214 protein-coding genes, 5 tRNA genes and 1 riboswitch (2 of these 220 only partly in view) are annotated in these 225,517 nt (G+C 66.7%); of the genes, 108 read left to right on the top strand and 111 right to left on the bottom strand.

Annotated elements, in window-relative coordinates; all coding sequences use genetic code 11:
- The 6 genes in view from LJ725_RS01870 to LJ725_RS01845 are tightly spaced (at most 24 nt apart) and all read left to right on the top strand, a layout consistent with a single transcriptional unit that may run on beyond the window.
- On the top strand, positions 1–143 hold the 3' end of the coding sequence (locus LJ725_RS01870) for an ABC transporter permease (RefSeq protein ID WP_230548918.1). It extends 1,591 nt beyond the left edge of the window; the window shows 143 of its 1,734 coding nt (coding positions 1,592–1,734); the start codon falls outside the window, past its left edge; its stop codon occupies positions 141–143.
- Positions 140–1,201, top strand: coding sequence for an ABC transporter ATP-binding protein (locus LJ725_RS01865; RefSeq protein ID WP_230548917.1), 1,062 nt, complete (start codon positions 140–142; stop codon positions 1,199–1,201). Before LJ725_RS01870 ends, LJ725_RS01865 begins: the two co-directional genes overlap by 4 nt.
- A gap of 24 nt (positions 1,202–1,225) precedes the next feature.
- Positions 1,226–2,404: a CaiB/BaiF CoA transferase family protein gene (locus LJ725_RS01860; RefSeq protein WP_230548916.1), complete on the top strand. Its 1,179-nt coding sequence runs from the start codon at positions 1,226–1,228 to the stop codon at positions 2,402–2,404.
- A 2-nt stretch (positions 2,405–2,406) separates the two neighbouring features.
- Complete coding sequence (locus LJ725_RS01855) at positions 2,407–3,201, top strand: enoyl-CoA hydratase (RefSeq protein WP_230548915.1); 795 nt, start codon at positions 2,407–2,409, stop codon at positions 3,199–3,201.
- Positions 3,202–3,212: 11 nt separating this feature from the next.
- Positions 3,213–4,094, top strand: coding sequence for a phytanoyl-CoA dioxygenase family protein (locus LJ725_RS01850; RefSeq protein ID WP_230548914.1), 882 nt, complete (start codon positions 3,213–3,215; stop codon positions 4,092–4,094).
- Positions 4,091–4,885: a hypothetical protein gene (locus tag LJ725_RS01845; protein WP_230548913.1), complete on the top strand. Its 795-nt coding sequence runs from the start codon at positions 4,091–4,093 to the stop codon at positions 4,883–4,885. Before LJ725_RS01850 ends, LJ725_RS01845 begins: the two co-directional genes overlap by 4 nt.
- Positions 4,886–4,956: 71 nt before the next feature.
- Here the strand turns inward: LJ725_RS01845 and LJ725_RS01840 are convergent, their stop codons facing one another.
- Positions 4,957–5,814 (bottom strand): polysaccharide deacetylase family protein, encoded by an 858-nt coding sequence (locus LJ725_RS01840; protein WP_230548912.1) that lies wholly within the window; start codon positions 5,812–5,814, stop codon positions 4,957–4,959.
- Positions 5,815–5,860: 46 nt separating this feature from the next.
- Here LJ725_RS01840 and LJ725_RS01835 point away from each other — a divergent pair, with 46 nt between their 5' ends.
- From LJ725_RS01835 to LJ725_RS01805, 7 genes are all read left to right on the top strand, one after another.
- Complete coding sequence (locus LJ725_RS01835) at positions 5,861–6,928, top strand: hypothetical protein (protein ID WP_230548911.1); 1,068 nt, start codon at positions 5,861–5,863, stop codon at positions 6,926–6,928.
- 10 nt (positions 6,929–6,938) lie between these two features.
- Complete coding sequence (locus tag LJ725_RS01830) at positions 6,939–7,685, top strand: SIR2 family NAD-dependent protein deacylase (protein ID WP_230548910.1); 747 nt, start codon at positions 6,939–6,941, stop codon at positions 7,683–7,685.
- Positions 7,686–7,752: 67 nt separating this feature from the next.
- Positions 7,753–8,754, top strand: a complete 1,002-nt coding sequence (locus LJ725_RS01825) for a TAXI family TRAP transporter solute-binding subunit (protein WP_230548909.1) — start codon at positions 7,753–7,755, stop codon at positions 8,752–8,754.
- Positions 8,755–8,769: 15 nt separating this feature from the next.
- Positions 8,770–9,510, top strand: coding sequence for an SDR family oxidoreductase (locus LJ725_RS01820; RefSeq protein ID WP_230548908.1), 741 nt, complete (start codon positions 8,770–8,772; stop codon positions 9,508–9,510).
- A 2-nt stretch (positions 9,511–9,512) separates the two neighbouring features.
- The gene (gene eda, locus LJ725_RS01815) at positions 9,513–10,139 is read left to right on the top strand and encodes a bifunctional 4-hydroxy-2-oxoglutarate aldolase/2-dehydro-3-deoxy-phosphogluconate aldolase (protein WP_329958333.1); all 627 of its coding nucleotides are present in this window, start codon (positions 9,513–9,515) and stop codon (positions 10,137–10,139) included.
- 52 nt (positions 10,140–10,191) lie between these two features.
- The gene (locus LJ725_RS01810; RefSeq protein WP_230548906.1) at positions 10,192–11,199 is read left to right on the top strand and encodes a YncE family protein; all 1,008 of its coding nucleotides are present in this window, start codon (positions 10,192–10,194) and stop codon (positions 11,197–11,199) included.
- 7 nt (positions 11,200–11,206) lie between these two features.
- Positions 11,207–12,184: a sterol desaturase family protein gene (locus tag LJ725_RS01805; RefSeq protein ID WP_230548905.1), complete on the top strand. Its 978-nt coding sequence runs from the start codon at positions 11,207–11,209 to the stop codon at positions 12,182–12,184.
- Here LJ725_RS01805 and LJ725_RS01800 read toward each other — a convergent pair.
- Complete coding sequence (locus tag LJ725_RS01800) at positions 12,159–13,091, bottom strand: sugar kinase (RefSeq protein ID WP_230548904.1); 933 nt, start codon at positions 13,089–13,091, stop codon at positions 12,159–12,161. The two genes, LJ725_RS01805 and LJ725_RS01800, sit on opposite strands and share 26 nt — an antisense overlap.
- Before the next feature lie 98 nt (positions 13,092–13,189).
- On the opposite strand from LJ725_RS01800, the gene LJ725_RS01795 reads away from it, so the two are divergent.
- Positions 13,190–14,989, top strand: coding sequence for an IlvD/Edd family dehydratase (locus LJ725_RS01795; RefSeq protein ID WP_230548903.1), 1,800 nt, complete (start codon positions 13,190–13,192; stop codon positions 14,987–14,989).
- A 19-nt stretch (positions 14,990–15,008) separates the two neighbouring features.
- On the opposite strand, the gene LJ725_RS01790 is transcribed toward LJ725_RS01795, so the two are convergent.
- Together LJ725_RS01790 and LJ725_RS01785 are read right to left on the bottom strand one after the other, a co-directional pair.
- Positions 15,009–15,578, bottom strand: coding sequence for a hypothetical protein (locus LJ725_RS01790; RefSeq protein WP_230548902.1), 570 nt, complete (start codon positions 15,576–15,578; stop codon positions 15,009–15,011).
- 258 nt (positions 15,579–15,836) lie between these two features.
- Positions 15,837–16,715 (bottom strand): SDR family oxidoreductase, encoded by an 879-nt coding sequence (locus LJ725_RS01785; protein ID WP_230548901.1) that lies wholly within the window; start codon positions 16,713–16,715, stop codon positions 15,837–15,839.
- A 125-nt stretch (positions 16,716–16,840) separates the two neighbouring features.
- Between LJ725_RS01785 and LJ725_RS01780 the strand changes: the two genes are divergently transcribed.
- A complete protein-coding gene (locus LJ725_RS01780) occupies positions 16,841–17,359 on the top strand; it encodes a cold-shock protein (RefSeq protein ID WP_230548900.1) in 519 nt (172 codons plus the stop codon).
- Between the two features lie 9 nt (positions 17,360–17,368).
- On the opposite strand, the gene LJ725_RS01775 is transcribed toward LJ725_RS01780, so the two are convergent.
- The 3 genes from LJ725_RS01775 to LJ725_RS01765 form a co-directional block, all read right to left on the bottom strand.
- Entirely contained in the window at positions 17,369–18,310 is a 942-nt protein-coding gene (locus LJ725_RS01775; RefSeq protein WP_230548899.1) for an ABC transporter substrate-binding protein, read from the bottom strand.
- A 2-nt stretch (positions 18,311–18,312) separates the two neighbouring features.
- Positions 18,313–19,050, bottom strand: a complete 738-nt coding sequence (locus LJ725_RS01770; protein ID WP_230548898.1) for an ABC transporter permease — start codon at positions 19,048–19,050, stop codon at positions 18,313–18,315.
- A complete protein-coding gene (locus tag LJ725_RS01765; RefSeq protein WP_230548897.1) occupies positions 19,047–19,754 on the bottom strand; it encodes an ABC transporter ATP-binding protein in 708 nt (235 codons plus the stop codon). The genes LJ725_RS01770 and LJ725_RS01765 overlap by 4 nt, the downstream gene beginning before the upstream one ends.
- Positions 19,750–19,853: riboswitch (TPP riboswitch) on the bottom strand. Its footprint overlaps the gene before it by 5 nt.
- An 81-nt stretch (positions 19,854–19,934) precedes the next feature.
- Between LJ725_RS01765 and LJ725_RS01760 the strand changes: the two genes are divergently transcribed.
- The 3 genes from LJ725_RS01760 to LJ725_RS01750 all read left to right on the top strand — a co-directional run bounded on the left by LJ725_RS01760 (position 19,935) and on the right by LJ725_RS01750 (position 23,107).
- On the top strand, positions 19,935–20,429 hold the full coding sequence (locus LJ725_RS01760) for a DUF192 domain-containing protein (protein ID WP_230548896.1): 495 nt from the start codon (positions 19,935–19,937) through the stop codon (positions 20,427–20,429).
- A gap of 118 nt (positions 20,430–20,547) precedes the next feature.
- A complete protein-coding gene (locus tag LJ725_RS01755) occupies positions 20,548–22,215 on the top strand; it encodes a formate--tetrahydrofolate ligase (RefSeq protein ID WP_230548895.1) in 1,668 nt (555 codons plus the stop codon).
- A gap of 1 nt (position 22,216) precedes the next feature.
- Positions 22,217–23,107, top strand: coding sequence for a PhzF family phenazine biosynthesis protein (locus LJ725_RS01750; protein WP_230548894.1), 891 nt, complete (start codon positions 22,217–22,219; stop codon positions 23,105–23,107).
- Between the two features lies 1 nt (position 23,108).
- Here the strand turns inward: LJ725_RS01750 and LJ725_RS01745 are convergent, their stop codons facing one another.
- Positions 23,109–23,516 (bottom strand): DUF2237 family protein, encoded by a 408-nt coding sequence (locus LJ725_RS01745; RefSeq protein WP_230548893.1) that lies wholly within the window; start codon positions 23,514–23,516, stop codon positions 23,109–23,111.
- A gap of 83 nt (positions 23,517–23,599) precedes the next feature.
- Between LJ725_RS01745 and LJ725_RS01740 the strand changes: the two genes are divergently transcribed.
- The 9 genes from LJ725_RS01740 (at position 23,600) to LJ725_RS01700 (ending at position 30,030) form a co-directional block, all read left to right on the top strand.
- A tRNA-Pro gene (locus LJ725_RS01740) sits at positions 23,600–23,676 on the top strand.
- 26 nt (positions 23,677–23,702) lie between these two features.
- Positions 23,703–24,005: an ETC complex I subunit gene (locus tag LJ725_RS01735; RefSeq protein WP_230548892.1), complete on the top strand. Its 303-nt coding sequence runs from the start codon at positions 23,703–23,705 to the stop codon at positions 24,003–24,005.
- 35 nt (positions 24,006–24,040) lie between these two features.
- Positions 24,041–24,117 (top strand) — tRNA-Arg (locus LJ725_RS01730).
- Positions 24,118–24,267: 150 nt separating this feature from the next.
- Positions 24,268–26,556: a TonB-dependent receptor gene (locus LJ725_RS01725; protein WP_230548891.1), complete on the top strand. Its 2,289-nt coding sequence runs from the start codon at positions 24,268–24,270 to the stop codon at positions 26,554–26,556.
- A gap of 22 nt (positions 26,557–26,578) precedes the next feature.
- Positions 26,579–27,262 (top strand): Fe2+-dependent dioxygenase, encoded by a 684-nt coding sequence (locus tag LJ725_RS01720; protein WP_230548890.1) that lies wholly within the window; start codon positions 26,579–26,581, stop codon positions 27,260–27,262.
- Positions 27,262–28,032, top strand: a complete 771-nt coding sequence (locus LJ725_RS01715; RefSeq protein ID WP_230548889.1) for a PepSY-associated TM helix domain-containing protein — start codon at positions 27,262–27,264, stop codon at positions 28,030–28,032. The genes LJ725_RS01720 and LJ725_RS01715 overlap by 1 nt, the downstream gene beginning before the upstream one ends.
- A gap of 11 nt (positions 28,033–28,043) precedes the next feature.
- A complete protein-coding gene (locus LJ725_RS01710; protein ID WP_230548888.1) occupies positions 28,044–28,862 on the top strand; it encodes an energy transducer TonB in 819 nt (272 codons plus the stop codon).
- Between the two features lie 11 nt (positions 28,863–28,873).
- Positions 28,874–29,602 carry a MotA/TolQ/ExbB proton channel family protein gene (locus LJ725_RS01705; protein ID WP_230548887.1) on the top strand — a complete coding sequence of 243 codons (729 nt, stop codon included), beginning with the start codon at positions 28,874–28,876 and terminating at the stop codon, positions 29,600–29,602.
- An 11-nt stretch (positions 29,603–29,613) separates the two neighbouring features.
- Entirely contained in the window at positions 29,614–30,030 is a 417-nt protein-coding gene (locus LJ725_RS01700) for an ExbD/TolR family protein (RefSeq protein ID WP_230548886.1), read from the top strand.
- Between the two features lie 4 nt (positions 30,031–30,034).
- Here the strand turns inward: LJ725_RS01700 and LJ725_RS01695 are convergent, their stop codons facing one another.
- Entirely contained in the window at positions 30,035–30,661 is a 627-nt protein-coding gene (locus LJ725_RS01695) for a LysE family translocator (protein ID WP_230548885.1), read from the bottom strand.
- A 114-nt stretch (positions 30,662–30,775) separates the two neighbouring features.
- Between LJ725_RS01695 and LJ725_RS01690 the strand changes: the two genes are divergently transcribed.
- Entirely contained in the window at positions 30,776–31,390 is a 615-nt protein-coding gene (locus tag LJ725_RS01690) for a TetR/AcrR family transcriptional regulator (RefSeq protein WP_230548884.1), read from the top strand.
- A gap of 28 nt (positions 31,391–31,418) precedes the next feature.
- On the opposite strand, the gene LJ725_RS01685 is transcribed toward LJ725_RS01690, so the two are convergent.
- Positions 31,419–32,009, bottom strand: coding sequence for a GNAT family N-acetyltransferase (locus LJ725_RS01685; RefSeq protein WP_230548883.1), 591 nt, complete (start codon positions 32,007–32,009; stop codon positions 31,419–31,421).
- A gap of 8 nt (positions 32,010–32,017) precedes the next feature.
- Here LJ725_RS01685 and LJ725_RS01680 point away from each other — a divergent pair, with 8 nt between their 5' ends.
- A complete protein-coding gene (locus LJ725_RS01680; RefSeq protein WP_230548882.1) occupies positions 32,018–32,641 on the top strand; it encodes an HAD-IA family hydrolase in 624 nt (207 codons plus the stop codon).
- A gap of 2 nt (positions 32,642–32,643) precedes the next feature.
- On the opposite strand, the gene mdcB is transcribed toward LJ725_RS01680, so the two are convergent.
- Genes mdcB through mdcA form a run of 6 tightly spaced genes read right to left on the bottom strand, consistent with a single transcriptional unit; the run spans position 32,644 to position 37,706 of the window.
- Entirely contained in the window at positions 32,644–33,477 is an 834-nt protein-coding gene (gene mdcB / locus LJ725_RS01675) for a triphosphoribosyl-dephospho-CoA synthase MdcB (protein ID WP_230548881.1), read from the bottom strand.
- The gene (gene mdcG, locus LJ725_RS01670; protein ID WP_230548880.1) at positions 33,474–34,109 is read right to left on the bottom strand and encodes a malonate decarboxylase holo-[acyl-carrier-protein] synthase; all 636 of its coding nucleotides are present in this window, start codon (positions 34,107–34,109) and stop codon (positions 33,474–33,476) included. Before mdcG ends, mdcB begins: the two co-directional genes overlap by 4 nt.
- A complete protein-coding gene (locus LJ725_RS01665; RefSeq protein ID WP_230548879.1) occupies positions 34,106–34,846 on the bottom strand; it encodes a biotin-independent malonate decarboxylase subunit gamma in 741 nt (246 codons plus the stop codon). The genes mdcG and LJ725_RS01665 overlap by 4 nt, the downstream gene beginning before the upstream one ends.
- Positions 34,847–34,849: 3 nt before the next feature.
- Positions 34,850–35,725, bottom strand: coding sequence for a biotin-independent malonate decarboxylase subunit beta (locus LJ725_RS01660; RefSeq protein WP_230548878.1), 876 nt, complete (start codon positions 35,723–35,725; stop codon positions 34,850–34,852).
- Complete coding sequence (gene mdcC / locus LJ725_RS01655; RefSeq protein WP_230548877.1) at positions 35,722–36,045, bottom strand: malonate decarboxylase acyl carrier protein; 324 nt, start codon at positions 36,043–36,045, stop codon at positions 35,722–35,724. The genes LJ725_RS01660 and mdcC overlap by 4 nt, the downstream gene beginning before the upstream one ends.
- 11 nt (positions 36,046–36,056) lie before the next feature.
- Entirely contained in the window at positions 36,057–37,706 is a 1,650-nt protein-coding gene (gene mdcA, locus LJ725_RS01650; RefSeq protein WP_230548876.1) for a malonate decarboxylase subunit alpha, read from the bottom strand.
- A gap of 110 nt (positions 37,707–37,816) precedes the next feature.
- On the opposite strand from mdcA, the gene LJ725_RS01645 reads away from it, so the two are divergent.
- Together LJ725_RS01645 and LJ725_RS01640 are read left to right on the top strand one after the other, a co-directional pair.
- Positions 37,817–38,146 (top strand): DHCW motif cupin fold protein, encoded by a 330-nt coding sequence (locus LJ725_RS01645; protein WP_230548875.1) that lies wholly within the window; start codon positions 37,817–37,819, stop codon positions 38,144–38,146.
- Between the two features lies 1 nt (position 38,147).
- Positions 38,148–39,035 (top strand): NAD(P)-dependent oxidoreductase, encoded by an 888-nt coding sequence (locus LJ725_RS01640; RefSeq protein ID WP_230548874.1) that lies wholly within the window; start codon positions 38,148–38,150, stop codon positions 39,033–39,035.
- Positions 39,036–39,038: 3 nt separating this feature from the next.
- Here LJ725_RS01640 and LJ725_RS01635 read toward each other — a convergent pair whose 3' ends face one another.
- From LJ725_RS01635 to LJ725_RS01615, 5 genes are all read right to left on the bottom strand, one after another.
- On the bottom strand, positions 39,039–39,365 hold the full coding sequence (locus LJ725_RS01635; RefSeq protein WP_230548873.1) for a hypothetical protein: 327 nt from the start codon (positions 39,363–39,365) through the stop codon (positions 39,039–39,041).
- Positions 39,366–39,385: 20 nt separating this feature from the next.
- Entirely contained in the window at positions 39,386–40,420 is a 1,035-nt protein-coding gene (locus LJ725_RS01630) for a histidine kinase dimerization/phosphoacceptor domain -containing protein (protein WP_230548872.1), read from the bottom strand.
- A gap of 2 nt (positions 40,421–40,422) precedes the next feature.
- Positions 40,423–40,863 (bottom strand): response regulator, encoded by a 441-nt coding sequence (locus LJ725_RS01625; RefSeq protein WP_068199260.1) that lies wholly within the window; start codon positions 40,861–40,863, stop codon positions 40,423–40,425.
- Between the two features lie 9 nt (positions 40,864–40,872).
- Complete coding sequence (locus LJ725_RS01620; RefSeq protein ID WP_230548871.1) at positions 40,873–42,351, bottom strand: sensor histidine kinase; 1,479 nt, start codon at positions 42,349–42,351, stop codon at positions 40,873–40,875.
- 112 nt (positions 42,352–42,463) lie between these two features.
- Complete coding sequence (locus tag LJ725_RS01615) at positions 42,464–42,871, bottom strand: hypothetical protein (RefSeq protein WP_230548870.1); 408 nt, start codon at positions 42,869–42,871, stop codon at positions 42,464–42,466.
- Positions 42,872–42,949: 78 nt separating this feature from the next.
- On the opposite strand from LJ725_RS01615, the gene LJ725_RS01610 reads away from it, so the two are divergent.
- Positions 42,950–44,476: a M81 family metallopeptidase gene (locus LJ725_RS01610; protein ID WP_230548869.1), complete on the top strand. Its 1,527-nt coding sequence runs from the start codon at positions 42,950–42,952 to the stop codon at positions 44,474–44,476.
- Positions 44,477–44,495: 19 nt separating this feature from the next.
- On the opposite strand, the gene LJ725_RS01605 is transcribed toward LJ725_RS01610, so the two are convergent.
- The 3 genes from LJ725_RS01605 to hisI are packed head-to-tail and all read right to left on the bottom strand — an operon-like array spanning position 44,496 to position 46,573.
- Positions 44,496–45,671 (bottom strand): MFS transporter, encoded by a 1,176-nt coding sequence (locus tag LJ725_RS01605; RefSeq protein WP_230548868.1) that lies wholly within the window; start codon positions 45,669–45,671, stop codon positions 44,496–44,498.
- Between the two features lie 15 nt (positions 45,672–45,686).
- Positions 45,687–46,163 carry a hypothetical protein gene (locus tag LJ725_RS01600; protein ID WP_230548867.1) on the bottom strand — a complete coding sequence of 159 codons (477 nt, stop codon included), beginning with the start codon at positions 46,161–46,163 and terminating at the stop codon, positions 45,687–45,689.
- Complete coding sequence (gene hisI / locus LJ725_RS01595) at positions 46,160–46,573, bottom strand: phosphoribosyl-AMP cyclohydrolase (protein WP_230548866.1); 414 nt, start codon at positions 46,571–46,573, stop codon at positions 46,160–46,162. Before hisI ends, LJ725_RS01600 begins: the two co-directional genes overlap by 4 nt.
- Positions 46,574–46,665: 92 nt before the next feature.
- On the opposite strand from hisI, the gene LJ725_RS01590 reads away from it, so the two are divergent.
- Both LJ725_RS01590 and LJ725_RS01585 read left to right on the top strand, forming a co-directional pair.
- A complete protein-coding gene (locus LJ725_RS01590; RefSeq protein WP_230548865.1) occupies positions 46,666–47,154 on the top strand; it encodes a Fur family transcriptional regulator in 489 nt (162 codons plus the stop codon).
- A gap of 84 nt (positions 47,155–47,238) precedes the next feature.
- On the top strand, positions 47,239–49,602 hold the full coding sequence (locus LJ725_RS01585) for a molybdopterin-containing oxidoreductase family protein (protein ID WP_230548864.1): 2,364 nt from the start codon (positions 47,239–47,241) through the stop codon (positions 49,600–49,602).
- A 41-nt stretch (positions 49,603–49,643) separates the two neighbouring features.
- On the opposite strand, the gene metC is transcribed toward LJ725_RS01585, so the two are convergent.
- The 8 genes from metC to LJ725_RS01545 all read right to left on the bottom strand — a co-directional run bounded on the left by metC (position 49,644) and on the right by LJ725_RS01545 (position 55,468).
- On the bottom strand, positions 49,644–50,801 hold the full coding sequence (metC, locus tag LJ725_RS01580) for a cystathionine beta-lyase (protein ID WP_230548863.1): 1,158 nt from the start codon (positions 50,799–50,801) through the stop codon (positions 49,644–49,646).
- A 119-nt stretch (positions 50,802–50,920) separates the two neighbouring features.
- Positions 50,921–51,778: a 3-mercaptopyruvate sulfurtransferase gene (gene sseA / locus LJ725_RS01575; protein ID WP_230548862.1), complete on the bottom strand. Its 858-nt coding sequence runs from the start codon at positions 51,776–51,778 to the stop codon at positions 50,921–50,923.
- Between the two features lie 62 nt (positions 51,779–51,840).
- Entirely contained in the window at positions 51,841–52,542 is a 702-nt protein-coding gene (locus tag LJ725_RS01570) for an alanyl-tRNA editing protein (protein WP_230548861.1), read from the bottom strand.
- Between the two features lie 9 nt (positions 52,543–52,551).
- Entirely contained in the window at positions 52,552–53,466 is a 915-nt protein-coding gene (locus tag LJ725_RS01565; RefSeq protein ID WP_230548860.1) for a ribokinase, read from the bottom strand.
- A gap of 10 nt (positions 53,467–53,476) precedes the next feature.
- Complete coding sequence (locus LJ725_RS01560; RefSeq protein WP_230548859.1) at positions 53,477–54,478, bottom strand: cysteine synthase A; 1,002 nt, start codon at positions 54,476–54,478, stop codon at positions 53,477–53,479.
- Between the two features lie 85 nt (positions 54,479–54,563).
- On the bottom strand, positions 54,564–55,178 hold the full coding sequence (locus LJ725_RS01555; protein ID WP_230548858.1) for an NUDIX domain-containing protein: 615 nt from the start codon (positions 55,176–55,178) through the stop codon (positions 54,564–54,566).
- A gap of 51 nt (positions 55,179–55,229) precedes the next feature.
- Positions 55,230–55,304: transfer RNA gene (locus tag LJ725_RS01550), tRNA-Asn, on the bottom strand.
- Positions 55,305–55,394: 90 nt separating this feature from the next.
- Positions 55,395–55,468: transfer RNA gene (locus LJ725_RS01545), tRNA-Cys, on the bottom strand.
- A gap of 128 nt (positions 55,469–55,596) precedes the next feature.
- Between LJ725_RS01545 and LJ725_RS01540 the strand changes: the two genes are divergently transcribed.
- The 5 genes from LJ725_RS01540 to LJ725_RS01520 all read left to right on the top strand — a co-directional run bounded on the left by LJ725_RS01540 (position 55,597) and on the right by LJ725_RS01520 (position 61,749).
- Positions 55,597–56,256: a protein-L-isoaspartate O-methyltransferase family protein gene (locus LJ725_RS01540; protein ID WP_230548857.1), complete on the top strand. Its 660-nt coding sequence runs from the start codon at positions 55,597–55,599 to the stop codon at positions 56,254–56,256.
- Positions 56,257–56,341: 85 nt separating this feature from the next.
- On the top strand, positions 56,342–57,805 hold the full coding sequence (locus LJ725_RS01535; RefSeq protein ID WP_230548856.1) for a TolC family outer membrane protein: 1,464 nt from the start codon (positions 56,342–56,344) through the stop codon (positions 57,803–57,805).
- Positions 57,802–58,389: a DUF2497 domain-containing protein gene (locus LJ725_RS01530; RefSeq protein ID WP_230548855.1), complete on the top strand. Its 588-nt coding sequence runs from the start codon at positions 57,802–57,804 to the stop codon at positions 58,387–58,389. The genes LJ725_RS01535 and LJ725_RS01530 overlap by 4 nt, the downstream gene beginning before the upstream one ends.
- A gap of 69 nt (positions 58,390–58,458) precedes the next feature.
- Positions 58,459–61,140 (top strand): valine--tRNA ligase, encoded by a 2,682-nt coding sequence (locus LJ725_RS01525; RefSeq protein ID WP_230548854.1) that lies wholly within the window; start codon positions 58,459–58,461, stop codon positions 61,138–61,140.
- Positions 61,141–61,245: 105 nt separating this feature from the next.
- A complete protein-coding gene (locus tag LJ725_RS01520; protein ID WP_230548853.1) occupies positions 61,246–61,749 on the top strand; it encodes a cupin domain-containing protein in 504 nt (167 codons plus the stop codon).
- Positions 61,750–61,871: 122 nt separating this feature from the next.
- On the opposite strand, the gene LJ725_RS01515 is transcribed toward LJ725_RS01520, so the two are convergent.
- The 8 genes from LJ725_RS01515 to parE all read right to left on the bottom strand — a co-directional run bounded on the left by LJ725_RS01515 (position 61,872) and on the right by parE (position 71,877).
- Positions 61,872–63,299: a coniferyl aldehyde dehydrogenase gene (locus tag LJ725_RS01515; RefSeq protein WP_230549684.1), complete on the bottom strand. Its 1,428-nt coding sequence runs from the start codon at positions 63,297–63,299 to the stop codon at positions 61,872–61,874.
- Between the two features lie 5 nt (positions 63,300–63,304).
- Positions 63,305–64,138, bottom strand: coding sequence for a phytanoyl-CoA dioxygenase family protein (locus LJ725_RS01510; RefSeq protein WP_230548852.1), 834 nt, complete (start codon positions 64,136–64,138; stop codon positions 63,305–63,307).
- A 141-nt stretch (positions 64,139–64,279) separates the two neighbouring features.
- Complete coding sequence (locus tag LJ725_RS01505) at positions 64,280–65,827, bottom strand: acetyl-CoA acetyltransferase (protein ID WP_230548851.1); 1,548 nt, start codon at positions 65,825–65,827, stop codon at positions 64,280–64,282.
- Positions 65,824–66,984: a CaiB/BaiF CoA transferase family protein gene (locus LJ725_RS01500; RefSeq protein WP_230548850.1), complete on the bottom strand. Its 1,161-nt coding sequence runs from the start codon at positions 66,982–66,984 to the stop codon at positions 65,824–65,826. The genes LJ725_RS01505 and LJ725_RS01500 overlap by 4 nt, the downstream gene beginning before the upstream one ends.
- Positions 66,985–66,988: 4 nt before the next feature.
- Complete coding sequence (locus tag LJ725_RS29090; protein ID WP_230548849.1) at positions 66,989–67,894, bottom strand: DMT family transporter; 906 nt, start codon at positions 67,892–67,894, stop codon at positions 66,989–66,991.
- 194 nt (positions 67,895–68,088) lie between these two features.
- Entirely contained in the window at positions 68,089–69,138 is a 1,050-nt protein-coding gene (locus LJ725_RS01490; RefSeq protein WP_230548848.1) for a quinone-dependent dihydroorotate dehydrogenase, read from the bottom strand.
- A 54-nt stretch (positions 69,139–69,192) separates the two neighbouring features.
- On the bottom strand, positions 69,193–69,762 hold the full coding sequence (locus tag LJ725_RS01485; protein ID WP_230548847.1) for a hypothetical protein: 570 nt from the start codon (positions 69,760–69,762) through the stop codon (positions 69,193–69,195).
- Positions 69,763–69,864: 102 nt separating this feature from the next.
- Positions 69,865–71,877: a DNA topoisomerase IV subunit B gene (gene parE, locus LJ725_RS01480; protein ID WP_230548846.1), complete on the bottom strand. Its 2,013-nt coding sequence runs from the start codon at positions 71,875–71,877 to the stop codon at positions 69,865–69,867.
- Positions 71,878–71,986: 109 nt separating this feature from the next.
- On the opposite strand from parE, the gene LJ725_RS01475 reads away from it, so the two are divergent.
- Genes LJ725_RS01475 through prpB form a run of 5 tightly spaced genes read left to right on the top strand, consistent with a single transcriptional unit; the run spans position 71,987 to position 75,867 of the window.
- Positions 71,987–72,388 (top strand): acyl-CoA thioesterase, encoded by a 402-nt coding sequence (locus LJ725_RS01475; protein ID WP_230548845.1) that lies wholly within the window; start codon positions 71,987–71,989, stop codon positions 72,386–72,388.
- Entirely contained in the window at positions 72,385–73,059 is a 675-nt protein-coding gene (locus LJ725_RS01470) for a DUF1007 family protein (protein ID WP_230548844.1), read from the top strand. The genes LJ725_RS01475 and LJ725_RS01470 overlap by 4 nt, the downstream gene beginning before the upstream one ends.
- The gene (locus LJ725_RS01465) at positions 73,056–74,021 is read left to right on the top strand and encodes a HoxN/HupN/NixA family nickel/cobalt transporter (protein ID WP_230548843.1); all 966 of its coding nucleotides are present in this window, start codon (positions 73,056–73,058) and stop codon (positions 74,019–74,021) included. The genes LJ725_RS01470 and LJ725_RS01465 overlap by 4 nt, the downstream gene beginning before the upstream one ends.
- A gap of 8 nt (positions 74,022–74,029) precedes the next feature.
- Positions 74,030–74,920: a DMT family transporter gene (locus tag LJ725_RS01460; protein WP_230548842.1), complete on the top strand. Its 891-nt coding sequence runs from the start codon at positions 74,030–74,032 to the stop codon at positions 74,918–74,920.
- 23 nt (positions 74,921–74,943) lie between these two features.
- Complete coding sequence (prpB, locus tag LJ725_RS01455) at positions 74,944–75,867, top strand: methylisocitrate lyase (protein WP_230548841.1); 924 nt, start codon at positions 74,944–74,946, stop codon at positions 75,865–75,867.
- A gap of 7 nt (positions 75,868–75,874) precedes the next feature.
- On the opposite strand, the gene LJ725_RS01450 is transcribed toward prpB, so the two are convergent.
- The gene (locus LJ725_RS01450) at positions 75,875–77,278 is read right to left on the bottom strand and encodes an amidase (protein ID WP_230548840.1); all 1,404 of its coding nucleotides are present in this window, start codon (positions 77,276–77,278) and stop codon (positions 75,875–75,877) included.
- Positions 77,279–77,291: 13 nt separating this feature from the next.
- Positions 77,292–78,035, bottom strand: coding sequence for an SDR family NAD(P)-dependent oxidoreductase (locus LJ725_RS01445; protein ID WP_230548839.1), 744 nt, complete (start codon positions 78,033–78,035; stop codon positions 77,292–77,294).
- Between the two features lie 106 nt (positions 78,036–78,141).
- On the opposite strand from LJ725_RS01445, the gene LJ725_RS01440 reads away from it, so the two are divergent.
- The 8 genes from LJ725_RS01440 (at position 78,142) to LJ725_RS01405 (ending at position 86,812) form a co-directional block, all read left to right on the top strand.
- Positions 78,142–79,065, top strand: coding sequence for an AAA family ATPase (locus LJ725_RS01440; protein ID WP_230548838.1), 924 nt, complete (start codon positions 78,142–78,144; stop codon positions 79,063–79,065).
- 8 nt (positions 79,066–79,073) lie between these two features.
- Complete coding sequence (locus tag LJ725_RS01435) at positions 79,074–80,324, top strand: vWA domain-containing protein (protein WP_230548837.1); 1,251 nt, start codon at positions 79,074–79,076, stop codon at positions 80,322–80,324.
- A 3-nt stretch (positions 80,325–80,327) separates the two neighbouring features.
- Positions 80,328–80,648, top strand: coding sequence for an XdhC family protein (locus LJ725_RS01430; protein ID WP_230548836.1), 321 nt, complete (start codon positions 80,328–80,330; stop codon positions 80,646–80,648).
- Complete coding sequence (locus LJ725_RS01425) at positions 80,648–81,376, top strand: XdhC family protein (protein ID WP_230548835.1); 729 nt, start codon at positions 80,648–80,650, stop codon at positions 81,374–81,376. The genes LJ725_RS01430 and LJ725_RS01425 overlap by 1 nt, the downstream gene beginning before the upstream one ends.
- Positions 81,373–83,025 (top strand): NTP transferase domain-containing protein, encoded by a 1,653-nt coding sequence (locus tag LJ725_RS01420; protein ID WP_230548834.1) that lies wholly within the window; start codon positions 81,373–81,375, stop codon positions 83,023–83,025. The genes LJ725_RS01425 and LJ725_RS01420 overlap by 4 nt, the downstream gene beginning before the upstream one ends.
- 10 nt (positions 83,026–83,035) lie before the next feature.
- A complete protein-coding gene (locus LJ725_RS01415; protein WP_230548833.1) occupies positions 83,036–84,256 on the top strand; it encodes an aminotransferase class V-fold PLP-dependent enzyme in 1,221 nt (406 codons plus the stop codon).
- Complete coding sequence (locus tag LJ725_RS01410; protein WP_230548832.1) at positions 84,253–84,660, top strand: iron-sulfur cluster assembly scaffold protein; 408 nt, start codon at positions 84,253–84,255, stop codon at positions 84,658–84,660. Before LJ725_RS01415 ends, LJ725_RS01410 begins: the two co-directional genes overlap by 4 nt.
- A gap of 118 nt (positions 84,661–84,778) precedes the next feature.
- The gene (locus LJ725_RS01405; protein ID WP_230548831.1) at positions 84,779–86,812 is read left to right on the top strand and encodes a DUF4139 domain-containing protein; all 2,034 of its coding nucleotides are present in this window, start codon (positions 84,779–84,781) and stop codon (positions 86,810–86,812) included.
- A 38-nt stretch (positions 86,813–86,850) separates the two neighbouring features.
- Here LJ725_RS01405 and recG read toward each other — a convergent pair whose 3' ends face one another.
- On the bottom strand, positions 86,851–88,932 hold the full coding sequence (recG, locus tag LJ725_RS01400; RefSeq protein WP_230548830.1) for an ATP-dependent DNA helicase RecG: 2,082 nt from the start codon (positions 88,930–88,932) through the stop codon (positions 86,851–86,853).
- Between the two features lie 86 nt (positions 88,933–89,018).
- Here recG and LJ725_RS01395 point away from each other — a divergent pair, with 86 nt between their 5' ends.
- Together LJ725_RS01395 and mfd are read left to right on the top strand one after the other, a co-directional pair.
- Entirely contained in the window at positions 89,019–89,288 is a 270-nt protein-coding gene (locus LJ725_RS01395) for an FAD assembly factor SdhE (RefSeq protein WP_230548829.1), read from the top strand.
- Positions 89,288–92,785, top strand: coding sequence for a transcription-repair coupling factor (gene mfd, locus LJ725_RS01390; RefSeq protein ID WP_230548828.1), 3,498 nt, complete (start codon positions 89,288–89,290; stop codon positions 92,783–92,785). The genes LJ725_RS01395 and mfd overlap by 1 nt, the downstream gene beginning before the upstream one ends.
- Here the strand turns inward: mfd and LJ725_RS01385 are convergent.
- The 4 genes from LJ725_RS01385 to LJ725_RS01370 all read right to left on the bottom strand — a co-directional run bounded on the left by LJ725_RS01385 (position 92,679) and on the right by LJ725_RS01370 (position 96,160).
- Entirely contained in the window at positions 92,679–93,353 is a 675-nt protein-coding gene (locus LJ725_RS01385) for a TetR/AcrR family transcriptional regulator (protein WP_230548827.1), read from the bottom strand. The two genes, mfd and LJ725_RS01385, sit on opposite strands and share 107 nt — an antisense overlap.
- A gap of 193 nt (positions 93,354–93,546) precedes the next feature.
- On the bottom strand, positions 93,547–94,206 hold the full coding sequence (locus LJ725_RS01380) for a DsbA family oxidoreductase (RefSeq protein ID WP_230548826.1): 660 nt from the start codon (positions 94,204–94,206) through the stop codon (positions 93,547–93,549).
- Complete coding sequence (locus tag LJ725_RS01375; protein WP_230548825.1) at positions 94,203–95,348, bottom strand: MFS transporter; 1,146 nt, start codon at positions 95,346–95,348, stop codon at positions 94,203–94,205. The genes LJ725_RS01380 and LJ725_RS01375 overlap by 4 nt, the downstream gene beginning before the upstream one ends.
- Positions 95,349–95,398: 50 nt before the next feature.
- Positions 95,399–96,160 carry an SDR family NAD(P)-dependent oxidoreductase gene (locus LJ725_RS01370; protein WP_230548824.1) on the bottom strand — a complete coding sequence of 254 codons (762 nt, stop codon included), beginning with the start codon at positions 96,158–96,160 and terminating at the stop codon, positions 95,399–95,401.
- A gap of 62 nt (positions 96,161–96,222) precedes the next feature.
- Between LJ725_RS01370 and LJ725_RS01365 the strand changes: the two genes are divergently transcribed.
- The gene (locus LJ725_RS01365; protein WP_230548823.1) at positions 96,223–96,990 is read left to right on the top strand and encodes an SDR family NAD(P)-dependent oxidoreductase; all 768 of its coding nucleotides are present in this window, start codon (positions 96,223–96,225) and stop codon (positions 96,988–96,990) included.
- 99 nt (positions 96,991–97,089) lie between these two features.
- Here the strand turns inward: LJ725_RS01365 and LJ725_RS01360 are convergent, their stop codons facing one another.
- On the bottom strand, positions 97,090–98,229 hold the full coding sequence (locus LJ725_RS01360) for an alanine racemase (RefSeq protein ID WP_230548822.1): 1,140 nt from the start codon (positions 98,227–98,229) through the stop codon (positions 97,090–97,092).
- Between the two features lie 15 nt (positions 98,230–98,244).
- Here LJ725_RS01360 and LJ725_RS01355 point away from each other — a divergent pair, with 15 nt between their 5' ends.
- A complete protein-coding gene (locus LJ725_RS01355; protein ID WP_230548821.1) occupies positions 98,245–98,787 on the top strand; it encodes a CYTH domain-containing protein in 543 nt (180 codons plus the stop codon).
- Positions 98,788–98,832: 45 nt separating this feature from the next.
- Here the strand turns inward: LJ725_RS01355 and LJ725_RS01350 are convergent, their stop codons facing one another.
- Entirely contained in the window at positions 98,833–100,470 is a 1,638-nt protein-coding gene (locus LJ725_RS01350) for a thiamine pyrophosphate-dependent enzyme (protein WP_230548820.1), read from the bottom strand.
- Positions 100,471–100,491: 21 nt separating this feature from the next.
- Positions 100,492–101,484, bottom strand: a complete 993-nt coding sequence (locus tag LJ725_RS01345) for a Bug family tripartite tricarboxylate transporter substrate binding protein (protein ID WP_230548819.1) — start codon at positions 101,482–101,484, stop codon at positions 100,492–100,494.
- Positions 101,485–101,783: 299 nt separating this feature from the next.
- Here LJ725_RS01345 and LJ725_RS01340 point away from each other — a divergent pair, with 299 nt between their 5' ends.
- Both LJ725_RS01340 and LJ725_RS01335 read left to right on the top strand, forming a co-directional pair.
- Entirely contained in the window at positions 101,784–104,339 is a 2,556-nt protein-coding gene (locus tag LJ725_RS01340; RefSeq protein WP_230548818.1) for a tetratricopeptide repeat protein, read from the top strand.
- Between the two features lie 98 nt (positions 104,340–104,437).
- Positions 104,438–104,599: a hypothetical protein gene (locus LJ725_RS01335; RefSeq protein WP_230548817.1), complete on the top strand. Its 162-nt coding sequence runs from the start codon at positions 104,438–104,440 to the stop codon at positions 104,597–104,599.
- 15 nt (positions 104,600–104,614) lie between these two features.
- On the opposite strand, the gene LJ725_RS01330 is transcribed toward LJ725_RS01335, so the two are convergent.
- The gene (locus LJ725_RS01330) at positions 104,615–105,604 is read right to left on the bottom strand and encodes a Bug family tripartite tricarboxylate transporter substrate binding protein (RefSeq protein WP_230548816.1); all 990 of its coding nucleotides are present in this window, start codon (positions 105,602–105,604) and stop codon (positions 104,615–104,617) included.
- Between the two features lie 88 nt (positions 105,605–105,692).
- On the opposite strand from LJ725_RS01330, the gene LJ725_RS01325 reads away from it, so the two are divergent.
- From LJ725_RS01325 to LJ725_RS01315, 3 genes are all read left to right on the top strand, one after another.
- The gene (locus tag LJ725_RS01325; protein ID WP_230548815.1) at positions 105,693–105,968 is read left to right on the top strand and encodes a metal/formaldehyde-sensitive transcriptional repressor; all 276 of its coding nucleotides are present in this window, start codon (positions 105,693–105,695) and stop codon (positions 105,966–105,968) included.
- An 11-nt stretch (positions 105,969–105,979) separates the two neighbouring features.
- Positions 105,980–106,969, top strand: coding sequence for a CDF family Co(II)/Ni(II) efflux transporter DmeF (dmeF, locus tag LJ725_RS01320; RefSeq protein ID WP_230548814.1), 990 nt, complete (start codon positions 105,980–105,982; stop codon positions 106,967–106,969).
- 59 nt (positions 106,970–107,028) lie between these two features.
- A tRNA-Ser gene (locus LJ725_RS01315) sits at positions 107,029–107,118 on the top strand.
- A gap of 13 nt (positions 107,119–107,131) precedes the next feature.
- Here LJ725_RS01315 and LJ725_RS01310 read toward each other — a convergent pair.
- Positions 107,132–107,665, bottom strand: a complete 534-nt coding sequence (locus LJ725_RS01310; RefSeq protein ID WP_230548813.1) for a thermonuclease family protein — start codon at positions 107,663–107,665, stop codon at positions 107,132–107,134.
- A 143-nt stretch (positions 107,666–107,808) separates the two neighbouring features.
- Between LJ725_RS01310 and LJ725_RS01305 the strand changes: the two genes are divergently transcribed.
- The 11 genes from LJ725_RS01305 to LJ725_RS01255 all read left to right on the top strand — a co-directional run bounded on the left by LJ725_RS01305 (position 107,809) and on the right by LJ725_RS01255 (position 118,302).
- Positions 107,809–108,696, top strand: a complete 888-nt coding sequence (locus tag LJ725_RS01305) for a lytic murein transglycosylase (RefSeq protein ID WP_230548812.1) — start codon at positions 107,809–107,811, stop codon at positions 108,694–108,696.
- Between the two features lie 60 nt (positions 108,697–108,756).
- Entirely contained in the window at positions 108,757–109,824 is a 1,068-nt protein-coding gene (locus LJ725_RS01300) for a septal ring lytic transglycosylase RlpA family protein (RefSeq protein ID WP_230548811.1), read from the top strand.
- Entirely contained in the window at positions 109,808–111,106 is a 1,299-nt protein-coding gene (locus LJ725_RS01295) for a D-alanyl-D-alanine carboxypeptidase family protein (RefSeq protein WP_230548810.1), read from the top strand. The genes LJ725_RS01300 and LJ725_RS01295 overlap by 17 nt, the downstream gene beginning before the upstream one ends.
- A complete protein-coding gene (tmk, locus tag LJ725_RS01290) occupies positions 111,103–111,741 on the top strand; it encodes a dTMP kinase (RefSeq protein WP_230548809.1) in 639 nt (212 codons plus the stop codon). The genes LJ725_RS01295 and tmk overlap by 4 nt, the downstream gene beginning before the upstream one ends.
- Positions 111,742–111,744: 3 nt before the next feature.
- Positions 111,745–112,875, top strand: a complete 1,131-nt coding sequence (locus LJ725_RS01285) for a DNA polymerase III subunit delta' (RefSeq protein WP_230548808.1) — start codon at positions 111,745–111,747, stop codon at positions 112,873–112,875.
- Positions 112,876–113,048: 173 nt separating this feature from the next.
- Positions 113,049–114,656 (top strand): methionine--tRNA ligase, encoded by a 1,608-nt coding sequence (gene metG, locus LJ725_RS01280; RefSeq protein ID WP_230548807.1) that lies wholly within the window; start codon positions 113,049–113,051, stop codon positions 114,654–114,656.
- A 1-nt stretch (position 114,657) separates the two neighbouring features.
- The gene (locus LJ725_RS01275; protein WP_230548806.1) at positions 114,658–115,446 is read left to right on the top strand and encodes a TatD family hydrolase; all 789 of its coding nucleotides are present in this window, start codon (positions 114,658–114,660) and stop codon (positions 115,444–115,446) included.
- Complete coding sequence (locus LJ725_RS01270) at positions 115,437–116,207, top strand: MBL fold metallo-hydrolase (RefSeq protein ID WP_230548805.1); 771 nt, start codon at positions 115,437–115,439, stop codon at positions 116,205–116,207. Before LJ725_RS01275 ends, LJ725_RS01270 begins: the two co-directional genes overlap by 10 nt.
- A 27-nt stretch (positions 116,208–116,234) precedes the next feature.
- Positions 116,235–116,948, top strand: a complete 714-nt coding sequence (locus LJ725_RS01265; protein WP_230548804.1) for a hypothetical protein — start codon at positions 116,235–116,237, stop codon at positions 116,946–116,948.
- A 74-nt stretch (positions 116,949–117,022) separates the two neighbouring features.
- Positions 117,023–117,871, top strand: coding sequence for a nucleoside triphosphate pyrophosphohydrolase (mazG, locus tag LJ725_RS01260; protein WP_230548803.1), 849 nt, complete (start codon positions 117,023–117,025; stop codon positions 117,869–117,871).
- 35 nt (positions 117,872–117,906) lie between these two features.
- Positions 117,907–118,302 (top strand): VOC family protein, encoded by a 396-nt coding sequence (locus tag LJ725_RS01255; protein ID WP_230548802.1) that lies wholly within the window; start codon positions 117,907–117,909, stop codon positions 118,300–118,302.
- 27 nt (positions 118,303–118,329) lie between these two features.
- Here LJ725_RS01255 and LJ725_RS01250 read toward each other — a convergent pair whose 3' ends face one another.
- From LJ725_RS01250 to dusB, 11 genes are all read right to left on the bottom strand, one after another.
- Entirely contained in the window at positions 118,330–119,160 is an 831-nt protein-coding gene (locus LJ725_RS01250) for an inositol monophosphatase family protein (RefSeq protein WP_230548801.1), read from the bottom strand.
- 5 nt (positions 119,161–119,165) lie between these two features.
- On the bottom strand, positions 119,166–119,453 hold the full coding sequence (locus LJ725_RS01245) for a co-chaperone GroES (protein WP_230548800.1): 288 nt from the start codon (positions 119,451–119,453) through the stop codon (positions 119,166–119,168).
- 68 nt (positions 119,454–119,521) lie between these two features.
- A complete protein-coding gene (hflX, locus tag LJ725_RS01240; protein WP_268990364.1) occupies positions 119,522–120,880 on the bottom strand; it encodes a GTPase HflX in 1,359 nt (452 codons plus the stop codon).
- A gap of 1 nt (position 120,881) precedes the next feature.
- Complete coding sequence (gene hfq / locus LJ725_RS01235; protein ID WP_068189217.1) at positions 120,882–121,127, bottom strand: RNA chaperone Hfq; 246 nt, start codon at positions 121,125–121,127, stop codon at positions 120,882–120,884.
- 107 nt (positions 121,128–121,234) lie between these two features.
- Positions 121,235–121,891: an HAD family hydrolase gene (locus LJ725_RS01230; protein ID WP_230548799.1), complete on the bottom strand. Its 657-nt coding sequence runs from the start codon at positions 121,889–121,891 to the stop codon at positions 121,235–121,237.
- A complete protein-coding gene (gene dat / locus LJ725_RS01225; protein WP_230548798.1) occupies positions 121,888–122,751 on the bottom strand; it encodes a D-amino-acid transaminase in 864 nt (287 codons plus the stop codon). Before dat ends, LJ725_RS01230 begins: the two co-directional genes overlap by 4 nt.
- A gap of 17 nt (positions 122,752–122,768) precedes the next feature.
- A complete protein-coding gene (gene ntrX / locus LJ725_RS01220) occupies positions 122,769–124,175 on the bottom strand; it encodes a nitrogen assimilation response regulator NtrX (protein ID WP_230548797.1) in 1,407 nt (468 codons plus the stop codon).
- Positions 124,176–124,207: 32 nt separating this feature from the next.
- Positions 124,208–126,400 (bottom strand): sensor histidine kinase, encoded by a 2,193-nt coding sequence (locus LJ725_RS01215; protein WP_230548796.1) that lies wholly within the window; start codon positions 126,398–126,400, stop codon positions 124,208–124,210.
- 43 nt (positions 126,401–126,443) lie between these two features.
- Positions 126,444–127,919, bottom strand: a complete 1,476-nt coding sequence (gene ntrC, locus LJ725_RS01210) for a nitrogen regulation protein NR(I) (RefSeq protein WP_230548795.1) — start codon at positions 127,917–127,919, stop codon at positions 126,444–126,446.
- Entirely contained in the window at positions 127,916–129,025 is a 1,110-nt protein-coding gene (locus tag LJ725_RS01205; protein WP_230548794.1) for a two-component system sensor histidine kinase NtrB, read from the bottom strand. Before LJ725_RS01205 ends, ntrC begins: the two co-directional genes overlap by 4 nt.
- A complete protein-coding gene (gene dusB, locus LJ725_RS01200; RefSeq protein WP_230548793.1) occupies positions 129,025–130,032 on the bottom strand; it encodes a tRNA dihydrouridine synthase DusB in 1,008 nt (335 codons plus the stop codon). Before dusB ends, LJ725_RS01205 begins: the two co-directional genes overlap by 1 nt.
- A 122-nt stretch (positions 130,033–130,154) precedes the next feature.
- Here dusB and LJ725_RS01195 point away from each other — a divergent pair, with 122 nt between their 5' ends.
- Entirely contained in the window at positions 130,155–131,315 is a 1,161-nt protein-coding gene (locus LJ725_RS01195) for a bifunctional 2-C-methyl-D-erythritol 4-phosphate cytidylyltransferase/2-C-methyl-D-erythritol 2,4-cyclodiphosphate synthase (protein WP_230548792.1), read from the top strand.
- 6 nt (positions 131,316–131,321) lie between these two features.
- Positions 131,322–131,813: a CinA family protein gene (locus LJ725_RS01190; RefSeq protein ID WP_230548791.1), complete on the top strand. Its 492-nt coding sequence runs from the start codon at positions 131,322–131,324 to the stop codon at positions 131,811–131,813.
- 23 nt (positions 131,814–131,836) lie between these two features.
- On the opposite strand, the gene LJ725_RS01185 is transcribed toward LJ725_RS01190, so the two are convergent.
- The 7 genes from LJ725_RS01185 to LJ725_RS01155 all read right to left on the bottom strand — a co-directional run bounded on the left by LJ725_RS01185 (position 131,837) and on the right by LJ725_RS01155 (position 138,965).
- Positions 131,837–132,322, bottom strand: coding sequence for a type II toxin-antitoxin system RatA family toxin (locus tag LJ725_RS01185; protein ID WP_230548790.1), 486 nt, complete (start codon positions 132,320–132,322; stop codon positions 131,837–131,839).
- A 7-nt stretch (positions 132,323–132,329) separates the two neighbouring features.
- Complete coding sequence (gene lipA / locus LJ725_RS01180; RefSeq protein WP_230548789.1) at positions 132,330–133,289, bottom strand: lipoyl synthase; 960 nt, start codon at positions 133,287–133,289, stop codon at positions 132,330–132,332.
- A gap of 6 nt (positions 133,290–133,295) precedes the next feature.
- Positions 133,296–134,708: a dihydrolipoyl dehydrogenase gene (gene lpdA / locus LJ725_RS01175; RefSeq protein ID WP_230548788.1), complete on the bottom strand. Its 1,413-nt coding sequence runs from the start codon at positions 134,706–134,708 to the stop codon at positions 133,296–133,298.
- 9 nt (positions 134,709–134,717) lie between these two features.
- The gene (locus LJ725_RS01170; protein ID WP_230548787.1) at positions 134,718–135,998 is read right to left on the bottom strand and encodes a pyruvate dehydrogenase complex dihydrolipoamide acetyltransferase; all 1,281 of its coding nucleotides are present in this window, start codon (positions 135,996–135,998) and stop codon (positions 134,718–134,720) included.
- 15 nt (positions 135,999–136,013) lie between these two features.
- Positions 136,014–137,405, bottom strand: a complete 1,392-nt coding sequence (locus LJ725_RS01165) for a pyruvate dehydrogenase complex E1 component subunit beta (RefSeq protein WP_230548786.1) — start codon at positions 137,403–137,405, stop codon at positions 136,014–136,016.
- Positions 137,406–137,409: 4 nt separating this feature from the next.
- Complete coding sequence (gene pdhA / locus LJ725_RS01160; protein WP_230548785.1) at positions 137,410–138,465, bottom strand: pyruvate dehydrogenase (acetyl-transferring) E1 component subunit alpha; 1,056 nt, start codon at positions 138,463–138,465, stop codon at positions 137,410–137,412.
- Between the two features lie 200 nt (positions 138,466–138,665).
- Positions 138,666–138,965 carry an FtsB family cell division protein gene (locus LJ725_RS01155; protein ID WP_230548784.1) on the bottom strand — a complete coding sequence of 100 codons (300 nt, stop codon included), beginning with the start codon at positions 138,963–138,965 and terminating at the stop codon, positions 138,666–138,668.
- 99 nt (positions 138,966–139,064) lie between these two features.
- On the opposite strand from LJ725_RS01155, the gene LJ725_RS01150 reads away from it, so the two are divergent.
- Positions 139,065–139,712, top strand: coding sequence for a glutathione S-transferase family protein (locus LJ725_RS01150; RefSeq protein ID WP_230548783.1), 648 nt, complete (start codon positions 139,065–139,067; stop codon positions 139,710–139,712).
- Between the two features lie 100 nt (positions 139,713–139,812).
- Here the strand turns inward: LJ725_RS01150 and LJ725_RS01145 are convergent, their stop codons facing one another.
- Positions 139,813–140,502 (bottom strand): Crp/Fnr family transcriptional regulator, encoded by a 690-nt coding sequence (locus tag LJ725_RS01145; protein ID WP_230548782.1) that lies wholly within the window; start codon positions 140,500–140,502, stop codon positions 139,813–139,815.
- A gap of 112 nt (positions 140,503–140,614) precedes the next feature.
- On the opposite strand from LJ725_RS01145, the gene LJ725_RS01140 reads away from it, so the two are divergent.
- Entirely contained in the window at positions 140,615–141,670 is a 1,056-nt protein-coding gene (locus LJ725_RS01140) for a linear amide C-N hydrolase (protein WP_230548781.1), read from the top strand.
- A gap of 123 nt (positions 141,671–141,793) precedes the next feature.
- On the opposite strand, the gene LJ725_RS01135 is transcribed toward LJ725_RS01140, so the two are convergent.
- The 3 genes from LJ725_RS01135 to eno form a co-directional block, all read right to left on the bottom strand.
- Complete coding sequence (locus LJ725_RS01135; RefSeq protein WP_230548780.1) at positions 141,794–142,681, bottom strand: DMT family transporter; 888 nt, start codon at positions 142,679–142,681, stop codon at positions 141,794–141,796.
- Complete coding sequence (locus tag LJ725_RS01130) at positions 142,678–143,607, bottom strand: bifunctional helix-turn-helix transcriptional regulator/GNAT family N-acetyltransferase (protein ID WP_230548779.1); 930 nt, start codon at positions 143,605–143,607, stop codon at positions 142,678–142,680. The genes LJ725_RS01135 and LJ725_RS01130 overlap by 4 nt, the downstream gene beginning before the upstream one ends.
- Before the next feature lie 203 nt (positions 143,608–143,810).
- Positions 143,811–145,088: a phosphopyruvate hydratase gene (eno, locus tag LJ725_RS01125; RefSeq protein WP_230548778.1), complete on the bottom strand. Its 1,278-nt coding sequence runs from the start codon at positions 145,086–145,088 to the stop codon at positions 143,811–143,813.
- A 120-nt stretch (positions 145,089–145,208) separates the two neighbouring features.
- Here eno and nthA point away from each other — a divergent pair, with 120 nt between their 5' ends.
- Positions 145,209–145,805 carry a nitrile hydratase subunit alpha gene (gene nthA, locus LJ725_RS01120; RefSeq protein WP_230548777.1) on the top strand — a complete coding sequence of 199 codons (597 nt, stop codon included), beginning with the start codon at positions 145,209–145,211 and terminating at the stop codon, positions 145,803–145,805.
- Between the two features lie 14 nt (positions 145,806–145,819).
- Complete coding sequence (gene nthB, locus LJ725_RS01115; RefSeq protein ID WP_230548776.1) at positions 145,820–146,434, top strand: nitrile hydratase subunit beta; 615 nt, start codon at positions 145,820–145,822, stop codon at positions 146,432–146,434.
- A 54-nt stretch (positions 146,435–146,488) separates the two neighbouring features.
- On the opposite strand, the gene LJ725_RS01110 is transcribed toward nthB, so the two are convergent.
- Positions 146,489–147,406 carry a LysR family transcriptional regulator gene (locus tag LJ725_RS01110; protein WP_230548775.1) on the bottom strand — a complete coding sequence of 306 codons (918 nt, stop codon included), beginning with the start codon at positions 147,404–147,406 and terminating at the stop codon, positions 146,489–146,491.
- A 101-nt stretch (positions 147,407–147,507) separates the two neighbouring features.
- Between LJ725_RS01110 and LJ725_RS01105 the strand changes: the two genes are divergently transcribed.
- Both LJ725_RS01105 and LJ725_RS01100 read left to right on the top strand, forming a co-directional pair.
- Positions 147,508–148,512 carry a tripartite tricarboxylate transporter substrate-binding protein gene (locus tag LJ725_RS01105; protein ID WP_230548774.1) on the top strand — a complete coding sequence of 335 codons (1,005 nt, stop codon included), beginning with the start codon at positions 147,508–147,510 and terminating at the stop codon, positions 148,510–148,512.
- Between the two features lie 13 nt (positions 148,513–148,525).
- Positions 148,526–149,602 carry a tartrate dehydrogenase gene (locus tag LJ725_RS01100; RefSeq protein WP_230548773.1) on the top strand — a complete coding sequence of 359 codons (1,077 nt, stop codon included), beginning with the start codon at positions 148,526–148,528 and terminating at the stop codon, positions 149,600–149,602.
- A 211-nt stretch (positions 149,603–149,813) separates the two neighbouring features.
- Here LJ725_RS01100 and LJ725_RS01095 read toward each other — a convergent pair whose 3' ends face one another.
- The 5 genes from LJ725_RS01095 to tpiA form a co-directional block, all read right to left on the bottom strand.
- Positions 149,814–150,725 carry a peptidoglycan-binding domain-containing protein gene (locus tag LJ725_RS01095; RefSeq protein WP_230548772.1) on the bottom strand — a complete coding sequence of 304 codons (912 nt, stop codon included), beginning with the start codon at positions 150,723–150,725 and terminating at the stop codon, positions 149,814–149,816.
- 1 nt (position 150,726) lies between these two features.
- Entirely contained in the window at positions 150,727–151,491 is a 765-nt protein-coding gene (locus LJ725_RS01090; RefSeq protein WP_230548771.1) for a PALP domain-containing protein, read from the bottom strand.
- Positions 151,492–151,551: 60 nt separating this feature from the next.
- The gene (locus LJ725_RS01085; RefSeq protein ID WP_230548770.1) at positions 151,552–153,183 is read right to left on the bottom strand and encodes a CTP synthase; all 1,632 of its coding nucleotides are present in this window, start codon (positions 153,181–153,183) and stop codon (positions 151,552–151,554) included.
- Between the two features lie 99 nt (positions 153,184–153,282).
- Entirely contained in the window at positions 153,283–153,663 is a 381-nt protein-coding gene (gene secG / locus LJ725_RS01080; protein WP_230548769.1) for a preprotein translocase subunit SecG, read from the bottom strand.
- A gap of 52 nt (positions 153,664–153,715) precedes the next feature.
- Positions 153,716–154,471 carry a triose-phosphate isomerase gene (gene tpiA / locus LJ725_RS01075; RefSeq protein ID WP_230548768.1) on the bottom strand — a complete coding sequence of 252 codons (756 nt, stop codon included), beginning with the start codon at positions 154,469–154,471 and terminating at the stop codon, positions 153,716–153,718.
- Positions 154,472–154,598: 127 nt separating this feature from the next.
- Here tpiA and LJ725_RS01070 point away from each other — a divergent pair, with 127 nt between their 5' ends.
- Positions 154,599–156,527 carry a peptidylprolyl isomerase gene (locus LJ725_RS01070; RefSeq protein ID WP_230548767.1) on the top strand — a complete coding sequence of 643 codons (1,929 nt, stop codon included), beginning with the start codon at positions 154,599–154,601 and terminating at the stop codon, positions 156,525–156,527.
- A gap of 10 nt (positions 156,528–156,537) precedes the next feature.
- Positions 156,538–158,070 (top strand): anthranilate synthase component I, encoded by a 1,533-nt coding sequence (gene trpE / locus LJ725_RS01065; protein ID WP_230548766.1) that lies wholly within the window; start codon positions 156,538–156,540, stop codon positions 158,068–158,070.
- Between the two features lie 66 nt (positions 158,071–158,136).
- On the opposite strand, the gene LJ725_RS01060 is transcribed toward trpE, so the two are convergent.
- Positions 158,137–159,513, bottom strand: a complete 1,377-nt coding sequence (locus LJ725_RS01060; protein WP_230549682.1) for an amidohydrolase family protein — start codon at positions 159,511–159,513, stop codon at positions 158,137–158,139.
- A 44-nt stretch (positions 159,514–159,557) separates the two neighbouring features.
- Complete coding sequence (locus LJ725_RS01055; protein ID WP_230548765.1) at positions 159,558–161,180, bottom strand: ABC transporter substrate-binding protein; 1,623 nt, start codon at positions 161,178–161,180, stop codon at positions 159,558–159,560.
- 55 nt (positions 161,181–161,235) lie between these two features.
- On the opposite strand from LJ725_RS01055, the gene LJ725_RS01050 reads away from it, so the two are divergent.
- The 7 genes from LJ725_RS01050 (at position 161,236) to LJ725_RS01020 (ending at position 167,033) form a co-directional block, all read left to right on the top strand.
- Positions 161,236–162,048: an enoyl-CoA hydratase/isomerase family protein gene (locus tag LJ725_RS01050; RefSeq protein ID WP_230548764.1), complete on the top strand. Its 813-nt coding sequence runs from the start codon at positions 161,236–161,238 to the stop codon at positions 162,046–162,048.
- 111 nt (positions 162,049–162,159) lie between these two features.
- On the top strand, positions 162,160–162,912 hold the full coding sequence (locus LJ725_RS01045) for an SDR family oxidoreductase (RefSeq protein ID WP_230548763.1): 753 nt from the start codon (positions 162,160–162,162) through the stop codon (positions 162,910–162,912).
- A gap of 12 nt (positions 162,913–162,924) precedes the next feature.
- The gene (locus LJ725_RS01040; protein ID WP_230548762.1) at positions 162,925–163,335 is read left to right on the top strand and encodes a DUF350 domain-containing protein; all 411 of its coding nucleotides are present in this window, start codon (positions 162,925–162,927) and stop codon (positions 163,333–163,335) included.
- A gap of 56 nt (positions 163,336–163,391) precedes the next feature.
- Positions 163,392–163,709 (top strand): hypothetical protein, encoded by a 318-nt coding sequence (locus LJ725_RS01035; RefSeq protein ID WP_230548761.1) that lies wholly within the window; start codon positions 163,392–163,394, stop codon positions 163,707–163,709.
- The gene (locus LJ725_RS01030; protein WP_230548760.1) at positions 163,709–164,839 is read left to right on the top strand and encodes a glutathionylspermidine synthase family protein; all 1,131 of its coding nucleotides are present in this window, start codon (positions 163,709–163,711) and stop codon (positions 164,837–164,839) included. The genes LJ725_RS01035 and LJ725_RS01030 overlap by 1 nt, the downstream gene beginning before the upstream one ends.
- 13 nt (positions 164,840–164,852) lie before the next feature.
- Complete coding sequence (locus tag LJ725_RS01025) at positions 164,853–165,731, top strand: TauD/TfdA dioxygenase family protein (RefSeq protein WP_230548759.1); 879 nt, start codon at positions 164,853–164,855, stop codon at positions 165,729–165,731.
- Between the two features lie 3 nt (positions 165,732–165,734).
- Positions 165,735–167,033, top strand: a complete 1,299-nt coding sequence (locus tag LJ725_RS01020; RefSeq protein ID WP_230548758.1) for a hypothetical protein — start codon at positions 165,735–165,737, stop codon at positions 167,031–167,033.
- On the opposite strand, the gene LJ725_RS01015 is transcribed toward LJ725_RS01020, so the two are convergent.
- Positions 167,030–168,052 (bottom strand): aldo/keto reductase, encoded by a 1,023-nt coding sequence (locus LJ725_RS01015; RefSeq protein ID WP_230548757.1) that lies wholly within the window; start codon positions 168,050–168,052, stop codon positions 167,030–167,032. The genes LJ725_RS01020 and LJ725_RS01015 overlap by 4 nt on opposite strands.
- An 862-nt stretch (positions 168,053–168,914) precedes the next feature.
- Positions 168,915–172,541 (bottom strand): hypothetical protein, encoded by a 3,627-nt coding sequence (locus LJ725_RS01010; RefSeq protein WP_230548756.1) that lies wholly within the window; start codon positions 172,539–172,541, stop codon positions 168,915–168,917.
- Positions 172,542–173,098: 557 nt separating this feature from the next.
- Between LJ725_RS01010 and LJ725_RS01005 the strand changes: the two genes are divergently transcribed.
- Positions 173,099–174,085, top strand: a complete 987-nt coding sequence (locus LJ725_RS01005) for a MerR family transcriptional regulator (protein WP_230548755.1) — start codon at positions 173,099–173,101, stop codon at positions 174,083–174,085.
- Here LJ725_RS01005 and LJ725_RS01000 read toward each other — a convergent pair.
- From LJ725_RS01000 to LJ725_RS00990, 3 genes are all read right to left on the bottom strand, one after another.
- Positions 174,066–175,154 carry a hypothetical protein gene (locus LJ725_RS01000; RefSeq protein WP_230548754.1) on the bottom strand — a complete coding sequence of 363 codons (1,089 nt, stop codon included), beginning with the start codon at positions 175,152–175,154 and terminating at the stop codon, positions 174,066–174,068. The genes LJ725_RS01005 and LJ725_RS01000 overlap by 20 nt on opposite strands.
- A gap of 12 nt (positions 175,155–175,166) precedes the next feature.
- Complete coding sequence (locus LJ725_RS00995) at positions 175,167–176,381, bottom strand: acyl-CoA dehydrogenase family protein (RefSeq protein WP_230548753.1); 1,215 nt, start codon at positions 176,379–176,381, stop codon at positions 175,167–175,169.
- Between the two features lie 132 nt (positions 176,382–176,513).
- Positions 176,514–177,725, bottom strand: coding sequence for an acyl-CoA dehydrogenase family protein (locus tag LJ725_RS00990; protein ID WP_230548752.1), 1,212 nt, complete (start codon positions 177,723–177,725; stop codon positions 176,514–176,516).
- A gap of 98 nt (positions 177,726–177,823) precedes the next feature.
- Here LJ725_RS00990 and LJ725_RS00985 point away from each other — a divergent pair, with 98 nt between their 5' ends.
- On the top strand, positions 177,824–179,152 hold the full coding sequence (locus tag LJ725_RS00985) for an NAD(P)/FAD-dependent oxidoreductase (protein ID WP_230548751.1): 1,329 nt from the start codon (positions 177,824–177,826) through the stop codon (positions 179,150–179,152).
- 19 nt (positions 179,153–179,171) lie between these two features.
- Here the strand turns inward: LJ725_RS00985 and LJ725_RS00980 are convergent, their stop codons facing one another.
- Both LJ725_RS00980 and LJ725_RS00975 read right to left on the bottom strand, forming a co-directional pair.
- Positions 179,172–179,846: a glutathione S-transferase family protein gene (locus LJ725_RS00980; protein WP_230548750.1), complete on the bottom strand. Its 675-nt coding sequence runs from the start codon at positions 179,844–179,846 to the stop codon at positions 179,172–179,174.
- A 38-nt stretch (positions 179,847–179,884) separates the two neighbouring features.
- Positions 179,885–180,874, bottom strand: a complete 990-nt coding sequence (locus tag LJ725_RS00975; RefSeq protein WP_230548749.1) for a Bug family tripartite tricarboxylate transporter substrate binding protein — start codon at positions 180,872–180,874, stop codon at positions 179,885–179,887.
- Between the two features lie 167 nt (positions 180,875–181,041).
- Here LJ725_RS00975 and LJ725_RS00970 point away from each other — a divergent pair, with 167 nt between their 5' ends.
- The gene (locus tag LJ725_RS00970) at positions 181,042–182,736 is read left to right on the top strand and encodes an amidase family protein (protein ID WP_230548748.1); all 1,695 of its coding nucleotides are present in this window, start codon (positions 181,042–181,044) and stop codon (positions 182,734–182,736) included.
- Here LJ725_RS00970 and LJ725_RS00965 read toward each other — a convergent pair whose 3' ends face one another.
- The 4 genes from LJ725_RS00965 to LJ725_RS00950 all read right to left on the bottom strand — a co-directional run bounded on the left by LJ725_RS00965 (position 182,737) and on the right by LJ725_RS00950 (position 189,164).
- The gene (locus LJ725_RS00965; protein ID WP_230549681.1) at positions 182,737–184,332 is read right to left on the bottom strand and encodes a gamma-glutamyltransferase family protein; all 1,596 of its coding nucleotides are present in this window, start codon (positions 184,330–184,332) and stop codon (positions 182,737–182,739) included. It lies immediately after the preceding gene.
- A 52-nt stretch (positions 184,333–184,384) separates the two neighbouring features.
- The gene (locus LJ725_RS00960; protein WP_230548747.1) at positions 184,385–185,518 is read right to left on the bottom strand and encodes a divergent polysaccharide deacetylase family protein; all 1,134 of its coding nucleotides are present in this window, start codon (positions 185,516–185,518) and stop codon (positions 184,385–184,387) included.
- 75 nt (positions 185,519–185,593) lie between these two features.
- The gene (locus LJ725_RS00955; RefSeq protein ID WP_230548746.1) at positions 185,594–188,248 is read right to left on the bottom strand and encodes a bifunctional acetate--CoA ligase family protein/GNAT family N-acetyltransferase; all 2,655 of its coding nucleotides are present in this window, start codon (positions 188,246–188,248) and stop codon (positions 185,594–185,596) included.
- A 31-nt stretch (positions 188,249–188,279) separates the two neighbouring features.
- The gene (locus LJ725_RS00950; protein ID WP_230548745.1) at positions 188,280–189,164 is read right to left on the bottom strand and encodes an EamA family transporter; all 885 of its coding nucleotides are present in this window, start codon (positions 189,162–189,164) and stop codon (positions 188,280–188,282) included.
- A 104-nt stretch (positions 189,165–189,268) separates the two neighbouring features.
- Here LJ725_RS00950 and LJ725_RS00945 point away from each other — a divergent pair, with 104 nt between their 5' ends.
- The 3 genes from LJ725_RS00945 to LJ725_RS00935 all read left to right on the top strand — a co-directional run bounded on the left by LJ725_RS00945 (position 189,269) and on the right by LJ725_RS00935 (position 192,656).
- Positions 189,269–190,951 (top strand): AMP-binding protein, encoded by a 1,683-nt coding sequence (locus tag LJ725_RS00945; protein ID WP_329958343.1) that lies wholly within the window; start codon positions 189,269–189,271, stop codon positions 190,949–190,951.
- A gap of 98 nt (positions 190,952–191,049) precedes the next feature.
- Positions 191,050–191,655, top strand: coding sequence for an anthranilate synthase component II (locus LJ725_RS00940; RefSeq protein WP_230548743.1), 606 nt, complete (start codon positions 191,050–191,052; stop codon positions 191,653–191,655).
- A gap of 20 nt (positions 191,656–191,675) precedes the next feature.
- Positions 191,676–192,656 carry a Bug family tripartite tricarboxylate transporter substrate binding protein gene (locus LJ725_RS00935; RefSeq protein ID WP_230548742.1) on the top strand — a complete coding sequence of 327 codons (981 nt, stop codon included), beginning with the start codon at positions 191,676–191,678 and terminating at the stop codon, positions 192,654–192,656.
- Between the two features lie 109 nt (positions 192,657–192,765).
- Here LJ725_RS00935 and LJ725_RS00930 read toward each other — a convergent pair whose 3' ends face one another.
- A complete protein-coding gene (locus LJ725_RS00930) occupies positions 192,766–192,966 on the bottom strand; it encodes a heavy-metal-associated domain-containing protein (RefSeq protein ID WP_230548741.1) in 201 nt (66 codons plus the stop codon).
- Between the two features lie 70 nt (positions 192,967–193,036).
- On the opposite strand from LJ725_RS00930, the gene trpD reads away from it, so the two are divergent.
- The 8 genes from trpD (at position 193,037) to lexA (ending at position 200,761) form a co-directional block, all read left to right on the top strand.
- A complete protein-coding gene (trpD, locus tag LJ725_RS00925) occupies positions 193,037–194,050 on the top strand; it encodes an anthranilate phosphoribosyltransferase (protein ID WP_230549680.1) in 1,014 nt (337 codons plus the stop codon).
- Positions 194,047–194,847 carry an indole-3-glycerol phosphate synthase TrpC gene (gene trpC / locus LJ725_RS00920; protein ID WP_230548740.1) on the top strand — a complete coding sequence of 267 codons (801 nt, stop codon included), beginning with the start codon at positions 194,047–194,049 and terminating at the stop codon, positions 194,845–194,847. The genes trpD and trpC overlap by 4 nt, the downstream gene beginning before the upstream one ends.
- A complete protein-coding gene (gene moaC / locus LJ725_RS00915; RefSeq protein ID WP_230548739.1) occupies positions 194,844–195,347 on the top strand; it encodes a cyclic pyranopterin monophosphate synthase MoaC in 504 nt (167 codons plus the stop codon). Before trpC ends, moaC begins: the two co-directional genes overlap by 4 nt.
- A 98-nt stretch (positions 195,348–195,445) precedes the next feature.
- A complete protein-coding gene (locus LJ725_RS00910) occupies positions 195,446–196,660 on the top strand; it encodes a molybdopterin molybdotransferase MoeA (RefSeq protein WP_230548738.1) in 1,215 nt (404 codons plus the stop codon).
- A gap of 92 nt (positions 196,661–196,752) precedes the next feature.
- Positions 196,753–197,781, top strand: coding sequence for an AraC family transcriptional regulator (locus LJ725_RS00905; protein ID WP_230548737.1), 1,029 nt, complete (start codon positions 196,753–196,755; stop codon positions 197,779–197,781).
- Between the two features lie 52 nt (positions 197,782–197,833).
- Positions 197,834–198,715, top strand: coding sequence for a sterol desaturase family protein (locus LJ725_RS00900; protein WP_230548736.1), 882 nt, complete (start codon positions 197,834–197,836; stop codon positions 198,713–198,715).
- The gene (locus LJ725_RS00895; RefSeq protein ID WP_230548735.1) at positions 198,712–199,884 is read left to right on the top strand and encodes a serine hydrolase domain-containing protein; all 1,173 of its coding nucleotides are present in this window, start codon (positions 198,712–198,714) and stop codon (positions 199,882–199,884) included. The genes LJ725_RS00900 and LJ725_RS00895 overlap by 4 nt, the downstream gene beginning before the upstream one ends.
- A gap of 127 nt (positions 199,885–200,011) precedes the next feature.
- Positions 200,012–200,761 (top strand): transcriptional repressor LexA, encoded by a 750-nt coding sequence (lexA, locus tag LJ725_RS00890; protein ID WP_230548734.1) that lies wholly within the window; start codon positions 200,012–200,014, stop codon positions 200,759–200,761.
- A 21-nt stretch (positions 200,762–200,782) separates the two neighbouring features.
- Here the strand turns inward: lexA and LJ725_RS00885 are convergent, their stop codons facing one another.
- Both LJ725_RS00885 and LJ725_RS00880 read right to left on the bottom strand, forming a co-directional pair.
- Positions 200,783–201,208: a hypothetical protein gene (locus tag LJ725_RS00885; protein ID WP_230548733.1), complete on the bottom strand. Its 426-nt coding sequence runs from the start codon at positions 201,206–201,208 to the stop codon at positions 200,783–200,785.
- A gap of 79 nt (positions 201,209–201,287) precedes the next feature.
- Positions 201,288–203,414, bottom strand: coding sequence for a ComEC/Rec2 family competence protein (locus tag LJ725_RS00880; protein WP_230548732.1), 2,127 nt, complete (start codon positions 203,412–203,414; stop codon positions 201,288–201,290).
- 85 nt (positions 203,415–203,499) lie between these two features.
- Here LJ725_RS00880 and gltX point away from each other — a divergent pair, with 85 nt between their 5' ends.
- The 5 genes from gltX to LJ725_RS28855 all read left to right on the top strand — a co-directional run bounded on the left by gltX (position 203,500) and on the right by LJ725_RS28855 (position 209,298).
- Positions 203,500–204,906, top strand: coding sequence for a glutamate--tRNA ligase (gltX, locus tag LJ725_RS00875; protein WP_230548731.1), 1,407 nt, complete (start codon positions 203,500–203,502; stop codon positions 204,904–204,906).
- 58 nt (positions 204,907–204,964) lie between these two features.
- Positions 204,965–206,662 (top strand): glutamine--tRNA ligase/YqeY domain fusion protein, encoded by a 1,698-nt coding sequence (locus tag LJ725_RS00870; protein WP_230548730.1) that lies wholly within the window; start codon positions 204,965–204,967, stop codon positions 206,660–206,662.
- A gap of 82 nt (positions 206,663–206,744) precedes the next feature.
- On the top strand, positions 206,745–207,644 hold the full coding sequence (locus LJ725_RS00865; protein WP_230548729.1) for a DMT family transporter: 900 nt from the start codon (positions 206,745–206,747) through the stop codon (positions 207,642–207,644).
- Between the two features lie 121 nt (positions 207,645–207,765).
- Positions 207,766–209,064 carry a citrate synthase gene (locus LJ725_RS00860; RefSeq protein ID WP_230548728.1) on the top strand — a complete coding sequence of 433 codons (1,299 nt, stop codon included), beginning with the start codon at positions 207,766–207,768 and terminating at the stop codon, positions 209,062–209,064.
- 105 nt (positions 209,065–209,169) lie between these two features.
- Positions 209,170–209,298, top strand: a complete 129-nt coding sequence (locus LJ725_RS28855; RefSeq protein WP_268990360.1) for a hypothetical protein — start codon at positions 209,170–209,172, stop codon at positions 209,296–209,298.
- Between the two features lie 151 nt (positions 209,299–209,449).
- Here the strand turns inward: LJ725_RS28855 and gloA are convergent, their stop codons facing one another.
- The 15 genes from gloA to LJ725_RS00785 all read right to left on the bottom strand — a co-directional run.
- Entirely contained in the window at positions 209,450–209,857 is a 408-nt protein-coding gene (gene gloA, locus LJ725_RS00855; RefSeq protein ID WP_230548727.1) for a lactoylglutathione lyase, read from the bottom strand.
- Between the two features lie 26 nt (positions 209,858–209,883).
- The gene (fabZ, locus tag LJ725_RS00850; RefSeq protein WP_230548726.1) at positions 209,884–210,360 is read right to left on the bottom strand and encodes a 3-hydroxyacyl-ACP dehydratase FabZ; all 477 of its coding nucleotides are present in this window, start codon (positions 210,358–210,360) and stop codon (positions 209,884–209,886) included.
- A 21-nt stretch (positions 210,361–210,381) separates the two neighbouring features.
- Positions 210,382–212,628 carry an outer membrane protein assembly factor BamA gene (gene bamA, locus LJ725_RS00845; protein WP_230548725.1) on the bottom strand — a complete coding sequence of 749 codons (2,247 nt, stop codon included), beginning with the start codon at positions 212,626–212,628 and terminating at the stop codon, positions 210,382–210,384.
- 169 nt (positions 212,629–212,797) lie between these two features.
- On the bottom strand, positions 212,798–214,177 hold the full coding sequence (rseP, locus tag LJ725_RS00840; RefSeq protein WP_230548724.1) for an RIP metalloprotease RseP: 1,380 nt from the start codon (positions 214,175–214,177) through the stop codon (positions 212,798–212,800).
- Between the two features lie 30 nt (positions 214,178–214,207).
- Entirely contained in the window at positions 214,208–215,422 is a 1,215-nt protein-coding gene (dxr, locus tag LJ725_RS00835) for a 1-deoxy-D-xylulose-5-phosphate reductoisomerase (RefSeq protein WP_230548723.1), read from the bottom strand.
- Positions 215,407–216,075 (bottom strand): phosphatidate cytidylyltransferase, encoded by a 669-nt coding sequence (locus tag LJ725_RS00830; protein ID WP_230548722.1) that lies wholly within the window; start codon positions 216,073–216,075, stop codon positions 215,407–215,409. Before LJ725_RS00830 ends, dxr begins: the two co-directional genes overlap by 16 nt.
- Positions 216,076–216,082: 7 nt before the next feature.
- Positions 216,083–216,823, bottom strand: a complete 741-nt coding sequence (locus tag LJ725_RS00825; RefSeq protein ID WP_230548721.1) for an isoprenyl transferase — start codon at positions 216,821–216,823, stop codon at positions 216,083–216,085.
- Positions 216,823–217,377 (bottom strand): ribosome recycling factor, encoded by a 555-nt coding sequence (gene frr, locus LJ725_RS00820; protein ID WP_230548720.1) that lies wholly within the window; start codon positions 217,375–217,377, stop codon positions 216,823–216,825. The genes LJ725_RS00825 and frr overlap by 1 nt, the downstream gene beginning before the upstream one ends.
- A gap of 2 nt (positions 217,378–217,379) precedes the next feature.
- Positions 217,380–218,105 carry a UMP kinase gene (gene pyrH / locus LJ725_RS00815; protein WP_230548719.1) on the bottom strand — a complete coding sequence of 242 codons (726 nt, stop codon included), beginning with the start codon at positions 218,103–218,105 and terminating at the stop codon, positions 217,380–217,382.
- A 70-nt stretch (positions 218,106–218,175) separates the two neighbouring features.
- Positions 218,176–219,102, bottom strand: a complete 927-nt coding sequence (tsf, locus tag LJ725_RS00810; RefSeq protein ID WP_230548718.1) for a translation elongation factor Ts — start codon at positions 219,100–219,102, stop codon at positions 218,176–218,178.
- 74 nt (positions 219,103–219,176) lie between these two features.
- Positions 219,177–219,962 (bottom strand): 30S ribosomal protein S2, encoded by a 786-nt coding sequence (gene rpsB / locus LJ725_RS00805; RefSeq protein WP_230548717.1) that lies wholly within the window; start codon positions 219,960–219,962, stop codon positions 219,177–219,179.
- 163 nt (positions 219,963–220,125) lie between these two features.
- On the bottom strand, positions 220,126–221,145 hold the full coding sequence (locus LJ725_RS00800; RefSeq protein WP_230548716.1) for a DUF72 domain-containing protein: 1,020 nt from the start codon (positions 221,143–221,145) through the stop codon (positions 220,126–220,128).
- Positions 221,142–224,588 carry a DNA polymerase III subunit alpha gene (dnaE, locus tag LJ725_RS00795; RefSeq protein ID WP_230548715.1) on the bottom strand — a complete coding sequence of 1,149 codons (3,447 nt, stop codon included), beginning with the start codon at positions 224,586–224,588 and terminating at the stop codon, positions 221,142–221,144. The genes LJ725_RS00800 and dnaE overlap by 4 nt, the downstream gene beginning before the upstream one ends.
- Before the next feature lie 31 nt (positions 224,589–224,619).
- Positions 224,620–225,303, bottom strand: a complete 684-nt coding sequence (locus LJ725_RS00790; RefSeq protein ID WP_230548714.1) for an ABC transporter ATP-binding protein — start codon at positions 225,301–225,303, stop codon at positions 224,620–224,622.
- Positions 225,296–225,517, bottom strand: the final stretch of a protein-coding gene (locus LJ725_RS00785) for an ABC transporter permease (protein ID WP_230548713.1). Its footprint extends 1,038 nt past the window's final position; 222 of the gene's 1,260 nt are visible here — the last part of the coding sequence; its start codon lies off the right edge, out of view; its stop codon occupies positions 225,296–225,298. The genes LJ725_RS00790 and LJ725_RS00785 overlap by 8 nt, the downstream gene beginning before the upstream one ends.

Genomic DNA, 225,517 nt, shown 5'->3' with positions numbered 1-225,517 from the left:
TGATCTTCGACATGAGCGAGGAGGGCAACTTCGAGCGGCTTGCGGCGCTGGCACTGGTCCTGCAAGTGCTGACCCTGCCGCTGCTGTACCTGGGCCAGCGGGCACTGGGCCGCGACTTCATGCTGAGGCGTAACGCGACATGAGCAAGCTGGTTTTGAAGAACGTCGCCAAGCGCTACGGCGCCTTCGAGGCGGTGTCGGATTTCTCGCTGGAGCTCGCCAAGGGCGAGTTCGTGTCTCTGCTCGGTCCCTCGGGCTGCGGCAAGACCACGACCCTGCGCATGATCGCGGGCTTCATGCCGCCGAGTGCGGGCAGCATCGAGATGGACGGCAAGCAGATCTCATCGGCTTCGGGCGTCGTGCCGCCGGAGCATCGCCGCATGTCGATGATCTTCCAGAGCTACGCCATCTGGCCGAACATGACGGTGGGCGAGAATGTCGGCTTCGGCCTGCAGATCCGGAAGCTGTCGCGGGCCGAGATCGACCGGCGGGTCGACAAGATCCTGGACGTTGTCCAGATGCGCAACCTCAAGGGCCGCTATCCGGCCGAACTCTCGGGCGGCCAGCAGCAGCGGGTGGCGCTCGCCCGCGCCATCGTCGTCGAACCGGAAGTCCTGCTGCTCGACGAGCCGCTCTCGAATCTCGACGCCAACCTGCGCGAGGAGATGCGGTTCGAGATCCGCCGCCTGCACGACGAATTCAAGATCACGACGGTCTACGTCACCCACGACCAGTCCGAGGCCATGGTCACTTCCGACCGCATCGTGGTGATGAACAAGGGCAAGATCGAGCAGATCGACGCGCCGCATGTCCTTTACGGGCGCCCCAGGAGCCGCTTCGTGGCGGGCTTCATCGGGCGCACCAACTTCGTCGAGGGGATGGGTCAGGGCGGCGAAGTCCGCTTCGACGGGTTCTCGGCAGCCGCCTCGTCGCTCGAAGGCGCCAGCGGCGGCGGCAAGCTGCTCTATTCGCTGCGACCGCAGGCGATCGGCCTGTCGACCCAAAGAGGCAACGGTCCCGACCTGTCGGTCGAGGCCGAGATCGTCGATCGCTCCTATCTCGGTGAATACTGGGACTACCAGGTCCGTCCGCTGGGCGGTTCGAAGCCGCTGCGCGTGTCGACCGCGCCGACCGCCGTTTTCGAGGTCGGCAGCCGCGTCTGGCTGGAGATCGCGCCGTCCGCCATGGTACGGGTGGAGTAAGCTTCGCAACGTTAGAGTGACAGCATGACCGCAGGACCGTTAGCCCGTTTCAAAGTCCTCGACCTGACGCGCGTGCGCGCCGGTCCGACCGCCGTCCGCTACCTCGCCGACTGGGGCGCCGACTGCATCAAGGTCGAGATGCCGCCGTCCGCCGGCGAGATGGACATGGGCGGCCCGCGCCACGGGCCCGACTTCCAGAACCTGCATCGCAACAAGCGGTCGATCACGCTCAATCTCAAGGAGCCTGACGGCAAGGCCGTCTTCATGAAGCTGGTCGAGCAGGCCGATGTGGTCGTCGAGAACTACCGCGCCGACGTGAAGTTCCGCCTGGGGATCGACTATGAGAGCCTGAAGAAGGTGAACCCGAAGATCATCCTCGGATCGATCTCCGGCTTCGGTCAGGACGGGCCCTATGCCGAGCGCGCCGGCTTCGACCAGATCGCGCAGGGCATGGGCGGCCTGATGATGGTGACCGGCAATCCGGGCGAGGGCCCGATGCGCGCCGGAATCGCCGTCGCCGACGTGGGCGCGGGCCTGCACTGCGCCATCGGCATCCTGATCGCCCTGCTGGAGCGCGAGACGTCGGGCCAGGGCCAGTGGGTCTCGTCGTCGCTGCTGCAGGCCATGATCTCGATGTGCGATTTCCAGGCCGCACGCTGGACCATCGCGAAGGACGTGCCCGGCCAGGCCGGCAACAACCATCCGACCTCGATCCCGACCGGCGTCTTCAAGACCAAGGACGGCTACATCAACATCGCGGCGTCCGGCGGTCACATCTACAAGCGCTTCTGCGAGGCCATCAAGTCGCCGGAACTCTACACCGACGAGCGGTTCAGTACCGACAAGGGGCGCGCCAAGAATCGCGACGCGCTCAACGACGAGATCAACAAGCGAGTCGCTCAATACGGCAGCGCCGATCTGGTTGAGAAGCTGAACAAGGCGGGCGTGCCCGCCGGGCCGATCTACAAGATGGACGAGATGTTCGCCGATCCGCAGGTCAAGCACCTGAAGATGGCGCATCCCGTGCACTCGCCGAAGCTGGGCGACATCGAGCTGATCGGCCAGGCCATCAACATGAGCCGCACGCCGTTCGAGATGAAGACGGCCACCCCCGAGCAGGGCGAGCATACCGACGCCGTGCTGAAGGAGGCCGGGTTCGACGACGCGGCCATTGCCGACTTCCGCAAGCGGGGCGTGATCTGACGATGATCAGCCCGACGCCGAACATGATCGCGGAGAAGGTGGGACCGGTCGGCCGGCTCATCTTCAACAAGCCGCAGAAGCACAACGCCACGTCCACCGACATGTGGGAGGCGATCCCGGTCATCCTCGACGAGTTCGAGAGGGACCCGGAAATCCGCGTCGTGGTGGTGACAGGGGCGGGTGACAAGGCCTTCGTGTCGGGTGCCGACATCTCGGAGTTCGAGAAGGCGCGCAACACGCCCGAGCAGGTCGCCTACTACGACAAGATCGGCGAACTGGCCAACAAGCGGCTCAACAAGTGCTCCAAGCCGACGATCGCCCGCATCCGCGGCTACTGCATCGGCGGCGGGCTGGCGGTGTCGCTGCTCTGCGACATCCGCATCGCTTCGGAGAACAGCCGGTTCGGCGTGCCGGCGGCACGGTTGGGACTGGGCTATCGCGCCAGCGGCCTGAAGATCCTGACCGACCTCGTGGGCCCGTCCCATGCCAAGGAGATCTTCTTCACCGCCCGGCACTTCAACGCGCAGGAGGCATTCGGCATGGGGCTGGTCACGCGCGTCGTGCCCGACGCCGAACTCGATTCCTACGTCGACAACTACTGCCGGATGATCGGCGAGAACGCGCCGCTCACCATGCACGCCGCCAAGCGCACCATCGAGGAGCTGACGCGCCTCGATGGGGAGCCGGACTTCGCCCGTCTCAACGCGCTGGTGAAGCAGTGCTTCGATTCGGAAGACTACGTTGAAGGCCGCACGGCCTTCATGGAGAAGAGAAAGCCCGTATTTAAGGGACGCTGAGGGAGACGGCGATGACGGTTCTGACGCAGGAGCAACGCGACGCGTTCTGGCGCGATGGGTATCTCATGGTGGAGGACGCCGTCACGCCGGCCCAACTCGGGGCCCTGAAGGCGGAGATCGCGGGCTGGGTCGAGCAGAGCAGGGCGCACGCAACACCGTTCGGTCCGCCCACCGTCGACGGGCGCCCGCGCTTCGACATGGGCGCCGAACACAGCGCCGAGAAGCCGGCGTTGCGACGGATCAACAATCCCTCCGACATTTCCGACGCCTACCGCGAGGTCATGCTCGACGCGCCCATGGTCGACATGGTGGCCGACCTGATCGGGCCGGACGTTAAGTTCCACCACTGCAAGATCAACCTGAAGCTTTCGGGGGCGCGGACCGAGGTCAACTACCACCAGGACTTCGCCTACACGCCGCACACCAACGACGACATCGTGACGGCCCTGCTGTTTCTCGACGACGTCGACGAAAGCAATGGCTGCCTCACCGTCGTGCCCGGCTCGCACAAGGGGCCGGTCCTGTCGCTGTTCGAGGGCGATCGCTTCACCGGCGCCGTCACGGCCGACGAGGAGAAGAAGGCGCTCAGCCAATCGGTTCCGTGTCTCGGCAAGGCCGGCAGCGTCTGCCTGATGCACACCCGCCTGCTGCACGGCTCGGCCGCCAACGGCGCCGACAAGTCGCGCGGTCTCTACATCTGCGTCTACACGGCCGCCGATGCGGTGCCGATCGCCCGCAACCCGATGCCGAGCCTGAACGAGGGGCGCATCGTGCGCGGCAAGGAGGCGCGTTTCGCGCGTCTCAAGGAGGGGCTGGTCGAACTGCCGAAGCAGCCCAAGACGGCGTCTTTCTTCACCGTGCTCGGCCAGGATTCCAAGCAGGCGGCCGAGTGAGCGATCCGCTGCCGGCGATCACGGAGGCGCAGGCCTCCGGCGCGATCGCCGATCTCTTTGCCGACATCCGTGCCACCGTCGGCGTCCGGGTGGTCAACCTGGTCTGGCGCCATCTCGCGACCATGGAAGGGGCGCTGCCCTGGGCCTGGGCGGCCGTGAAGCCGCTCTATCTCGATGGTCTGCCCGATGCAGCGATGGCGACCTTTCGCCAGACCATGGACATTCCGCGGCTGACCTCGCTGGCCGGTGAGGAACCCGCCAGCGTCGATGCCGTGCTGGCGAGCTACGATCACTCCAACACGATCAACCTGTTTGCGCTCGGCGCCCTGCGGGCCTGGCTCAACGGCCAGGCGGCGGGCGAGGGTGCAATCGCGCCGGCTCCGCGCAAGCCCGCGCCCGACCTGCAGCTCCCCAAGCTCGCCTCCGAGGAAGACGTGGATCCCGCGACCTGGGCGCTGGTGCTGCGCCTCAACAGGTTCGGCGACGAGCCGCAGCCGCTGATCCTGGCCAGCATGTACCGCCACCTCGCGCATGCGCCGGCCTTCCTGCAGCGCGTGGAGGGAGCGTTGGCGCCGGTCGCCGCCGACGGCTCTTTGCGTCGAGCGATCCTCGATAACCGCCAGACGGCCGCTACCCTCGCCAGCACGCTGGCCCGGTCGATCTCCGCCGAGCGCCAAGCCCATGCCGACGCGATCGAGAAGGCCGTCGGTCTTTTCGTCGACCACGCCATCGGCAAGATGGTCACGATCTGCCGCGCGATCCGCGTGGCACGAGGCACGCCGCCCTCATAGGAGCGCGCCACTCCAGTGGCGCTCAAGAAGCATGAGCGCCACTGGAGTGGCGCGCTCCGTTGATCGAGAGGCTACTCGGCCGCTTTGCGCGCACCTTGGTTACGCGCGAGCCATTCGCCCATCGCCTGTTCCATCGTCATGAACACCGCGCCGCCTTCTATCAGGCGCTGGATCAGGCGTTCGAGCATCATCATACGATGCCCGCGGCCGATCACATGGGGGTGGAAGGTGTAGGTGAGGATGCCGAAGTCGGGCTGGACGCGCGTCATGTAGGTGAAGTCGTCGACGAAATTGTCGAGGACGTTCCCGGCGTTCATCAGGCCCTGCTGCACCGAGCCGTTGGGCAGGCGCATGTATTCGAAGTGGGGGAAGTCGTCGAGCGACCAGCTGATCGGCATTTCGAGGAGGGGTGTCTCGCGGCCGCGCGCGAACGGCTTCATCAGCTCGGCGACGTCGCCCTGGCGGGCGAAGTAGCAGTCGTAGTCGTGGCCCATCATGGAGCTGTCGTACCGGATGCCGTGCTTCAGCAGCAGCTCGATCGAGTGGGGCGACAGATCCCAGGCGGGCGATCGGTAGCCGCGGGCGGATCGCCCGCTGATGCGCCTGATCGATTCGTTGCCGCGGACGATCTCCTCCTCTTCCTCCTCGCGGGAGAGGGTGACAGGGAGGCGATGGGTCCAGCCGTGGTGGGCCAGTTCGTGACCCGCTTCGACATAAGGCAGCACCGCCTGCGGTGTGCTGTCGATCGTGTGGCCGGGCGTGAAGAAGGTGCCCTTGATGCCGTAGCGCTCCATCAGGGCGACCAGGCGCGGGATCACCACCACGTCGTACTCGCCGCGCGAGATCGCCGTCGGGGACGTCATGCCGCGGGCGATGAAGCCCGAGAGATGGTCGTGGTCGAAGGTGAGGCAGACGATGTGGCGCGGCATGGCGTGGGCTCCCGCAGAGGTTTCACGCAGCTTAGGGCGGTTTGTCGTGCACGCCCATCTTCCGATGCTATCCTGCGGCCTCATGCGCTTCGCCTTCCTGCTCGCGCCCCTGCTCGTCCTGTCCGCGCTGCCGGCGGAGGCGCAGACCTATCTTGCGCAGCAATGCGTGCTGTTCGGGGATGCGCAGTATCGCCGGCTGGACGGCAGCATCGAGAGGATCGCGGCGCTGGAGTTCCCGCCGCCGACGATTGAAAAGATCGACATGAAGGCGGGACCGCAGCCGGTCGCCTCGGTACTGACGTTGCGCGGGCGGCTCACCTATCGCAAGCGCGGCCCGCTCGAGACGCAGTTCGTGTGCCTGCTGGACGCGACCGACAAGCCGCTGTTCTTCTATGCGCTGCCGGTTCCCGCCACGCGCGGCGCGCCGACCCCGTTCGGCCGGGGGCCGGGCGCTGCACCGCCGCCGTCCGCCACCACCGCGCTGGCGCCGCAGCCCGTGCAGAGGCCACCCGAGCCGCCGCGCCAGCCGCTGCCGGCGACGGCGATCCGCCTGCGCGGCCTGGTCCGCGAGTTGGGCGGCAAGCTGCAGTTCTCCCCCTGCGACGGAGCGCCGATGGCGCTCGAGGACCGGACGCCGGGACAGGAACTGGGCAGGGCTCTGCGCGAGCTGACGGCAGGGCAGGAGGGCCGGCCGATGTTCGTCGAGCTGTACGGCGGCCGTGAGACCGGGCCGGGCGGCGGAATCGGTGCCCTCGAACTGCGCCGCGCGGCGGTCGAGACGGCCGGCTGCCGGGAACGCTTCGACCAGCGCGAATGGATCGCCTCGGGCAGCGAGCCGTCCTGGCGGCTGGAGGTCACCGGCCGGGACATGATGCTAAACGTGGCGGGCAGCCCGGCGCCGCAGCGCGGCGCCCATGGCGGCCTGTCCCGGTCGCCCGGTGCGGGCGTCAGTTACACGGCGACGGACGATGCAGGCTTCGTCGCCCTCTTCGAAGAGCGCCGCTGCGTCGATCCCCTGTCGGGCTCACTCTTCGCCTATACGGTCGAGGTGCGCAGCGAGGGCCGGTCATACGCCGGATGCGCCGCCCACAATCCCGCCATGCCAGCCCCTTAAGGTGAAGCCAATGGATGATGCCGAACGCCTGCGCGAGATGGTTCATGCGGCCCAGCGGATCGTGGCCTTCACCGGTGCGGGGATCTCGACCGAGTCGGGGATCCCGGACTTCCGCTCGCCCGGGGGAATCTGGACTCGCTACAAGCCGATCTACTTCGACGACTTCATGGCCTCCGAGGAAATGCGGCGGGAGTCCTGGCATCGCAAGTTCGCCACCGACGAGACCATGCTGAAGGCCGAACCCAATGCCGGCCATCGCGCGCTGGCCAAGCTTGTGGAGCTGGGCCGCATGAGCTCCATCATCACCCAGAACGTCGACGGGCTGCACCAGCGCTCGGGCGTGCCGGACTCGAAGGTCATCGAACTGCACGGCAACACGACCTACGCCACCTGTCTGGATTGCGGCCACCGTCACGAACTCGCCCCGATCCGCCGGGCCTTCCTGGAGAAGGGCACGCTGCCGATCTGCGAGAAGTGCGAAGGGATCGTGAAGACTGCGACGATCTCGTTCGGCCAGGCGATGCCGGAAGTGCCCATGCTGCGTGCCCAGGAAGAGACCCTGGCCTGCGATCTGTTCATCGTGCTGGGCAGTTCACTGGTGGTCTATCCGGCGGCGGGCTTCCCCCAAATGGCGAGGCGCAACGGCGCGAAGTTCGTGATCGTGAACCGCGAGCCGACGGACCAGGATGCCGACGCCGATCTGGTCATTCACAAGGAGATCGGGCCGACCTTGAGCCGCGCGATCGGCGTCAATTGAGGCGCAATCGTTGCGGCCCGGAGCGGGACACGATTTAATTGGTCAGGGTAGGGAGGCTCCGATGCGGATGAATCGCAGGACTGCGCTGCTGGGAGGGCTGGGTGCCGCCACCTTTGGCGCAATGCCTGCCTGGTCGCAGGACATCACTTTCTTCCGCATCGGCACCGGCGCAACCGCCGGCACCTACTTTCCGATCGGCGGCCTGATCGCCAACGCCATTTCGAACCCGCCGGGCTCGCGGGCCTGTGCCGACGGCGGCTCCTGCGGCGTGCCCGGCCTCGTCGCTACCTCGGTCGCCTCCAACGGCTCGGTCGCCAACGCCACTGCCATCGCGGCCGGCACGATGCAATCGGGCTTCGTGCAATCGGACGTGGCCTACTGGGCCTATACCGGCACAGGCATCTACGAGGGACGACCGAAGGCGGACGGGCTGAGGGCAATCGCGAGCCTCTATCCGGAGAGCTTCCAGCTGGTCGCCCGCAAGGGCTCCGGCATCAAGTCTGTGACGGACCTGAAGGGCAAGCGGCTCTCGCTCGACGAGCCGGGATCGGGGACCCTGGTCGATGCGCGGCTGATCCTGGCCGCCTACGGGCTCACCGAGAAGGACATGAAGGCGGAATACCTCAAGACGCAGCAGGCCGCCGACAAGCTCAAGGACGGCGCCCTTGACGCGTTCTTCAGTGTCAGCGGATGGCCGAACGGCGCGATCTCCGAACTGGCGGTCACGACCGGCATCGACCTGGTGCCGATTGCCGGGCCGGAGGCGGAAGGGCTGTTGCAGAAGTTCAGCTTCTTTGCCGCCGATTCAATTCCCGACGACGCCTACAAGAATACGGCCGGGGTGAAGACGGTGAGCGTGAACGCCCTCTGGGTCACGTCGATCAAGCAGTCCGAGGCGCTGATCTATGCCATCACGGCGGCGCTGTGGAACGCCAACACCCGCAAGCTGCTCGACTCGGGCCATGCCAAGGGCAAGGTCATCCGGCTGGAGACCTCGCAGCAGGGGCTTGGCATTCCGCTGCATCCCGGAGCGGAGAAGTTCTACAAGGAAAAGGGCATCATCAAGTAAGGCCCGTTCGGGGAGATGGAAATGCGCTTGAAGGGCAAGACCTGCGTCGTCACGGCCGCGGGACAGGGGATCGGTGCGGCCACGGCGCGCACGTTCGCGCGCGAGAGCGCGAGGGTCTGGGCAACCGACGTCGATGCCGGGAAGCTCGACGCGCTGAAGGGCATCGAAAGCATCGTCACGCGCAGGGTCGACGTGCTCGACAAGGCCGCCATCGGTCAGCTCGCGTCGGAGACTGGGGCGGTCGACGTCCTGTTCAACTGTGCGGGCTTCGTCCATCACGGCACTGTGCTGGATGCAACCGACGAGCAGTGGCAGTTCGCCTTCAACCTCAACGTCCGCAGCATGTTCTGGACGATCCAGGCCTTCCTGCCGGGAATGCTGGAAAAGGGCGGGGGCTCGATCGTGAATATGTCGTCGGCGGCCTCCTCGGTGAAGGGCGCCGCGCTGCGGTTCATCTACGGCACGACCAAGGCCGCAGTGGTCGGGCTCACCAAGTCGGTGGCCGTCGACTATGTGAGCAAGGGCATACGCTGCAATGCGATCTGCCCGGGTACGGTCCAGACGCCGTCGCTCGACGAGCGCATTTCGGCCCTGGGTGGTGGGGCGGATGCCAAGCAGTTCTTCCTGCAGCGCCAGCCGACCGGGCGCTTCGGTGCCGCCGAGGAGATCGCCGCCCTGGCGACATATCTCGCCAGCGACGAATCCGCCTTCACCACGGGCACGGTGAACGTGATCGACGGCGGCTGGAGCGTGTGACCGTGGACATCGCGGCCATCGCCGCACTGGCACCGGTAATTCCGGTGCTCACCCTCGAGAACCGGGACAGCGCCGTCCCGCTGGCGCGGGCGCTCGTCAGGGGAGGCCTGCCGGTCCTCGAGGTCACCTTGCGGACGGAGGCGGCGCTCGATGCCCTGCGAGCGATCGCCCGGGAGGTCCCGGAGGCGATCGTCGGCGCAGGCACCGTGCTCAATCCGGAGCAGCTGGAGCGGGCGCAGCGCGCCGGCGCGCGCTTCGCGGTGAGTCCCGGCTGCACCTGCGAACTCGCCCGGGCGGCGCGCGCGTCGGGGCTGCCCTTCCTGCCGGGCGTACAGACCGTCTCCGAGGCGATGACGCTCGCGGAGCAGGGATTTGGTCTCCTCAAGTTCTTTCCTGCCGACGCGGCCGGCGGTTTGACGTGGCTCAAGGCGGTCGGCGCGCCGCTCGCGGATCTTCGCTTCTGCCCGACCGGGGGCATCACGCCGGAGACGGCGCCGGCCTATCTGGCGCTGGCGAACGTGGCCTGCGTGGGTGGCTCGTGGGTCGCACCGCGTGGCGCCGTGGCAACAGGGGACTGGCAAAGTGTCGAACGGCTGGCTGCCACGGCCTCGACACTGAAACGCCGCTAGCGAAACGTCGGGAAAGGTGCTTCAAGACAGCACCAAGGAGTAGCGGCTACCAATGAATAGGCTGTCGTTCGCAGCGTTGGCGCTTTCGCTCGTGGTGGGCGGGACAGCGCGAGCCGATTCCGTAATCATTCTCAATTCCGAGGAAGCGTCCTACAGCATCCTGAGCCGCAGCACGCGGACCGAGGTCGCGCGCCTTCCGGTCGGCCGGGAACCGCATCATCTGATCCTCTCGCCGGACGGCAAGGAAGTGCTGATCGGCTCGACGGCAACCAACGAGCTGCTCAGCCTCGACGTCAAGACCGGGGAGCGCAAGCGGGTCATCAAGGACATCCTCGACCCCTACCATCTGGGCTTCAGCCCGGACGGCAAGTGGTTCGTGACGGCGGCCTACCGTCTCGACCATGTCGACATCTACCATGCGGACGGCTTCAAGCTTGCCGGCCGAATCTTCATCGACGGCCTGCCCAGCCACATCGCCTTCGACGCCGAGTCCAAGACGGTATTCGTGACGCTGCAGCAGAGCGGGCGCCTGGCCGCCTTCGATCTGGCGACGCAGGCGCTCAAGTGGAACGTGCCGGTTGGCAACGCGCCGGCCGGGGTCGTGATGCTTCCGGACAACAAGCGCCTGCTGGTGGCGCTCACCGGAGAGGACAACATCGTCGTCGTCGATCCGAAGGACGGCGCGGTAAAAAGCAGTCTTCAGACCGGCAAGGGGGCTCACAACTTCTTCCCGAAAGGCGACGGCCGGCACTATTTCCTCAGCAACCGCGTCGAGGGCACCGTCTCCCTGATCGACACCAAGGACGAGCCGAAAGTCGTGGGCAGTGTCCGGATCCCGGGTGGACCGGATTGCATGGACATCACGCCGGATGGACGGGAACTCTGGGTCACGCAGCGCTTCCTCCGCCGGGTTGCCATCGTCGACATCGACATCATGAAGCTCGTCGGCAGCATTCCAGTCGGCAAGTCCCCGCACGGGGTCTTCATGATGAAGTCGACAGCCAACGTCACAGCCGGCGCGCCGGTGCGAGCGGCGTCGACGGCAGGCGAAATCAAATAGGGGCGCGATGCGCGACCTGATCGACCTCTGGGTCGGCGCCCAGGCCTGGCTGTTCGAGACCCTCGTCAGCCCCATCCTCTTCAAGTACGGCCTGATGGCCTGGTACGAGCCGGGCTACAGCGCGGTCGAGTTCGTCATGCTGGGCGTGGTCCAGATCGCGGTGATCGCGATCGGAATGCGCTTCTTCGAGCGCCGCTGGCCGCTGGAGAAGGCGGGCGAGGACGATAAGCTCATCATGGTCGACCGCGTCTACACGATGCTCAACAAGCTCGGCGTGATCCCGCTCGCCATTTTCATCCTGACCTATCCGCTGGTGCAGGAGATCGAACTGACGGTGCGCACTTGGGGCTACATGCCGCCACGGCTGGAACGCCTCCTGCCCTGGATCGGCGACAACGCCCTGGTCTCCTTCCTCGTCTACTTCGTGCTCTACGATTTCGCCGCCTACTGGCTGCACCGGGGCCAGCATGCCTTCGGGTGGTGGTGGGCCTTGCACAGCCTGCATCACAGCCAGCGTCGCATGACCGTGTGGACGGACGACCGCAACCATGTGATCGACGACCTGATCATTACCCTGGCGCTGGTGCTGTTCTCGCAGTTCGTCGGCGTCCAGCCGGGCGAGTATGTGGTGATCCTCATGGTCGGGCGGCTGATCGAGAGCTGGTCGCACGCCAACGTCGACATGTCCTTCGGTTGGCTGGGCGAACGCCTGCTGGTGAGCCCGCGCTTCCACCGCCTGCATCACGCGCTGTCGACGCCGACGGAACGTCACATCCAGGACCATAACTTCGCGCCGGTCTTCCCGATCTGGGACATCCTGTTCGGCACGGCGATCTACGACGAAAAGATCCGCCCGACCGGCGTCGACGACGCCACGGTCGATGCCGACAATGGGCGCGGTTGGATCGCCCAGCAGGCGACGGTGTTCGGCCGCTTCGTGCGGGCGCTACTGCCGCGGTTCAGCCGGCGCGCTTCAGCGCAGTGAGGACGTCGGACCTGCGCGGCATCGGCGTCACCGCGCCGTAGCCCGTGGTCGACAGTGCCGCCGCAACATTGGCATAGCGCGCCGCGGTTTCGGGATCATCTCCTGCCAGCAGGCGGGTCAGGAAAGCACCGTCGAACGTATCGCCCGCACCGGTGGCGTCGACCGGCTCGACCTTGTGCGGCGCAATGTGGACCTGGCGCTCACGCGTGGCGATCAAGGAGCCTTCCGAGCCCATCTTGAGTGCCACCAGCGGCGCCCCCAGGCCGAGATAGTAGGCGGCGATGGCCTGGGGCTCCCCGAGGCCGGTGAGCTGCCGGGAATCGTCGAGGCTGGGGAGGGCGATGTCACAACGCGCGATGGTGGCGTCGATCACCTTCCGGGCAATGTCGAGGTCCCACAGGCGGAGCCGCAGGTTGGTGTCGTAGGACACCTTCACGCCGGCCTGCCTGGCGACGGCGATGGCGGCATCGCAGGTCGCGCGGGCGCTGTCGCTGATCGCCTGGCCGATGGCGGACAGGTGGAAGATCTTGGCGCCCGCGATGTAGTCGGCGGCGAGCCCTTCGGGCGTCATCAGCGAGGCGGCCGAATTCTTGCGCAGGTAGTCGAACTTGTGCCCGGATGCGCTGTGGGTGACGAAGCTGACGCCGGTGGGCGCGCTCGGATGGCGCGTGACCCGCGAAGCGTCCACGCCCTCGTTCTTCCAGAGGTCGAGGAAGGCATCGCCCATCCAGTCCTGCCCGACGCCGGTCAGGTACCCGGTCGAGGCACCCTGGCGCGCCGCCGCGATCGCCACGTTCTGGGAGTCTCCGCCGAAGCCTTGCAACCATGTTCGGCCGTCGCCTTCCTTCGGGCGGTTGAATTCGATCAGGGGTTCGCCGAGGCAGACGATGTCGGGGGAGGGTGCCATGGCCGAGATTTCTCACGCCACAGGCCGGACCTCAAGCGATGCGCTGGACTTCAGCGACGCCTTCTCCCAGGGTTGCGCCAACAAGCTGGAGGAACCGGATGGCCAAGAAGAAGAGCGGCAACGGCGGCAAGCGCCCGTTGCGCAGCCGCGAATGGTTCGATGCCAAGGGCGACCCGACGATGGCCGCGCTCTATCTCGAGCGCTACATGAACTTCGGCCTGACGCTCGCCGAGTTGCGCAGCGGCCGACCGATCATCGGCATCGCCCAGACCGGCAGCGACCTCTCGCCCTGCAACCGCCATCACCTCGACCTGGCGACGCGCGTGCGCGACGGCATCCGCGATGCCGGCGGCATCCCCATCGAGTTCCCGGTCCATCCGATCCAGGAGACCGGCAAGCGCCCGACGGCGGCGCTCGACCGCAACCTCGCCTATCTCAGCCTGGTCGAGTGCCTGTACGGCTATTTCTTCGATGGCGTCGTGCTGACGACCGGTTGCGACAAGACCACGCCCGCAATGATCATGGGCGCGGCCACCGTCGACATTCCCGCCATCGTGCTCTCGGGCGGGCCGATGCTCGACGGCCATTTCGCCGGCGGCCTCGCCGGCTCGGGCACCATCGTCTGGTACGCCCGCCAGGAGCTGGCGGCGGGCCGCATCGACATGGAGAAGTTCATCGAGATGGTCGCGTCGAGCGCGCCCAGCGTGGGTCACTGCAACACGATGGGCACGGCACTCTCCATGAATAGCATGGCCGAAGCGCTTGGCATGTCGCTGCCCGGCTGCGCGGCGATCCCCGGCCCATACAAGGAGCGGGGCCAGATGGCCTACGAGACCGGCAAGCGCATCGTCGACATGGTGTGGGAGGACCTGAAGCCGTCCGACATCCTGACCCGCAAGGCCTTCGAGAATGCCATCGTGGCGGCGAGCGCGCTCGGCGCCTCTACGAACTGCCCGCCGCACGTCAATGCCATCGCGCGGCATATCGGGGTGAAGCTCGAAAACAAGGATTGGGACAAGATCGGCTACGACATTCCGCTGCTGGTGAACTGCATGCCCGCCGGCAAGTATCTCGGCGAGGCGTTCCATCGTGCCGGCGGCGTGCCGACCGTAATGAAGGAGCTGCTGGACCGCAAAAAGATCCATGGTGACGCGCTGACCGTGTCCGGCCGGACCGTAGCCCAGAACCTGCGCCACGCAATCAAGGCCGATGGCGAGGTCATCAAGACCTACGACAGGCCGATGCTCAACCAGGCCGGTTTCGCCGTACTCGGCGGCAATCTCTTCGACTCGGCGATCATGAAGACTTCGGTGATCTCGCCGGAGTTCCGCGAGAAGTATCTCGAGCGCGAAGGCGATCGGGACGCCTTCGAGGGCACCGCCATCGTGTTCGAGGGTCCGGAGGACTATCACCACCGCATCAACGACCCGAAGCTGCCGATCGACGAGAACAGCATCCTCGTGATTCGCAATGCCGGCCCCGTAGGTTATCCCGGTGCGGCGGAAGTGGTGAACATGCTGCCACCGGACCGGCTGGTGAAGGGCGGGATCCTGCTGCTGCCCTGCATCGGCGACGGCCGACAGAGCGGCACGTCCGCCAGTCCCTCGATCCTGAATGCCTCGCCGGAAGCGGCGGTCGGAGGTGGGCTCGCGCTGCTGGAGACCGGAGACCGGGTCCGCATCGACATCGGCAAGCGCACCGCCAACATCATGATCACCGCCCGGGAGTTGGCAAAGCGCAAGAAGGCGTGGAAGCCCAACGTCGTGCCCAGCCAGACTCCGTGGCAGGAACTGCAGCGCAAGTTCGTCGGCCAACTCGCCAGCGGCGCCTGCCTCGACTTTGCGGTCGACTACCAGAAGATTGCGAAGACCAAGGGAGTCCCCCGGCACTCGCACTGAGTGCTCGCAGGGAAGGGCCTCAGCGGAAGAGGCGCTGCTCGACCGAAACCGGGAGATCGGCCCGGTTGATCAGAATGATCGCCCAGGGGGAGGTCGGCTGACCGACCGGACGGGTGGCCGGGGGCGGTGGCGCCGACAGCGCGGCCGATCCGCCGGGGGTGGCAAAGCCCGCGGCACCTGGCGGCAGCGCCGAGGGAGGGCTCGAAGCGGCCGGTCCGTTCGTCAGCGGCCCGACGGCCACGGGCCGGGGGGCCGCGCGCTGCGCCGTCATCATCTCGGCCGGCATGCGTTCCTCGAAGACCACCACGATGCGATCGCGCCGCCGGGCCGTCGAGAGGATGTTCACCGCATAGCCTTCGCCGCCGCGACGGCCGAGGAAGATGCCGACCGCGTTCATGCGGCCCGCCTCGAACATGTCGGGCGCGGGGGAGCCGACGCGGCTCCACAGGCTGCGCCATTCGGCGATGGTGGTAGCGACGACGTGCTCGGGCTGCCGCGTCACCGCGGTGGTGCCCTGCCAGTGGCGGGCGTCGATGCTCTGGGCGAATACCGAGGGGACGACCAGCATGCCGGCTACGGCGCTGCCCATGAACAACATCTGCCGACGGGGCAAATGCGGGGCGAAGAGGGTGGCCGGCTTGTTACTGGACTGCACGATTGGATCTCTCGGGGACCCGGAAATTGCTCGTTTTTGGGAGCCTGAAAACACCATGACACTTTGGCTCAATTGAGGCCGGAGCCTCCGCCGACACCGCCACTCTAGCACTTCGGCGGGGGTCTCCTTCTCAATCGCTCCGACCTGTGGCGCCAAAGCCACAGGTCGGCAGGGGGCACGAATCAACCCAGGTCAGCTGCGCTTGGCCTTGTCGGCGGCGTTGGTCGACTGGATCTGCTCCCGGATGCGAATCCAGTCCTGCTCGCTGTACGACATCATGTTGGAGAAGGTGCCGTTGCCCATGATCCCCATGGCGCCGTCGATCGCGATCACCTCGCCGTTGATGTATTCGACCTCCTCGCTCATCAGGAAGGCCGCCATGTTGGCGAGTTCGCTGGGACGCCCGACGCGGCCCATCGGATTGCGCGTGTTGTACCGGGTGTCGTTCCCCTCCTGCAGAGGGTTGAGGCGAGCCCAGGCCCCCTCGGTCGGGAAAGGACCCGGGGCGATCGCGTTGAGACGGATGCCATGGCGCGCCCACTCGACGGCCAGGCTCTGGGTCATCACTGCGACGCCGGCCTTCGACATGGCCGACGGCACGACGAACGGACTGCCGGTCCAGACCCAGGTCGTGAGGATGCTGAGGACGCTCGCCTTGCGCTGCTCGGCAATCCATCGCTTGCCGCAGGCGTTCGTCATGTAGAACGTGCCGTGCAGGACGATGTTTGCGATTGCGTCGAAGGCGCGGGGACTGAGGTCCTTGGTCTGGGAGATGAAGTTGCCGGCGGCGTTGTTCACAAGACCGTCGAGCGGGCCGGTGGCCCAGATCTGATCGATCATCTCCTCGACCGCTGTCGCCACCCGGATGTCGACGGAGTGGAAATCCACGCGGCGGCCGGGGTTCTTCTCCATCACCTGCTTGGCCGTCTCCTCGAGCACGCTTCCGCGGCGGCCGCATATCACACAGTCTGCACCCAGTTCGACGAACTTCTCCAGCATCATGCGACCGAGGCCGGTGCCGCCGCCGGTGATCAGAAATCGCTTTCCCTTGAACAGGTCGTTCTTGAACATGATTCGGCTCCTCCCGAGACGCTTGAGGTGATTCGTCTAGCGTGAGGCCGCGATCCCACACAAGGACTGTTGCTTCCTTCACAAAGCATGTTTACGATTTCTGCATAACAACACGGGATCGTTGAATGACGACCCATCTGGGAGAGACGAGCGGGGACGTCGGTACGGTTGAGCTGCGTGGTAAGGTCAAGTGGTTCAACGCCGTCAAAGGGTATGGGTTCTTGGCCCTCGACAGCGACAACAGCGACGCGTTCCTGCATGTAACGACACTACGCCAGTCCGGGCATGAGGATCTCAAGCCCGGTGCAACCGTGGTGTGCGCCGGTGTCCGCGGCCCGAAAGGCTGGCAGGTCATGAGGGTGATCGAGGTCGATTTGTCGACGGCCGTCGCCACGCCTCAGAAGCCGCCGCCGATTCCGGACGGCATTGCGATGGGCGACTACATCACCGCTCTCGTGAAGTGGTACAACAACGAGCGCGGCTACGGGTTCGTCACGCGCGAGGCGCTCGATGGCGACATCTTCGTGCATGCCGCAGTGCTTCGGCGGCATGGCATGGAATCGCTGGCACCGGGTCAGAAGGTGATGATCCGCGTCGCTGAAGGCCAGAAGGGCCTCCAGGTCGTCGAGATCCGCGGCGCCTGACGAAGGCTCCTACCTGATTTCTCGAAGGTAGCTGTCGAGCGGCGGCGCCTGCTTGATCAGCCCGCGCTTCACGAGAAACTCGGCGAAGGTTGAGTAACGCGCGCGGTCGAGCGCGGCGGGGTCGGCCGACAGCAACGGCACCGTGTCCTTCCAGGCCATTCTGTTGAGATCATTGTCGAGGTCCTTGCCGTACTTGGAGAAACTGGCCCAGGCTTCCGCGGGGTTGGCGGTGAGCCAGGCGGTCGCCTCGGCGAGCGCCGCGAGAAGCTTCTTCGTGCGGGCAGGGTCGACCGTCTCGCGCTTGGCCAGGATCACCAGCTCGTCATAGGCCGGCACGCCGTGCTTCTCGACCAGCCAGATCCGCCCTTTCGCCTTGTTCAATTCGAGGTCGTTCAGTTCGAAATTCCTGAAGGCGCCGATCACGCCGTCGACCTGCTTGCTCATGAGTGCGGTGGTGAGGGCGAAGTTGACGTTCACCAGGGTCACGTCCTTCAGTGTGAGGCCCGCGCTTTCCAGCATCGCGCCAAGCACGGCTTCCTCGAAGCCCGACACCGAGAAGCCGATCTTGCGGCCCTTGAAGTCCGCGATGGTCTTCACGGCCGAGTCCTCGAGCGCAACCAGCGAATTGAGCGGCTGCGCCACCAGCACGCCCACCCGCACCAGCGGCAGACCTTCGGCCGCCAGCATCTGCAGCGTTGGCTGGTAGGAGAGCGCGTAGTCGGCCTGGCCGGCGGCCACCAGCTTGGGCGGCGCGTTGGGATCGGCCGGTGCGATCAGTTCGACATCGAGGCCCTGCTTGTCGAAGAGGCCGCGCTGCTTGGCGATCACGAGCGCGGCATGATCGGGGTTCACGAACCAGTCGAGCAGGATCCGCACCTTCTCCTGCGCGTTGGCCGGCAGGGCCAGGCAACACAGTGCCAGTACGGCAATCAGTCGGGTCACGAAGGGCATGTTCAGTCTCCTTGGATGGGTTGCCACGGCACGAGCCGTCGCGCGAGCCGGTCGGTCGCGACGTAGAGTGCGAGACCGAGCAGGCAGAGGACGAAGAGGGCGGCGAAGGCGAGCGGCGTCTGACCGCGCGCCAGCGACTGCGTCATCAGGAAGCCCAGCCCGGCGCTGGCGCCGACCCATTCGCCGATCACGGCACCGATCGGGGCAACCGCGGCGGCGATGCGGGCGCCCGAGGCGAAGGCGGGCAGGGCGGCCGGTAGCCTGATCTGCAGCAGGACCGCGCGGGGCGACGCATCCATGGTGCGCGCCAGTTCGAGCCAGCCTGGATCGGTGCGGCGCAGACCGTCGTACAGGCTGCTGACCACCGGGAAGAAGATCACGAGCGCGGCCATCGCGACCTTGGACGCCATTCCGTAGCCGAGCCACAGCACGAGCAGCGGGGCGACGGCGATCACGGGAATGGCCTGCGAGACGATGACCAGGGGAAGCGCCCATCGCCGCCAGCCTGCCGACGCCGCGAACAGCACCGCGAGGGCTGCCCCCAGCAACAGGCCGAGCGCCAGGCCGAGCATCATCTCGGCGCCCGTCCAGGCGGCCTGTTCGAGCAGCAATGCCCGGCGCTCCATCAGCACGACGGCGACACGCGAGGGCGGCGGCAGGATGTAGGGCGGTAGCCTGGCGAGCCACACCAGCAACTCCCAGCCGGCCAGCAGCCCCAGCGCGGTGACAAGAGGCCTCACCCCCCGGTCCTCAGTTCGCCGATCAGCCGGGCCTGCAGGGCGAGCAGTTCGGGATCCGCCGGATCGCGCGGCACGGCGCCCGAAGGGGCAATGACCGGACCAGGCACGAAGGGCGTTCCGGAGAGAATGCGAATCTCGTGACCCAGGCGCAGCGCCTCCAGCGGATCGTGCGTCACCATCACGACGGTGCGGCCCCTCAGGAGCCTGGCGGCGAGATCCTGCAGATCGAACCGCGTCACGGCATCGAGATGACCGAACGGTTCGTCCATCAGGACGATCTGCCTGTCCTCGCAGAGGGTCCGGGCAAGCGCCGCGCGCTGGCGCATGCCGCCGGACAGCGTCTGCGGCAGGGCGTCCAGATGGTGGCCGAGGCCGACTTCCGCGAGCAGCGCCCGCGCGCGCGGTCCGGCAGCATGGCGGGCCGCCGCGTCGCCCCGCAGTCGATGGCCGAGCCGGACATTGTCGAGCACCGACAGCCAAGGCAACAGCAGGTCGCGTTGGGCCATGTAGGCAACCGGCCCGGCGGGCGCGGTGCCGGGCAGGAGCCCCGCGAGATGGCGCAGAAGGGAGGTCTTGCCGACGCCGCTGCGCCCCAGCAGGCAGGTCGTGCGCCCGCCGGGAAACTCGAGCGACAGGTTCTCTGCCACGACATGGCCGTCGAGGACGATGTGCGCCGACCGCACGGAGAGGGCAGGAGAAGACACCACGAGCCACCAGTCCCTACGCCGGCATTAACCGGATCAGGTTCGGGGTCGTCCTTCCGGACCTCTCAGCCGCGCGGCGCGGCTCCCCCCGATGAGCGGACGCCACTATGGTTAGACGCTTTCGTTCACGCAAGCGTCATCGGTTTGACGAAATCGCCATCCACGCTCTATGCCATGAGCATGGTTCAGGCAGTCAAACGCGCGCCGCTCCGCCGGCGTCTCTTTCTCGCCGCGCCGCTCGCGCTGGCGGCGGGCCTCGCGCAGGCGCAGCAGGGCGGCAACGACTTCCACTTCAAGAGGTCGTCGCTCGTCGTGGTGTCCGGCGGCCGGGACATCAAGTTCGAGGTCGAACTGGCGCTGGACGACACGCAGCGGGCACGGGGGCTCATGTTCCGCGAGAAGCTCGGCCCGTACGAGGGCATGCTGTTCGATTTCTACAAGGAAGCGCCCGTCAGCTTCTGGATGAAGAACACGCTGATCCCGCTCGACATGATCTTCATCGCCGCCGACGGCACGATCAGGTCGATCCACGCCAATGCCGTTCCGCATTCGACAGAGAGCATTCCCAGTCAGTTCCCGGTGCGCGCCGTGCTGGAGATAAACGGGGGCAGCGCCAAGCTTCTCGGAATCAAGCCGGGCGACAAGGTGCTCCACCCGATCTTCGGAAACGCATGAGCGCCGGCTGCAGCACGGCATCGCGTTCCCTGAGAACCCACTCGATGTTCTCCGTTGTTGGCTGGACCCGCCGGCCTCGCTAGGGTCGGACCGCTGAAACGCAGTTGTGGGAGCGGGAATGTCGGATATCGAGATCGCACGGCGGGCCGTCAAGAAGCCCATGAAGGAAGTTGCCGGCCGACTCGGCATTCCGGAGGAGGCACTGGAGCCCTACGGTCGCGACAAGGCAAAACTCGACGGCGACTATGTGAAGTCGCTCGGCACCCGGCCGTCCGGGCATCTGATTCTCGTGACGGCGATCAACCCCACCAAGGCGGGCGAGGGCAAGACGACGACGACGATCGGGCTCGGCGATGCGTTGGCACGGTTGGGCAAGAAGACCGCCATCGCCTTACGCGAGCCCAGCCTCGGACCGTGCTTCGGCCAGAAGGGCGGAGCCACCGGCGGAGGCCAGGCGCAGATCGTGCCGATGGCCGAGATCAACCTTCACTTCACCGGCGATTTCCACGCCATCACGACGGCGCACAATCTGCTCGCCGCGATGCTCGACAATCACATCTATTGGGGCAACGCGCTTGGCATCGACGCCCGACGGGTGTTCTGGCCGCGGGTGCTCGACATGAACGACCGTGCCCTGCGCGATACGGTGGTGAGCCTGGGTGGCGTGGCCAACGGGTTCCCCCGACAGGCGCGCTTCGACATCACGACGGCCTCGGAAGTCATGGCAATTCTCTGCCTGGCCAACGATCTGGAGGATCTTGAGCAGCGACTGGCGCGAATCGTCGTGGCCGAAACCCGGGATGGCAAGCCGGTCACCGCCGGCGATCTCAAGGCGGCAGGTGCCATGGCCGCCGTGCTCAAGGACGCCGCCAAGCCCAATCTCGTACAGACGCTGGAGAACAATCCTGTCCTGATCCATGGCGGTCCGTTCGCCAACATCGCGCACGGCTGCAACTCGGTGATCGCCACGCGCGCAGCGCTCGCGCTCGGCGACTACGTCGTCACGGAGGCGGGGTTTGGCGCCGATCTCGGCGCAGAGAAGTTCCTCGACATCAAGTGCCGGCAGGCCGGCCTCAAGCCGGAACTCGCCGTAGTCGTCGCCACCGTGCGCGCGCTGAAGCTGCATGGCGGCGCCGACGAGAAGGCGCTGGCGGCCGAAGATGTCGGCGCGGTCGAGCGCGGCCTGCCCAACCTGCTGCGCCATGTCGAAAATCTCGGCAAGTTCGGTCTGCCCGTTCTCGTGGCCATCAACCGATTCCTGACCGATACGCCGGCCGAGCTGGAGCTGATCGAGGCGAAGTGCGCGGCGGCGGGCGCCAAGGCGTATCTGTGCGAGCACTGGGCCAAAGGCGGAGCCGGCGCGGAAGCGCTGGCGCGCGCGGCCGTGGCGACGATCGAGGAGGGGAAGGCGGCCTTCAAGCCGCTCTATCCCGACGACCTGCCGCTCGCCGGCAAGATCGAAACCATCGCGCGCGAGATCTATCGCGCGTCGGGCGTGTCGATCGCCGGACCGGCCCAGCGACGCCTCAAGGCACTCGAAGCCGCGGGCTACGGCAAGCTGCCGGTCTGTATCGCCAAGACGCAGTACAGTTTCGCCGCCGACCCCGAACTGCGCGGTGCGCCCACCGGGCACACGCTGCCGATCCGCGAGGTTCGCCTGTCTGCCGGCGCCGGCTTCGTGGTCGCGATGGCGGGCGAGATCATGAGCATGCCCGGCCTGCCGCGCGTGCCGGCGGCGGAGCAGATCCGCCTCACGGCGGACGGCCAGGTCGATGGGATCTTCTAGGATGCGGTCGTATCCGTTCGTCACGGTGGACGTCTTCACCACCACGCGGTTCGGCGGCAACCCGCTCGCGGTCTTTCCCGATGCGACGGGCATGAGCGACGCCGAGATGCAGTCGCTGGCCGCCGAATTCAATCTCAGCGAGACGACGTTCGTTCTGCCGCCCGAGGATCCGGCGCATACCGCGCGGGTGCGCATCTTCACGCGCACGCGCGAGATGCCGTTCGCGGGCCATCCCAACGTCGGGACTGCCTTTGTGCTGGCGCAGCAGGGCAGGGACAAGGGCGGCAAGCTCCTGTTCGAGGAGCTGGCGGGGCTCGTCGAGATCGACGTGGAGCGCGACACCTCGGGCGCGCCGGTCGGCGCCACTATCGCCGCGCCGCAGCCGCTGTCGCTCGGACCGGAACTACCGGTCGAGACGGTCGCCGCCTGCGCCAGCCTGCAGCCAGCAGACATTCGGGTGGCGGCGCACAAGCCGGTTGGCGCGTCGCTCGGCAATCCGTTCGTCATTGCGGAAGTCGGGCCCTCCGCGCTTGCGCGGGCAACGCCTGACTTCCCGTCCTTCCGACAGGCCCTCGAGCAGACAGCGGGCCTCAATGGCCGGCTCGGCCTCTACCTCTATGCCCATGACGGGCCGGGCCGCGTTCAGGCCCGCATGTTCGCGCCGCTGGGCGGCACGATCGAGGACCCCGCAACGGGCAGCGCCGCCGGCCCGCTCAGCGCGCTGCTCCTGTCGCTGACCAGCGAGCCGGAGCTTCGCGTCGACATTCACCAGGGTGTGGTCATGGGGCGGCCAAGCCTGTTGCGGGTCGTCGCACGCCGCGCGGCCGACGGAATCCGGGCGACCATTGCCGGCCAGTGCGTGCCGGTGCTGCGCGGCGAGGCGCAACTCTGATCTAGTGCGGCCGAAAGGCGTGCTGCTTCAGGGCGGCCAGGGAGACGACGTGGAGCGTGACGGCATGGGTGGACTCCAGGACGACCTGGGGCGCCACGTTTGCGTCGAAGGCTTCCTTCCAGCGGCTGGCGCAGAGGCACCAGCGCTCGCCGGGATTTAGGCCAGGGAAGCCGTATTGCGGCATCGGCGTGCTGAGATCGTTGCCCCGGGATTTGGAGAAGGCGAGGAATTCGGCCGTCAGGACCACGCAAACCGTGTGCAGGCCGAGATCCTCCGCGCCGGTATTGCAGCAGCCGTCGCGGTAGAAGCCGGTCACGGGCCGGGTGGAGCAGGGCTCCAGGACGCCGCCCAGCACATTTATCGACGGGGCGCGGCCCGGGCGGCCCTGCTCGGGCGTCTGATCGAACATGGAGCTATCGTAGCATCCGGAATTTGCCCTTTCGAGCGGAGAGGGGCGCTGGTAGAAACCCTCGCGTCATAGAGGTGTATCGGCGGGGCGTAGCGCAGTCTGGTAGCGCGTCTGCCTTGGGCGCAGAAGGTCGTCGGTTCGAATCCGGCCGCCCCGACCACGCCCGAAAACGGAGTAGCGGGAGCCATGCAGGTTCGCATCTTCAAACCGGCCAAGACGGCCATGCAGTCGGGAACGGGCAATACCCACGAGTGGGTGCTGGAGCCGGAGCCGTCGCGCAAGGAGATCGACCCGCTTATGGGCTGGACGAGTTCACGTAACACGATGCAGCAGGTCCGGCTGTTCTTTCCCACCCTGGAAGAAGCCAAGGCCCATGCCGAGAAGAACGGCTGGCAGTACACGGTGGAGCAGCCGCACAGCCGGCCGGTGAGGGCCAAGGCCTACGCCGACAACTTCGCCTACAATCGCGTCGGTCGCTGGACGCACTGAAGGTCCATGCCGGGCGCATGGACTTGGAACGGCAGGCGCCCGTAGCTCAGGGGATCAGAGCAACCGCCTTCTAAGCGGTAGGTCGTTGGTTCGAATCCAACCGGGCGCGCCATTTCCCGAACAAATTGCATGAGGCTCGGCGTTTTTGCACGGCTGCCTCTCCGCAAGAGGTGCGATTCATTATCAGTGCCGTTTTAGTTCCATGATAATAACTCGCATTCTCCTCAATTGAGAGGAGATGAGTTGCTTCTGGGGAGAAGACATGGCGAAGCGCGTACCGGTAAAAACCGCCCTTGTTGGACTGCTCGTAGCCCCGGCAGCGATGGCCCAGCAGGACACCGCCCAGACGCCCGCTTCGCCGTCAGCCGATCCTTCCCAGACCCAGCCAGCCAATCCCTCCGCCGCCCCGGCGACGATGCAGACCGTGACGGTGACCGGCAGCCGTCCCAGCGAGGACTTCCAGGTCACCAAGGGCTCGATCAACCGCCTGGGCGCCGCCAACCTGATGGACGTGCCGCAGTCGGTGGTCGTCATCAACCGCGCGCTGATGCAATCGCAAGGCGTCACCAGGCTGGAGGACGCGGTCCGCAACGCGCCGGGCGTCACCATCGGCTCGGCCGAAGGCGGCAACATCGGCACCAACATCAACATCAACGGCTTCTCGGCCCGCACCGACATCTACCTCGACGGCATGCGCGACCGCGGCCAGTACTATCGCGATGTGTTTGCGCTGGAGCAGGTCGAGGTCCTGATGGGCCCGTCCTCGATGTTGTTCGGTCGCGGCTCGACCGGCGGCATCATCAACCAGGTCACGAAGAAGCCGTTCCTCAAGCAGGCGACGGAACTGAGCGCGCAGGCGACGACGAACGGCCTCGTGCGTACCACCGCCGACGTGAATACGCCGTTCCAGGAGAACAACGCGGCGCGTGTGTCGGCGATGTTCCAGGTCGGCAAGGCCTCGACCGTCGACCAGACCAACGTGCTGGACTTCGGCCTGGCGCCGACGGTGAAGCTCGGCATCGGCACGCCGACCGAGATCACGCTGGGTGCGATCCTGCAGCACCGCAAGGATCAGGTGAACTATGGCGTGCCGAACCTCAACGGATTTCCGCTGAACGCGCCGCGCAACACCGCCTATGGCTTCAACGACGACTATACCGAGCAGGACGTCATCGCCCTGCAAAGCCTGGTCGAGCACAAGATTTCGCCCAACATGAACATCCGCAACCAGACGGAGTTCGTCTGGGTGAACACCGCGGTCCGCGAGACGTCCGGCGGTTTCGTGGGCACGCTCGGCAACGGCAACCGCTTCGTCGCGGCGTCAAACCTGACCGGCAACACCCCGTACAGCGGACAGCCGCTGGGCAATCTTTGGATCCGGCAGCTCAGCCGCGATCGAAACATCAATGACATTACGGTCGAGAACCAGACGGAGGTCCTGTCCAAGTTCGAGACCGGTCCGGTCGGGCACACGCTGCTCATGGGCATCGACCTGAACTACGAGTCCTATACCAACCAGCAGATGAGCCGCACCGGCACCTGTTTCGGCAATGCGTTGCCGTCCGGCTCGGTCGGTTGCACGCCGGCGGGCTATACGGTGGGTGCCAATACGCCGGGCAACGTGGCGACGGTCCTCGGCAACTATGCCTCGTCGTCGGCCTGGGGGGCGGGCTTCTATGCCAACGACACGATCCAGCTCCTGCCCGAGTTGAAAGTCGTCGCCGGACTGAGGTGGGACTACTACGCGGCCCAGATCGCCAATTCGGTCAATCGCAACAATACCGCCGGCAGTACGACGGTCGCCGGATTGCAGCAGACCGACACGTTCCTGAGCGTCCGTGGCGGCATCATCTACGAGCCTACGCCGGCGCAGTCCTACTACGTGTCCTACAGCACCTCGTTCAATCCCTCGCTGGAGCAGCTCACCTCGACGACGGGCACGCAGAACCTGCCGCCGGAGAACAACAAGGGCGTGGAAGCGGGCGTAAAGTACGAGCTGTTCGGTTCCAATCTGTCGCTCAACGGCGCGGTCTTCTCGATCATCAAAAACAATGCCCGGACGGCCAATCCCGACGGCACGTTCTCGCCGACCGGCAACGTGCAGGTGAGCGGTGCGCGCGCCGGTTTCGCCGGCCGCATCACGCCGGAGTGGCAGGTGTTCGGTGGCTACGCCTATTTGAACGGCGTCATCATCCAGGGCCTGAACTACCAGAACGGTCAGGGAAACACGACCGGCAAGGTGCCGCTCAATACGCCGAGGGACACGGCCAATCTCTGGACGACCTACACGTTCAAGGAGACCTACGAGATCGGCGGCGGCTTCTTCTATGTCGGCCAGCGATACGCCAACAACACCAACACCGTCGTCGTGCCGGCATACACCCGCGTCGACCTGACGGCCGCCTACAAGCAGCCGGCCTACGACGTGCGCCTGAACGTCTACAACCTGTTCAACACGGTCTACTATGACGGCGTCATCGCGTCGGATGGCGGCCGCGCGGTCGTGGGCTCGGGACTGACCGGCATGATCACGCTCAACTACCGTCTCTGATCGACGGAAGCCGCCGCCCGTCATGTTGGTCTGTGTTCCCAATGTCCTCAACGCCGCGCAGCTCGTGAGCCTGCGCGAGCGGTTGGAGCGCTCGAATGCCTGGGTCGACGGTCGTGTGACTGCCGGCTACCAGGGCGCGCCGGTCAAGTTCAACCAGCAGATCGACGAGCGGTCGGACACGGCGATCGCCTGCCAGCGCATCGTCGGCGCGGCGCTGGAGGTCCATCCGGTCTTCATCAGCGCGGTGCTGCCGAACGAGATCTATCCGCCGATGTTCAACCGCTATGGCGAAGGCATGAGATTCGGCGCGCATGTCGACGGCAGCGTGCGCATCAACCCGCATACCGGCCGCAAGCTGAGGACCGACGTATCCGCCACGCTGTTCCTCAGCAATCCCGAAGACTATGACGGCGGCGAACTGCAGATCGAGGACACGTACGGCCAGCACAGCGTCAAGCTCGCGGCCGGCGACATGGTGGTCTATCCGGCGACCAGCCTGCATTCCGTGTCGCCGATCACGCGTGGCGTACGCACGGCCTGCTTTTTCTGGGCGCAGAGCCTGATCCGCGACGACATGCAGCGGTCGGTGCTGCATGAGATGGACAATGCGATCCAGCGCCTGAACGAGACCAACGCCGACGAGATGGCGCGCCGTACGCTGATCGGCTGCTACCACAATCTCGTGCGGCAATGGAGCGAGACCTGATGGGCGTCGCCGCTGCCACGGCCGGGGCGGGCAAGCGGGTCAACCGCCGGCTGACCTTCGTGCGTTGGGTCCGCAAGACCCATGGCTGGTTCGGGTTGTGGGGGGCGCTGCTCGGCCTGATGTTCGGCCTGAGCGGCATCTGGCTCAACCATCGCAGCGTGTTGAAGCTCGACTTGCCCGACCAGACGCAGGTCAATGCGCAGCTCGCGCTGCCCGATCCGCCGCCGGCCACGATCGAGGCGATGAGCCAGTGGCTGAAGGACACGCTCAGGATCGATCGTGGTCCCAACGTTGCCCGGGTCGAGTGGGCGCGACCCGTCGCCTGGGCAGAAAGGCCGGTCGGTGGCGGGGCGGGAGCGGGCCTGCGCAACGGTGCCGAGCGCAGCGGAGGTGAACGTTCTCCCGAGCGGGGGGCAGGCAACGGGGAGGGCGCCGGCCGGCCCCTGCAGCAACCCGAGCGTTGGGTGATGAACTTCGGCGGCCCCAACCATCTGGTGCAGGCCGAGTACTGGGTTGGCAACCGGTCGCTGTCGGTCCGCACCACCTCCAACGGGTTCATCGCGACCTTGACCAATCTGCACAAGGGCACGGCCATGCCGGTACCCTGGATCCTGTTGATCGACACGCTGGCCGGCAGCATGATCTTCCTGTCGGTCAGCGGCGTCATCCTGTGGTGGGAGACTCATCGCAAACGCGCTGCCGGCATCACGATTTTTGCAGTTGCCGTGACCGCAACGGTCGCACTCGCCGCAAGCCCGCTCCAGATGTAAGGAGCGAAGGGATGAAGAAGCCAGTTCCCTCGCATTTGCCGGTCATGGATCCAGGGCCGCCCGGCCCGTCGCGCGAGCCGATGTCGACGGCCGCCCGCGGCGCGATCCTGGCGTTCGTGATCTTCTTCCATGTCGGGGGCGGATGGGCGCTGACGCAGGTCGAGCCGGTGAAGCTGATCGTGGGTGACGTGGCGCCCATGGAAGTTCGCATGGTGCCGGCCGAGGCCCCGGCCGAACCGGAGATCGAGAACGCCGAACCGCCGCCCCCGGTCGAGCTGAAGCCACCGCCACCGCCGGAGTTGGCTACCATCGTGGAGCCGCCGCCGCCCGACCTGCCGCCGCCGGAGTTTCCGCTGGCCAAGCTCGACATCCCGCCGCCGGACGAGCCGCCACCGCCGAACATTCCGCCGCCCGAAAAGATCCCGGAGCCGAAACCCAAGCCGCCTGAGCCCAAGCCGGTGCAGAAGCGGCCGCCCGCGCCGCCGCGTCCCGCCGCTCCGGTCGAACCCGGCCCGCAGCAGGCCGCGCCTGCCCAGCCGGCCGGACCGCGCACCGTCGACGCCTCACAACTCGGCTGGCTGGTGCAGCCGAAGCCGGTCTATTCGAACGCTTCGCGACGTGCGGGCGAGCAGGGCACGGCGATGATCCGCGTGCTGGTAGACGTCACGGGACGACCAGCGCAGGTATCGTTGCAGAGTTCGTCCGGTTTTCCGGCGCTCGACCAGTCGGCGCTCAGCGCCGTGCGCGCTGCGCAGTTCCGGCCTTACATCCAGGGCGGCCTGCCGCAGGCCGTGCTGGTGGTCGTTCCGATCAGATTCGTGTTGCAGTAGGAGAGCATCGTATGGGCGACGCATCGAGTTTGGGCTTCGGCCATTTCCTCGCACAGGCGGACATCGTCGCGAAGATCCTGCTGGGTGTGCTGGCGGTGATGTCGGCGATCTCCTGGTACCTGATCATCTACAAGGGGATCGGGCAGATCATCCGGCAGGAACGCAGCCGCAAGTTCCTGAACTTCTTCTGGAGTGCCACCTCGCTCGAGCAGGTGCAGAACGAGCTCAGCATCCACGGCGTGCATGAGCCGTTCGGCCATCTCACCGCGCATTCGCTGCACGCGCAGGCCCATCACGCGAAGTTCGGCGCGGCCAAGCTGGAGGAAGCCGGCAGCGAGACCGAGTTCCTGACCCGGACCATCAAGAAGGTGCTCGACGAGGAGACGACGGCGCTCGAGAACGGCCTCACCATGCTGGCCACCATCGGCGCCACCGCGCCGTTCGTCGGCCTGTTCGGCACGGTGTGGGGCGTCTATCACGCGCTGGTCGCCATCGGCATGTCGGGCTCGGGCATGCTCGACAAGGTCGCGGGTCCGGTCGGCGAGGCCCTGATCATGACCGGCATCGGCCTCGCCGTCGCCCTGCCGGCGGTCATGGGCTACAACTGGCTGACCCGCTCCAACCGCGTGCTGACGGCCAAGCTCGACGCCTTCGCCTTCGAGCTGCTGACCTTCCTGTCGATGGGCCGTGCGCTGCAGGCCGGCCGCAAGCCGGGCGTGCCGCTCGCGGCCGTGAACTGAGGGAGCGGCAAATGGCTTTCGGAAGTTTCGAACGCAAGACCTCGTCCCAGCCGATGGCCGAGATCAACATGGTGCCGTTGATCGACGTGGTGCTGGTGCTGCTGGTCATCTTCATCGTGACCGCGCCGCTGCTGACCAACGTGGTGAAACTCGACCTGCCGAAGGCGACGGCGAACGCCGACCTGCAGAAGCCGGAGAAGATCGAGTTCGCCATCGACGCCCAGGGCGCGCTGTTCTGGGGCGGCGAGCGGCTGAGCCGCGAGGCGGCGCTGGAGAAGTTCGCCGAGGCGGGCCGCAAGCGGCCGCAGCCCGAGGTCTACCTCCGCGCCGACGCCACCGTGCCCTACCGCTACGTCATGGAGACCCTCGCCGATGCCTCCAAGGGCGGTCTCTCCAAGATCGCCTTCGTCAGCGAGCCGGCCCGATGAAAGTTTAGCTGCGCGATCCGGCGAAGCTCACCGTGGCGATGCCGGCCCCGACCAGCAGGCCGCCGCCGACCTTGTTGACCACCCCGATGGCCCGCGGGTTCGAGGCCAGTCGGCGCGCGCGGGAGGCGACCAGCGCGTAGCCGAAGGCGTTGGCGAAGGCCAGCACCAGGAACGTCGTCTCGAAGACCAGCATCTGGGTGAGGAAGTCCGCCTTGGGATCGAGGAAGGCCGGCAGGAAGGCCACGAAGAAGGTGATGCTCTTGGGGTTGAGCGCCGTCACCAGCCAGGCATGGCCCAGCATCCGGGCGGCCGAGACCCGGTCGGTCCGTGGTGCGGCGTCGAGCGTGCCGCCGGCACGCCACAGCTTGACGCCGAGATAGACGAGGTAGGCCGCACCCGCCCACTTCAGGACGGTGAACAGCGTGGCCGAGGCGGCCAGCAGCGCCCCCAGTCCCAGCATTGAAAGCGTCATGGCCGTGAAGTCGCCCAGGGCGACGCCGATCGCCATCGGCAGGGCGGTTCGCCAGCCCTGGCCGAGCGCATAGGAGACGACCAGCAACACGGTAGGGCCTGGGATCACCAGAAGGACGCTCGACGCGGCGGCGAAGGCGGCCCAGGTTTCGAAGTTCATGGTCACTCCAACGGACGATGGACGATCAAGCCATGCCAAAAGAGGGGCGTCAGCCAGAATTTGGCCTCTTTCCATCGTCAAGATAGGCGCTGGTCGAATCTTTCCGGAATTCAGATGAGCCCCACCAAGCCCAGAGGCTACCATCACGGCGACCTGCGCGAGGCTCTGGTCGCCTCGGGACGCAAACTGTTGGAGGAAAAGGGCATTCGCGGGTTCACCCTGCGCGAATGCGCCCGCCGTGCCGAGGTCTCGCATGCCGCGCCGGCCCATCATTTCGCGTCGATGGACGATCTGCTGGCAGAGCTGGTCCGGCGGGGATTTGCCGAACTCACGGCGGCCATGTCCGCCGAGGCGGAACGGATCAAGGGCGAACCGGCGGCGCGCCTAGTCGGGCTCGGTGTCGGCTACATGGCATTCGGAGCCGCCAACCCCGCGCTCTTCCAGCTCATGTTCAGCCGCGAAGCCAATCGCATCGAACTCGACCAAGGCGAGGCAGGAGCGGACGGTATCCGCCGCCTGCAGGCCGGTATCGTCGAGGAAATACTCGTCGATGCGTCCGCCGAGGTGCGCCAGCGCATGGTCGATTTCGCCTGGGCCTCCATGCACGGCTTCATAACGCTGGTGCTCGAAGGTGAGATCGGCGGTCGGGATTCGTCACGAGGCCTGAAATCGCGCGGGCTCGCGGTTCTGGCGGCGATGGCCGAGACAGTCGTGCGCGCAGCCCGTTAGGTCGGGACGTCCGCCGCGCCGCCCGCGCTCAGACGGGAATCCGGAACAGCAGAGTCTCTGTGCCGCCATGGGCGGCGATATTGGTGATCCGCTCGACCAGGAAGCCGCCATTTGCCGTGATCACCTTCTGGGACGGCAGATTGTCCGGATCCGTCGTCAGGTCGACATGCGGCAGCCCATGTCGCGCGACCTCCTTCAGCATCAGACCGAGTGCCCGGGTCGCATGGCCATGCCGGCGCTTCCACGGCACGACGGCGTAGCCGATATGCCCCAGGACATGGGCGGGCAGCGCGGCCGTGCCGGGCTGCCAGCGAAAACCGATCGAGCCGCAGAATTCGCCGTCCCACATCCAGCGGCGAAAGCCGGGCAGGCGACGAACCATCGTGCCGTCGGGCAGCGGGATGTCGCCACCTTTTGCCTCGGGATCGTCGAGCGAAGCCACGAAGGCGGCCGGGTTGGCCTCGATGCGCGCCAGTTCCTCGCGCGCCGCCGCGTCGAGCCGCACATTGTCGGGCGACCAGCCACGGCGCAACGCGTCGGCATAGCCGTCGAGATGGGCGAGGTCGGGAACGATGAGCTGCAACGAACTGTCCTTTTGGCGGGGCCGCTGCTGTAGCATGGCGGACCATGAGTGCCAGCCCCATCCTCGTCCTCGATATCGACGGCGTCGTCTCGCTCGCCCAGCCGGGCTCGCCCCACCCCTGGTATGCCACCCTGAAGGAAGATTGGGGCCTCGATCACGACGCCGAGTTGGCGCCCGAGTTCTTCCTGAAACCCGAATTCATGGAAGTGCTGCGCGGACGGCTCGATCTCTATGTCGCGCTGCACGAATACTTCGAGACCAAGGGGCTGGCCGACCGGCTCGAGGAGTTCGTGTCCTACTGGTTCGAGAAGGATTCCGACATCGACCGCGGCGTGCTGGCCCAGGCCGATGCCTGGCGCCGGCGCACGGGGGGCCGCGTCTTCGCGGCGACCAACCAGGAACATCATCGCATCGCCTATCTGCGCGACCGGATGGGGTTGGGCGCGCATTTCGACGAGATCGTCTATTCGGCGGCGCTGGGCGTCTGCAAACCCGATCGGGTTTTCTATACCAATGCCCAGGCGCGCATGGGCGTCACCGTCGCGCAGTCGATCCTGTTCGTCGACGACAAGGCCAGCAACGTCGATGGCGCGCGCATGGCCGGCTGGCGCGCCATGCTCTATCGCGGTCCCGAAAGCCTCGAACGGGCGCTGGCCGGCTGGGGCTAGGGCTAGGGCTCGCCCGCGCAGCGCGAGACGAGAAGCGTGCAGGCCAGCAGGTCGGCGCAGCCTCCCGCCGACAGGTTTCGTTCGACGAAGGCGCGATGCAGCCTCTGCGCCTTTTCAAACCAGCCATCCTGGCGGCAGCCGCCGTCGGCCAGGAAGCCCGCGGCCGACCGGCGCACGAACCCGCCTGCCTCGAGGCCGCCGCGATAGAGCACGGTCGTGTCGTCGACCGCCGCCATCAGCGCGAACAGCGTCTCGATGCTGGCGGCATTGTCGTCGAGGCCGGCCTGCCGGGCGGCACGATAGGCGGGGACGCCCGTTTCGAAGACGCTGGGGAAGGCGAGGGCCGCCTCCCGGCGGGCACCGTCGCGGCCCGTCCGGCGACGCACTTCGGCGCCGTGGCTGGTGGCGCCGTCCCGAGCCGCATGGGCTTCGAGGGACGCGCCCCATGTGTCCTTCAGCACATCACGAACGGCGGTCGGCGTGAGCCCGACCGGGAGTGCCTGCGCGCGTGCGAGGGCCGCGACCATGAGGCCGACCGAGAAGATCGCGCCGCGATGGGTGTTCACGCCACCGGTGACCGCGAGCATCCCGCGTTCCGCCTCGATGCCGATCGGTATCAGCGCGTCCTCGAAGCGCCGCGCCGCCCGGCCGGCGGCGGCGAGGGCGGCAAAGGGCTCCCGCAGCGAATCGGCCGACCGGCACATCAGGCCGAAATCCATGTCGTCGTGGGAGCCGGAATCGATGGGGCTGACCAGCCCGGGCTTGGGATAGGCCTGCAATTCGTCGCGCATCGCCGCCACGGCGGCGCGGGCCAGCGCCTGGTCTTCCGGGCTCATCGGCTCAGGCGCGCGCGCGGCACGAGTTGCAGCGTATCGACCGACTTCAGCAGCACCTCGTCCCGGTCCTGCAGGATCTCCCGCCACTGGACCTCGCCGAGACCCGGGAAGGAGAGTTCGCCGTCGATGCGGAGGCCGAGGTCCGGCTCCTCTTGCGCGAGGAACACGGCCGCCCGGTTGGCGACGTCGAGGCCGGGCACGTCGATCACCACGTCGAGGTCGGAGGCCTCGTGAACGTGGCGCTCGCCGGTCAGGGCCTGCCACATCCAGCTTCCGTAGACGCGGATGTCGAGGCCCGCGCTGGTCGCGGCCGCGCCGAGACGGTCGAAGGCGCTGCCTCGTGCCTGAGCCGCGGGACAGCACGCGATCTCGGCGAGGGCGGGCGGGCGCACCTGCCGGACGATGCGATCGGCGTCCGTCCAGGCCGCGACGCGACGGGGCCTCAGTTCGGGATGGGCCGCCTCGGTGGTGCAGAATCCCAGCCCGACACCAGCGCCCTCGTTGCGCCGGCGCGTGACGACGAAGGGGCGTCCCGCCTGGTGCCAGGTCATGGCCCGGGCGCGGTCGTCCGGGGTTTCAGTCTCGGGGACCTGCGACAGCCAGACCAGCGTGTGGCGTCGGAGACCGGTCATCGCGCCGATTCGGCGAGGACCTTCTTTCGGATGTCGAGGGCGAGCTTGCGGCCGCCGCGCTTCTTGCCGAGCTCGGCGCGGTTGTCCTCCGATGTCGCGGTCGCGATCGCCTGCTCAAGCTTGGCCTGCACGTCGTCCTTGGCCGACCAGACGGCTTCGACGCCGCCCAGAAGCGCGAAGGGTGCCGCACCGAATTCCAGCGACGGCATGGTCTTCGACAGCTTCTGGAGAACGGCCGCCGGGATCTTCGTCACAGCCGACATGGCGGAGATCGGCATCAGCCCGACCGTGGCCGAGTCGAGCGCATAGATGCGGTCGGCGAACATGCCGTAACAGAGAAAGGCGCCGCCCACGGCCTGGCCGGTCGCGACGGTGATGAGCTTGTGGCCCTTGCGCCGCGCCAGTTCGAGGCACGACAGGAGATGGCCGAAATAGCTGGCGAGGCCCAGCATCTCGGCGACCCGGTTGGGCTCCTGGCCGGCGCTGTCGACCAGCATGACGATCGGCGTCTTGGGATTCTTTTCGATGCAGTCGATCACGTGCGCGGCGAGACGCAGCGCGGCTTCGTTGTCGATGTAGGTGCCGTTGCTGGTACCGATGACGCAGACCTTGCCGCCGCCGACCGAGGCGTAGCCGGTCAGCACCGACTTCTCGATGGCGATGGCCTTGGCGGAGGCACCGAACAGGCGCGCGAGCACGGCGCGGGCGGATGTCTTCTTCGGGGTCGGTTTCTTCATGGCCTACTTCCCACGCTTGGCGAGAGCGGCGAACTCGGGGCCAGAGGCCAGCGAGGCGGCTTCGATGTTGCGCACGCCCATGCCCTTCCACACGACATTGGGATCGTCGGTCGCGCCGAACCGCTTCAGCCGGTTCTGCAGCTCCTTCTGGCGCGCCTTCACCGAGCCGAGGTTTACCGGCTTCGACTTGCCGATGAGCTTCGTGAGCGCGTCGCGCACGGCTTCGGGCGCGTCGTGCACCAGCGCGTCGGCGTCGCCCAGCAGGTACTTGGTCTTGCCGCCGCTCGTCTTCCATACCAGGGCGCGGTCGGCCGAATTGTAGGCCTTCTTGCCCATCCACTTCTCGATGACGATCGGGCCGGAAATGCCCAGGCGCCCGTGCTCGGTCATGATCCGGTGGTCACAGCAGGTCGACAGGATGCCGATGCCGCCATAGGCGCCGATGTCGGTGGCGATGACGGCGATGGTCGGAACCTTCAGGGCTCGGCATTCGAAGATCGCCCTCATCGTCTCGGCGATGGCGATCTCGCCGGCCGAGCCTTCGTGCAGCCGCACGCCGCCGCTCTCGACGAGCAGGATGCAGGGCACCCTGTCGCGCGCCGCCGCCTTGAACAGGCCGGTCAGCTTGGCGCCGTGGATCTCGCCGACGGCGCCGCCGACGAACTGGCCGACCTGGGCAGCCAGGTACACCTTCTTGCCGCCGATCTTCGCATGGCCGATCACGATGCCGTCGTCGAACGACACCGGGATGCCGAGCTGTGCGAGATAGGGGCTGGTGATCCGCTCCGGCGGCGCCAGCAGCTCGACGAAGGAGCCTGCGTCGGCGAGCGCGGCGATGCGCTGGCGTGCAGTCTGTTCGTGGAAGAGTACGCCGCTCATTTGTCGCCCTTGGTCAGATGGTCGTAGGCCTGGCGGAGGCGGAGAGTGACGAGCACGGGCGGTGCGCCCTGATCGTTGATCGTGACCTTCGTGCCGCCGGCCGGATAGTGGTGGGCGAAATCGGCGAGGGCCGCGAGCCACGACGCCTTGTAGCCCGGGATCGAGGTCTCGACGTGGCACTCCATCGCGTCCTTCGGCCGGCCGCCGCTTTCCAGCAGGACTTCCAGGTTGCCGGAGCCCACGACACCCGCGAGCGCCCACGGCTTGGCCGTCTTGGTGGGCAGCGGCTTCGACGGGAAAGCCTTGGTGAACTTTTCCATAATGGCGGGTCCTACCAGTCGACGAATTGCGAGGGCGGGTCGTAGAGGCCGTTGGACCAACGGACCAGGCCCTTGATGTCCTGCGTGGCCAGCAGGCTGCGGCTCGCCTCGGACGGGCGCACACCGACATCCTCGGGCAACTGGACGATGCCACGGGCCCGCAGGTCCTCGGTCTCGCGCTTCTTGCGCTTCAGTCCGACCGGCGTGTAGCCGGCGACCGCTCGGATCGCTGCCTGCCGCTCCGCGACGGAGCGGCAGGCCGCGAGATTGGCGATGCCTTCCTCGGTAACGATGTGCGTGACGTCGTCGCCGTAGATCATCACCGGCGTGACGCCGTGCAATGCCTTGCGAATGCTCGGGTCCGACGCGTCGAGTTCCTCGACGAAGGTCGGCACGCGGCCGGCCTGGAAGGTCTCGACCATCTGGACCACGAGCTTGCGGCCGGGGGGCGAGCCGGGGCCGGGATTGGCTTCCGCGCCGGCCTTGAGCCATGCCTTGGTCGGATGGCGGCGGCCGGTCGGCTGACAGCCCATGTTGGGCGCGCCGCCGAAGCCGGTGATGCGGTTCTTCGAGACGGTCGAGGAGTTGCCGTTGATGTCGATCTGCAGCGACGCGCCGATGAACATGTCGATGGCGTAGTGTCCGGCGAGCTGGCCCATCGCGCGGTTGGAATGGAAGCTGCCGTCGCGGCCGGTGAAGAACACGTCGGAGCGGGCGGCGGTGTAACGTTCCATGCCGACCTCGCCGCCGACGGCGAAGACGCTCTCGACCCAGCCCGACTCGATCGCGGGAATCAGGGTCGGCAGCGGGTTGACCATCCAGTACTTGCAGATCTTGCCCTTGAGGCCGAGCCGCTCGCCGTAGGTCGGCAGCAGCAGCTCGATGGCGGCCGTGTTGAAACCGACGCCATGGTTCAGCGACTGAACCTCGTACTTCTCGTAGATGCCACGCAGCGCGACCATCGCCATCAGCACCTGCACGTCGGTGATGGCGGCGGGATCGCGCGTGAAGAGCGCCTGCAGGTGCATGGGGTAGGGCGCTTCGACCACGAGATCGACCTGGTCGGCCGGAATGTCGATGCGCGGCAGCTTGTCGACGATCTCGTTCACCTGGGCGAAGACGATGCCGTCGGAGAAGGCCGTCGGCTCGACGATCGCGGGCGTCTCCTCGGTGTTGGCCGCGAGGAACAGGTTGCCCTTGCGATCGGCCTTGGGGGCGGCGATGAGAGCGACCCGCGGCGTGAGGTCGATGTAATAGCGCGCGTAGAGTTCGTTGTAGGTGTGGATGGCGCCGACGGGGAACTTCTTCGCCTTGACGAGATCGGCGACGGCGCCGCCCTGCGGGCCGGCGTAGCAGAAGTCGACCTGCTTGATCATGCCCTTCTTGAAGAGCTCGATATGGGCCGGCAGGGTGATGCAGGACATCACGAGGTGGATGTCGCGCAGGTCCTTCTTCTCCAGCGTGGCCAGCTGGTTGGCGAGGAAGTCCGCCTGCTTCTGGTTGTCGCCCTCGAGGCAGAGGATGTCGCCCGGTTCGATGATGCGCCGGAGGATCTCGGGCACCTTGTCCGGGCTCACGAACTTGCCGCGGGCCAGCTTGCCCACGCGCTCGATCCGCTGGGCTTTGTTCTGACGGCGCGTTGCCGATTTTGCAGTGATCATGTTGTCTTTTTCGTCTATCCGTTGCTGGGGGTCAATGCCCCGACGCATCATCTGGGAGGCTGCGGCGTCGGCCGGTTTTTGCAATCAAACGAAGCGTGGTAGAGCGAAGCATGTTGATGTTTGAAATACCCTTCGGCACGACCGACTGGGACAGCGTCGAGCGCACGGAGCATCCGGGCGAGACCGGCAAGGCGTTCTGGCGGACTCGGACATTCAACAACATCCGTGTGCGGATGGTCGAGTACACGCCGGGTTATCTTGCCGATCACTGGTGCCAGAAGGGGCACATCCTGCTGGTGCTCGAGGGCGCACTGTCGACGGAGCTGGCCGACGGCACCACGGTCGAGCTGAAGCAGGGCCAGAGCTACCAGGTGGCCGACAATACGCTTGGCCATCGTTCGCGCACGGACGTCGGCGCCAAACTCTTCATAGTGGACTGACATGACGGACCTGATCGGATTTATCGGCGTCGGCACGATGGGCGAACCCATGTGCCGCAATCTTGCGCGCAAGAGCGGGCTCACCGTGCTGGCGTCCGATCGGGACGAGGCGCCGCTGAAGCGCTTGGCGGCCGACGGCGTGAAGGCAGCGTCGGTCGAAGAGATCGGGGACACCTGTCGCACGATCTTTCTGTCCCTGCCGGGTGGAAAGGAAGTCGAGCAGGTCTGCCTCGGGGCAGGCGGTCTCGTTTCCCGGGCCAAGCTCGGCTGGACGGTGGTCGATCTCAGCACCGCACCGCCGCTGCTCGCGCGCAGGCTCTACGAGGAGTTCCAGGGAAAGGCGGCGGCCTTCGCCGACGCGCCGGTGGCGCGGACCCGGCAGGCTGCGATCGACGGCACGCTGTCCATCATGGTCGGGGCCACGCAGCCCACCTTCGAGCGCATCGAGCCGTTGCTGCGCCACATGGCGAGCGAGGTCACGCATTGCGGCGATGTCGGGGCCGGGCAGACCGTGAAGATCCTGAACAACATGATCCTGTTCCAGACGGTGGTGGCGCTGGCCGAGGGGCTGTCGATCGCGCGCGCCAACGGAGTCGACGGCAAGATCCTGTTCGAGACCCTCACCAAGGGCTCCGCGGACTCGTTCGCGCTGCGCAATCACGGCATGAAGGCGCTGCTTCCGGGCGTCTTTCCCGAGCGCGCATTTTCCACGAAGTACGCGCTGAAGGACCTGAGTTACGCCATCGACATGGCGGAACAGGCCAAGATTCCGGCCCTCGGCGCCGACGTGGCGCGCGAGGTTATGGAGCGCGCCGTGGAGCTGGGTCATGGCGAGGAATACTGGCCGGTCCTGCTCAGGGCGATCGAGGACGCGACCGGCAAGGCGTAGCCGTTACGCTGCCGCCCTGTAACCGCGCTCGGTCATGCAGATGTTGGCGAGCCGGCTCTCCTCGTAGGACTTGAACGCCTCGAAGCGCTGCTGCCATTCGAGGTAGCCGATCTGACGGCCGCCGTTCCATCCCAGCGGATAGGGAAATGGAAAGCTGAAGACGTAAAGCCGGTCGGCTTCGTCCTTTGCGGCCCGCCGGCAGGATACGAGATCGGCGGAAACCGTGGCCGCGTCGGCACCCGGCTTCTGCCAGGGGCCGGGTGGGCCGCAGGCGCCGGCGGAAAGCAGAAGCCAGAGTGAGAACAGGGCGGTGCGGAGCGGCTTGGGCATCTGCTCCTGCCGGTTGGTGGCTAGATCCGGAAGCGGAAGCTGGCGCGCGTGCCCTCCACGCCGCTGTCGTACTCGACCTTGGACTGGAGATTGGCCGCCATGGCCGTGACGACGCGCGTGCCCAGCCCTGTGCCCTGGGTCGTGCCGGTGCCCTTCCACCCCACCCCGTCGTCCTCGACCGCGAGCGATACCGTGTCCTCGCCGAGCTTCTGGAGAATCACGCGGATCTCGCCGCGCATGCCGGCGGGGTAGGCGTACTTGTAGGCGTTGGTCAGGAGCTCGGTGACGATGACGCCGATCGACACTGCCTTGTCGGTCGGCACGCGAATGTCGGCATCGGCATGCAGGGCCACCACGTTCTTCTTGTCCGCGGCGTCGATGGCCGCGCTCAGCTCATCGACCAGGCTCATCAGGTAGGAGCCAAGCTCGACGATGCGCACGTCCGACGAGGTGTAGAGGCGGCGATGGATGCCGGCGACCGCCATGATCCGGGCCTGCATCTCCTGCAGCGCGCTGCGCGCGGCCTCGTCCTGCACGGCGTTGGCCTGCAGGCGGGCGAGGGAAGCGACGAGGGCCAGGGAATTGGCGACGCGATGGTTGACCTCGTGCAGCAGCAGCTCGGCGCGGTCACGTTCCTCGCGGATCGTGCGCTGGGCTTCCTCGGCCTCTGCCTTCATCCGCTGCTGCTGCAGGGCCGACCGGATCGCCGCGCCGAGCAGCTCGCGGAAATGGCCCTGCACGTCCTTCCAGACATAGTCGGCGGCACCGGCCTTGAGGGCGGCCACGGCGACGCGCGCATCCTCCGAGCCGGTCACATAGACCACCGGCAGGTCGACCGTGACGCGCTGGATCCGGGCCAGCACGTCTAGGCCGGTCTCGTTGGTCAGGTTGTGATCGAGTGCGATGGCGTGGAATTTTTCGGTCTCGAGAAGCTTCAGTCCCTCCTCGCCGGAGCCGACATGATGGATGGAGATCCCGTGCGGCGCCAGCGCGCGCTCCACCAGCCGGCCGATACCCGCATCGTCGTCGATGTAGAGGACCCGGACCTGCTCCATCGTCACTCGGTTGCCGGAACCTGCATCACGGACAGGAAGAGGCCGAGCTGCTGGATGGCATTGGCGAAACTCTCGTAGTTCACCGGCTTGGTGATGTAGACGTTGGCGCCGAGGTCGTAGCAGCGCTTGATCTCGCGCTGGTCGTCGGTCGTCGTGAGCACGATGACGGGAGAGCGCTTGAGGTGCGGGTTTGACTTGACCTTGGCCAGGATGTCGACGCCCGTCATGTCGGGCAGGTTGAGGTCGAGCAGGATCAGCAAGGAGCGTGCGCTGCTTTCCTCGCCGCTGCCGTCGGCGCCCAGCAGGTAGGCGAGCGCGGACGTGCCGTCCTTGAAGGCGACGATCTCGTTGTTGACCCCGGCGCGACGGATGTTGCGCTCGATCAGTCTTGCATGGCCTTCGTCGTCTTCGACCATGACGATGGATACGGGCTTTGCGTTCATTCGCCGCCTCTACCTTGTCTTCGAGTTGTCGTTGAGCCTCAGCCGCCTCGGCAAATCTATCCGAAAGGTCGAGCCGCGACCAAGTTCGGACTGTACGGTGATGTCGCCGCCCAGCCGTCGCACGAGGGCGCGAACATGCGCAAGCCCGATGCCTTCGCCAGGACGGTCCTGAGCGCCGGCCCGCCGGAACAGTTCGAAGATACGCTCGTGATCCTGCTCCGCGATGCCTCGGCCGTTGTCGGTGATGTCTATGTGCACGCGACGCGCCGTTTCGCCCGCCGTGATGACGATGCGCCCGGGGCGGTCGCGCGCCAGGTACTTCACGGCGTTGTCGACCACGTTGCCGATGACCTGCTCGACCGCCAGCCGGTCACTCACCAGTGATGGCGCCGTTGACGGCGTGGAAATTTCCGCACCGACTTCTTCCGTTTGATGTCGAACGCTCGCGGCGGCGTTCTCGAAGAGGGTCACCAGGTTGATGGGCTCGGCCCGCAGTTCGCGCCGGCCCTCGCGCGAGAGCTTGAGGATGGCGTTGATCAGCCCGTCCATCTTGCCGGTCGAGGCGCGAATGAAACGCAGCGCCTCGGGAATGTCCTCTTCAGTCGCCAGTCTCGCTTTGGTGGCCAGGCTTTCGTCGCCCGCCACGTAGGGGCCGACCGTCTTCATCGCGGCCTCGAGTTCGCTGGTGAATCCCATGATGTTGACCAGGGGCGAACGCAGATCGTGACTGACGATGTAGGCAAAACGCTGGATTTCCTCGTTGGCACGCGTCAGCGCTTCGGTACGCTCGACCACCCGTTCCTCGAGGCTGGCATTCAGTCCCTGCAGTTCGACGCGGGCTGCGACCAGCTGGCGCGTGTACTGAACCACCGTCCAGGAGGCGCCGGCCGCGAACAGCAGGATCAGGAGACTGCCGGCGGCCGTGACCCAGGTCAGGAGCTCGGCGCCGTCATTTACTTCCTGCAGCCGCAGCGTGACGCGTCCCTCGGCGTTGGCGTTTAGGATACCCAGCTGGACTCGCGCGCGTTCCATGAGCAGTCGCCCGCGATCGGAGCGCACGATCTGGAGGGCGTCGTCGCGCCGTCCGGACTTGGCCATCTCGATGGTCTCGTTCAATTCGGTCATCTTCTGGTCGAGGACGCCCGAAATATCGTTGAGAATCGCGGTCTGCCGGGGATCGTCGGCAAGCAGTGTTCGCAGGGATGCAAGATCGCTGCGCAGACGAGGCTGGGCGCGCTCGAACGGGCCGAGATAGCGCGGTTCTCCCGTGAGAAGGAAGCCACGCTGGCCGGTTTCCGCATCGAGTGTGGCGGCCAACAGGCTCGTCGCGAGCGAGCGAATCTGGCGCTCGACGACAGCCGCTTCGGCGTGCTGCGCCGTGCGCACCGATAGCCATGCCGATGCGCCGACGATCGCCAACAGGGCCAGCACACCCGCGGCAAGGAAAGCAATCGTGCGGCGCGCAAACGCGGAACTGAACAGAGGCATTGGATGAACGGAATTCGCAGGGGGTGTGGGGACGCCCGCAGGCGTTCGGATGTCGGCGCGATAGTACGAGAAGGATTCATCGCGTACACGCAAGATCGTCGATCGTGCGCATTCAGCGCTGGTCTATGTCGCCGTTGCTCCAGCGGCCGGCTCTCAGCGCAGCCTCAAGTGGGTCGTCGAGACGAAAGACATACTGCGACGCGAAGCCGGGATAGCCTTCGGCTATCCGGGCACGAACCAACCTGGTCAAAAGCCTCGCGTCGGATTCGACCTCGAATGCACACAAAATCTCAGGAAATCCCGCGGCGCGCGATACCGTGAGAGCGAAGGCACCGCGCAAGCTCAAACCACCAACGACTTGGCGCAACAGATCGCGAAGGCCGCGCAACCGGCGACTGCCGATTTCGTCGGCGCCAACATCCACCGCGACGGCGACGACGAGATGTCCGCTGGGGAAGTTCTTGAGGAAGGACGGCCAGGAAAGGCTGCTCATGCCGGTCGCGACGCCGGTGCTGGGCATTCGCTGCCTCGCAGGCGCGTCGTGGCCGGAATTCAGTGATATGGTCCGACCCCTAACGGAGTTCTTGGGAGAGACGGGATGGCGCGTATCGCGGTTGGCGGCTTTCAGCACGAGACGAACACTTTTGCGCCGCAGCAGGCGACCTGGGAGGAGTTCGTACGGGCCGACGCCTGGCCGCCGCTGCTGCGCGGCGCCGAAATGATCCCTGGCGTGGAAGGCTTTAACATACCCATCGCGGGCGCGGTGAAGAAGCTGGCCGAACTCGGCCACGAGATCGTGCCGCTGGCCTGGGCGGCCGCGGCGCCGGCATCCTACGTGACGGAAGATGCTTTCGAGAGAATGTGGGCGCTGTTCGATGAGGATCTGAAGAAGCACGGACCGTTCGACGCCATCTACCTGGATCTGCACGGCGCAATGGTCGCGGAAAACACCGAGGACGGTGAGGGCGAACTGCTGAGGCGCATCCGTGGGATCGTGGGTGAAGAGCTGCCGATCGTGGCGAGCCTCGACTATCACGCCAACCTCACGCCCGAAATGGCCAAGCTCGCCACGGCGTTGGTCGGGTATCGAACCTATCCCCACGTCGACATGGCCGTGACGGGCAAGCGCGCCATCGAACTTCTCGACAAGCTGCTGCGCGAGAAACGGCCGGTCTATCGCGCCTATCGCCAGCTCGATTTCCTGATCCCCCTGGTCTGGCAGTGCACCTTCATCGAACCGGCCAAAGGCATCTTCGAGCTCGTGGGCGAACTCGAGGCCGGCGAGAAGAGTCACAACCAGGGTATCGTCAGCGTCACGCACACGCCGGGTTTCCCGCCCGCCGACATCGCGCAGTGCGGACCGGCGCTGGTCGTCTACGGCCACGACAAGGAAGCGGTCGAGGCGGCCGCCGACAAGCTCGCCGCGACGGTGAAGGCGCAGGAGAAGGCCTTCGACGGCGAGCTGCTCGATCCCGACCAGGCCGCGCTGCGCGCCATCGAACTGTCGAAGAACGCGAGCAGGCCTGTCGTTCTCGCCGACGTACAGGACAATCCCGGCGCCGGCGGCACCTCCGACACGATCGGTCTGCTGGCGGCCCTGATGCGTCACAAAGCCAAGGGTGCGGTCATCGGCATGATCGTCGACGAGGGCTCGGCGAAGGCCGCGGTCGAGACGGGCGAGGGCAACGTCATGCGCCGCGGCATCGGCGCGGTGGTCGGCTATGGCGGCGAGAAGCCGGTCGAGGCCGACTGGCGCGTGGTCAAGATCGGCAGCGGAGTCTTCACCGGCACGGGCCCGTTCTACGGCGGCGCGAAGTTCCAGATCGGACCGATGGCCCTCGTCACCGACGAAGCCTCGGGCGTATCGGCCGTGCTGGCCTGCAAGCGCGTGCAGGCGGCCGACCAGGAGATGTTCCGCGCCGTCGGCGTCGAACCCTCGCAGGTGCCGATCCTCGGGCTGAAATCGACGGTGCATTTTCGCGCCGACTTCCAGCCTATCGCCGAGACGATCCTGGTCGTGCGCTCGACCGGCGCGCACATCACCGATCCGGTCGACATGCCCTACAAGCACCTGCGCAAGGGGATCCGCTTGAAGCCGATGGGACCGGTCTGGCAGGGGGCCTGACGGCCGGCGCCTGGCTGGCTCAGTCGTCCGCGAAGGCAGGACGCAGCGCCCACACCATCGGTACCGTGGTGAGGGCGACGCAGGAAACGGCGACGAGAGCCGTCGTCAGGCCGATCAAGTCGCCCAGCAGCCCGAACAGCAAGGGGCCCGTCGCGCCGGCGACGGAGCCGCCGGTATAGAAGACGGCGAAAGCCTTGGTCCGCCGCTCCGGACTGACGAACTCCGGGATCGTGCCGTAGAGCACCGACGAGGTGCCGTTAAGCATCAGCCCGACGGCCGGCAGCAACAGCAGCGCATAGTCGAGTGGCAGCGGCAGGGCCGCGAGGATGAGGAGCGTCGTGGCGATCTCGGTCAGCAGGACCGAGGGCACGACGCCGAGCTTCTGGCCCACCCAGCCCATCACGAGCTTGCCCGCCGCACCACCCGCGAAGAGCAGCGACAGGCCAAGGCCGATGGTGGGCAGGTCGGCGCCCTTGTTGCGGAGCAGGAACGGCAGGAAGATCAGGAAGCCGGTGCGCACCAGGTCGTCGGCGATGTGGATCGAGAAAAGCAGCCAGTAGGCCCAGGGTCGGTCTTGGCCCGCGACCGCCTTCGACGGCTCGGCCTTGCCGTGCATCACGATGGGCTTCAGCGACGCGATGATGATCCCCGCACCGACGACGGCGAGGGCAGCCATCACGACGAGCGCCTGCTGCCAGCCGAGCGCCGCAGCGACCAGCGCGAAGAGGGCGGGCAGCAGCACCTTCCCGACGTCGCCGGTGAAATTGTAGGTGCCGAGCGCGGTGCGCGAGCGGGGACCGTGATAGGCGGCGGCCACGAGGCTGGAGCCGATCGGATGCTGGGTGCTGGCGCCGATACCCGCCAGAATCAGTCCGGCGATCACCCCGTAGAGCGAGCCGCTCAGGCCCGCGAGCGCGTATCCGCCCGCAATCATCAGCGTGCCAAGGGCGAGGATACGCACGCCGCCGAAGCGCTCGGCCAGCAGGCCCGACGGGATCTGGCCCGTGGCCATCGCCCCGGAATAGCAGGTCTTGAGGGCTCCGATGGCACCGTAGCTCAGGCCGAACTGCGACTGCAGCAGCGGGTAGAGCACGTTGAGCAGATCGGTGAAGCCGTCATGCAGGGCATGGGCGCCGCCGCAGACGGCGAGGGTGCGGCGGGCGGTCGTGGTCGGCGAAGAGACAGCGATTGTCATCTCGCCGTCACATTACTACCGGCCCGGGATACGGGCGAACCAAAAGGCGATCTGCTCCTGGAAATCTCGTTCGGCGAATGCAGTGTCGGTGATGATCGACGGCTTGCCGTTGCGGGCATAGCGGACGCTCTGCAAGCGCTTGAAGGCCGTGTCGGCGGAATGCAGCACCAGCACGTCGCCCTGGCGGCGCTGGAAGACGAACTCGTGGATCTTGCGGATGTTCACCAGGTTCACGACGTAGCGGCCGTCCGGACCGTCGTCGGCGAGCTGGCGAACCGGGATGTCGCGGCCCTCGTTCGTGATGCCCATCAGCGCGAAGGCCTCGGGCGCGGTCATGTTGTCCTTGCCGGTCCTCTGGATCAGGGCGACCAGGCGGTCGCCGCGCAGCGAGAGCGTGTGACGGGGCGCCGAGGGAGGAGGGGCGCAGGCGACGAGCGGCAGGAGAGACGCCGAGAGGAGGAAGCCGCGGCGCGTCGATGAGAGCTTGCTCAAACCTTGTCCTTCTCCATGTCGATCTCGATGGGAGCGATCTCTGCGAGCACACCGTCGCGGATCGCGCGGAAGAAGCAGTTGTGCCGCCCGGTGTGGCAGGCGACGCCGGTCTGGTCGACCAGCGCCAGCAGCGTGTCGCCGTCGCAATCGATGCGCAGTTCGACCAGGGTCTGGATGTGACCCGAGGTGTCGCCCTTGCGCCAGGGCGCCTTGCGCGAGCGCGACCAGTAGCATGCACGACCCGTGCGCATCGTCTCCGCGACGGCGCCGCGGTCCATCCAGGCCATCATCAGGATCTCGCCCGTATCGTGCTGCTGGGCGATGGCGGGCACGAGCCCCTGTGCGTCGAACTTGATGACGGCGAGGGCGGCGTCGATTTCGGGCTGTTGGTAGGTCGTCGGGGTCGTCATTGGGGCACCGCTGCGGGATGGGGGCGAGCCTTGGCCTCCGGAAGGAACGGCGCGTATAATCGGCGGGTACTCGGTTGGCAAATCGGAGCCCCGTGAAGAAACCCGCCAAAGCGGCGCCCGCCGGGCACGCCCACGATCATGAGCATTGCGTCGAGGACGCCATCGCTGCGGCCGAGAAGCTTTGCGCGGCCAAGGACCTGCGATTCACGCCGCTGCGCCGCCGGGTGCTCGAGCTCGTCTGGTCGAGCCACAAGCCGGTGGGCGCCTATGCGCTGCTCGACAGCCTGCGCAACGAGGATCTGGGCTCCGCACCGCCCACCGTCTATCGCGCGCTCGACTTCCTGATCGAAAACGGTCTGATCCACCGTATCGAGCGCATGAACGCCTTCGTCGGTTGCAGCCATCCCGGCGAGGCCCATCGCGGCTTCTTCCTGATCTGTGCCGAATGCGGGAACGCCGAGGAGATCGAGGGAGACGGCGTTTCCGACACCATCGTCGCCGCCGCCTCGAGTCGCGGTTTCACCGCGCGGGAAATGACGCTGGAAGTGACCGGTGTCTGCAGCGACTGCAAGAGCGGCTGAACCCAGGCTTCGTATCCTTACGGTTCGCGAGGCGGCAGTGGCGAGACGAACGCGACGATCGTGAAGTCGAGCAGGAGCGTGGAGATGGTTGAAGCGCAGAAGATTGCGGCCTTCTGTACGCAATGCCGGTCGCGCTGCGGCTGCGTCGCCGTCGTCGAAGGCGGGCGGTTGCTGCGAGTTGATCCGTTGCCGGATCACCCGACAGGCCAGGCACTGTGTCCCAAAGGTCGGGCAGCGCCGGAACTCGTCTATCATCCGGAGCGGGTGATGCGTCCTCTTCGCCGCACGCAGCCGAAGGGCGCAGCCGATCCCGGCTGGAAGCCGGTCAGTTGGGACGAGGCGCTGGCCGAAATCGCAACACGCCTCTCGGCCATCCGAGCGACGCACGGCGCCGAACAGGTTGCCTTCTCCGTCACCACGCCGAGCGGGTCGCACATTTCGGACTCGATCTCATGGATCGAGCGCTTCATCCGCGCCTACGGCAGCCCGAACACCATCTACGGAACCGAAATCTGTAACTGGCACAAAGACTACGCCTCGCGCTTCACCTATGGCCACGATATCGGAACGCCCGATTTCGCCAATACCGACTGCGTCGTTCTGTGGGGTAACAATCCTGCAGCCACCTGGCTCGCTCGGCAGGTGGAGATACAGAAGGGGCTGAAGCGCGGTGCACGGATGATCGTGGTCGACCCGCGGCCCACGGCACTGGCGAAGCGTGCGACCCAGTGGCTGCGCGTGCGCCCCGGTACGGACCAGGCGGTTGCCCTTGGGCTTGCGAACCTGCTGGTCTCAAGTGGACGCTTCGATCAGGACTTCGTTGCGGCCTGGACGAACGCCAGCCTGCTGGTGCGCGCCGACACGGGCCGTTTTCTTCGCGAAAGCGATCTTCGGGCCGCCGGACGGAGCGACATTCTGTATTCCCATGCCGGCGAAGGCGGTGGCCTCTTGCCCCTGGATCGAAGCGGCAAGGAGACGGAGGGCACACCCGTCCTGCGGTGGCATGGCACTATCGAGACTCTGTCCGGCCCCGTGCTCTGCCATACGGCACTTGAGTTGTTCGCGAGGGCCGCCGCGGAATACCCACCGGAGCGTGTTGCCGACGTGAGCGGCATCGAGCCCGGCGACCTCGCGAAGGCGGCCGATATCATCGCAGGCGCGAAGTCGGTGGCCTACTACGCCTGGAACGGTGTCGGGCAGAGCGTTACGGCCACACAGACTGATCGCGCGATTTCAATCCTGTACGCGCTCACAGGCAGCTACGGTCGCGAGGGGGGTAACGTGCCCGGCGGCGCGGCGCCCTTCGTCGACATCTCCGGCCAGGATCTCCTGTCCGCGGCGCAGCGTGACAAGGCGCTGGGTCTCGCCGAGCGGCCATTGGGTCCCGGCCTTCAAGGCTGGGTGACGGCCCGCGACGTCTATAAGGCGGTGCTGACGAAGGCGCCTTATCCCTTGCGCGCGCTGGTGTCGTTCGGCACCAACCTCCTGGTTTCGCAGCCGGATACGGAGATGGCCCGCAAGGCGCTGTCCGCACTCGAATTCCACGTCCATGCGGATTTCTTCATCAATGCGACGGCGTGTTACGCGGACATCATCCTGCCCGCCGCGACCTCTTGGGAGCGGGAAGGATTGCGCACGGGATTCGACGGCAGCCTCGAGGGGCTGCGGCACGTCCAGCTGCGGCCCCCCGTCGTCGCGCCGGTCGGCGAGGCGCGCTCCGACACCGATATCGTGATGGGGCTCGCTGCTGGGCTTGGCCTCGGTGACCGGATGTTCGACCTCGATGCCGACCGCGGCCACGATGCGGCCCTTGCCAGGACGGGATTGACCGTCGGGATGTTGCGCGCTTCTCCGGCAGGCGTCAGGGTCGATGGAACGGCGCAACTCGACGGCCAGTCGCTCGCGCACGACGGCCACCCGCGCGGCTACCCGACGCCGACCGGGAAGATCGAAATCTATTCGGAACGCCTGATGCTTTCGGGCTACCGACCGATACCGGCGCTCGACGTAGGTGATCTTTCGTCGGCCGAAGCGGGCTACCCGTTGCGTCTCGGCAGTGCCAAGAGCGTCGCCTACTGCCACAGCCAGCACCGTAACATCGGCTCGTTGCGCCGGCTGGTGCCCGACCCGATCGTGGAGATGTCGCCTGAAGATGCGGCTGCTCGTTCGGTCTCCCATGGCGACTGGGTTCGAATCAGCACGCGGAGCGGCGACGCGGTCGCCCGCGCCGCCATCGTGCCGGGCCTCGCATCAGGCGCCGTGTTCGGCCAACACGGGTGGTGGATCGAGGGCGGTGAAGGTACGCCGTACGATCGCAGCCATCCTCTGGCCGCGAACCTGAACAGCGCCATCGGCACCGATCGGGCCGATCCTGTCAGCGGCTCGATACCGTTGCGATGCTCGTGGTGCCAGGTCGCAAAGATATCGTTCGAGCCGCCCTCGGTTTGATGGCGGCCGAGATCGCCTGATAACGTGGGGCCTGAAAAAAATCAGGCGTTATGGGCCCGGTTCAGCCGCTCGAAGCCTTCCGCCAGGTCGGTCTTGAGGTCCTCGACGTCTTCCAGTCCGATATGGACGCGCAGCAGCTGCTTGCCCTCGGGCCACGGCACGGCTGTGCGGTACTGGTCGGGGTGCGCGGGAATCATGAGGCTTTCGTAGCCGCCCCAGCTTGCGCCCATGCCGAAGATGTCCATGCCGTCGAGCATGGCGGCCACCGCGGGACGCTTGATGCCGTCGCGCAGGGTGAAGGAGAACAGGCCCGACGAACCCTTGAACTGCTTCTTCCAGTTCTCGTGACCGGGGCAATCGGGCAGGGCCGGGTGCAGCACCTTGTCGACCTCGGGACGTGTCTTCAGCCAGTGGGCGATCTCGAGGCCGCTCTTCTCGTGATGGCGCAGGCGCACGCCCATGGTGCGCAGGCCGCGCAGCGCGAGGTAGCAGTCGTCGGGCGCGGCATGGAAGCCGAAGGACTGGCAGGCGGTCTTCGCGACTTCGAACATCTGGCGCGTGGCGCAGGAGATGATGCCCATCATCGCATCCGAATGACCGACGATGTACTTGGTGCCGGCGTGAATGGAGATGTCGCAGCCGTGCTCGAACGGCTTGAAGTAGAGCGGCGTCGCCCAGGTATTGTCGATCATCACGGCCGCGCCGGCCTTCTTGGCGACCGCGGCCATGCCGGCGACGTCCTGGACCTCGAAGGTCTGTGAGCCTGGCGCCTCGAGATAGAGGACCTTCGTGTTCGGCCGCATCAGCTTGGCGATGCCCTCGGGTCCGATCATCGGATCGAAGTAAGTCGTCTCGACGCCGAAGCCCTTCAGCGTGGTGTTGGCGAAGCGGCGCGCCGGACCGTAGGCATTGTCGGTCACCAGCATGTGGTCGCCGGTCTTCAGGAAGCCCACGATGGCGCCGGTGACGGCGGCCAGGCCCGACTGCACGGCGATGGAGCGGTGCGCGCCTTCGATGGCGGCGACGGCATCTTCCAGCGCCTTCTGCGTCGGCGTGCCATTGCGTCCGTAGCCGAAGCCCTCGAACGGGATCCGGTTCTCGAACTTGTCCATCGTCGGCGAGAGGATCGTCGACGCGTGATAGACGGGTGGATTGACGATGCCGAAGTTGTTTTCAGGATCGCGGCCGGCGACGGCCAAGACAGTGTCGGGTCGGGTATAAGTTTTCTTAGAGGTCATGAATCAACTATGGCACAGGCGTTGCGCCTGCGGCCAGAGACAGGCCTGCGAATGCAGACAGGCTGTGCCGAACGTGCGGTTCAGGCTCCCGTGACGATCGGTGTGTCGGCGCGTCCGCCCCATTCGGTCCACGAACCATCGTAGACCGCGGCCTCGGGAGAACCGGTGAGGTAGAGGGCCAGCGCAATGACGCAGGCAGTGACACCTGAGCCGCAACTCGCCGTGACCTTCTTCGTGGGATCGATGCCAGAGGCCGCAATGCGGGCCGCAAGCTTGTCGGCCGGCAGCATCGTGCCGGTCGCCGGGTCGAGCAGTTCGTTGTAGGGCAGGTTGAAGGCGCCCGGCATGTGGCCGCCGCGCAGGCCGGCGCGCGGCTCGGGGGCCTCGCCGCGGAAGCGGGCGGCGGCACGGGCGTCGACGATCTGCTCGCGCTTGCTCTCTATCAGGCCCAGCACGTCGTCCACCGAGCGGACCAGCGCATTGTTCAGGCGCGACGTGAAGTGGCGCTCGCGCGGCGGCGTCGGATCGTCGGTGACCGGCCGGCCCTCGCTCATCCACTTGGGCAGGCCGCCGTTCAGGACCGAGACGTCCTTGTAACCCATGGCGCGGAACATCCACCAGACACGGCAGGCGCCGGTCATCGGCGTGGTGTCGTAGACCACGATCTTGTTGCCGTCGCCCAGGCCGAGCTTGCGGACGCGCGCCGAGAACTTTTCCGGCGGCGGCAGCATGTGCGGCAGCGGGCTCGTCGTGTCGGCGATCTCGTCGATATCGAAGAACACGGCGCCGGGAATGTGCTGCTGCACGAACTCGGCCTTGGGATCGCGCTTCTGCGCCGGCAGGTAGAATGAGCCGTCGACGACCCGCACGTCCGGCGCATCGAGGCGGGTGGCAAGCCAGTCGGTGCTGACGAGGGCATCGGGCCTTGCGTAGTCCATCGGGGTATTCCTCTCGGCTTTCTTGTTCCTCTCTCCCGTCAAGGTGGAGAGGAGATTGATTGCTAGGCCAGCGCGATGATGAAGCGCCGGTTCATCTTTCCCTTGTTCTCGATCTTGGTGCACTCGATGCGGCCGATCTCGCCAGTCCGCGCGACATGGGTGCCGCCGCAGGCCTGCAGGTCTATACCTTCGATCGACAGCAGGCGGACGCGCCCCGCGCCCATCGGCGGCCGCACGCTCATCGTCTTCACGAGTTCCGGGCGCGCCGTCAGCTCCTCGTCGGTGATCCATTGCGGCGTCACCGGCCGATCGAGCGCGATCAGCTTGTTGACCTCCTCGGTGACCCACTCCTTGGTCGGCACTTCGCCGTCGAGGTTGAAGTCGAGACGGCTCTTGTCGGCGCCGACCTGGCCGCCCGTGACGCTGCCCTTGATGACGGAGGACATGACATGCATCGCGGTGTGCATGCGCATGTGCAGATACCGGCGCTCCCAGTCGAGTGTGGTGTGAACATTCGCACCGACCTCGGGCCGCGGAGAATCGGGCGCCAGCAGATGCAGCACGTCGCCGCCGTCGGCCTTGACCGAGTCTACGATGCGGGCTTCGCCACCCTCCCAGCGCATGAGGCCGCTGTCGCCGGGCTGTCCGCCGCCCGTCGGATAGAAGATCGAGCGGTCGAGCCGCACGCCACGCTCCTCGACGGCAGTCACGGTGGCGTCGGCTTCCTTGATGTAGGCGTCCTGCCTGAAGAGTTCTTCGACCATGAGGGGGATTTAGGCTTTCACCAGCCGCGCCGCAACGTCCTGGCCCGTCGGCATCGCCGGCGCGGCGCCGAGGCGCTCGACGGAGCAGGATGCGGCGGCGCTCGCGAAACGCGCGGCTTCCACCGGTGTGCGGCCGGCCGCAAGCTGCGAGGCGAGGGCGCCCACGAAACAATCGCCGGCACCGGTCGTGTCGACGACGCTGGTGGGGAAGGCTGGAATGGCATCGACGCCGGTCGCGGTGACGACGACGGCGCCGCGCGCGCCCAGCGTGGCGATGACGGCGCGGGCGCCGCGGTCGCGCAGGACGTTGCAGGCTGCAACGATGCTCTCCTGCGTACTCGACGCATCGAGCCGTGCGCCGGTCGCCTGCGACAGTTCGATCTCATTCAGAACGGCGACATCGACGGATTTCAGGAGTTCCGCCGGATGTTCGGTGAAAGGTGCGAGGTTGAGGACGGTGCGGGCGCCGGCCGCGCGGGCGCGACCGAGAATCTCCTGCGTCGCGGCGAGCGGCGTCTCGAACTGTGCAACCCAGACTTCGTCGTGTTGCGGTTCGTGATGCAGCATGGCGGCGTCGAAATGCATGTTGGCGCCCGATGCAACGGTGATCGAATTGTCGCCCTCGGCCACCTGGATCAACGCGACGCCCGTCGCCGGCCCGTCGACCTCGGTGACGCTCGTGCTGTCGACGTCGTTGTCGGCGAGGAAGCCGCGCAGGCCGTTGGCGAAGGCGTCGTTGCCCACGGCGCCGACCATGGCTGTCGGCATGCCCAGCCGTGCCGAGGCGATCGCCTGGTTGAGGCCCTTGCCGCCGGGCAGGAACGAGACCTCTGCGCCCAGGATCGTCTCGCCGCGCCCGGGAAATCGCGCACTCTGCACGACGACGTCCATGTTGAGGCTGCCGCAGACCACGACCCGGCTCATGTCCGGAGCCTCACTTCATCCAGCGCGGCAGGGGCAGGTTCTTCTCGCGCAGGAACGCCGGATTGAAGAGTTTGGACTGGTAGCGGCTGCCGCCGTCGCACAGGATCGTGACGACGGTCTTCCCCGGTCCCAGTTCGCGGGCGAGGCGCATGGCGCCGACCATGTTGATCGCGCTGGAGCCGCCGAGCACGAGTCCTTCATGCTCGATCAGGTCGAACAGGACGGGCAGCGCTTCCTCGTCGGTGATCTGGTAGGCGAGGTCGATCGGCGCGCCTTCGAGATTGGCGGTCACGCGGCCCTGGCCGATGCCCTCCGTGACCGAGTTGCCCTCGGCCTTGAGTTCGCCGCGGCTGTGCCAGTTGAAGAGGGCCGAGCCCATGGGGTCGCTGAGCGCGATCTTGATCTCGGGGTTGCGCTCCTTGAGGGCGAGGGCCACGCCGGCGAGCGTCCCGCCGCTGCCGACCGAGCAGGTGAAGCCATCGACCTTGCCGTCGGTCTGATTCCAGATTTCCGGTCCGGTCGTGCGATAGTGGCCGCCGCGATTGGCCGTGTTGTCGAACTGATTGGCCCAGATCGCGCCATTGGGTTCCTTGGCCGCGAGTTCCTCGGCCAGCGCGCCGGAATAGCGCACATAGTTGTTTGGATTGGAGTAGGGCGCAGCCGGGACGAGCCGCAGATCCGCGCCGCACAGGCGCAGCATGTCCTTCTTCTCCTGGCTCTGCGTCTCCGGCATCACGATGACCGAGCGGTAGCCGCGCGCGTTGGCGACCAGCGTGATGCCGATGCCCGTGTTGCCGGCGGTGCCTTCGACGATGACGCCGCCCGGCCGCAGGCGGCCGCTCTTTTCCGCGTCCTCGATGATCGCGAGTGCGGCGCGGTCCTTCACCGAGCCGCCCGGATTGAGGAATTCGGCCTTGCCGTAGATATCGCAACCCGTCGCCTCCGAGGCGGCGCGCAGGCGGATCAGGGGCGTGTTGCCGATGCTGTCGATGAAACCGGAGCGGACGTTCATGTAGTACTCACCTTGCCTGACCCTGCGCTTCCCCTGCGCGACGGTAGACAGGGAGCAGGGGCCCATGCAACCCGCGCGGCGTATTCTAGCGCCAGCGGTTTCGCAACTCGTCGCGATGCAGGGCGAGCCACTGCAACGCCATGACGGCCGGGGCATTGTCGACCTCGTCGCGATCGAGCAGCGCGCGCGCTTCCGCAAAGGGCAGGACCTTCACGAGAATGTCCTCGTTCTCCGCTTCGAGGCCGAAGATGCCGCCAGCACCGGTGGCGTCGACACGGCCGATGAAGCTGCTGCAGACCTCGGAGCAGGCGCCCGGGCTGAGGACGACGCTGTGCAGGGGCACGAGGTCCAGTATCTCCAGCGACGCCTCTTCGATCGCCTCGCGCCGGGCCACGTCGGGCGGCGTTTCACCCTCCTCGACGACGCCGGCGACGATCTCCCACCCCCAGGGATGACGGCCCGCCGCCTGGGAGCCGGCCCGGAACTGGCGGATCAGGACGACCTCGTCGCGCGCGGGATCGTAGGGCAGCACGGCGGCGACCTGGCCGCGCTCGAAGACCTCGCGCGTCACCACGCCGCTCTGGCCGCCTTTGTACAGACTGTGCCGGAACAGGTACCGGGCGACGCGGAAGTACCCCTGGAAGGCCACGGTGCGCTCGATCAGTTCGGCCCGTTCGCCGGGCAGCGGGACGGAAGGCATGATGCACCCCACAAGCAAATAGGGCCGCTCTCTTTCGAGAACGGCCCCAATTGGCTCCGGAGGTAGGAATCGAACCTACGGCCAGGCGATTAACAGTCGCCTGCTCTACCGCTGAGCTACTCCGGAATAAACTCGGTGCGACGGCGGTACGTCGGCTGCGAAGGCGCGGTCTTGTGACAGAGCATGTCGGATCATGCAAGACCACTTGTGCATTCGTGGAGGCCCGGGCCGGAGTCGAACCGGCCTGGAAGGATTTGCAGTCCTCTGCATAGCCGCTTTGCTACCGGGCCCGCACGAAAGCGCGCGGTGCTATACTCATGCCGTGACGGACCGGTCAAGCCGGGCGCGACGCGGCGCCCTTTGACGCTGTCGTCGGCGGACGCCTATATAGCGACCCGCTACATCTAGGGGGCAGGCTATGACGGATTTCGCGCTCGCGCGCCGCAACATGGTGGAAGGCCAGCTCCGGCCCAACCGGGTCAACAATGCCGGTTTGCTGGCGATTCTGGCGGACCTCCCGCGTGAGCGCTTCCTGCCGGAGGCCCTGCGCTCGGTCGCTTATGCCGATGACGACGTGCCGCTGGGCAATGGGCGCTACATGATGGAGCCGATGGTGCTGGCCCGGCTGATCCAGGTCCTGCAGCCGCAGGCCGAGGACAAGGCCATGGTGGTGGCCGCCGGGCGGGGCTATGGCGCCGCGATCCTGGCGCGCCTCGCCAAGTCGGTCACCGCGGTCGAGACCGACGCTTCCATGGCGGCGGCGGCACGGCAGACGCTGGCCGATCTCGGATTGGCGGCTGTCGAGCTGGTGGTCGGGCAGGCCGAGCAGGGCGCCGCTGCCGGCGCTCCCTACGACGTGATCCTGATCGAGGGCGTGGTCCGCGAGGTGCCGAAGACCATTTCCGACCAGCTGGCCGAGGGCGGCCGCCTGGCCACCGTGATCGCCGATCCGAGTGGTGCGCTGGGGGTGGCCCACCTCTACGTGAAGCAGGGTGGGGTGGTGTCAGGGCGCCCGCTGTTCGACGCCGGTTCGCCGCCGCTGCCGGGCTTTGCGCCGCCAGCCCGTTTCACCTTCTGAGCCGCATCCGGCATTTGCCATGCGCGGGGCTACCCATGCTGTTCCGCCTGATGCTAGGGTGTCGCCTACAGATGAGGGTAGAAAGATGCGTATCCGGCCCAGCGTGAAGCGCGCCCGCACCGCGGCAGCGTGCATCCTGGCGTTCGGGCTCGGTGGAGCGTCGAGTGCGTGGTCACAAAGCCTGATCGAGGCGCTTGCAACCACCTACAACAGCAATCCCGATCTGCTGGCAAGCCGGGCCATTCTGCGCCAGACCGACGAGACGCTTTCGCAGGCTGTCGCGAACTGGCGGCCGCGTGTCACGCTGAACGTCGAATACAACAAGGTCGAGCAGGACTCCTACTCGCAACGAACCACGCCGACCTTCTACGCGCTGAACGGCAAGTTCACGACGCTCCAGATGGTCCAGCCGCTGTTCCGCGGCGGCAAGACCGTCGCCGAGACCAAGCAGGCCCAGTCGAACATTCAGGCGCAGCGCGCCCAGCTGGCGGAAACGGAGCAGACCGTCCTGCTTTCTGCGGTCACGTCTTATGCGGACCTGGTGCAGAACATCGGCATTGCCGACGCTCGCCGCAACAACGTCCGGGTGCTGATCCAGCAGCTCGACGCGACCCGCGAGCGCTTCCGGGTCGGCGAACTGACGATCACCGACGTGTCGCAGTCCGAGGCTCGCCTCGAACTCGCCAGGGCCGATCTGGTGCAGGCTGAAACCAACGTCCGCATCGCCGAGGCGGCCTTCCAGCGCACCATCGGCAAGAAGCCGGGCCGGCTGGGCGAAATCCCGCTGATCGGTGGACTGCCATCTTCGGAAGAAGAGGCGATCGGCCTCGCCATGGACGCCGGTCCCCGAGCGGTCACCGCCGCACACCGTATCACGGCCGCCAACTATGGCGTGAACACGGCGATCGGCGATCTGCTGCCGCAGGTAAACCTCGTAGGCGCGCTGCAACAGCAGTTCGATCTGCAGGTCCCGAACGACAAGTATTACACCTATGCTGTCCGCGTTCAGGCCACGATCCCGATCTTCCAGAACGGCAGCGAATGGTCGCGTATCCGTTCGGCGCGCGAACTGGTCGGCCAGCGGCGCAACGAACTCGACAGCGCCCGCCGCGCGGTGGCCGAGAACGTCATCCGCGCCTGGCGGCAGCTGGACTCGTCGCGCTCCCGCGTAACGTCGTTCGAATCGCAGGTTCGCGCCAACGAAGTCGCCCTGAACGGCGTCCGCCAGGAAGCGCTGGTCGGTTCGCGTACCACCCTCGACGTGTTGAACGCCGAACAGGAACTGCTGAATTCCCAGGTCAACCTGATCCAGGCGCGCCGCGACGTGCAGGTCTCGTACTACAGCGTACTTTCCGGCATTGGCCGTCTCACCGCGCGCACGCTTGCGCTGCCGGTCGAGTACTACGACGAAGAGCGCTACTACAAGGATGTCGGCTCTCGCTGGATCGGCTGGGGCAGCAGCGGCGAATCGGGCACGGGCATCATCCCGCCGTCCACCTCGCCGGCAGGCGTCGCGGGGAGCGCGCCCGTCGGGAGCACCGGTAAATGAGCGACGGCAAGGGCGGCCCGAACAATGAGCCCTCGATGGACGACATCCTGGCGTCCATCCGCAAGATCATTTCCGATGATGAGGCGCGGGCCCAAGGCGCGGGGCCGAGGCCCCCGGTGGTGCCGCCCGTAATCGTCCCGCCCGCCATGACCCAGCCTGTCCGAAGCGCCTCGAACGAGGACGTTCTCCTTCTCACCGATATCGTCGAAGAGCCGAAATCCATGTCCCAAGCCGAGCCCACGCCGCCGCGGGTCGAACCCGTGAATCCGGCGGAGATGCCGCAACCTACGATCGAGCCGGTGGCCTCGTCGCCTGCGTCGCCGAAGGTCGATACCCTGGTCGGCGCCGGGGTGGCGGGGGTCGCCAGCTCGGCCTTCGCGCGGCTGAACCAAGCGGTGCAGGACAGCGTACCGCCACCGGCCGCCACCGATCCCGGGCCGCGGGTGGCGAGTTCGGGCCAGACCATCGAGGATCTGGTCAAGGAAATGCTGCGCCCGATGCTGAAGGACTGGCTGGATACGAACCTGCCACCGATGGTCGAGCGCTATGTCGAACGCGAGATCGCGCGGCTGACCCGCCGCTGACCCCGGGCGCCACCCCCCCAATCCCGCCACGGTGTCGCAGCCGTGGCGTTTTTCGTTCAAGGCCAAGAGATGCTCGACAAGACCTACGATCCCAAGGAAATCGAGGCCCGGCGCTACCCCGAGTGGGAGAATGCCGGCGCCTTCCGCGCCCATCCGGACTCGCCGAAGCAGCCCTATTGCATCGTCATCCCGCCGCCCAACGTCACGGGCAGCCTGCACATGGGCCACGCGCTCGACAACACGCTGCAGGACGTGCTGATCCGCTGGCGCCGCATGAAGGGCGACGACGTGCTGTGGCAGCCGGGTACCGACCATGCGGGCATCGCCACGCAGATGGTGGTGGTGCGCAATCTCGAACAGGAGGGAATCGGCCTCGCGGTCCAGGGCGCCGCCACCAACGACGCCAATAAGAAGCTGCTGAACCGCGAAGAGTTCCTGGCCAAGGTGTGGGAGTGGAAGGCCTATTCCGGCGGCACGATCACCGGCCAGCTGCGCCGGCTCGGCGCCTCGTGCGACTGGAGCCGCGAGCGCTTCACCATGGACGAGGGCCTGTCGAAGGCCGTGCTCAAGGTGTTCGTCGAACTCTACAAGCAGGGACTGATCTACAAGGACCTGCGGCTGGTCAACTGGGACCCCAAGATGCTGACCGCGATCTCCGACCTCGAGGTCGAGTCGCGCGAGGTGAAGGGCCATCTCTGGTACTTCAAGTATCCGATCGAGGGCAGCCCGGACGAGTTCATCGTGGTTGCCACGACCCGGCCGGAGACGATGCTGGGCGATACCGGCATCGCGGTGCATCCCGATGATCCGAAGTGGAAACACCTGATCGGCAAGCACGCCGTGCTGCCGCTGGTCGGCCGCCGGATCGCGATCGTGGGCGACGAATATTCCGATCCGGAGAAGGGCTCGGGCGCCGTCAAGATCACGCCGGCGCACGACTTCAACGATTTCGAGGTCGGCCGCCGGCACAATCTCGAGGCCATCAACATCTTCGACAGGTTCGCGCGTGTGAACGGAAACGCGCCGGAGAAGTATCGCGGCCTCGACCGGTTCGAGGCGCGCAAGAAGATCGTGGTGGAGATGGAGGAGCTGGGGCTGGTCGAGAAGATCGAGCCGCACACGCACGCGGTGCCCTACGGCGATCGCGGCGGCGTGCCGGTCGAACCGTACCTGACCGAGCAGTGGTACGCCGATGCGAAGAAGCTCGCGGAGGCGCCGCTGGCGGCGGCGCGCGACGGGCGCGTGAAGTTCGTGCCCGAACGCGGGCGCGAGGATTTCTTCCGTTGGATGGAGAACATCGAGCCGTGGTGCGTGTCGCGCCAGCTCTGGTGGGGCCACCAGATCCCGGCCTGGTACGGGCCGGACAAGAAGGTCTTCGTGGCGCTCTCCGAGGAGGAGGCCCAGGCGGAGGCCCGCGCGCACTACGGGAAGGACGTCGCGCTGGAGCGCGATCCCGACGTGCTCGACACCTGGTTCAGCTCGGCCCTTTGGCCTTTCTCGACGCTCGGCTGGCCGGACCAGACGGCTGAGCTCGCGAAGTACTATCCGACCAGCACGCTCGTCACCGGCTGGGACATCCTGTTCTTCTGGGTCGCCCGCATGATGATGATGGGCATGCACTTCATGAAGGACGTGCCGTTCCGCACTGTCTACCTGCACGGCCTCGTCACCGACGAGAAGGGGCAGAAGATGTCGAAGTCCAAGGGGAACGTGATCGATCCCCTGGAGCTGATCGACAAGTACGGCGCCGACGCGCTTCGCTTCACCATGACGTCGCTGGCCGCCTCGCAGGCGGGCCGCCTGCGTCTCTCGCCCGCACGTGTCGAGGGTGCGCGCAACTTCGCGACCAAGCTCTGGAACGCGACGCGTTTCGCCGAGATGAACGGCGCGGCCCTGCCGCAGGGTTTCGATCCGGTGACGGCGAAGCTCACGGTCAACAAGTGGATGCTGGGCGAACTGGCCCGTGCCAACCAGGCGATCGACAAGGCACTCACCGACTTCCGGCTGAACGAGGCCGCCACCGCCCTCTACGAATTCGTCTGGGGCGTTGTCTGCGACTGGTATGTCGAGCTGACCAAGCCGATCGTGCAGGGGGCCGACGGGCCCGAGAAGGACGAGACGCGCGCCGTCACGGCCTTCGTGCTGCGCGAGACCGTGAAGCTCATGCACCCGGTGATGCCTTTCATCACCGAGGAACTGTGGGACAAGCTCGGCCATCGCGCCGAGCATGGACCGCTGATCGGCCAGCCCTGGCCCGCGCCGCCGACCGTCGATGCGATGGCCGACGCCGAGATGGGCTGGCTGGTGAAGCTGATCTCCGACATCCGCTCGGCCCGCGCCGAGTTGAACGTGCCGGCCGGTGCCAAGCTCAAGCTGCTGGTTATCGGCGGAAACGCGACGACCGCGGCGCGGATCGAGACGCACCGTGCCGCCATCGAGCGGCTGGCCCGTATCGAGGGTGTCGAGGCAGCCGACTCGGCGCCCAAGGCGTCGCTGCAGATCGTCGTCGGCGAGGCGACCTACGCGCTGCCGGTCGGCGACGTGATCGACCTCAAGGCCGAGAGCGCGCGCCTGCAGAAGGAAATCAAGAAGCTCGCCGACGAGGTCGGCAAGATCGACGCAAAGCTCGCCAACGCCGCCTTCGTGGCGCGCGCGCCGGAGGAGGTCGTCGAGGAACAGCGCGAGCGCCGTGCGCAGGCCGAGCAGACCGGGGCACGGCTCAGCGCGGCGCTGGAAAGGTTGGGCGTCTAGCTCGGTGTCGCCGCGCCGACACCCGCAGAGCGAATGGCGACAGTGGCGAGCGAGTGATCTCCAGTATCCACCGTGCCATTATGTATATTCTGATGGAGGCAAGGAATGACCTATACGCTCGAACAGCTGAGCGCCGACATTCGCCAGGCTCTCAAGGCCGATTCCGGCATCGCTGGTAAGCAGGAAGTCTGCAAGCTGGTGTCGAAGGTGCTACGGGACGAAGAGTTCGTCTCGAAGCACCTGACGGCCGAACAGTGCCGCCCCCGCAAGGTGCTGTACGAGGATCCGGAACTGGGCTTCTGCATCTGCGGACACGTCTACGAGACGGCGGCGCACGGCGGGCCGCACGACCACGGTACCAGCTGGGCGATCTACGGCCTCGCCACCGGGGACACGGAGATGACGGACTGGCGGATCGTCAAGAAGGGCGAGGGCGATGAGCCGACGCTGGTCGAGCCGGCCAAGACCTACGTGCTGAAGCCCGGCGACAGCCACTTCTACGATGTCGGTGTCGTGCACTCCCCGAAGCGGGATGGCTATACCAGGCTCGTGCGCATCGAGGGCGCCAACCTCGACCACATCAAGCGTTCGAACATCAAGGCGGCCTGAACTCAAGGCTCCCTCGCTTACGCTCGGGATGGCGATTTTGTCGGTGGTGACTGCGTGCGTCTGCTCGACGCCGCCATGACGCCGACCTTGTCATCCCGAATGCAGCGAGGGACCTTTCGTCTTCAACGCTTGATCTGCATCCCGAGATACTTCTTCAGTCCCGCGCCATAGGGCGGGCGAAGCATGCGCAGCGGCGCCAGGTCCCGTTTGATCTGGTGGTAGATCGACTTGCGATGGCTGAACTCGCGGAACCCGTCGTGTCCGTGATAGGCGCCCATGCCGGCCGGGCCGATACCGCCGAACGGCAGCTCTTCCTGCGCGACGTGCATCACCACATCGTTGACGGTGACGCCGCCGGAGGTCGTGCCGTTCAGCACCCGGTCGCGCTCGGCATCGTCACTGCCGAAATAGTAGAGGCCGAGCGGGCGGTCGTGGGCGTTGATGTAGTCGACCGCTTCGGTCACGTCGCGATAGCCCTTCACCGGCAGCAGCGGCCCGAAGATCTCCTCCTGCATGACCTTCATGTCGTCGGTCGGATTCAGGATCAATGTCGGCGCGATCCGGCGGTGCGGCTGCTGGCGCAGATCCTCAGCCCCCGGATTGATCTCGACGATCTCGGCACCCTTGGCGCGCGCATCGTCGAGATAGCCCATCAGTCGCGAATAGTGCCGGTCGGACACGACCGCGGTGTAGTCGGGGCTCTCGCGGATGCTCGGGAACATGCGGCCGACGGAGGCCTTCGCCTCCGTCACGAACTCGCCGACGCGGTCGGCCGGGGCCAGCACGTAGTCGGGCGCGAGGCAGATTTGTCCGGCATTGAGCGTCTTGCCGTTCATGATCCGGGCAGCGGCCACGGCCATGTCGGCCGAGCGGCCGACGACGACCGGGCTCTTGCCGCCCAGTTCCAGCGTCACGGGCACGAGATTTTCGGCGGCTGCACGCATCACGTGCCGGCCGATCGACGTCGCGCCGGTGAAGATCAGGTGATCGAAGGCGAGGGCGGAGAAGGCCTGGCCGACCTCGGGTCCGCCCGTCACAACGGCGATCTCGCTCTCGTCGAAGGCGCTGGCGAACATCTGCTTCAGGAGGTCGGACGTCGCCGGGGTCGTTTCGGACGGCTTGATCATGGCGCGATTTCCGGCCGCCAGCACGCCGGCCAGAGGCGCAAAGGTGAGGTTCACCGGGAAATTCCACGGGCTGATGACGCCGATCACGCCCTTGGGCTGATACCGGATCTCGGCCTTCGCGCCCAGGAACCCCAGGATGCGCGGCGTCGTGCGCCGCCGTTCGGTCTTCATCCAGGTCCGCAGATTGTCGCGGGCGTGCTTCAGGGGCCCGATAGAACTGGCGACATCGGCGAAGGCCGTGACGGTCGGCGAGCGCGCCCCGAAGTCGGCCGAGAGCGCCGCCTCGATGTCGTGACGGCGATCGACCAGAAGGCCGATGCAGCGATTGAGACGCTCGATGCGGATCTCCGCCGACGGCGCGCCGTCCTTGAGCTGGGCGGCGCGCTGCTTCTCGAGGATTTGGTTCAATCCGAAATCAGTCATGTCGATCACGAAGCCTTCCGCAGGTCCGGAACGTAGGGTTTGCTGGCGAAATGCTCCTGGCCGTCGCCGCGGGAGAGCCGCAGGCCGGCGCGGCGGATCGCGTCGTCATCGACGTGATCGAGCGGCACGTAGTAGCGGTCGTCGACCTTCGTGAAGGTGTCGTTGTCGACACGGTTGTAGCAGATCAGCAGGGTCCAGCGACGGTTGGGCGAGCGGTTGGCGTCGGAGCGGTGGATCGCGTTGCAATGGAAGATCAGCGCGTCACCGGCCTCCAGTTCGCAATACTCGATCGGGCACTTCTCCAGGATATGCGGCATCCGTTTCGGATCGACCTCGTTCTGGGTCGGCGACAGCGGCGTATGGTCGATGCGCCCGAGTTTGTGAGAGCCGGTGGCGATCTGCAGGCAACCATTCTCGCGGTTCGTGAGGTCGAGCCCGATCATGATCGAGAGCATGTCGGGCCGCAGGCAGCCATTGTAGTACCAGTAGCCATAATCCTGATGCCATTCCCAGGCACCCCCGACCTCGGGCTCCTTGGCCGTGAGCTTCGACTGGTAGTGATAGACCGGCCCGCCCAGCAGCGCCGCCGACGTATCGACCATGCGCCGCACGCGGGCGGCGAGACCGTAGACGCTGTCGCCCGCCCGGTTCCAAAGCGCGATGCGCGTCGAGCGCCCTTCGCCATCGCGACGGTCGAGGATGCTGTCGCGCACGGCGGGATCTTCCTCCATCGCGCGGGTCAGCAGCTTCACCTCGTCCGGCGCGAACAGGCCCCGCGCATAGGTGAAGCCCTTCTCGTTGAACTCTGCGGTCTGTGCCGTACTGAGGACGTTTGGCATGGTTCCTCACCTCACGGAAGAGAAAGGTCCTTTGCTTCGCTCAGGACGACAGCGATTGCTGGAATCGAAGCCGCACTCCGATGAAAAAAAACAATGTCATCCTGAGCGCTACGAAGGACCCTTGCGTCACAAGCAACAGTCTCAGACCGGGCGGAAGACGTTGCGGCCGCCCACATCCGAGACCGAGACCTTACGCCCGAGCTGTTCGCGCGTCAGCATGTCGGCGAGCAGGGCGGGATCGTCGGGAGTCATGGCGACGAAGCGGTCGCCGCTGCTGTCGAGGCGGCCCAGGATGTAGCCGCGCTCGGGCGCATCCTTTCCGTAGGTGACACAATAGGTTTCGATTGTTCCGGTACCCGCAGGAATTGTTTCGACCCTGCGCTTTGGCAGTGCATCGAGTTCGGCCTGGAACTTCTTCGGATCCTCCCGCTTCCAGGCGCCTTTCGTGGGCTCAGTCGAGTAGAGGCCGGCCGAGTGCTTGGTGAGGTAGTTGCCGTTGGCGGTCACCATGCCGAAAGAGCCCGGCCTGGCGCGCACCACGTTCATCATCTCGGCGATGGAGTGGGTGACGTAGTTGTTGCCGGGGCCTCCGAAGAAGGGGAGGCCGCCGGTCACGCTGATCGGGCGCGGATCGTCCTCGGCGAGACCGATCTCCTTCATCGCCACTTCGACGGCGGAGGGGAAGCAGCTGTAGAGGTCGAAGGCGTCGATGTCGGAGACTTTCTTACCCGCCATGTCGAGGGCGATGCGGGCGCAGCCGCGGATCGCGGGCGAGGCATCGAGCTTCTCGCGCTCGGACACGATCCAGGTGTCGGTGCCATCGGCGCAGCCGTGCAGGAACACCCAGCGGTCCTGCGGGATGCCCCATTCGCGGGCCTTCTCGACCGAGGTGACGAGCACGGCCGCCGCCTGGTCAATGATCGCGTTGGCGTTCATCAGGCGAGGATAGGGGAAGCAGATCCAGCGGTTGTCCGGCGAGATCGTCGACAGGGCCTCGGCGCTGTAGCCCTCGCGGCGCGTCGCCAGCGGATTGGCCTTGGCCACCGCGGCGAGACGCTCGAACAGCCGTCCCATCGCCTTCATGTGGCTGTCGACGTCGCGCTTCAGGCCGCCACGGATGGCGTTCTCCAGCAGCGGATAGAAATGGATGGCGGCGCGGAGTTCGTGGCGCGCTTCCTCCTCGCTGAACCCGAAGCGCGGATCGCCGATGCGTGTCGGCTCGCCGCCGCCGGGATCCTCGTTCCAGTCGATCTTCAGGCCGGCACGGCGCGCGTTCTGCGTACTGCGCAGGAGTTCGGCGCCGCAGATCAACGCCAGCTCGGTCTCGCCGTTGGCGATCTGCTCGGCGAACCTGTTCACCAGGTACTGGGGCATGTTGCCGCCGGAGTGCGTGTAGAGGAGCTGCTTGGGATTGGCATGCAGGCGGTTGGCGACGCTCTGCGGCGGGTTGCTCGAGCGGCCGTAGGGCGAGGCAAAGCGCGGGCTGATGTCGCTGAAGAACTCCATCACGGCGATGGCGTCGACATGGTGGCCGAGCGCATGTCCGCCGATTGCTGCCTTGGTGTCCTCCAGCGCCGCATTGGCGGCTTCGGCGCAGAAGGCCACGCGCGAGCGGTCGCTCGACGGCTTACCGACCGTGTCGGTGATCTGGCCGGCGCCGACCAGGATGGGGGTACGCGGATCGATCATTTGACGAGGGCCTCGATTTCGGACGGTGTCAGGCCGGCCTGTGCCAGCACGGCCTTGGTGTCTTCGCCAAGTGCGGCGACCTTGGGGCCGCTCTGCAGTGGCGAGCCCGAGAAGCGGAAGGGCGGGGCCGGCGATTTGTAGCTGCCGCCTCCGTCCTCGATGGTGCAGAGCGAACCGCGATGCTCCACTTGCGGATCCTGCAGCGCCTCGGTCACGGTGAGATAGGGCGAGCAGGGCACGCCCTGCTTCTCCAGCGCGGCGACCACTTGTTTGACGGTCATCTTCTTCGACCACTGTTCGAGTTCGTCGACCAGCAGTCCCCAGTTCATGCGGCGGTTGTGATACTTCTCGAAGCGCGGATCGGTCAGCCAGTCGCGCCGGCCGGCGGCGGTCGCCATGTCCTGGAAGGTCTTCTCGCTGGCCGTCGCGAGCATGACGTAGCCGTCGCTCGCCTCGATCGGACCGTACATCGGGCGCGACGGCATTTCGAAGTCGAACTGCGCGCGATTGACCTCACCCAGCAGCATGCCGACCAGAGTCTCGAACATGGACACGTCGATCATCTGCCCCTTGCCGGTCGCGTGGCGCTGGTGGACGGCGGCGAGGATCGCGCCCATCGCATAAGCGCCGCTCGCATAGTCGGCAACGAAGATGCCGCAATTGTCGGGACGCTCGCGGCCCTGCTGGTAGAAGAGATGGGCCATGTCGTAGCCGGTGGAGGCATGGATGACCGGCGCGTAGGCGGGACGGCCCGCGCCGGGGCCGGTCTGCCCGTAGCCCGAGATGGCGCAGTAGATCAGCCGCGGATTGACCTTGGCGAGCTCGGCATAGTCGAGGCCCAGCCGCTTCATGACACCGGGGCGGTAGTTTTCGACCAGGATGTCGACCGTGGCGACCAGCTTCTTGATCGCGGCCACGGCATCCGGGTTCTTGAGGTCGAGCACGATCGATTTCTTGCCGGCGTTCAGCTGGCCGAACATCGTGCTGAATCCGTCGCGCTGCACCGGACGCGAACGCATCAGGTCGCCTTCGGGCGCTTCCACTTTCACGACCTCGGCGCCCATGTCGGCGAGCAGGCGGCTGCAATGCGGGCCGGCGATGGTGGTCGAGAAATCAAGGATGCGCAGGCCGTCGAGCGGCCGGGACATTTCGGTCATGCTTTCACCGGGTTACGAGGATGAGAACGACGCCGCCGACGACCAGGATGCTGCCGATCCACTCGCCGAGGGACGGCCGCTCCTTGAGGATGAGGCGGGAGGAAATGAAGGTGAAGACCAGTTCGATCTGGCCGACGGCGCGTACCAGCGCCGCGTTCTCCAGGGTCATGGCCAGCGCCCAGCCGGCCGAACCCAGCACGCTGAAGATGCCGACCCAGATCGAGGATCGCCAGTTGAACCAGACCTTCGAGAGCTGAGGCCGGTCCCGCCGTGCGAGGTAGATCGCCATCAGCACGACCTGGATGGTGTTCATGCAGGCGAGCACGGTGATGCCGCGCACCATGAAATCGCCTTCGGGTAGCAGCTTCGACGCCTCGCGGATCGTGCCCGCGGCAATGGCGAAGATGGCACCGGAGAGGATGCCGAACAGCGCGCCCTTGTGCGTGAGGTCGGCCAGCACGCCACGCACGTCTGAGAACTTGCCGCGCACGCTCAGGATCGCGACGCCACCCAGACACACGAGGATTCCCGCCCAGGCGCCGAGCTTCAGCGGCTCGCCGGCGATGAAGGTCGCGAACAGCGCGACGAAGACGGTCTCGGTCTTGGAATAGACCGTGCCGACCGCGAAGTTGCGCAGCGAGAAGGCGTGGATCATCAGCGAGGTCGCCACGATCTGGGCGACGCCGGCGATGGTCACCAGCGCCAGGAAGTGCAGCGAGATCGACGGCACGTGGCGGCCGGTCGCGAACACCAGGAAGGCCAGCATGCCCAGCGCCAGTGGCGCGCCGTAGAGATAGCGCACGAAGTTGGCGCCATCGACGCTCAGGATGCCGCGAATCTTCTGCTGCATCGTCGTGCGGATGTTCTGGCACAGGGCGGCAGCGACGGTGATCGGTATCCAGAGCGGCACAGTTTTCTTCTCCCGGGTGGGAAGTGTATGGCCTCACCAGCCCCGCGTCTGCGGTTTAGATTTTCGCGATGCAACCGCAGGGAGGGAAGGCAAAGGTCCCTCGCTTACGCTCGGGATGACAGCGGTGATGGAGAGGGTGCACTGCGCCAGCTTCAAAATCGATGTCGTCCCGAGCGCAAGCCAGGGACCCCTGGTCAGGCAGTCAGATCAGCGCCGATGGCATCGGAAACCGATGCGAAGCCGTCGCGGGCCAGCAGGGCCGCCAGTTCATCCTTGATGCGACGAATGAGCGGCGGGCCCTCGTAGACCATCGCGGAGTAGAGCTGCACCAGGGTCGCGCCTGCGCGGATCTTGGCATAGGCGTCGGCGCCGGAGCCGATCCCGCCACAACCGATCAGCGGGAACTGGCGCTCCGCCCGCTGTGCCGTCTTGCGCAGCACTTCCGTCGACAGGGCGGTGAGGGGGACACCCGACAGGCCGCCCGTTTCGCCCCGCCGCTGCGACCGCAGCGTCGCCGGCCGCGACAGGGTCGTGTTGCCAATGATGATGCCGTCGAGTTTGAGGTCCCGGCAGACGAATACGATGTCGTCGAGGTCGTCGTCGGTCGCGTCGGGCGCGATCTTGACCACGAGGGGCACCGGCTTGGCCGCGATCGCGTCCTGCACGCGCTTGAGCAGGCCGGCGAGCTCGGTGCGGCCCTGCAGATTGCGCAGCCCCGGGGTGTTGGGCGAGGAGACGTTGCAGACGAGGTAGTCGGCGTAGGGTGCCAGTGCGACGCACCCGGTCACGTAGTCGGCGGCCCGGTCGGTGCTGTCCTTGTTGGCGCCGATGTTGACGCCGACGAAGCCCCGCCGCGGGCGGGCGGCGAGACGGGCACGGGCAGCCTCCAGCCCGTGGCCGGGAAAGCCCATCCGGTTGATGACACCGCGATCCTCGGGCAGCCGGAACAGGCGGGGGCGCGGATTGCCCTCCTGCGGCCGCGGCGTGACGCTGCCGATCTCCACCAGCCCGAAGCCCTGCGCCAGCATCGCGTCTGCCACCTCGGCATTCTTGTCGAAGCCGGCGGCGAGGCCGATCGGGTTGGGCAGGGAGCGGCCCCAGATGCGGGTCGCGAGGGACGGCGGATCCGCACGCCGGTCGCCGGGCAGCAGCCCGCTCTTCAGGGCGCGGATCGCCATGCCATGCGCGGTCTCGGCATCGAGACGGGAGAGGGCGAGATCGAGGAGCGAGTACCAGACGGCCATTGCCGTCTGGTTAGCAGAGGTTCCCTGTGGAGCGCTTGCGGGAGTGCCGGGGCGCTAGAAGCGGCCCGAACCACCGCCCTGGTTGGGGCGGAGAGCGGGCGAGTCCGAAAAGATGACCATGAACAGCTCACGGAAGAGCTGACCGATCCGCGGGTCGTCGGGACCGGACGCGGGAGTCCAGGCCGTCGTCTCCGACATCGTCATGTCGTTACGGCAATAGATGGCATAGACGTTGAAGATGCCGGGCTTGCCCGGCTTGAAGCGCGTGGTGCCCTTGCAGACCGAATCGCTGTTGAGATCGTTCGCGGGATCGAAGACCAGCATGAGACGGTAATCCGGACGCGGCTTCTCAGCCGGCGTCTCGTAGGTGAAGGTCAGCCGGGGCATCGGCTTGGCGGCCTGCATCATCGGCAGCATGTCGCGGGCCACGATCGCAGGGTCGACCCCGGGGAAGGGATTGCCGGCGATAACGACCTGGAAGTTCTTGCCGTCGGTCGCGGCGAAAAACTCGCGGTAGTCGTACTGAACGGCATAGTAGGTCCCGCCGATCGTGGCCGCGTAGGCCGCGGCGGGGAGGGCGGCGACCGCCAGCAGGGCGGCGGCAATCTTGGACTTGAAACGCATGAGGGTAGCCTCCTCCCAAAATTATAGCCCGATCCTAAGGCCCCGACACCGACACGGGATGTCACATTATTGCGCGCGGACCGTCAGGCTGCCGTAAGGTGACTAGACGTCGAGATCGCGCGCCAGACGCGCGTTTTCCTGGATGAACGCGTAGCGCTTTTCCGGCTTCCGGCCCATCAGGTCCTCGACCAGCGTCCGCGTCCGCATCTCCTCGCGGCGGTCGTCCGGGCCGCTGCCCGCGGCCGTCGGTACGTCGACCTTGAGCAGGACGCGCTTGCTCGGGTCCATGGTGGTCTCGCGCAGATGCACCGACTGCATTTCGCCGAGGCCCTTGAAGCGGGTGATGTCGGCCTTGCCGTTGAACACGGTGCGCACCAGTTCGTCCTTCTGGGCGTCGTCTTGGGCGTACTCGGTGCGCCCGCCCTTGCTGATCCGGTAGAGCGGCGGCTGGGCGAGGAACAGATGGCCGTTCTCGATCAGCTTCGGCATCTCGCGATAGAAGAACGTCATCAGCAGGGAGGCGATGTGCGCACCATCGACGTCGGCGTCGGTCATGATGATGACCCGCTCGTAGCGCAGCCGGTCGTCGTTGTAGTTGGCGCCCGCGCCGCAGCCCAGCGCCTGGATCAGGTCCTGGATCTCCTGGTTCTCGCGCATCTTCTCGGAACTGGCGCTGGCGACGTTCAGGATCTTGCCGCGTAGCGGCAGGATGGCCTGGGTCTCGCGGTTGCGCGCGGCCTTCGCGGAGCCGCCGGCCGAATCACCCTCGACCAGGAAAATCTCGGTGCCGATCGAGGCGGAGCTGGAGCAGTCGGCCAGCTTGCCCGGCAGGCGCAGCTTGCGCGTCGCGGTCTTGCGCTGCTGCTCGCGGTCCTGCCGGCGCCGCAGCCGTTCCTCGGCCTTGGCGACGACATGCTCGAGCAGCACGTTGCCGGCTTCCTTGTCGCCGATAAGCCAATGCTCGAAGTTGTCGCCGACGATCGTCTCGACAATCTTGGTCGCCTCGACGCTGACCAGCTTTTCCTTGGTCTGCCCCTGGAACTGCGGCTGCTCGATGAAGACCGAGACGAGGGCGAGGGAGCCCTCGATCACATCGTCGGCGGTGATGATCGAGCCCTTGCGATTGCCGGTCAGCTCGGCATAGCGCTTGAGGCCGCGCACCAGCGCGCTGCGGAAACCCGATTCGTGCGTGCCGCCCTCGGAGGTCGGCACGGTGTTGCAGTAGGAACGGACGAAGCCTTCCTCGTCGTTCGGCCACCATACGGCCCACTCGACCTTGCCGCTGCCGTCGCCCTTGGCCTCGCCGGCAAAGGGCTGCGGCACGACGGTGCCGCGTTGCCCGATCTCCGAGGTGACGTAGTCCTTGAGGCCGCCGGGGAAATGGAACGTCTCTTCCTCGGGGATATCGCCGCTCTTCGGCAGCAGGGACTTGTCGCATTTCCAGCGGATCTCGACGCCGCGGAACAGGTAGGCCTTGGAGCGCACCATGCGATAGAGGCGCTCGGGCACGAACAGCTGCTTGCCGAAGATCTCGGGATCGGGATGGAAGGTGACGGTGGTGCCGCGCCGGTTGGGGGCGGGGCCGGCCGGCTTCAGCTTCGAGACCGGGAGCCCGCGCGAGAAGCTCTGGGTCCAGGCCTGGCGGTCGCGCGCGACCTCGACGACGAGATCGTCCGACAGGGCGTTCACGACCGAGGCGCCAACGCCGTGCAGGCCGCCCGAGGTGGCGTAAACCTTGCTGTTGAACTTGCCGCCGGCGTGCAGGGTCGTGAGGATGACTTCCAGGGCCGACTTGTTCTTGAATTTCGGGTGGGGATCGACCGGCATGCCGCGACCATTGTCGCGGATCAGCACATAGTTTCCGGGCAGCATCTCCAGCCAGATCGTGTCGGCATGACCGGCGACGGCCTCGTCCATGGAGTTGTCGAGGATTTCGGCCACGAGATGATGCATGGCGCGTTCATCGGTGCCGCCGATATACATGCCGGGGCGCTTGCGGACGGGCTCCAGCCCTTCCAGCACTTCGATGTCCTGCGCCGTGTAGGAGTTATCCTTCGGACCCGCGGCACGCTTGCCGCCGCCAGACCGATCGAACAGATCGCCGTTTCGTGCCATGCCTGCTTCTTGTCTTTCCACGGCCGCGCGAGGGGATCGCTTGGTGGCCGGTTGGGCATGGGTATGGTAGCAAAACCGCACGAAATCAACCACATCCGGTGAGGAATAGATGTCCGAAAGTCGCCGCGATCCGATCGTAAGGACCGTTCCGCAGCCGGCGGACATGAACGGAAATGGCGACATTTTCGGCGGTTGGGTGCTGAGCCAGATGGATATCGCGGGCGGATCGCTCGCGGCCCGGGTGGCGAAGGGAAGGGTGGCAACGGTGGCCATCACCGCCATGACCTTCGTCGAGCCGATCAAGGTGGGGGACATGGTGTCGATCTATGGGGAAGTCGTGAAGGTCGGCCGCACGTCGATCACCATCGGCCTGGAAACCGTGGTGCAGCGCCGCCACGAGGAAACCGACATACGGGTCACCCACGGCACCTTCGTGTTCGTGGCGATCGACGGCGACGGCAAGCCGCGCCCGGTGCCGCAGGACGGACCCGGCCAGGTCGCCGTCGCATGAGGCGGCTCCTCCTTGCCATAACGGCCCTGCTGGCGACGCTGGCGCCGGCCGTGGCCTACGCCCATCCGCATATCGTCGTGCAGCAGGTGGTGCGGATGATCGCCAAGGACGGCAGGTACACCCATGTCGAAATCGAATGGCGTTTCGACCCGTATTCGAGCGAGGTCGAGATTCCGCTGATCGACGAGGACAAGAACGGCAAGTTCTCCGCCCGCGAGACCAAGCTCCTGCAAGACGAAATGATGCCGGAACTGGGCAAGTACGGCTACCTGAGCTGGATCAACACCGGCGCCAAGGACTTCCGCCCGCCGAAGCCACCGCAATTCTCCGCCCGCATCGACGATCCAGCGTCCTTCATCCCGCCGGAATGGGACCGCAATGCCGGCGACAACTCCGGCATGCCGATGCCGCCCAACAAGCGCGCCGACGGCGCCCAGGCGCCGCGCAAGCAGGGACCGCGCAACCTTGTCTACGTGATGCGTTTCGCGCTGCCCGAACCCTCGAAATTCGTCTCAATCGCGACCTTCGATCCCGAGGACTTCATCCGCATCGAGGTCGACAAGGCCTCGATCCAGGCCGGCTGCACCCTGGGCAAGCATCCGACCCACAAGGCCGAGTTCGTGCGCGGCTATCCCATCTTTGCCGACGTGGTGACATGCCAGCTTCCATGAGAACCTCTGCCTTTCGCTCGCCCCTGTTGTGGGTGGGATTGCTCCTGCTGGTCGCTCTCGGCGGGGCGCTGGTGTTCAGCGACAGTGTCGCCGAACTGGCGCGCTATTCGGCCGACTACCAGCGCCGCATCAACCAGGTCCTGTCGACGTCGCTGCGCGACGTGCAGTCCGGAACGGGATCGCTGGCGTTGTGGACCCTCGTCACGGTCTGCTTCGGCTACGGCGTGGTGCACACGCTGGGGCCGGGCCACGGCAAGGCGGTCGTCGTCGCCTACTTCCTCGACAGCACCCGTCCGCGGGCCTGGATCGAGGGCATCTTCGCCGGCGGCTGGATCGCCTTCACCCATACGCTGGCCGCACTGTTGCTGGCGGCCGCGCTGAAGCTGTCCTCGACGGTCGGTCTCTTCGGGGCGATGCGCGAGGTGCGCAACGTCGAGATCGTGTCCTACACGCTCATCCTGCTGGTGGGGCTGTGGCGGCTGTGGGCCGGCATCACGGGCAGGGTGCACGAGCACTGGCACGGCGATCACGACCACCACCATGGACACGGTCAAGCCCATGGCCACGGCCATGGCCACGATCACGGCCATTCGCACGGTCATGCCCACGACCACGGCCATCATCATCACCACGATCGCGAGCCGCCGCAGCGGACGATTGCCGGCTGGCTGCTGCTGACGGCGGCCGGCATCGCACCCTGCGCCGGCGCTTTGGTCATCATTCTGCTGTCGATCGCGCTGGACGTGCTGTGGGCGGGTGTCGTCGGCGTCATCGCCATCGCGATCGGCATGGCGGTCACACTGGCCGCCATCGGCATGGCCTCGATGGTGGCGCACCGGTTGATCATCGCCGAGGGGCGCTCACAGGAGATCGGGCGCTTCACCGCCATCGCCGCGTCGTTGATCGTCATCGCGACAGCCGGAACCCTTCTGCTGGGCTCGCTCGAGCGCTTCCTGCGCTGAGGCCCCGGGTGCCCGAGATCAAGGCGCCCAGCCGGTCCTCCAGGCCGTTGCTGGGCGTTCTCTTCATGTGCACGGCCTGCGCGCTGTTCCCGATCATGAACGGGCTGGTGAAGCTGCTGGCCGCCACCTACGATCCGCAGGAGATCGTCTGGTTCCGCATCGTCATGCACCTGGTGCTGGTCGCCGCGGTGTTCATGCCGCGCATGGGTCTCGGCCTGCTGCGCACGCGCCGCATCGGAACGCAGTTCGTCAGTTCCGTGATGATGATGCTTTCGACTCTGTTCTTTTTCTCGGCGGTGAAATCCATCCCGGTCGCGGAGGCGATCGCCGTCACCTTCGTGGCGCCGCTGGCGGTGGTGCTGCTGGCCTGGCCGTTGCTGGGCGAGCGCATCACCTTCTTCCGGATGGCCGCGGTGATCGTGGGCTTTGCCGGCGTCCTGATCGTGATCCGGCCAGGCAGTGCGGTGTTCCAGTGGCAGTCGCTGCTGCTGCTGGGGAGCGCCGTCTGCTACGCGATGTACCAGATCCTGATCAGGCGTCTCGCGGGTATCGACGCGCCGGCCACCTCGATCTTCTACAGCGTGCTGCTGGGCGCGATCATCATGTCCGCCTGGGTCCCTTTCCATTGGAGGACGCCGGCAAGCTGGAGCGACTGGGCGCTGCTCTGCTCGCTGGGTGCGCTGGGTGCCCTGGGCCACTACTGCGTCGCCAAGGCCATGACCTATGCCTCGGCAAACTTCGTGGCGCCGTTCAACTATACGCAGATGATCGGCTCGGTCATCGTGGGCTACCTGATGTTCGGCGAGGTGCCGGACTTCTACACCTGGCTCGGGACGGCGGTGGTCGTGGGCGCCGGGCTGATGGTGGGCTGGCAGGGACGCAAGCCGCAAAAAGCGTGAAGCCACCAGAAGGGGGAAACAGAATGCCGTATCTCGTTGCCGCCGACCTGCCGCCGGACCCCGCCGGCATTCGATTCGCGAAGCTCCTCGAACGACCGCAGATCCTCCGTATGCCGGGAGCCCACAACGGCATGGCCGCGCTCCAGGCGACTCGCGCGGGCTTCGAGGCGCTCTACCTCTCGGGCGCGGCCATGTCGTCGTCGATGGGCTTGCCGGACCTTGGCGTCATCACGGTCGACGAGGTGTGCTTCTTCATCCGCCAGGTGGTGCGCTCCTCGGGACTGCCGGTCCTGGTCGACGGGGACACGGGCTACGGCGAGGCGCTGAACGTGATGCACATGGTGCGGGCCTTCGAGGAGGCGGGCGCGGCCGCGGTCCATCTCGAGGACCAACTCCTGCCGAAGAAATGCGGCCACCTGAACAACAAGAAGCTCGCCGAACCGCACGACATGGCGGCCAAGGTCGCGGCAGCCCGAAAGGCCCGGCGGAACCTCTACATCATCGCACGAACCGATGCGGCGGCGAGCGAGGGTATAGACGGAGCCGTGGCGCGGGCGAAGCTCTACATGCAGGCGGGGGCCGACGCGATCTTCCCCGAGGCCCTGCACAACGCCGACATGTTTCGCGCCTTCGCCAAGGCCATGCCCGGCGTGAAGCTGCTCGCCAACATGACCGAGTTCGGCCGCACGCCGTTCTTCACGGCGTCGGAGTTCGAGGCGATGGGCTACGGCATGGTGATCTGGCCGGTCTCGGCCCTGCGGGCGGCGAACAAGGCGCAGGAAGGAGTCTACGCGGCCATCCGGCGAGACGGCGGAACCCAGAACGTCATTGATCGCATGCAGACCCGCCAGGAACTCTACGACACGATCCGCTATCACGAGTACGAGGCGCTCGACGCATCGCTGGTGAAGACCGTCGTGCCGCAGGGCATGCTGCAGCGGGGCTAAGCAGCGGTTACAGCCCCAGCGCCGACAGGTCCGGCGCGCGTTTGTGGAAGTCGGTCGCGTCCTGCAGGGCCTTGCCGATCTTCAGCACCGTGCCCTCGGCGTAGGGCTTGCCGAGCAGCTGGATACCGACGGGCAATCCCTTCGAGAAGCCGTTGGGCAGAGAGAGGCCGCAGAGGCCGAGATAGTTGCCGGGGCGCGTCATCAGCGAGATGGCGGGCGAGGTTTCGTCGACCTCGGCGACCGGGATCGCGCCCGAGGCCAGCGCAGGCGTCAGCAGCGCGTCGTAGGGTGCCAACCAGGCGTTGAACTCGGCCCGGCGGCCGGCCATGCGGCGCAGTTCCTCGGCGTAGAGGGCCGGGGCGAAGGTCTTGGCGGCCATCGCGCGGCCACGCACGCCGGCGCCGATCGGCTGGTTCATGTCCTCGATCCAGCCGCGATGCAGCGACCACAGCTCGGAAGCCGAGATCGAGCCCGCGCCGACGCCGAGATTGAAGTACCATTCGGGAATCTTCACCGGCTCCACGATGGCGCCGAGTTCTTCCAGCTTCTTTGCCGAAGCCTGCCAGGCTTCGATCACGTCGGCATGGCAGGTGGGCAACGCCGACGCGTCGGGCAGGGCGATGCGCATGCCCTTGATCGAGCCGCCTCTGGTCGAAGCGGTGAAATCCTCCAGCGGCTGATGCAATGTCGTCGGATCGCGCGGATCGGGTGCGGCGAGCGCGTTGAGCATCAGTGCGCAATCCTCGACCGAGCGTGTCATCGGACCGATCGAATCGAGCGTCCAGGACAGCAGCATCGTGCCGTGCAGGCTTATGCGGCCGAACGTGACCTTGAGGCCGACCAGGCCGTTGAAAGCGCAGGGGATGCGGACCGAACCGCCGGTGTCGCTGCCGATGCCGGCGGGCGTGAGGCGCGCCGCAACCGCGACGCCGGTGCCGCTCGACGAGCCACCCGGCGTGCGATGGGTCTCGAGGTCCCACGGGTTCCACGGCGTGCCCATGAGCGGATTGGTGCCCCAGCCGCCGAAGGCGAACTCCACCATATGCAGCTTGCCGAGCGGCACCATGCCGGCCGCGGTCAGGCGCTCCACGGTGTTAGAGGTCTCGGTGGCGACGCGCTTCTCCCACATCTTCGAGCCGCCCGTGCCGATGCGGCCGGCGATGTCGCAAAGATCCTTGTAGGCAATGGGCAGGCCATGCAGCGGCGGCAGCGGAAAGCCCGAGGCGCGCGCGGTGTCGGCGGCTTCGGCAAGCGTACGCGCTTCCTTGGCGTAGACTTCCGTGAACGCGTGCAGCTTTCCGTCGGCCTTCTCGATGCGGGCGAGCAGGGCCTCGACGATCTCGCGCGAGGAGAAGCGTTTGGCGGCTAGGCCGGCGGCGAGTTCAGTCAGCGTGAGTTCATGCAGGGACATCGTTCAGCCGCCTTCAGTAAGTTGCCCGTCCGCCGGAGAGATCGAAAGCCGCGCCCGTGGCGAAAGTGCAGTGGGAGGAGGCCAGCCAGGCCACCATCTCGGCCACTTCCTCGACCTCGCCGAACCGATTCATGGGAATCTTGGACAGCATGTAGTTGATGTGCTGCTCGGTCATCTGGCTGAACAACTCGGTCTTCACCACCGCCGGCGCGACGCAGTTCACCAGCACGCCGGTCGTAGCAAGTTCCTTGCCGAGCGACTTGGTGAAGCCGATCACGCCGGCCTTCGAGGCGGAGTAGGCGGAGGCGTTCGGATTGCCCTCCTTGCCGGCCACCGAGGCGATGTTGACGATACGGCCCCAGCCGCGCTGTACCATCCCGTCGACCACGACGCGGTTGGTCAGGAAGACCCCGGTCAGGTTGATGTCGATCACCTGCCGCCAGGCATCGACCGGATACTTCGCCACCGTCATGTTCGGGCCGGTGATGCCGGCGCTTGCCACCAGAATGTCAGGCGGCGCGAGCAGTTTCTCGGTCTCGGCGAGGGCCTTGGCGACGTCGGTTTCGCTCGTCACATCGACAGCAATGGCGACGGCGCCCTTCAGCGCGGCCGCCGACTGCCGGGTGCGCTCGAGATCACGGTCCCACAGGGCCACCCGGCCGCCGCCTGCCGTTATTTTTGCCGCGCAGGCGAGGCCGATCCCACGCGCGCCACCCGTTACGATCGCGGTGCGGCCCCTGAACAGTTCGGCCTCCATGCCGTCCTCCCAAATCCTTGAATTATCTTGCGATTCCTACCATATCGGCGCGCCGAGGCATCCGCTACACTGAGCGCTTCGGCGTTCCGAGTCTTGCGGGAGTTTCATGTCTTCGCCCATGCCGGCGTCCATCGACGCCACCGTCGAGTTGCTGAAAGGCGGCGACTATATCGCCGACCGCAGCCTCGCCACCGTCCTCTATCTCGCCCTCAAGCTCGGGCGGCCCCTGTTCTGCGAAGGCGAGGCGGGTGTCGGCAAGACCGAGATCGCCAAGGTCCTGTCCGACACGCTGAAGCGGCCTCTGATCCGCCTGCAGTGCTACGAGGGCCTCGATGTCGCCTCCGCGGTCTACGAGTGGAACTACGCCCGCCAGATGATCGAGATCCGCCTCGCCGAGGCGCAGGGCGTACATGACCGCAGCGAACTCTCGGCCGACATCTTCGACGAGAAGTTCCTGATCCGCCGTCCGCTGCTCGAGGCGCTGCAGCCGCATGTCGGCGGTGCCCCGATCCTGTTGATCGACGAGCTGGACCGCACCGACGAGCCGTTCGAGGCCTACCTGCTCGAGGTCCTGTCGGACTTCCAGGTGACGATCCCGGAACTCGGCACGATCAAGGCGGCGGAACGGCCGATCGTCATCATCACCTCGAACCGCACGCGCGAGATTCACGACGCGCTGAAGCGGCGCTGTTTCTATCACTGGGTCGACTATCCGGACCTCAAGCGCGAGCTGGAGATCCTCAAGGTGAAGGCGCCGGGCGCCAGCGAGCGCCTGTCCCGCCAGGTCGTGGGCTTCGTGCAGGAGCTGCGCAAGCTCGACCTGTTCAAGGCGCCGGGCGTTGCGGAAACGATCGACTGGTCGACGGCTCTGTCCGAACTCGACGTGCTCGATCTCGATCCACGGACGATCAACGACACGCTGGGCGTTCTGCTCAAGTACCAGGACGACATCCAGCGCCTGCAGGGCTCGGAAGCGGCCGAAATCCTGCGCAAGGTGAAGTCCGACATCGCCGCCCAGCCGCTCGGCTGAGCGGCAGGATGGACGCGCTGCCCGAAACATCGGCGAGGCCTGAGCCGCGCGGCGGCAAGCTTGCCAGCAACATCGTGCACTTCGCGCGGACCTTGCGCACGGCCGGGCTGCGCGTCGGGCCGGGGCAGATCCTGCGTGCGATCGAAGCGGTGGAGGCGGCGGGGCTGCGCAATCGCGACGATTTCTACTGGACGCTTCATTCGGTGTTCGTGAACCGCCGCGACCAGCGCGAGATCTTCGACCAGGCGTTCCACGTCTACTGGCGCAATCCGCGCCTGCTCGAGAAGATGATGGACATGCTGCTACCCCAGATCGGCGTGCCGGCCGAGCAGGACAAGGGCAAACAGCTCAGCCGGCGCCTGCAGGAAGCTCTGCAGCCGGGGCAGGGCGAGGCGCCGGAGCAGTCCGAGGAGCCGCCGGAAGTCGAGGTCGAGGCGACCTTCACCGTGTCGGACCGCGAAGTCCTGCAGACGCGCGACTTCGAGCAGATGTCGCAGGCCGAGATCGACGCCGCGCTGCGCGCCATCGCGCGGCTGCGCCTGCCGGTACCGGAGCGGCGCACGCGCCGTTACCAGCCGGCGCGTCGCGGGCCGCGGATCGACTTCCGCGCCTCCCTGCGCCGCGCCATGCGTCCGGAAGGGCTGACGGAGCTGTCACGGCGCGAACCGCGCCGCCGGCCGCCGCCGCTGGTCATCCTGTGCGACATCTCCGGGTCGATGGCCCGCTACACGCGGATGTTCCTGCATTTCATGCACGCCATCACCAACGATCGCGACCGGGTCTATTGCTTCACCTTCGGCACACGCCTGTCGAACGTGACGCGGGCGCTGCGCAATCGCGACGTCGACATCGCCTTGCAGAAGGCCTCGGCGCAGGTCGAGGACTGGTCGGGCGGCACGCGCATCGGCCAGGCGCTGCACGAGTTCAACAACAAGTGGTCGCGCCGCGTGCTGGGGCAGGGGGCGGTCGTTCTCCTCATCACCGACGGGCTCGATCGCGAGGGCGCGTCCGGCCTGGATGAGGAAATGGAACGCCTGCATAAGTCCTGCTCACGCATGATCTGGCTCAACCCGCTCTTGCGGTACGGGGGCTACGAGCCCAAATCTCAGGGCAACAAGGCCATGCTGCCGCATGTCGACGAGTTCCGGCCGGTCCACAATCTGGAAAGCCTGTCGGGCCTCATCGAAGCCCTCGGATCGAGCGCCGTCGGCGCCGACCGGCGCCTGGCGGGATGGCAGACCGACCTTCGCAAGGAGTAGACCATGAGCGACGCGCTGGAAGTTCTCGACCAGGTCGGCAAGTGGAAGGCCGACGGCAAGGGCGTCGCCGTCGCCACCGTGATCGTCACCTGGGGATCCTCGCCGCGCCCCGTCGGCAGCCAGCTCGGCGTCGATGATGCCGGCAACATGGTGGGCTCGGTCTCCGGCGGCTGCATCGAGGGTGCCGTCGTCAAGGAGGCGCTCGACGCCATCAAGGACGGCAAGCCCCGCCTGCTCGATTTCGGCGTCACCGACGAGCAGGCCTGGGATGTCGGCCTCGCCTGCGGCGGCAAGGTCCAGGTCTTCGTCGAGAAGGTGAACTGATGAAGACCGAAACCCTCGCCGCGCTCCAGGAGGCGCGCACCAAGCGTCGCGCGGTCACGCTCGCCACGCGTCTCAGCGATGCGGCGGAAGCACTGGTCTATCGCGACGACGCCAGGGGCGAACTGTCGGGCGATGCCGCGATCGTCGCGGCCGCGCAGCGCGCCATGGATATCGGCAAGAGCGAGACAATCGATGTCGGCGGCGCCAAGATCTTCCTGAACGTCTACGTGCCGCCGCCGCGGTTGATCATCGTCGGCGCCGTGCACATCGCGCAGTCGCTGGCACCGATGGCGGCCATGCTCGAGTTCGACGTCACGGTCGTCGATCCGCGCGGCGCCTGGGCCACCACCCAGCGCTTCCCGGGCGTGAAGGTGATCCAGGACTGGGCGGACGAGGCGTTCCAGGCCATGGGGCTCGACAGTTCGACCGCCATCGTGACGCTGACTCACGATCCCAAGCTGGACGATCCGGCCCTCGAATCGGCGCTTAAGTCCGACGTTTTCTATGTCGGTGCGCTCGGCAGTCGGCGCACACATGCCAAGCGCAAGGAGCGCCTGGCCGAGGTCGGCATCACCGAGGAGATGTTCGCCCGCGTCCATGGGCCGGTTGGCCTCAACATCGGCGCGAAGTCGCCGGCCGAGATCGCCGTGTCGATCCTGGGCCAGATCATCGAGGTGCGGGCGCGCCGTCTCGAAGCGCTGTCGGCGCCGAAGGTCGCGGCAGCGTGAGATTCGGCGAGACACCGATCGACGAGGCCGCCGGCGCCATCCTGGCGCACAGCTGGCGCGCGAACGGCGTCAATTTCTCGAAGGGCCGCATCCTCTCGGATGAGGATATCGCGCGCCTGAAGCAAGCCGGTGTCTCGACCGTGGTCGCCGCGCGACTCGACGCCGACGACATGCATGAGGACGAGGCGGCCGCAACGGTCGCCAGAGCGCTCGCGGGCGAGGGGATCGATGTCACGGCGGCCTTTACCGGCCGCTGCAATCATTTCGCCCGCGAGGCCGGACTGGCGGTGCTCGACCAGGAGCGCATCGACGCGCTGAACGAACTGGACGAGTCCGTGACGGTCGCGACCCTGCCGCCCTTCGCCCGGGTCGAACCGCGCCAGATGGTGGCGACTGTGAAGATCATTCCCTACGGCGCGCCGAAAGCCGCCGTGGCCCGCGCCGTCGATGTCGCGAAGGCCGCGAACCGGCCGATGATCTCGGTCGCGCCGTTCCACGCGATGCGCGCCGGTCTCGTTCAGACGAAGCTCCCGGGCACGCGCGACAAGGTTCTCGACAAGGCCGTCGGCACGACGACCAAGCGCCTGACCTCGCTCGGCAGCACGCTCAACGGCGAGCGTCGCGTCGCCCACGACGCAAAGGCCATCGCGGACGCCCTGGCGGAGCTGAAGGCCGAGGGCTGCGACCTCTTTCTGATCGCCGGCGCGTCGGCCATCGTCGATCGCAACGACGTGGTGCCGGCCGGCATCGAGGCGGCGGGCGGCAAGGTCATCCATTTCGGGATGCCGGTCGATCCCGGCAATCTGCTGCTCACGGCGGAACTCGACGGCAAGCCGGTGCTCGGCCTGCCGGGCTGCGCCAAGTCGCCCAAGTATAACGGCTTCGACATGGTGCTGGAGCGGCTGGCCGCGCGCCTGCCGGTCGGCCGCGCCGAGATCGTGCGCATGGGCTCGGGCGGCCTGCTGGCGGAAATTCCCAGCCGGCCGCAGCCGCGCGACGAGACGGACTCGGAGGAGGCGGGCCCGCAGCAGGCGCCGCGCGTGGCGGTGCTGGTGCTGGCGGCCGGCCGCTCGACGCGCATGGGCGGGCCGAACAAGCTGCTGGCCGAAGCCGAAGGCGCGCCGCTGGTCGTCCATGCGGTGAAGGCGGCGCTCGCCTCGCAGGCGGTCGAGGTCGTCGTGGTGCTGGGCCACATGGCCGACGATGTCCGTGCGGCGGTCGAGAAGGCGGTCCAGCCGCGCTCGCGCGTGCGCTTCGTCACCAATCCGGATTTCGCCCAAGGCCTCAGTACCTCGGTCCGGGCCGGCATCGGCGCGTTGCCGACGACGGTCGATGCGGCGGTGGTCCAACTGGGCGACATGCCGGGCGTCGGGGCGCCGCTCCTCAATCGCCTGATGGCCGCCTTCAGCCCCGTCGAGGGGCGCGCGATCTGCGTGCCGACGGTGGGCGGCAAGCGCGGCAATCCGGTGCTGTGGGCGCGGCGCTTCTTTCCCGAGATGGCGAAGCTGTCGGGCGACAGCGGTGCCAAGCATCTGATCGGCGAACATGCCGATCTCGTCTGTGAGGTCGAGATGACCGGCGAGGCCGCCATCACCGACATCGACACGCCCGAGGCACTGGCCGCCTGGCGGGCGCGGAGCACTGCATGAGTTTTTCCCGATGAGTTTCGACGTCGCCGCCGTTCGCGGCCAGTTCCCGATCCTGTCGGAGATCATCGACGGGCTGCCGGTCCACTATCTCGACAACGGCGCCTCGGCGCAGACGCCGCTGGCGGTGATCGACGCCGTGCGACACTACGAGACGACCGGCCGCGCCAACGTGCTGCGCGGCGTGCATCGCCTCGCCGAACGCGCCACCGAGTCCTACGAGAACGCCCGTGCCCAGGTCGCGACGTTCCTCGGCGTCCCGACCATGGAGATCGTCTTCACCGGCGGCTGCACCGCGGCGATCAATCTCGTGGCCTATTCCTACGGCTCGCTCCTGAAGCCCGGCGACCGCATCCTGCTGTCGGAGATCGAGCACCATTCCAACATCGTCCCGTGGCAGTTGCTGCGGTCACGGGCGGGCATCGAGCTCGACATGCTGCCGGTCACGACCGACGGCCGCATCGATCTCGAGGCGCTGCCGCGCCTGCTGACACCGCGCACGAAGCTGGTGTCACTGGCGCACGTCTCCAACGTGACCGGTGCCCTTCTCGACGTGCGGGCCGTCGTCGAGGCGGCGAAATCGGTCGGCGCCCGGGTGATGCTCGACGGCGCCCAGCGCGCGCCGCACGGGCCGCTCGACCTGCCGTCGCTGGGTGTCGATTTCTACGCCTTTGCCGGTCACAAGGCGTATGGGCCGAACGGCATCGGCGTGCTGTGGGGACGACCGGAGCTTCTCGACGCGATGCCGCCGTTCATGGGCGGCGGCTCGATGATCGGCCGCGTCACGCTGGCCGAGACGACATGGGCGCCGTCGCCGCGCCGTTTCGAGGCGGGGACGCCGGCGATCGGCCCGGCGATCGGTCTGGGTGCGGCCTGCGCCTGGATGCAGGCGCTCGACTGGACGGGCGCGCACGATCACGAGATGGCGCTCGTGCAGCGGCTCATGGACGGGTTGCAGAAGATCGACGGGACGCAGATTTTCGGTCCGGCCAGCCTGCAGAACCGTTATCCTGTCGTCTCCTTCATGCTGGACGGGGTGCATCCCCACGACGTGGCGCAGACGCTCGATTCGTTTGGTGTTGCGGTGCGTGCCGGCCATCACTGCGCGCAGCCGTTGATGGACCGGTTCGACCTCGATGGCACCACGCGCGTGTCGATGGCGCCCTACAACGACAATAGCGATATTGATGCCCTGCTGGCCGGGGTCGCGCATGCCGCGAAGACGCTGCGATGAACGACCAGCTCTACCAGGAGCGCATCGTGGCGCTCGCCAAGGCGAAGACCGGTGCCGGAAAGCTCGAGAACCCGACGAAGACGGTCCGGCGCGACAATCCGCTGTGCGGCGATCGCGTGATCGTCGATGTGAAGCTGGACGGGGAAGGGCGCATCGCCGAGATCGCCCACCAGGTGCGCGGCTGTCTCCTGTGCCAGGCCTCGGCCTCGGCGCTGTCGGCAGTCGCCGTCGGCCGGGATGCCACAGGCATCGCCGAACTGCGCCACGACGCCGAACGCGCGCTCGGCCGCGAGCCGGGCGAGACGCACGAACCGTTCTCAGCCTTTGCCCCCGTGGCCGCTCACAAGTCACGCCAGGACTGCGTGTTGCTGCCGCTTGAAGCCCTCAAGGACGCTTTAGCCTAACCCCTGGCGTGGCGCGCTCCCTCGAGGGGCACTGTCCAGCCCCCAGTTTCGTCGCGGCATCGCCGCGCTCGTGTCACAGTCGCCGATCAGGCTGATCGAGCATCGCCCGGGAGAATGAATGCGCCTTTTGATGAACGTCGTGGCCCTGCTGGGCCTGCTTGCATTCCCGACCTTTGCCTTTGCCCAGGATCTTGCGCTGAAGCGCGTCATGCTGTCCTCCGGCGGGCTGGGCTACTTCGAGTACGAGGCGACCGTCGAGGGCGACGCCACGCTGAAGCTCACCGTGTCACTGGGTCAGGTGGACGACGTTCTGAAAAGCCTCGTGGTCTATGACGACAAGGGCGGCGTCGGCGGCTTGAGCCTGCCCGGGCGCGAGCCCCTGGCGCAGGCTTTCAAGGACCTGCCGTTCGACCAGGGTTCGCTGGGATCGCCGGCCGAGCTGTTGCAGACCCTGAAGGGCGCGCAGGTCACTATCGGCGGCAGCCGCGCGCTCACCGGCCGCATCGTCTCGGTCGAGGAGGACACGCTCCTGCTGCCCGAGAACAAGGGCACGATGAAGCGCACGCGGGTCACGCTCTACACCGACCGTGGCCTGCAGCAGTTCATCCTCGAGGAAGCCGAGAATCTGCAGTTCGCCGATCCTGCGTTGCGCGACAAGGTCGGGCAGGCGCTGGTCGCGATCCAGGGCAACCGCGCCAAGGATGCCCGCACCATCGACCTCTCGATGCGTGGCCAGGGCAAGCGCACGGTTCGCGTCGCCTACATCGTCGAGGCGCCGGTCTGGAAGGCTTCGTACCGGCTGACGCTCGGCGCGGATCCCACGGCGGCGCGCTCGGCGCTGCAGGGCTGGGCCATCGTCGAGAACATGAGCGGCCAGGACTGGAAGGATGTCGAGCTGACGCTCGTGTCGGGCCGGCCGGTCGCGTTCCATCAGGCGCTCTACAATGCCTATTACGTGACGCGCCCCGAAGTACCCGTCGAGATCGCCGGCCGCCTGATGCCGGGCATCGATCGCGGCGGTGTCGCCGCCGACCAGAAGCGCGCCAACGCGCCGCCGCCGATGCCGGCGCCCGCGCCGTACCGCGCGCAGCAGGAACGCTCCGTGGCATCACCCGCAATGGCGCCTCCGCCGCCGCCGCCCGCGGAGATGGCTGCCGCCGCCGAGCAGATCGAGGCCAGCGACGCCGCCACGCAGGTGATCTTCAAGTTCCCGCGCGCCGTGAGCGTCGAGAACGGCCGCACGCTCTCGATTCCGATCGTCGACCGCCAGGTGCCCGCGCAGCGGCTGGCGCTCTATCAGGCCGACGCCGCAGCGCGCAATCCGCTGGCCGCGATCCGCCTGACCAACGATGGCGAGTCCGGCCTGCCGCCGGGCATCATCACGCTCTACGAGCGCGATAAGACCGCGTCCGTCTCCTACGTCGGCGATGCGCGCCTCTCGGGCTTCCCGGTCGGCGAGACCCGCCTTCTGGCCTATGCGCTCGACGAGAAGATCACCATCGAGCGCGACGTGGCGCAGGCCGAGCGGGTGGCGTCGGGCACCATCGCCAACGGGGCGCTGCGGCTCTCGCGGGTCATCCGCCAGACCACCGTCTATCGCGTGCGCGGCCCGGCCAAGGAGCCGCGCCAGCTCGTCGTGGTGCAGCGCCGCCTGCCGGGCTGGACCCTGACCAAGCCCGAGGCGAAGGATGTCGAACTGAGCGAGGGCAACTACCGCATCCCGTTCCAGCTTCCGGGCGGCGACCAGACGCAGACCTTCGAGGTCGTGCAGGAGCAGACGCAGCAGCAGGAGATCCGCTTGGTCGAGAGCGCGGCCGAACAGATCCGCGTCTATGCCCAGGCGCGCGAGTTCGACGCCAGGACGCGTGAGGCGCTGACGCGCGTGCTGCAGCTCCAGCAGACCGTGGCCGAGGCCCAGCGCAAGGTTACGCAGGTCGATGCCGAGCGGCAGGCGATCGTGCAGGAGCAGGCGCGCCTGCGCGAGAACCTAGCGCGGGTGCCGGCGAACAGCGACCTGCAGCGGCGTTACCTGGCAACGCTCGACAAGCAGGAAACCGACCTCGAGGCGCTGGCCAAGCGCCGGGCCGAGGCCGACAAGACCGTCGAGGAAGCCCGCGCCGCGCTGCGCACCTATGTGAGCCAGCTCGGCTGATCGTTCGCCTCCCCAGTCCGCTGGGGAGGCCGAGATGATCAACCCGCTCGCAGGGTTCGCACCGCGTCGTCGCGGCGGAAGAGGTAGAGCAGGGCGCGCAGGGCCTGGCCGCGCTCGCTCTGCAGGTCGGGATCCCGCGCGATCACCAGTCTCGCATCGTCGCGCGCGGCCTCCAGCAACTCGTTGTGGATCGCCAGGTCGGCCAGGCGCATGTCGGGCAGGCCGCTCTGGCGGGTGCCCAGAAGCTCGCCGGCGCCGCGCAGCTTGAGATCCTCCTCGGCGATGCGGAAGCCGTCCTCGGTCTCGCGCATGATCGCGAGGCGCGCCTTGGCGGTCTCGCCGAGCGGCTGGGCATAGAGCAGCAGGCAGGTCGACTTCGCGCTGCCGCGTCCGACGCGGCCGCGCAACTGGTGGAGCTGGGCGAGACCGAAGCGCTCGGCATGCTCGATCACCATGACCGTCGCGGCCGGCACGTCGACGCCGACCTCGATCACGGTCGTCGCCACCAGGATCGACAGTCGCCCGTCGGAAAAGGCGGCCATCGTCGCCTCGCGCTCGGCGCCCTTCAGGCGTCCATGCAGCAGCCCCACCTTGCCGGGGAAACGGTCGCTCAGGAGGCGGAAGCGTTCCTGCACGTTGGCGAGGTCGATCTCCTCCGATTCCTCGATCAGCGGGCAGACCCAGTAGACGCGCGCACCGGCGGCGATCTGGCGGCCGATTCCCTGCGCCACCTCGCCGAGCCGTTCGAGCGGAATGGTGCGCGTGTCGATCGGCTGACGGCCCTTGGGCTTCTCGGTCAGCTTGGAGACGTCAAGATCGCCATAGGCCGCCAGCATCAGGGTCCGCGGGATCGGCGTCGCCGTCATGACGAGCAGATCGACCGCGTGGCCCTTCGACGAGAGCGCCATGCGCTGATGCACGCCGAACCGGTGCTGCTCGTCGACCACCGCCAGGGCGAGGTCGGCGAACTCGACATCTTCCTGCACCAGCGCATGCGTGCCGACCACCAGCTGGATCGTGCCGTCTGCCAGGCCCTGCAAAGTCTGCTTCTTGGCGCGCTGGCCGTCGCGGCCGGTCAGCAGCGCGATCCTGACGCCGGCCGCTTCCGCCAATGGTGCGATGGTCGCGAAATGCTGGCGAGCCAGCAGCTCGGTCGGCGCCATCATCGCGGCCTGCGCGCCGGCCTCGACGCAGATCAGCATGGCGAGCAGCGCCACCAGGGTCTTGCCGCTGCCGACATCGCCCTGCAGCAGCCGGACCATGCGCTCTTCTTTGCCCAGATCGTCGGCGATCTCGGCGATGGCTCGGGTCTGGCTGGCTGTCAGCTCGAAGCCCAGCGAGGCGAGGGCCGCCTGGCGCAGCCGGCCGTCGCCCCTGGTCGCATGGCCCGCGAGCGTGCGGTTGTGATGGCGGACCAGCGCGATGGCAAGCTGGCTGGCCAGCAACTCGTCGAAGGCGAGGCGTGCGCGGGCCGGGTGGGCGGGCGACAGGTCGCCCGGCTCGGTGGGCGCGTGGGCGCGGGCGACCGCCGTCTTCCAGTCGGTCCAGCCCTGCTTCCGGTGATAGGCGGCGTCCTGCCACTCCGGTAGCGCGGGCGCGCGTTCCGCGGCGGCGGCGGTCGCCTTCTGCACAGGCTTCTGGGTCAGGCCCCCGGTGAGACCGTAGACCGGCTCGACCCGCAGGATCGACGGGCGCTCGGCGAGCGGCACGACATGGTCGGGGTGCGTCATCTGCACCTCGCCCTGGTAGATCTCGACCTTGCCGCTCACCACGCGGGTCTCGCCCGGTGGCAGGAGCTTCTTGAGATAGTCCTCGCGGCCGTTGAAGTAAGTGAGGCAGATCCGTCCGCTCTCGTCGCTGCACCAGACCTTGTAGGGCTGGCGGTGGCTGTGCGGGACGATGTGTTCGTCGACGTTCACGGTGAGCGTCGCCACCTCGCCGCCGCGCGCCTGCGCGACATCCGGGGCATTGCGCCGGTCGATCACGGCGGACGGCAGGTGCCACAGAAGGTCCACGACCAGCGGGCCCGCCAGTTTCTCGACGAGCGCCCCCAGCCGCGGTCCGATTCCGGGCAGCGAGGTGACGTGGGCGAAAAGGGGCGTGAGGGCTTGCGGGCGCATGGTTGGCAGGATCAGGGGCTGCGTGACTTCGCCATCGCCGCCGCCTATATGCTACGCCCCTTTTTTGGTCCGGGACTGGGGAAAACATGACCACCGACACGGATCTGGTAACGCGCCGGAAGCGTTTGCTGTACCGCAGCACCTATCGCGGCAACAAGGAGAACGACATCCTCCTTGGTCAGTTCGCGCGCGCCCATATCGACGAATTCGGCGCCGCGGAGCTCGACCAGTACGAGCGGCTGCTGGAGGTGGGCGACAACGACATCTACGACTGGGTGTCGGGCAAGACGGCGGTGCCGGCCGATCAGGATACGCCGGTGGTGCGCAAGCTTCTGGCGTTTCGCGTGAGGTTCTAGTGTCCCTGCCGTTCGTCAACGCCCTGGCAGCGATCCCGCGCAAGCAAGGCAAGTGGACGATCGCGGGCCTGCCCGAGGGCGCGGATGCGATGGTCCTCTCCGAACTGGCGCGGGCGACCGGCGGCGCGGATATTTTGCACGTGGCGCGCGACGGACAGCGGCTGGAGCGGCTGCAGGACGGGCTGCGCTTCTTCAGCCCCGAGCGCGAGGTGCTGGTCTTCCCGGCGTGGGATTGCCTGCCCTACGACCGCATGTCGCCGCACCCCGACATCGTGGCCGAGCGGCTCGAGACGCTGAGCCGCCTGGCCGTGCCCAAGGCGCCCGGCGCGCCGGCGCGGATCATCCTCGCCTCGGTGGGTGCTGCCCTGCAGCGGGTGCCGCCCCGCAGTCTCTACGCCGAGGCGGCCACCATCCTGCGCAAGGGCCAGACGGTCGACGTGGCCTGGCTGACGAAGTTCCTCTCCGAGAACGGCTACGGTCGCGCCGAAACGGTCATGGAGCCCGGTGAATTCGCGGTGCGCGGCGGACTGTTCGACCTGTTTCCGCCCGGCACGACCGAGCCACTGCGCCTCGACCTGTTCGGCGACACGCTCGAATCGATCCGCTCCTTCGACCCGATGAGCCAGCGCTCCACCGGCAACCGCGACGAGGTCGTGCTGCTGCCGGTCAGCGAGGTGCTGCTCACGCCCGAGAGCATCGAGCGCTTCCGCAGCGGCTATCGCGAGCTGTTCGGCAACGTCTCGGGCGAGGACCTGCTCTACGAGGCAGTGTCGGCTGGGCAGCGTCATGTCGGCGTCGAGCACTGGCTGCCTCTGTTCCACGATCACATGGAGACGCTGCTCGACTATTGCCCGGCCGCCCTGGTCACGGCCGACCATGAGGCGGGCGAGGCGCTCAATGCGCGTTACGAGCTGATCGCGGACTATTACGATGCGCGACAGAAGACCGGCGCCAAGGGCGGCATGACCGGGGGCGCGGACTACAAGCCCGTGCCGCCGGAACGGCTCTACATCAAGCCCTCCGAGTGGGAGCGGCTACTGGATGGCCGCACGGTCGCGCAGTTCTCGACGTTCGATTCCGCGCCCGGTGCGGTCAATACGATCGATCTCGGCGGCCGCCGCCACGAAGGTTTCGCCCAGGCGCGCACGGCGCAGGGCGTGAACCTGTTCGACAAGGTGGCGGAGCACGTGAAGGCCGCCAACGCCGCCGGCCGCCGCATCGTCGTCGCGGGTTACACCGACGGCTCGACGACGCGGCTGCAGCATCTGCTGCAGGAACATGGCGCCACGACGCCGGTGATGGCGGCCGACTATGCCATGGTGCAGGGCTTGCCGGCGGGCGTGCTTGCGATTGCCATCTGGCCGCTGGAGCATGGCTTCGTGCTCGACGGGCTGGAGGTGATCGGCGAAGAGGACATCCTCGGCGACCGCCTGTCGCGTCCCGCCAAGAAGAGACGCCCCTCGGAACGCTTCATCGCCGAAGCCTCGGCGCTGAGCGACGGCGACCTGGTGGTGCATCGCGAGCATGGCGTCGGCCGCTACGAGGGCCTGGTCACGCTCGAGATCCAGAATGCCCGCCACGACTGCCTGCGGTTGACCTACGAGGGCGGCGACAAGCTGTTCGTGCCGGTCGAGAACATCGACGTGCTGAGCCGCTACGGTGCGGGCGAGGAGGGCGCCGTCCTCGACCGGTTGGGCGGCGTCGCCTGGCAGTCGCGCAAGGCCCGGCTGAAGCAGCGCATCGCCGACATGGCCGACCGCCTGATCCAGATCGCCGCCGAGCGCGCGATCCGGCGCGGCGAGACGCTGAGCCCGCCCGAGGGCCTGTACGAGGAATTCTGCGCGCGCTTCCCCTATGCCGAGACCGACGACCAGCTCCAGGCCATCTCCGACGTGATGGACGACCTGTCGTCGGGCAAGCCGATGGACCGGCTGGTCTGCGGCGATGTCGGCTTCGGCAAGACCGAGGTCGCCTTGCGCGCGGCCTTCGTGGCGGCCCTGTCGGGCAAGCAGGTGGCGGTGATCGGGCCGACGACCCTGCTGGCCCGCCAGCATCACCGCACCTTCGTCGAGCGTTTCCAGGGCATGCCGGTGACCATCGGCCGCCTGTCCCGCCTGGTGCCGGCCAAGGAGGCCAAGGCCACCAAGGAAGGGCTGAAGGACGGTACCGTCAACATCGTCTGCGGCACGCACGCGCTGCTGGCCAAGAGCATCGAGTTCAAGGATCTCGGCCTTCTGATCGTCGACGAGGAGCAGCATTTCGGCGTCAACCACAAGGAGCGGCTGAAGGAACTGCGCGCCGACGTGCACGTGCTGACACTGACCGCGACGCCGATCCCGCGCACGCTGCAGCTCGCGCTTACCGGCGTGCGCGACATGAGCCTGATCGCCACGCCGCCGGTCGATCGTCTGGCGGTGCGCACCTTCATCACGCCCTTCGACGCCGTCACGATCCGCGAGGCGCTGTTGCGCGAGCAGTTCCGCGGCGGCCAGACGTTCTATGTCTGCCCGCGGGTCGAGGACCTGGCCTCGGTGGCGGCCGAGATCCGCGAACTGGTGCCGGAAATCCGCCTGGGCATGGCGCACGGCAAGATGGCGCCGACCACCATCGAGAACACGATGCAGGACTTCGTCGAGGGCAAGTTCGATGTGCTGCTCTCGACCAACATCGTGGAAAGCGGCCTCGACATCCGCAATGCCAACACGATGATCATCCACCGTGCCGACATGTTCGGGCTGGCGCAGCTCTACCAGCTGCGCGGCCGCGTCGGCCGCGGCAAGACGCGCGCCTATGCCTATCTGACCGTGCCGCCGGGCAGGGCGCTGAACGAGGCGGCGGCCAAGCGGCTCGAGGTGATGCAGACGCTCGATACGCTGGGGGCGGGCTTCCAGCTCGCCAGCCACGACCTCGACATCCGTGGCGCCGGCAACCTGCTGGGCGACGAACAGTCGGGGCACATCCGCGAGGTCGGCATCGAACTCTACCAGCAGCTCCTGGAGGAGGCGGTCGCGGCGGCGCGCGGACGTTCGCAGGAAGCCGAGAAGTCGGAATGGTCGCCGCAGATCAATCTCGGCATCCCCGTGCTCATCCCCGAGGAGTACGTGCCCGATCTCTCGGTACGCATGGGCCTCTACCGGCGGCTGGGCGGCCTGACCAGCCAGGGCGAGATCGATTCCTTCGCGGCCGAGCTGGTCGACCGCTTCGGCCGCATGCCGGTCGAGGCCGAGTTCCTGCTGAACACCGTGGCCCTCAAGCTGCTGTGCCGCGCCGCCCAGGTCGAGAAGATCGATGCGGGCGAGAAGGCCGTCGTCTTCAGCTTCCACGACAACAAGTTCGAGCGGCCCGACCGGCTGATCGGCTGGATCCAGAAGAACGCGCCGCTGGTGAAGCTCAGGCCCGACCACCGCGTGATCGTGATGCGCGTCTGGAAGGACGAGCGGCAGCGGCTTTCGGGCGTGACGTCGATCGTTTCTTCCTTGGCGAAGCTCGCCGCTTAGCGGCCTTCTTCTTCGATCTGGGCTTCGGCTTCATGAGAGCTCGCGCCGTCCGCCGGGCGCAGCGCAGCAGCCAGTCGCTGAGCCGGGTGTCGCCCGACGCACGCGCCAGCGTGACGGCGCCCACCGCGAGGATCGCCACGGCGGTCGCATCTGCATCGAGCGAGCGCTTCCTGCCCCGCGCCAGTTCGGCGATCACGCCGTGGAGCACGTTGGCGAAGGCCAGCCGCGCCGCCAGCGGCGATCGCGCGACGTCGCCCGACAGCGAGGCGAGGGCGCAGCCCTGCGCGGTGGCGGCCAGCGCCTCGCGGTCGAGATAGTCGTCCAGGACGGCGTCGACCTTGCCGGCCGCGCGCAGCCTCGGCAGCAACCCGTGTCCCATCCGCACGATCTCGGCGAACAGATCGTCCTTCGAGGTGAAATGCGCATAGAAGGCGCCGCGCGTCAGCCCCGCCGCCAGCATGATGTCGTCGATGTTCGTTCCGGCATGACCGCGCAGCCGGAACAGCCGCGCGGCATGTTCGACGATCTCGGCCCGGATGGCGGCCTTTCGGGTGGCGCTGATGGGCATGATATGTCGATGATCATATCATATGATAACCGACATATAAAATGGCTGAATGCACATGACCTCCCCCTGAGGAGCGGCCGCAGGCCGCGTCTCGAAGGGTCGCTGCAAACAAGGGGCGCGTTGCCCATCCTTCGAGACGCCACGCTGCGCGTGGCCCCTCAGGATGAGGTCAGTGGTGAATTGCCGAAGGTCGCTACGCGGTCGACTGCGCAGCGCTCGTGGCGGCGTCGCGTTCGGCGAGATTGAAGACCTCGACGAAGGCGGGCGGCGGCTGGGCGCCGGAGACGGCGTATTTGCGGTTCACGATGAAGCAGGGCACGCCGTTGATGCCGAGGCGCCGGGCATAGACGTCGGAGGCCACCACCTCCTGGCGGCCCTCGTCGCCGGTCAGATAGTGCCGGGCGAGATCCTCCTCGATGCCGGCGCGGACGGCGATCTCGACCAGCGTGTCGCGATCGCCGATGTCGAGGCCTTCCTCGAAGTAGGCCTTGAACAGTTCGCCCACGACCTCGTCCTGGCGCTCGACCTTGGCGCTCCAGTGGACCAACCGATGCGACAGCACGGTATTGGGCGTGCGCTTGATGCGCGAGAACTGGAACTCGATGCCGGCCTCCCGGCCGCTCTCGGCGATCGCCTGGTAGATCTGCCGGGGCCGGTCGCCGCCGCCGAATTTGGCCCGGACGTAGTCGTCGCGCGTCATGCCCTCGGCCGGCATGTCGGGGTTCAGCTGGAAGGGGCGCCAGGCGACCGCGACGTCGGTGCGGCCGCTCTGCTCCAGCGCGCGCTCGAAGCGGCGCTTGCCGATGTAGCACCAGGGACAGATCGTATCGGAGACGATGTCGACGTAGATCATGGCGCGAGTTTATGCCTTTCGCGCCAGTGCAGGAAGAGCCCGGCGGCGGCTGCAACCGCGAGCGCCGCGGTGGTCAGCCAGGCCGCACTCGGCCAGCCGCCGGCCGCGACCAGCGCGCCCGTGATGGGCGGCCCCAGAAGCCCGCCGATGTTGGATCCCTGCATCAGCAGGCCGGTCGAGGCGCCGGCCAGCTCCGGTCTCGGCGCGTGCACCGGAATGGCTGTAAACAGGGCGCCGGGGACGACCCCGACGACCGCCGAATAGACGCCGGCCAGGATCAGCCTCAGGATGTCGGGCACGCCGCTCACGAAGATGCCGGCGGCGCACAGGCTCATCGAGAGGCAGGCGCCGACGATCACCGCCACCCGCGGCACGCCCCGGTGCAGCAGCCAGCCGGCGCCGAGATTGCCGGTGACGTTCAGGATGGCGACCGCGGCGGTGACGATGGCGGCGGTGAAGGTCGAGTAGCCCAGCCGCTCGGTAAGCAGGGTCGGCAGGAAGCCGATGATCGCGAACCAGCAGCAGGCATAGGCGCCGAAGCAGAGGGCGATCGCCAAGGGGCCGCCACTGGTCGCGACTTCCTTCATCTCCGAGAGCAATGGCCGGGGTTTGACCGGCAACGGGTCGAGTTCACGCCGCGGCACGGCCAGCAGCAGGAGCGCGGCGGCCATCAGCCCGGCGGCGGCGGCCGCGACCAGCCAGACGATGCGCCACGAGGTGCCGGGCAGCACGATGGCCGCGATCACCATCATCATGCCGGATCCGGCCGGCATATAGGTGCTCCAGATCGCCATCGCGAGGCGCTGGTCGGCCGCGCGCGTGAGGCGCAACAGCAGGCTCGGCACGGCCACGACGACGCTGATGAAGCCCAGCCCTTCGAGGATTCGGCCGATCAGCAGGGACTCGACGTTGGGTGCGAAGGCGCCGGCGAGGCTCGCACCGCCGGCCAGCAACGTGCCGAAAAGCGCCAGCCGCCGGTGGCCGATGCGGTCGGCGGTCAGCGCGATCGCCATGCCACCCAGCGCCGTCATCAGGTTGATGACCGACAGCAGCCAGCCCGCCTGTTCCAGCGTGGCGCCGAGATCGTCGCGGATCGATGGCAGGGCGGGCGGCGCCTTGCCGACCTGGAAGGCCGCGACCATGCCGGCCGCGACCAGCAGGGCGACCAGCGGCCACGGCGTACGTGCTGGCGTCAGTACTGCACCCGTGAAGTGATGGCGCCGTCGACCACGAGGTTGATGCCGGTGATGAACGAGGCGGGCGCGCCGGCGAGGAACACGACGGCGTTCGCCACTTCCTGCGGCGTGCCCATGCGGCCGGTCGGATTGCGTGCGAGCGAGCGCTTGTAGCGTTCGCTGCCCGCGTCGCGCTGGCGGCCCCAGGTGTTGCCGTCCTCGAGGATGGTGCCCGGGGAGACCATATTGGCGCGCACGTCTTTCGGCGCCATCTCGATCGCCATCGACTTGATCATGGGCACCAGCGCAGCCTTCACCGAGCGGTAGGGCTGGGTGGGGCCTGCGACCTCCACCAGCGAGGTCGTGCCGATGATGGTGAGCGTGGCGCCGGACCCGCGTGCCTCGAGGTGCGGGCGCACGTTCAGCACCGCGTTGACCGTGGCGACGAGGTCGATCTCGATGGCCTTGCGCCAGCCCTCGACCGTGTTGTCGGTACCAAGCGCGCTCACATTGGCGACGAAATGGTCGATGCCGCCGTCGGCCGCGAAACCGTCGATCCAGGCCTTCAGGGCGGCGGCGTCGGTGACGTCGAGCGCCGTGCCGGTTACGCGGCCCTGCTGCGCACGCCATTCCGCCTCGCGTTCCCCGACCAGCGCCGCATCGCGTGCGCAGAAGCCCACGACCGCGCCCTCGGCCAGAAAAGTGTCGACGATGGCGCGGCCGATGCTCTTGGTGCCGCCGGTCACCATCACACGCTTGCCCTTGAGACCGAGGTCCATACTGTTTCCTCCGAACGGGTCGCCCGCCTATAAGGCCGGCATGAAACAGTGGAGCGTCCGGCATGTCCAAGCGATTCGACCTTAGCGGCAAAGTGGCCCTGGTGACCGGCGCGTCGTCCGGCCTCGGCGTGCACTTCGCGCGCACGCTCGCGGAGGCGGGTGCCTCGGTGGCGATCGCGGCGCGGCGTGCCGACCGCCTGGCCTCTCTTCAGGCGGAACTGCAGCAGGGCGGTGCCAGGGCGCTGGCGGTGGATCTCGACGTGCAGTCGGCGGAGTCGATCGCCGCAGCCTTCGACAAGGTCGAGGCGGTGCTGGGGCCGGTCGACATCCTGGTGAACAATGCCGGCATCTCGATCGTGAAGCCCGCGCTCGACATGCCGGAAGCGGACTGGGATTCGGTCGTCGACACCAACCTGCGCGGCGCCTGGCTGATGGCGCAGACGGCGGGCAAGCGCTGGGTGGCGGCGAAGCGGCCGGGCTCGATCGTCAACATCGCCTCGATCCTGGGACTGCGCACGATCGGCCAGGTGGCGCCCTACAATGCTTCCAAGGCGGGGCTCATCCATCTCACGCGCGCGCTCGCAATGGAGTGGGCGCGCTACCAGATCCGCGTCAACGCGATCTGCCCCGGCTACATCGAGACCGAGATGAACGGCGACTTCTGGAAGACGCCGGGCGGTCAGCGGCTGATCGATCGGATCCCGCAGCGCCGTATCGGCCAGCCCGAGCATCTCGACGGCGCGCTGTTGCTGCTCGCCTCGGAAGCGGGCGCATTCATGACCGGAAGCATCATCACCGTCGATGGCGGCCACACCGTGAGTTCGCTGTAGCTATTTGTCGTCCTGAGTGCAGCGAAGGACCTTGCTGAGCGAACGAAGGACTCGATTTCTGGCGCGAGATCCTTCGTTTCGGTCAGGATGACATAAAGATCACCAGCCGTTGATGCGGTCGTACACGTCCACGACCGACTTGCCGCCGTCGAGGTCGCTGTCGACCACGTAGTAGCGGTCGTAAGCCGCCGCGGTGATACAGGCGTGGTTGGGCAGGATGCGCACGCGCGTGCCCACGGGAAGGTTGCCGTAGGGCAGCGGATCGTCGGCGGCGACGAATCCGTGCTCCTGCGAACATTCGATCACGGCCATGCCGGCGGCGGGCGGATTGGCGATGGTGCCGTAGCCGACCTTGGGCTGGAATTCCTGCGCGCTGATGTCCTTTGAGAGCGCCAGCGCCCCGGCATCGACCAGCACCTGGTTGCGGTGCGGATAGTGGCCGATCACCGAGGCCAGAACCGAGAGCGCGATGTCGCCCGCGCCGCACGAGCCGATGTATTCCTGGTCGAGGTCGTTGAAGACATAGACGCCTGGCCGCATCTCGGTGATGCCGGTGAAGTCGCGCGAATGCATCGCCGTCGGCGTCGAGCCGCCGGAAACGATGGGGCAGGGAATACCGGCCGCACGGAGCGTCTCCGCGGCGGTCACGATGGCGAGGCGTTCCTGCTCGGCGACGCCGGCGATGCCGTCGGGCGTGCTCTGGTGGTAGGAATGGCCGGCATGGGTCATGACGCCGGCGAGATCGACGCCCGGCGCCTCGTGCAGGACGCGCGCGATGTCGAGCAGGCCGGGCAGCGCGGGATAGGGAAGACCGGCGCGGCCGCCGCCGCTGTCGATTTCGATGAACACCGAGAACGTGTCGCCGTCCTTCGCCGCGTCGGCGATGGCCTTCGCCACGGCGAGATTGTCGGTGACCACCCGCAGGTTGATTCCGCGGCGGCGCAGTTCCGTCACGGCGGCGAGCTTCGACGGGATGATGCCGACGCCGTAGAGGATGTCCCTGAAGCCGCCATCGGCGAAGTACCGGGCTTCCGCCAGTGTCGAGACGGTGATGCGCCCGTCATGGCCCTCGACGGCCATGCGGCCGATCTCGACCGACTTGGCGGTCTTGAGGTGCGGGCGCAACATGACGCCGGCCTCGCGCAGACGGTCGCTCATGCGCTTGAGGTTGCGGCGCAGGATCGCCCGGTCGAGAATGAGCGCGGGAGTCGGCAGGTCGTCGATTGTCTGTGTAGCCATGGTGGCGATTCTAGCATGCCGATCGAGAACGAGCGCAAATTTGTCCTGAACGAGCGGGCGACGGAACTGGAGGCGGAACTGGGCCGCCGACCGGGGGTCGCGCGCCATCTGCTGCGGCAGGCCTATCTCGATGCGCCAGGCCTGCGCATCCGTTCGCTCGAGGACGACGGCAGGACCAATCACGTCTTCACCTACAAGCGAACCATCGAGGGCCAGGTCGTCGAGATCGAGACCGGCCTCAGCGCCGTCGACTTCGCGCGGCTGTGGACGCAGCGCAAGGAGACGCTGGTTAAGGTCCGCTACTCATGGACCGACGGCCGCTATCACTGGGACGTCGATTTCTTCAAGCGCGACGACGGCTCGACCTATTTTGCGATGGCCGAGGTCGAGATGCCGGAGGAGCAGACCGAGCCGCCGCCGCTGCCGGACTTCCTCGCGCGACATCTGCTGTTGATCGCCCCCGCCCTGGACCCGCGCTTCACCTCGAAACGCATCGCCGACCAGGCGCACGCCACAAAGCTGCTGGTCGACATTCGGGCGAACGGCGGGGTTGCTTAGGGTCGTCGGAGCGCGCCACGGGAGTGCCGCGCTGCATTTAAGGGTTCAGCCCTTCCTTGGCCTGATCCGCGGCAGCGTCACCAGCGACCAGGGATCGGGGAACTGGCCGACCGGGCAGTCGATCAGCAGGGGCGAGCCCTTGGCGATGCCGCGGGAGATGGCGGCACCCAACGCCTCGGGCGATTCGACACGCACCGCATCGATCCCGAAGCTCTCGGCCAGCTTCACGAAGTCCGGATTGCGCAGGTCCGTCGCGATGGTGCGGTTGTTGAACGACTGCTGCTGGATGCGCTTCACGTTGCCGAACGCGCCGTCGCTGAACACCACGGCCACGACGCCGATTCCATGCTGGGCGGCGGTCGCCATCTCCATGGCGGTGAACATGAAGCCGCCGTCGCCGCTGATCGACAGAACCGCCGTGTCGGGCTTCGCCACCTTGGCGCCGAGCGAGGTCGCGTAGCCCCAGCCCAGAGTGCCCTGGTAGCCGGGCGACAGGAAGGTGCGCGGCTTATAGGTCGGCCAGGCGAAGCGCGCCGCGTAGCCCATCTGCGTCAACTCATCGACCAGGATGCCGTCTTCCGGCAGCGCCTTGCGCATCGCCTCAAGATAGGCGATCTGCGGCGCCAGCAGTTCGTGGATCTTCTTCTGGGCTGCCGCCTTGAGGTCGCCGACATGCGCGGCACGGCCATCCCGCTTGGTATTGTGCCTATCGAGACGCTCGGCCAGCCGCTTCAGCACCGCCGTCGCGTCGCCCACGATGCCGATCTCGGGCTTGCGCTGGCGGTCGAGCTCCTCGCTGTCGGCGTCGATGCGGACGATCTTCAGTGTGTCGTCGATGCCCCAGTTCTGCTGCTGCGGCTGCAGGCGCGTGCCCACGGCCAGCACGACGTCCGCCTCGCCCCAGAACTGGTAGCCGGCCGGCGCGGTGACGGAGAGACGATGCCGGCCGTCGATGACGCCCTGGCCCATGCGGCCGGTCATCACCGGGGCATCGAGCAACTCGGCGATGCGCTGGACGTGGGCGCCGGCCCCTTGGGCGCCGCCACCGACCACGATCATCGGGCGCTGGGCGCCGCCCAGCAGCTTCGCCGCGCGCTCCACGGCATCTTCGTCGACCGGGCAGGGATCGGCCGACGCCGCGCTGGCGATCATCTCGACCGGTGCGCGTCGAGCCCAGGTGTCCATAGCGCATTCGAGGGCGACGGGGCGCTGGCGGCCCGACAGCAGGCGGCGGAAGGCTTCGTTCACCAGGCCCGGGGCTGCGCTGGGCGAGGGGATACGGTCGGCCCACTTGGTCAGGCCGCGCATGATCGCGAGCTGGTCGGGCAACTCGTGCAGCAGGCCGACGTTGCGGCCGATCATCGACTGCTGGATCTGCCCGGTGAGCGCCAGCACCGGCGCGTTGACGGCATAGGCCGTGGCGAGCGCCGCCGTCGTGTTGAGGAAGCCGGGGCCCGGCACCACGACGTAGGCCGAAGGCTTGCCGGCGGCCATCGCGTAGCCCAGCGCCATGTAGGCACAGGCCTGCTCATGGCGGGCATGGATCGGCCGGATGGCGTTGGTGCGGTCGTAGAGGGCGTCGAAGAACGGATCGTTCTGGACGCCGGGAAGGCAGAAGAGCGTGTCGATGCCGTTCACTTCCAGCATCGACACGACGGTTTGGGCGGTGGTGAGGGTTTGCATGCCCTCCAGTCTACACGCGCGTCAGTCGACGCGCGCGCCCGATGCCTTGATGATCGGGGCCAGGCGGGCTTCCTCGGCATCGCGGTAGGCCAGGGTGTCGGCCGGGGTGCGCCAGACCGCAATGGCGGCCTGCTCGAAGAACTTCGCCTTGAGGTCCTCGCTCTCCAGCGCCTTCTTCGACAGCTCGGAAAGGCGGGCGGTGATGTCCGGCGGCAGCTTGGCTGGACCCGTCAGCGTGGTCCACGAGCTGATGTCGAAGCCCGGCAGGGTCTCGGCGATGGCGGGCACGTCCGGCACGACCGGCGTGCGCTTCTCCGAGGTGACTCCCAGCGCGCGCACCTTGCCGGGGCGCGCCTGAGCCAGCGCGCCGGGGATGTTGTCGAAGATCATGTGGATCTGCCCGGCCAGCAGGTCCTGCATGGCTGGCCCGCCACCGCGGTAGGGGACGTGGATCATGTCGACCTTGGCCATGATCTTGAACAGTTCGCCCGACAGATGCAGCGTCGTGCCCGATCCGGCGGAGCCATAGGAATACTTGCCCGGATTCTTGCGCAGCAGCTCGATCAGTTCCGGCACCGTCTTGACCGGCAGGTCGAGATTGACGACCAGCATGTTGGGCAGCTGCCAGATCGTCGAGACGAAGGTGAAGTCGGTGCGCGCGTTGAACGGCAGCTTGGCATAGAGGGTCGGCGAGATTGCGTGGCTGGCGATACCGCCGAGGCCCAGCGTGTAGCCGTCGGGCGTCGCCTGGGCCAGCGCGTCCATGCCGACGTTGCCTCCGGAGCCGCCCTTGTTCTCGACGATCCATTGCTGGCCGGTGAGTTCAGTCATCTTGGCGCAGAACATGCGCGAGAGCATGTCGGTCGCGCCGCCTGCCGGGAACGGATTGATGTAGCGGACGGTCTTGTTGGGATAGGTGCCTTGGGCCTTGACGATGGCCGGTGCGGCCAGGGTCGCGGCGGCGATTCCGCCCACGACTGTACGGCGCCCGATGGGGCGCATCAGAAATGTCATTTTTTATTTCCTCCCTTTGACGGCACGGAGCGTGCCAAAAACCGGCGCGGGCGTCGATGGGGGAGGCCCGAATGCCTTGATAAAGTCCCGGGATTGTGTCCGGTTTTGGGCGCGAGCGGCCTTGCCACTGCCTTCCAAATATCTGAAAAGTCGCCCCATTGGGTACATTCGCCGATCAGGTGCAAAATGGCTTTGGGGGCCATCGCGCACCGGCAAGAGGAATGGTCATGTGGGGTTTTGAGCGTTCGGCCGCGGTGCGCTGTGTCGCCCGCGGCGCTGCCCTTGGGGCGCTTTTGTCCGTGGCCGCGACTCCACTTGCGGCGCAGCAGCAGCAGCGGCCGGCAAGCCAGCCTGCCCCGGCGGGTCAGGCCCAGCCTTTGCCCGCGCAAGCCGGGCCGGCCAAGCCGCAGGGCAAGGAGGCGCCGCCTCCGCAGCAGGCCGCCGCGAGGAAGCCCCGGAAGCCCGGCGAGCCGTCCGAGCTCGATGTCTGCTACGGCATGACCGGCGCCACCGCGGAGGGCAAGATCGAGGCCTGCACCGACGTGATCGACAACGGTCTCGCATCGGGTGGTGCGCTCGCACTTGCCCATCTCCATCGCGGCTTGTCGTGGAAGGGGCCGGACAGCGACAAGCGCTCCAAGTCCGACTTCCGCACGGCCGTGCGGATGTACAACGACGCCATCATGGCGCAGCCGCTCAACCCCCATCTGTATATCCAGCGGGGCGTTGTGCATCAGACGATCGGCGAGGGCGACCGGGCGATCATCGACTACAGCGACGCGATCAGGCTGGCGCCGCGCGATACGCTGCCGCTGATCAATCGCGGCGTCGTCCTCTATACACGCAAGGACAACAACGAGGGCGCGATCGCCGACTTCAACGCGGCCCTCAAGATCAACAACAAGGAAATCAGCGCCTGGACCAATCGGGGCATCGTCTACCGCAAGAAGGGCGACGTTAACCAGGCGATCGCCGACTTCACCACCGCCATCAAGCTCCTGCCGGAGAAGATCGAGCCGGTGTCGCTCACGAACGTGCCCGACTCGATAACCAGCCAGCTTGCCAAGTCGCCGCAGCAGGAGGCGAATCGCATCGCGCTGCAGGCCGCGTTCGTCTACTTCCAGCGGGGCCTCGCCTGGTACGACAAGAACGACTACGACAGGGCCATTGCCGACTTCTCCGAGTCGATCCGCCTCAACCCGCGCGACGGCTCTCCCTGGGTCGGTCGCGGCGCGGCGTACATGTACAAGAACAACCTGAAGCAGGCGATCGCCGACTTCACGGAAAGCATCAGGCTCTCGCCCGGGCAGGCCTTCGCCCACATGCAGCGCGGCATCGCCTATCACCGGATCGGCGATTCCGAGAATGCGCTGGCGGACTACACGACCGCCCACGAGCTCACGCCCAAGGACCCGAGCCCGCTCGTCAATCGCGGCATCGTCTACTACACGAAGAAGGGCAAGTTCGATGAGGCCGTGGCCGACTTCGATCTGGCGCTCAAGCTCAATCCGAAGGAAGTGAATGCCCTGATCAACCGCGGCGTCACGTGGCGGCAGCGCAACGATCCCGATCGCGCGATCACCGACTTCACGGAGGCCGTCCGGCTGGGCCTGCAGACTTCCGACATCCTCAAGCTGACCCAGAAGGACAAGGACGGAAAGAAGGATCCTGCGACGGCGCAGACCGCCGACCAGGTCGCCAACGCCTATTACCAGCGCGGCATGGCGCTGGTGGACAAGCAGGAATACGAGGCCGCAGTGAAGGACTTCGAGGCCGCGATCGAGATCAACGACAAGGAACCTCGGGCCTATCTGGGTCGCGGCGCCGCCTATCTCAAGATGGAGAAGGCCGACCAGGCAGTCGCCGACCTCGACCGCGCCATCGAGCTGGCGCCGGGAATGGCCTTCGCCTACTTCGAGCGCGGTGCCGCCTATCACCGCATCGACAACTACGACAAGGCGATCGCCGACTACACGGCATCGATCGAAATCGACCCCAAGGAGCCGCTGGCCTACATCAACCGCGGCATGTCGAAGATCTTCAAGGACCGGGTCGACGAGGCGATCGCCGATTTCGACGCGGCCCTGAAGATCAGTCCCGACGACATCAACGCGCTGATCCAGCGCGGCTTCGCCTATGGGCTGAAGAGGGAGTATCCGCGGGCGCTCGCCGATATCGACGACGCGCTGCGCCTGTCGCCGGGCAATCCCACGGCGCTTTATTACCGTGCGCAGGTCATGGCGTTCCGCGGCGATGCCGGCCGCGCCATCGAGGACTACACGCAGGCGGTCCGCACCGACCAGAAGAACCCGCGCATCTATGCCAGCCGGGCCAACCTCTACAGCAATCTCGGCGAATACGAGAACGCGATCGAGGATCTCGACCAGGCGATCCGACTGCGTCCTCGCGATCCCAACCTGTTCCTCAACCGCGGCATCGCCTATTTCAACAAAGGCGACTACGCCAAGGCGGTCGCGGACTACGATGATGCCCTTCGGCTCGACCCGAAGATGTCGCCGGCGCTGAACAACCGGTGCCTCACCCGCGCCGTGATCGGCGCCAACCTCCAGGAGGCTCTGGCCGACTGCAACGAGGTTCTGAAGCTGGTGCCCGACGATCCGTACGCGCACGACAACATCGGACTGATCAACCTCAAGATGAAGCAGTACGACAGGGCGATCGCGCAGTACAACATGTCGCTCAAGGCCGATCCGGATCGCGCCCGCGCGCTCTACGGCCGCGGCCTGGCCCGGACGCGCATCGGCCAGGGGCCGGCGGGCATTTCGGACATGTCCACCGCGTCGGGCATCCAGCCGAACATCGCCGAGGAGTTCAAGCGGTACGGGGTGAACTGAAGCCGCACATTGTGCGCGCTCCGGCTTCCCGACTATTTTCGGGAAGCCGGAGCGGCGCGACCCCTCGCGTCCTCCCAACCCAAAAGGGGGGATACGACATGTTCTTCAACGGCTACATCGCTTCCACCGACCTCATCGCCGTCGCCCTCGTGGTGATCTTCGGCCTGCTCGCACTCGTGCGGCGGCAGGGCTTTTGGTGGGTGGCCGCGACGATCGTGCTGGTGGTTTGGGCGGTCATCCGCTTCATCCGCCCGTTCTGAAGATCCCGGCCGAGGCTAGTCGGCGACGGCGCCGGAATCCTTCACCGCCTTGCCCCACTTGGGCACGTCGCGCTGCAGGAGTTCGGTGAGGCCGGCGGGCGAGGAGGCCACGACCTCGAGGCCGATCTTCGCCAGGCGCTCGCGCGTCTCGGGCTCGCGCAGGGTGGCGGCGATCTCCTGGTTGAGCTTCGCCACCACGTCGGGCGGAATTCCCGGCGGGCCCATGATCGCGAGCCAGCTGTCGCCCTCGAAGGGAATGCCGCCCTCGGCGAAGGTCGGCACGTCGGGCAGCGCGGGCGAGCGCTTCGTGGACGCGACACCCAGCGCGCGCACCTTGCCCGACTGGATGTGCGGCAGGGCGGTGTTGGCACTCACCGCGGTCATCTGCACTTCGCCCGCCAGGAGCGCCTGCACGGCCGGTGCGCCGCCCTTGTAGGGCACGTGAACCATGTCGAGTCCGCCCGCAGCGGTGCGGAACAGTTCGATCGTGAGATGCGAGCCGTTGCCCGTGCCCGCCGAGGAGTAGGTGAGCTTGCCGGGCTGGCTCTTCACCAGCGCCACGAACTCCTGCGGCGTCTGCGCCGGCACCGCGGGATGGATCATGATCACGGTGGGAAAAGTGGCCGCCAGCATGACCGGCGTGAAGTCCTTGAAGACGTCGTAGGCGAGCTTGGTGCCGTAGAGCGTGGGGGCGATGGCGTGCGTGCCGTTGTCGGCGATCACCAGCGTGTAGCCGTCGGGCGCGCTCTTGGAGACCAGCGCGCTGCCCACCGTGCCGCCGGCGCCGGTACGGTTCTCGACCACGACTTGCTGGCCGATCCGCTCGCCGAGCTTCTGGGCCAGGATGCGCGCGAAAGTGTCGGAATTGCCGCCGGGGGCGTGCGGGGCCACCAGCCGGATGGTCCGGGACGGGAAGGGCGCACCCTGCGCGAACGCGGGTCCTGCGCCCGAGGTGGCCAGCATCCCGATAAGCGCGAGCGCGTGGCGGCGGCTTGTCCTGGTCATTTTCGTTTCCTCCCGTTCTGCTTTTGCCGCGAGGCTATCACGACCCCGGAATCGACTCACGGTTTCGTATAGGGTAGGGGACTACCCTATGGCTCATCTCTCGACCGACAACACCGCCCTGCTGGCCCGCGTCCGCCGACTCCAGGGCCAGCTCAAGGCGATCGAACGCGCGCTGGCCGCAGGGGAGGAGTGCAGCACGACCCTGCATCTCGTCGCCGGCGTACGCGGCGCCGTGGGCGGCCTGATGGACGAGATCCTGCAGGAGCATCTGCGCGCGCACGTCGCGCATCCCGATCTCACGGACGCCGAGCGCGCCGAAGGGGCCAAGGCCCTGATCGACGCGATGCGCCGCTACGCCAAGTGAAAGCCCGCGCCGTGGCCGTAACCGCGCCCGATACCGATCCGCTGACGCACGACCACGTCTTCCTGGGCGCGGCCCACGACGAGAACGCGCGCCGCACGCGATGGGTGGTGGCCCTGACCGGCGCGATGATGGTGGGCGAGATCCTCGCCGGCTGGCTGACCGGCTCGATGGCGCTGCTGGCCGATGGCTTCCACATGGCCACGCATGCCGGCGCGCTCACCGCGGCGGCGCTCGCCTATGCCTACGCCCGGCGTCACGCCCTCAACCGTCGTTACAGTTTCGGCACGGGCAAGGTCGGCGATCTGGCGGGATTCGCCTCGGCGATGGTGCTGGGCATCATGGCGCTGGGCATTGCGGGTGAATCCGTCGTGCGCCTTTTCGAGCCTGTCGACGTGGCCTTCACGGAAGCGACATGGATCGCTGCGCTGGGCCTGGCGGTCAACGTGGCCAGTGCGTTCCTGCTGAGCGGCGATCTCGGCCACGCGCACGGCCACGATCAAGGGCACCGGCATAGGCACGACCACGATGACGCCCATGACCGCACCCATGACCATCGGGCGCACCGCGGCCACGACAACAATCTTCGTGCCGCCTATGCGCATGTCCTCGCGGACGCGCTCACGTCGGTACTGGCCATCGTGGCCCTGCTGGCGGGCCGCTATCTCGGCTGGGTGTGGCTCGATCCGGTGATGGGCATCGTGGGCGGCCTGGTAATCGGCCGCTGGTCCTGGGCGCTGATGCGCGACACCGCCGGCGTGCTGCTCGACACGACCGATGCGGCGGTGGCCGAGGAGGTGCGCGAGACCGTCGAGGGCCCGGGCGATGCCCGCATCGTCGATCTCCATGTCTGGCGCATCGGCCCCGAAGCCCATGCCTGCATCGTGAGTATTGCAGCGCCCACGCTCGATGCCGAAGCAATCCGCCGACGCCTCGCGCCAGTCCATGAGATCACCCATCTCACGGTCGAGATACGGCACGCGGCCAATCTCGCTTCCGCCTGAACCGGTCGTGCCGATCCGTTGCATGAAGCCGCGAAGGTCAGTAAGGGATGGCGCGAGCTGGATGGGTGGCCGAGCGGTTTAAGGCACCGGTCTTGAAAACCGGCGTGGGTTCACGCCCACCGTGGGTTCGAATCCCACCCCCTCCGCCATGTTGCCGATACGTCAGCCGCCCTGTTCCCGCCTGATCGCCTCGCGACGCAGCATGGCGCGCCATTCGGCAGGGGAGACGCACTTGTGGGCATGCACACCCAGCTTGCGCTCGATGGCCTCGCGCTCCTCGGGAGCGTAGCGGTCCTTGCTGCTGGGCAGGGTCCATGCCCAGCCTGCGGCGACCATCTTCTCCTGCAGGTCGTCCTCGCCGGCGAAGCACTGCGCCACCGGCGGATTGGTCTTCTTGTCGGTGTCGACCAGCTTGCAGTTGACGGGGCGGCCGGAGATGAAGTCCTCGAGCGCCTTGCGGGCCAGCGCCCCGGCGCGCCACTGGCCGTCGTCACAGGTCTGGCTGCGTTCGGGCGCATCGATGCCGAACAGGCGCACGGTCTGCGGGCCGAACTTCACCGTGTCGCCGTCGACCACCGTGAAGCGCGGCTTCGGGACCGGCGGCAGCACCGTGTCGTCGTCCGCGGACTGGGCGGCGGCGCCGGCCGTCACGGCCATCGCGGCGAGGAAGGCCATCGGCCAGGAGAGCGATTTCAAAGGCGTGAACCTTGCGGCATGTCGACTGTGCAGGCTTATAGCAGTGGCCGGGAGGGCCGCAGCACGATTTCCTGAGACCGCGATTTTGCCGCCGGCGCCAGCTGCGCCATACAGTCTGCACGATTGACCGGCAAAGAGGCCGCATGATCACCCGCAGACTTCTGTGCGCCGGCGCGGCGCTCGCCCCGCTTCCCCTGGTGCTTCCCGCCGCCGCCCAGACGTCCGGGCCGCGCTTCCCGCCGGCCTTCCTCGAGGGCATCCGCCAGGAGGCGCTGCGGGCCGGGGTCGATCGCGGCACGATCGACGCCGCACTGGCCGACATCCGCGAGGTTCCGCGGGTGATGGAGCAGGCGCGCAACCAGCCCGAGTTCAAGATGAGCTGGGAGACCTACCGCGACCGCGTCGTCTCGAGCGAGCGCGTGGCCCGCGGCCGCGCCCTGCTGGCCGAGAACCGCGCGACGATCGAACGTTTCGCCGGCCCGGCCGGCCTGCCGCCCTCGGTCGCCGTCGCGCTGTGGGGCATCGAGAGCAACTACGGTACCCGGCTGGGCGACTTCGAGGTGGTCGAAGCGCTGGCCACGCTGGTCCACAACAACTTCCGCGCCAAGTTCTTCCGCGAGCAGCTGATCGCGGCGCTCAAGATCGTGTCGCAGGGCCATATCGGCCTGCACGCGATGAAGGGCTCGTGGGCCGGCGCGATGGGGCAATGCCAGTTCATCCCCACGAGCTTCATCGCCTATGCGGCCGATGGCGACGGCGACGGGCGCAAGGACATCTGGACCAACAAGGTCGACGTCTTCGCCTCGATCGTGAACTACCTGCGGAAGGTGGGCTGGCGGCCGGGCCTGCGCTGGGGTGACGAGGTCTCGCCGGGCGCGCAGGGCGGGGCCGGCATGCGCATCGTTCGGCCGGCGGGGGCCGGGGGACCGGCCTATGCCACGACCGAGAACTTCAAGGTGATCCTGCGCTGGAACCAGTCGGATTTCTTCGCCCTCGCGGTAGGGCTCCTGTCGGACAGGATCGCCGCCTGACGCAAAAGCCCGAGGAGGCGGCTCCACTGGCCGTCCAAGATGATGTATGATCTGAACATCATGCCGCTAGCGTTGGTAAAACAGCGATTTCCCGCCCTCCAGACCCTCCGCCTCTGCGGCGCGATCGCCGTGATGGCGTCGGTCGCGGCCTGCGGGTCCTCAAACAAGGGCGGGGGAAGCGGGGCGAGCGGCAGCGCCGCGCAGTCCGGCACCTACAAGATCGGCAAGCCCTACAAGATCGACGGCGTCACCTACACGCCGCAGGAGACGTTCACCCTTACCGAGACGGGGGTCGCCTCGTGGTACGGGCCGGGCTTCCACGGCAAGTCGACCGCCAACGGCGAGCGCTACGACCAGTCCGACCGCACCGCCGCGCATCGCACGCTGCAGATGCCGGCGGTGGTGCGCGTCACCAACCTCGACAATGGACTGAGCACGGTGGTCCGCGTCAACGATCGCGGCCCGTTCGCGCGCAGCCGCGTGATCGACCTGTCGCGCACGGCGGCTCAGGAAATCGACATGATCGGCAGGGGCACGGCGCGTGTCCGCATCGACCAGCTCTCGACCGAGAGCATGACGGTGAAGGAGATCGCGCTGGGTGGTGGCGGTCCTGCCGAGCAGCAGCAGGCCCTGGCCCAGCTCGCCAGCGGAAAGCGCGCGCCCGCCGCCGCGCCGGCTCCCGCGCCAGCCCCTGTGCCGGCTCCCGTGCCGGCCGCACCGCCGCCGCAAGTCATGCAGGCGTCCTACGAGCCGCCATCTCCGCCGCCGGCGCCCGCACAGACCGTGTATGCCAGCCCGCCGCGCGGCAACGGCACGCCGTTTCCCGCGCCCCAGTCGGCCTCGGGCGCCGTGCCGCCCACCATCGCGTCGCTGTCGGCGACGGCGCCCCCATCGTCGGCCGGCGGTTTCTTCGTGCAGGTCGGTGCCTTCTCGACGCATGAAAATGCCGAGCGGCAGCGCGGCGCCGTCCGCAGCTACGGCAATCCAGAGGTTTCGCAGGGCTCCGCCAACGGACGCGATGTTTATCGCGTGCGGCTGGGGCCCTATACCACTTCCGACGCCGCCGGCATTGTCGCCGACCGGCTCAAGCGTTCAGGCTATGGGGATGCCCGTGTCGTTGCTGACTGATCTGCGCGCCCTCGTCGCGATGCTGGCCGTGGCCGGCATGGTCGCCCTCCCGCTGGCCGCCGATGCCCAGCAGGATCCGCCGAAGAAGCAGACCCAGCAGAAGCCGCCGGCCAAACCCAAGCCGCCCGCCGCGACACCGAAGGCGGCCGCACCGGCCGCCGCCGCCGCGGCCCCGGCGGCGCCGAAGGTCGAGCAGCTGCCGCCGTCGCAAGTCGGAATCGGCACGCTGGCCCGCCACGCCTTCATGGTCGATCCGCAGACCTCGACGGTGCTGCTGTTCAAGGATGCCGAGACGCCGATGCCGCCGTCGTCGATGTCGAAGATGATGACCATCTACATCATCTTCGACGAACTGGCCGCCGGTCGCCTGAAGCTCGACACGCGCTTCCGCGTGAGCGAGAAGGCGCGCAACATGGGCGGCTCGCGCATGTTCCTCGAACTGGGCAGCGAGGCCACGGTCGAGGATCTCATCAAGGGCATCATCATCCTGTCGGGCAACGATGCCTGTGTCGTGGTGGCCGAGGGACTGGCGGGTTCAGAAGAAGCCTTCGCCGAGCGCATGAACAAGCGCGCGCGTGAGATCGGCATGACGCGGACCAACTTCAAGAACGCATCGGGCTGGCCGGCGGAGGGTCAGTACACGACAGCGCGCGATCTCGCGGTTCTGTCGTGGCATACGATCGACGATTACCCGCAATACTATAAGTACTATGCGGATACGAACTGGACCTACAACAACATCCGGCAGGAGAACCGAAACCGCCTGCTCAAGACCGTGGCGGGCACCGATGGCCTCAAGACTGGGCACACGGAAGAGGGCGGCTACGGTCAGTCGACGTCGGCGGTGCGCGACGGACGACGTCTGATCCTGGTCGTCAACGGACTCACCTCGATGGCCGAGCGCGCGCAGGAGACGGCGCGGCTGATGGAGTGGGGCTTCCGCGAATCGACGAACATGACGGTGTTCCGCGCCGGCGACATGGTGGTCGAGGCTCCGGTGTGGCTGGGCGCACAGGACAAGGTTCCGCTGGTCGTGCCCAAGACCGTTCAACTCACGATGCCGACCGGCCAGACTGCCGCGCCGCGCGTGGTCGCGCGCTTCGACGGTCCGATCTCGGCCCCGATCGCCAAGGGCACCAAGCTCGGTACCGCCGTCGTCACGTTGCCCGACAACCGGACGATGGAGTATCCGCTCGAGGCCGGCGTCGACGTCCCGCGCATGGGCGTGTTTGGCCGCGTCGCCACGATGATCCAGCACTACATGTTCGGCTGGCTGTCGTGACAGACGGAGCCGAAGGGCTCTTCATCACGCTGGAGGGCGGGGAGGGGGCCGGCAAGTCGACGCAGGTCGCCCGCCTCAAGGCGCTGATCGAGAAGCGCGGCCACAAGTGTATCGCCACGCGCGAGCCGGGCGGCGCGCCCGGCGCCGAGATGATCCGCAAGCTGCTGGTCGAGGGGCCGGCCGAACGCTGGGACGGCGTGACCGAGGCATTGCTGCACTTTGCGGCCCGGCGCGAACATCTGCGCACGACCGTCCTGCCGGCTCTCGCGGCCGGCACCTGGGTCGTCTCCGACCGCTTCGCCGATTCGACGATGGCCTACCAGGGCTACGGCCACGGCATCGACCGCGCCATGTTGGGAGAGCTCTACGACATTGCCGTCGGTGACTTCCGGCCCGACCTGACGCTGATCCTCGACCTGCCGGTCGAGACCGGGCTTAAGCGCGCCGCCGAGCGCCGTGGCAACGAGACACGCTACGAATCGCTGCCGCGGGAATTCCACGAGCGCGTGCGCCAGGGTTTCCTCGACATCGCCGAGGCCGATCCCGCGCGCTGCACCGTGATCGATGCGACGGCCGGCATCGACGACATCGCGCGCGCGATCGAGGCGGCCCTCGACAGGCATCTCGAGGCCTGAGCGGTGGCGCGCGGCAAGACGCCCTCGGATCCGGCCGAGCTGGAAAAGCTCGAATGGCCCTATGGCTGGCCGCCGCCGTGGCGCAACGACCGCCTGGTGGGCCACGACCAGGCCGAGAAGACCCTGCTGGCCGCACAGCAGAGCGGGCGTCTGCACCATGCCTGGCTGATGACCGGGCCGCGCGGTATCGGCAAGGCGACGCTGGCCTGGCGCTTCGCGCGCTTCCTGCTGGCGGGCCAGGACCAGGGCGGCCTGTTCGGCGGTGGGCCGGAAAACCTCGACGTGTCGAGCGACGCGCCGGGCCGCCACCTGATCGACGCACGCTCGCATCCCGATCTCTTCCACCTGCGCCGCTCGCTCAATCACGACACCGGCCGCATCCGTGCCGAGATCGCCGTCGACGACGTGCGCGGGCTCGGCGAGTTCATGCACATGACGCCGGCGATGGGAAAGTGGCGCGTCGCCATCGTCGATTCGGCCGACGAGATGAACCGCAACAGCGCCAACGCGGTGCTGAAGATCCTCGAGGAGCCGCCGCCCAACGCGGTGCTGCTGATCGTCTCGCACGCGCCCGGCCGGCTGCTGCCGACCATTCGCTCGCGCTGCCGGCGCCTCGCGCTGCAGCCTCTGTCGGAAGATACCGTGGTGAAGCTTCTGGGCGATCACGCGCCCGAAACCAATCCGGAGGAGAGAAGGGCGCTGGCCCGTCTCGCCGAGGGCAGTATCGGCCGGGCACTCGAACTGGCGGGCGCGGGCAGTCTCGCTCTCTATCGCGAGATGGTCGAGGTGCTGGCGACCCTTCCCGATCTCGACATGCCGAAGCTGCACGCTTTCGCCGAGCGCTTCGCCAAGCGTGGCGAGGAAGCCAACGCCGACTGGCGCGCGCTGAACTACCTGTTCGACGGCTGGCTCAAGGGGCTGGTGCGGCAGGCGGCGCTGACGGCGGAATCTGCACCCGTCGTGCCGATGGAGGCGGGCCTGCGCGCGCGCCTGCTCGAGGCCGCGGGCGTCGATCGATGGATGGAGGCATCGGACGAGGTAGGCCGGCTGTTTTCGCGCGCCGATGCGGTCAATCTAGATCGCAAGCAGACCGTGATGGGCAGCTTTCTGAAGCTCCAGGGCGCCGCGCGCTGAGCCGTCGACTGGGGCGGTAGTCTTGATCCATGCGGATGGGCATGGGAAAAGACCGGCCATGTTGCCCCGGTCCGACATCGGAGACTCAGCACCCTGCGAACGAATGCGGGCCTGAACGCGCTTGAGTCTCATGCCCCGGTGGGGGCGTCATGTCAGTCCGGAGTTCAGTCGTCATGTCGGGCAACCGCACCTACTACGTCACCACGCCGATCTATTACGTCAACGACGTGCCCCATATCGGGCATGCCTACACGACGCTCGCCTGTGACGTGCTCGCGCGCTTCAAGCGTCTCGACGGCTGCGACGTCCATTTCCTGACCGGCACCGACGAGCACGGCCAGAAGATCGAGACTGCGGCCGCCGCCGCGGGCCTGCCGCCGCAGGCCTTCACCGACAAGGTCAGCCAGTCGTTCCGCGACCTGATCGGCGTGATGAACTACAGCCCCGACAACTTCATCCGCACCACCGAGCCGCGCCACTACGCGGCCTGCCAGGCGCTGTGGAAGAAGCTGGTCGCGGCGGGCGACATCTACGAAGGCAAGTATGCCGGCTGGTACTCGGTGCGCGACGAAACCTATTTCGTCGAGGGCGAGACCGCGGTCGGCCCCGACAACAAGCGCCGCGCCACGTCGACCGGCGCCGAGGTGCAGTGGGTCGAGGAGCCGTCGTACTTCTTCAGGCTCTCGGCCTGGGCCGACCGGCTGATCGCGTTCTACGAGAAGAACCCCGCCTTCATCGGCCCCGACAGCCGCCGCAACGAGGTGCTGAGCTTCGTGAAGGGCGGCCTGCAGGATCTCTCGGTGTCGCGCACCAGCTTCTCCTGGGGCATTCCGGTTCCCGGCGACGAGAAGCACATCATGTACGTCTGGCTGGACGCGCTCACCAACTACATCACCGAGTGCGGCTACCCCGACCAGAACGCTCCGCTGTGGAAGTACTGGCCGGCCAACCTCCACATGGTCGGCAAGGACATCATCCGCTTCCATTGCGTGTTCTGGCCGGCCTTCCTGATGGCCGCGGACCTGCCGCCGCCGCAGCGCGTCTTCGCGCACGGCTGGTGGACCAACGAGGGCCAGAAGATCTCGAAGTCGCTGGGCAACGTGATCGACCCGGTCGAGCTGGTGAAGACCTATGGGCTCGACCAGGTGCGCTACTTCCTGCTGCGCGAGGTGCCGTTCGGCAACGATGGCGACTTCTCTCGCCGCGCCCTGATCGGCCGCATGAACGCCGACCTCGCCAACGCCTACGGCAATCTCTGCCAGCGTGTGCTGTCGATCGTCGCCAAGAACTGCGGCGAGAAGGTTCCGCCGAGGGGCGAGCTGATGGAGGCCGACACCGCGCTGCTCGACCGCGCGAAGGGCCTGCTGGCCATCGTGCGCGCCGAGCTCGACGAGCAGGCCTTCCACAAGGCGCTGACCTCGATCTGGGAAGTGATCGCCGACGCCAACCGCTATGTCGATGCGCAGGCGCCGTGGGCGCTCGCCAAGACCGATCCGGTGCGGCGCGACACGGTGCTGTGGGTGCTGGCCGAGACCATCCGGCGCGTCACCCTGCTGGTGCAGCCCTTCATGCCCGACGCCACGGCGAAGATCCTGGAGCAGCTCGCGGTGCCGCCGGAGAAGCGCGTCTTCGCGGCCTTCGACCACGAGCTGGTCTCCGGCACGGCGCTGCCGCCGCCGCAGGGCGTCTTCCCGCGCTTCATCGAGCCGGCGGCGCCCGCGGCGCCGGCCAAGCCGCCGAAGCAACCCAAGGCGCCGAAGCAGCCGAAGGTCGCCGGCTGACATGCTGATCGACAGCCACTGCCATCTCGACTTCCCGGAGCTGACCTCGGACGAGAGCGGCGTGCTGGCGCGAGCACGCACCGCGGGCGTGGGCGGCATGCTCACGATCGGCACGCGGCTCGACCAGTTCGAGCGGGTGCGGGCGATCGCCGAGCGGCACGACAATGTCTGGTGCTCGGTCGGCGTCCATCCGCACGAGGCGAAGGAGGAGGGGCAACGCACCCCCGACCGGCTGATCGAGGCCGCCCGCCATCCCAAGGTGGTCGGCATCGGCGAGACCGGCCTCGATTTCTTCTACGAACACAGCCCGCGTGCCGAGCAGGCCGAGAGCTTCCGTGCCCATATCGCGGCGTCGCGGGAAACCGGCCTGCCGCTGATCGTCCATACCCGCGACGCCGACGCCGAGACGGGCGACATCCTCGAGGAGGAATACGCGAAGGGCGCCTTCCCCGGCCTGATCCATTGCTTCAGCTCGGGCCGCGCCGTCGCCGAGCGCGCGCTGGCGCTGGGCCTCTACGTGTCGATCTCCGGCATCGTGACCTTCAAGGCCGCCGAGGACCTGCGCACCATCGTGCGCGACCTGCCACTCGACCGGCTGCTGGTCGAGACCGACGCGCCGTACCTCGCGCCGATCCCCAAGCGCGGCAAGACCAACGAGCCGGCCTATGTCGCCCATACCGCCGCCAAGGTCGCCGAACTGAAGGGCGTGAGCCTTGCCGACCTGGAGGCCGCGACGACCGACAATTTCTTCCGGCTGTTCACCAAGGCGGAGCGTTCCCGGTGCGCGTGACCATCCTGGGCTGCGGCACATCCGCGGGAGTCCCCCGGCCGGGCGGCAAGGGCGGGAAGGGCGAGTGGGGGGCGGCCAACCCCGCCGACCCGCGCAACCGTCGCCGCCGCTGCTCCATCCTCGTGCAGGACCAGGGCAAGACCGTGCTGGTCGATACCTCGCCCGACGTGCGCAGCCAGCTCCTCGACGCCGAGGTTGAGCGCGTCGACGCGGTGATCTGGACCCACGACCATGCCGACCAGGTCCACGGGATCGACGACCTGCGGCCCTACGCGCTGCGCCAGGGCCAGATCGAATCGTGGTCCGACGCGCGCACCCATGCGGTGCTGAACCGGCGATTCGGCTACTGCTTCCAGGCCGAGGGCTCGGGCTTCTACAATCCGATCTACCGCCACACGGTGATCGAGGGCCCGTTCACGGCCGCCGGCCTTCCCGTAGTGCCGTTCCTGCAGGATCACGGCACGATCCCGTCGCTGGGCTTCCGCTTCGGCGGCGTGGGTTATGCCAACGACGTGGTGGCGCTGCCTGAGGAATCGCTGCAGGCGCTCGAGGGGGTCGAGGTGCTGATCGTCGACGCCATGCGCTACCGCCCGCACCCGACCCACGCCCATCTCGACCAGGCCCTGGAATGGATCGAACGGCTGAAGCCACGCCGGGCGTTCTTGACCAACATGCATGTCGATATGGACTATGCGGAAGTCGACCGGACGACGCCGGATCACGTGACGCCTTGCCATGACGGTCTCCAGATCGATCTTTAAGGTGAAGAATTGTTGTATTCCAAATGGATGGCGATCAATCCTCATCTGACACCTGAGCGTAAACGAAAGGAGTCCGGACGCCGGATTTTCCTGGCGGGCGCCCTGGTGCTCGGCCTGGCGCCCCTGGCGGCGCCTTTTGCGGCCCGGGCGGCCGACCGGCTGGACGTTGGCGGGCTGACGTTCCGGGATTTCGGGACGCCCGACAATGGCTCCAGCTACACCCGCGGCGAACAGAGCATCGGCGGTGGCACCAGCCAGAGCTTCACCCGCGTCCTTGGCATCGACCAGGCCAGCCAGGCCGTCCGGCTGCGTTTCGGCTCGGTGAACGTGGAACTGCTGCTGCCCATGGGCTGGCAGGCCAGCGAGGATGGGGAGCGGGGCATCGCCTATACGCTCGACAAGCGCATCCGGCTGATCGTCTGGCGGGTCGACTTCGCCTACGAGGGCGTCAAGGACGCCGAGCACTATGCGGCCACCAAGGCCGGCTCCATGAAGGCCCGCCGGCCGGGCGTCCAGGCGCAGGCCCGCAAGCTCTCGGACGGCAGTTTCGTCATCGTCTACGAGAACGTCCCGAAGGGGCCGAGCGACAGCGGTCCGCGCACCGTGTTCGACCTGGTCGTGCCCAATCCACGAAACCCCAAGGTCGGCGTTCTGGTGACGCTCGGCATGCCGGCCAACGAGGCAGGCCGCGGGCTGCAGCTGCTGGCGTTGATTACCCAGAACATGCGGATCGACTGGTAATCCTTTGTATAGGATAGATAGTCTATATTTGTCATAATATATATTATACGATAATCGGGAATGAGTTCGACGCCATGACCTCAGGCAAACCCACGCCGGAATCCCTGCCCAAGGAACCGCTGCCGCGGCTGCTCGCGGTCATGGCCTGGCTCCGCGATCGCCAGCATGGCTGCCCCTGGGACATCGACCAGACCTTCCGCAGCATCGCGCCCTACACGATCGAGGAAGCCTACGAGGTCGCGGACGCCATCGAGCGCGACGACCTGCCGGCGCTCAAGGAAGAGCTCGGCGACCTGCTGCTGCAGGTCGTCTATCACAGCCAGATCGCCAGCGAGGCCCAGGTCTTCGGCTTCGACGACGTGGCGGCCGCCATCGCCGACAAGATGGTGGACCGCCATCCGCACGTCTTCGGCGATCTCGATATCAAGACCGCGGATGCACAGACCGTGTCCTGGGAGGCCCGCAAGGCGGCCGAGCGCGCGGCCAAGGCCGCCAGCGACGGCAGCGCGGCGGCGGAGGCTTCGGCCGGTGCCCTGGACGGGGTGGCGCGCGCCCTGCCCGCGCTGATGCGCGCCGAGAAGATCCAGAAGCGCGCTGCCCGGGTCGGATTCGACTGGGGTACGATCGGCCCAGTCATCGACAAGATCGAGGAAGAACTGGGCGAACTGCGCGCCGAGCTGGAGGCCGGAAAGCTCGAGCAGGCCAAGGTCGCCGACGAACTGGGCGATGTCCTGTTCGCCGTGGCCAACCTGGCGCGCCACTGCAAGGTCGATCCCGAAGTCGCCCTGCGCGCCACCAACGACAAGTTCGAGAAGCGCTTCCGCTACATCGAGCGACGCCTGGGCGAAGCCGGCCGCAAGCCCGCCGAGGCCAGCCTCGAGGAGATGGAAGCGCTCTGGCAGGAAGCCAAGACGCAGGCCTGAGGCGTTTCGCCTGGCCCTTGCAAGGAGCGCCTGGAATGCTGGGTTACGTCATGATCGGGGCCGACGACGTGCCCGGCTCGGGCCGCTTCTATTCGGCGATCCTGGGGCCGCTCGGCTACGACCGGAAGGACGACGGCCACGGCATCGTGTTCTCGCGCCCCGACACGCCGGACGTCTACGTCGTCAGGCCCTTCGACGGCCGGTCGGCGACCGTCGGCAATGGTTCGATGCTGGCGTTCCGGGCTGCCACCCACGCCCTGGTGCGGACCCTCCATGCCGCCGGCATCGCGGCGGGCGGGTGCGACGAAGGCGCCCCCGGCTTCCGAGCCGACTACAGCGAGCACTTCTACGTCGCCTATCTCCGCGATCCCGTAGGCAACAAGCTCGCCCTCTTCTGCAACGATCCGGCCGAGGGACGCCGCGGCGCCTAGCGCCTTCGCGCCGGGTCCGCGCTTCCTTTATCCGCGGTTGAGCAGCGGCAGCCGGGCGGCTTCGAGGAGCGCCCTCGCCTCGGCCAGAGCCTGTTCCGTCGGAGCCGCAATCAGGCCGGCGTTGAGGGGTTGGCCCGGCATGTAGGGATCGCTGCCGAACTGTACGGCGCCGCCGCCGGCCTCGCGCATCATCAGCGTGCCGGCCGCGTGGTCCCACGGCTTGGTCGTGCGATACAGGCTGAAATCTGCGCGGCCCGCGAGAATTTCGAGGTATTCCGCGCCGGCGCAGCGGAGCGTGGTGATCCGGCCCAGGCGCGCGCGATTCCCCGGGGACAGCTGCTCGTCGAAGGCCTTGGCGATCTTGTAGCCGACGAAACCGTTCAGCGGCGCCGCGGCCGGCTGTCCGCGCACGGCGGCGCCGTCGAAGGTGACGCCTGCGCCGCGATGGGCCACGGCCATGCGGTCGTGCGGCACGTCGAGTATCCAGCCGCCGATCGCGGCCCGGTCCTGCACCAGGCAAACGATGATGGCGAAGCGGTCGCGGCCTGCAGCGAAGTTCGAGGTGCCGTCGAGCGGATCGACGATCCAGCAGGCCTCGCCCGGCCGGGCGATCAGGTCGAGAAGGCCCGGATCCTTCTCGACGGCCTCCTCGCCCACCACCGGCACGCCGGGCAGGATCTTGGCCAGCCCCGAGGCAAGCCGCTGCTCGGCCGCTTCGTCAGCCACAGTGACGATGTCACCCGGCCGTTTCTGGCGGACGTCTTCCTTGGAAAGATTGCGAAAACGGGGCAGCAGTTCGGCTGCCGCCGTCTCGCGCATGAGGTCGGCGACCCTTTGCGAGCCGCCGGCGTCGAGCATCGGCCTCAGCCGACGACGCCGAAGAGGTCCTCTTCCTTCAGGATCACATGGTCCTCGCCGGCCAGCTTGACCTCTGTGCCGGACCACTTGCCGTACAGAACCGTGTCGCCGACCTTGACGCCCAGCTCCTGCAGGCGGCCGTCCTCGAGGCGGCGGCCCTTGCCGACCGCGACGACCTTGCCCTGCATCGGCTTTTCCTGGGCCGTGTCGGGAATGATCAGCCCACCCTTGGTGCGGGTCTCGGCGGCCACCGGCTTCAGCAGAATACGATCGTGCAAGGGCTTGAAACTCATGGTGTTTCCTTCGTCCTGAGGTTGGTGTTCGAAATTTTGCCGCTTATAGGAAGTGCGCCCGCCGGGTGTCAACGCGCCTGCTGGCGGCGCTCGAACTGGGCCGCCGTGGCCTCGTCCAGGGCGACTGTCAGCCAGGCGGTTTCGCCCTCGTCGCGGCGGCTGCGGACTTCGCCATGGCGGTAGAGCCAGGCGATTGTCGCACCGTCCGAGAGCGGCACTGAGACTTCGCGTGCCTCGCCGGCGGCGCCCAGCAGGTCGGCAACGGCGTTCATGAGGTGGTCCACGCCCTCGCCGGTCAGCGCCGAGACCGGATACTGGCGGGCGCGCTCGGCGCCCGTGGCGGTCCGCGTCTCCAGCACCTGCCGGAGATCCGCCGGCAGGGCATCGATCTTGTTCAGCGCCTCGATGAAGGGACGTCCCGCCCCTTCCTCCAGCGCGCCGAGCTCGCGCAGCACGTCCTCGACGTCGGCGCGCTGCTGCTCGGTGTCGGGATGGGAAATGTCGCGCACGTGCACGATCAGGTCGGCCTCGATCACCTCTTCCAGGGTGGCGCGGAACGCCGCGACCAGATGCGTCGGCAGATCGGAGACGAAGCCCACCGTGTCGGAGATCACGCAGCCCTTGCCGTTGGGCAGCTTGATCGACCGCATCGTCGGGTCGAGCGTGGCGAACAGCAGGTCCTTGGCCATCACGTCGGCGCCGGACAGGCGATTGAACAGCGTCGACTTACCGGCGTTGGTGTAGCCGACCAGCGCCACCGTCGGCAGCCGTGCCTTCTTGCGGCCGGCGCGGTTGATCTCGCGCGTCTTGCGCACCGCCTCGAGGTCGCGCTTGATGCGCACGATGCGCTCGCCGATCAGGCGGCGGTCGATCTCGATCTGCGATTCGCCGGGGCCGCCCAGGAAGCCGAAGCCGCCGCGCTGGCGTTCGAGATGGGTCCACGACCGCACCAGACGGCCGCGCTGATAGTCGAGCGCCGCCAGTTCGACCTGCAGCCGGCCTTCATGGGTACGCGCACGCGCGCCGAAGATCTCCAGGATCAGGCCGGTGCGGTCGATGACCTTGGTCTGCCAGGCCTTCTCCAGGTTGCGCTGCTGCACCGGGGTGAGCTTGTCGTCGACCACGACCAGGCCGATGCCCATTTCCTCGACCGCGGCGGCGATGCGCGCCACCACGCCCTTGCCGATCAGCGTCGCCGGCGTGACCTGGCGCAGCGGCGCGACCTGCGCCAGGCGCACGTCGAGATCGATGGCGCGGGCCAAGCCCACGGCTTCCTCGAGCTTGGCCTGACTGTCACGATCGCTGCCGCGACCGCGCGGGCCAGCCGTATAGGGACACACGACCGCAGCCACCGTCGCGGGGCGCGCGGTTTCCAACGGCTTGCGGCTGCGCTTTTCCTGCTCGTCTTCGTCGAATTCGTCGATCAAATCAGCCTGCGTCGGCCTTGTCTCCGTCGAACAGCTGCACCGGGGTCACGGGCATGATGGTCGAAATCGCATGCTTGTAGACAAGCTGCGAGTGACCATCGCGGCGCAGCAGCACCGAGAAGTTGTCGAACCACGTGACGATGCCTTGCAGCTTCACGCCGTTCACGAGGAAGATCGTGACCGGAGTCTTGTTCTTCCGAAGGTGGTTCAGGAAGACGTCCTGAACGTTCTGTGCCTTTTCGCTCATATTTCTTGGCCTCTTGCTGGGCAGCCGGCTTCCGAGGGGTCGCCAGTTCAGAAGGTACGGGGTCCCTCCCCGCTACCGAGTTGCCTCAAATATAGGGGAGGTTGGTCTCAAAGCAATGCCACCAACTCATGACAATTACGCGCGCGCAGCTTCGGCGGATGTTCGAGGAGCGCCGCAGTCAATTGCTCCGCGCCACCCACCAGGACTGGAAGACACCCCGCCGCATGCGCACTCTTGAGATCGGCCTGGGTGTCTCCCACCATCCACACGCTTTCGTCAGGGGCAATTCCCGTGCCGTCGAGCGCCAGGTAGATGGGGTCGGGTGCTGGTTTGTCGCGGGGGGCGTCGCGCGCGCCCACCGCCTTGGCGATCCATTGGCCCCAGCCGAGATGGGCCACCTCGGCCCGCAGGTTATGGCCGACCTTGTTGCTGACGATCGCCACGTAGCAGCCCCTGGCGTGGCAGTGCGCCAGCAGGTCGGCGGCACCGTCCAGCGGTTCCAGCCGCTCCAGGTGGATGCGCAGGAACGTCTCGTAGAACACCTTCTCCGCCTCGGCCGCGCGCGGGCCGAACAGCGTCGGGAACAGCTCGCGCAACGAGCCGTGCGCCCGGTCCTGCACTTCGGCCGCAGTCCAGGGGGGCAGACCGAGTGCAGTGAAGGTGTCGCGGTAGCACTCCACGATCGTGGGCCAGGTGTTGACCAGCGTGTTGTCCCAGTCGAACAGCACCGCGCGCGGAGGCTGCAGGCCCGCGGGCCGGCTCACGTCACGGCCTCTCCCGCCTCGGAGAAGCGGACATATTCCTCGCGCAGCCGGCGCGCCGTGGCGCCGACCTTGCCGTCGCCCACCTTCTCGCCGTCGATCTTCACCACCGGCGTCACGAAGGAGGTCGCGCTGGTGATGAAGGCTTCCTTGGCCTTCTTCGCCTCCTCGAGGCTGAACGGCCGCTCGACCAGCTTGAGCTGCAGCGAGTTGCAGATCGTCTTCAGCGAGCTGCGGGTGATGCCGGAGAGGATGCCGTTGTCGGTCTGGCGCGTCACCAGTTCGCCGTCCTGCGTCACGATCCAGGCATTGGTCGAGGCGCCCTCGGTGATGCAGCCCTTGTCGTCCAGCAGCCACGCCTCGTAGGCCCCGGCCTCGCGCGCGGCCTGCTTGGCCAGCACGTTGGGCAGCAGCGCCACCGTCTTGATGTCGCAACGCTCCCAGCGGATGTCTGGCATGCTCTTCACCGCGACGCCGGAACCGGCATCGGCCACGATATGCTTGGTCGCCTTGGTCGTCAGCACCAGCGCGGGCTTCACCGGCGTCGTGGGGAAACCGTGGTCGCGCCGCGACACGCCGCGCGTCACCTGCATGTAGACCAGGCCGTCGCGCAGCCGATTCTTGCGCATCAGCTCGCGGATGATGAAACCCAGCGTGTTGCGCGACACCGGCCAGTCGATGCGCAGCTCCTTCAGCGAGCGGTCGAGACGGTCGATGTGCGGCTTCTCGTCGATCAGCTTGCCGTCGCGCACGCCCACGACCTCGTAGACGCCGTCGGCCAGCTGGTAGCCGCGATCCTCGATGTGGACGCTGGCCTCGCGATGCTCGACGTAGCGACCGTTGACATAGGCATAACGCGCCATGACGCCCTCTCTCCTGCTCAGACCGGCGGCTCGGCGCCGCCTTCGGGCACCCCGCCGTGCAGGCCGAGCGACTTCAGCTTGCGATGCAAGGCCGAGCGCTCCATGCCGACGAAGGTCGCCGTCCGTGAAATGTTGCCGCCGAACCGCGTGACCTGCGCCAGCAGGTACTCACGCTCGAACACCTCGCGAGCCTCGCGCAGCGGCAGCTGCATGATCTCGCCGCCCTTCTCCCAGCGCAGCACCGAGGGCGCGTCCTCGCTGACGTCGTTGGGCAGCACGTCGGCGCGGATCGGGGCGCCGCCCGGCGGCGCCAGGATCAGCAGCCGCTCGATGACGTTGCGCAGCTGGCGCACGTTGCCCGGCCAGTCGTGGCCCTGCAGCGCCGCCTGCGTGTCCTCGCCGATCGTGCGGGGCGGCAGGCCGGTCGCGTCGGCGACGCGCTTCAGCAGGTCCTGCGCCAGCTCGGGAATGTCCTCGCGGCGCTCACTGAGCGGCGGCACGCGCAGCCCGACGACGTTCAGCCGGTGGAAGAGCTCCTCGCGGAAACGGCCCGCGGCGATCTCCGCCTGCAGGTCGCGCGCCGTCGTCGCCAGAACACGCACGTCGATCTCGACCTTGGTCTTGCCGCCGTCGCGGGCATAGGACTGTTCCTGCAGCAGGCGCGCCAGCCGGCTCTGCAGCGGCAGCGGCAGGTCGGCCACTTCCTTCAGCACCAGCGTGCCGCCATGCGCCATCTCGAAGGCGCCGGAGACGCGCAGCGTGTCGGCGGCGGTCTCGCCGTCGGTGCCGAACAGCTCGATCTCCAGCCGTTCGGCCGGCAGGGTCGAGCAGTTGACCACGACGAACGGGCCGTCGGCACGCTTGGAGCCCTGGTGGATCAGGCGCGCCACCGTCTCCTTGCCCGAACCGGAGGCGCCGGTGACGAGGACGCGGCTGCCGGTCGGCGCCACCCGCTCGATCTGCGCGCGCACGTTGGCGGCGTCGCTCGACGAGCCGACGAACGTCACCTCGCCGCCGGCGCGGCGGCGCAGCGCCAGGTTCTCGCGCTTCAGCTTGTCGGCCTCGATCGCGCGGTCGACCACCAGCAGCAGCCTGTCGGCCTTGAACGGCTTCTCGATGAAATCGTAGGCGCCGGTCTTGATCGCCGAGACGGCGGTGTCGATCGTGCCGTGGCCGCTGATCATCACCACCGGGATCGGCGGATCCTCGCGACGGATGACCTCGAGGATCTGCAGGCCGTCGAGCTCGCTGCCCTGCAGCCAGACGTCGAGGATGACGAGCGCGGGACGGCGCTGCCGCACGGCCTCGATCGCTTCGGTACTGTTGTGGGCACGCCGCGCGGTGTGGCCCTCGTCCTCGAGGATGCCGGCGATCAGCGTGCAGATATCGCGTTCGTCGTCGACGATCAGAATATCGTGGGCCATGTCACTTCAAGCAGCCCGCATGGAACGGCGGGTCATTGTGCGGCTGTCGCGTGAGCGCCGGCCGACGCGATTTCCTTCGCGTCTCGCCGGAATACCAGACTGATGCGGGCCCCGCCACCCTCGCGATCCTCGAGCGCCAGGAACCCGCCATGGTCTTCCATGATCTTCTTCACGATCGCGAGGCCGAGGCCGGTGCCCTTGGCGCGGGTCGTCATGTACGGCTCGGTGAGCCGTTCGCGCCCTTCCTTGGGCAGTCCGCGTCCATTGTCCTCGACGACGATCCGAAGGCCGGCGGCATCCTCGATCAGCGACAGGACGATCTCGCCCTGTGGCAAAGGCGCGTCCGGCCGCTCGTCCCGGCCCTCGATCGCCTCCGCCGAATTCTTCAAGATGTTGGTCAGCACCTGCGAGACCTGGCGGCGGTCGCAGTTCAGCGGCACCGGATGGGCCGGCAGGTTCGCCGTGTAGTGCAGATCCGGGTTGCCGTTGCGCTGCAGGAACAGCGCCTGCTGGCACATCTCCTTGGCATCCTCTTCCTTCACGGTCGGCCGCGGCATGCGCGCAAAGGACGAGAACTCGTCGACCATGCGGCCGATGTCGCCGACCTGCCGGATGATGGTCTCGGTGCACATCGTGAAGGTCTCGGGGTCCTCCTTGATCTGCTTGAGATAGCGGCGCTTCAGCCGCTCGGCCGAAAGCTGGATCGGCGTCAGCGGGTTCTTGATCTCGTGCGCGATGCGCCGGGCGACATCGCCCCATGCCGCCATGCGCTGCGCCGACATCAGGTCGGTGACATCGTCGAAGGTGACCACATAGCCAGCACCCGTGGCGGCGCTGATCCGCACCAGCAGAATCTGCCGTGAGCCGCGCTGCAGGATCTCGACCTGGCCCTGTGTCATCCGGTCGGGACGCTCCGCCGCCTGTGCGACCAGCGGCGCCAGCTCGGGCATGACCGAAATCAGCGGCCGCCCCAGAACGCCGTCCTCGGGCAGCGCCAGAAGGTTGAGCGCGGAGCGGTTGGAGCGCATCACGATGCCCTCGCCGTCTACGCTCAGGACACCCGCGGAGACACCGGCCAAAACCGCGTCGGTGAGCCGGCGCCTCGTGTCGAGTTCGGTGTTGGCATGAACCAGTTCGCCGCGCTGCTGCTCGATCTGGCTGGCCATGCGGTTGAACGAGCGCGCGAGCTGGCCCAGCTCGTCGTTGGGCGGCCCCTCCTCGACGCGGGCGCTGAGATCGCCGCCGCGCACCTTCTCGGCCGCCTGCATCAGTCCGCCGATCGGCTCGGTGAGGCGCGAGGCGAACAGGATGGCCAGCCACACGGCGGCCAGCAGCATGAGGAAGGCGATGGCGCCGCAGACCACGAACAGGATGAGCTGGCTGCGCCGCAGCGCCGATTCGATCTGCGAGTAGAAGGAGCCCGCGAATTCGATGCTCTTGATGTAGTCGACGACGCGCAGGTCGACGGCATGGCCGGTCGCCAGGAACAGGGGCTCGCCGACGAAGAGCTGCATCACGAAGTAGGCACCGGTCGGCGATTCGAACTGCACCGGCCGCGCCTGGTTGACCGCCTGCCAAAGGAACTGCGCGGGCGGCACCGGGTTGGCCATGCCCTCGGCGTCGGGCGCCTTGGCCTGAGCGATCACCCCCTTGTCGGCATCGAGAACCGTCGCCTCGATGATGGGACGCCCCTCGATCAATCGCTGCAGCAGCGCCTTGGTCGCGGCCGGATCGCGCAGTGCGTCCACGCCCTCCGCCTGCAGGGGACTGGAGATGCCCTCGATGTCGTTCAGGATCTCCTGCTCGCGCGCGCGTCGCACCGGCTCGCCGATGGCACGGGCGGCCTCGTAGGAGGCCTGGGAGGGTTTCACGACGAAATCGGTGAGGCTGATCACCAGCATCGACAGGATGATGGTGACGATCACCGTCGGCGTGATGGTGAAGACGCTGCACACCAGCACCAGCCGCATGTGCAGGCGCGAGCCCGCCGCGCCGCGCCGCCGGTCGAGCCATAGCTGCGTGAGACGCACGGCGACGACCGACGCCAGGGCAATGGCGATGACGAGGTCGGCGACCAGGAGGCCCGTCATCCAGCCGCGCGTGCTGAAGGACTCGGGCACGAAGCCGGCCAGCCAGGCATAGGTCGCCGTGCCGGCGGCGATCGCGAGAATGGCCAGGGAGACGGCGGCCACGCGGCCTGACAGGCTGCGCAGCACCTTGCTCATCTTGTCGCCCAAGCGTGAAACGCCCAGCGCAGCTGTCACGAGGTCACCCGCCTCGGCGAACCTGCGGCGTGCGAACCACGGGGACGTCGAGGTCCTTTATCTTCTTGCGCAACGTATTGCGATTGAGCCCCAGGAGACGGGCCGCGCGCAACTGATTCCCGCGGGTCGCCCCCAGCGCCAGCGCCAGCAACGGGCGCTCGACCTCTGAAATGACACGATCGTACATGCCGTCGGGCGGCAGCCGGTCGCCATGGGCGGCGAACATCGACTGGAGGTGACGGTCGACGGCATCGGCCAGCGAGACGTCGTCGGGCATGTCGGCGGGCGAAGACGCGGGTTCCACGGCCGACATGGCGTCCGCCAGCTCGGCCTCGATGGTCTCGACGCCGATGATCTCCTCGGAATAGAGCGCCGACAACCTGCGCACCAGATTGACGAGCTCGCGCACGTTGCCCGGCCAGCGATGCTGCTTCAGGCGCGCCATCGCTTCGGGCGACAGGACCTTGGTCGGCAACCCGTCGGTCGTCGCGGCCTGCAGGTAGTGATTGGCGAGTTCGGGAATGTCGTCCAGCCGCTCGCGCAGCGGCGGCAGGCGGATCGGCACGACGTTGAGGCGGTAGTAGAGATCCTCGCGGAACAGACCCTGCTGGATCAGCCGGCGCAGGTCGCGATGGGTCGCCGCCACGATGCGGACGTTCGCCTTGATCGGCGTGCGGCCGCCGACCGTCATGTACTCACCCTCCTGCAGCACGCGCAGCAGGCGGGTCTGGGCCTCGGGCGGCATGTCACCGATCTCGTCGAGAAAGAGCGTGCCGCCGGAGGCCTGCTCGAACTTGCCGGCGGAGCGCTGGACCGCACCGGTGAAGGCGCCGCGCTCATGGCCGAACAGCTCGCTCTCGATGAGTTCGCGCGGGATCGCCGCCATGTTGAGGGCGATGAACGGGCCTTTCCGGCGCTTGCCGTAATCATGCAGAGCGCGCGCGACCAGCTCCTTGCCGGCGCCCGACTCGCCCGTGACCATGACCGTGAGGTCGGTGGCCATCAGGCGTGCGAGCGTACGGTAGATTTCCTGCATCGCCGGCGACCGGCCGATCAGCGGCAGTCTCTCGCCCTCATCCGGCAGCGCGGCCGTGCGCGGCATCGAGGCGGCCGGCGCGGAGAGCGCGCGGTTCACCACCGAGATCAGTTCGTTCAGGTCGAAGGGCTTGGGCAGATATTCGAACGCGCCGCGCTCGGTCGCGCGCACCGCCGTGAGCAGGGTCGACTGGGCGCTCATGACGATGATGCGCAGGTCGGGCCGCAGCTTGCGGATGCGCGGCACGAGGTCGAGGCCGTTCTCGTCGGGCATCACCACGTCGGTGATGACCAGCTGCCCCTCGCCTTCCTGGATCCACTGCCAGAGTGTCGAGGCGGTTCCGGTGCTGCGCACCGTGTGACCCTGCCGGCCGAGCGCCTGATGCAGGACGGTGCGGATGGCGCGATCGTCGTCGGCGACGAGAATGGTTGTGCCTTCGCTCATGGCGCGGCCTGTGGGAACTGAAGCGGTAACATGACCCTGAATGATGTGCGGCCGGGCTCGCTATCGAACTCGATGGCGCCGCCGTGGTCGTTGATGATCTTCGCGACCAAAGCAAGACCCAGGCCAGTTCCGGTCGGCTTGTTGGTGACGAAGGCGTCGAACAGGTGGCTGCGGATTTCGTCGGACACCCCGCGACCGTTGTCGCGCACGGAAACCACCAGCGGCAGGTTCACGCGGGTCTGCTGGCCGGGAACGGCCAGGCGCAGACCGTGCCTGTAGGCGGTCGACAACTCGATCTCGCGCTCGGTGTCGCCCGGCGCCTCGCAGGCGTTCTTCACGAGGTTGAGGAACACCTGGATGAGCTGGTCGCGGTCGCCGTGCACGTCGGGCAGCGATGGGTCGTAGGTCTCGATGAAGCGCACGCCCTTGCCGAAGCCGTTCTGCGACAGCCGGCGGACATGATTGAGGACCTGATGGATGTTGATCGGGCCTCGGTCGATCGGCCGGCCGTCGGCGAAGGCCTCCATCCGGTCGACCAGGGCAACGATCCGGTCGGTCTCCTCGCAGATCAGCTCCGTGAGTTCGCGTTCGGAGTCCGGCACGGACTGTTCGAGGAGCTGGGCCGCCCCGCGAATGCCCGACAGCGGGTTCTTCACCTCGTGCGCCAGCATGGCGGCCAGCGCGCTCACCGAGCGGGCGGCGCTGCGGTGCGACATCTGTCGGTCGATATTGCGCGCTATGGTCTGCTCGACAAGCGACACGGCCACCAGGCCGTCGCTATCGACGATCGGCGACAGACGCAGCGCGCAGAAGCGCGTGCCGATGCGCGGCGATGAGAGCGTGACTCCGTTCTCTGCCACCGCGCCGCCGGTCGTCAGCACCTGTTCCAGCAGCGAGAAGAGCGGCGTGTCCTCGGGAATGAATTCGCTGAGCGGATGTCCGACCAGCCGCGCCCGGCCGACACCGAAGAACTGCTCGGCCGAGAGGTTGGCATAGTGGATGAGGCCGCTGGCTTCGACGACGATGATCGCCTCGGAGAGCGAATCGAGAAGGGCCGTCGGGAACTGGTCGCTCATGCCGTTTCGCTTGAGGGGGCGCAGGGACATCAGGCGGCCTGCCGCTCGAGCGCCGGAAGGAAGAAGGACGCGAGCAGGTTGCGAACCCTGTCGGCATCGGTCTCGCGGTTGACGGCAGCGCGGAAGTCGGCCGACGCCGGGAAGCCCTTGGAGTACCAGCCGAGATGCTTGCGCGCCATGCGCACGCCGGTCTCCAGGCCGTAGTGTTCGAGCATCGCCTCGAAATGCGTGCGCACCGCCGCATACTGCTCGGCAATCGAGGGATCGGGCCGCCGTTCGCCCGTGCGCAGATAGTGGATCGCCTGGCTCGGGAACCATGGCCGTCCGTAGGCGCCGCGGCCGATCATGATGCCATCCGCCCCCGACTGCTCCAGCGCCTGGTCGACATCGTCCAGGGTATTGATGTCGCCGTTGGCGATGACAGGAAGCCTGGTCGCTTCCTTGACGGTGCGAATGAACGCCCAGTCGGCGTGACCGTCATAGAAGTCGCAGCGCGTGCGACCATGCACTGTGAGCATCCGGATACCGCAGTCCTCGGCGATGCGCGCCAGGTTCGGCGCATTGCGGTTGGTCGAGTCCCAGCCGGTGCGCATCTTCAGCGTCACCGGGAGCTTCACCGCCTTCACGGTCGCTTCGAGGATCTTCGCTGCATGCACCTCGTCGCGCATCAGCGCGGAGCCGGCATGGCCGTTCACGACCTTCTTCACCGGGCAGCCGAAGTTGATGTCGATGATTGCCGCGCCACGATCCTCGTTGAGCTTCGCCGCCTCGGCCATCACCTCCGGCTCGCAGCCGGCGAGCTGCACCGACATGGGGAATTCTTCCGGGGTCGTCTTCGCCATCAGCAGCGTCTTGCGGTTCTCGCGGACCATCGCGACGGAGGCGATCATCTCGGAGACGACGAGGCCCGCCCCGCGCCGCTTCACCATCTGGCGGAAGGGCAGATCGCTGACGCCAGACAGGGGCGCGAGAATGACCGGGTCCTCGATGCGGACGGGTCCGATGTCGACGGGTTTGAGGCGGTGTGCGTTTTGCATTCTTTGTTCAGTTATTAGGCATCTTGTGCAGTGCACAATAATTAAGCGAGCAATAGCGGGTCCCATCGGCCTGCGCAAGGGCTCGCAGTGCGCCTCCGTGAAAGCCTGCTAGATTGAGCATTATGCGTAAAGTGACCGCCCTGATCGTCGCGGCCGGCCGCGGCAGCCGCTTCGGCGGTCCGCTGCCCAAGCAATATGCGCTTCTCGACGGCCAGCCGGTCCTGCGCCGGACGGTTGGCGCATTCCAGGCCGCCGGCATCGATCGGGTCCAGGTCGTTATCGGTCCGGGAGATGACGCTCACTATGTCGCAGCCACCGACGGTCTCGCCCTGCCGCCGCCCATCCATGGAGGGGCCAGCCGTCAGCAGTCGGTCCTGAACGGGCTCGAAGCGTTGAGCGGCAATCCCCCGGACCTCGTCGCGATTCACGATGCTGCCCGGCCGTTCGTGCGAGTTGCCGAGATCGAGGCGTGCATTGCCGCCGCTTCCGCCGAGGGAACCGATGGCGCCGTCCTCGGCATCCCGCTGGCCGACACCCTGAAACGTGTCGGCGACGGCAATACCGTCACCGAGACCGTGCCGCGCCAGCATCTGTGGCGGGCACAGACCCCGCAGGTCTTCCGCTTCGCGCCACTGCTTGCCGCGCATCGCGCGGCTGCCCCGCTCGCCGCCGGAGAGGCGACGGCATTGACCGACGATGCGGCCGTCGCGGAGCGCGCAGGCCTGAAGGTTGTCATGGTTGCGGGCAGCGAGGATAACCGCAAGATTACTACCGCGGACGATCTCATCTCGCTGCCCATGGAAACGCGCACCGCTCTCGGCTTCGACGTACACGGCTTCGGACCGGGCGCCGCCGTCATGCTGGGTGGGGTCGCGGTTCCGTATACCCAGTCACTGGCCGGCCATTCCGACGCCGACGTGGCACTGCATGCGCTGACCGACGCGGTGCTGGGCACGATCGGCGCTGGCGACATCGGCAAGCATTTCCCGCCATCCGACCCGCAATGGCGCGGCGCGTCGTCCGATCGCTTCCTGCGCCATGCCGTCGACCTCGTGACGGCGCGCGGCGGGCGCATCGTTCATCTGGATGTCACGATCGTCTGCGAAGCCCCCAAGGTCGGGCCGCATCGCGACGCCATCGTGCGGAGCATCGCCCGCATCGCCGGCATTGCTGCGGATCGCGTGAGCGTCAAGGCCACCACGACCGAGGGTCTGGGCTTCACCGGCCGCCGCGAAGGCGTCGCCGCCCAGGCCATGGCCACAGTGGAACTCCCGAGGAGCTGACTGCCGATGTTCGACCACGAGATGCGGGATGCCGCGGAACGCGTCCTGTTCACCTGCCGCAAGCACGGGTTCAAGGTCGCCACGGCCGAGTCTTGCACCGGCGGCCTGATCGCGGCCACCCTGACGGCCATCGCCGGCTCCTCCGACGTCGTCGACCGCGGCTTCGTCACCTACTCCAACGAGGCCAAGCGCGAGATGATCGGCGTGCCGTGGGACGCCATCGTGAGCCATGGTGCGGTGAGCGAGCCGGTGGCGCGCGCGATGGCGACCGGGGCCCTCGCCCACTCCGGTGCCCATCTATCGGTTTCGGTGACCGGCGTCGCCGGCCCGGGCGGCGGCTCCGCCGAGAAGCCGGTCGGTCTCGTTCACTTTGGTGCGGCGCGCACCGGCTTCGAGCCGGTGACCGAACGCCACATCTTTCCCGGCGATCGCGACGGCATCCGCCGCCTGACGGTGATCACGGCACTCGCGATGCTGGCCAAGCTCGCCGAGCGCTGACCCTCCGTCATGTTCCTCTTCCCCTATCGGGGTAGAGGAGTTTGAGGCGTGGCGGCTGCCGGCTTGCCGTAGAGCTGCGCGGCCCGCGCCTCGAATGCCGACACCATGCGGCGGACGGCTTCGGCGAACAAGAGCTGCACCGTCTTCTGCAAAAGCAGTGAGCGGAAATCGAATTCGAGTTCGAAGTCGATCTGCGTGCCCTCGGGGTGCCGACGGAAGATCCAGCGGCTCTTCAGCAGCCGGAACGGTCCCTCGATGCCGGTCGTGACGATACGCAGACCGTCGGGATCATCGGGCGACAGCTCGACGCGGGAGACGAACTTCTCGTGGAACGGGCCGAAGCCGATCGCCAGTTCGGCGATCTCGACATTGGGTCCCTCGCGCCGGCGAACACGCCCGGCGAAGCACCACGGCAGGAACTCCGGATAGCGCGGTACGTCGGCGACGAGGTCGAACAGCTGGCGCGGCTGGAACGGAACGACTCGCCGTTCCTGATGACGGGTAGCCAAGGAGCCGTCAGCCTTTGATTTGCGCCTGACGCGCGGCCCTGAGCCGCGCGAAATCGTCGCCGGCGTGGTAGCTCGAGCGCGTCAGCGGCGAGGACGAGACCATCAGGAAGCCCTTCGCGCGCGCCATCTGGGCAAGCTCGGAGAACTCCGCCGGCGTCCAGAACCGGTCGAGCGCGGCATGCTTGGGCGTCGGCTGCAGGTACTGGCCGATCGTCAGGAAATCGACGTCGGCGGCGCGCAGGTCGTCCATCACCTGCAGGATCTCCTCGCGCGTCTCGCCCAGCCCGACCATGAGGCCCGACTTGGTGAACATCGCAGGATCGATCTCCTTCACGCGCGACAGCAGGCGCAGCGAGGTGAAGTAGCGCGCGCCGGGGCGGATGGTCGGATAGAGGCGCGGCACTGTCTCGAGATTGTGGTTGAAGACGTCGGGCCGCGACGCGACCACCGTCTCGATGGCGCCGGGCTTGCGCATGAAGTCGGGCGTCAGGATCTCGACCGTGGTCGCGGGCGCCGACCTGTGCAGCGCCGTGATCACCTCGGCGAAGTGCCCTGCCCCGCCATCGTCCAGGTCGTCGCGGTCGACCGAGGTCACCACCACATGGTCGAGGCCGAGCTTGCCGACCGCCTCTGCAATGTTCGCCGGCTCGTGTGGGTTCAATGCCCCCGGCTTGCCGGTCGCCACATTGCAGAAGGCACAGGCCCGCGTGCAGGTCTCGCCCATGATCATGAAGGTCGCGTGCTTCTGCTTCCAGCACTCACCGATGTTGGGGCAGGCCGCCTCCTCGCACACCGTCGTGAGCTTGAGTTCGCGCATCAGCCGCTTGGTCTCGGCATATTCGGGCGAATTCGGCGCACGCACCCTGATCCATTCCGGCTTGCGCTGAATGGGATTGTCCGGCCGGTGCGCCTTTTCGGGATGGCGCTCGGCCCGGGTCAGGGAAAGCTTGTCTAGGGTTCCGTCCATGATCGGCTAGATATGGAGCGTCCGGCCGTAGGCCGCCAGTACCGACTCGTGCATCATCTCCGAGAGGGTGGGATGCGGAAACACGGTGGCCAGGAGCTCGGCCTCGGTGGTCTCCAGCGTCTTGGCGATGCTGTATCCCTGGATCAGCTCGGTGACCTCGGCGCCGATCATGTGGGCGCCCAGAAGCTCACCGGTCTTGGCGTCGAAGATCGTCTTGATGAAGCCCTCGGGCTCGCCAAGGGCAATCGCCTTGCCGTTGCCAATGAACGGGAACTTGCCGACCTTGAGCTGCAGGCCTTTCGCCTTCGCGGCGGCTTCGGTGAGACCGATGCTCGCCACCTGCGGCTGGCAATAGGTGCAGCCCGGGATGTTCTCGGTCTTCATCGGGTGCACACCCTTCACGCCGGCGATCTTCTCGACCACCAGCACGCCTTCGTGCATCGCCTTGTGCGCGAGCCACGGCGGACCGGCGACGTCGCCGATCGCATAGACGTTCGGCTCGCCGGTGAAACCCCACTGGTCAATCACGATGTGGGTCTTCTCGACCTTCACCTTGGTGCCTTCGAGGCCCAGGTTCTCGACGTTGCCGACGATGCCGACGGCGCTGATGACGCGGTCGACCGTGATCTCCTGCGCCTTGCCGCCGACCGTGATGGTGGCGGCGACGTTGTTGGCGCCCTTCTTAAGGTTCGACACGGTGGCGCCGGTGAGGATCTTCATCCCCTGCTTCTCGAACGCCTTCTTCGCGAACGCCGAGACCTCGGCGTCCTCGACCGGCAGCACGCGGTCCATCACCTCGGCCACCGTCACCTCGGCGCCCATGGTGCGGTAGAAGCTCGCGAACTCGATGCCGATCGCGCCCGAGCCGATGACCAGCAGCGACTTCGGGAATTCCGGCGGCACCATCGCTTCCTTGTAGCTCCACACCAGCTTGCCGTCGGCCTCGAGGCCGGGAAGCTGGCGGGCGCGGGCGCCGGTGGCGAGGATCACGTCCTTGGCCGTCAGGGTGACGTTGCTCTTGTCCTTGAGCGCGACGGCGACCTTGCGCCTGGCGCCGTCGGTGCCGGCGAGCTTGGCCGTGCCGTCGAACACCGTGATCTTGTTCTTCTTCATCAGCATCGAGACGCCGTTGCTGAGCTGGCTCGCGACCTTACGTGAGCGCTCGACGATCTTCTTGGGATCGAAGGTGACGTCCTTCACCGAAAGCCCGTAGGCCTCGGCGTGCTTGATGAGGCCGTAGACCTCCGAGGTGCGCAGCAGCGCCTTGGTCGGGATGCACCCCCAGTTGAGGCAGATGCCGCCCATATGCTCGCGCTCGACCACGGCGGTCTTGAGCCCGAGCTGCGCGGCGCGGATGGCGGCGACGTAGCCGCCGGGTCCGCCGCCCACGACGATCAGGTCGAAACTGGTCTCGGCCATGTTTCTCTCCTAGGCCAGCATCGCGGCGGGTTGCTCGATATACGCCTTGAGCGTCTGCAGGAACTGCGCGCCCAGGGCGCCGTCCACCACGCGGTGATCGACCGCCAGCGTGCAGCTCATGATATTGCGGACGACCATCTCGCCCTTGCGCACGACCACCCGCTCCTCGCCCGCACCGACGGCCAGGATCATGGCCTGCGGCGTGTTGATGATGGCGCCGAAGTCGCGGATGCCGAACATGCCGAGGTTCGAGATGGTGAAGCCGCCGCCCTGGAACTCCTCGAGCTTCAGCTTGCCGCTCTTGGCGCGGCTGGCGAGGTCCTTCATCTCGATCGAGATCTGCGCCAGGCCCTTCATGTCGGCGTTGCGCACGATCGGCGTGATGAGGCCGCGATCGGTGGCGACGGCGACGGAGATGTCGACCGCGCCGTACTGGATCATCTCGTCCTCGGTCCACGAGGCGTTGCACTCGGGATGGTCGCGCAGCGCCTTGGCGCAGGCCTTGATCACCATGTCGTTGACCGAGACCTTGGTGCCCTTCTTCTCGACCACGGCATTGATTGCGGTGCGCGCCGTCAGCAGCGCGTCGATCTCGAAATCCACCGTCAGGTAGAAATGCGGGACGGTCTGCTTGGACTCGAGCATGCGCCGGGCGATGACCTTGCGGATGCTGGTGTGCGGCACGCGGCTGTCGCCGGGGGCCACGAACACCGGCTGGCCGCCGGCGGCCGGCGCCGGAGCAGCAGCCTTCGGAGCAGCCTTGGGAGCCGCCGCGGCCGGAGCAGCGCCCGGCTTCGCGTTCTCGACGTCGGCCTTGACGATGCGGCCGTTCGGGCCGGAGCCCTGGAGGCTCGCGAGATCGATGCCTTTCTCCGCAGCGATCCGCTTCGCGAGCGGCGACGCGAAGATGCGGGTGCCGCCGGGGGAAGCGGTCGGCTTGGCCGCCGGTGCAGGTGCGGCCGCGGGAGCTGGCGCTGCCGGCTTCTCCTCGGCCTTGGGGGCCGGTGCGGCAGCGGCAGGCGCCGTCGACTTGGCGACGTCCTTCTCGCCCTCTTCGAGCAGGACGGCGATGACGGCGTTGACCTTCACGCCCTCGGCGCCCTCCTCGACCAGGATCTGGCCGATCTTGCCCTCGTCCACGGCCTCGACTTCCATCGTGGCCTTGTCGGTTTCGATCTCGCAGATCACCTGGCCGGATTTGACCGCGTCACCGACCTTGACGTGCCACTTGGCGAGCTTGCCCTCCGTCATGGTGGGCGACAGCGCGGGCATCAGGATGTTGATGGACATGCCGGCTCTCCCGCCTCAGCGATTGCAGACCGCGCGCGCGGCCTCGACGATGTCGTTCGACTGCGGCAGCGCCAGCTTCTCGAGGTTCGCCGCATAGGGCAGCGGCACGTCGAGACCGGCGACGCGCTTAACCGGCGCGTCGAGGTAATCGAATGCGTGCTCCATCATCAGCGCCGAGAGTTCCGAGCCGATGCCGGCAAACGGCCAGCCTTCCTCGCAGGAGACGAGGCGGTTGGTCTTCTTGACCGACTGCACGATCGTCTCGGTATCGAACGGGCGCAGCGAGCGCAGGTTGATGACCTCGGCGTCGATGCCGTGCTTGGCCAGTTCCTCGGCCGCCTGCAGCGCCTTGCCGACCATGATCGAGAAGGCGACGATCGTGACGTCCTTGCCCGTGCGCTCGATCTTCGCCTTGCCGATCGGCAGCACGAAGTCGGGATCCTCCGGCACGTCGAACGACTGGCCGTAGAGAATCTCGTTCTCGAGGAAGATCACCGGGTTGGGATCGCGGATCGCGGCGCGCAGCAGGCCCTTGGCATCGGCGGCGCTCCACGGTGCCAGCACGCGCAGGCCCGGCACATGGGCGTACCAGCTCGCGTAGCACTGCGAGTGCTGGGCGGCGACGCGCGAGGCTGCGCCGTTGGGGCCGCGGAACACGATCGGGCAGGTCATCTGGCCGCCGGACATGTAGTGCGTCTTGGCCGCCGAGTTGATGATCTGGTCGATCGCCTGCATGGCGAAGTTGAAGGTCATGAACTCGACGATCGGCTTCAGGCCGCCGAACGCCGCGCCGACGCCGAGGCCGGCGAAGCCGTGCTCGGTGATCGGCGTGTCGATGACACGCTTGTCGCCGAACTCTTCCAGCAGCCCCTGGCTGATCTTGTAGGCGCCCTGGTACTGGGCGACTTCCTCGCCCATCAGGAACACCGACTTGTCGGCGCGCATCTCGGCAGCCATCGCGTCGCGCAGAGCCTCGCGCACGGTGATGTGCTGAGTGCCGCCCTTCCATTCCGGTTCTGCCGCCGGCGTGGCTGCCGGAGCGACGACGGGTTGCGGCGGCAGTTCCTTGTTCGGCTCGCCTTGCGTGTTGGGAACGTCGGCCTTCGCGGCATTGCCCCCTGCAGGTGGCGTTGCGGCGCTGGCTGCGGCCGTGCCGGCATCCTCGCCCTCACCCGCGAGCACGCAGATCGGCGTGTTTACGGCGACGCCCTCCGTGCCTTCGTCGACGAGGATCTTCGCGACGGTGCCCTCGTCGACCGCTTCGACTTCCATTGTCGCCTTGTCGGTCTCGATCTCGCAGATCACCTGTCCCGACTTCACGGCATCGCCCACCTTGACGTGCCACTTGGCGAGCTTGCCCTCGGTCATGGTGGGGGACAGGGCAGGCATCAGAACCTGAATGCTCATGGGATCAGGCCTCGACCAGGATGTCGGTCCACAGCTCCGACGGATCGGGCTCGGGACTGTGTTGGGAGAATTCGGCAGCGTCGTTCACGATCTTGCGGATCTCGGCGTCGACAGCCTTTAGGCCGGCCTCGTCGATGATCTTGCCGTCGAGCAGGCGCTTGCGGATGTGTTCGATCGGATCGCGTTCGTTGCGGTACTTGTCGACCTCTTCCTTGGTCCGGTACTTGGCCGGGTCGCTCATCGAATGACCGCGATAGCGGTAGGTCTGCATCTCGAGGATGTAGGGGCCCTGCCCGCTGCGCGCATGCTCGATCGCCTTGGCGCCGGCCGCACGGACCGCCAGCACGTCCATGCCGTCGACCCGCTCGCCCGGGATGCCGAAGGCCTCGCCATGCCGGTAGAGCTCGGTCGTGGCCGAGGCGCGCTCGACGGAGGTGCCCATGCCGTAGCGGTTGTTCTCGATGATGTAGACCACGGGCAGCTTCCACAGCGCGGCCATGTTCATGGCCTCGTAGACCTGGCCCTGGTTGGCGCTGCCGTCGCCGAAATAGGTCAGCGAGACGTTCTTGTCGCCGTTGTACTTGTGAGCGAAGGCGAGGCCGGTGCCGATCGGCACCTGGGCGCCGACGATGCCGTGGCCGCCGTAGAAGCTCTTCTCGCGGCTGAACATGTGCATCGAGCCGCCCTTGCCCTTGGAATAGCCGCCGCTGCGCCCGGTCAGCTCGGCCATCACGCCCTTGGGGTCCATGCCGCAGGCCAGCATGTGGCCGTGGTCGCGGTAGGAGGTGATGACGGCGTCCTTGTCGCGGACGTTGGCCTGCATCCCGACCACGACCGCTTCCTGGCCGATGTAGAGATGGCAGAAGCCGCCGATCAGGCCCATGCCGTAGAGCTGGCCGGCCCGCTCCTCGAAGCGGCGGATCAGCAGCATGTCGCGATAATAGGTCTTGAGTTCGTCGGGGGTGACGCTGTTGTCGCCCGGGCCGGACGATTGCGTCGGCGGCGACTTCGCCTTGGCGGGAGAAGGATCGTCTTTCGGCTTGGTGGCCGGCTTCGCCATGGCTGTCCCCTCGTGAACGCGCTTCGGCTTATAACATCGCAGAGGCCGATGTGTTTGATCTAGCAGGAAAAAACACACTTGCCGCGCGTGCGCCGCAGCAATTGAGCGATTGTTTGCAAACCATGGATCGCGCCGGACAGTTTCTTTCAGATGACCGCGAGGCGAACCCTGAGCACGGCGTCATCGAGATCAAAACGTCGTTAGCGCGTCGGCATGAAGACGATGATGTCGTCCTTGCGCGCGAAGTTCAGCAGCACGCGCGCACGCTCGTCCAGCATGTCGGGTTCGAGGCTCTGGTTGCGCAGCGCCGCGACGCGGCGCTCCCAGATCTTGCGGGTCGCCTCGGCCTCGGCGAGGTTCTGCTCGGCGATCAGGACTTCCCGCTGCAGATGAGCCATGGCCAGCAGGCCACGGTCACCGTTCACCAGATGGTATCCGAAATAGCCGAATACCGTGGCGAAGATGACGGGAGCCAGAATCTGACGGGGTCTCAACAACATATGCGGCGTTCCTGCAGGCATATGGCAACATATGGTGGCCTTCCGTCAAGATTTTTCGTTTGATTGGAGAGGCTTAGCGACTGTGAAAGGCCGAACGGCATGAGCGGACTGATCATTTGGACATACGACTGGATACCCAAGGGCCCGCGCGGCTTCGTGCGCGATCTGCGGCTGCGATGGGCCTGCGAGGAAGCCGGGCTCCCTTACGAGGTGCGCAGCGTTCCCTTCGACGGCCGCGAGACCAATCACCTTGCGCAGCAGCCCTTCGGGCAGGTGCCTTTCCTGCGGGACGGAGAGCTCGATGTCTTCGAGAGCGGCGCCGGGCTGATGCATCTCGCCCGGAAGAGCGACAGGCTGATGCCTCGCGACACGGCCGGCGAAGCCGCGACGCTGCAATGGATGGTCGCCGCGCTCAATTCGATCGAGATGGTCACGGTCCCCTGGTGGGTCCTGACGATGACCGGCCAGCCCGACAATGCCCTCGCCGGCTGGATGGGCAATCGCCTCGCCCAGCTCGAGACGGTGCTGAAGGAACGTGAATGGTTGGCGGCCAACCGCTTCACGGTGGCCGACCTCCTGATGGCCGACGTGCTGCGTGTCGGCAAGGTCCGCGCCTTCGGCGACCGGCCCGCCACCGAGGCCTATGTCACGCGCCTCACCGCCCGCCCCGCTTTCCGGAAAGCGCACGCCGACCAGCTCGCGCATTTCGCCGCGGCCGACGAGCGGAGAGCGGCTGCCGGCGCCTAGTCACCGGGATCGGTAAGGTTGCAGATAAGGCGGGGGCCCCTCGCTCGACTCTTCGCGACGACAAACGCCCGTTTTGTTCAATTGAGTCCGAGGCTTCACCTCACGGCTCATCGTCTTGATAGGCGTACGCCGCAAGCCCCTCGGCATCGAGCAGCCGGATACGATTGTAGCCGCAATGGATCCAGCCAGCGGCCTCGAAGTCGGCCAGTTTGCGGCATACATGGTGTCGTGACAGGTTGGTCATCTCGGCCAGCATCTGCTGTGTCAGCCGGAATCCTCGCGGATCAGATGGGGCCAGTTCCCCGGCACCCAGCACCCGCAGCAGAACAGCCGCAGCGCGCCGGCCGGCGTCACGCGTCAGGAGGTCGCGTGCCATCCACCTGCCGAGGCGGGCGCCAATCTCGGCGAGTTGCCCGACGCGTATGGCGACGTCGGTGTTCTCCCGCATCATTTTCGAAAGCCGCGCATTGGCAACGAACAGCAGATGCGTCGTCTCGATGGCGCAATACGTCAGGTCGCGCGGGCCACCGTCGAGCGGCGCCTTGGCTCCGAACCATTCGCCATCGCGCATGATGTGGCCAAGCCGCGGCGTCGCCCGCTTGTGGCCGCCCGTCATTCCGACGGCACCTGCGACTACCCCGAACAACCCGCTCGAGTGTTCACCTTCACGAAACACCGTCCGACCCGAGGCCACCGTTACCGGAAGCCCGGCGTCGATTATCGCCTTCCGGAACGACGCCGGGTGCTCTGACAGCCAGCCACGGGCCGAAAATATCTCTGTCTTTGTCATGGGCCGACGGGGGGGCATAGAGCGCGTCTCAAGCCCAATTGCTACTTCCCGCAACATCTTCCTGTCCGGTTGGCTCAGTATTGGCGTCCCACACTCGGGAGATGATCTCGCCATGAAGCGCAAAATTGCCGCCAGCCTTGCCGCTTTTCTGACAGCCGCAATCATCACGCCGATCGCGGCGCAAGCGTGCAGCCGCGCCGTCTACTTCGGCCTCGAGGGCCAGACCGTCACCGGCCGCACCATGGACTGGTTCGAGGCCGATCTGGGCACCAATCTCTGGCTTGCACCGCGGGGCACGGCGCGCCACAGCAACACCAGCAAGCCTCTGACATGGATCAGCAAGTATGGCAGCGTAGTCACGACCCTCTATGATGGCGCCAGCGCTGACGGCATGAACGAGCGCGGGCTTGTCGCGAACCTGCTCTACCTGCCGGAATCCAAGTATCCCGCCGCGATCGCCGCCGACACTCGTCCGACGCTCGCCAATTCTGCGTGGGTCCAATACGTCCTGGACAACTATGCCACCGTTGCCGAGGCGGTCGCCGACCTGAGGGCAGAACGCTTTCGCATGGTCGCCATCACCGCGCCGACCGGTGAACCCGGAACGGTACACCTGTCGATCTCGGATGCTTCGGGCGATTCCGCCATCTTCGAGTATCTGGACGGCAAACTCGTTATCCATCATGGCCGGCAATTCCAGGTCATGACGAACTCCCCGACTTTCGATCAGCAACAGGCACTCAACACATACTGGCAGGGAATCGGCGGCACCACCTTCCTGCCGGGTACCAACCGTGCATCCGACCGCTTCGTCCGCGCCTCGTTCTACATCAACGAGGCCAAGCAGTCCGCTGACCCGCGCACCGCCGTCGCCGCGGTTTTCAGCGTCATGCGAAACGTCAGCGTGCCGATCGGCATCAAGATCCCAGGCCAGCCAAACATAGCAGACACGCTGTGGTTGACCGTCTCAGATCAGAAGAACAAGGTTTACTACTATCAGGACACGAAGAGCCCCAGCATCGTCTGGGTCGACTTTGCCAAGTTGGACTTCAGTCAAGGCAGTGGAGTCCGCAAGTTGCAACTTGCCGGCAATCCCGACACCGGCGGCAACCAGACCAGCGCTTTCAGGCCCGCCGAACTCTACAAGTTCATGATCCCGCGCGAGTGAGGGCACGTTCCTGCGAGACGCAGGATCGAACTGACGCACAGTGATGCGGCCCTCTGTTCGGTCGAATGGATGGCCATTTCACCGGATCTGCCGCGGTCCGGTCCGCTGGGTTGCCACAGCCCCCTACTCAGTTTGCGCAGCGGGCTTGAGCGCCAGCCAAAGGCCGGCGAGGACGCAGGCAAGACCCAACAGCGCGGCGACTGGCAGTGGCTCGCCCAGCAGCAGCGTGCCACCCAGCGCCGCCGTCACGGGACCGAGACCAAGGAAGATCGTGACCAGGGTCGGCGGCGCGTTGCCCAGCGCATAGACCCATAGGAAGAAGCCGATGCCGCTCGACACGCCGATGAAGACGATGGCCGAGACCTCTCCGGCCTTGAAGGCAGGCCACGCAGTGAAGAGACCCTCGGCAGCCGCAACGCCCGCCAGCGCCAGGACGGCCACGAACATGGCGAAGGCCGTCACCGGGAGTGCCGAGTAGCGCGCGACATAGGGCGCGTAGGAGATCGAGCAGACGGCGCCGCAGAGGGCTGCGCCCAAGGCGGCCACCGTGCCCAGCCACGCCGACCCGTGCTGCGGCTCCGCCGTGATCGCCGCCCCTCCCAGCGCGATCGCGACGCCCGCGAAGGTGAGCAGCGCGCCCCCGATCTTGGCGGGCGTGAAGCGCTCGCGTCCGCCCAGCGCCGACAGGGTCATCGTCATCAGCGGGAAGGTCGAGAACAGCAGCGACGCGCGGGCCGCGGGAATGTGCAGCAGCGAATAGTTCAGCAGCACGATCAGCGCCGCGAACTGGCCGATCCCCAGCAGGCCGATCGGCAGCAGCTCGCGTGCCGCGATGCGCCGCCACGGCCGCAGCCACAGGGCCGGCGCGAGACAGGCGAGACCGATGAGATAGCGCAGGAAGCCCAGCGACCCCGGCCCGGCCGCGTCGACGACATAGCGCGTCGCCACCATCGCGGCGCCGACCTGGATGCCGGTCCCGGCGGCGGCCCACAGCGGGCCGGGCCGGTTCACAGATCGAGGCTCCAGAACTGCCCGACCAGCTTCTTGCCGAAGCTCTCGTGCTTCTCCTCGCGGATGAGCCGGAAACCCGCCGCGATGTAGATCTTGCGGGCCGAGACCAGGATGTCGTTGGTCCACAACATCAGCTTCCTGTAGCCCTTGGCGCGGGCATCCTCGATACAGGCCGCGACCAGGCTCTGGCCGATGCCGAGGCCGCGCGCCGAAGGCTCGACGTAGAGCATGCGCAACTGCCCGGTGGTCTTGCCGGCGCGCACCAGGAAGACCGATCCCGCGATCTCGCCGTTGCGCTCGGCGATCCAGCAATTGTCCGACTTCGGGTCGAACTTGCGGATGAACTTCGCCGAGATCTCCGCGAGCATCGCCTCGAAGGTGCCGTCCCAGCCATACTCGCTGGCATAGAGCTGGGTCTGGCGGCGGATGATCCAGCCGAGGTCGCCCGGCTGGTGCGGCCGCAGCGTGAACGGCACGCGCTTTTCCGGCGGCTCGTCGAGCAGTTTCTCCACGGTCCCGAGCGCCTTCACCAGCCGGTCCTGACGATCGGCCGGCAGCTCGGCCAACAGGTCGGCGATGTCCTGGCGCGATCGCTCGTTCATGGCGCCCCAGAGTTTCTGGCCCTTGGGCGTGAGCGTCAGCTCGGTCTGACGCTTGTCCGCGGCCGAGCGCTTGCGTGCGACGCAGCCCCGTTTCTCCAGCCCCTGCAGCAGGCGGCTGACATAGCCGGGGTCGAGACCGAGATCGCGGCAAAGCTCCTGCGCGGTCGGACGGTCGCGGTTGGCGATCTCGTAGACCAGGCGGCCCTCGGGCAGCGTGAACGGGCTGTGCAGGAGGGTTTCCTCCAGCACGCCGATGCGGCGGGTGTAGAAGCGCGAGAAACGGCGCACCGCCTCGATGCGGGACGCGAGCGACGACGCTGCCATGGCGACCTCCAATATGGTTGCCATCGTCAATCAATTAATTGCTTTCGTCAATTAATTGACGGTGCACAGCATGCCATTCTGAGGCACCTCTCCATTCAAAAAAATAGAGGGGTGTCAGCGTCTTCGCTGACGGAATGGGCAGAGAGAGCAGAAATGAAAAAGGGCCGCCGAAGCGACCCTTGATCGTTCCGTCCCGCCGGGGCTCAGCCCCGCAGAATCGACGTGCCGGCGTAGCGCGCCTGGGTGCCGAGCTGTTCCTCGATGCGCAGGAGCTGGTTGTACTTGGCGAGGCGATCCGAGCGCGACAGCGAGCCGGTCTTGATCTGGCCGCAGTTGGTGGCGACGGCGAGGTCGGCGATGGTCGCGTCCTCGGTCTCGCCCGAGCGGTGGGACATGACGGCGCCGTAGCTGGCGTTGCGCGCCATCGAGACCGCTTCCATCGTCTCGGTCAGCGTGCCGATCTGGTTCACCTTGACCAGGATCGCGTTGGCGAGCCCGTCCTTGATGCCCTGCTCCAGCCGCTTCGGGTTTGTGACGAACAGGTCGTCGCCTACCAGCTGGATCTTCTTGCCGAGCTTGTCGGTGATGGCCTTCCAGCCCTTCATGTCGTCCTCGGCCATGCCGTCCTCGATCGACACGATCGGGTAACGCTTCACGAGATCGGCGTAGTAGTCGACCATGCCGGCGGCATCGAACGACTTGCCCTCGCCTTCCATCTCGTACTTGCCTTTCTTGAAGAACTCGGTCGAGGCCGGGTCGAGCGCCAGCATGACGTCCTCGCCGGGCTTGTAGCCGGCCTTCTCGATCGCCTTCATGACGAAGGACAGAGCCTCGTCGGCGGTGGCGAGGTTGGGGGCGAAGCCGCCCTCGTCGCCCACGTTGGTGTTGTGCCCGGCATCGTGGAGCTGGCCGCGCAGCGCGTGGAAGACCTCCGCGCCCATGCGCAGCGCGTCGGCGAAGCGGTCGGCCTTCACCGGCATGATCATGAATTCCTGGATGTCGATCGGATTGTCGGCATGGGCGCCGCCATTGATGATGTTCATCAGCGGCACCGGCAGCACCGAGGCCTGGCTGCCGCCGACATAGCGGTAGAGCGGCAGGCCGCTGTCCATCGCCGCGGCCTTGGCGACCGCCAGCGAGGCGCCGAGGATGGCGTTGGCGCCGAGGCGGCCCTTGTTCGGGGTGCCGTCCAGCTCGATCAGGGCGCGGTCGATCTTGATCTGCTCCAGCGCGTCGAGCCCGGACAGCAGGTCCATGATCTCGCCGTTCACGGCGGCGACCGCCTTGAGCACGCCCTTGCCGCCATACCGCTTCTTGTCGCCATCGCGCAGTTCCACGGCCTCGTGTGCACCGGTCGAGGCACCGGACGGCACGGCCGCGCGGCCGATCGCGCCGCTGTCGAGTTCGACCTCGACTTCGACGGTGGGATTGCCACGGCTGTCGAGGATTTCGCGGCCGCGGACTTCAGCTATGGCGCTCATGAGAAAAACTCCTGTTGGGCGCGGCCTGTCTAGCCCGCGCGCCCGGCGGCGAGCAAGTGACGCGATGGCGCGCGCTTCCTATACTTCCGGCCTTAATTGCCGCCGCCCTGGGAGAAGACAATGCCCGACCACACCCATCAGCATCAGGCCGCCGCCTCCGTCGAGGCCCGGACCGATGCCATCGAGGCCGCCTTCCACGAGCGCGGCATGGAGCCCGCCAACTTCATCCGCGAGTTCAAGCATCTCGCCGAGGAGGAATGGGTGCCGCAGAACGGGGCGCGCGTGGTCGCCAAGGCGTGGACCGATCCGGCCTTCCGCGAGCGCCTCTTTGCCAACGGCCGCGACGCCGTGGCCGAACTCGGCCTCTCGATGCCGCCGCATCACCGGCACCTCGTCGTGCTGGAGAACACGCCCAAGGTCCACAACGTGATCTGCTGCACGCTGTGTTCGTGCACCGCCTTTTCGATCATCGGCCTGCCGCCGGACTGGTACAAGGACCTGGAGTACCGCGCCCGCATCGTCCGCCAGTCGCGCACCGTGCTGAAGGAAATGGGTCTCGACCTGCCGGCCGACATGGAGATCCGTGTCTGGGACACGACGGCAGACACGCGCTACATGGTGCTGCCGGTGCGCCCGGAAGGTACCGAAGGCTGGTCCGAGGAGAAGCTCGCCGCACTGGTCACCAAGGATTCCATGATCGGCGTCTCGCGCCTCTAGTACCGGAGAGACAAATGGATGGCATGCACGATCTCGGCGGCAAGCAGGGCTTCGGCCGGGTCCGCTATTCGCTCCGCGCCCAGACCTTCCACGAACCGTGGGAGAAGCGGGTCAACGCGCTCTATTCGCTCGCGGTGAAGCTCGGCATCTTCAACATGGACGAGTACCGCCACGCCATCGAGCGCATGGAACCGCGGCACTACCTGTCGGCCAGCTACTACGAGCGTTCGCTGACCAGCCTCGCGACCCTGTGCGTCGAGAAGGGCATCCTCACGCAGGAGGAACTGGAACGCCGCGCGGGCGGCGCCTTCCCCCTCTCCTCGCCCAGCGCCCCCGGCCGCGGCAACGTAGCCACGCGCGAGACGCTGAAGGTCGGCGACAGGGTCACGGTAAAGACGGATTACGTCCCGGGTCACGTCCGCATGCCGGGCTACATCCGCGGCAAGAGCGGCGTCGTGGTCGGCGTGTCGCCGCCCTACCCGTTCCCCGACGCCCACGGCCATGGCATCGAGGCCGAAGACGAGCCGACCTACGACGTCCGCTTCGATTCGCGCGACCTGTGGTCGGACTCGGCAGACCAGGCCTTCGTCCATGTCGGCGTCTTCGAGAGCTACCTCGAACGCGCGTAGTAGCCTCATCGAAAAGCGCCACTGGAGTGGCGCGCTCCATCGCTACATTGAGCCTCACGCCCCCGCCGCGTAGCGCGGGAGGCGCAGCCGGAGCAGGCCGAGCATCTCGTCGCGCAGCGGGTCGCGTGCGTTGCGCAGCCAGGCCGCAGCCATCGGCAGGAGGTCGAGACCGGCCGTTTCGCGGGCCGCAATCGGCACGAAGCGAACGCCCGAGACGCCGAGACGGGCCGCCGAGCGCGGCACGATGGCGAGGCCAAGTCCCGCGGCCACGAGCTGGACGATCGTCTGCTTCTCCTCGGCGCCCTGCGACAGGTTGGGGCGCAGGCCTGCCCGTTCGAACAGCTTGATCGTGAGGTCGTGGCTGTGCGGCCGTGCGCTACGATCGGGCACGATCATCGGTTCGTCCGCCAGCGCCTCGATCGAAAGTCGCCGCCGGCCCGCCAGCCGGTGACGCGACGGCACCGCGACGACCGGCGTCTCATGGAAGAGCATCATCATCTCGATCCGCTTGTCGAGCCGCTCGGGCGGCCGGATGAAGGCGATGTCGAGCCGCCCCGACAGGAGCTTCGGAACCAGGCGCACGGTCTTGTCCTCAACGAGTTGCACCGCGGCTGTCGTGCGCAATTCGCGGAAGTCGTGGAGCAGCGCCGGCACCAGCCCGGCCGCGGCGGTGTCGATCGCGCCCACCCGGATGAGGCTGCGCGACCGGCGGCGGCCGCGTTCGCGGACTTCGGCGGCGAGCGCATCGGCCCGCGCCAGCAATCCCCGGGCGTCGTCGACGAAGGCCGCCCCGTCCTGCGACAGCATCACGTTGCGCGTGGTGCGCAGCAGCAGGGGCACGCCGAGCGAAGTCTCGAGCAGGCGGATCTCGCGGCTGAGCGCCGAGGGCAGCATGTCGAGCCGGCGCGCCGCCCGGCCGAAGTGAAGCTCCTCGGCGACCGCGACGAAACAGCGAAGCTGATGCAGGTCCACGGTGGGGATTATATCAGAAATTTGTATAATCCCGCGCCGATTGCGGGTCGCCGCCGGTCCCCGTATGGAGAGTCCAAAGAAGAATCCAAGGGAGCGAAATCATGAGCCTTTTCCGTCGTGCCCTGCTGACCGGCACCCTGATCGTGTCAGCAGCCCTGGCGTCGGCCCTGCCGGTCGCCTCCCTCCAGGCGCAGGCCGCCTACCCCAGCAAGCCGATCACCCTCGTCGTTCCGGCGGCGGCCGGCGGTCCGACCGACACGGTGGCGCGCCTGATCGCCGAATCGATGACCAAGACCCTGGGCCAGACCGTCGTGGTCGAGAATGTCGGCGGTGCCGGCGGCACGATCGGCATGGCCAAGGTCGCCCGTGCCGCGCCCGACGGCTACACGATCGCGGTCTGGCATATCGCGCAGGCCACTGCCCCCGCCCTCTATGACGGCCTGAAGTACGACGTCGTCGGCGACTTCGACCATCTCGGCCGCATCACCGACGTGCCGATGACGCTGGTCTCGAAGGCGGGACTGCCGCCCAAGGACATCGCCGAGATCGTCGCCTGGATGAAGGCCAATCAGGGCAAGGCGACCTACGGTCATGCGGGCATCGGCTCGGCCTCGCATCTCTGCATGCTGATCCTGATGAAGGAACTCGGCATCAAGATGGAAGGCGTCGGCTATCGCGGCACCGGGCCGGCGATGAACGACCTGATCAGCGGCACCTTCGACGTGATGTGCGACCAGACGACCAACACGACCGGCCACATCAAGGACGGCCGCATCAAGGGCTATGCCGTCACCACCAAGGCCAAGGTCTCGTCGGTGCCCGATCTGCCGACCCTGGACGGCGGCGCCCTGCCCGGCTTCGAGGTCTCGGCCTGGCACGCGTTGTGGGCGCCCAAGGGATTGCCCAAGGACGTGACCGACAAGCTCGTGGCGGCGCTCAAGGTGGCGTTGAAGGACCCGAAGGTGGTCGAGCGCTTCGCGGGCCTCGGCACCGAGCCCGTCGCGGAGGCCCAGGTGAGCCCGCAGGCCCTCAAGACCTATCTTGAGGCGGAAGTGAAGCGCTGGGACGCCGTGATCAAGGCGGCCGGCGTGAAGGCCAGCAATTGATCCGGAGAGCGTGATGAAGACCTACAAGATCGCCGCCATTCCCGGCGACGGCATCGGCACCGAAGTCGTCTCGGCCGGCGTCGAGGTTCTCGAAGCCATCGCCAAGCGCGAGGGCGGCTTCGCCTTCCAGATCGACCATTTCGACTGGGGCGGCGACTACTACAAGAAGCACGGCCGCATGATGCCCGTGGACGGGCGCGACCAGATCGCGAAGCACGATGCGATCCTCTTCGGCTCGGCCGGCCATCCCGACATCCCCGATCACATCACCCTGTGGGGCCTGCGTCTCGCGATCTGCCAGCCCTTCGACCAGTACGCCAACGTGAGGCCGACGCGCGTGCTGCCGGGCATCACCTCGCCGCTCCGCCATGTGAACGGCAACGAACTCGACTGGGTGATCGTGCGCGAGAATTCCGAGGGCGAGTATTCCGGCGTCGGCGGCCGCGTCCACCAGGGCTCGCCGATCGAGGCGGCGACCGACGTGGCGATGTTCACGCGCGCCGGCGTCGAGCGCATCCTGCGCTTCGCCTTCAAGCTGGCGCAGTCGCGGCCGCGCAAGCTCCTCACCGTCGTCACCAAGTCCAACGCCCAGCGCCACGCCATGGTGATGTGGGACGAGATCGCCCACGAGGTCGCCGCCGACTTCAAGGACGTGGCCTGGGACAAGATGCTGGTCGACGCCATGACCATGCGCATGGTGATGAAGCCCGGCAGTATCGACACGGTGGTGGCGACCAACCTGCACGCCGACATTCTCTCGGACCTCGCCGCCGCCCTGGCGGGGTCGCTGGGCATCGCGCCGACCGCCAATCTCAACCCGGAGCGCACCTTCCCCTCAATGTTCGAGCCAATCCACGGCTCGGCCTTCGACATCATGGGCAAGGGCGTGGCCAACCCGGTGGGCACCTTCTGGTCGGCGGTGATGATGCTGGAACATCTCGGCGAGCCCGCCGCCGCCGGCCGGTTGATGAAGGCGATCGAGCGCGTCACGGCCGACAAGCGCTTCCACACGCCCGACCTCGGCGGCACGGCGCGCACCGCGGATGTCACCAAGGCCGTGATCGAGGCGATCCACGGGGCGAACGCTTAACGAAGCAGAAGAAGCGGAGCGCGCCACTGGAGTGACGCGCTCCGATTGAGAAATCCCGTCGTCTCGACCGAAGCGCCGAAGGCGCGAAGCGGAGAAACCTTCGCTCTGCAAATAGCCGGCTAATCGTCGAGAGAAGATCTCTCCGCTACGCCTAGCTGCGCGAGGCTTCGGTCGAGATGACGGCGCCTCTTTCTCCAAAGCGACGAGAGGCCTACCGCCAGGCGCTCTTGAGTGCCTGGTCGGTCTTCCACTTCTCGACCGCGGCGACGTCGTTGCAGCCGAAGGCCTGCGGGTTCCTGCGCGGCGTGCCTTCGATCCAGGCGAAAACCAGGCACTGTGCGTAGGTCCTATCGCCCTGCTTCGTCTCGAACCTGATCTCGGTCGTGGTCGCGGCGCCGGCCTTGGCATCGCCGTAATCGTCGATCGCCGGTGCGATCTCGCCGACGGTGCGACCGGCCGACTTGTTGTCGGCGTACCACTTGGCGAAGTCGGCGAACTGCTCGCCTGCCACGCCCTTGCCGTCGGCGGCGACGTAGGCCTTGAGGTCGCGCACCAGCGCCTGGGCCGCGGCGTTGGCCTTGGGCTCGGCGGCCTTGCGACGCTCGGCGAGTCGGTCCTGCAAGGCCTTTAGCGCATCGGCGTTCGAGGGCTTTGGCGGCGACAGCGGGACCGGCTGGGCGGTCTGGGGCGGCGGCGATTCGAGGCGGCGGATCGGCGCGCGACTGGCCTCGGCATTCAACTGCGCCGCTTCCTGCGGCGTCAGCTTGCCGACCGCCGGCGTATTGCGTGCCTTCTGCCAGTCGCTGATGGCCTTCATGGTGGCCTCGGACTGCAGGTTGCCGTCAATCGGTCCGTTATACTTGTCGAGCGTACGCAGGGATTCCTGGATCTTCCGGCGGTCGGGCTCGGAACTGTTCAGCACGGTCGTGTAGTCGGGTGCCGGCGCGGGCCGGGCAGCCAGAGGCGCCGGTGGCGGCGCAGGCGCCTGGGCCGGCGGCGCGGCCCCGCCGCCCGCGCAGGCGGCCGGATTCTGGAAGCACCGTTCCACCTCGCCCGCACTCTGAGCGACGGCGACGGCGGGCGCGAGAAGTGCGAGGCCCAGGAACGGAATGGCGAGGCGCATATCAGATGCCGCCGTAGGTGTTGGCGGCGAGCTGCGCCGGCAGGCCGATCACCATGGTGACCGGCTGGCCGCGCCCCGTCTGGCCGCGCGCGACGATGTGGTCGTTAGGGGCGCCGGTCTTGCTCTCGAAGCTGCCGCGGCCGGCGAACTTGCCGCCGAAGCAGGACAGGGAGAACTGGCCGCTGCCGGGATTCTCGTTAGTCATGGTGCCGTTGCAGACCTGCTCGCCGCGCGGATTGTCGACAGTGAAGGTCACCGAGCGGTCCCGGCCGATCAGCGCGCCGTAGCGCACGAGGCCGTTCAGGCGCGCGACGTTGCCGCGCTCGTCTCGATAGAAGATCGAGGCCGGGCCGTAGGCGTCGTCGGGCATGCTCGCCTTCGGCACGACATAGGTCTCGTCGCTGATGACGACCTGGCAACGGCAGTCCACGCCGTAGTTCTCGCCGAGGGGGCCGAGTTCCTGGAGGCGCCGATTACAATTGGACAGCGCCGTCTGCTGCACCTCGCTCTCGCTCTGTTGCCCGCGTGTGTAGGCGTCGGCGTAGAGGAAGGCGCACTGCTTGGGCATCGGGATCGCCACGACCTTGTGGCTGGCCGAGTTGGTCTCGGTATTCACCCAATAGCGGTTCGCCATCTCGCTGAACCGCAGGAAGATAGGGTCGCGCCGCTCGGCTTTGCCGTAGGGCGACTGGGAGGCGGCCTGCGCCCAGGCGGTCGAGCCGAGCGTGAGGACGGCGAGCGTGACGAGGGCGGCAATACGGACCATGCCGTCAATTCACCCGAAAAACATGACCGAAATGCGACCCGGCCGCGGCCTCGTCCTTGCCTAGACGAGGCGACTCTGTGTCTTGGCCGCGCCGATGAACGAGGTGAACAGCGGATGCGGCGCAAAGGGCCGTGATTTCAGTTCGGGATGGTACTGGACGCCGATGAACCAGGGATGGTCGGGAATCTCGACGATCTCGGGCAGGATGCCGTCCGGCGACATGCCCGAGAAGCGCAGCCCCACCTGCTCGAGCCGGTCCTTGTAGTTGACGTTCACCTCGTAGCGATGGCGATGCCGCTCGCTGATCACGTCCTGTCCGTAGATCTCGTGGACCTTGGTGCCCGGACGCAGGTGCGCAGGATAGGCCCCGAGTCGCATCGTGCCGCCGAGATCGCCGTCGGCCGAGCGCTTCTCGAGCTGGTTGCCCTTCATCCATTCCGTCATCAGGCCGACCACCGCATGGTCGGTCGGGCCGAACTCGCTCGACGAGGCCGTCTCGATTCCCAGCAGGTTTCGTGCCGCCTCGATCACCGCCATCTGCATGCCGAAGCAGATGCCGAAGAACGGCACCTTGCGCTCGCGTGCGAACTTCACGGCGTGGATCTTGCCCTCGGTCCCGCGCTCGCCGAACCCGCCGGGGACCAGGATGCCATGGACATGCTCGAGCCGGCTGACGGCGTCGTCGCGCTCGAAGATCTCGGAGTCCATCCACTCCAGGCCGACCTTCACGTTGCTGCCGAAGCCGCCATGGGTCAGCGCCTCGGAGAGCGACTTGTAGGCATCGAGCAGCACCGTGTACTTGCCGACCACGGCGATCGTGACCTTGCCCTCGGGCTCCCGCACTGACCGGACGACGCCGCGCCAGCGGTCGAGATTGGGCTCCTCATCGGCCGGCAGGCCGAAATAGCGGCAGACCTCGCGGTCGAAGCCGCGCTCGTGATAGGCGATCGGCACCTGGTAGATCGTGTCGACGTCGCGCGCCTCGATGACGCGTTCCGGCTTCACGTTGCAGAACAGGGCGATCTTGCGCTGCTCGTTGGCGGGGATCTCCTTGTCGCCGCTACGGCAGACCAGCAGGTCGGGCTGGATGCCGACGCTGAGAAGCTCCTTCACCGAATGCTGGGTCGGCTTGGTCTTGAGTTCACCGGCCGTCGGCACCCAGGGAAGCAGCGTGAGATGCACGTACATCACACGCTCGCGGCCGAGTTCGTTACCGACCTGCCGGATGGCTTCGAGAAACGGCAGGCTCTCGATGTCGCCGACCGTGCCGCCGACCTCGACCAGCACGAAGTCTTCCTTGTCGGTATCGGCGACGACGAATTCCTTGATCGCGTCGGTGACGTGCGGGATCACCTGGACCGTGGCGCCGAGATACTCGCCGCGGCGCTCCCGCGCGATCACGGTCGAATAGATGCGGCCGGTGGTGATGTTGTCGCTTTGCTTGGCATCGACGCCGGTGAAGCGCTCGTAGTGACCGAGATCGAGATCGGTCTCGGCCCCGTCGTCGGTCACGAAGACCTCTCCGTGCTGATACGGGCTCATCGTGCCCGGATCGACATTGAGATAGGGGTCGAGCTTGCGCAGCCGGACCTTGTACCCACGGGCCTGCAGCAGGGCGCCCAGCGCCGCCGACGAAAGCCCCTTACCAAGCGAGGAAACCACGCCGCCCGTTATGAAGATAAAGCGCGTCATGGGCCTACAGCATACAAGCGCTTGTGGAGCGCAGCCATGGGGATATCGCCCCGCCGGAGACATTTCGGCGGAGGGTGGAAGCGGAATTCATCGGGAACCCTAGCGCGTGGGAGCGGCGGGTTGAGCCGGCGCGGCGGGTGCCGTCGGCGCCGGCGCCATGCCACCGGGAGCGGCCGGCGCGCCCTGCCCGACCGGCGCGCGATCCATGATCGAGCGAGTGGCACGGACCGGGTCGGTCATGCTCCAGGCCATGATCAGGCTCAGGACAAAGAAGATCGTCGCGAAGATCGCGGTCATCCGGGACAGGATGTTGGCCTGGCCGCGCACCGAGAAGAGCGCATCCGAACGGCCGCCCATGCCCAGGCCACCGCCTTCGCTGCGCTGCAGGAGGATCACGACGATCATCGCGGCCGTCACACCGACGTGGATGACGAGCAGCACGAGGCGCCATTCGTGGAGGAAGTGTCTTACGGCGTCCATTTTCGTCCAGGCTTAAGAGGGCATCTGCGCCAAGCGGGCGCTTCTAGCCGCTTTAGGCGGCCTTGGCGATAGCCAAAAATTCCGCGGCGACGAGGCTGGCGCCCCCGACCAGCGCGCCGTCGACATCCCCGGCCGCCAGGAGTTCGGCGGCATTGCTGCCCTTCACCGAGCCGCCGTAGAGCAGGCGGACGGCCGCCGCCTCGCTAGTCAGACCGCCCAGCACCTTGCGAATGTGCGCGTGCGCTGCGGCGACCTCGCCGACGGTCGGGGTCTTGCCCGTACCGATGGCCCAGACCGGCTCGTAGGCGACGACGAGATTGGCTGCGGTGGCGCCTGCCGGAACGCTGCCCTTCAACTGCGTCTCGAGCACCTCGAGGGTCTCGCCGGCCTCGCGCTGGGTCAGGGTCTCGCCGATGCAGACGATCGGCAGCAGACCCGCGCGCCAGGCCGCCTCCGCCTTGGCGCGCACAATGGCGTCGGTCTCGCCGCAATCGGCGCGGCGCTCGGAATGGCCGACGATGACGTGGCTGGCGCCGGCATCCTTCAGCATCTCGGCAGAAACGTCCCCGGTATGAGCGCCGCTCGCCTTGGCGTGGCAGTTCTGGCCGCCGACCAGCAGGCCGCTGCCCTTCACGGCGTGGGCGACGGCGGCCACCAGGGTCGCCGGCGGGCAGACCAGCAGTTCGCGGTCGTTCCAGCCGGCTTCCTTCACGCCGGCCGCAACGGCCCGGGCGAGCGTCAGCGCATCGGCCTCGAGGCCGTTCATTTTCCAGTTGCCCGCGATCAGCGGCCGCCGCGTACGCGCCATTTCAATTCCCCGTTCTGTTCGGGGCGTATCTAAAGGTGGTGGCGTTTGCGGTCAAAGCCCCGCTTGGTTGCCTGTCCATGGGGCGGGTGGTAGGCATGGCGCCCCGTCAAGAACCCCCGTTCGGCCCGTGAATCAGTTCCGCAAGTACGCCCGTTACGTCATTCTGTTCATCCTCTTCGGCATGCTGATCGTCAGCTTCGGCCTGTGGGGCGTGGGCGACATGCTGAAGGTGGTCGGACGCAGCTCCGAAGTGGCGCACGTCGGCGGCACCAAGATTCCGCTTTATGGCTGGGTCGGCGGCGCGCCGGTCTATGCGACCGAGGTGCGCGAGCAGTTCAACCGCCAGCTCGAGGCAATCCAGCGCCAGACCGGCCAGCGCCCGGAGCAGGAACAGGCGTTGCGCTACGGTCTGCATGTGCGGGCACTCGAGGAAGTGATCCAGCGCACCGTGCTCGACTATGCGATCCGCGAGTTCGGACTGATCGTCAGCGACGAGGAAGTGCGCGCAGCCATCGCCCGCAATCCGGCGTTCCAGGGAACCGGCGGCTCGTTCGATCCCCTGCTCTACCGCAACCGCCTGCAGCAGGCCCGCATCAGCGAGCCGCAGTTCGTGCTCGACATGCGCCGCGAGATCGCCGCCAGCCAGCTGTTCGGTGCGGTGCGCGCCGACGGCCTCGCGCCGGTGTCGCTCCGCGACCAGATCTTCAAGCTGGAGAGCGAGAAGCGCACCGCCGAGACGATCTACATCCCCGACGCGATCGTCGTCGACGTCCCGAAGCCGACGCCGGAACAGCTCAACAGCTATTTCGAGGCCAACAAGGCCAAGTTCCAGATCCCCGAATTCCGGGCGTTCTCCTACGTCATGATCACCGTCGACGACGTGCAGAGCCAGGTGGCCGTCACCTCCGACGCCGTGCGCCAGGAATACGAGGCGCGTGCCGCCGAATTCGGCACGCCCGAGAAGCGCGACGTCGACCAGGCGATGACCGACACCGAGGACAAGGCCAAGGCGATCATCGCGGCCGCCCAGGGTGGCAAGTCGCTGGAAGACGCCGCCAAGGAAGTGACCGGCAATGCCGACGGCGTCATCAAGCTCGGCCTGGTGACCAAGAAGGACCTGCCGCCGGGCCCGCTGGCCGATGGCATTTTCGGGCTGCCGGAGGGCATCGCCCCCGCGCCCATCCAGTCGCCGCTTGGCTGGCACATCGTGCGCATCAACAAGATCGAGGCCGGCAAGGCCGTGCCCTTCGACGAGGTCAAGGAGAAGCTCGAGAAGGACCTCAAGGCGCAGCAGGCGCCGGACCTGCTGATCAAGCTGGTCACCGACTTCGAGCGCACGTTGAGCAAGACCCAGTCGATGAAGGGCGCCGCCGAGGACCTCGGACTCAAGGTCAGGACCTACGAGAACGTCGATGCGCGCGGCCAGGACGCCTCCGGCAAGCAGGTCGTGATCGGGCCGGCGTCCGCCGAACTCGTACAGGCCGCGTTCGCCACGCGTGAGAGCGCGGAGAGCGACCTGCTCGAGACGCCACGCGGGGAGTACTTCATCGTCCGCACCGACCGCATCACACCGGCGCGCGCGCCGACGCTGGCCGAGGTCGAGGACCGCGTGGTCGCGGCCTGGCAGAATGAGGAGCGCCGCAAGCTGGCCGATGCCAAGGTGAAGGACGCGCTGGAGAAGGCGAATGCCGGCACCGACTTCGCCACGCTGGCCAAGGATCTGGGCCTGGAGGCGCGGATGGCCAAGCCGGTCACCCGCTTCGAGGCCGACGCCGGCAACTATCTCAGCCAGCCCGTCGTCGTCGAGCTGTTCAAGCTCGCCCCCGACAAGACCGCCTCCGTGCGCACGGCCGAGGGCAGCGTGCTGGTCCGCGTGAAGTCGATCGAGGCGCCCGACCTGTCCAAGGACAAGGACCAGCTCGACCGCTTCGGCAAGCAGCTCGACACGATGGTCGCCAACGACCTGATCCTCCAGCTCATCGCAGCGCTCCGCGCCAAGTACGGCGTGACCGTCGACGAAGCAGCCTTCCAGGCGACCTTCGCGCCCCAGCAGTAGAAGACCCGCTATGTCGATCTCACCCGACTTCGACGCCTTCGCGGCGCGTTACGATTCCGGCACGCCGCAGGTCGTTTCGACCAAGCTCGTCGCCGATCTCGAGACCCCGGTCTCGGCCTATCTCAAGCTGGCCGACGGCCGCCCCAACTCGTTCCTGCTGGAATCGGTCGAGGGCGGCTCGGTGCGCGGCCGCTACTCGATCATCGGCTTCAAGCCCGACGTCGTGTGGCGCTGCCGCAAGGGCCAGGCGGAGATCAACCGCCGGGCCGACAAGGATTCCCAGGCCTTCGACAATCTCGAAGGCCGGCCGCTGGAGACGCTGCGCGCGCTCATCAAGGAATGCCAGATGGAGCTGCCGGCCGACCTGCCGCCGATGGCGTCGGGCCTGTTCGGCTTCCTGGGCTACGACATGGTCCGCGACATGGAGCGGCTGCCCGACACCAATCCCGATCCGATCGGCCTGCCCGACGCGATCATGGTGCGGCCGACCCTGATCTGCATCTTCGACCGGCTCGAGGACAACGTGACCCTGGTCACCCCGGTCTGGCCACAGAAGGACATCAGCGCCCACGCCGCCTACGAGGCCGCGCAGGAGCGGCTGGCCGACGCGGTCTCCGATTTCGAGCGCACGCTGCCCTTCCGCCGCGACAGCGCCGACGACCTCGACGCCCTGCCCGAGCCGCAGGCCAACATGTCGAAGGAAGACTTCAAGGCGATGGTCGAGACCTGCAAGGAGTACATCCGCGCGGGCGACGCCTTCCAGATCGTACCGTCGCAGCGCTTCTCCCTGCCCTTCAAGCTGCCGCCGCTGTCGCTCTACCGCGCGCTGCGCCGCATCAATCCCTCGCCGTTCCTGATCTTCTTCGACTACGGCGACTTCACCATCGTGGGCTCAAGCCCGGAGATCCTGGTCCGGCTGCGCGACGACACCGTCACCATCCGTCCGCTTGCCGGCACGATCCGCCGCGGCGTCACGCCCGAGGAAGACAGGCAGCTCGCCGAAAAGTTGCTGGCCGACCCCAAAGAGCGCGCCGAGCACCTGATGCTGGTCGACCTGGCGCGCAACGATGTCGGTCGCGTCTCCAAGATCGGCTCGGTGCGCGTCGTCGAGCAGTTCACCATCGAGAAGTACAGCCACGTCCAGCACATCAGCAGCCACGTCGAAGGCAAGATCGAGGACGGGCTCGATGCGATCGACGTGCTGAAAGCGGGCTTCCCGGCGGGCACGCTCTCGGGCGCCCCCAAGGTGCGCGCGATGCAGATCATCGACGAGGTCGAGCCGGTCCGCCGCGGCATGTATGCCGGCTGCGCCGGCTACTTCGCGGCAAACGGCACCATGGACACGTGTATCCTGCTTCGCACGGGCCTGGTGAAGGACGGCACGATGTACGTCCAGGCCGGCGTCGGCGTGGTGGCCGATTCCGATCTCGAAGCCGAGTACCAGGAGAGCGTCGCCAAGGCCAAGGCCCTGGTCCGCGCCGCCGAGGAGGCCGTCCGCTTCGCCAGCGCCGGCCAGTGGAGCGCCGGCAACAAGCGGCGTTAATTCCTCGTCTTCCTTCGACTGCGCGCCTTCGGAGCTGCGCTCGGGACGACGGCCTGTTTTCTCGCGCTAAGGCAAAGCGTCCGGCGAGAAGCCCGCGGGCGGCTTGAAGCGCGTCCTGAATGTTCGTGACCAGGCTTCGTTGGCGATGCGCTGTGCGTCGTGCAGGATCTTCTCCTCGTCCATCGTCAACACGGCCCCGTCCTTCATCACCCACTTGCCGTCGACCATCACCGACTGGACGTCGCGCGCCTGGCCGTTGTGGACGAAGTCGGAGACGACCCTCAGGACAGGGATCAGATGGGCGCGCTGCAGGTCGATCACGACCAGATCGGCCTTGTTGCCCGGCGCCAGCCAGCCGCCGTCGGGCACCCCCAGCGCCCGGTAGCCATTGCGTGTCGCCCAGCGCAGAGCCTGCTCCGGCGTCGGCTCGCGACCATCCTCGCGGCGCACCCGTTCCATGAACAGGCCGGTGCGCATCACCTCGACCATGTCCTCGGCCATGTTGTCGGAGCCCATGCCGACGTTGCAGCCGTACCTTTCAAGATCGGCGATGCGCGGGCTGAGGCCGCGGCGTGCGGCGATGGCGGAGTTGAACGACACGTTCACCCTGGCCTCGCCCAGGAGCTTTTCCTCCGACGGCTCCATGCAGCGGCAATGGGCGCAGATGATGCGGTCGTTGAGAAAGCCGAGATCGGCCAAGTATTCGGTCGGCAGGCGGTTGCGATGGGCGCGCACGGCGGCCACCTCGCCCCAGATCTGGTTGAGATGGATGGTGATTCTCGTGTCGAGCTGCGTCTGCAGCGCGCTCAGGTCCTGCAGCAGCTCCGGCGAGCACATGTCGGGCGCCCAGGCGGAGATCGCGATGCGCAGGCGGCCGTCCGCCTTGCCGTTCCAGTCGCGATGATTGCGCTCGATGTTCCGGATGTGCGTCTGGCCCAGCGCCCGGTCGAGTTGATAGGGCGCCGGATCGCCGATCGAGGTGCCGATGCGGTCGTAGGCGCGCTCGGCCAGCAGGAAGCGCAGGCCGGTATCGGCCAGCGCGCCGGCATAGTGATCGACGTCGTTGGAGTCCTCGAGGATGTGCGTGGTGCCGCTGCGCAGCGCCTCCAGCGCGCCCAGCAGCGCGAAGGCGCGACGTTCGTCAGGCGCCATGTCGGGCAACGGGATCGGCGACAGGCCGCCGGTGAAGGGCGGGTTGTGCGACGGCGAGAGATCCTCGAACACGCCGCGCGCCAGGGTCATGGTGAAGTGCGTGTGGATGTTGGCGAAGCCCGGCATGACGAGCTTGCCGCGCCCGTCGATCTTTTCGGCGTCAGGATAGCTCGCCAGAACCTCGGGGCTGGGGCCGATGGCCGCAATCCGGTCGCCCTCGATGGCGATGGCGGCGTTGTAGTGGACGGTGTCGGCATCGTCGACAGTCACGATGGCGGCGTCGTGGATCACGATGGTCAAGGGTCCCTCCTCCGGCGGCTTTGCGGCAGCCTCGCCTACTGCTTCTTCTTCATGTTCCAGAACATCGGCACCGGTCCGCTGAGCTGGTCGGTGATCGTATTCCGCATCGCCACCGGCATGATGTACTGGCCGAGATTGGCATACATCGGATACTCCGACGCCCGCACCTGGATGGCGATCGCGAGTTCCTTCCGTTCGGCGTCGGTCGCAGCGCGCGAAAAGGCATCGCGCAGTTTCTCGATCTGCGGGTCGCACGGCCAGCCCACGTTGGCCTTTTCGCAGGTCGCGGCGAGATAAGACATCATGATTGGGTCGAGCAGGTCGGCCGATACCCAGGTGGTGATGAAGGCATGCCACCCGCCCTTGTCCGGCGGCTCCTTGCGGGCGCGCCGCGACAGCACGGTCTGCCAATCCATCGGCTGCATGTCGACCACGAACCCGCCGCGCTCGAGGAGCGACTTGACGATCGGCGTCAACCGCCCGGTCTGTGTGTCGGTGGCGAACAGCAGCACGACCGGCGTGCCGTCATAACCCTCCTGCTTCAGAATCTCCTTCGATTTCGCGAAGTCGGAATTCAACTTGTCCTCGAAGCCCCTGTCGGTTGCGTAAGGAGTGCCGCAGATGAACAGCGCCTTGCACTCCTTGTAGTACTTCTCGTCGCCGAACCCCGCGATCAGGAAGTCCTTCTGATTCAGGGCGTAGAGCGCAGCCTGGCGGATCTTCGCATTGTCGAACGGCTTGTGCAGTGTGTTGAAGCGGAGGTTCATCTGGCCTCCGAGTTTATTGTAGGTGCCGAGAACGACATTCTTGTCCTTGGCGAGCAGCGGCAGAAGTTCGATCTCCGGCTGGTCGATATAGTCGATCTCGCCGTTCAGCAGCGCGTTCACCGCGGTCTGGGCATCGGTGATGTTGAGCCATTCGACACGGTCGACGTTCACCACCTTGCCGCCCGCGAGCCCGGAGGCCGGCTCACTGCGCGGCTTGTAGTCCTTGAACTTGTCGTAGACCGTCTTCTCGCCCGGCCGCCACAGGTCCTTGCGGAAGACGAAGGGGCCCGAGCCGGTTGGATCGCTGATCTGCACGTTGTTGGGCGTGTCGGCCACCCGCTTGGGCATGATGAACGGCACGGTGGAGCTGGGCTTGCCCAGCGATTGCAGCACCAGCCCGTACGGCTCAGTCAGGACCATGACGAAGCTCTTGTCGTCGACCGGCTTCAGCTCCTTCACCAGCGAGAAGAGCTTCTGGCCCATCGCATCCTTGGGCGCCCAGCGCTGCAGGGAGGCGATGCAGTCTGCCGAGGTGACGGGCGCGCCGTCATGGAACTTCAGGCCGTCGCGCAGGGTGAAGGTGTAGGTGAGATTGTCGTCGCTGATCTTCCAGCCTTCGAGCATCTGCGGTCGCACGACGAGGTTCTCGTCCATCGCCAGCAGGGTGTCGTAGACCATGTAGCCGTAGTTCCGGACGTTGTAGGCGGAGGTCCAGATCGGATCGATGATCTTGATGTCGGCATGCATGACCGCGCGGATGGTCTGCGCCTGTCCCGATGCCGGGAGAGACAGAAGCGCGGTCGCCACCGCGCCGATTGCCCAGCTGATCGCCCGCATGACCGCCCCCTGTCCGTTGTCCGGTTCACCCTGCAGAGCGAACGCAATCGCCATGCCATTCCCCGGCGCGAACAAGGGGTGCTAACGTCCGGCAACGGAGGAAAAGACCATGTCCGACTGGCAAAATCGCTACCAGCGCCTGCTGTTCGATCGCCCGCACCCCAGGGTGCTGCGGGTCACGATGAACCGGCCCGAGAAATACAATGCGACGGACGCGATCATGCACCGCGAACTGGTCGACGTATGGCGGGACATCGACGGTGACGACACCGTCAACTGCGTCATCATCCAGGGCGCCGGAGGCAAGGTCTTCTCGGCCGGCGGCGACTTCGACATCATCGAGAACAACATCAAGGACCACAACGCGCTGCTGCGGACCTGGAAGGAAGCGCGTGACATCGTCTACAACGTCATCAACTGCTCCAAGCCGATCGTCAGCACCATCCGCGGCCCCGCCGTTGGCGCGGGCCTCGTCGCCGGCATCCTGGCCGACGTCTCGATCGCCTCGAAGAAGGCCAAGATCATCGACGGCCATACCCGCCTCGGCGTCGCCGCCGGCGACCATGCCTGCATCGTCTGGCCCCTGCTCTGCGGCATGGCCAAGGCCAAGTACTACCTGCTGCTGTGCGAGGCGGTCGACGGCGAGGAAGCCGAGCGCATCGGCCTGGTCTCCCTCTGCGTCGAGGACGACCAGCTCGAGGCCAAGGGTCTGGAGGTCGCGACGAAGCTCGCCGAGGGCGCGCAGAGCTCGATCCGCTTCACCAAGTACGCGCTGAACAACTGGCTGCGCATGATGGGCCCGACCTTCGACACCTCGCTCGGCCTCGAGATGCTGGGCTTCGTCGGCCCCGACGTGAAGGAAGGCCTCGCCTCGCACCTGGAGAAGCGCAAGCCGAAGTTCGATCCGTATTCACCGCTCTGATCGCCCGTCCTGAGTGCCGACGAAGCACCTTACGGACAATCAGGCACTGACAGCACCGAGCACGGCCGGATGAGGGATCCTTCGCGGCGCTCAGGATGACGAGAGGCAAGCATGCGTGGTCTCGAAGGTAAGAACGTCATCGTGACCGGCGGCGCGGGCGCCATCGGGAGCGCCATCTGCCGGCGCTTCGCAGGCTACGGCGCGCGGGTCGGGGTCTTCGACAAGAACCTCGACGGGGCAAAGAAGATCGCCGGCGAAATCGGCGGCTACGCCTCGGGCGTCGATATCGCCGACTACGCGGCCGTCGGAAGAGCCATCGCCGCGTTCGAGGTGACGGTCGGTCCGACCGACATCCTGGTGAACAACGCGGGCTGGGACCGCTTCGTCAACTTCGTCGATACCACGCCCGACCTGTGGGACCAGCTTATCGCCATCAACCTGCGCGGACCGCTCAACATGAGCCACGTCGTGCTGAAGGGCATGGTCGCGCGCGGCAGCGGGCGCATCGTCAACATCGCATCGGACGCGGGCCGCGTCGGATCCTCGCAGGAGGCCGTCTATTCGGCCTGTAAAGGCGGCATCATCGCCTTCACCAAGACCGTGGCGCGCGAGGTCGCCCGGAAGGGTATCACGCTGAACGCGGTCTGCCCCGGCCCGACGGACACCCCCCTTCTGGCCGCCGTCGCCGGCGACGACGAGCGCGGACAGAAGGTCCGTGCGGCCCTGGTCGGCGCCATCCCGATGAAGCGTGTCGGCCAGCCCGAGGATATTCCGGGTGCGGTCTGCTTCCTGGCGAGCGACGATGCGGGCTTCATCACCGGCCAGACCCTCAGCGTCTCCGGTGGCCTGACGATGCACGGCTGATGGAGGCAATCGATGCCCGAGCTGCAATGGCTGCTCGCCGCCATTCCGAATTTCGCCCGCTACATCGTGGTGAGCTTCGCGCTGCTCTTCGTTTTCATCTGGGTTTACACTCTTCTGACCCCCTGGCGGGAATTCGCGCTGATCCGCCAAGGCAACACCGCCGCGGCGGTCGCGCTCGTCGGTGCCCTGCTCGGCTTCTGCCTGCCGCTGGCCAATACCATCGCGCATTCGGCCAGCCTCACCGATCTCGTCCTGTGGGCCGGTGTCGCTCTGGTCGTCCAGGCGCTGGTCCATGTCGGCCTGCGTTTCCTGCTGCCGAACCTGATGCAGTCGATCGAGGCGGACCGGATGGCTTCAGGCGTCACGGCGGGTGGCTTCGCGGCCTGCTTTGGCCTGATCAACGCCGCCTGCCTGACCTATTGACTATGTCCCTGCCCGATCCTTCCCCGCACCGCCCGCCCGAACGCGGTCCGTCGCGCATGTCGCGCACGGTGAAACTCGCCCTCATGGGTGCCGGTGCGGCGGCCGTCCTCTATTCCTGTGCGTCGGCCACCGGCGGCGTCGGCGCCCTGCCGTTCCTGTGGTTCCTTGGAAATCCCTTCAATCGTCAGCAGGTGACGACGACGTGCCCTCCGGGGGCGCCGAATTGCCAGCAGCAGGCCACGGGATCGGGAAGCGGCTCCGGCGGCAGTGGCATCCGGAGCGGCAGCAGCTCCACGGGCACGGCCAATACGCCGGCTGCGACGGGCAGCCAGCGCGGCGGCTTCGGTAGCTCGGGCTCGACCGGATCCAGCTGATGCGCCGCGAGACGATCACGCCGCGTCCGGGATGGCAGAGCAAGGTCGAGGCGCTCGGCTTCGATTTCTACACGCTCGACGGCAAGGCCTACTGGACCGAGCAGGCCTGCTACGCCTTCACCGCCGGCCAGATCGACGAACTGGAAGCCGCGACCGAGCAACTCCATGCTCTCTGCCTCCAGGCTGTGGAGCATGTCGTGGCCAACAGGCTCTGGGAGTGGATGAAGATCCCGCCGTCGTGGGGCGACTACATCACCGAGGTCTGGCGGCGTTCCGATCCGACCATCAGCGGCCGCTTCGACCTGGTCTATGACGGCCGCAATCCGCCGAAGATGCTCGAATACAACGCCGATACGCCGACATCCCTCTACGAGGCTGCGGTCGTGCAATGGTACTGGCTGAAGGATGTGAAGCCGGCCGCCGACCAGTTCAATTCGATCCACGAAAAGCTGATCGATGCATGGAAGGAGGTCGGCTCCCGCCTCTCGCCGCAATCGGTCGTGCATTTCGCACGCTTCGAAAACCACCCGGAGGATCTCGCCACCTCGGAGTATCTTCGCGATACGGCGATCCAGGCGGGCCTGAAAACCAAGACGCTGACGGTGGCCGAGATCGGCTGGAACGGGCAGCGCTTCACCGATCCGGACGAGGTACCGATCCAGGTCCTATCCAAGCTCTACCCGTGGGAATGGATGATGCGCGAGGCATTCGGGGCCTTCGTGCCCAAGGACGGTACCGCCTTCATCGAGCCGGTCTGGAAGCTGATCCTGTCCAACAAGATGATCCTGCCCCTGCTGTGGGAAGGCTTTCCCGGTCACCCCCATCTGCTGCCGAGCTTCGACAGCGAACATCCCGACCTCGGCCGCGCTTTCGTCAAGAAGCCTGTATTCGGCCGCGAAGGCCATAACGTGACCGTCGTCGGCCCGGGTGTGTTCGATACCGCGCCCGGCGCGTACGGCGCCGAGGGCTATGTCTGGCAGGCTTACGAGCCCCTGCCGGTATTCGACGGCAATCACGCGCTAGTAGGATCCTGGGTGATCGGCGGCAAGTCGGCGGGCATCGGCATGCGCGAGGATGAACGGCGCATCACCCACAATACCAGCCGCTTCGTTCCCCACTATTTCGAGTAGAAGGAGAGTCCCGATGAGCGAACTCTGGATCCAGCCCACCGGCGCCGCGCTGGGCGCCGACGTGCATGGTGTCGATCTCTCACGGCCGATCGACGACGCCGTCTTCCAGCGCATCGTCGAGGCCTGGGGAGAGCATCTGGTGCTGCGCTTCTCGGGCCAGAGGCTGGACGACCCGACGCTGATGAAGTTCAGTGCCCGCTTCGGCGAACTCGACCGCGTGCCGATCGCCTCGGCCAATCTCGACCGCGCCAATTCGGGCGTCGTACCCGAGGCGGTGGATTGGGTCGCGGTGATCGCCAATGCCAAGAAGGACGGCAAGGAGATGGGCGGGCTCGGCTCCTACGAACTCGTCTGGCACACCGACATGTCCTACAACCCGCTACCGCCGCGCGCCTCGCTGCTCTATGCGCTCGAGGTGCCGGCCGACGGCGGCAACACCGGCTTCCTCAACATGTATGCCGCCTACGAGACCCTGTCGCCCGAGCTCAAGCGCGCGATCGAGGGCAAGACCTGCATTCACGATTCCAGCCGGAATTCAGCCGGAGAACTCCGCAAGGGTTTCCAGCGCACCCTCGACGTGCGGCAGACCCCTGGTGCCGTGCACCCTCTCGTGCGCCTGCATCCCGTCACCGGGCGCAAGGCGCTGTTCCTCGGCCGTCGCCCCGGCGCCTATATCCACGGCCTTCCCGTCGAAGAGAGCGAAGCCCTTCTCGATGCGATCTGGGCGCACGCCACGCAGGAGCGCTTTGCCTGGTACCAGAAGTGGCGCGCCGGCGACCTGGTCATGTGGGACAATCGCTGCGTCATGCACCGCCGGGACGCGTTCGACGAGAAGCTGCGTCGGCTGATGCATCGGACGCAGATCGTCGGTGAACCCGTCCTCGCAGGTTGAACCATGCGCCTTCCCTTCGTTTCGTTGCTTCTTGTTGCCCTTCCCGCGATCGCGTCGGCCGCCCCCGATCCCGCCCAGACCGCCGCGATGTGTGGCAAGCGTGCCAGTTGCAAGATCGCCAAGACCTTCGATGCCGGTAAATCGCCGAACGGGACGCCGCTTTCGGTCGCCGAAGTCCGGCTGGGCCTTGCCGACAAGCCGAAGGACCAGGAACAAGGCTGCATCGCCGGCAATGAGCGCGATGGCGGTGTCGAATACTGGCTGCTCGACGGTGCGGCCCCCCCGAAGCAGATCCTGCAGCTCTGCAACGACGGCTACGGCTCGGCCGGTGTTGGCGAGGACGAAGTGCAGGTCCGTCCCAACCGCTTCACCCACTGGCAGGCCGGCGGGTCCGCCTGGCGCTGGACCGCGACCGTGATCTCCTCGCTGGTCCCGCTGAAGGCTTTGGCTGAACTCTCCTGCTCCTATCACGATGCGGCCGAGCAGACCGGGGTCAGGACCTACATCGACTTCAACACGCTCTTGGCCAGATCGGTCGCCAAGGACAGCCGCCTCAAGGATCTGGACGTGGGATGCCCGGAGTGGCCCAGCGGCCCCGGCAAGAGCTTCTCGGCCGAGCCTGCCAAGGGAGTCTACGGCGCCTATACCCTGGTGAGCCCGACCCGCGGCGAAAAGCCGGACGTCCCGATGGGCGGCACGATCGGAGACTGCGTCCCGAGCATGACGACGGCCGGTGACGACGGATTCGTCGTGTTCGGCACCGCCGCGTCCCGCGCGCAATCGGCTGAGATCAAGGTACTCCCCTCCGGTCTGAACACGTTGCTGATCCAGGTCCACGATCCTCTCGCGGCCGACCAGCCGGCCCTCGCGGGCGGTTCCTGGGTGAATCTCCCCCATGTCGAGATCTGGGTCGGGCACAACGCTGAGCAATACACCTACACGCACCTGCCGCTCACCGAACTGCTGCAGGTCGGCATCGACCTCGAGGGCAAGGTCTATCGCGGCGTCGGCCGGGCGGGCGTGCTTCCCAAGGTCCGGCGCTGGCAGGCCAAGGACGAAGCGGGCCGGCCTGTCACCCTGCTGGAAGCGAAGTGGCCCGACGATTTCGCGCTTCTGGGCGGCGTCGCCATCGTCTACTCGCAGGCCGAGGCCGGCCGTCAGGCCCGGATGGTCTCGACCACGGGCATCGTCAACAACCGGCCGCTCTACGTTCCGCAGATCCTGGACCTGCAGGATCGGCAGGATGCCGACAAGCAGGGCCGCTGCCGCCTGTCCGGCAACCGGATGGTCCGGGCGAACTAGGCCTTCGGCATCCCGGGCATCTTGAGCGCACTCGCGCGGCGCTGGGGCATGGGATCCTCGAAGGCGCGCGGGTATTTGTGCGCTTGGGCGGAGACGGCGTTCAGCTTCGCGAGTGCATCCGTGGGCAGGCGCCAGCCACCCGCCTTCAGCGTCTCGCTGAGCTGCTCGGCATTGCGCGCACCGACGATGGCGCTGGTCATGAAGGGCTGGTCCATCACCCAGCGCAGCGCGACCTCGGCCGGGGGCTTGCCCAGCTCCTTCGCCGTGTCGAGCAGGGTCTGCAAGATTTCGCCGTGGTTGCGCGCGAAGAACTTGCTCTGGAAGCCCCACCCCTCGGCCGAGCGGCTCCCCTGCACCGTGAGATTGCCCGGCGTGTACTTGCCCGCGAGATAGCCGCTGCCGAGCGGCGACCAGGCCACACAGCCCAGCCCCTTGAGCTGCAGCGCAGGCACGATCTCTTCGTCGATGTCGCGGACCACGAGGCTGTACTGCGGTTGGTAGGCCGCGAAGCGCTCCCAGCCCCTGGTGTCGCTGATCCACAGCGCCTCCATCAGGCGCCACGCCTCGAAGTTCGAGCAGGCCGTGTAGAGGATCTTGCCGTCGCGAACGAGATCGTCGAGCGCCCGCAGCATCTCCTCGAGCGGCGTCTGATGGTCGACGTGATGGATGTAGTAAATGTCGATGTAATCGGTCTGCAGCCGCTTCAGCGAGCCCTCGATCTGCTGCTTGATGTGCAGTCGCGACATACCGGAATCGTTGGGCCGCCCGCCCATCGGATTGAAGAACTTGGAGGCGATGATGGCGTCCTCGCGCTTACCCTTCAACGCGACACCCAGCATCGTTTCCGAGGTGCCGCCGACATAGGAATTGGCCGTGTCGAAGAAGTTCACGCCCGCATCTAGCGCGGCGTTCACCATCTTCGTCGCACCTTCCTGGTCGGCGCCATTGCCGAAGGTCATCGTGCCCAGGCAGATCTCGGAGACTTTCAGGCCGGCACGGCCGAGGTTGCGGTAGTCCATTAACCTTTCTCCCACCGAGCCGTCATTCCAAAGAGCGTCGAGACCCAATTTCAACATGCTAGCGTCAGCACTCTCATTGACCACAGCGACAACCCCACCGGACTTGAGCGCTATACCGAACCCTTGCTCACGCCTGCTTGATGGGATTCCCGTTGGGAATCAACATTGCGCACGCACCCAGCTCCTAAGGGCGCAATATCGCGCCTGCAATCATCATTTGATATCTATTTCCTCACAATCAGTGTGCTGACGCGGCGTGGCCGGAGATTTCCTAGTGGCGTTCTGTTGCAATCCGGAGAGTCGCTGGGTGACTATCACCGGGGTAGTCGCTCATCCAAATCGGACGTGAAAGATTTAGATATCTTAGTACGCGAACTTGCACGCATCTCCGAAATGGTCGTCGTATTCTCCACGACGAAGAGTCAAGCTTCACGCGATCGTTCGGAACGATTACGGCGTTAGGTCGGGTCAAATTGCTCGCGCTTAGTGGCTGCGGCGCACCCTGATTGCGTACGCGGTACGAGCGTCACTTCAGCGACCACCAACTGGAATGAATCAGTTCAAGAGGAGCACCATCCCGGTGTTCCCTCGAAATACGGAGCGCGGCCGCGCGGGGGTGACGACAAGCCATAAGCAACTGAGCGGATACCTTCTTCGTTATACTCATCGTGAGTACGTGATAGTGCTCCAGTCGTATCACTGGTTTGGCCATTCGAAACCTTTCTGTGTCGTCTTGAGGAGGTACACCTCCATCTTTGTTGACACTGATCAAGGCCGTACCGTTTCCGTCCCCTTCAAACGGTTGCACCTGCAGTGATAACTTTTCCAGTCCAAGGCAAGCCACACACGAAAGGCCGATCTCTTACTGCATTTCTTTCCAAAAGGTAGGGTCGCCGCCGTTGCGAATCAAGGCGCGCAACCGAGCGGCCGGCCAGGCGGTATTCGAGATGGTCGTATCCCCAGCGCTGTCGAGGTCGGCATTCCGCAATACTTCACGGAAACGCTCAAGCGATGGCGCCAGATAGGCGGCCAAATCTCCCAAACTGAAATCCTGGAGAAAATTCGAGAAGATGCGACATTCGTTGTGCCTAAAGATGTTCTCGGCGGCTCTCTTCATATCGTCTTCGCTGATACCCTTCGGGAAGACGTCCAAGTAGACAGCGTCGGCGCACCGAAGTGCTTCCGAGTAGCTAGCGGCATCGAGCAGTCGGACGTCAGGACCAGACTCCAGAAATCCGCGTAGCTCGTCGTGCGCCGCATAGAGTGCAGGATAGGCAAGGGGCAGATAGCCTCGTAGAAAACCATGCAGAGCGTGGATCATGTCGAATGCCGTGTGTAGTTGGCGTCGGGCAAAATCATCGTTGCTCAGGAGCGTACGATGAGCATGTGCAACGGCGAGCCTAACGCCCAAATCGCGAGATTGAACGAAAGCGTCGACAACAGCTTGGTATGCTCGGTCAGCGGCTTTGTCACGCTTGAAGAAATCCTCGAGAATCCCGGTGACAAGTCGGTGATGAACTACACTCGATCCCCGTGATTCAAACGAGACATAATCCGAACTGCCATAGGGAATTTCTCCTTTCCCATTCGACTGCAGCAGTTGGACGCCATGCTGATGCACTTGCAATTTGCCGCTCACCAAATGTCTGATAGGTGGGGTCCAGCCCAAAGACGTGTTCTCAACCACATCCTTAGCGCAAATTCGCAACCCTCCTTTCGGAATGGTTGTCGGTACGGTTTGGGTGCCCTTGATGTACGGCTGCAGGAGTTCATCTCTTGACACGAAACCGAGAATTGCTACTTCCAGCGGAAGTCGGGTCGTCAGAACGTTCGCAAAAGTCAGGATGGGATAGGTTGAGTCACGATTCTCACAGCCGTTGACGATCAAGCGATGCTTATCGTCCTCCTTCCATTCAAGCGCGCCAACCAGTTCGGGTAGGAGGTACCTTCGTACTGCTTCTTCTGATTGCGCCTTGATAAGTCTTGTGAGTTGCTCATAACCCCCGGCAGCTTGCAGGGCGTCTACTACTTTCAGCGTTGTATCCAGTCTCTTGCCTCGCTCGGGCAGAAGCGATTTCTGAAAGCTCTCGACCGCTTCCAAGCGAGTGAGTAAGTCGTCTCTCAAATCGAAGCTCGTGACGTATTGATCGTGGTAACGCATGAACCACTCGCTACCGTGGCGCTGCGCTAGCAGCAGGAGGAGATTCGTGCCCTGGACAAGGAGATGTTGAGCTGCGAGTTCGTTTCGCCGACTACGCTCTGCATACTTTGCTGCCGAGTGCAGATCCAGCAAGCGAGCGGCCTTTGACGCAATCAGTCCTGCGCCTTGCCATAGTGCGTCGCTGCTCTGCCAAGTGCCGAACGGAAAACTCACTCCGAGGCGCTGATCAAGAAGCGGACCGTCCTCTACCGCAACCGCCTCCAGCGTCTGAGTGGCATACATCTGGAACAGCCGAGCGCAGTTCTCAAATTGATCTTGACTCGGCTTTCTCGGCAGGGAAACGAAGTTGAGACACTCAGCTGTTGCGAATTTACTTATCGTTGCGATCACGTTGGCTTCAAGACGATCGACGCGCGCGCTCAATTGCAGGACCCTAGCGTTAGTCTCTTCTGCAATCCGTAATGTTTCGCTGCTCAATCTCCGCTGATCGGCCAGTTCCTTTTCAATTCTTTCTAGCGCGTCGTCGATCCTGTCTAGCCTCTGGTTGAGGCGCTTAAATTCCTGTCGGACGAGACTGGTGAGTTCCGCAATGGCCTGCATGAGCGCAGCGGATCCGTTGTCTCCTGAAGATAGGCCACCAGCGGCGCCCATAATGGCCATCGCCGTTATCACCCCGCCGCTCGTCGAGCCGGCAGCGAAGAGGGAAGCTGCGTTGTAGATCGCCATGCCGCTTTCGACAGCAGTCGCGACCTTTGCCGCGTCCCGCCCAGCTGGTTCACCGAGGAGGCTCGCCATAGCAGCTAAAGTTCGAGCCCGCGACACTATCGAATCAGCGGTCGCCTGCCGGGATCGTAGTTCGCGAAAGTCGATGGTCAGAGGCGAATACGCGCCAGGCGTCCTGCCCGCCCGAATCAAGTCCACCAGATTGCGATTACGAGCCGTAGTTTCGCCAACCAGCGCACTCCCTAGCGAAGCAAGCGTCGCGCGGTCAGGATGCTCCATCTTTAAGAGCTTCACAACGGCGTCTCTGGTGCCACCATCGGCAATAAAGGACGCGATCGTCTCGGCCGTCGGTGTTCCGGCAGTGCCGGTCGCGGCATTCAGGAGTTGGTTTAAATCCCGAGGTGATAGGGCTGCGTCCCGGAGCGAGGCAATGAGCGCGCGTGCACTGATCCCCGACGCTTCCACATTGGACAGCTTGCGGGTTGCAGCGAACCTCTGGACCGTTGCATCCCATTGCGACGTTCGATAGCTGAGACTTAAAAATTGGCCTGATTTTGCCTCGATCACTTCCAGTAGTTTGGCCGGAGTCGCGGCTGTCTCCGCTTCGGCATGCGCGGTGCGAATATCCGCCAGCACGCGCTCTCTTTCGGCGGGAGAAGAGGCTGTCTTCAGCATCGAGGCACCGACCTCCACAAGGGCCGCCGTAACCCGGCTGGCATCGCGTTCGGCAACAAGCATGAGGGCTGTTTCTAAACCCTCCCTGCCGAGGCTGGTGCCGGAAGCACTACGAAGTTCGGCGCAGACGCCTCGCAAAAGATTCTTGTCCAAGACGTCGCGCTTCCAGCTGAAGGACTGCCGGCGCGGTTCAACTACGGTTGCCTGCCCGCCGTTGGTCTGAACATGGCTGGCAATACGAGACTGGAAGGCCCGCCAGGTGTTATCAGCGCCCTTAAAGACGATAGCCTGAAGCGCCGTATCGATGATTCCGGTCGGTCGATCGGCCGCGCGCGTGTAGAGTTCCCAGCCCCTCCCTTTAGGGCGGATGCCAAACTCACGTACGCCGCTCACGGGGTGACCTCCTACAAGCGGCTGCGGGGAATACGCGGTGGACAGACGAAAGCGGCGCGCCTGAAGCTCGGTTAGAACGACAATGAACTCCTCAACTTTGACGCTTGCTCCAACTAGGTTTTGCGATACGGCGAATTTCAGCAGCGCGCCGATTGGCGAACGCGAGTTCCAGAGCTGCTCTTCTTTCGATGGATACGCAGAGACCGAAGTTTCTGGCGACTGCGCGAACTCATCAAACTTTCCCCGAATTTGCGACAGAAGTTGTTGGGGTGTTGTAGTCTTCCCGGCTGCATCCTTGGGGAGCACCTCGATATAGATCACGTACTCGTCCAGCATTAGGGTGTCGCTAAGCGCAGAGTCGATCTTCTGAATGTGGTGGCCGGGTCCTGCTGCCTTGAGTGGCTGCAGCGAGCCGGTCGTTGGGCAATGGTTGATCAGGTCGAGATAATCTGGAATGGCCTGTGCACCAGCATTCGCGCCACAGACCAGAGCAAACATCGAGGCCATCGCGGACACCACGCATATCGATCGTTTCATTTGTCTTCCCCCTTCCGATCGCTAGCAGTGTCATCGCCTCTTTAGCCATCTGCGAGAGGGGTCAATCGGCAAAAACTCGCGATCACTCATCTGTGGCTGGCGGTAACGCAGCATTTTCCAGAGCCAGCTAAGAGTCAAAATCTGCACCCGCCTGCGCACGCGTGTCTAGAGAATTGAGCTTGGTCTCGATCATGCCACCAATGGTGGCGTATGCGATTGAAGTGCCGGTTCGTTAGCGGAGCTGATACTCCCGAGATTAACCCGTGAAGAAAAGGCTGTCATTCCGCCGGGCTGAGCGCATGCTGGATCGGCAGATGCAGGTTTTCCCAGCAGTTTGCTTGAACGGAATCGGCACCTGCCCGTTCAGCGGCTTAACTGAATGTAACGTTGCTTCAATGCCTTAGGTTCAGGTCGTGGAGAGAAAGCCTCTCCACAGCACTTCGCGTCAGCGCAGAAACCAATCCGCTCAAGTCGAAGTGGCTGTGGACGGAAAAGCCGGTTGACCCGGCCCTTGGGGCTGCCCTGATAAGGCTTCGATCGACTGAGCGAGGTGGATCGTGAACCCTTCCGGCGAATTCCTGAACGCATCTGAGGCGGCGCGACGTCTCGGCATCTCCGCGAAGGCGCTACGGCTCTACGAGCAGCGCGGCCTGCTCACGCCAATCCGCACAGAGGCGGGTTGGCGCGCCTACGGTCCCCACGACCTGGAGCGGGCATCGGAGATCCTCGCCTTGCGGGCCCTTGGCTTCAGCCTCGCTCAGGTCGCTCGCGTGCTGGCCGGCGATCCGCGCGGACTTGGGCCGGTGCTCACAGCCCATCAGAGAACACTCGAAGCACGGCTGCCCGTACTGGTGGACGCAATCGACCGGGTCCGTCGCCTGCGCAGCGACGTTGCCCGCGGGGCGACGCCCAGCGCCGGCGAACTGGCGGGTTTTCTGGCAGCCGCGCCGGAACGGCGAATCGCGTTCTATCTTCCCTGGCCCTGGGGCGGCGAGCGGTTCGAACTGCGCGACATTCGCCCCCTCACCTACATCACGGGACCGCTGGGCAGCGGCAAGACGCGGCTGGCCATGCGGATCGCCGAGGCGTCGGGCGGCATCTTCGTCGGGCTCGATCGCCGTGCCGACCCGGCGGGGGCGGCGAAAGTTCGACCGGCCGTCGATCGGCTCGTCGAGGACGGCGCCACGGACTCGGCCGCGCTCGTCGATCTGCTGGCCAGCCTCGAAACCACGGAGCCCGTACCCATCGTCGTCGACCTGATCGAGCAAGGGCTGGATAAACCCACGCAGGAGGCGCTGATCGCCGACTTGCGCCGCCGAGGTCCCGCGGCGCCGCCGCTGTTCGTGATGACCCGTTCCTCGTCGATCCTCGATCTCGATGCGCTGGGTCCCTACGAGACGGTGCTCTTCTGCCCGGCCAACCACGCGCAGCCGTTCCGCGTCGCGCCCTATCCGGGCACGCCGGGCTATGAAGCGCTGGCTTCGTGTCTTGCCACGCCCGAGGTGCGGGCGCGCAGCGAGGGGGTCATTGCCGTGCGGCGATGACCGGCTTCAGCTTCGAGTACATCGCGTAGTGCCAATATGGTCCGCCGTGATCGTCGAGGCCCATGATGTTGTCCTGCATCACGTAGCTGAAGTCCTGCGGCGTGGCCGCAACCAGCCGAACGTTCGCGGGTAGGTCGCGCAGCACAGGATCGTCCTTTGGGCCGAACATGTGCAGGAGATGGATATTCCCGACCGTCTTCGACGCGATGGCCCGCAGGAGTTCGCGTGACACCCGGTCGACATAGGCGCCGTCCGGCGCGAGCCCGTTGCAATAGGCCGTATCGAACTTGCAATGCATCGGGATGGTATCGAGGGCCAGCCGGTTCGCGTCGTCGAGCCGGGCGCGGATAAGCCTGTCCTTCGGGTCGAGCTCGACCTCGGGAAAGGTCGAGGCCATCCAGTCCCGAATGCTGCGCAGCCGCGACGGCGCCGCGACGTGACGCTCCTTGTAGTAGGCTGCATAGCCCAGCACGACCGCATCACCGGGACGGACACGGTCCCTGATACGATCCATCGTGACCAGCGCGTTGGCCCAAGAGTATCCGGCCAGCGCGTGCAGCTCCACCGCCGAGTCGGGAAAAGCTGCCTGCAGCAGGAAGGCGAAGGTCTGCTCGTCGTTCACGCCATCGCCGAATACGTAGGAATCGCCCAGCACGAAAATCCGCCGGCTGGGTTCGACCGGCGCCGAGCCGCTGAACCGCGTGCCGTTTGGGTTGATCGTCACGATCGCGTCGAGATGCTCGGGCTTGCCCTGCTTCAGCCCGCTGTAGCGGAAGACGTACCGCCCCGGATTGGCGCGATACCCCTGCTCCCGATCCTCCGCGAAGAAGCCTGCCGGCTGCCGTGTCATGCGCCGATAGGTCGCCGGATCGGGAAACGAACCGGGCAGCAGCCAGCTCAGTCCCGTCCTGGCCGCGAGCAGGATGGCCGGATCGGACGGGGACCCGGGCAGGCTCGCGATCCTGTCCTTGTGGACGGCATAAAGAAACGCCGAAGAGCCGATCTCCAGGGCAACCCCGACGATCAACGCCAGGATCGTATAGAAGACCGCCCTCTTCGCGACGCTCACGCGCTGCCCGCCTCAGAGGCCGAGCATCGCCTTGGCGAGCACGTTGCGCTGCACTTCCGACGAGCCACCGTAAATCGTCGTCTTGCGCGTGTTGAAGTAGCGCGGCGAAACGTCGTCGACATACTCGCCCCCCACGGGGACGATATTGCTGTCATAGTTGCGCAGCTCGGTGAACGGCGTGCCGTACCAGCCGACCGCCTCGACGGCGAGCTCGGTCACCTTCTGCCCGACCTCGGTGCCGCGCATCTTCACGACCGAGCCCATGTTGCCCGGCGCGTCGCCGGTCTTGAGGCTCGAGTAGAACATCAGCTCGTTCATCTCGATCGCGTCGATCTCCATCTCGACGGCGGCCATCTTCTCGCGCCATTGCGGATCGGCCGAGAGCGACTGGCCCTCGTTCATCTGCGTCTTCGACAGCGTCTGCAGATGGCGGAATGCCTTGCGCAGGCGCGGGCCGAAGGCCTGGCCTCCCCGCTCGAATTCGAGCAGGTACTTGGCGTAGGTCCAGCCCTTGTTCTCCTCGCCGACCAGGTTCTCGACCGGCACCTTCACGTCGGTGAAGAAGACCTGGTTGACCTCGTGGCGCATCGGGGTGCGCGTGCCGTCGACCAGGTAGATCGGGTCGAGTGTGATGCCCGGCGATTTCATGTCGATCAGCAGGAAGGAGATGCCCTCCTGGCGCTTGCCTTCGTTGGAGGTGCGCACGAGGCAGAAGATCCAATCGGCAAAGTGCGCGTTCGTGGTCCAGATCTTCTGACCGTTCACGATGTAATGGTCGCCCACCCGCTCGGCCTTGGTGCGCAAGGACGCGAGGTCGGAGCCGGAGCCCGGCTCGGAATAGCCCTGGCACCAGAGTTCCTCGGCGGCGGCGATCTTGGGCAGGAAGCGCTTCTTCTGCGCCTCGCTGCCGAACTTCATCAGGACCGGCGCCACCATCTTGATGCTGAACGACGAGAGGTAGGGCGAGTCGGCGCGCGCCATTTCCATCTCGAAGATGAACTTCTGCGTCGAGCTCCAGCCCGGCCCGCCATATTCCTTGGGCCAGTTCGGGCAGAGCCAGCCCTTGCCCGCCAGCTTCTTCTGCCACTGCAGCAGACGCTCCTTGGAGACGTGGCTGCTGCGGCTGCGGCGGCTTTCCTCCGCCACTTCAGGAGGCATGTTGGCTGCAATCCACTCGCGCACTTCCTGCTGGAAGGCCAGTTCCTGTTCGCTGAAGGCCAGACGCATCGCACACTCCCGTCGTCTCGACCGAAGCGCCGAAGGCGCGCAGCGGGGAGACTTCTTTTCATTCCGAAGGACGGCGCCGAGGGAGACGAGATCCCTCGGCTTCGCTTCGCTACGCTCGGGGTGATGCCCGGCCTAAAGGCCGAGCATCACCTTCGACATGATCCCGCGCTGCACTTCCGACGAGCCGCCGTAGATCGTCATCTTGCGGCCGTTGAAATAGCGCGGCGCCAGCACATCGGCGCCCTCGGGCCCGATCGGCTCGACATTGGCGTTCCAGGCGCGCTGCTCGGGGAACGGCTGGGCGTAGTAGCCGGCCGCCTCGACAGCATATTCCTGGACCTGCTGCATCACCTCGGTGCCGCGCAGCTTGATCATCGACGACAGCGGACCCGGGTTCTGGCCCGAGGCGAGCTTCGAGTAGAACTCTTGCTCGAACATCTCGAGGCCGGAGATCTCGATATCCATGCGCGCGAGCTTCTCGCGCCACGCCGAGTCGGCCAGGATCGAGTCCTCGCCTTCCGGCATCGACTGGGCCAGCCGCTTCAGCCGCTCGAAGCCGGAGCGCAGGCGCGGGCTGTAGGGATTGCCGCCGCGCTCGAACTCGAGAAGATACTTGGCGTAGGTCCAGCCCTTGTTCTCCTCGCCGACGCGGTTCTCGACCGGCACCTTCACGTCTGTGAAGAAGACCGAGTTCACTTCCTGGGTGCCGGCGCGGTTGCCGTCGGCAGTGATGATCGGCTCGACCGAGATGCCGGGCGTCTTCATGTCGACCAGCAGGAAGGAAATGCCCTCCTGCGGCTTGCCCTCGTTCGAGGTGCGCACCAGGCAGAAGATCCAGTCGGCGGTCTGGGCCAGCGTCGTCCATGTCTTCTGGCCGTTGACGATGTAGAAGTCGCCCTCCCGCACCGCCTTGGTACGCAGCGAGGCGAGGTCGGAGCCGGAGCCCGGCTCGGAATAGCCCTGGCACCAGATCAGGTCGGAATTGAGCATCGGCGGCAGGTGGCGCGCCTTCTGCTCGGCCGAGCCGTACTTCATGATCACCGGAGCGCACATCTTGGGGCCGAACGGCGAGGTGCCGGGGGCGCCAGCCTTCGCCATCTCCATCTCGAAGATGTACTTCTGCGTGGTGGTGAAGCCCGGGCCGCCGAACTCCTTGGGCCAGCCGGTGCAGAGCCAGCCCTTCTTCGCCAGGCGCTTCTGCCAGTCGATCAGCCGCTCCTTCGGCATGTAGGCATTCCGGCCGACCTTGATTTCACCCATGATCTCGGGCGTCAGGTTCTCCTTCAGCCAGTCGCGCACTTCCTGTTGGAAGGCGAGTTCTTCCTTGCCGAATGTCAGGTCCATTGGGGGCTCCTTTTAGGGGGCGGAAGGTACCGCGCCGGGTTCCGGTGCGTAAAGCGTGCGATACACTGTTCCGCCACGCGTTCAGCCCAGGAAGTACGATGTCTCCACCGCTCCAGATCGTTGTCAGCGACGAGAAACTCCCCACTTCGGCCGAGATCGTGGTGATCGGCGCCGGCATCGCCGGCTCGACGGCGGCGTACTGGCTGGCGAAAAAGGGTCACAAGGTCGCGTTGCTCGACAAGGGCGTGATCGGCGGCGAGCAGACCAGCCGGAACTGGGGCTGGTGCCGCCAGCAGCACCGCGACCTTCGCGAATTGCCGCTGGCCATGAAAAGCCTGGAGATCTGGGGCGACCTCTCCCGCGAGCTGGGCGCCGAGACCGGCTTCCGGCGCACCGGGCTCCTCTATGTAACCACCCGCCCCGACGATTTCGCGCAATGGGAGGCCTGGACCCTCAAGGCCCGCGAATACCAGATGCACAGCCGCGTCCTGAGCGGCGCCGAGGCCCGGGAGCTGACGCCCGGCAGTACCGGCGACTGGATCGGCGGCGTCCACTCGCCCACCGACGGACGCGCCGAGCCGTCGCTGGCCGGTCCCGCGATCGCGGAAGCGGCGCGCAGGCTGGGGGCCACGCTCCACCAGAACTGTGCGGCGCGCGGCCTCGACATCACCAACGGCAAGGTTTCCGGCGTCATCACGGAGCATGGCGTGATCGCCACACAGACCGTGCTGCTGGCGGGCGGTGCCTGGAGTTCCCTCTTCTGTCGCCGGCACGATCTGCGGCTCGCGCAGGCCAGCGTGCGCTCTACCTCCTTCGCCACGACCGCGGCGCCGGAAGTGACGGATGGCGGCCTTTCCATGCCTGACGTCACGATCCGGCGCCGCCTCGACGGTGGCTATACGGTCGGGCTGGGCGGGCGCGGTCTCGTCGAACTGTCGCCGCAGGGCCTGCTCTACGCCCGCCAGTTCTGGCCGACTTTCAAGAAGCGGCGCGCCGGGCTGACCTTCGGCATCGGCGGCTCCTTCCTCGAAGGGCCGGAATCCTTCGCCAACTGGTCGTTCGACCTCGAATCGCCCTTCGAACGCCAGCGCACGCTCGATCCCGCCGCCGATCCGGTCCTGGTCCAGCGCGGCCTGACGCGCCGGGGTGATCACTATCCCGCGCTGAAGGGGCTGAAGGTGGCGCACGCCTGGGGCGGCCTGATCGATTCGACACCGGACGGCATCCCGGTGATCTCCGCCGTCGATCCCCTGCCCGGCCTCTTCCTTTCGACCGGCTATACGGGTCACGGCTTCGGCATCGGTCCGGGCGCGGGCCGGCTGGCCGCCGACCTCATTGCCGGCGACCCGCCGATCGTCGATCCCACGCCGTTCCGCTACAGCCGAATGATCGACGGCACGGATCTCGGCGAGCCCGGGATGATGTAGCCCGGGTTGCCGTTGTCCCTTACGCGACCTTCTTGCCGAGGTGCGGGAACATCGCGAGCTTCGCCGCCTCGTCCATCTCGGCCTTGAAGGCGTGCTTGTCCTTGAGGGCGAGCGCGCGGACGGCCGCCGGGCGGGCGCTGACCTCGGCCAGGTGGCGCTGCAGGTTGGGGAACTGTTTCGGCGCTTCGGGCCCCAGCACGAAGGGGATCAGCCGCGACCAGCCCCACAGTGCCATGTCGACGATGCTGTAGCTGTCGCCGCACATGAACTGCTGCTTGCCCAGGCGCGCTTCGAGAATGCCCCAGTGACGCTGCGCCTCGAACGTGTAGCGGTTGACGGCGTATTCCTTGGGTTCGGGCGCGAAGTTGCGGAAGTGGACGGCCTGACCGGAGTACGGGCCGATGCCCGAGGCCACGAACATCAGCCACGACAGCATTTCCCCGCGCTTCTTCGACAGGAACTTTCCGGTCTTCTCGCCGAGGTACAGCAGGATCGCGTTGCTGTCGAAGATAGTCTCGCCGTCGTCGATGATGACCGGCACCTTGGCATTGGGATTGATCGCCAGGAATTCCGGCGAGTGCTGCTCGCCCTTGCGGGTATCGACCGGCACGGGCTCGTACGGCAGCCCCATCTCTTCAAGGCAAAGCGCCACCTTCATCGGGTTCGGCGCCATGTTGTAATAGAACTTGATCATCGCTCTCTCCGTCACTCTCTACGCTCAGCTGTCGATCGCTATTCCGGCTTGGCGCCGGACTGCTTGATGATGGGATCCCAGAAGGCCATCTGGTCATCATAGAACTTCTTGGCCTGCTCCGGGGTGGAATCGACGAGCTCCAGCGCCAGCTCGTTCGCCTTCTTCACCATGTCCGGCTGCTTGAGCGCCTGGTTGAAGGCCGCGTTCAGCTTGTCGATGATCGGTCGCGGCGTCTTGGCCGGCGCATAGACGGCGTACCAGGTGTTGATGGCGTAGTCGAAGCCGGCGGCTTCCTTGATCGTGGGCACGTCGGGAAGCTGCGGCAGTCGCTTGTCGGAGGCGACGCCCAGCACCCGCACCTTGCCGCCGTCGATGAAGCCCTTGCTCGACTGCAGCGTATCGATCTGGAAACCGTGACGGCCGGCGATCATGTCGACCATGCCCGGCGCCGAGCCGCGATACGGCACATGCAGGGCATCGCCGCCAGCCCGGGTCGCGAACAGGTAGCTGGCGAGATGGATCATCCCGCCATTGCCCGACGAGGCGTAGGAATACTTGCCCGGATCCTTGCGCAGCATGCCGACCAGTTCCGGAGTGCTCTTCGCGCCGTCCATCGGCGCCAGCAGGATCAGCGGCGCGCTGGCGACATAGGCGATCGCCGCCAGTCCGTTCACCGGATCGTAGCCCAGCGCCTTGCCATAGAGCGCGGGCGCCATCGCCATGGTGGAGGCGCTGAACAGGATCGTGTAGCCGTCTGGCTTGGCGTCGGCGACCATGGCGGTGCCGATGTTTCCCGTAGCACCGGGTTTGTTCTCGACGATGACCTGCTGGCCCAGGATCTCCGAAACCCGCGGCGCCAGCAGTCGGCCGACCACGTCGGTCGGACCGCCGGCGGCAAAGGCGATGATCATGCGGACGGGCTTGTCGGGATAGACCGTCTGCGCCGTCGCCGGTAGCGCGACGAGCGACGTGGCGCAGGCAGCGGCGAGCCCGGTGAGAGCGGCACGGCGCCCCGGTACGGTGGCCATCTGTTTCCTCCCATTCTATCGTTTCATTGATTGGCGACCTCCATTGTATGGCGTTGCCGCTTCAGGGGAACCGCAATCGGGGGCCGGGAGCCGCACCGTGAGACATCCACATCGTGTAAAGATGGGCGCGCCGTAAATCTTGGCGACGTAAACCCGAGGTGATTGCCGTGACGAAACCGACCAAGGGTACTGAGGCGCCGGGTAACGGCAATGGAATAAGCCGCCGCGAGCTCGCGATGGTTCCCGTGGCGCTGGGCGCCGTGGCCTCCACGACGGCTTCGGCGCAGCCCGCCTTCGCCGTCGAGGACGCCTCCCTGTCGGACCTGCAGCAGGCATTGGCCGAGGGACGCGTCTCGTCGAGTGCCCTGACGCGCGCCTATCTCGCCCGCATCGAGGCCTATGACCGGAACGGGCCGGTGCTGAATTCAGTACGCGTGACCAATCCGGATGCCCTGTCGATCGCCGCCGGTCTCGACGGGGTGAAGCCATCGGCCCAACGGCCGCTCGCGGGGCTGCCGATCCTGGTGAAGGACAATATCGCCACCGGCGACAGGCAGCCGACGACCGCAGGCTCGCTGGCCCTCGAAGGCGCCCATGCCCGCGACGATGCGCCGGTGGTCAAGAAGCTGCGCGAGGCCGGTGCGGTGATATTGGGCAAGGCCAACCTCACCGAGTTCGCCAACATTCTCGCCGTGGGCATGCCTTCGGGCTACAGCTCGATCGCCGGACAGGTCCGAAACCCCTACTCGCCCACACTGATGGACCACCATGCGCCGGTCGTGCTGCCCGGCGGCTCGAGTGCCGGCTCCGCCGTCACGGTTGCCGCCGGCCTCTGCGCGGCAGCGATCGGCACCGAGACCTCGGGTTCGCTGCTGAGCCCGGCCACGCAGAACGGGCTGGTGACGGTGAAGCCGACGGTCGGCCTGATCAGCCGCAGCGGCATCATCCCGATCTCGCACAGCCAGGACACGGCCGGCCCCATGACCCGCACCGTTCGCGATTCGGCGATCCTGCTGAACGTGCTGGCCGCGCGCGATCCCGACGATCCCGCAACGCACCTGCTGCAGCGGCCGGAGGACTACGCCGCGGGCCTCGACAAGGATGGCCTGAAGGGCGCGCGGATTGGCGTGCCCAGCGATCCCGACGATCCGCTCAACGACCCCTTCTATGGACCGCTGTCGCCCCGCGCGAAGGAAGTCATGACCCGGGCCATCCAGGTGCTCGAGGACCTCGGCGCCACGATCGTGCGGGCGGCCATCCCGGCGATCGGCTGGATCGGCGGTCCGGGCACGACCATGCCGGTGCTCAATCGCAATCCGTTCAGCCCCGCCAAGGGCACGGCAGGGCCCGCCTCCGTGGTCTTCCTCTATGAGCTGAAGCGCGACCTCAACCTCTACCTGCGCGACTGGGCGACGCGGACACAGATGAAGACGATGGCCGATGTCATCGCCTTCAACACGGAGAACGCCGACAAGGCGCTACGCTATGGCCAGGACCTGTTCCTCGCGGCCGAGCAGACCCGCGGCGATCTCTCGGAGCTCGAATACAGGTCGGCCCGGGCGATGGACCTGATGGCCGCGAAGGATCGCGGCATGGATGCCTATATGAACCAACACCAGCTCGACGCCGTGGTCTTCCCCGGCGCCAGCGGCTCCGGCATCGCTGCCAAGCCAGGCTATCCCAGCGTGCAGGTGCCGGCCGGCTTCATCTCCGGCGTCGGCAAGACCGACACGCCGGACTATCCGCTCGGCCTCACCTTCGCCGGCCGCGCCTGGAGCGAGGCCACGCTGCTCCGCTTCGCCTATGCCTACGAGCAGGCAACCCTCGCGCGCCGCCCGCCGCCGGATCTGCCTGCGCTGTAGCTAGACCGCGATCACCACGCCGTCGTGGCCGGGATCGGCGCCGCCATCGAGACCGTCCTCGTGGATGCGGATGCCGTGCACCGCGGCAAAGCCGAAGCCGTAGGGGCTGCGGACGACCGGATAGCCCTGCGCCTGCAGCTCGCGCTCGACGCGGCCCTGGATGCGGTTGGAGATGTCGATCGCGTCGGACGTCGCGGAGAAGCGCGGCGCGCTCACCGCCTCGACCATGGTCATGTCGAAGTCGAGCGCGTTCAGGATGACGTGCAGCACGCCCATGGCGATCTGCGTGGCGCCGGGCGCACCGATGATCAGGTGCGGCTTGCCGTCCTTGAACAGGATCGAGGGCACCACCGAGCTGAAGCGCGCCTTGCCCGGCGCGATCGAGCCGGCACGGCCGGGGCGCGGATCGAATACGCCCATGCAGCCGTTGTACATGAAGCCTAGGCCCGGCGTGACGACGCCCGAGGGCATGCCCAGCGAATGGGTCATGGTGAAACAGTTGCCGTCCTTGTCGAGCACGGAGATGTGCGTCGTGTCCTTGGAGACTGCACCCGAGTTGAAACGCGTGACGCTCGCCTTCTCGCCGCGCGCAATCTCCGCCGCCATCGACTTCGCATAGGCCTTCGAGGTCAGTTCACCGACCGGCACGGTGACGAACTTCGGATCGCCGACCTTGGCGTCCTTGTCGATGGTCGCGCGCTTCATCGCCTCGGCCACGATGCGCACATGCTCCGTCCCGCCATGTTCCAGCGCGCCGATATCGAAATTCTCCAGGATGTTCAGCATCTCGATCAGCATTACGCCGCCGCCCGGCGGCTGGTTGGTCGAGACCCTGTAGCCGCGATAGTCACCCCACAGCGGCTCGTTGCGCACCGTCTTCCAGGCCTTGAGGTCGTCGATCGACAGCAGCGCATCGTTCTTCTTCATGTCCTCGGCGATCGCGTGGGCGATCTCGCCGGAATAGAAGACGTCGGCGCCGCCCTTCGCGATGGCGCGCAGCGTCTGGCCATAGTCGCGGTTCACGACCCGGTCGCCCACCCGCTTGGGCACGCCATCGGGCCGGCAGTAGAGCGCGCGCGCCGCCGGTGTGAAGCCGGTACGCTCGAAGTTCGGAGCCCGGCCGAACGCGCCGTCGTCGGCCCACCAGAAGTGGACGTGCGGCCGCACGGTCCAGCCGTTCTCGGCCCAATGGATCGCCGGCTCGACGATGCGCGACCAGGGCAGGCTGCCGTGCTCCTTGTGCGCGTCGTAGTACATCTTGAGATTGGCCGGCGCGCAGATCGACTTGTAGCCGATGTCGTTCACCCTTCCCTTCAGGATGAAGCCGTAGCCGTCGCGCGCCTCGCTCTCGATCAGGTTGGCCCACATGTCGGGCCGCGCCGCGAGCGGCGCCGGCGCATGGGCGTCGATGTAGCCGTGGAATTTCTTGCCCGGCATGTAGATGCCGCAGGAGCCGAAACCGGCGATGCCGCACATCTGCGGATCGACCACGCCCTGCACCAGAGCGCAGGCGATGCCGGCGTCGACGGCGTTTCCGCCTTCGCGCAGAACGTCGGCCCCCGCCTCCGTCGGCTCGGGCTGGGGAGCCACGATCATCGCCTGCTTCTTGTATCGCACGTCGCTTCCTCCAACACTCGTTGGAGACCACTCAATCCCAACCGTTGCGCTTGCGCAATATCGCGGTCGACGGCGCCAGCGCGAGCCCTTTGCCCTGCACCGTGGGCAGCCACTCCGCCAGCGCCTGCAGCGTGGCGTCGTGCGGATGGCCGATCGCCACGACGAATCCCTGCCGCCGGGCCACGGCCTCGGTCTCGGCGAGCTTGCGCCGGACCGATTCCAGCGTCTCCTCGTCGTCGAGAAAGACATGGCGCACGATCGACGGCACGCCGAATTCCTGGGCCGTCTGGTCGCCCACCGACTGCGGTGTGGTGCGCGAATCGAGGAACATCAGCCCGCGCGGCTTGAGCTGACGCATCACCACGTCCATGCCCGGACGGGTCGCCGTGAAGCGGCTGCCCATGTGGTTGTTGATCCCGACATAGCCGCTGAAACTCTCCAGCGCGATCAGCAGGCGCTGCCGCAGTTCGGCGTCCGACATCGATACCATCAGGGCGCCCGGCCCGGGATCGTTGCGGCCGTTGGGCTCCATCGGCATGTGCAGCATCAGCTCATGCCCGCGCGCCCGCGCCGCGCGCGCCTGCTCGGGCAGGTCCTTGGCGTACGGCAGGAACGACATGGTCATGGGACCCGGCAACTCCCAGGCGCGCTTCGAACGCGCGCGGTCGAGGCCGACATCGTCGATCACGATCGCCACCAGCGGCCGGCTGTTGAGGTCGCGGAACGGCACCGCATTGCGGCGCCATGTCTGCTCGGGCGAGAGCGCCGCCGCGACCTGCCGGACGCGCGGCTTCTCCTCGAGCGTCGGCAACGGCTTGCCCGGCTCGGCCTCGGAATACTTCGGAAAGCTGGGCAGGTCCTCGATGCGCGCGTATTTGGTTTCCGGCGGAGCAGGCTGCGAAGCGGCGGTGCGCTTCATGTCCTCGAGCGTGTCGCGCGCCACACGATCACTGCCGCGCAGATCGAGTCGCTCGGCGATCCAGTAGCCGCCGATGAGACTGCCGACGAACAGCGCGATCACCGCGATGACGATCGAATGCCAGCGATGGCCGGAGATCCACGCGATCAGCGCGTCGTAACGGAACAGCAGCCGGTCGACGAAGCCGGGTCCGCGCCGCGGACTCCTTCTGTTCGTCTTCCCGCTTCTGTTCTTCCTAGACGCCATATGAGGGTTATGCCCTAACCTCTTGGTCAAGGCCACTATTTTGCCGCAATCAGGCGGCGCGGGTTGGTCCGCCTGCTAGACGCTGGCCAACGACTTGATCAGCCGTATGTCCGGTTCGCCCGACCGGCCGCCTTCGCGGCGGAAACCGAGATGCTTGGCCAGTTCCAGCATCCGGCTGTTCTCGCGAAGCACATGGCCGACCACGCGCTTCATACCTCGCGACTTTCCATACTGCAGCACGTGACGCAGCAGCAGTTCGCCGTAGCCGCGGCCCTGCCGATCCGACGCCACCGTCAAGGCGAACTCACCCTGCTGGAAATCGGGGTCCGCGACCAGGCGTCCGACGCCGACGAGCTCCCCGCCTCCTTCCAGGAGCAGGAAAGCCATCTCCCGGTCGTAGTCGATCTGAGTCAGCCGGGCCGCCAGTTCATGGCTCATCTCCCGCAGGGGACCGAAGAAGCGCATGCGCACGTCCTCGGGCGTCATGCGCCGTGTGAAGGCCTGCAGCATGGGCTCGTCGTCGGGACGGATGGGCCTCAGACGCAGCTTCTCACCGCGATGTTCGATCTCGGTCTCCAGTTCGACCGGATAGGGTCGGATGGCGAAGCGCGCCGCCCGCTCCGGCCCCTTCTGCGGCCGGCGCACGACGATGCGCGCATCGAGTGCGATCACGCCATCGGCGTCGGCCAGCAGTGGATTGATGTCGAGCTCGGCGATCTCGCCGACATCGGCGATGAGTTGCGACAGGCGGATCATCACTTCGCCCACCGCGCTCCGGTCGGCCGGCGCGCGGTCGCGATAGCCACGCAGCAGGCGGTCGACGCGCGTGCGGCTCAACGCGTCCTCGGCCAGCACAGGATCGAGCGGCGGCAGCGCCAGCGCCTTGTCGTCGATCACCTCGGCCGCCACGCCGCCGTGGCCGACGAGAATGATCGGGCCAAACACCGCATCCTCCGCGGCGCCCAGGATGAGTTCGACGGCATGTGGGCGGCGGATCATGGGTTGGACCACGAAACCATCGATCCGGGCCTTGTTCGCCATGACCAGGATCTTGCCGGTCATTTCGCGAACCGCATCCAGCACCGCCTGCTCGGACATCAGGTCCAGTGCCACGCCGCCCACGTCCGTCTTATGCGTGATGTCGCGCGAGAGAATCTTGACCGCGACGGGAAAGCCGATGCGTACCGCCGCTGCCGCCGCGCCGGCGGCGTCACGCGCAACCTCCGTCGGCACGACCGGAACGCCGTAGGCCGCCAGCACGCGCTTGGCTTCTGGTTCGGTGAGCACGGAGCGCTTCTGGGCGAGCGCGGCCTGCACGATCGAGCGGACCAGGTCTGTATCCGAGCGGACTTCCGGCACGGAGGGTGGCGTGCGCTGCAGGGCCCGCTGTCCGCGGCGATACTCCACCAGATGCATGAAACCGCGCACGGCGCGCAGCGGCGTGTCGTAGGCCGGGATCCCTGCTTCGTGCAGAACGTGGCGCCCGGCTTGTGCCTCGGGACCGCCGATCCAGCAGCCAATTACCGGAACCACCTTCGTGCCCGCCGCGCTGACGATTGCACGGGCGGCCTCGACCGAAGAGGTGAGCGCCGTTGGCACATTCATGGCGAGCACGGCGCCGACGCCGCGATCGTCAGCCAGTCCGTTCAGGGCGGCGGCGTAACGGGCGCCGTCGGCGTCGCCCACGATGTCGACGGGATTGGCGCGCGACCAGCCGCGCGGCATCTGCTTGTCGAGATTGCCGATCGACCGCGGCAGCAGGGTCGCCAATTCACCACCCTCGTCCATCAGCAGGTCCGTCGCGATGATGCCCGCGCCGCCGCCATTGGTCAGGATCGCGAGACGCTCGTTACGTAACGCGATGCCGTAGCCCAGCGTCTCGGCCGCGTCGAAAAGTTCGCCGAGGCCGAGCACGCGAACCAAGCCCGCCCGCGCGAAGGCCGCGTCGTAGACGGCAGCCGAGCCCGCCATCGAGCCGGTGTGCGAGGCGGTCGCCTGTGCCGCGGCGGCGTGGCGACCGCCCTTCAGGACGATGACGGGTTTGACGCGGGCCACGCCGCGCGCCGCCGACATGAACTTGCGGGCGTTCGTGATGCCTTCGACGTACATCAGGACGGCGCGCGTCTCGTAGTCGCGTGCCAGCATGTCGAGCACGTCGCCGAAATCGACGTCGGCCATGTCGCCCATCGAGATCAGGTGCGAGAAGCCGATGCCCTGCGCCACGCCCCAGTCGGCGAGCCCGGCCAGTACGGCGCCGGACTGCGCGATGGCGGCGATGCGCCCACCCTTCAGGCGCGTCGGCCCGAAACTCGCGTTGAGGCCGAGCCGCGGCGCGGCGTAGCCGATGCAGTTGGGTCCGACGATACGCAGCAGGTAGGGTTTCGCGGCATTGAGGAGGCGCTGGCGCCAGCGAGCATTGACCACCCCCGCGTCGGGCCCGCTGCCCGGACCGGCGCTGATCACCACTGCCGTCCGCGTCCCCGCCTCGCCCAGGGCGACGATCAGCGACGGAATGGTCTCGGCCGGCGTCATGATGACGGCCAGATCGGCCGGTTCCGGCAGGTCCGAGACGCGCTTGAAGGCCGTTCGGCCGGCGATCGTCCCGCCCTTCCGGTTGACCATGTAGATTTCGCCCTGGAAGCCGCCTGCCAGGAGATTGTGGGTGACTGCCGCGCCGACGGAGCCGGGTCGTTCGCTGGCGCCGATGGCGACGACCGAGCGCGGTGCCATCAGGGTATCGAGGTTTCGAGTGGACATGACGCTAGAAGAGCGCCGGACCGTTCATCAGCACAAGCCCTGAAACGATCACGAACGACGCAGCCACCCGCCGGCCGCCGAACGGCTCGCCAAGCAGGAGTGTCCCGATCAGCGCGCCGAACAGCACCGAGGTCTCGCGCAGGGCCGCGACATGGGCCATCGGTCCCAGCGCCAGCGCATAAATCGCGATGCCGTAGCCGGTATTGGCGATCAGGCCCCCGCCGACGCCGCGGTACCAGGTCTTCTTCATGTGCGCCCAGACCGTCGTCGGGCGCTTCCAGAAGGCGAGAACCAGCAGCCAGGGCCCTTCCAGCACCGCGAGCCAGGCGATGTAGGAAATGCGGTGCTGCGTGGACTCGCCCGCCGCGCGGACGCCCAGTCCGTCGGAGATGATGTAGCCGGCGATGGTGATGCCGGTAAGGACCGCGAACAGCGTCGCGAGCCCGTGCCGGCTGCCCGGACGCGGTACCACGTTCTTCAACGGCATGGCCAGGGCCACCAGGCCGAAGCTCAGCAGCAGCACACCAACGATGTCCTGCGAACGCAGATGCTCTCCGATGAAGCGGCCCGACACGAGAGCGACCAGCAGCGGGCCAAGACCGCGCGCGATCGGGTAGGTGTGGCTGAGATCACCGTAGGAATAGGCCTTCAGCAGGAAGAAGTAATAGGCGACGTGAATGGCGACCGAGAGAATCAGGTACTTCCACGCCGCGCCCTCGATCATCGGCACGAATGGCACGATGCAGAGCCCCATGATCGTGCCGGTCGTCATGATCAGACCGAATGTTGCCAGACGGTCCGACTGGTCGGACTTCAGGATCGCGTTCCAGGTGGCGTGCATCAGCGCTGCGGCGAGCAGCAGCGCGATGATCAGGGGCTCGACGACCAAGGGGGCACTTTCTTCTTGTTGCTCTCACCCTACGCCCGTGTCCAAGATTGCAACAAGGGCGGAAACAAGATGCGAGGCATGCGATGACGGGCGGGGCTGATACGATCGAGGCGTACAAGGCAGCGCGCGAATTCCTGCTGGCGCAGCGCGGCGACTACGCGACGGCCTATCGCGACTTCCGGTGGCCGCAGATGGATCACTTCAACTGGGCGCTCGACTGGTTCGACGCCGAGCTGGCGCGTGGGCCGCTGGCCCACAAGCCCGCCCTGAAGATCGTGGGCGACGGCGCCGCCAGCCTCACCTTCGCCGAACTGTCCGAACGCTCCAACCGGGTCGCCAACGGATTGCGCGCGCTGGGCGTGAAGCGCGGCGACCGGATGCTGCTGATGCTGGGCAACGTGGCGCCGCTCTGGGAGGTGATGCTGGCGGCCATGAAGCTGGGCGCCGTTGTCATTCCCGCCACCACCCTGCTCACGCCGGTCGATCTCGCCGACCGGTTCGAGCGCGGACGCGCGCGCCACGTGGTCGCCGCTGCCGCCGAGGCTGCGAAGTTCGAAGGCTTCGACAAGAGCCTGACGCGCATCGCCGTCGGCGACGCACCGGCCGGCTGGCACGCCTATGCCAGCCTGCTCGATCACCCGCCCGAATTCGCGCCGGACGGTCCGACCGGGGCCGACGATCCGATGCTGCTCTATTTCACGTCCGGCACCACGGCGAAGCCGAAGCTGGTGCTGCATTCGCATCGCAGCTATCCGGTGGGCCATCTCACCACCGTCTTCGTGCTCGGGCTGCGCCCGGGCGACGTGCATCTCAACATCTCCTCGCCGGGCTGGGCCAAGCACGCGTGGAGCTGCTTCTTCGCGCCGTGGATCGCCGGCGCCACGATCTTCATCGCCAACCAGCCGCGCTTCAATGCGCGCTACCTGCTCGACGTCGTCGTCGAGAACCAGGTGACCACGTTGTGCGCACCGCCGACCGTGTGGCGGATGCTGATCCAGGAAGACCTGAAGTCGTGCAGGACGTCGCTGCGCGAGGTGCTGGCGGCCGGCGAGCCGCTGAATCCCGAGGTGATCGAGCAGGTCGAGAAGGCCTGGGGGCTCACCATCCGCGATTTCTACGGCCAGACCGAAACCACCACCCAGGTCGGCAATCCGCCCGGCCAGCCGATCAAGCCCGGATCGATGGGGCGCCCCCTGCCCGGCTACCGGATTCGCCTGCTCGATGCCGACGACAAGGACGCCGAGGAAGGCGAGATCTGCATCGACCTCGCGCACCGCCCCGCGGCACTGATGCAGGGCTACCAGCAGGAAGACGGCTCGATCGCGCCGCTCACCGGCGCCGTCTATCGCACCGGCGACGTCGCCTCGCGCGATTCCGAAGGCTACCTCACCTATGTCGGCCGAGCGGACGACGTGTTCAAGGCGTCGGACTACCGGATCAGCCCGTTCGAGCTGGAAAGCATCCTGATCGAACATCCGGCCGTCGCCGAAGCGGCCGTGGTGCCGGCGCCCGACGCGATGCGCCTGGCCGTCCCGAAGGCCTACATAACGCTGACCGCCAGCGGCAAGCCGGACCGCGCCACCGCGCTCTCGATCTTCCAGCACCTGCGCGGGCGCCTTGCCCCCTTCAAGCGCATCCGCCGGCTGGAGTTCGCCGAGCTGCCCAAGACGATCTCCGGCAAGATCCGCCGCGTCGAACTGCGCCGCGACGAGGAAAAGCGGGCCGCCGAGAACCAGCGCGGCGCCGGCGAATTCCGGGAAGAGGATTTTCCGGAATTGGCGAAGTAAGGCGACGCGCTCAAAGCGTCCTTTCCCCGCTTCGCGGGCGGAGAGGGCCATGAGGAGAAATCCTATGAGAGGCGGCACGGACCGGATAAACTGCCGCCATGCTCCTTCTGATCGATAACTACGACAGCTTCACCTACAACCTCGTCCACTTCCTGGGCGATCTCGGCGCGCGCTGCGTCGTGCATCGCAACGACCAGATCACGGTCGATGAGGCGCTGGCGCTGAAGCCCGCCGGCATCGTGCTCTCGCCCGGCCCCTGCACGCCCAACGAGGCGGGCATCTGCATGGACCTGATCCGCGCGGCGGCGAAGGAACAGGTACCGCTGTTCGGCGTCTGCCTCGGCCACCAGGCGATCGGCCAGGTGTTCGGCGGCCATGTCGTGCGCGCGCCCGCGCCGATGCATGGCAAGCTGTCGGGCGTGTCCCACAAGAACCAGAGTGTGTTCGAGGACGTGCCCTCGCCCTTCCAAGCGACCCGCTACCATTCGCTGATCGTCGACCGGAAGGATTTCCCCAAGGATCTCGAGGTCACGGCCGAGACCGGCGACATCATCATGGGCCTGCGGCACAAGACGCTGCCGATCCACGGCGTGCAGTTCCATCCCGAGAGCATCGCCTCTGAATACGGCCACAAGATCCTTGAGAACTTCCTGAAGATCGCGGGCGACCATCCGAGCCAGCAGAACAAGAAAAAGGCGGCCTGAGCCGCCCAAAAGGAAACGCCATGATCGATCGCCGCACGCTTTTCCTCTCGCTGGCGGCGACCGCCGCGTCTTCGCTCACACCGTCCACGGGCTTCGCGCAAACCGCGTGGCCGGCCAAGCCGATCCGCATCATCGTCCCCTTCCCGGCCGGCCAGGCGACCGACATCCTGGCGCGCATGATGGCGGACCAGCTCACCAAGGCGCTGGGACAGCAGGTGATTGCGGAGAACCGGCCCGGCGCGGGCGGCCAGATCGGGGCCGATGTCGCAGCCAAGGCGACGCCCGACGGCTACACGCTGCTTATGGTGACGATCTCCACCCACGGGATCAGTCCCGCGCTCTACCCGAAGCTGCCGTACGATCCGCAGAAGGACTTCGCGCCGATCGCCAACATCGGCCTGACGCCGCAGGTGCTGATGACCAGCCTGAAGAGCGGGATCGATTCGGTGGCCGATCTGGTGGCCAAGGCCAAGTCCGGCGCGGACCTCAACTACGGTTCCTCGGGCAACGGCTCGGCCAGCCATCTCGCGGTCGAAATGCTGAAGAGCGCGGCCGGCATCAAGCTCACGCACGTGCCGTTCAAGGGCAATGCCGAGGCCCAGCTCGCGCTGCAGAGCGGCGACATCCAGCTCCTGTCCGATGCGGTGCCGGGCGCGGTCGGGCCGGTGAGGTCCGGCAAGGTGAAGGCCATCGGCATCGCCGACCAGCGCCGCTCGCCCTTCCTGCCCGACGTGCCGACCGTCGCTGAGCAGGGCCTCCAGGGCGTCGTCGCCGTGGGCTGGATCGGCCTCTCGGCGCCCGCGAAGACTCCTGAGCCCATCCTCGACAAGCTCAGTGCCGAGGTCATGCGCATCCTCACCGATCCCGAGGTGCTGGAGAAGATGAAGAGCCTGTCCTTTGTCCCGGCCAAGGAATCCCGGCAGGAATTCGAGGCCTATATCGCCATAGAGAACATGAAGTGGCGCAAGATCATTCAGGACGCAGGCATCAAGATCGAGTAGCCGCCGGCGACTCGATGACCAAATTCTTCTTTTAATATCAGCCTATTATGGCTGATTTCTTACCTAAATCCGGCCACAGTTCGGGCGGCTGGATCCGCGGACCCGCCGTTCAGGGGGCTATGCCGAAACCGGCCCGCTGGATCGCCTTGGTGATCGCCGGGACGTCGGCGCCCTCCGGAAGACGCATCTCCCCGCTCTTGAGATCGACCGAGAGAGGCGCGGTGCCCGCGCCGGTGGCGGCCCGGGTGACGGCCTTTACGCAGCCGTCGCAATCCATGCCAGTGACCTTGAGGATGAGTTCTTGTGCCATGTGATATAGCTTCGCGCCCGCCGGCCGAACCGGCAAGAGGCAAAAGTACGGGGTTCTGGTGAGCGGCGACATCAACGATTTTCGCGGCCTTCTGGCCAAGGTGGGCAACGGCGAGACCCTCGGCATCGACGAGGCGGAGCGCGCCTTCGACATCATGACCTCGGGCGACGCGACCCCGGCCCAGATGGGGGCCTTCCTGATGGGCCTGAAGGTGCGCGGCGAGACGGCCGCGGAACTAGCCGGCGGGTCGCGGGCGCTCCGGGCCAAGGTCCTGAGGGTCAGGGCGCCCGAGGGCACCATCGACATCGTGGGCACCGGCGGCGACCACCACGGCACCTACAACGTCTCCTCCTGCTCGGCCTTCGTCGTGGCCGGCGCCGGCATCCCGGTCGCCAAGCACGGCAACCGGGCCTTCACGTCCAAGTCCGGCGCGGCCGACGTGCTGTCGGCACTCGGCATCGGCCTCGAAGTGCCGATCGAGGCGCTCGAGAAGGCGCTGGTCGAGGCCAAGGTCTGCTTCCTGATGGCGCCGCGCCACCACAGCGCCATGCGCAACGTCGCCGGCCCCCGGGTCGAGCTGGCGCCCTCGCGCACGATCTTCAATCTGCTGGGCCCGATGTCGAACCCTGCCCTGGTCACGCGCCAGCTCGTGGGTGTGTTCGATCGCCGCTGGCTCAGGCCCGTCGCCGAGGCGCTGGGCCAGCTGGGCCTCCAACGCGCGCTGGTCGTGAACGGCCAGGACGGCATGGACGAACTCACCACGACGACCGCGAGCTGGGCTGCTTCGCTGGAAAACGGCAAGGTGACCGAGATCGAGATCGCCCCGGAAGAAATCGGCGTGAAGCGCGCCACGCTCGACCAGCTGAAGGGTGGCGATGCCGCGCACAACGCCCAGGCGATCCACGCCCTGCTGGGCGGGGAGAAGAACGCCTTCCGCGACATCGTTCTCCTGAACAGCGCTGCCGCGATCATGGTCGCGGGCAAGGCACGGGATCTCAAGGAGGGCGCCGCCATGGCCGCCCAGTCGATCGACAGCGGCAAGGCTCGCGAAGCGCTGGCGACATTGAAGAGGATTTGCGCATGAGCGACACGCTCGACAAGATCGTTGCCGACAAGAAGCGCCATGTGGCCGGGCGCATCTCGCAGCGCCCGCTCAGGGTCATCGAGAACCTGGCCCGCGATACCGATTCGCCGCGCGGCTTCGCCAGGGCGCTCAAGTCCACGATCGCCGAAGGCCGCTATGGCCTGATCGCCGAGATCAAGAAGGCCTCACCCAGCAAAGGTCTGATCCGGCCCGACTTCGATCCACCCTCCCTCGCCCGCTCCTACGAGCGTGGTGGCGCGACCTGCCTCTCGATCCTGACCGACGAGCCCTACTTCCAGGGCAAGGACGAGTTCCTGACGCAGGCGCGCGCGGCGGTGAAGCTGCCGGTGCTGCGCAAGGATTTCATGATCGATCCCTACCAGGTGCCGGAGGCGCGTGCGCTCGGCGCCGACTGCATCCTGCTGATCATGGCCTGCCTCGACGACGCGCTTGCCGCCGAACTGGCGAAGCTTGCGCACAAGTGGGGCATGGACGTGCTGGTCGAGGTGCATGACGGCGAGGAACTGGAGCGCGCGCTCAAGGTCGATGCCGACCTGATCGGCGTGAACAACCGCAATCTCAAGACCCTCGCGGTCGATCTCGCGACCACCGAAAAGCTGGCGCCGTTGGTGCCGAAGGACCGCGTGCTGGTGGCCGAAAGCGGCCTCGGCTCGCCCGCCGATCTCGCACGCATGGCCAAGGTCGGCGCCTCGGCGTTCCTGATCGGCGAGAGCTTCATGCGCAAGCCCGACGTCGAAGCGGCGGTGCGCGAGATCCTGGTGCGCGAGGCTGCATGAAGCGAGACGGCACAAGGCCGAAGAACGGCGCGGCGCTCACCCATTTCGACGAGGGCGGCAACGCCCGCATGGTCGATGTCGGTGACAAGGAGATCACCGAACGCATCGCCGTGGCGCGCGCCACCGTCACCATGCAGGCCGCGACGCTCAAACTGATCCGGGACAAGAAGGCCAAGAAGGGCGACGTGCTGGCGGTGGCCCAGCTCGCGGGCATCATGGCAGCGAAGAAGACGCCCGACCTGATCCCCCTCTGCCATCCGCTGTCGCTGTCGTCGGTCGACGTGAAGCTGTCGCTCGCCCCCCGGCGCAAGGCCGTCGACATCGAGGCGACCTGCAAACTGAAGGGCCGCACCGGCGTCGAGATGGAAGCGCTGACGGCGGCCGCCGTCGCCGCGCTCACCGTCTATGACATGTGCAAGGCGGTCGACCGTGGCATGGTGATCTCCGAGGTGAAGCTCCTCCACAAGTCCGGCGGCAAATCGGGGACGTGGGACGCGTGAGGCTCTTGGGCGCGCGCAACTCCAGTTGCGCTCATATCTTCGCCATTCGACGCTCCACTGAGCGCCACTGGAGTGGCGCGCTCCGATGAGGCAACGCCATGCTCTCCGTTCGTGACGCCCACGCCCGCGTGATCGCCGCCTTCGAGGCCCTGCCGTCCGAAATGGTGTCGGTCGCCGATGCGGCCGGGCGTGTCCTGGCCGCGTCGCCGCAAGCCCGCCTGACGCAGCCGCCGGCCGATCTTTCGGCCATGGATGGCTATGCCGTGCGCGCCGCCGATGTGCCGGCCGCCCCGACGACCCTCACGCTGGTGGGCCAGGCGCCGGCCGGCGGGTCCTACGACAGGGCGCTGCAGCCGGGCGAGACCGTGCGTATCTTCACCGGCGGCCCGCTGCCGATGGGCGCCGATTCGATCGTGATCCAGGAAGACACCAAGGCAGACGGGCCGAGAATCACCATCCTCGAGGCACCGCGCGTGGGGCGTCACATCCGCAAGGCGGGCCTCGACTTCAGCGCGGGCGATACGCCGCTGGCGGCGGGTCGCACGCTGACTACGCGCGACGTGGCGCTGGCGGCGGCCATGAACCACCCCTGGCTCTCGGTCTACCGCAAACCGCGTGTCGCGATCCTCTCCACGGGCGACGAACTCGTCATGCCGGGAGAGCCGGTCGGCCGGAACCAGATCGTCTCGTCCTCTGGCATCGCCGTCGCGGCGCTGGTGCGCGGCTGGGGCGGCGAGCCCACTGTCTTCGACATCGCGCGAGATGACGCGAAGCTGATCGAAAGCAGGATCGAAGCCGGCGCGCAGCACGAGCTGCTGATCACCCTGGGCGGCGCCTCGGTGGGCGACCATGATCTCGTCCAGGCCGCGCTCAAGGCGCAGCGCTTCGACATGGACTTCTGGAAGATCGCCATGCGCCCCGGCAAGCCGCTGATGTTTGCCGCGCGCGACCGCGCCCGCGTACTCGGCCTGCCGGGCAATCCCGTCTCCACGATGGTGTGCGCGCTCCTGTTCCTGAAGCCCGCGATGGAGCGGATGCTCGGCCAACCGGGCGACCTTGTGCGCACCGTCCCCGCCCGCCTCGCCGTCGACGTGAAGCAGAACGACCAGCGCGAGGACTATGTCCGCTCGCGCCTCGGCCGCGACGCCGACGGCACCCTCACCGTCGATCCCCACCCGGTGCAGGACAGTTCGATGCTTTCCGTGCTGGCGGCTTGCGACGGGCTAATGATCCGCCCGCCCCATGACCCCGCGCGCGAGGCGGGCGACACGGTACAGGTGGTCGATCTCCACGGCCTGCCGGGCGGGTACTGAGCCAGGCGGCTCGAAAAGCGAATCGAGCGATGCCGCCCGTCGAACTCGTTCTCAAGAGCGGAACCGCGGCAATCCTGCTCGTGACGGGCCTGTTGCTGCTGCGCGACCGGCGGCACATGACGACGGGACCTTTCGGCGGTCTGCTCGCGCTCAGCGTGGCAGCCACCGCTGTTCTGTCGGTCACTGGCGCCCGTTCACCCTGGCTGTGGCCGGTCATGCTAGTGGCGATGGGCACGCCAGCGCTGCTGTGGATCTGGGCGGGCGCTCAGTTCGTCGATGATTTCCGTCCCTCCTGGCGGGACGCGGCGGCGTGGGCGCTTCTGCCGATCGTCGGCATTGTGGGCATCTTTCAGTGGCGCCCCTGGATGGCCACGGCGGAAGACCTGATCGGACTGTCGTTCGTGCTCCTCACCGCCTGGCGCGTACTGGCCGGCCTGCGCGACGATCTCGTGGAGCGCCGCCGCCGCCTACGCCCCGTGCTGGTGGGTCTGGCGGTTCTTTACGCAGGCGGTGTCCTGCTCATGAACATGCTGGGCCGCGGCCAGCCCCTCGACCCGACCAGCCGGACAGTCGAGGCGTCGATCCTGGCCGCTCTCGCCGTTGCCTTTGCCATGGTCGGCCTGCGGGCCGCCCGCTCCATATTCGAGCCCTCGCCGATCGAGACCCGCCCGCCGGCGCCCGACGATGCGCCGTCCTCCGGCGCTGCCGTCGACACCCAGGAGGACGTCCTCCTGGGCCGCCTGCGCCAGCTGATGGAGGACGAGAAGATCTATCGTCAGGAAGGGTTTGGACTAAACCTGCTGGTCGCCGCGCTGGATGTGCCCGAGTACCGGCTGCGCCGGTTGATCAATCAACGACTCGGCCATCGCAACTTCAGCAGCTTCGTAAACGGCTACCGTCTGGCCGAGGCCATGGCGGCCCTGGCCGATACCGGGCAGGCGGGCGTCCCGATCCTGACCATCGCGCTCGATTCGGGATTCCAGTCGATCGGTCCCTTCAACCGCGCCTTCAAGGCGCATACCGGCATGACGCCGACGGCCTATCGCAAGCAGGCCGAATCGCGAAATGACTGGCCGATTCAAGGAAACGGCCAACGGAGTGCTGAAACCGGCGAGACCTGACGGAGGACGGGACGCAATCTGCCCCCGCATCACCCTCCGCAAAGGCCCGTCCATGACGCTGTCCACCCTTCTCACCTGGTCCCTGCCCGCGGTCATCGCCCTGGCCAGCCTCGAAGGCCTGATCCTGACCTTCGTCGCCCGGCGTCGCTACGACTGGCTGTCCTTCGCAGCGTCGCTCACCGACGTGCTGGTTCGGGAGTATCTCGTCTATACATTTGTGGGCATCAGCCTCGCCGCGCCCTTCATCGAGTTCGCCTGGCAGCATCGGCTGACGACAGTCCCTCTGAACGGTGTGGCCAGCTTCGCCTTGCTCTTCCTGGGACAGGAGTTCTGTTACTACTGGTATCATCGCGCCGCTCATCGGGTGCGCTGGTTCTGGGCGACGCATGCCGTGCATCACTCTCCGAAAGATTTCAATCTTGGCATTGCCTATCGCTTCGGCTGGACCGGCAGGATTGCCGGCAACGCCGTCTTCTTCGTGCCCATGATCTGGCTGGGCTTCGCCCCAAAGGCCGTCTTCGCCGCCCTGGCCCTCAACCTGCTCTATCAGTTCTGGCTGCACACCGAATGGGTGCCCAAGCTGGGGTGGCTGGAATACGTGCTCAACACACCCTCCCACCACCGCGTCCACCACGCCTCCAATTACGACTATATCGACGCCAACTACGGCGGCGCGCTGATCGTCTTCGACCGACTGTTCGGCACCTTCGTTGGCGAACGCGCCGACCTGCCCTGCCGCTACGGGCTCGTGAAGCCGCTGATCTCCCACAATCCGATCCGGATCGCGTTCCACGAGTGGATCAACCTCGTGAGCGATCTGCGCGCCGCCCGCTCCTGGCGCGAGGGTTTGGGCTATCTGTTCGGTCCCCCGGGCTGGCGGCCCCGGGAATCCGCGACGATCGTTCCGACGCGCAGCGCCCCCGGTGTTTTATGAGGTATATCCAGCGCACGATCATCATGGCCGCCTTTGCGCTCGCCGCTATGGCGGCGCCGGCGAGCGCCCAGGAGCCAAGGGAATGTGGCACGCCGGCGTCGCTCGCAGACGGCTGGGCGGTGGCCGCACCGGCGGACGTCGCGATGGACGCAAAGGCCTTGTGCGGCCTCGACGCGTTCATTTCGCAGTGGCCCGGACGGAACGTCCACGCAGTGCTGATCGCACGCCACGGCAAGCTGGTGATGGAGCGCTATTACGCCGGCGTCGACGAGCGCATGGCACGCCCCCTGGGCATCGTGCGATTCGCGGCCGATGTGAAGCATGACATGCGCTCGGTCTCCAAGAGCGTCACCTCGCTGCTGATCGGCATCGCATTGGCCGAGGGCAGGTTCCCGACGCTGGACTCGTCGGTGTTCGACACTTTCCCGCAATACGGCGACTTGGCGACACCGGAGAAGCGGCGCATCACCTTCCGCGACCTGCTCACCATGTCGGCCGGGCTGAAATGGGACGAGAGCCGAGGATACGCCGATCCGCTCAGCAACGAGTACGGCCTGGTCGAGGCGACCGACCCTTTCCGCTACCTGCTGTCCCAGCCGATGGCCGCGGCGCCGGGCACTGTCTACGCATACAACGGCGGCGCCACGGCGCTGCTGGCGGCGGCATTGGCCAAGGGCACCGGTCGGTCGCTGAACGACTATGCACGCGAGAAGCTCTTCGTCCCGCTCCAGGTTCTCGACTTCGACTGGGACGAGATGGGCGTCAGTCACCAACTGGGCGCGGCCGGAGGCCTGCGTTTGCGGCCGCGTGACATGCTCAAGCTAGGCCAGATCATGCTGACCGACGGACAGTGGAACGGCCGGCGCGTGCTCCCGCCGGGCTGGGCGGCCGAGTCGGCCACGCCCCGGATCAATGGCGAAGGTCTGTACTTCTACGGTTATCAATGGTGGCTGGGCCGAAGCTTCAGCCGCGGACACGAACTCACCTGGACCGCGGCGTTCGGCTTGGGCGGGCAGCGCCTCTACATCGTGCCGGCGCTCGACCTGGTGCTCGCCATCACCGCCGGCCACTACGGGAGCGGCCAGGGTGGGAGCCCGCTGCAGGCGGTCATCCCGTCGGCAATCCTCAATGGGTTCGTCCTGCCGGCCGTTCTTCGAGGCTCACCCTGACGACGATGGCGCCGTGTGATGCACCGCAAATCCGGGAAAACTTGACCCAGAACAGGAACTAAACTAGAACATGTGCCGGGTTTCAGGATTTGTTCCTAAATCCGGTAGGCGTTCTGGGGAGAAGACGGTGCTAACCCGCAAGCAAAACGAACTGCTCCTGTTCATCAACAAGCGGCTCAACGACGACGGTGTGTCGCCCTCCTTCGACGAGATGAAGGAAGCGCTGCGGCTCAAGTCGAAGTCGGGCATTCACCGCCTGATCACCGGGCTCGAGGAGCGCGGCTTCCTGCGCCGGCTGCCCCATCGGGCGCGCGCGCTGCAGGTCGTGAAGCTGCCGGAGAGCGCGGCAATGCCGGCTCCCAACGTCACCCCCCTGCTGGCCGACGCTCGTCGCGCCGGCTTCTCCGAAACCCGCGAAGGCTTCGTGCCTCAGATCGTGCGCGCCGACCGCGTGCCGCTGGCCGGCGCCATCCAGGCCGCCAACGAGGCGCAGGCACTCAGCCTGCCGCTCTATGGCCGGATCGCCGCCGGTACGCCGATCGAGGCGCTGCGCGACAATTCCACGACCGTCGACGTGCCCGTCTCGCTGCTGGGCTCAGGCGCCCACTACTGCCTCGAGGTCCAGGGCGATTCGATGGTCGAGGCCGGCATCCAGAACGGCGACATCGCTATTATCCGGAGTTCCGACACCGCCGAGAGCGGCGAGATCGTCGTGGCCCTGATCGACGATACCGAAGCGACCCTGAAGCGGCTGCGCAAGAAGGGCGCGTCGATCGCGCTCGAACCCGCCAACGCCGCCTACGAGACCCGCATCTTCGGGCCCGACCGGGTCAAGATCCAGGGTCGTCTCGCCGGCCTCTATCGCCGCTACCACTGATCGCGGAACGGTCCGCCGCGGTCAGGGCTTCTTCGCGGCAAATGCCCGCCGGTTGGCTTCGTCCATCAGCGCGGCGATCGGCCGGGCGCTGGCCGGATGCTCGCCGTCCGACTTGTAGCCGCGCACGATGTAGACGAAGCCGGGATACTGTCCCTCGACGAAGCTGTACGAGCGGGTGATGGTGAGGGTGGATGATGCAGGGCCGGCGAAGACGGTCAGGTCGTAGCCGGCGTTCTGCGCACTCTGCAGGCCGTTATAGAGCGTCCGCCACTTCACTTCATCGGCGCTGACTTTCGGTTCATTCGGGTCGTGGACGCCCTGCGCACGGAACCCGCCCGGGATCTTGTCTTCCTTGATCGTATCGTAGCCCGTCCCCACCCCCTTGACCTGATAGCTCATCCGCTCTGCCGGATTGCAGGCCGCCAGCAGCAGCACCGACGAGATCACGATCCACTTCGTTCGTCTCCCCCTTCGTTGCCGATACAACTCGCATGGGTGCTTGGATTGCCAATACACGCAAATGACGTCAGGCACCCGGTGCCTTGACCGCCCCCTGGCGCATCGAGCTGTTTGGCACCCAGGGCCGGTCGCCGCGCCGGCCGTTAGCGGTCTCGCGCCTCACCGTGAGATCGTCGAGCCACAGCGCATGCGCGCCGTCCTTCCAGGCATCGCGCCGGTCGATGACGAGCCGCGGGCCGCGGCAGCGCGCCTGGGCGTCGACGGTCGAGAGCACGATGTCGGCCGAGCCGCAGGCCTCGGCCAGGCGCTTCTCGTCGCTCACCATGGCGATGCGCCATGGCCCCTTGCGCCATCGGCAGAGGCCGGTGTTGCAACCGAGCCCGGCGGCTTGCTCGTCGGCGCTCACGGTCCAGCGCTTCGCCCCCTCCTGCCCCTGCCGCCGTGCCCATGACTCGCTCACGAACCGGTCGGTCCGCGCCGAGGCCACGTGGACGACGCCCTTCTCGTCGCGCAGGCCGAGTACGCGGCCGTCCTCGCTCATCAACAGGTCGGGCGCTGGCGGCGGGCCGAGCAACAGGCCGATCGCCACCACGGGCAGTCCGGCATAGCGCCAGCGCCGGCGCCACAGGCAGAGCCAGAGGCCGCCGGCGGTCAGCAGCCACAGGCTGGCCCCGGGCAGCGAGGGTACGAGGACGGCCGACTCGGGCCAGGCCGCGACATGGAAGGCGATAGCGTTCAGCGCCTCGACGCCCCAGCCCATCGGCACCAGCGCCAAGGATTCCAGACCGAAGGGCATGAGCAGCATCGCCAGTAGGCCCCATGGCATGATCCAGAAGCCGGTGAGCGGCACGCCCAGGAGGTTGGCGACGACGCCGAGCAGCGAGAGGCGGTTGAAGTGGTAGGCGGCGAAGGCGCCCGTGGCGACCGAGGCGATCAGAGTCGTGACCAGGCTTGCGGCGAGCGCCGCGCCGATGCGCCATGCCCAGCGATGGTCCGAGAATTCGGCCCGCTCGTGCAGGCGGCGACGCAAGGGAGCGGCCGATTCCCAGCCGGCAATCAGCGCGACGACGGCGGCGAACGACATCTGGAAAGACGCGCCGGTGAGCGATTCCGGCGCGATCACGAGGACGATCACCGCCGACCAGGCGACAAGCCGCAGCGACAGCGCCGTGCGGTCGAGCAGGATGGCCAGCAACGCGAAAGCGGCCATCGCACAGGCGCGCTGGGCCGGGACCGGCGCGCCGGCAAGCGCGGTGTAGAACAGCGCCGCCATCAGCGCGAGAACGGCCGCCACCTTCTTGGCGTCGATGCGCAGCGCCAGGGCCGGCACGAGCGCGATGCCGTAGCGCACGATGCCCATCACCAGCCCCACGACGAAGACGATGTGAAGGCCCGAGATCGACAGGATGTGCGCCAATCCGGAATCGCGCATCGCCTGCGCCACGTTCTTGTCGACGGCTGTCTGCTCGCCGACCAGCAGCGAGGCGACCACGCCGCCGGCGGGCCCGGGTAGCACCTCGAGGATGCGCGCGGCTACATCGGCGCGCAGCGCGTCGAGCGTGCGCACGAACCCATCGGGCTTGCCGCGTTCGATCACCGTGGCGGGCGCCAGCGCATAGCCCACGGCGCCCAGTTGCTGGTACCAGGCGACTCTCTGGAAATCGAAGGCGCCAGGCGATGCGGGCCCCGCCGGCGGCGACAGGTTGGCCAGCACCAGCAGGCGATCGCCGATGGTGAGTGGCGGCGCGCCCCGGCTCAGCGTCACGCGCACCTTCGTAGGCATCATCTCCGGCGGCGGCACGCCATTGCCCCTGAGGCGCACGGCCTCGAGCACGACGCGCACACCGTCCGGCAGGCGCTGGATGTCGCTCACCCTGCCCTCGACGTTGAGGCTGAACAGCGGCCGGGCGAGCGTGGGAGCAGCGAGGCTCGCGGTGCGCCAGGCGACGAGGCCGAAACCCGTCGAGGCGGCAACCGCGCCGATGGCGAGCGCCCGCGCCAGGCTGCCCGCCGGCGACAGCACGGCAAGGCCCACCGACAGGGCAGCCAGCGCAGGGCCCACCCAGAGCGCCGGTTCGCTCGGCAGTTCGAAATAGACAGCGATGCCCAGTCCCAGCGCGACGGGCAGCCACAGCATCCACCGGCCGCGCTCGGCGTCCAGCTGCTCCAGGATCCAGACGCGCGGGTTTGACACCTTTGGGAGGCTCGCCTACCTACGGCGCGCTTTTTAGCCCGAATTGCGGCGAAATCGCACTCACCCCGCATACGCTCCCAGGCCGATGACCGTCGTAACCCGCTTCGCCCCCTCGCCCACCGGCTACCTGCACATCGGCGGCGCCCGCACAGCCCTGTTCAACTGGCTGTTCGCCAAACACCACGGCGGCAAGTACCTGTTGCGCATCGAGGACACCGACCGCGCCCGCTCGACGGAGCCCGCGATCGCCGCGATTCTGGACGGCCTGTCGTGGCTCGGCCTGCCGTGGGACGACGAGGTCACCTACCAGTTTTCGCGCGCCGCCCGTCACGCCGAGGTCGCGCTCGACATGCTGGCCAAGGGCCATGCCTATTATTGCTATGCCTCGCCGCAGGAGCTCGACGAGATGCGGGCCGCCCAGAAGGCCGCCGGCAAGCCGATGCGCTACGACGGCCGCTGGCGCGACCGCGATCCCAAGGACGCCCCGGCCGACGTCAAGCCGGTGGTGCGCCTGAAGGCTCCCCAGACCGGCCAGACCGTCATCAAGGACGCGGTGCAGGGCGAGGTCACGGTCGAGAACGCCCAGCTCGACGACATGATCCTGCTGCGCGCCGACGGCACGCCGACCTACATGCTGGCCGTGGTCGTCGACGATCACGACATGGGCGTCACCCACGTCATTCGCGGCGACGATCACCTGAACAACGCGTTCCGCCAGCTCCAGATCATCAAGGCTATGGGCTGGCCAGAGCCGGTCTATGCCCACATTCCGCTCATCCACGGACCGGATGGAGCCAAGCTTTCCAAGCGCCACGGCGCGCTCGGCGTCGATGCCTATCGCGACATGGGCTTCCTGCCGGCGGCACTGCGCAACTACCTGCTGCGGCTGGGCTGGGGCCACGGCGATGACGAGATCATCTCGACCGAGCAGGCGATCGAATGGTTCGACCTGGCTGGCGTCGGCCGGTCGGCCTCGCGCTTCGACATGGCGAAGCTTACCAACCTCAATGCGCACTACCTGCGCGAGACACCGGATGCTGAACTCCTTCCGCTGGTCCTGCCGCGCATCGAGGAAAAGATCGGCGGCAAGGTCGACGATGCGGGCCGCGAGCGCATCGCGCGCGGCCTGAACGGCGTGAAGCCGCGGGCACGCACGTTGGTCGAACTCGCAGACAATCTTGCTTTCTACGCACGCGCCGGCGCGCCGCCGATCTCCGATGAGAAGGCGCTCGGCATACTGACTCCCGACGCCCGTACCGTCATGGCCAAGCTCGCGCCCGCACTGGAGCCGGTGGCGAGCGACTGGAACGAAAAGGCGATCGAAGAAGCCGTGCGCAAGTTCGCCGAAGCGAACGGGCTGAAGCTCGGCCAGGTCGCCCAGCCGCTCCGAGTTGCGCTGACCGGCTCGATCGCTTCGCCCGGCATCTTCGAAGTGCTGGCGGTGCTGGGGCCCGCCGAGACCAAGGTGCGATTGCTGGCGGCAGCTGCATAGCCGGCCATGTTACGTTTGGCTTGTTCGTGCACGCGCCTGCGTGGAGGTTGACTGAGAGATGGATGACAAGAAGCCGATGCTCGAGGCCACTGGGAACGAAGAGACCCGGGATTTCATTCGTGACATGGTTCAGGCCGATCTCGCCCGGGGACAAGTGGAGAGCCTCGTCACGCGCTTTCCACCCGAACCGAACGGCTATCTGCATCTCGGCCACGCAAAGTCCATCTGCCTGAATTTCGGACTGGCGACGGAATATGGCGGCCGCTGCCACCTTCGCTTCGACGACACCAATCCGGTGAAGGAGGAGCAGGAATACATCGACGCCATCAAGCGGGACGTACGCTGGCTTGGCTTCGACTGGGGCGAGCATCTGTACCATGCGTCGGACTATTTCCAGACTTTGTACGACTGGGCCGAGCATCTCATCCGCGCCGGCCTCGCCTATGTCGACGACACGCCGCCCGACGAGATGCGAGCCATGCGCGGCACGCTGACCGAACCGGGCCGCGCCTCGCCGGATCGCGACCGCTCGGTCGAGACCAATCTCGGCCTGTTTCGCGACATGCGCGCCGGCAAGTTCCCCAACGGCGCCTGTGTGCTGCGCGCAAAGATCGACCTTGCGTCCGGCAACATGAACCTGCGTGACCCCGTCCTGTATCGCATCCTGCACGCGACTCACCCGCGCACCGGGACGGAGTGGTGCATCTACCCGACCTATGATTTCGCACATGGCCAGTCCGACGCCCTGGAACATGTCACCCACTCCCTTTGCACCCTGGAGTTCGCGGACCATCGTCCGCTCTACGACTGGTTCCTCGACCACCTGCCGGTGCCGGCGCGTCCGCGCCAGACCGAATTCGCCCGCCTCAATATCGGCTACACCGTCCTGTCCAAGCGGCACCTGACGGATCTGGTACGGCGCGGCATCGTGAGCGGCTGGGACGACCCGCGCATGCCGACGCTGGCAGGCCTGCGCCGTCGCGGCGTTCCGCCGGAGGCGATCCGCGACTTCGTTCGGCGCATCGGCATGTCCAAGGCCAACAGCGTCGTCGATATCGCCATGTTGGATCACTCGATCCGCGACCATCTCAATCGAGCAGCGCAGCGGCGCATGGCGGTCCTGCGGCCGCTCAAGCTCGTGATCGAGAACTTTCCCGAAGGCCACGTCGAAGAGCTGGAGGCCGTCAATCACCCGGGAGACCCGGGCGCCGGCACGCGCACCCTTCGCTTCCGCAGGGAAGTCTTCGTCGAGCGCGACGACTTCATGGAGAATCCCTCGAACAAGTTCTTCCGGCTGGCGGTCGGGCGGGAAGTCAGGCTGCGCTACGCCTATCTCGTAACCTGCCGCGAAGTGATCAAGGACGCCGACGGCAACGTGGTGGAACTGCGCTGCACCTACGATCCGGCGAGCCGGGGTGGCGACGCGCCGGACGGCCGAAAGGTCAAGGCCACCCTGCACTGGGTGTCCGCCCGCGATGCACTTCCCGCCGAAGTCCGACTCTACAGCACGCTCTTCAACCGCCCCGACCCGGGCGCCGGTGGCGATCTCGACGCCGACCTCAATCCTGCCTCGCTCGAAGTCCTGTCGGGCGCGCTGGTGGAGCCCTCATTGACCGAGGCGGCTGCAGGGCAAGCCGTGCAGTTCGAGCGGCTCGGCTATTTCTGCGCCGACCTCGCGAGCCGGCCGAATTCTCTGGTATTCAACCGCACGATCGAGCTGCGGGACACTTGGGCAAAGGTTCAGGTCCAGGGCTAGGAGTAGCAATCCCCCGACACAGGACGCGATTGCCGGCGGCCGCCGGATAGATCGGCCGCCCTCCAACCGGCAGGCTGCCGTCATGAGCCTGCGGATATGGATCTGGTTGTTGTCACTGTCCGTCCTGTGGGGCGGCTCGTTCTTCTTTGCCAAGGTAGCATTGGCCGAGCTGCCGCCGCTGTCGGTCGTTTTCTGCCGCGTGGCCTTCGCAGCCGTCGCGCTCAACGTGGTCCTCGCCATTGCGGGCAAGGAACTGTTCCGGGCCGGCACGCCGTGGCGCAGCTTCGCGGCGATGGGCCTGATGAACAACCTCGTACCCTTCGGCCTGATCTTCTGGGGCCAGACCCAGATCGCCTCCGGCCTCGCCTCGATCCTGAATGCGACGACACCTCTGTTCACGCTCTTGGTCGCGCACTTCATTACGCGGGATGAACGGGTCGGGGGCGTCAAATTCGGAGCGCTGCTGCTCGGCATCGTCGGCGTCGCGGTGCTCATGGGCGCTCGGGCTGCCATCGCCACTCCGGGGGTCGTCGGCCAAGTCGCCTGCCTGGGCGCTGCACTCTCCTATGCCTTCGCCGGCGTCTATGGACGACGCTTCGGAAGAATGGGCGTGGCGCCGCTCGAAGCCGCTGCCGGCCAGGTCACGGCGAGTGCCATGTTGATTCTGCCGATCATGCTGGTGGTCGACCGCCCCTGGGAATTGGCCGCGCCTCCTTCGCTCGTGACATGGGCGGCTCTGGCAGCCCTCGCGCTGCTATCGACCGCGCTCGCATATGTCCTGTATTTCCGAATACTTGCAGTGGCCGGGCCGACTAACCTGCTGCTGGTGACGTTCCTGATCCCTGTGACGGCCATCGGACTCGGAGCCCTCGTCCTGGGCGAACGGCTGGAACCGCAACAGTTTGCCGGCATGGTGCTGATCGGGCTCGCGCTCGCCCTTCTCGACGGCCGTTTGGCGCCCTTTCTACGCCTCGCGAAATAGCGGCCCCGCTGCACAATTGCGCCTTCTTTGGGGGCTTGTTAGGGTGCGGCCGAACCGGCGAACGGCGCCCCGCGGGGCGCACGCGCCTTGCCCGAATCGAGCCTGCGAAAGAGTTCATCCCATGGCCAAATCGACCGCGACGCTTACCGACAACGAAACCGGCAAGACCTATGAGATGCCGATCATCCACGGCACCATGGGGCCGCGTCTGGTCGATGTCCGCAAGTTCTATGGCGATTCCGGGATGTTCACCTACGATCCGGGCTTCACCTCGACCGGATCGTGCGGTTCGAAGATAACCTACATCGACGGCGACGAAGGCCTCCTGCTCCATCGCGGCTACAACATCTCGGAGCTGGCCGAGCAGAGCGACTTCATGGAAGTCGCCTATCTGCTGATGAAGGGCGAACTGCCGAACAAGGCCCAGAAGGACAAGTTCGTGAAGGACATCACGAACCACACGATGGTCCACGAGCAGCTCAGCCAGTTCTATCGCGGCTTCCGTCGCGACGCCCATCCGATGGCGATCTGCTGCGGCGTCGTCGGCGCCCTCTCCGCCTTCTATCACGACTCGCTCGACATCCACGATCCGCACCAGCGCATGGTCGCGTCGTACCGTCTGGTCGCCAAGATGCCGACGATCGCGGCGATGGCCTATAAGTATTCGGTCGGCCAGCCGTTCGTGTATCCGCGTAACGACCTGTCCTACGCCGCCAACTTCCTGCGCATGATGTTCTCGGTCCCGGCCGAGGAGTACGAGGTGAACCCGATCGTCGAGAAGGCGATGGACCGCATCCTCATGCTCCATGCCGACCACGAACAGAACGCCTCGACCTCGACGGTCCGCCTCGCGGGCTCGTCGGGCGCCAACCCGTTCGCCTGCATCGCCGCCGGCATCGCCTCGCTGTGGGGCCCGAGCCATGGCGGCGCGAACGAAGCCGTCATCAACATGCTGCACGAGATCGGCGGCAAGCAGAACATCCCGGGCTTCCTGTCCCGCGTAAAGGACAAGGCCGACCACACCCGCCTGATGGGCTTCGGCCATCGCGTCTACAAGAACTACGATCCGCGCGCCAAGGTGATGCGCCAGACCTGCCACGAGGTGCTTACCTCGCTTGGCATCACGCATGACCCGCTGCTCGAGCTGGCCATGGAAATGGAGCAGATCGCTCTCAAGGACGACTACTTCGTCTCCAAGAAGCTCTATCCGAACGTCGACTTCTACTCGGGCATTATTTTCCGCGCGATCGGCATCCCGACCTCGATGTTCACCGTTCTCTTCGCGGTGGCGCGCACGGTCGGCTGGATTTCGCAGTGGAACGAGATGATCGAGGATCCCGATCAGAAGATCGGCCGTCCGCGTCAGCTCTACAACGGCCAGACCGAGCGTCCCTACAAGCCGCTCCACATGCGGGGCTAGTTCGCTCTCCGGGAGGGAAGCGACATGGTGAAATCATCTTTTGGGCCGCACCGGGGGGAAACATCCTGGGCGGCCGTCCAGACACCGAGGACCAAGCAGCGGATCGTGCGGCTTGGTCCTGCGGCGAACGACAACTTTCGCCCGACGGGCCTGCGGACCTGGCTGTTCGTCGTCATTACGGGGGCGACCGGCGCGCTGCTGGGCCTGATCGTCTCGAACTGGCGGTTCTTCTAGGCCGAAGGGCCTGAACGAATGAAGGCCCGCGATCGCGGGCCTTTTTCGTTGCGGGGCTCGTGCCTCGGGTGGTCGTTCTGCCGTCGGCGCTTCCGGACATTGCAGAGGGCAATGCCCTGCCGCTCCCCAGGCTGAGCGAAGCTCAGCCCGATCAGCCCTTCCGTTCGATCAGCTCGATCTTGTAGCCGTCAGGATCCTCGACGAACGCGATCACGGTCGTGCCGAACTTCACCGGACCGGCCGGGCGCGTGACCTTGCCACCGGCCTTGGTGACTTCCTCGCACAGCTTGTAGGCGTCGGGCACGCCGATCGCGAGATGGCCGAAGCCGGTGCCCAGCTCGTAGGGCTTTTCCTGGTCCCAGTTGTAGGTAAGCTCGACGACACAGTGCTCGGGCTCGTCGCCGTAGCCGACGAAGGCGAGACTGTACTTGCCGTCCGGCACATCGCGCTTGCGCAGCAGCTTCATGCCCATCGGACCGGTATAGAAGGCCAGTGACTTGTCGAGATCCCGAACGCGGATCATCGTGTGCAGCATGCGATAGTTGGCGGCCTCGGGCATCATCCCTCTCCCTTGTCGTCAGCGGGCTAGCGGTCGCGGATCATCGCGGCGAAGGTCGCCTCGGCGGCAACCTTGCCGTCGACCATCGCTTTGCCGGAAAACTTCCAGACATTGGCGCGGCTCTGGATCTTCTGCACGTGCAGTTCGAGCCTGTCGCCCGGCACGACGGGCCGGCGGAAGCGCACCCCGTCGATCGACATGAAGTAGACCAGCTTGCCCTCGGAATCGGAACCGAAGGTGGAGACCACGAGCACGCAGGCCGTCTGGGCCATCGCTTCGACGACCAGAACCCCGGGCATCACCGGCTCGGAGGGAAAGTGACCCTGGAAGAATGGCTCGTTGATGCTGACGTTCTTGATGCCCACGGCGCTCTGGTCGAGCTGCATGTCGACGACCCTGTCGACCATCAGCATCGGGTAGCGATGCGGAATCATCTGCAGGATGCGCTTTATGTCGACGGATGTCGCCGTAACGCTGCTGGCATTCTCGGTGTGGGCGTTCATGACCTTGGCCTCTTGTGCCGCCTAGAAGCGTGTACCGAAGCTGAAGCGGATCGCCTGCTGCTTGTCCCACGACTCGTACTGGAGCGGCACTGCGTAATCGATTCGGATCGGGCCGAAGGGCGACACCCACTGGACGCCGACGCCGGTCGAGATACGCATCAACTGGGAGGTCAGCACCGACGTGGCGGCATAACTCTGCGCCTGGACGCCCCAGAGCGACCCCACGTCGACGAACGCCTTGCCCAGGAGGCCGACTTCCTTGGGAACCAGAGGCAGCGGATAGGACAGCTCGGTGGTGCCGGTGTAATAGTACTGGCCGCCCAGCGAGTCGGTGGTGTTGGCATCGCGGGGGCCGATACCGCCGACCGAGAAGCCGCGCATCGTGTCGCCGCCGATGAAGAACAGGTTGTTCAGGCGGATGTAGGAGCCGTTGTAGGGCGCCACCAGGCCGGCCGAGCCGCCGATCGACCAGACGAAGTCCTCGAAGAGCGACTTGTAATAGACCGCGTCGGCCGTGGTGCGCAGATACTGCTCGGTGCCGATTGCGCCGGCGACCGCGATGGTGTTGCGCACCAGGAAGCCCTTGGTCGTGTTCAGGCGCACGTCGCGGGTATCCCAGAGAATCGTTTCCGATAGCTCGGAAACCACCTGCGTACCCGAACTCTGCTGGATGAGCGGCGAGGCCCAGGGCTGGACGTTATAGATATCCGTCTGGCGCAGCGTGTAGCGCACGATCTGGCGGATCTCCTCGGAGTAGGCCCAACCGGCGCGCAGGGCGAAGCCAAGGCTGCGATCGCTGTAGCTGGCGACGGACTGGCGGTCGTTCGACGTCCGGAAGATGTCGAAACCGGCCGAGATCTGCCGATCCATGAAGTACGGCTCGGTGAACCCGAGGTCGATCGAGGTGCTGAGCGTTCCGAGCGAGAGGCCAAGACGCGCTTCCTGTCCCTTGCCGAGCAGGTTGCGCTCCTTGATGGCGATGTCGCCGACGATGCCCGCGGTCGTGGAGTAACCGGCGCCGAACGAGATTTCGCCGGTGCTCTGCTCGACCACCTGGACCTCGAGGTTGGTCTTGTCCGGCGAGGATCCCGGCGCGGCCGACACGTCGACCTTCTCGAAGAAGCCAAGGTTCCGGAGGCGCTGCTGGCTGCGACGAACCTTGGCCGTGCTGAACGCATCACCCTCGGCCAGCCGGAACTCGCGCCGGATGACCTTGTCGAGCGTGCGGGTGTTGCCCGTGATGTTGATTCGCTCGACGTAGACGCGCGGGCCCTCCTGCACGTCGAAGGTCACATCGACGGTGTTGTTGTCCTTGTTGCGGCGGATGTTGGGGCGCACTTCCACGAAGGCGTAGCCCAGCGAGCCCACCGCTTCCTGGATGTTCGAGACGGACTTCTCGACCGCATCGGCGTCGTACCAGTCTCCCGGGGCGATCGTGAGGAAGGTCTGGAGAACGTCGGTGTCGAGGCCCTGGAAGCGGCTGGTGACGTCGATCTTGCCGAACTTGTAGCGTTCGCCCTCGCTGATCGTGAAGGTGATGAAAAACCCTTCACGATTGGGTGCGAGTTCGGCGACCGCGGATACCACGCGAAAATCGGCGTAGCCCTCCGAAAGGTAGAACTTGCGCAGCAGTTCGCGATCGAGGTTCAGGCGGTCCGGGTCGAAGCGGTCGTCCGAGGAAAGGAAGCGCCACCAGGCGCTCTCCGTGGTCCTGATCTTGCCACGTAGCGTGCCGTCGCCGAAGGCCTCGTTGCCGACGAAGCTGATGCGCTTGACCCCGGTCACGTCGCCTTCGTTGATCTCGAACACCAGATCGACGCGCCCCTGCTCCAGGCGGATGATCTTCGGCTCGACGGAGGCATTGTAGCGGCCGCCGCGACGGTAGATCGTCAGGATGCGATCGACGTCAGCCTGGACGCGCGCGCGCGTGTAGACCTGGCGTGGTTTCGACTGCACCTCGTCGCGCAGCTTGTCGTCGTCGATCTTCTTGTTCCCTTCGAAGACGACGCGATTGATGATCGGGTTCTCCGTGACCTTCACGACGAGGGTCGAGCCCTGCATCTCGATCACGACATCCGAGAACAGCCCGGTCGCGAACAGCGCCTTCAGCGAGCGATCGGCGGCGGCCGCATCAAAAGGCTCGCCGACCTTCAGCTGGAGATACGAGCGGATGGTCTCAGGCTCCGCGCGGACATTTCCCTGGATCTGGATTCCGGCAATCGTACCGCCGGCCGCAGCACCACGTTGGGCGTGTGCCGGCGCGCTCAAGGACAGGATTGCAACAATGGCCAGTACGGCCCAACGAAAGATCAAACTCACCCCCGGCGCCAGTCAGACCTGCCGATGGTCAAAAACGTGAACGCAGCTTTCTAGACCGGCAAAGGGGACTAAGCCACCCCTTTTGTCCCCCGCTCCGAAGCAGCGCCAACGCCTCAACTCAGCGCAGCAAAAGCCTGATGTCATTGAAAGTTGCGATCAACGCCATGCCGATCACAAGCGCGAATCCGAGCTTCAGTCCCACCTCCTGTGCCCGCAGGCTGAGTGGCTTTCCGCGTACCGCTTCATAGGCATACATGGCGAGATGCCCGCCATCGAGCATCGGCACCGGCAGCAGGTTGAAGATGCCCAGCACCACGGAAAGGGCGATGACGAGATTGAGGATGCCGGTCCAGCCCGCATACGACGCCTCACCCGCAGCCTTGGCAATGCGAATCGGGCCGCCCAATTCATCCACAGGCCGCGTGGCGGTGAGGATCTGGCCCATCGACGTGTAGAACATCGACGTCATGCCCCAGACGGCCCGCACGCCGGCCCCCATCGCGCCGATGACCCCGTGCTGTCGCAGCTCGGTCACGGCCGCGGGCCGAACGCGCAGGCGCCCGACGATCTGCTCCTTGCCCGCACAGTCGACCGTCTTGTCGAGGATCGGGGTGATGGTCGCTTCTCCGTAGCGACCGTCGCGTTCGTAACGGACCTGCACCGGCTGACCGCCGCGGCTGCCGATCAGCTCGGGGATCCGGGAGAAGTACTCCACCGGCTTGCCGTCGATCGCCACCAGAAGGTCACCGACCTTGAGACCCGCGGCCTCGGCCGGGCTGTTCGCGGTGAAGCCACCCACGACGGGGCGAACGAACTGATCGATGCCGAGATCGCCGTACCGCAGGGTGTTGTTGTACCGGTCCGTACGCTCGCAGTACTGAGGCTGGATCTCGCCGCGCAACAGCTGCTTGCCGCGCCGGAATTCGACCGGCATCGGCTTGGCCCAGTAGAGGAACTGCGCCTCCTGGATGTCCTCGTAGCGGTCAATGCGCTTGTCCGCCAGTCGGACGATCTCGTCCCCGGTCCGCAGACCCGCCTTGGCCGCCGGCCCATCGACCTGCACCGCGACCGTCGTCGGCGTGTAGGGCTCGCCGGCGAAGAAGAAGACTCCCGTCAGCAGGAGGAACGCGAAAAGCAGGTTGGCCATCGGGCCGCCGAGCACGACCGCGGCGCGCGCATAGAGCGGCTGGCTGAAGAACGCCCGTTTGCGTTCACTCTCGGAAAGCGGCTCGCCGCTCGGTGTGGCGCTGGTGGCATCGCTGTCGCCCAGGAACTTCACGTACCCGCCGAGCGGGATCATGGAGACTTTCCACCGCGTGCCGTTGCGGTCCGTCCAGCCGAAGATCTCGGGGCCAAATCCGATCGAGAACACCTCGGCGTGGATGCCGAAACGGCGGCCGACCCAATAGTGGCCGTACTCGTGAACGAACACCAGGAGCGTCAGGACCAGGACGAAGTACGGCAGGTATGTCGTAAACAGGCTGACGATGCTTTGCATGCCCTACTCGACCATTAAACGCGTGTCATTTCAATTACTTGGCGCCTTGGCCCGACAGAACTCCTCAGCCACCCTGCGCGCTTCCAGATCGGCCGCCTCGACCTGCTGGAGACCATCAACCGCCTGGGAGAGCCCGTTCCAACCCGCCATCACGTCCTCGACGATCCGGGCGATGTCGAGAAAGCCGATGCGCCGCGCCAGGAACGCCGCCACCGCCGCCTCGTTCGCCGCGTTCAGCACGATGGGAGCATGCCCGCCCGCCACCAGAGCCTCACGCGCCAACCTTAGGGAGGGAAAGCGGCCGGAATCGGGCCGCTCGAAGGTGAGGGCCGGAATGCTCATGAAATCGACCTTGGCCGATGGGCCCTCGATGCGTGACGGCCAGCCCAGCGTATGGCTGATCGGGATGCGCATGTCCGCGGTACCGAGCTGGGCCAGCACCGACCCGTCGCGATACGACACCATCGAATGGATGACCGATTGCGGGTGCACGACGATGTCGACCTGGTTTTCCGGCACCCCGAACAGCAGTTGGGCCTCGATCAGTTCCAGCCCCTTGTTCATCATCGTCGCCGAATCGATCGAGATTTTCGCGCCCATGTCCCAGTTGGGATGGGCAAGTGCCTGTTCCGGTGTCGCTCCGGCCATGTCGGCCAGCGACCAGTTGCGGAAGGGTCCTCCCGAAGCCGTCAGGATCAGTCGATCGACGGCATGGCGTTGCGTGGGTTCGAACACCTGGAAAATGGCGTTGTGCTCGGAGTCGACGGGCAGCAGCACGCCGCCGGAGTGCTCCACCGCTTCGAGCAGAAGTCGCCCGGCGCAGACTAGCGCCTCCTTGTTCGCAAGCGCCACCATGGCGCCCCGCCGCGCGGCGACGAGGGTCGGCGCGAGACCGGCAAAGCCGACCACCGCCGCCATCACCCACTCGGCCGGTCGGGAAGCTGCCTCGACGACGGCATCGGGGCCGGCCGCAACCTCGACCGGGGTACCCGCCAGCGCCTCCTTGAGCGCGAGATAGCGGCCAGGATCGGCCACGACGGCCAGCCGCGCCTTCAACCGCCGCGCCTGGTCGGCCAGCTGCTCGACCGCGCGGTTGGCCACCAGGGCTTCCACCCGATAGCGCTCGGGGTCGCGCTCGATCAGATCGACGGTGCTCTGCCCCACCGAGCCGGTCGAGCCCAGAATGGTGACTCCCCGCGGCTGCGCGGACGACGGGGCGGCCCATCTGGTCATGCCCAGGGCCATGAATCGCCCAGGACGAGCCGGGCGGCGGCTACGGCCACGAGGACGGCCATCAGACCGTCGATCCGGTCCAGCAGTCCGCCGTGCCCCGGAATGAGACGGCCGCTGTCCTTCACCCCGGCGCGCCGCTTGGCCGCCGATTCGAGCAGGTCGCCCGCCTGTCCGATGACCGCGAGTGCGGCGCCTGCAATGGCGAGATGAAGGGTTTCGCCGAGTCCGAATGCATAGCCCGTCGCCGCGCTGGCCACCGCCGCCCAGGCCATGCCGCCGATGAGACCCGACCATGTCTTGCCCGGGCTGATGCGTGGGGCCAGTTTCGCTCCCCCGGCGGTTCGTCCGACGAAGTAGGCGCCAATGTCGGTCGCCCAGATGCAGACCAGCACCCAAAGGATCGTCTCGCGGCCGAACGACGGCTGGTGCCGCAGCCACAGCAGGGCCACCAGTGCCGCCAGCCCGTACGTCCAGGCCAGAAGCCGCAGCACGGGCGCGCCGCGCGTGAGACGTGTCCACTCGAAGATCATCACAGGCGCGGCGAGCGCTGCGATCAGGTCGATCCAGGGAAAGCCGTACCAGACCGCCGCGAGCAGCAGCGGGCCGAGCACGAGGGCCGAAAGCGCCCGCACCAGCAGCCCGGCGAAGCGCCCTCCGCGGGGCACGGGAGCGCTAGCTTCCGACGCCGCCATACCGCCGCTCACGCCGCCGGAACTCCGCGATGGCCTGTTCCAGGTGTTCCTTGCCGAAATCCGGCCACAGCGTGTCGACGAAAACCAGCTCCGAGTAGGCACACTGCCAGAGCAGGAAATTGCTGATCCTCTGCTCGCCGCTCGTCCTGATCAGAAGATCCGGATCGGGCACGCCGGCCGTCAACAACTCGCGCTCGAAGCTGTGCTGGTCGATGCTGTCGACGGTGATCTCCCCCTTCGCGACCTGCTTCGCAAGGTTGCGCGCCGCCCGCACGATTTCATCGCGCGCGCCGTAGTTCATGCAGATGTTGACGTCGATCCGCGTATTGCCGGACGTCATCCTTTCGGCATCGGCAATGTCCCGCACGATGTCGCCCGCAAGCCCGTCGCGGTTGCCGATGACCCGCAGCCGCGCACCGTTCTTGCGAAGCTCCTCGAGCTCGTTGCGCAGGTAGTGGCGGAGCAGTCCCATCAGGTCGGCGACCTCGTCGGCGGGCCGCGTCCAGTTCTCGGTCGAGAAGGCGAACAGCGTCAGGATCGGAATCCCGAGTTCGCCGGCACCACGCACCACGCGCCGCACCGCGTCGGCGCCGCGCCGGTGGCCCGCCACACGCGGCAGGCCACGGGCCTTAGCCCACCGACCGTTGCCATCCATGATGATGGCAACGTGCTGGGGTCCCGAAGCCTGATCGGGATTGGCGGGCAGCGGCGCGCTGGACATCAGACCGTCTTGATCTCTTTTTCCTTGTGCGCCAGGGCCTCGTCGACCTGCTTGACGTACCGGTCAGTGAGTTTCTGCACCTCGTCGGCCTTCTGACGATGCTCGTCTTCCGAGATCTTGCGGTCCTTTTCGGCCTTCTTGAGCGCTTCCATGCCGTCGCGGCGCACGTTGCGGACGGCCACCTTGCCCTGCTCCGCATACTTGTGCGCGAGCTTGGCGAGTTCGTTGCGACGCTCCGTCGTGAGTTCGGGGATCGGAATACGGATAATCTGACCGTCCGGCGACGGGTTGAGGCCGAGGCCAGCCTCGCGGATCGCCTTGGCGGTCGGCGTCACCAGGCTTTTGTCCCACACGCTCACGGTCAGGAGCCGCGGTTCCGGGGCACTCACGGTACCGACCTGATTCAGCGGCATGCGCTGGCCGTAGGCCTCCACCATCACCGGGTCGAGCAGATTGACCGAGGCACGCCCCGTCCGGAGACCGCCGAATTCCTTCTTCAGGGCGTCCATCGCGCCATGCATGCGCTTCTCGAGCTCGTTGAGATCGGCAGACATGTTCAGGCCTCGTCCTTGATGATCGTGAAGGTACCCTCGCCGCGCATCGTCTCGGCGAAGGCGCCGGGCTTGTGGATGTCGAAGACAATGATGGGGATACGGTTCTCGCGCGCAAGCGAGATCGCCGAGGCGTCCATCACCTGCAGGTCCCGCGACAGCACTTCCATGTAGCTCAGCGAATCGAAGCGCTTGGCGCCCTTGTCCTTGCGCGGATCGGCCGAATAGACCCCGTCGACCTGCGTGCCCTTGAGCAGAGCGTTGACGCCCATTTCCGCCGCGCGTAGCGCCGCCGCGGTATCGGTGGTGAAGAACGGATTGCCGGTGCCCGCGGCGAAGATCACGACCCGGCCCTTCTCCATATGCCGGGCGGCGCGGCGGCGGATGTAGGGTTCGCAGACCGTGGTCATCGGGATGGCCGACTGCACGCGGGTCTGAAGGCCGACGCGCTCCAGCGCGCTTTGCATCGCAAGTGAATTGATGACGGTGGCCAGCATGCCCATGTAGTCGCCGCTGGCGCGGTCCATGCCGGAAGCCGCCGCGGAGACGCCGCGGAAGATGTTCCCGCCGCCGATCACCAGGCAAACCTGCACGCCCATCGCATGCACGGTCTTCACTTCCTGTGCGACCATCGCTACCATGCCGGGATCCAGGCCGTATTCCCGATTCCCCATCAGCCCCTCGCCAGAGAGCTTGAGAAGAACACGGCGATATTGGGGACCCGACGGCATCAGACGTGCCTCTGACTACGTTTGTCTTGGGCGCGCGGACAACATGTCCGCGCGCCGGTAGTTTCTACTACTACTTCTTGAGCTGGGCAGCCACCTCGGCTGCGAAATCCTCAGATTTCTTCTCGATGCCCTCGCCCAGGGCAAAGCGGAGGAAGCCCGCGAGCCGGACGGGTGCGCCGGCCGTCTTGCCGGCATCCTCGACGACCTTCGAGACCTTGGTCTTGCCGTCCATCACGAAGGCCTGCTCGAGCAGCACGACTTCCTGGTGGAACTTGCGCAGGCCGCCCTCGACCATCTTGGCGACGATCTCGGCGGTCTTGCCCTGCTGGCCGGCCTTCTCGGCCAGCACCGCGCGCTCGCGCTCGATGGCGGCCTGGTCCAGTTCGGCGACCGTCAGCGACTGCGGGTTGGTAGCCGCCACGTGCATGGCGAGCTGCTTGGCGAGCGCGGCGAGCTTGGCCTTGTCGCCGGTCGACTCCAGCGCCACCAGCACGCCGATCTTGCCGAGATCCGGCGCGACGGCATTGTGGGTGTAGGCCACCACGACCCCGTCCGACACCGACAGCGAGGCTGCACGGCGCAGGCTCATGTTCTCGCCGATCGTGGCGATCAGGTTGGTCAGCTCGCCCTGGACGTCGCGGCCGGTGCCGGGGAAAGGCGCGGCTGCGACCTTGGCGAGGTCGCCACCGTTCTCAAGGGCAAGCTTGGTCGCCGCGGCGACAAACTTCTGGAACTGGTCGTTGCGGCCGACGAAGTCGGTCTCGGCATTGACCTCGATGACCGCACCCTTGGTGCCGTCGGCCGCGACGCCGACGAGGCCTTCCGCGGCGACGCGGCCGGCCTTCTTCGAGGCCGCCGACAGTCCCTTGGTGCGCAGCCAGTCGACCGCCTTCTCGATGTCGCCGGCCGTCTCGCCCAGCGCCTTCTTGCAATCCATCATGCCCGCGCCGGTCTTCTCGCGCAGTTCCTTGACGAGCGATGCAGTGATCTCAGCCATCTCTTGCTCCGTTTGGTACAACAAGGGCCGGTCTTCCGACCGGCCCCGTCTGTTTTCCTGAATGAGGGACCGGATTACTCTGCCGGTGCCGCCTCGGCCTGGGCCTCGGCCGCGGGAATTTCCTCGACAGGCTGTTCGCTCAGCTCGCCGACGTCACCACCGGTGGCCGCGATCTCGGCCCGGATGCCATCGAGCACCGAGCCGGCCAGCAGGTCGCAATAGAGCGACACGGCGCGGATTGCGTCGTCGTTGCCCGGGATCGGGAAATCGATGCCGTCCGGATCGGAGTTGCTGTCGACCACCGCAACGATCGGAATGCCGCGCTTGCGGGCTTCCAGGACGGCGATCGCCTCCTTGTTGGTGTCGATGATGAACAGCAGGTCGGGCGTGCCGCCCATTTCCTTGATGCCGCCCAGCGAGCGCTCGAGCTTGTCGCGCTCGCGCGTCAGGTCGAGCTGTTCCTTCTTGGTGAGGCCGACGACATCGCCCTTCAGGCGCTCGTCGAGCTCGCGCAGGCGCTTGATCGACGCCGAGATCGTGTTCCAGTTCGTGATCATGCCGCCCAGCCAGCGGTGATTCACATAGTACTGGCCGCAGCGCTTGGCCGCGTCCGCGACGCGCTCGGCGGCCGCCGGCTTGGTACCGACGAACAGGACGCGCCCGCCGCTCGCCACGACGTCGCGAACCTGCTTCAGCGCCTGCTCCAGCAGCGGCACGGTCTTGGTGAGATCGATGATGTGAACCCCGTTGCGCACCCCGAACAGGTACGGCTTCATCTTGGGGTTCCAGCGGCGCGTGTGATGGCCGAAGTGGACGCCGGCTTCCAGCAGCTGGCGCATCGTGAATGTCGGCATGGTCATGCCGTTCTCCTTTTCCGGTTGAACCTCCGCGGGCGTCGTTCCCGGAATGGGAACACCGGAGCGAGCGCCGGGATGTCTCCCCGTCGACCGCAAACCCGCGTGCGAAGTGGCGCGTTTCTAGTGGGTTGGGCCCGAAATTGCAAGCGCCAACGAAATCAATGGCTTAGCCGAGCAGATTGTCAATTTCCCGGGCCAGCTTGAGGATCGAGAGCGGTGCGCTCCCCTCGGCCTTGTTGTTGGCCGTGATCCACACCTTCCTGCCGGCCTTGTGGGCGGCCGCGGCCATCCTCGCGAGGACCCGGCGAGTCTCGGCATCCTCATCGACCAGCCGGTCGAACGGCTCGTAGCGCTGCTTGGCGGCCTGGTACAGGAACCCGCGATGCAGGTTCCACCTGACTACCAGCGGCCCGGGCTGGTCCCCGTCCAGGGCCCGGAGGGCGGTCTCCTGTCGCTCGATCTCCGGCATCCGGTCGTGCAGGCCAACGCAATATCGCACTCCGGCACGGGCCAGCATCCGCATCAGGCGGGGCGTCAGCAGTTCCGGATTTCGCAGTTCCAGTGCGTAAAGAGGCTGGAGGCCGCCCAGCACCTGCGGGAGAGCGGCGAAAAACGCCTCCAGCCGCTCGACCAGCAACGTGGCATCTTCCACCAGACTGCGCGGCAGCGGCGAGACCTGGAACACGAGCGGGCCGGCCTTGGCCTTCAGTCCCTCGAGACACGGCACGACGAACTCGCGGGTCGCCACGGCGGCATCGAGGAAATACGGGTTGGGCACTTTCCCCCGCCCCTCCTCGTCACGCATCACCGCATCGCAGACGAGCGCCGGCGCCTTCACGACGAAGCTGAAATGTTCCGGGACCTGACTCGCGTACCGGGCGTAGTCGGCGGTCGAGATCGGCGTATAGAAGGTGCGGTCGAGGCTCACTGTCCGCAGTAGCGGGATCTCGGCGTAAGCCGCGAGTCCCTTGCGGCTGAGCGTCACCTGCGGATGGACCGCGTCGTAGACGAGGCCGCGCCATCCCGGAAAGAACCACGACGACGTGCCCAGCCGGATGTCGACCGGCAGCGGAGGCGCCTCCAGGAGCGGCGAGTCCCGGGCGGTCCGGACGTCTCCGGCTCCCGCCGCCCGGCGCTTGGGCGGTGCGGCGGTCTCGGTTTCGAAAAGGCCGGGCTGCCGGCTCAAATCTCCTCCACCTGCGAGACGCCCGGCAGGCTGCCGATCGTGTCGCGCAGGCCGCCTGCGATCGAATAGGTGCCGGGCAAGGTGACCTCGGCATCGGTCTCCTCGTTCATCGGCACGACCAGCGTGACCCGCCCGCGGCCGCGCTTCCCCTCGAGCGCCTTGCGCAGGGCCTCGAGCGCCACGGGATCGGTGATCACGATGCGCAGGCCGGCCGCCGAATTGGCGACCGCATCCTCGAGCTTCTCGACCGACTGAGCGGTGAGCTTCACCTGTTCGCCATCGAGCCGGCCGTCGACCGAGATCAGAATCGCCTGCCCCGCTTCGAGGAGATTGCGCTTGGAACTCAGCAGCTCGCTGAACATGACGCATTCGAACGCGCCGGACTGGTCGGAGCATTGCAGGAAGGCGAAGCGATTGCCCTTCGCCGAGGTGCGCTCCATGCGGTCGATGACGGTGCCGGCCAGCTTGATGCGCCCGGGCGTGCCCCGGGCCAGCAGCGCCGGAAGGTCGGCTGCCCGGCAGACGCCCAGCCGCTGCAGGCTGCGCTCGTAGGACGCCAGCGGGTGCGACGAGAGGTAGAAACCGATGGCGGCAAACTCATTCTGCAGCCGCTCCATCGGCGCCCAGTCCGGCACCTTGGGCAATTGCGGACGGCGCTGGGCGGTGTCGTCGCCGAACAGGTTGTTCTGGTTGCTGCCGCGCGACTCGTGCGTCGCCTGCGAATGCCGCGTCAGCGCCTCCACGGCGGCAAAGGTCTGCGCCCGGTTCTTGTTCAGCGTGTCGAAGGCGCCTGCCTTCACGAGGCTCTCCAGCAGCCGCTTGTTCAGCACGCGCTGGTCGAGCCGTTCGGCGAAGTCGAACAGGTCCTTGAAGGGGCCGTTGGCCTCTCGCTCCTCGGTGAGGCGCGTCATCGCCTCCTTGCCGACGCCCTTGATGGCCGCCAGCGCATACCGGATCGCCTTCTTGCCGTCCGCGGTCTGCTCGACGGTGAACTCGGCCGTGGACTTGTTCACGTCGGGCGGCAGCAACTCGACATTGATCTTGTCGAGGTCGCGGCGATAGCCGTTGAGCTTTTCCACGTTGCCCATGTCGAGGGTCATCGTGGCGGCGAAGAACTCGACCGGATGGTTGGCCTTGAGATAGGCGGTCTGGTAGCAGACCAGCGCGTAAGCTGCGGCGTGGGACTTGTTGAAGCCGTAACCCGCGAACTTGTTGACCTGATCGAAGATCGACGAGGCCTTGTCCGCCTTCACGTTGTTCTTCTCGGCGCCCTCGACGAAGAGCGCCCGCTGGGCGTCCATCTCCGCCTGGATCTTCTTGCCCATGGCGCGACGCAGCAGGTCAGCGCCGCCCAGCGAGTAGCCGCTCAGCACCTGCGCGATCTGCATGACCTGCTCCTGGTAGATCATGATGCCGTAGGTTTCCTTCAGGATCCCTTCCAGCAACGGATGCAGGTAATCCGGCTCCTCCTCGCCATGCTTGCGCTTGATGTAGCTCGGGATGTTCTCCATCGGGCCGGGGCGGTAGAGCGCCACCACGGCAATGATGTCCTCGAAGCGGTCGGGCTTCATCTTGCGCAGCACATCGCGCATGCCGTTGCCTTCGAGCTGGAACACCCCCGATCCGTCGCCCCGGGCGAGCAGCTCGAAGGTCTTTCTGTCGTCGAGCGGCAGTTTCGCGATATCGATGCGGTCTTGGCCGATGAAGTCGCAAGCCTTCTCGATCACCGTCAGAGTCTTCAGGCCGAGGAAGTCGAACTTCACCAAGCCCGCCGGCTCGACCCATTTCATATTGAACTGGGTTGCAGGAAGCGATTCCTTGCTGTCGGTATCCCGGAACAGCGGCACCAGCTGGTCGAGCGGCCGGTCTCCGATCACCACGCCGGCAGCATGGGTCGAGGCGTTGCGGAACAGCCCCTCGAGCTGCAGCGCGAGATCGATCAGTCGCTTGATCTCCTCGTCCGCGTTGTACTGTTCCTTCAGCAGCTCCTCGGTCTCCAGCGCCTTCGCCAGCGTCACCGGATTGGCCGGGTTGTTCGGCACCAGCTTGCAGATCCTGTCGACCTGCCCGTAAGGCATGCCCAGCACGCGGCCGACGTCGCGCAGCACCGCGCGGGCCTGCAGCTTGCCGAAGGTGATGATCGCGGCGACCCGGTCGTGGCCGTACTCGTCGCGCACGTAGCGGATGACGCGGTCGCGCTTGTCCTGGCAGAAGTCGATGTCGAAGTCGGGCATCGACACGCGTTCGGGGTTGAGGAAGCGCTCGAACAGCAGGCCCCAGCGCAGCGGGTCAAGGTCGGTGATCTTGAGCGACCAGGCGACCAGCGAGCCCGCACCCGAACCGCGGCCGGGACCGACCGGCACGTCGTTGTCCTTGGCCCACTGGATAAAGTCGGCCACGATCAGGAAGTAGCCCGCGAACCCCATCTTCTCGATCATGTCGAGCTCGTAGGTCAGCCGGGCTTCATACTTGTCGATGCCGATCCCGTCGGCCAGGCGCCCGAGCTTCTGCAGCTCATCGAGACCGGTCTTGGCCAGGTCGCGCAGCGCCTCGCCTTCGGTGCGGCCCTCGAGCTTCGTATAGCGCGGCAGGATCGGCTTGCGCGGCGCGGGCATGTAGGCGCAGCGCTGGGCTATCACCAGGGTGTTGTCGCAGGCCTCGGGAATGTCGGCGAACAGGGCGCGCATCTCGGCGGCCGACTTGAAATAGTGTTCGGGCGTCAGGCGACGCCGGTTGGGATCGTCGATATGCGCGCCCTGCTCGATGCAGAGCAGCACGTCGTGCGCCTCGTACATCGATTTTTTCGGGAAGTGCGCGTCGTTGGTTGCGACCAGCGGCAGGTTGCGCTCGTAGGCGAGATCGATGAGCGGCGCCTCGATGCGGCGCTCGGCGTCCTCGCCGTGACGCTGCAGTTCCAGGTAGAGCCTGCCGTCGAACAACCGTTGCAGCCGGTCGAGCATGTGCGCCGCCGCCGGCGTCTGGCCCGCCGCCAGCAGCCGCCCGACGGCGCTGCCCGCGCTACCGGTCAGCGCGATCAGCCCCGCGGTCGAGCCTTCCAGCTCCGACATCGGCAGAGCGGCGACAGATCCCATCTTGAATTCGAGATGGGCCCGGCTCACCAGCCGCATCAGGTTGACGTAGCCCTCCTCGCTCTGGACCAGCAGGGTCAGCCAATCGACAGTCGGCAGCTTGTTCGTCGTGGCAACGCCGCCCTCCTCCTCGCGCCGGATACCGAGATCGCAGCCGACGATCGGCTGTATGCCGGCCTTCGAGGCGTACTGCGAGAATTCCAGCGCGCCGAAGAGGTTGTTGCGATCGGTGACGGCAACCGCCGGCATCGCCTCGCCCTTGGCGAGCGAGACGACCTTGTCGACCTTGTTCGCCCCCTCGGTGAGCGAGTAGGCGGAACGAACCTTCAGATGGATGAAATCAGCGATGGCCACGGGCCATCATCGCGCCGCGGCCTGTGGACTGTCAGGCATCCAGCACGCCATCCTTGAGATGCACGGTGCGATCCATGCGGGCCGCCAGCTCCGGATTGTGGGTCGCCACGAGCGCCGCCATGCCGGTTTCGCGAACCAGCGCCAGCAATTGCTGGAAGACCGCCTCGGCCGTCGCGGAATCGAGGTTGCCGGTCGGTTCGTCGGCCAGCAGCACGCGCGGGGCGTTGGCGACCGCGCGGGCGATCGCCACCCGCTGCTGTTCGCCGCCCGACAGACGGCCCGGGCGATGGTCCAGCCGGTCGCCCAGCCGCACCAGCCCCAGGAGCTCGGTGGCACGCTTGCGGGCTGCCGCGCGCGAGACGCCGTTCAGCATCTGCGGCAGCATCACGTTCTCGACCGCCGAGAATTCCGGCAGCAGGTGATGATACTGGTAGACGAAGCCCAGGAACTGCCGGCGCAGGCCGGTGCGGTCCCGGTCGGCCATCCGGACGGTTGCCTTGCCGTCGACCACGACCTCGCCCTCGTCGGGCCGTTCGAGCAGGCCGGCAATGTGCAGCAGGGTCGACTTGCCGCTGCCCGACTGGCCGACCATGGCCACGATCTCGCCGGGATGCAGGTCGACCGAGACGCCGCGCAGCACGTCGAGGCGGCGGTCGCCCTGGACGAAGGTGCGGCGGATGCCCTGCAGCGAGAGCGGCTTGGTCGTGTCACTCATGTCGCAATCCTTCGACCGGTTCGACCCGGGTGGCGCGCCACGCCGGATAGGCCGCGGCGACGAGCGAGAGCACGATCGCGACGGCGATGATGAAGGCCACCTCGGTCGGGTCGACGCGCACCGGCATGGAGGTGATGAAATCGACCTCGGCACCGGCGGTGCCGGAGCCCCCCGTGACGCTGGCCAGCGCGCGACCGATCGCCGGCATGTTGGC

Origin of the sequence: Reyranella aquatilis, from assembly GCF_020880995.1 — a bacterium.
Lineage (GTDB): Bacteria > Pseudomonadota > Alphaproteobacteria > Reyranellales > Reyranellaceae > Reyranella > Reyranella aquatilis.
This window is presented reverse-complemented; position numbering and strand designations above follow the sequence as displayed.

Excerpts from the sequence above, each read along its gene's own strand:
- LJ725_RS01865 (WP_230548917.1), top strand. The coding sequence starts at position 140 with ATGAGCAAGCTGGTTTTGAAGAACGTCGCCAAGCGCTACGGCGCCTTC.
- LJ725_RS01860 (WP_230548916.1), top strand. The coding sequence starts at position 1,226 with ATGACCGCAGGACCGTTAGCCCGTTTCAAAGTCCTCGACCTGACGCGC.
- LJ725_RS01855 (WP_230548915.1), top strand. The coding sequence starts at position 2,407 with ATGATCAGCCCGACGCCGAACATGATCGCGGAGAAGGTGGGACCGGTC.
- LJ725_RS01850 (WP_230548914.1), top strand. The coding sequence starts at position 3,213 with ATGACGGTTCTGACGCAGGAGCAACGCGACGCGTTCTGGCGCGATGGG.
- LJ725_RS01840 (WP_230548912.1), bottom strand. The coding sequence starts at position 5,814 with ATGCCGCGCCACATCGTCTGCCTCACCTTCGACCACGACCATCTCTCG.
- LJ725_RS01830 (WP_230548910.1), top strand. The coding sequence starts at position 6,939 with ATGGATGATGCCGAACGCCTGCGCGAGATGGTTCATGCGGCCCAGCGG.
- LJ725_RS01825 (WP_230548909.1), top strand. The coding sequence starts at position 7,753 with ATGAATCGCAGGACTGCGCTGCTGGGAGGGCTGGGTGCCGCCACCTTT.
- LJ725_RS01820 (WP_230548908.1), top strand. The coding sequence starts at position 8,770 with ATGGAAATGCGCTTGAAGGGCAAGACCTGCGTCGTCACGGCCGCGGGA.
- LJ725_RS01810 (WP_230548906.1), top strand. The coding sequence starts at position 10,192 with ATGAATAGGCTGTCGTTCGCAGCGTTGGCGCTTTCGCTCGTGGTGGGC.
- LJ725_RS01805 (WP_230548905.1), top strand. The coding sequence starts at position 11,207 with ATGCGCGACCTGATCGACCTCTGGGTCGGCGCCCAGGCCTGGCTGTTC.
- LJ725_RS01800 (WP_230548904.1), bottom strand. The coding sequence starts at position 13,091 with ATGGCACCCTCCCCCGACATCGTCTGCCTCGGCGAACCCCTGATCGAA.
- LJ725_RS01795 (WP_230548903.1), top strand. The coding sequence starts at position 13,190 with ATGGCCAAGAAGAAGAGCGGCAACGGCGGCAAGCGCCCGTTGCGCAGC.
- LJ725_RS01790 (WP_230548902.1), bottom strand. The coding sequence starts at position 15,578 with ATGGGCAGCGCCGTAGCCGGCATGCTGGTCGTCCCCTCGGTATTCGCC.
- LJ725_RS01785 (WP_230548901.1), bottom strand. The coding sequence starts at position 16,715 with ATGTTCAAGAACGACCTGTTCAAGGGAAAGCGATTTCTGATCACCGGC.
- LJ725_RS01780 (WP_230548900.1), top strand. The coding sequence starts at position 16,841 with ATGACGACCCATCTGGGAGAGACGAGCGGGGACGTCGGTACGGTTGAG.
- LJ725_RS01775 (WP_230548899.1), bottom strand. The coding sequence starts at position 18,310 with ATGCCCTTCGTGACCCGACTGATTGCCGTACTGGCACTGTGTTGCCTG.
- LJ725_RS01760 (WP_230548896.1), top strand. The coding sequence starts at position 19,935 with ATGGTTCAGGCAGTCAAACGCGCGCCGCTCCGCCGGCGTCTCTTTCTC.
- LJ725_RS01755 (WP_230548895.1), top strand. The coding sequence starts at position 20,548 with ATGTCGGATATCGAGATCGCACGGCGGGCCGTCAAGAAGCCCATGAAG.
- LJ725_RS01750 (WP_230548894.1), top strand. The coding sequence starts at position 22,217 with ATGCGGTCGTATCCGTTCGTCACGGTGGACGTCTTCACCACCACGCGG.
- LJ725_RS01745 (WP_230548893.1), bottom strand. The coding sequence starts at position 23,516 with ATGTTCGATCAGACGCCCGAGCAGGGCCGCCCGGGCCGCGCCCCGTCG.
- LJ725_RS01735 (WP_230548892.1), top strand. The coding sequence starts at position 23,703 with ATGCAGGTTCGCATCTTCAAACCGGCCAAGACGGCCATGCAGTCGGGA.
- LJ725_RS01725 (WP_230548891.1), top strand. The coding sequence starts at position 24,268 with ATGGCGAAGCGCGTACCGGTAAAAACCGCCCTTGTTGGACTGCTCGTA.
- LJ725_RS01720 (WP_230548890.1), top strand. The coding sequence starts at position 26,579 with ATGTTGGTCTGTGTTCCCAATGTCCTCAACGCCGCGCAGCTCGTGAGC.
- LJ725_RS01715 (WP_230548889.1), top strand. The coding sequence starts at position 27,262 with ATGGGCGTCGCCGCTGCCACGGCCGGGGCGGGCAAGCGGGTCAACCGC.
- LJ725_RS01710 (WP_230548888.1), top strand. The coding sequence starts at position 28,044 with ATGAAGAAGCCAGTTCCCTCGCATTTGCCGGTCATGGATCCAGGGCCG.
- LJ725_RS01705 (WP_230548887.1), top strand. The coding sequence starts at position 28,874 with ATGGGCGACGCATCGAGTTTGGGCTTCGGCCATTTCCTCGCACAGGCG.
- LJ725_RS01700 (WP_230548886.1), top strand. The coding sequence starts at position 29,614 with ATGGCTTTCGGAAGTTTCGAACGCAAGACCTCGTCCCAGCCGATGGCC.
- LJ725_RS01695 (WP_230548885.1), bottom strand. The coding sequence starts at position 30,661 with ATGAACTTCGAAACCTGGGCCGCCTTCGCCGCCGCGTCGAGCGTCCTT.
- LJ725_RS01690 (WP_230548884.1), top strand. The coding sequence starts at position 30,776 with ATGAGCCCCACCAAGCCCAGAGGCTACCATCACGGCGACCTGCGCGAG.
- LJ725_RS01685 (WP_230548883.1), bottom strand. The coding sequence starts at position 32,009 with ATGCTACAGCAGCGGCCCCGCCAAAAGGACAGTTCGTTGCAGCTCATC.
- LJ725_RS01680 (WP_230548882.1), top strand. The coding sequence starts at position 32,018 with ATGAGTGCCAGCCCCATCCTCGTCCTCGATATCGACGGCGTCGTCTCG.
- mdcB (WP_230548881.1), bottom strand. The coding sequence starts at position 33,477 with ATGAGCCCGGAAGACCAGGCGCTGGCCCGCGCCGCCGTGGCGGCGATG.
- mdcG (WP_230548880.1), bottom strand. The coding sequence starts at position 34,109 with ATGACCGGTCTCCGACGCCACACGCTGGTCTGGCTGTCGCAGGTCCCC.
- LJ725_RS01665 (WP_230548879.1), bottom strand. The coding sequence starts at position 34,846 with ATGAAGAAACCGACCCCGAAGAAGACATCCGCCCGCGCCGTGCTCGCG.
- LJ725_RS01660 (WP_230548878.1), bottom strand. The coding sequence starts at position 35,725 with ATGAGCGGCGTACTCTTCCACGAACAGACTGCACGCCAGCGCATCGCC.
- mdcC (WP_230548877.1), bottom strand. The coding sequence starts at position 36,045 with ATGGAAAAGTTCACCAAGGCTTTCCCGTCGAAGCCGCTGCCCACCAAG.
- mdcA (WP_230548876.1), bottom strand. The coding sequence starts at position 37,706 with ATGATCACTGCAAAATCGGCAACGCGCCGTCAGAACAAAGCCCAGCGG.
- LJ725_RS01645 (WP_230548875.1), top strand. The coding sequence starts at position 37,817 with ATGTTGATGTTTGAAATACCCTTCGGCACGACCGACTGGGACAGCGTC.
- LJ725_RS01640 (WP_230548874.1), top strand. The coding sequence starts at position 38,148 with ATGACGGACCTGATCGGATTTATCGGCGTCGGCACGATGGGCGAACCC.
- LJ725_RS01635 (WP_230548873.1), bottom strand. The coding sequence starts at position 39,365 with ATGCCCAAGCCGCTCCGCACCGCCCTGTTCTCACTCTGGCTTCTGCTT.
- LJ725_RS01630 (WP_230548872.1), bottom strand. The coding sequence starts at position 40,420 with ATGGAGCAGGTCCGGGTCCTCTACATCGACGACGATGCGGGTATCGGC.
- LJ725_RS01625 (WP_068199260.1), bottom strand. The coding sequence starts at position 40,863 with ATGAACGCAAAGCCCGTATCCATCGTCATGGTCGAAGACGACGAAGGC.
- LJ725_RS01620 (WP_230548871.1), bottom strand. The coding sequence starts at position 42,351 with ATGCCTCTGTTCAGTTCCGCGTTTGCGCGCCGCACGATTGCTTTCCTT.
- LJ725_RS01615 (WP_230548870.1), bottom strand. The coding sequence starts at position 42,871 with ATGCCCAGCACCGGCGTCGCGACCGGCATGAGCAGCCTTTCCTGGCCG.
- LJ725_RS01610 (WP_230548869.1), top strand. The coding sequence starts at position 42,950 with ATGGCGCGTATCGCGGTTGGCGGCTTTCAGCACGAGACGAACACTTTT.
- LJ725_RS01605 (WP_230548868.1), bottom strand. The coding sequence starts at position 45,671 with ATGACAATCGCTGTCTCTTCGCCGACCACGACCGCCCGCCGCACCCTC.
- hisI (WP_230548866.1), bottom strand. The coding sequence starts at position 46,573 with ATGACGACCCCGACGACCTACCAACAGCCCGAAATCGACGCCGCCCTC.
- LJ725_RS01585 (WP_230548864.1), top strand. The coding sequence starts at position 47,239 with ATGGTTGAAGCGCAGAAGATTGCGGCCTTCTGTACGCAATGCCGGTCG.
- sseA (WP_230548862.1), bottom strand. The coding sequence starts at position 51,778 with ATGGACTACGCAAGGCCCGATGCCCTCGTCAGCACCGACTGGCTTGCC.
- LJ725_RS01570 (WP_230548861.1), bottom strand. The coding sequence starts at position 52,542 with ATGGTCGAAGAACTCTTCAGGCAGGACGCCTACATCAAGGAAGCCGAC.
- LJ725_RS01565 (WP_230548860.1), bottom strand. The coding sequence starts at position 53,466 with ATGAGCCGGGTCGTGGTCTGCGGCAGCCTCAACATGGACGTCGTCGTG.
- LJ725_RS01560 (WP_230548859.1), bottom strand. The coding sequence starts at position 54,478 with ATGAACGTCCGCTCCGGTTTCATCGACAGCATCGGCAACACGCCCCTG.
- LJ725_RS01555 (WP_230548858.1), bottom strand. The coding sequence starts at position 55,178 with ATGCCTTCCGTCCCGCTGCCCGGCGAACGGGCCGAACTGATCGAGCGC.
- LJ725_RS01540 (WP_230548857.1), top strand. The coding sequence starts at position 55,597 with ATGACGGATTTCGCGCTCGCGCGCCGCAACATGGTGGAAGGCCAGCTC.
- LJ725_RS01535 (WP_230548856.1), top strand. The coding sequence starts at position 56,342 with ATGCGTATCCGGCCCAGCGTGAAGCGCGCCCGCACCGCGGCAGCGTGC.
- LJ725_RS01530 (WP_230548855.1), top strand. The coding sequence starts at position 57,802 with ATGAGCGACGGCAAGGGCGGCCCGAACAATGAGCCCTCGATGGACGAC.
- LJ725_RS01525 (WP_230548854.1), top strand. The coding sequence starts at position 58,459 with ATGCTCGACAAGACCTACGATCCCAAGGAAATCGAGGCCCGGCGCTAC.
- LJ725_RS01520 (WP_230548853.1), top strand. The coding sequence starts at position 61,246 with ATGACCTATACGCTCGAACAGCTGAGCGCCGACATTCGCCAGGCTCTC.
- LJ725_RS01515 (WP_230549684.1), bottom strand. The coding sequence starts at position 63,299 with ATGACTGATTTCGGATTGAACCAAATCCTCGAGAAGCAGCGCGCCGCC.
- LJ725_RS01510 (WP_230548852.1), bottom strand. The coding sequence starts at position 64,138 with ATGCCAAACGTCCTCAGTACGGCACAGACCGCAGAGTTCAACGAGAAG.
- LJ725_RS01505 (WP_230548851.1), bottom strand. The coding sequence starts at position 65,827 with ATGATCGATCCGCGTACCCCCATCCTGGTCGGCGCCGGCCAGATCACC.
- LJ725_RS01500 (WP_230548850.1), bottom strand. The coding sequence starts at position 66,984 with ATGACCGAAATGTCCCGGCCGCTCGACGGCCTGCGCATCCTTGATTTC.
- LJ725_RS01490 (WP_230548848.1), bottom strand. The coding sequence starts at position 69,138 with ATGGCCGTCTGGTACTCGCTCCTCGATCTCGCCCTCTCCCGTCTCGAT.
- LJ725_RS01485 (WP_230548847.1), bottom strand. The coding sequence starts at position 69,762 with ATGCGTTTCAAGTCCAAGATTGCCGCCGCCCTGCTGGCGGTCGCCGCC.
- parE (WP_230548846.1), bottom strand. The coding sequence starts at position 71,877 with ATGGCACGAAACGGCGATCTGTTCGATCGGTCTGGCGGCGGCAAGCGT.
- LJ725_RS01475 (WP_230548845.1), top strand. The coding sequence starts at position 71,987 with ATGTCCGAAAGTCGCCGCGATCCGATCGTAAGGACCGTTCCGCAGCCG.
- LJ725_RS01470 (WP_230548844.1), top strand. The coding sequence starts at position 72,385 with ATGAGGCGGCTCCTCCTTGCCATAACGGCCCTGCTGGCGACGCTGGCG.
- LJ725_RS01465 (WP_230548843.1), top strand. The coding sequence starts at position 73,056 with ATGAGAACCTCTGCCTTTCGCTCGCCCCTGTTGTGGGTGGGATTGCTC.
- prpB (WP_230548841.1), top strand. The coding sequence starts at position 74,944 with ATGCCGTATCTCGTTGCCGCCGACCTGCCGCCGGACCCCGCCGGCATT.
- LJ725_RS01450 (WP_230548840.1), bottom strand. The coding sequence starts at position 77,278 with ATGTCCCTGCATGAACTCACGCTGACTGAACTCGCCGCCGGCCTAGCC.
- LJ725_RS01445 (WP_230548839.1), bottom strand. The coding sequence starts at position 78,035 with ATGGAGGCCGAACTGTTCAGGGGCCGCACCGCGATCGTAACGGGTGGC.
- LJ725_RS01440 (WP_230548838.1), top strand. The coding sequence starts at position 78,142 with ATGTCTTCGCCCATGCCGGCGTCCATCGACGCCACCGTCGAGTTGCTG.
- LJ725_RS01435 (WP_230548837.1), top strand. The coding sequence starts at position 79,074 with ATGGACGCGCTGCCCGAAACATCGGCGAGGCCTGAGCCGCGCGGCGGC.
- LJ725_RS01430 (WP_230548836.1), top strand. The coding sequence starts at position 80,328 with ATGAGCGACGCGCTGGAAGTTCTCGACCAGGTCGGCAAGTGGAAGGCC.
- LJ725_RS01425 (WP_230548835.1), top strand. The coding sequence starts at position 80,648 with ATGAAGACCGAAACCCTCGCCGCGCTCCAGGAGGCGCGCACCAAGCGT.
- LJ725_RS01415 (WP_230548833.1), top strand. The coding sequence starts at position 83,036 with ATGAGTTTCGACGTCGCCGCCGTTCGCGGCCAGTTCCCGATCCTGTCG.
- LJ725_RS01410 (WP_230548832.1), top strand. The coding sequence starts at position 84,253 with ATGAACGACCAGCTCTACCAGGAGCGCATCGTGGCGCTCGCCAAGGCG.
- LJ725_RS01405 (WP_230548831.1), top strand. The coding sequence starts at position 84,779 with ATGCGCCTTTTGATGAACGTCGTGGCCCTGCTGGGCCTGCTTGCATTC.
- recG (WP_230548830.1), bottom strand. The coding sequence starts at position 88,932 with ATGCGCCCGCAAGCCCTCACGCCCCTTTTCGCCCACGTCACCTCGCTG.
- LJ725_RS01395 (WP_230548829.1), top strand. The coding sequence starts at position 89,019 with ATGACCACCGACACGGATCTGGTAACGCGCCGGAAGCGTTTGCTGTAC.
- LJ725_RS01385 (WP_230548827.1), bottom strand. The coding sequence starts at position 93,353 with ATGCCCATCAGCGCCACCCGAAAGGCCGCCATCCGGGCCGAGATCGTC.
- LJ725_RS01380 (WP_230548826.1), bottom strand. The coding sequence starts at position 94,206 with ATGATCTACGTCGACATCGTCTCCGATACGATCTGTCCCTGGTGCTAC.
- LJ725_RS01375 (WP_230548825.1), bottom strand. The coding sequence starts at position 95,348 with ATGGTCGCGGCCTTCCAGGTCGGCAAGGCGCCGCCCGCCCTGCCATCG.
- LJ725_RS01370 (WP_230548824.1), bottom strand. The coding sequence starts at position 96,160 with ATGGACCTCGGTCTCAAGGGCAAGCGTGTGATGGTGACCGGCGGCACC.
- LJ725_RS01365 (WP_230548823.1), top strand. The coding sequence starts at position 96,223 with ATGTCCAAGCGATTCGACCTTAGCGGCAAAGTGGCCCTGGTGACCGGC.
- LJ725_RS01360 (WP_230548822.1), bottom strand. The coding sequence starts at position 98,229 with ATGGCTACACAGACAATCGACGACCTGCCGACTCCCGCGCTCATTCTC.
- LJ725_RS01355 (WP_230548821.1), top strand. The coding sequence starts at position 98,245 with ATGCCGATCGAGAACGAGCGCAAATTTGTCCTGAACGAGCGGGCGACG.
- LJ725_RS01350 (WP_230548820.1), bottom strand. The coding sequence starts at position 100,470 with ATGCAAACCCTCACCACCGCCCAAACCGTCGTGTCGATGCTGGAAGTG.
- LJ725_RS01345 (WP_230548819.1), bottom strand. The coding sequence starts at position 101,484 with ATGACATTTCTGATGCGCCCCATCGGGCGCCGTACAGTCGTGGGCGGA.
- LJ725_RS01335 (WP_230548817.1), top strand. The coding sequence starts at position 104,438 with ATGTTCTTCAACGGCTACATCGCTTCCACCGACCTCATCGCCGTCGCC.
- LJ725_RS01330 (WP_230548816.1), bottom strand. The coding sequence starts at position 105,604 with ATGACCAGGACAAGCCGCCGCCACGCGCTCGCGCTTATCGGGATGCTG.
- LJ725_RS01325 (WP_230548815.1), top strand. The coding sequence starts at position 105,693 with ATGGCTCATCTCTCGACCGACAACACCGCCCTGCTGGCCCGCGTCCGC.
- LJ725_RS01305 (WP_230548812.1), top strand. The coding sequence starts at position 107,809 with ATGATCACCCGCAGACTTCTGTGCGCCGGCGCGGCGCTCGCCCCGCTT.
- LJ725_RS01300 (WP_230548811.1), top strand. The coding sequence starts at position 108,757 with ATGCCGCTAGCGTTGGTAAAACAGCGATTTCCCGCCCTCCAGACCCTC.
- metG (WP_230548807.1), top strand. The coding sequence starts at position 113,049 with ATGTCGGGCAACCGCACCTACTACGTCACCACGCCGATCTATTACGTC.
- LJ725_RS01275 (WP_230548806.1), top strand. The coding sequence starts at position 114,658 with ATGCTGATCGACAGCCACTGCCATCTCGACTTCCCGGAGCTGACCTCG.
- LJ725_RS01265 (WP_230548804.1), top strand. The coding sequence starts at position 116,235 with ATGGCGATCAATCCTCATCTGACACCTGAGCGTAAACGAAAGGAGTCC.
- mazG (WP_230548803.1), top strand. The coding sequence starts at position 117,023 with ATGACCTCAGGCAAACCCACGCCGGAATCCCTGCCCAAGGAACCGCTG.
- LJ725_RS01255 (WP_230548802.1), top strand. The coding sequence starts at position 117,907 with ATGCTGGGTTACGTCATGATCGGGGCCGACGACGTGCCCGGCTCGGGC.
- LJ725_RS01250 (WP_230548801.1), bottom strand. The coding sequence starts at position 119,160 with ATGCTCGACGCCGGCGGCTCGCAAAGGGTCGCCGACCTCATGCGCGAG.
- LJ725_RS01245 (WP_230548800.1), bottom strand. The coding sequence starts at position 119,453 with ATGAGTTTCAAGCCCTTGCACGATCGTATTCTGCTGAAGCCGGTGGCC.
- hfq (WP_068189217.1), bottom strand. The coding sequence starts at position 121,127 with ATGAGCGAAAAGGCACAGAACGTTCAGGACGTCTTCCTGAACCACCTT.
- dat (WP_230548798.1), bottom strand. The coding sequence starts at position 122,751 with ATGGCGCGTTATGCCTATGTCAACGGTCGCTACGTCGAGCATCGCGAG.
- ntrX (WP_230548797.1), bottom strand. The coding sequence starts at position 124,175 with ATGGCCCACGATATTCTGATCGTCGACGACGAACGCGATATCTGCACG.
- LJ725_RS01215 (WP_230548796.1), bottom strand. The coding sequence starts at position 126,400 with ATGAGCAAGGTGCTGCGCAGCCTGTCAGGCCGCGTGGCCGCCGTCTCC.
- ntrC (WP_230548795.1), bottom strand. The coding sequence starts at position 127,919 with ATGAGCGAAGGCACAACCATTCTCGTCGCCGACGACGATCGCGCCATC.
- LJ725_RS01205 (WP_230548794.1), bottom strand. The coding sequence starts at position 129,025 with ATGTCCCTGCGCCCCCTCAAGCGAAACGGCATGAGCGACCAGTTCCCG.
- dusB (WP_230548793.1), bottom strand. The coding sequence starts at position 130,032 with ATGCAAAACGCACACCGCCTCAAACCCGTCGACATCGGACCCGTCCGC.
- LJ725_RS01195 (WP_230548792.1), top strand. The coding sequence starts at position 130,155 with ATGCGTAAAGTGACCGCCCTGATCGTCGCGGCCGGCCGCGGCAGCCGC.
- LJ725_RS01190 (WP_230548791.1), top strand. The coding sequence starts at position 131,322 with ATGTTCGACCACGAGATGCGGGATGCCGCGGAACGCGTCCTGTTCACC.
- lipA (WP_230548789.1), bottom strand. The coding sequence starts at position 133,289 with ATGGACGGAACCCTAGACAAGCTTTCCCTGACCCGGGCCGAGCGCCAT.
- lpdA (WP_230548788.1), bottom strand. The coding sequence starts at position 134,708 with ATGGCCGAGACCAGTTTCGACCTGATCGTCGTGGGCGGCGGACCCGGC.
- LJ725_RS01170 (WP_230548787.1), bottom strand. The coding sequence starts at position 135,998 with ATGTCCATCAACATCCTGATGCCCGCGCTGTCGCCCACCATGACGGAG.
- LJ725_RS01165 (WP_230548786.1), bottom strand. The coding sequence starts at position 137,405 with ATGAGCATTCAGGTTCTGATGCCTGCCCTGTCCCCCACCATGACCGAG.
- pdhA (WP_230548785.1), bottom strand. The coding sequence starts at position 138,465 with ATGGCGAAGCCGGCCACCAAGCCGAAAGACGATCCTTCTCCCGCCAAG.
- LJ725_RS01155 (WP_230548784.1), bottom strand. The coding sequence starts at position 138,965 with ATGTTGTTGAGACCCCGTCAGATTCTGGCTCCCGTCATCTTCGCCACG.
- LJ725_RS01150 (WP_230548783.1), top strand. The coding sequence starts at position 139,065 with ATGAGCGGACTGATCATTTGGACATACGACTGGATACCCAAGGGCCCG.
- LJ725_RS01145 (WP_230548782.1), bottom strand. The coding sequence starts at position 140,502 with ATGACAAAGACAGAGATATTTTCGGCCCGTGGCTGGCTGTCAGAGCAC.
- LJ725_RS01140 (WP_230548781.1), top strand. The coding sequence starts at position 140,615 with ATGAAGCGCAAAATTGCCGCCAGCCTTGCCGCTTTTCTGACAGCCGCA.
- LJ725_RS01130 (WP_230548779.1), bottom strand. The coding sequence starts at position 143,607 with ATGGCAGCGTCGTCGCTCGCGTCCCGCATCGAGGCGGTGCGCCGTTTC.
- eno (WP_230548778.1), bottom strand. The coding sequence starts at position 145,088 with ATGAGCGCCATAGCTGAAGTCCGCGGCCGCGAAATCCTCGACAGCCGT.
- nthA (WP_230548777.1), top strand. The coding sequence starts at position 145,209 with ATGCCCGACCACACCCATCAGCATCAGGCCGCCGCCTCCGTCGAGGCC.
- nthB (WP_230548776.1), top strand. The coding sequence starts at position 145,820 with ATGGATGGCATGCACGATCTCGGCGGCAAGCAGGGCTTCGGCCGGGTC.
- LJ725_RS01105 (WP_230548774.1), top strand. The coding sequence starts at position 147,508 with ATGAGCCTTTTCCGTCGTGCCCTGCTGACCGGCACCCTGATCGTGTCA.
- LJ725_RS01100 (WP_230548773.1), top strand. The coding sequence starts at position 148,526 with ATGAAGACCTACAAGATCGCCGCCATTCCCGGCGACGGCATCGGCACC.
- LJ725_RS01095 (WP_230548772.1), bottom strand. The coding sequence starts at position 150,725 with ATGCGCCTCGCCATTCCGTTCCTGGGCCTCGCACTTCTCGCGCCCGCC.
- LJ725_RS01090 (WP_230548771.1), bottom strand. The coding sequence starts at position 151,491 with ATGGTCCGTATTGCCGCCCTCGTCACGCTCGCCGTCCTCACGCTCGGC.
- LJ725_RS01085 (WP_230548770.1), bottom strand. The coding sequence starts at position 153,183 with ATGACGCGCTTTATCTTCATAACGGGCGGCGTGGTTTCCTCGCTTGGT.
- secG (WP_230548769.1), bottom strand. The coding sequence starts at position 153,663 with ATGGACGCCGTAAGACACTTCCTCCACGAATGGCGCCTCGTGCTGCTC.
- tpiA (WP_230548768.1), bottom strand. The coding sequence starts at position 154,471 with ATGGCGCGTACGCGGCGGCCGCTGATCGCGGGCAACTGGAAAATGAAC.
- trpE (WP_230548766.1), top strand. The coding sequence starts at position 156,538 with ATGTCGATCTCACCCGACTTCGACGCCTTCGCGGCGCGTTACGATTCC.
- LJ725_RS01055 (WP_230548765.1), bottom strand. The coding sequence starts at position 161,180 with ATGGCGATTGCGTTCGCTCTGCAGGGTGAACCGGACAACGGACAGGGG.
- LJ725_RS01050 (WP_230548764.1), top strand. The coding sequence starts at position 161,236 with ATGTCCGACTGGCAAAATCGCTACCAGCGCCTGCTGTTCGATCGCCCG.
- LJ725_RS01045 (WP_230548763.1), top strand. The coding sequence starts at position 162,160 with ATGCGTGGTCTCGAAGGTAAGAACGTCATCGTGACCGGCGGCGCGGGC.
- LJ725_RS01040 (WP_230548762.1), top strand. The coding sequence starts at position 162,925 with ATGCCCGAGCTGCAATGGCTGCTCGCCGCCATTCCGAATTTCGCCCGC.
- LJ725_RS01035 (WP_230548761.1), top strand. The coding sequence starts at position 163,392 with ATGTCGCGCACGGTGAAACTCGCCCTCATGGGTGCCGGTGCGGCGGCC.
- LJ725_RS01030 (WP_230548760.1), top strand. The coding sequence starts at position 163,709 with ATGCGCCGCGAGACGATCACGCCGCGTCCGGGATGGCAGAGCAAGGTC.
- LJ725_RS01025 (WP_230548759.1), top strand. The coding sequence starts at position 164,853 with ATGAGCGAACTCTGGATCCAGCCCACCGGCGCCGCGCTGGGCGCCGAC.
- LJ725_RS01020 (WP_230548758.1), top strand. The coding sequence starts at position 165,735 with ATGCGCCTTCCCTTCGTTTCGTTGCTTCTTGTTGCCCTTCCCGCGATC.
- LJ725_RS01015 (WP_230548757.1), bottom strand. The coding sequence starts at position 168,052 with ATGGACTACCGCAACCTCGGCCGTGCCGGCCTGAAAGTCTCCGAGATC.
- LJ725_RS01010 (WP_230548756.1), bottom strand. The coding sequence starts at position 172,541 with ATGAAACGATCGATATGCGTGGTGTCCGCGATGGCCTCGATGTTTGCT.
- LJ725_RS00995 (WP_230548753.1), bottom strand. The coding sequence starts at position 176,381 with ATGCGTCTGGCCTTCAGCGAACAGGAACTGGCCTTCCAGCAGGAAGTG.
- LJ725_RS00990 (WP_230548752.1), bottom strand. The coding sequence starts at position 177,725 with ATGGACCTGACATTCGGCAAGGAAGAACTCGCCTTCCAACAGGAAGTG.
- LJ725_RS00985 (WP_230548751.1), top strand. The coding sequence starts at position 177,824 with ATGTCTCCACCGCTCCAGATCGTTGTCAGCGACGAGAAACTCCCCACT.
- LJ725_RS00980 (WP_230548750.1), bottom strand. The coding sequence starts at position 179,846 with ATGATCAAGTTCTATTACAACATGGCGCCGAACCCGATGAAGGTGGCG.
- LJ725_RS00975 (WP_230548749.1), bottom strand. The coding sequence starts at position 180,874 with ATGGCCACCGTACCGGGGCGCCGTGCCGCTCTCACCGGGCTCGCCGCT.
- LJ725_RS00965 (WP_230549681.1), bottom strand. The coding sequence starts at position 184,332 with ATGATCGTGGCTCCCCAGCCCGAGCCGACGGAGGCGGGGGCCGACGTT.
- LJ725_RS00960 (WP_230548747.1), bottom strand. The coding sequence starts at position 185,518 with ATGGCGTCTAGGAAGAACAGAAGCGGGAAGACGAACAGAAGGAGTCCG.
- LJ725_RS00955 (WP_230548746.1), bottom strand. The coding sequence starts at position 188,248 with ATGGCACCGCGCTCGGTCGTCGCCATCGGCGCCAGCGAACGACCCGGC.
- LJ725_RS00940 (WP_230548743.1), top strand. The coding sequence starts at position 191,050 with ATGCTCCTTCTGATCGATAACTACGACAGCTTCACCTACAACCTCGTC.
- LJ725_RS00935 (WP_230548742.1), top strand. The coding sequence starts at position 191,676 with ATGATCGATCGCCGCACGCTTTTCCTCTCGCTGGCGGCGACCGCCGCG.
- LJ725_RS00930 (WP_230548741.1), bottom strand. The coding sequence starts at position 192,966 with ATGGCACAAGAACTCATCCTCAAGGTCACTGGCATGGATTGCGACGGC.
- trpC (WP_230548740.1), top strand. The coding sequence starts at position 194,047 with ATGAGCGACACGCTCGACAAGATCGTTGCCGACAAGAAGCGCCATGTG.
- moaC (WP_230548739.1), top strand. The coding sequence starts at position 194,844 with ATGAAGCGAGACGGCACAAGGCCGAAGAACGGCGCGGCGCTCACCCAT.
- LJ725_RS00910 (WP_230548738.1), top strand. The coding sequence starts at position 195,446 with ATGCTCTCCGTTCGTGACGCCCACGCCCGCGTGATCGCCGCCTTCGAG.
- LJ725_RS00900 (WP_230548736.1), top strand. The coding sequence starts at position 197,834 with ATGACGCTGTCCACCCTTCTCACCTGGTCCCTGCCCGCGGTCATCGCC.
- LJ725_RS00895 (WP_230548735.1), top strand. The coding sequence starts at position 198,712 with ATGAGGTATATCCAGCGCACGATCATCATGGCCGCCTTTGCGCTCGCC.
- gltX (WP_230548731.1), top strand. The coding sequence starts at position 203,500 with ATGACCGTCGTAACCCGCTTCGCCCCCTCGCCCACCGGCTACCTGCAC.
- LJ725_RS00870 (WP_230548730.1), top strand. The coding sequence starts at position 204,965 with ATGGATGACAAGAAGCCGATGCTCGAGGCCACTGGGAACGAAGAGACC.
- LJ725_RS00865 (WP_230548729.1), top strand. The coding sequence starts at position 206,745 with ATGAGCCTGCGGATATGGATCTGGTTGTTGTCACTGTCCGTCCTGTGG.
- LJ725_RS00860 (WP_230548728.1), top strand. The coding sequence starts at position 207,766 with ATGGCCAAATCGACCGCGACGCTTACCGACAACGAAACCGGCAAGACC.
- gloA (WP_230548727.1), bottom strand. The coding sequence starts at position 209,857 with ATGCCCGAGGCCGCCAACTATCGCATGCTGCACACGATGATCCGCGTT.
- fabZ (WP_230548726.1), bottom strand. The coding sequence starts at position 210,360 with ATGAACGCCCACACCGAGAATGCCAGCAGCGTTACGGCGACATCCGTC.
- rseP (WP_230548724.1), bottom strand. The coding sequence starts at position 214,177 with ATGCAAAGCATCGTCAGCCTGTTTACGACATACCTGCCGTACTTCGTC.
- dxr (WP_230548723.1), bottom strand. The coding sequence starts at position 215,422 with ATGGCCCTGGGCATGACCAGATGGGCCGCCCCGTCGTCCGCGCAGCCG.
- LJ725_RS00825 (WP_230548721.1), bottom strand. The coding sequence starts at position 216,823 with ATGTCCAGCGCGCCGCTGCCCGCCAATCCCGATCAGGCTTCGGGACCC.
- frr (WP_230548720.1), bottom strand. The coding sequence starts at position 217,377 with ATGTCTGCCGATCTCAACGAGCTCGAGAAGCGCATGCATGGCGCGATG.
- pyrH (WP_230548719.1), bottom strand. The coding sequence starts at position 218,105 with ATGCCGTCGGGTCCCCAATATCGCCGTGTTCTTCTCAAGCTCTCTGGC.
- tsf (WP_230548718.1), bottom strand. The coding sequence starts at position 219,102 with ATGGCTGAGATCACTGCATCGCTCGTCAAGGAACTGCGCGAGAAGACC.
- rpsB (WP_230548717.1), bottom strand. The coding sequence starts at position 219,962 with ATGACCATGCCGACATTCACGATGCGCCAGCTGCTGGAAGCCGGCGTC.
- LJ725_RS00790 (WP_230548714.1), bottom strand. The coding sequence starts at position 225,303 with ATGAGTGACACGACCAAGCCGCTCTCGCTGCAGGGCATCCGCCGCACC.